The organism is Parabacteroides sp. 20_3 (assembly GCF_964238835.1).
Taxonomy (GTDB): domain Bacteria; phylum Bacteroidota; class Bacteroidia; order Bacteroidales; family Tannerellaceae; genus Parabacteroides; species Parabacteroides distasonis.
Genome location: NZ_CAXSNO010000004.1, coordinates 230,686 through 461,371, shown reverse-complemented (window position 1 = coordinate 461,371; position 230,686 = coordinate 230,686). Strand labels below are relative to the sequence as shown.

Genomic DNA, 230,686 nt, shown 5'->3' with positions numbered 1-230,686 from the left:
AGTTCAATGTGTAAAACAAGGGAACTCTCGGTTTCTTAAATCCTTCCGGCAGACGTCCATACTCATCTTCCATCGATCCCATACGACTGTTCGTCACCTGTAAGCGGATCTCTTGTGACTCATTCGGCTGATACCCCAGCCCGATTCCCGTAAGGTAGCAAAGGGAGTATTCATTCATATCGCTATACTCATAAATAAGCAAAGGATTCTCGTCGTACTCAAAACCACCGTAGAACACATCTTGTTTTCCGGCGGTTAAGGTAAAACGCTCATTCAGTTTATAGCCAATATACGCATATTCGATCGACTCATTCAAATTCTCCAAGGCTTGTCCCTCATAACCGCCATTCAGCGTTTGGCGATACCAATAGAATAACCGATCGTTCACTTCTCCGGTAACATCAATTTTGACATCCCTGAAACGAAAGGCGGCTTCATCCAGCTTCCCCGAGAAAAAGTCCGCGTTGAATCCTGCGTGCATCTCCAAGTCCAGATTGAAAACCTTGTTGCGTTTCGGAATCTTAGTCGCGTATTCAAAAAGAGATACCGAAGAAGAATCCCGCTCTGGGATCGGAGAATTTGTCTGAGCGTAAGACGTTAACGCGGAACCGATAAATAAGAAGGCCGACAGCCAAGCCACTGTGAGTCGTTTCATTTACTGATGTTAATTATTAAAGTGGCCGCGAAGATACGAATTATTGCTCGGTTTTGCCCATATGCTTCATGACTTTAGCGTCCAGATAGAAAATGAGCTCTTCCGCTATATTCGTACAATGATCTCCGAAACGTTCCATTTTCCGGATAACACCGGCCATATATAACCCTGCCAACGCGCTACCTTTATGCTCCTCTATATATTTGGCGATAATAGCGGTAGAATTATGATTGATCTCATCGATCAAATTATCCTTCAAGAAGATACGGGAAGCGATCTCTGAGCTTTCTTTCTCAAAAGCCTCTTTGGTGAGTGAGATCATGCTTAATAACTCCGACAGCATTTCTTCTACCCGGGTTTCCTTGACCAGTTGCGGATCAATCGGTTCCCCCTCGGGAAGGTTTCCTGCGAAACGGGCGATGCTTTCTGCGAAATCTCCCAGACGCTCTAGGTTTGTATTAATCTTATACATCGCCAATACGAAACGTAGGTCGATCGCTACCGGTGCGTACAAGGCGATGATATCCTCGCAATCACTATCGATCTTTAGCTCGAAAGCGTTTACCCGGCGTTCCCGGCTGATTACCTTATAAGCGAGTTCCTTATCTCCGGTAAGCATAGCCTCCCCTGCGTTGTATAATTGCTGGTGAACCAATGCCCACATCTCGCTGATACTATTTTTTAAAGAATGAATCTCCTGCTCTATAACCTTCATACTCTTCTAATTTTCAATTTTTAATTTTCAATTACCCAAACCGTCCGGTAATGTAATTCTGTGTAGACTCTTTCTCCGGATTGGTGAAAATCTTCCGGGTATTATCATATTCAATCAATTCCCCTAAATAGAAATATCCGGTCTTGTCGCTAACACGAGCCGCTTGTTGCATATTATGGGTAACGATTACGATCGTATAATCATTTTTCAGCTCATGTATCAAATCCTCGATCTTACTGGTTGAAATCGGGTCCAACGCGGAAGTCGGCTCGTCCATCAACAAGATAGAAGGCGAGATCGCCAAGGCACGGGCGATACATAAACGTTGCTGTTGTCCGCCGGAAAGAGCGAATGCCGATTCTTTCAGTTTATCCTTTACCTCGTCCCAAAGGACGACCTGCTTTAAAGTCTTGACCACCGTCTCCTCAATATAATTCTCATCGTTGACACCGTTTACCCGCAGGCCATAAGCGACATTCTCATAAATCGTCTTAGGAAAAGGATTCGGTTTCTGGAAAACCATCCCCACGTTTTTACGTAAGCGATCCACTTTCTCACTTTTCGTATAGATATCTCTTCCATCAATTAGGATCTGACCTTCCATGCGAGTGCCCGGAATCAAATCATTCATGCGGTTGAACAGGCGGAGGAAAGTAGACTTTCCGCAACCGGACGGTCCGATGAAAGCGGTGGACGTATTCGGCTCTATCTCCATGGAAATGTTCTTCAACGCATGGAAATCCCCATAATAAAAGTCTACGTTTTTAGCATCAATCTTTATCATAATTGTCTTATTTTTTTAATTCATTTTTACCTTCTTGGCGAAATAACTACGCAAGGCATTTGCCAAAAGGTTTACTAATAATACGATGACAATCAGTACGAGTGCCGTGCCATAAGCCATTCCCCGGGAAGCCTCGATATCCGTACCGCTTGTAGATATAACATATAAGTGATAGGGTAATGCCATACATTGGTCGAAAATACTTTTCGGTAATTGCGGCAAGAAATAAGCGGCCACCGTAAAAAGGATAGGAGCGGTCTCTCCGGACACACGCCCGATCGAAAGAATCAATCCCGTAATAATATTGGGGAACGCCATCGGTAGCACGACCCTGCGAATGGTCTGCAATTTCGTAGCCCCTAACGCTAGGCTACCGTGGCGGAAAGAATCATCGATACTTTTCAAAGCCTCTTCCGTCGTACGGATGATAAGTGGCAAGGACATCAGCGCCAAGGTAAACGAACCCGCTATAATTGAGTCTCCCCATCCCAAGGTGCTTACGAATAGAGACATACCAAATAACCCGAAAACAACGGATGGGACACCACTTAGATTATTCGTCATGATACGGATGAAGCGGATGAGTTTCCCGTTCGTGGCGTACTCGTTCATATAAATACCACTCATGATGCCGATAGGAAAACTAATCAAGCTACTTCCGATCACTAAATAGAGTGTACCTACGATAGCCGGAAAAATCCCCCCGGAGGTCATGCCCTCTTGGGGTGCTTGTGTCAGGAAATCCCAACTGATCACGCTCGCTCCCTTTAAGATAATGAATCCCAGTATTACGAATAAGATCACTACGACCAAATAACTCAGGAAAGAAAAGAAACCGAAAGCAACCTGTTGAGAGGCCCGTTTCCTCTTGTCTATATTCCCTAAATGTTGAATAGGTGCCATATCTTTAATTAAATTTTACGTTTGGATGAAATATATTCTACGGCGATGCTCAACCCCAAGGTGATGAGGAACAACACGGCTCCCAGCATAAACAAGGCTTGGTAATGTGCTCCACCTGCGGGAGCCTCACCCAATTCCGCCGCTATCGTGGCAGGAATTGTCCGTACCGGTTCGAAGAACGAGGTAGGGATAACGGCGGCGTTTCCGGTTACCATCAATACGGCCATCGTCTCACCGATCGCACGTCCTATACCTAATACGACAGCGGACGTGATACCGGATATGGAGTAGGGGATTATTACTTTATAGATGGTTTGCCATTGCGTGGCTCCCAATGCCAAGCTGGCCTCTTTCATGGCTCGTGGTGTAGTTCGCATGGCATCTTCCGCTACCGTGATGATGGTCGGCAACGCCATGATCGCTAAAACCACGCTTCCGGCGAAAGCGGTCTCGCCTACCGGAAGGTCTAAAGTCTTTTGGATAAGGGGAACGATCACCACCAATCCGAAGAAACCATAAACGACTGAGGGAATACCTGCCAGCAACTCGATAAGCGGTTTTAATAAATTGCGTGTTTTTGTATTGGCGATCTCTGCCATATAGATCGCTACCGCTACTCCGAAGGGGAGGGATAAGGCGATCGCACCTATACTTACCAACAGCGTTCCTAGTAATAGAGGGATCAGCCCAAAGATCGGAGCGGGAGTTGAGGTCGGATACCATTTCGTCCCTCCAAAGAATTCCGAAGGCTTGATCGTGGCTCCCGATATGATTTTTCCCGTAAAGTTTTCCGACTTGTATTGTTCCGGAAAGAATGCGATAATCCCGGGCTCTTTATGGATAAGTTCATTGATTTTCTCGGGAACATATTGAAATTCTTCACCTAGCTCTTCTTCCGTATAATAGTTGGTTAGATCCGAGAACCGGAAGACTAGTATATCTTGATTTTCTCCGTTTAAATCTTCCCAATTGGTGATATTGGCATCGAAGACATCCATGATTTGCTCGGGCGACAAATGTTCGACCGGATTTTCTTGATTCACGGCCAATATATATCCTTCCTCTACTTCCGGGCTGTTAAAAAGACCTGCGGCCTCTTTAAATAAGAAGACAATGATCAACAAGATCGTAAAGCTACTGACGCTTCCACTGATCAAGAATCCTCCTTCCACTAATTTTTCTATAAACTTTCTCACAATCTTTGCCTATTTATTCTGCTGCAAAGAAAGAGCCTCTATATTAAGGAGAGATTAAACCCGCTTGAAAGAATTGTTTCAAAATTATTACAAATGTATTACGCATTGTCTGCTATGAGAATAGGGCATGAGTTCGGTTGAACCCATGCCCTATGAATTATGCCTGTAATATGTTTGTATTACTTATTATACTTGCTCCAATCCACATTGTGCATATCTCCGCTGGCCGCTAGTTCCTCATGGAAAGCGAAACAGCATTTCAGGTTTTGAGGCGTATGTCCCTTGATACCCATAGCGAGGTACTCTTCCAATAACGGTTTGTAATCCGGGTGAACACAATTGTCGATGATACAACGAGCGCGTTGGATCGGAGATTTACCGCGTAAGTCCGCTACACCATATTCCGTGATGATGATCTTCACGGAGTGCTCGCTATGATCCAAGTGAGATACCATCGGTACGAACGCACTGATCTTTCCATCCTTCGCCGTAGACGGAGTCGTGAAGATCGACAACATAGCCGAACGGGTAAAGTCGCCGGAACCACCGATACCATTCATCATACGAGTACCGGATACGTGTGTAGAGTTGATATTACCGAAGATATCAGCCTCCAAAGCCGTATTGATCGCAACCAAACCTAAACGGCGGGCAACCTCCGGATTGTTTGAGATCTCTTGCGGACGAAGCAAGATCTTATCCTTGAAGAAATCAAGATTAGCGTAGATCTCACGGATCACCTCGTTACTTACGGACAAAGAGCAACCGCTGGCGAATTTAACGCGACCTTGTTTCATCAATTCGATAACCGCATCTTGAATAACCTCAGTATATACATTGAATGCGGGGATAGACTCATTAGCTCCCATGCAGCCCAAGACTGCGTTAGCCACGTTACCTACACCACTCTGCAATGGAACGAATTCTTTCGGAAGACGGCCGGCCTTGATCTCGCTAACCAAGAAGTCCGCAACGTTTTTACCGATCGCCATCGTAACATCATCCAGCGGAGAGAATTTTCCACCTTCATTCGGCTCATCGGTCCTTACCACACCAACGATCTTAGCCGGGTCTACTTTTACACAATCATTACCGATCCTGTCAGAAGGAGTGTAGATAGGGATCTCACGGCGTAAAGGAGGATCAGCCGGCTCGTAAATATCATGCATACCGCGGATTTCTTTCGGGTGACGGCAGTTCAACTCAACGATGATACGGTCTGCCATACGACAGATAGTAGGTAAGATACCAACACCTGAAGTCGGAACGATCTCACCATCCTCAGTAACATCGGCAGCCTCTACGATCGCTACATCGATCTTACCCAAGAATCCGTAACGCAAGCTTTGTGCCAATTCAGACAGGTGCAAATCGAAATATTGTGCCTGATGAGCGTTTAATGCGGCACGTAAGTCTTTGTTAGATTGATACGGTGTACGGAATTTAATAGCGTTAGCGCGAGCCAACTCTCCGTCTAACTTATCACCGGTAGAAGCTCCGGTAAACATACCGATTTGGAAAGGGTTACCTTTAGCGTGTTCTTCCGCTGCCTTCCGGGCGATAGCTCCGGGAACAACTTTCGGGCATCCTGCGGGTGTAAAACCACTGAAACCGACATTGTCATTATGATGCACATAAGATGCGGCTTCTTCAGCTGTAATGAATTTTAATGCCATGATAATTAGTTTTTATGTTTTTAGGTAAATACTTACTGTTCAATATTTCGGGCGCAAACTTACATAAAATTACGCTGAATCGAATATAAGTGTGGCGTAAATTAATACTTCCGGTTTAGAATCTCCGCGCAAATGATCGCTTTCTTCAATTCCTCGATATTCCTGAATGTATCTTCCGGCATAAGTCCCGGTTCTTCCTCGATAGCGCTCATCCTTGCGGATGGTCGGGACGCAATATGATTTGGGATATTCTTCTCTGCGGAAAGGAATGGAGAAGGGGCAGACGATGAGGTTGCGACCTTAGGCTTCTCAACCTTTGGCTTTACCTGCTTTTGTCGGGGAGCGGGCTTAGGTTTTTGCGTTTCTTTTTGCATATCCTCCAGTATCTCCCAGAAGCCTTTTCCTTCCGTAGGCTGGTCGTTAGGCACAATTTCCCTGTCGGGTTGCCCCAATATATCGGGACGACTCTTCTTCTTTTTGTCTTTCGAACTGAATAAGCCACTGACGGCGGCGATAATCAGGAAAACAATATATAACCAATCTCCTACGTTATCCATAAACTTTGATTATTTTTGCACCTCCAAATGTAAGAAGAATAATTGAAAAGTGAAAAGATGGGAGTATATAAAACATCAGATAGGTATAAAAGTAAATAAGGGTAACTTCACAGCCACCCTTATTCGATTTAACCAAAACCTTAACTATGAAAAAATTTACGTTTTTCGAATGCAAATATAACGGTGGGATTCGAACTATGCAAGCGTTTGCGTAATTATTTTTAAGAATCTTGCTTATTTAAATTCTATTAACATATAGTATGGTAAATCAAGAAAACGGTGTGGACTTAAAATCCGCTACCCAAAGCGATGAACGAAAGTTGTTTATCGAGACCTACGGCTGTCAGATGAATGTGGCGGACAGCGAAGTTGTAGCTTCTATCATGAAGATGGATGGCTATAGTATGACGGAGAATATCGAGGAGGCGGATGCCATCTTCGTGAATACTTGCTCCGTACGCGACAACGCCGAACAGAAAATCTATGGGCGGCTACAGTATTTCCAGTCTTTAAAACGGAAAAAGAAGTCATTAATTGTCGGTGTATTGGGATGTATGGCCGAACGAGTGAAGGAAGACCTGATCCATGTGCATCATGCCGACTTGGTGGTAGGACCGGATTCTTATCTGGACTTGCCGAACTTGGTGGGAGCGGTAGAGCACGGAGAGAAAGCGATCAACGTGGAGCTTTCTACCCAAGAGACCTATAAGGATGTTATTCCTTTGAAGTTACCGGGTGTACATATCTCCGGTTTCGTGTCTATTATGCGCGGTTGTAATAATTTCTGTACGTATTGCATCGTACCTTATACAAGAGGACGCGAGCGTAGCCGGGATATCGAGAGTATCTTGAATGAGATACGGGATATGCACGAGAAAGGCTTTAAGGAAGTTACGTTGTTGGGACAAAATGTAAACTCCTATTCTTTCGAGAAAGAAGGTGAGACCATAACCTTCCCGATCTTGTTGGATCGTGTGGCGAAAGAGGTTCCCGATATGCGAATTCGTTTTACGACCTCCCATCCGAAGGACATGAGCGATGATACCTTACGTGTGATTGCCGCAAACGACAATATCTGTAAGTTTATCCATCTGCCTGCCCAATCCGGCAGCAGTCGCATCTTGAAGGTCATGAATCGTAAATATACTCGTGAATGGTATCTGGACCGTATAGCGGCGATCCGTCGTATCGTACCGGATTGCGCTATCTCGACTGATTTATTCTGCGGTTTCCATTCCGAGACCGAGGAGGATTATCAAGAGACTTTATCCTTGATGCGTGAAGTGGGATATGATAGTGCTTTCTTATTTAAATATTCCGAACGTCCGGGTACATATGCCGCTAGCCATTTGGAGGATAATGTGCCGGAAGAAGAGAAGGTACGTCGTTTGCAAGGTATGATCGATTTGCAAAATAAGTTGTCCGAGGAAAGTAACTTGCGGGATATAGGCAAGACTTTCGAGGTTCTGATAGAAGGATTCTCGAAACGTTCCCGTGAGCAGTTGTTCGGACGAACCAGCCAAAACAAGGTGGTCATCTTTGATAAGAAGAACTATCATGTAGGTCAATTCATAAAAGTCAAGATCCATAAGGCTTCCTCGGCTACCCTGTTCGGGGAACCTGTGGAGGAATAAGAAAAAGAAAACGCCAATACGTTCCATTTCGAGCGATATTGGCGTTTCTCTTATTTAAAAATCTTATTCACAATGTAACATTCTCTATTGTGATTTGCTTCTGACAAGAATAATCACTAAATTTGTGTTATTCTAAAACAGGAAGTTATGTCAAGAGATGTGGTAAAACAAGAACTATTGGCGAAACTGAAGCAAGAACACTGCTTCTGGTCGTACAACGAAAACTCTATCAAGGATATTCCAGATGATATGCTGATAGAGAAAACTTTGTTGCATCTTGACTTGGAAGAAATAAACCAACTGTTTCTAATTTATCCTTTCAAGAAAATCAAGCAGGTGTGGCTGGATTATCTTGTTCCCCAAGCGGAATATCTCTACACGTTGAATCGTTTCTTCGCATGGTATTATTTCAAGGCAAAGAAGCCAGATGCTTATATAAAGTCTATGGCTACTCGCCACCTTAATAAAATGTTTGCATGAAAGGTTTAGCTCCACACACGCTGCAAGTTTTTGAAGCTGTCTCTAAGCTGGACTGCATCAAACCCTATCTCTTGGTAGGTGGCACTGCTTTGTCATTGCAAATGGGAACTCGGCAAAGTGAGGACTTGGACTTTATGAAATGGCGTACTTCTAAAACAGAGAAAATGGAAGTGGCATGGTATCAGATAGAGAAAGAGCTCGCTGCAATAGGTGACACTCAGCATAAGAACATTTTAGATATAGACCATGTGGAATATTTAGTGTCTGGAGTAAAGTTCTCGTTTTATGCCTGCCCCAAATATTCTCCTGTCAGTATGCCTGTGGAATATCTGAATAATCTCAGATTGGCAGATGTAAAGTCTATTGGAGCTATGAAGATGGAGGTGCTGCTGCGCAGGAGTAATTTTCGCGATTATTATGATATTTATTCCATCTTAAAGTCTGGTGTACCTATCAATGATTTGGTATCTTTAGCCCTCACTTACTCTGGACATAAATTGAAATCCAAAAACCTGTTGGCTATGCTCACCAACGGCTCTCGTTTTACAAGAGACTCCCATTTTGAACAACTTGCACCGACTTATGCTGTAACTGCTCAAGAAATAGAAGATTATATAAAGTCTTGTTTATTATAAACTGCTGCAACATTCTTGCGAATGGGGTTATATATAGAAATGAAAAAAACTAAATCATCTACCATATCTGCCATTATCTATATAAGTATCTAATTATAAGAAATTTGTTGAATGGTGGTAGATAATAAACATCTACCACTATCAGCTTGTATCTACCACTATTTACTGCTTTTCAACCACTAAATGCAGCCGTTCACTATTCGCTAACCACATTACTCGTTCTGTGACGGTATGCCAACAGGCTGTCTGCTTGGTTATTTGTATACTTTGTGTATTGATTTAAAATATTGAATAATAGGTATTTATAGTTTTTTAGGCATAAAACAAAAGTTATCATAGCGGAAAACTTTTGTTTTGTGCTTACGAAACTTTTGTTTTCCCTAGAAGAAACTATTTGTTCCCCTAAGGGAAACTCTTATTAACCCTATCGCTTTGCTCATGTCTTTCAAAAATAACACGTATTCTCATCCAATGCAAAGAAAAAGTATCAATGTTAAGTATAAGTGGTAGATGTTGAATGATAATTGTAGATGTCAGGCTATCTACAACCTATAGGTAATGCTTTGATTTATAAAGCATACATGGCGTAGTGGTAGATATTGCAGATGTTTTCATAAAATCAATATTGTAGAATTCCTTTTATCTCCATTATGTATAGTTGCAGTCTGATATTTGGTTAGTCATGCTATTCCACATGCTTTAAGAAGAGAATCTTATGGCTTATGATGATATGAAGTTTTTAGAGTAGAAAAAATTTTTACGTAAAAATCTTTGATCTATAAGTATTCTGTAATAGATAAAAACGCCTAGTCTAAACGATCGTTTATTCTAGGCGTTAAAGATAGGCTATATTTTTGAATAAAACAAAATCCAGAGAAACTTTTAAAAATTGATTATCAACGCATAAATGTAAATATGGACGCTTATGCGTTGAATTCAATAAAACGCCAGAATAAAATGATCGTTTAGACTAGTCGTTTTATAACCGATGATTTTGCATAACTGCTTGTAAATGATGATTATGAGAAGACTGATATGCAGGAAACTACAGAGTTTATGAATATAGGGTAAATGTTTTAAATAATTGAATATTACTAACTTATAAAAATTAATCGTATGAAAAGAAGACTACTTTTCTTGTTCGCCGTGTTTATGGTGGCAACGAGTGTGGGGTGGGGACAGACGGATTTGTATGTCAGCACTTCGGGTTCTGATGGTAACGGAGGTGGTGTGGAAGCTCCTTTGGCTACAATTGCGAGAGCGATTGAAAAAGCCACGGATGGGGCTACCATTCATTTGGCAGAGGGAACTTTTCCTGTTTCATCAACAATCCCTAAAGCGTTAACTATTGTTGGAGAAGGAAAAGATAAATCAGTTCTCAAAGGGTATCTCGTTATTTCAGCGGGTACGCAAAAGAACGTTTCTTTCCAAGATGTTCAATTGACGAATGATGCAAAAGTTTATAGTAGCCCCACGAAACCTGTACCTCTGATTTTAATGAAGGATCAAAGTGCGGTTTTATCGTTAAGAGGATGTGCTTTGATTAATAACGCAAAAGGATGGGGCAATGGTTATGGTGAAGGTGTATATAAAAAGATGGGTATCTCTATCCAATCTGATTCCACGGCTCTGGGTGGAGAGATTCATTTGATTAATTCTTCGATTATGATGGCAGCGGATTATCAAAGTGGTATTTCCTGCAATGGTGCGGTAAGCCAATTGACGATTGATCATTCCTCGATTACAGTTAATGAATATCCACGATCAGGCATATTTGGTATTGATGTGCATTGTGACGGTATGAACGTAGATATAAGTAAATCGACGATAGAATTAGGTAAATTTTATTATCCAATATATATCTTAGGCCCGAATCAGACTATAAATATAAAAGATGAATCACTTATTAAAGGTTGGTGTGCTATTTATGCTAATGCGGTATGTGATAACTCTGTGGTTAATGTCTCTTCTTCGAAGTTAGTAGGTTATAGTGAGATGACAGGCGCTAGTAATGGTTTCTCTACATTGCCTATACAAGCGACGATGAATGTGCGATATGTGATTACGGATTCGGAAATACAGACTTCCGTTAAAGATCAAACTATATCTCCGATGACTCCCATAAGTTTTGCGGAGAATACATATATTGAAGATTCTCATGCAAATAATTGCTATGTAGAATTGAGAGGTAATACTATAGTTAGCTTGATGCGCCAAGATAATAATCCGGCTTTCATTTCTGATGATTCTAATTACTTAAATAGAGTATTGGCTGATCAATCAGTAAAGTTTAGGACGGTAGATGCATCGGGTAATGAAATCTGTGAAGCCATTGTAATTCGTTCGGCGCAAGGTGATACGGTTCGTATGGCATTGGATACGACGGCATTTAAGAGTTGCTTGACCTCGGCTTTTGAGAATGATAATATTATTCTACCGATAGGTACTTATACTTTACCTCAGACATTGACATTGGATAGATCTCAAGGACTTATAGGTGCGGGTAAAGATAAAACAATTGTAAATGGACATATTTTCGTTAATTCACTATCCGCCGGTTCAGTTACATTGACCGCAAGCGACATGACCTTAAAAGGAACAGATAATTCCTCTGCGCATGGGCTTATTGGTATGATTGGAACGGGCAAGGATATCGTAAAGTTAATCAATTGTAAGTTAGATGGTGGTGCGGTTACCGCTCAGACCGCTGCCGTAGGTGTCCGTATGGAATCAGTGGGAGCGGAGTTAAGCTTGACGAATACGGATATCGATGTCAATTATTATGGAATAGGCTTACGGAATAAAGAGCAAGTCTTAGATATTACGGGAGGAACCTTTACCGCATGGGGGGCGATCATGACATCAGCCGGAAGTATGAGTCCAAGTGATGGTACATTAGCTAATACGAATACCCGGATAACGGCGAAAGACGCGACATTCATCAGTAGGACTCTTCTGAATGGGAAAAGCAATAGTTATGGAGCTGTTATTCTTCAGGAAAAATACAACGGAGTTACAGCTGATTTCACGAATTGCGAGTTGCGAGCGGTAGATGGATTAGATCCTTTGATAAATGCTACCCAAGCTACGGCTACGGATATACGTTCGTATGGAAATACGATCACATTTACAGGTTGTACGTTGTCTTCTTTGGAAGGAACGAATAATCTCCCGGATGGAAGTAACGGATATTTACATGCCGGAGTTATTCGGCTAGGTTGGGGTGGAACGGATGATCAGTCGACACTTGCGGAAAATACGATCACGATCAATAGTTCTACCTTGAACGGCAAGAAGGGAGAGAGCTGGGTTTATTCTCATCGCAAAAAGGAGGCGAAAAAATACGACAAGCTGACGATCAATGGAACTGTTTATGATCCGGCCTCGGGTCTTATTTGTTATGGAGGACCGGATATTCAGAGTAAGATAGATAATGCGGTAGCTGGAGAGACGATATCTGTTCCGGAGGGAGAGCATGCGGGTTTCAATGTCACTACCGCTGATATCCGGATAAAGGGAGTTTATGGAAAAACGATTATTAAAGGGCCGGAGAAGTATACGGGTTCTTCCATCGCTTGTGTCTCTGCGGATAAGGTGACTTTGATGAATCTTTCTTTCAAGAGTTCAACGGATGGCTCGAATCGTCCAACAGCATTGTTTGTCGGTGGAGGTACGGTGGAGATTGATAGTTGTATTTTTGAGGATAAGCTACTCCAAACAGGTTTATATTCGGAACCGGGTAGTACTCTTAAAGATGCGACCTTGTTGGTTCATAACAGTATTTTTAATGTATATGATAAGAATTTGTTGATCTCAGCGGGACGACTTAACGCTACGATCAAAAATAATGTTTTTACGGATAGTGATATTTCGCTAGCGAAGAATGACGGATTGAATGTCGTTGAATCGAATGAGTTCCATAATTGTATCGTGAAAGCTGAGGATGGTGTAACCTTCCAATATAATAAGATGTACCCGGGCGACCAAACATATGTGTATTCCATTCGTCCAGATAATTTTGCGGGAACGGTTAATGCGTCGAATAATTATTGGGGAAGTGATAACCCGGATTTCTCGGTCTTGATTGATAAAAGCAGGGCACCGAATGGATCTGTAGATTATTTCCCCTATTATTCGGATGTCGCTTTGAGTACCTTAATCTATAAGATGGTAACGATTTCAGAAGATACGGTCTGGGCCACTCCGCATCCAAATCAAAAGGTCACCATTTTAGATGGAGCGACTTTGACGTTATCTGCTCCAATGTCTTTAGATACCGTTACCATGAGAGAAGGTGCGCAAGTAAAGTCAAATCTTGCGGATCAAACAGGAAGCGTGACTACTAAGTCTCTTCGTTTCTCTCCGAATCTCTCCGGCACTGGGTGGAAGGCGTTTGGAATGCCATTTACCTCTGCCGTGATCAAGAACTCTACGGAGGAGGAGATCTCGGCTCCAAGTACTCAAAATGTTGATAATGGTATCTGGTTCGCAAGGTTGAAGGATAATAAGACTCCGGAGTTCGTGGTGGATGAGAGTGCTTTTGGCATGGCTGGTCTTTGGGCGGCTAATGGCGATACCTATACGATCTCTTCCGAAGGAGCTTTCGAATTCAAGACCTTGGAAGAACCTGCCGCTCCAACTGAAACAGGTACTTTCTTGATGTGCTCGAATCCGAATACATTTACGATTACCTTGAAACAATCCGCTTATATATTGACAGCGGATGGAACCTCTTTCGAGCAAGAGGCAAACCCGGAGATCAAGCCTTTCCAAAGCTTTGTCTTGACAGACGCCAAGACATTGAGTACGCTTCGCTCTTTACGTATCGGCGATGGCGTGGTTACGGGTAACCAGACGATCGAGCCGGTAGATGGTTATTACGTGACTACCGATCGTGGCGCTATCGTGATCCACACGCCGGAGCCTATGGACGTGGTGATCATCGGAATGAATGGCAAGGTCGCTTATCGTGGCGAGGTTACGGACGGACAGCGGATCATGCTTTCTTCGGGCATCTATGCCGTGAACGGTCAATTAGTAAGGGTTAAATAACGATTAAAACAAAGATAAACATGAAAAAGAGTATATTAGCGATATTCCTTGCTGTCATCGCGATGGCACAGGTACATGCGCAAGATTCAGATTTACGTTCCGCCCCGGATCTTCCGACGTTCAAGGTGACATTGAATTATAGCTCGGCGAATACGGATCAAGGAACCATAACCAGTACGGTAGCCACAGGTTCCAAGGTGGCATATAATAGTAAACCCGTTTTCACGATCACGGCGAAGCCCGGATATGTCCTGTCGGATATAACGATGAATACGGCTACTATTGGCACGTTGCCGAGCGGTACTTTTCAAAATGATAATACGACCACTTATTCCTATACTTCCACCGCTTTAACCGGTAGTACGGAAATCAAGGCGGTGTTCAAGGCAAAAGAGCAGGTGACGGTCACGATCTCTCCTGAGTATGCCACCTTGGATGAGATAAGGGCGAAGGTGAATTTGCCCAAGGTTACTTTTGACCCGGTTATTACGGGGTATAAAGTACAATACAGGGAGGATGGCTCTGCTGCTTTGACGGATGAGCTACCCGAAAAGGCTGGACTTTATTATGTTGTCGTAACCAAGTCGGAGACTGATACGCAAGCCGCCATAAACAAGGCGATTCTATTCAAGGTACAACCGCCCCATACGCTTTCCTACTCGTTTGAGGAGGCGCAAGGATCTGTAACCGCTTCTATGGATGGCTCCACTATCGCTAGTGATGGTGAGATCGTTTATAATAAGCCAGCCGTATTGAATATTACCTCCAAGCCCGGTTATGTGTTGAGCAAACTTACCGTAGATAATAATGAGGTGACTTTGCCGAAAGGAACTTTTAATTCTTCTACGAATGAGACTTCCTATGCGGATTATACGACATCGGCATTGACCGCTTCTACGGTTATTGACGTGCGATTTGCCGCGAAGAAAACCGTATCTGTAACAGCCAATCCATTATCTGCCACGAAGGATGAGGTTTTGGCTGGTAAGAATCTTCCGGTTATCACATTTACCCCCAATACGATAGCGGGGCAGAAGGTTCAATATAAGAACGCTTCCGGAGCTTTATCCGATAAACTTCCTGCGGCGGATGGTGTTTACACGATCGTCGCGACCAGTCCCGAGACTGCGGAATATGCCGCCTTGAAGGATGAGAACATGAAGTTTACGGTATCTAAAGCGAATGTATTAAATTATAACGTGGAAACGGCCGGACAAGGTACGGTTACCGCCAAGATGGGCTCTACGGACATGGCAAGCGGTAGCGAGATCATTAACGGGCAACCTGCCGTATTTACAATTATCGCTAACCCCGGATTTCTATTGAATAAGATTGTTGTGAATGGAACCGCGGTATCAGCCTTGCCAAAAGGCGCGCTTAATAAGGATAACACGATCTCTTATACCTATACGACCGCCTCGTTAACCGCCTCTACGACCTTGTCGGTAGGTTTCGCCGCGAAGAAAACGATTTCCGTGAGTGTAACAGGTTCTTCGGCGACAAAAGACGAGATCGTGGCCGGGAAGAATTTGCCGGTTATTAAGTTTACGCCGGAAATAGCGGGACAAGTGGCTCGATATCGTGCGGCCGATGGTTCGGAGACTTCCACGTTACCGCAGGTAGTCGGAGCTTATAAGATCGTCTTATTTAGTCCGGAGACTATGGAGTATGCCGCGTTAGAAGATTCCTCTAAAACGTTTACGATCCGTAATGCCAATACCTTGGCTTACGCTGTCGATGGTGGACAGGGTACGGTTACCGCCAAGATGGACAACAAGGACATCATGAGCGGTGGTGAGATCGCTTACGGTAAGCCCGTCATTTTCTCGATCGTATCGAATGCTAACTATAGGTTAAGGGCTATTAAGCAAGGCTCTTCGGACGTGGATATCTCGAAGATCAAGGGAACGTATGCTAATGGAAATACCTCTTACACGTACACGACTCCTAATCTGATGAGTGGCGATAGCTATACTTTTGCGTTCGTCTCCAAGGATACGGTGAGGTTCGTGGCTAACAACCTTGTCCAGACGGTCGGCTCCATCAAGCCGGTCACGGTAACAAGTGCTGTCGGGGATATCAAGATCGAATATCAATTGAGCGGTACGGCTTGGGTTACGGCATTGCCTTCCACGCTGGCCGTGGGTTCTTATAAGGCCCGTTTGAGCCGTGCGGAGGACTTGACATACCGTAGCCTCTCGGATACGGTTACGTTAGTGGTGGAGAGTAAGAAAGAGGTGGAGAGTTTGGTGTTACCTACTCCGGGCCGTATTGAGGAAGGACAGGCTTTATCGGCGTGTACCTTGATCGATGGTACTTCTTCCGGATCATTTATCTGGAAAGCTCCGAACGAGATCGCTTCTCCGGATAAGAAAAAGTACGACTTGATATTCGAACCGAATGATCCTGTTCACTATGCGGCTAAAGATACGTTTATAACCTTGAACGTAATTCCTGTTTATTCTATGAATGTTACCGCCGGTAATTTCGGTACTGTCATCTTGGAGGGGCGTACCGCAAATGATAAATACGCGAGAGGCTCGGTTTTGAAAGCGACAGCCGTCGCAGATAAGAATTACCGGTTTGCCGGCTGGAGTGATGGGAATACATCGGCTACACGGGAGTTGCAAGCGAATGCGAACTTGGATATCGTAGCCCGTTTTGATCCAGTCCTTTATGGCGTGACGTTTACGAATCCGATGAATGGTTCCTTGAAGGTCTTCGCGAATGGCGTGGAGGTAAAGAATGGTGCTGAGTTTTTGCAGGGAACCTTATTGACTATCACGGCGACTCCGGATGCGGGCTATATGGTTCAGTCCGTGAAGGTGAATGGGGCTTTGGTGAATAACGGTTCTTATACTTTGACACAAGCCGCTGATATATCGGCCGATTTCCTGCAAAAAGAACCGGATAAACATTTGGTAAAGGTTGGGGAGTTGAAGAATGGTAGCGTGAATCTGATCGAGGTGGATACGAAGGCGCCTGTTACTCCCGGTGAGGCTATCTCTGAAGGTGTGAAAGTGAAGGTGATAGGAAATGCGGATTATGGCTATGAGCTGGCATCCGTGAAAGTGGAAGGTGCGAATTATAATGAGGCTGATGGCTCATTTATGGTTGGGACCGGAGATGTTACGGTGAGCGCAAGTTTCCAATTGGTGAAATATCAAATAACCTCGGCGTTGAATATCCCCAATGCGGGTAAAGTCGTATTGAAAGATAAGGCCGGTAAAGAGGTGGCTTCCGGTTCTAAGGTTCCTTATATGACTCAATTGACCGCTTCTGTTGAGACGGAAACGGGATATCGTTTTATGAATATGATGGTGAACTCTTCCGAGATCAAGGATGGAGACGTATTCACCGTTTCCGGCCCTATGGTTGTTACCGCTAATTATGTGGAGAAGAAAGACTTGGCCTCGCTGATTGATAAGACGACGCAAACGGTAGTCTATAATAAGCAATACCGGAATTTCGAGGTTAAGATTACGGGCTATTCCGGTTTGGACTTTAAGGTCGCATATTCCCGGAGTGGGGTAGAAATGACAGAGAATCCTAAATCGGCCGGAACTTATAAAGTTCGGATTACCCGTGGCGAGGATGATTTATTTAAAGCCGTGGATGTAACTGCCGAGCTGATTATCAAGAAGGCTGGTATGGCATTGCTGAAAGAACCGACTATAGAAGGGGAGGATTATTCAAAGATTGACGCTAAACTTACTCAAGACTTCGAGGATGTGGAATGGAATCCTTCTACACAAAAATCGGCGCTTCGTGCGAACGTGACCGGAATCCCGACAAAGGATCAGGTAAATATTCTGCGCTTTACCCCACTTGACAAGAGTAATTATGAATCGGTAGATTATTCAATGCCGGTTGGTGAAGTAAAAACGTTTTCTTTAAGTGCCTCAAATACGGAGGTTACGAATGGAGGCTTGGTTATTCGCGATTATTCTAAAATTCCGGAGAATACGGTTTTAAAGTTGCGGGCGGTGGCTCCTAGCGAGAATCAGCGTTTTGATTCTTGGAGTGATAATGTCTCAAGCGCCGATAGAAAGAACACAGAGATAACGGTTACTTTGGCGGCTGATGCGACATACACCCCGAATTTTGTGAATAAACCTAAAATAGCGACGAACCCTTCTGACTTGGAGTTTGTTTATGATGGTTCCGTAAGGCTTGTGGAATTGAAAGACATTTTGAGCGGTAGTTATCCGACAGATGTAAATATTAAATATTCAAATACGGATGGATCGGCCGCTACCCCATTGAACGCAGGTACTTATCTTGTGACTGTAACACGTACCGGGGATGAGAACTGGCGATCCTTCGAGGCAACCAAGAAATTAGTGATAAAGAAAGCGAAGGTCGTAACGGTAGTGGCTCCTACCGCATCTACGATCACGGAAGGTCAGTCCTTGTCGGAATCCCTATTATCCGGTGGTGTTGCGAAAGGTGCCGATGGGACTACCATATCCGGTAAATTTGAATGGGCTGACGCGTCAGTTATATTGAAACCCGGCAATAGCCAGAAAAAGGAAGTGATCTTCACGTCGTATGATCCGAATTATGAGGATGCGACTACGGAAGCGGAGGTTACGGTGAAAAGTTCGGATGCGTTAGTTGTCACGTTCGCTCAACCGGAAAATGGTTCTTTGAAAGTCTATATGTTGAAGGGTGAGGGCGAGAAGACCGAGATAACGAGTGGAACCGCTGTGGCGAAAGCGACTAAGCTAATCATTGAGGCGGAAGCCAATCCGGATTATGAATTGGCCGTTATTCAAATAGGCGAAAAGAAGTATATGACTTCGCCTGTAGAGATTGAAGTCGATAAGTCCTTGGCTATTATGGCAGAGTTCAAGCCGGTTTCTACACCTCCGGGAACAGATGTGGCTGTTACGGGAGTTTCTTTGAATATCACGTCCAAGGCATTGGCCGTAGGTGAATCTTTCGCCTTGCAAGCGAAAGTTACCCCTAATAACGCCACTATGAAAACCGTCTCTTGGAGCAGCAGCGACGAGACGGTGGCTACTGTTGACGCGGATGGTGTCGTTACCGCATTGAAGATCGGTACCTGCAAGATTACCGTGGCTACCGATGATGGAAACAAGACGGCGTCTTGTGTGGTAACTGTCTCCGGCACGGTAGGTATCGAGCAAATCATCAACGATCATCAAATCTATTGCGAGCGAGGTGCGATAACCGTTCATCCGGCCCGTCCAATCTCGATCCGTATCATAGCGGTGACTGGAGTTAGCCTGTATGGCGATTCAATTATCGGAACTACCCGTATCCCGGTATCTACCGGCATCTATCTGGTGGAGATTATCGAGAATGGAAAGCGCATGACTACGAAAGTAAACGTTCGCTAGCAATATCATTAAAAAATACTAACCCTTGAGTCTTTAATGTTGGGGAAGGCCGCTAGGAACATCTTGTTCCGGCGGCCTTCTTTTTTATCCTAGAAGCTTTACTTTATCTGTTTTTGTTCTGATATAATTAAATAAAACGTTATCTTTGTATCATAGAAAATTAAAACAGAAAGCCTTATGGAAAAAAATGAAGAAAAGAAAAAGGAAGAAAATGCCAAAACTAAAACAACTGTGGCGAAGACTGGAAAAAGAAAGGTAAGTAAGACATGGGAAGCTATGCAGCGGTTAAAGGGAAGTCTGATTGTAAATGACCCCAAATTTTTACTGTAAATGCGATATCTCATTGACACGAATATTTTTGTATATATGGCATCTGATCCCGAATATCTAAATAGGGATATAGATGCTATTATCCAAGATCCGGAAACCCTTCTTTATATAAGTGCCGAGTCCGTACGTGAGCTGATTGTCGCTTATCGAAATAAAGGACTGTGTTCTAAACGATGGAAGTCGGCAGAAGCGATGATCGTCGCCATAGAAAAGGAGTTTTATGTGAAAATATTGCCATTGAAAAAAGAACATATGCAAACGTATGCGCATATGGAGATCAATGAGGCACAGGGACACAAAGATCCCTCAGACCACGTAATTATTGCGCATGCCATAACGGAACATCTACCGCTTATTTCAAGTGATACCCGTTTCGGATTCTATAGAAGTCAAGGGTTGGACTTGGTATTCAATCAGAAATAATCTATATATTGTATATGTACGAATAGCCTTTGTTAGAGTTGTAGAGGTTAAATATTCTAAAACCCTTTCGGCTTACTTATTTTATTCGTTCTTTTGCAAGAAAATTGGGAGGTGTGTTCTCTGTACGCATCTCCTTAATTTATTTAACGTTAATAAGTGAGAGTCTGATGGCTGAAAATAAAAAAGTTAGTTCTGTTTCTTTCTTTAACTCCCGGCTTACGTCTGTTATTAGTATCTCCTTGGTACTATTCTTGCTAGGACTCATTCTATTGATAGGGATGTTGGGTAATAAACTCTCCGTTTATGTGAAAGAGAACTTATCTTTCTCCATCGTGCTGAAAGATAACCAAAAAGAAACTGAGATAAAGAAAATGCAGAAGAGCTTGGATGCTCTTCCTTTTATAAAATCAACCGAGTATATATCGAAAGAGCAAGCCGCGAAAGAGTTGGAAGAAGAACTGGGCGAGAATCCGGAAACCTTCTTAGGCTTTAACCCTTTACAGGCCTCGATTGAGGTGAAACTGCATTCGGAGTACGCCAACCCCGATAGCCTCCAAGTGATAGAGAAGAAGATTAGAAACTATACGTCGGTCTCGGAGCTGCTTTACCGAAAGGATATGATGGAGATGGTCCATAATAATATGAAGCGGTTGGGCTTGATCTTGCTAACCTTGGCTGCGGTACTGATGATTATCTCGTTCGTGTTGATCAGTAATACGATCCGCCTGTTGATTTATTCCAAACGATTCTTAATTCATACGATGAAGCTAGTGGGGGCTACTTCCGGCTTTATACGTAGGCCTTTTGTGAAATATAACATAGTAAGTGGCATTTTCGCCTCTATCTTGGCAATATTGATGCTAACCGGAGCGTTATATTATTTGCAAAATGAATTGAAAGGTTTTATCCAGATATTGGATATGCAAACATTATTATTGGTTTATGTGGCAGTGTTTGCTTTAGGTATTGTCTTGTCCGTGATCGCGACCATTTTTGCCGTGAATAAATATTTGCGGATGGGGGGCGATAAGTTGTATTATATTTAATGTACGAATAATAAAGAGTTGAGAAAGATGGCTAAAAGAGATTTTGCTTTCGGAAAAGAGAATTTTATACTGATTGCGGTAGCGGTTGCCTGCATCGTGCTTGGTTTCATATTGATGAGTGGTGGAGGTTCCGGGGATAATACGTTCAATCCCGATATATTCAGCGCCCGCCGTATCGTGGTAGCTCCGGTGGTTACGGTTATTGGTTTCGTGATGATGATTTTTGGAATCTTGAAGAATAGCAAAGATAAAGAAGTAACAGAATGAGTTGGTTTGAGGCCTTGATACTGGGTATCGTACAGGGATTGACCGAATATCTGCCGGTGAGCAGTAGCGGTCATTTAGCGATTGGTTCCGCTTTGTTTGGTATAGAGGGAGAGGAGAATCTCGCGTTTACTATCGTCGTGCATGTGGCGACCGTATTCAGTACGTTAGTGGTTTTATGGAAGGAAATCGATTGGATATTCCGTGGTTTGTTTAAATTTCAGATGAACGCGGAGACGAAGTATGTGATCAATATCTTGATTTCCATGATTCCGATCGGGATCGTTGGGGTATTCTTTAAAGATACGGTAGAACAAATCTTTGGATCGGGTTTATTGGTCGTTGGTTGTATGCTGCTATTGACGGCGGCTTTGCTGGCATTTTCGTATTATGCCAAACCACGCCAGAAAGAGTCGATCTCGATGAAAGACGCTTTTATTATCGGTCTGGCTCAGGCTTGCGCCGTGATGCCGGGTTTGTCACGTTCCGGATCAACGATCGCTACCGGTTTGTTATTGGGAAATAATAAGGCGAAACTAGCCCAGTTCTCTTTCTTGATGGTAATACCTCCGATCTTGGGAGAGGCTTTGTTGGATGTGATGAAGATGGTGAAAGGTGAAGATGTGGCCGGGAGCATTCCCGCGTTATCATTAGCGGTAGGTTTCGTGGCCGCTTTTGTTTCCGGTTGCGTGGCCTGTAAATGGATGATCAACATCGTGAAAAAGGGGAAACTGATTTATTTCGCTATCTATTGCGCGATCGCGGGATTGGTGACAATTGCTTGTACATTACTGAAATAAAGAATGGATTTTATAGCTGGAGAGATTTTATATTTTAATAAACCGCTAACGTGGACTTCTTTTGACCTAGTTAATAAATTTCGCTATAAGCTAAGTCGGAAACTGAAGGTAAAGAAGATTAAAGTTGGACATGCGGGGACACTGGATCCCTTGGCTACAGGTGTGATGATCGTTTGTACCGGAAGGGCTACGAAGCGGATCGATGAGTTTCAATATCAGACGAAGGAATATATCGCTACGTTGAAGTTGGGAGAGACTACCCCGTCTTTCGATTTGGAGAAAGAGATAGACGCCGTGTATCCCACGGAACATATAACCCGTGAGCTCGTGGAGGAGGTTTTAAAGACATTCGTGGGTACGATCCAACAGATTCCCCCGGTGTTCTCCGCTTGCAAAATCGAAGGTAAACGTGCTTATGAGCTAGCCCGGAAAGGAGAGGAGGTTGAACTAAAATCCAAGACATTGGTTATAGACGAACTGGAGTTGCTGGAGTGCGATTTGCCTGTTATAAAGATACGGGTGGTATGTAGCAAAGGTACCTATATTCGTGCGTTGGCTCGTGATATCGGGAAGGCCTTGGATTCCGGCGCTCATTTGATTGGCTTGGAACGGACTCGCATCGGAGAGGTAACCTTGGATATGTGTATGTCTCCGGAGGAGATCGATGATTTCTTAGAGAAGAATGTGGTAAAAATAGAAGAAGAAAAATAAATAGAGTGCATTATGAAGCTTTCGAAATTCAAATTTAACTTACCGTCGGAATTAATCGCTTTACATCCGGCGAAGAACAGAGATGAGTCGAGGTTGATGGTCGTTCATCGTGATACAGGTGAGATCGAGCATCGCGAATTCAAGGATATTCTAGACTATTATGGAAAAGGTGACGTGTTTATCTTTAATAACACGAAAGTGTTCCCCGCTCGCTTGTACGGTAACAAGGAGAAAACAGGGGCGCGTATCGAGGTGTTCTTGTTGCGCGAGCTGAACGAGGACTTACGTTTGTGGGACGTATTGGTGGATCCGGCTCGTAAGATCCGTATCGGTAATAAGTTATACTTTGGCGAGGATGATTCCATGGTCGCGGAGGTAATTGATAATACGACTTCGCGTGGTCGTACGCTCCGTTTCTTATATGACGGGAACCACGACGAGTTTAAGAAGGCTTTGTATGCCTTGGGCGAGACTCCGCTGCCTAAGTATATCGAACGTGAGGTGGAACCGGAAGACGAGGATCGTTATCAGAATATTTTTGCTGCGGAAGAAGGTGCGGTTGTGGCTCCTGCTGCGGGATTGCATTTTAGCCGTGAGTTGATGAAACGCTTGGAGATCAAGGATTGCCAGTTCGCTTTCTTGACATTGCATTCGGGCTTGGGTAATTTCCGTGAGATCGACGTGGAAGATTTGACAAAGCATAAGATGGATTCTGAGCAAATGGTCGTAAATGCCGATGTAGTGGATATCGTGAACAAGGGAAAGGATGAGGGGCACAAGGTTTGTGCGGTCGGAACTTCCGTGATGCGTGCGATCGAGACGGCCGTAAGTACGGATGGTCATCTGAAAGAGTTCGAGGGCTGGACGAATAAGTTTATCTTCCCTCCGTATGATTTCAGCGTGGCTACCAGCATGGTGACAAATTTCCACATGCCGTTGTCTACATTATTGATGATGACAGCTTCTTTCGGTGGTTATGAGTTGATCATGGACGCTTACGATATCGCTTTGAAAGAGAAATATCGTTTCGGTGCTTACGGCGACGCTATGCTAATCCTTTAATCCGGTTTCTATGGCGACAGCTTACCTTGGATTAGGTACGAACGTAGGTAATAAACGAGGAAATTTGGTGACAGCGGCGGCGCTGTTGGCTGAAAGGGTGGGAGATGTTCTTGCCCTTTCTGATATGTATGAGACGGAGCCTTGGGGATTTGAATCGGACAACACTTTCTTGAACGCCGTGATCGTTATGACGACGGAACTTTCCCCTATGGAATTATTAGACGCTACCCGTTTGATCGAGATCGAGATGGGACGTATCGAAAAAAGTGACGGTGCGTATCATGACCGTATCATCGATATCGATCTGTTAATGGTGGATGAGCAAATCCTGCATACGGAGCGGCTGACGCTACCGCACCCTCTGATGCACAAACGGTCGTTTGTAATGGAACCGTTGGCAGAAGTAGCTCCGTCGGTGAAACATCCTGTGTTTGGCAAGACGATGCGTGAACTTTTATCCGAATTATAAGTTTTAATTATGAACTACGAGATTTGAGTTATGAATAAAGAAATTAATAAAGCGATGACGCAAGGGATCGTCTTCAAGAAAGCGAAAGGCGAAGCGGAAGATTCGAATGGTAAGAAAATCAAGTTCTCTGATTTCTTGAAAGGGACACATGGCTCTGATTCAGCGAAATGGAAGGCCGGTTTTAAATATAAAAAAGCCTTACGTAATTCCAAAAAGAAGAAATAATTTTCAATTTTCAACTTTCAATTCTCAATTATTGCGTATCTTTGCGAATGAATTGACGTGGATAGATTTGTATTGCTTGCAACCACGGGAAAAAATGCTAAAAACATATCCTTTTCGTTGCCGTCCGGCAGAAAAATCCTTCCAAGTTCAATTCAGTTGTAGATTAGTAATCTTTTCAATTTAAAACGATGAGTTATTTATTCACCTCCGAATCGGTGTCTGAAGGGCACCCCGATAAAGTAGCCGATCAAATATCGGATGCTTTGCTGGATGAGTTCTTGGCGTATGACAAGAATTCGAAAGTTGCTTGCGAAACCCTTGTTACAACCGGACAGGTTGTCTTGGCTGGAGAAGTTAAATCAAGTGCGTATGTGGATGTGCAGGAAGTGGCACGTGGCGTGATCGAGAAGATTGGTTACACGAAAAGCGAGTACCAGTTTGAAGCGAAGTCATGTGGTGTGTTCTCTTCTATCCATGAGCAGAGTGGCGACATCAACCGTGGCGTAGAGCGTGCGGATCCCTATGAGCAGGGTGCCGGCGACCAAGGTATGATGTTCGGTTATGCTACTAATGAGACTGAGAATTACATGCCTTTGGCGTTGGACTTATCTCATAGTTTATTATGGGAATTGGCGAAGATCCGTAAGGAAGAACCGGATTTGATGCCTTATTTACGTCCGGACGCTAAGAGTCAGGTTACGATTGAATACGATGATAACGGTAAGCCATTGCGTATCGATACGATTGTGGTATCCACGCAGCATGATGAGTTTATCGGTCCGAAAGGTATTTCACAGAAGGAAGCGGATGAGGCTATGCAAAAGAGGATCGCCTTAGACGTGAAGAAGATATTGATACCTCGTGTGAAGGCTCAATATCCGGCTCATGTACAGGCTTTGTTTAATGATAATATCATTTATCATGTGAACCCGACCGGTAAGTTCGTGATCGGTGGTCCTCACGGTGATACCGGTTTGACCGGCCGTAAGATCATCGTGGATACATACGGTGGCAAAGGTGCTCATGGCGGTGGTGCTTTCTCTGGAAAGGACCCTTCTAAGGTAGACCGTTCGGCTGCTTATGCCGCTCGTCATATCGCTAAGAATATGGTTGCCGCCGGTGTGGCGGATGAGATGCTGGTACAGGTGTCTTATGCGATCGGTGTGGCTAAACCGATGAATATTTTCGTGAATACTTTTGGCCGTGCGAAGGTGAATATGACAGACGGAGAGATCGCCGCTAAGATCTGGGATATCTTCGATATGCGTCCGAAAGCGATCGAGGAGCGTTTGAAATTGCGTAACCCGATTTATTTCGAGACCGCTTCTTATGGTCATATGGGACGCAAACCCCAGACGGTGACGAAGACATTCTCTTCCCGTTATTTGCAGAAGCCGGTTACTTGTGATGTGGAGTTATTCACATGGGAGAAATTGGATTATGCAGATAAGATCAAGGACGTGTTTGGTCTATAAAAAATAAGTGGAAAAAGTAAGCTGGCTTAAATGGCGAAGTATGTTAAGATACTTTGCCATTTAAGTTAAGATACTTAGCCGATGAAGTTAAGATACTTTGCCAAGTATGTTAACTTACCCTTCCTCTTGGAGCATTTCTACTTCTTTTACTTTCCTGAACAGGTCGGACGCAAAGATGAAATCGTTCAACGCTTGGTTATTAGAGGTGATTACCTGCTCTTTTGTTCCTTGCCATTCCTTCACGCCTTCCTTAATAAAGACGATATTATCACCAATATTCATCACGGAGTTCATGTCGTGGGTATTGATAACGGTCGTCATATTGTACTCCACCGTAATGTCGTGAATCAAATCATCGATCAATAGAGAAGTCTTGGGGTCTAGTCCGGAGTTCGGCTCATCGCAGAACAGGTATTTAGGATTTAGGGAGATCGCTCTTGCGATGGCGGCACGTTTCATCATACCTCCACTGATCTCGGAAGGATATAGATGTCCGGCCTCGGACAGGTTTACACGTTCCAAACAGAATTCCGCACGTTTCCTGCGCTCTTTCGTTGAGTCTTTAGAGAACATATCTAAAGGAAACATTACGTTTTCCATTACCGTCATGCTGTCGAATAAAGCGGAACCTTGGAACAACATACCCATTTCCCGACGCAGCATATTTAACTCATGCTTGTTCATCGTGATCAAGTCTCTGCCGTCGTATAATATCTGTCCGGTATCAGGTTTCATTAACCCGATGATATTCTTGATCATTACCGTTTTACCCGAACCGCTTCGTCCGATGATCAGATTCGTCTTACCATCCTCGAACGTCGTACTTATATCTTTCAAGACGACACGTCCATCGAAAGACTTCGTTATATTCTTAACTTCGATCATTTTTAAGTAAGCATTAAATGGGTTAATATTACGTCGGCAAGTAAAATCATGATACTGCTCATGACCACGGCATTCGTACTTGCCTTACCTACCTCTAGGGCGCCTCCCTTTACGTTATAGCCAAAATAGGCGGCGATGGATGAGATGATGAACGCATATACTACGGATTTGATAATAGAATACCAAATGTAAAACTCGTTGAAGTAGAATTGCAAACCGTACTCGAACGAGGAAGGAGTCATTCCCGTACTCGTTGAGTAACTGGCGAATATGCCGCCCATGATACCGGTGAACATACTGAAGATAACCAATACCGGAATAAAGATCATCAAACCGAGCATTTTCGGAAGGATCAGGAAATTGGCGGAATTAACACCCATGATTTCCATGGCGTCTATCTGCTCGGTGACTCGCATGGTTCCGATCTCGGAGGCGATATTACTGCCTACTTTACCCGCTAGGATTAGTGCCATGATAGAGGAAGAGAATTCCAGCAAGATAATCTCACGGGTGGTATAGCCGATCGTAAACTTAGGAATCAAGGGGGAACTGATATTCAAGGAGATCTGGATGGCGATAACCGTACCGATAAAGACCGAGATGATTATGACAATCCAAAGAGAATCCACGCCTAGCTTGTATATCTCTTTGATCAATTGCTTAAAGAACATACTCCACCGGTCTGGAAGTGTTATACTCTTCATCATCAGTAGGGTATACTCACCCATTCTGTGTAATGCTTTATTCATTTTTATCTTGATAAATTTCTGATTTCAATTTGCAAAGATAGCGTAAAATCCACTAATAACCATATAACATCTTAGAAACAAGATTGGTTTTATTTGTAAATCCTATGATATTAAAGTTTGCCACATCCCTCTTTTTTAACTATATTTGCTTTCTTAAATACTAAAAAATACTTTTATGAAGCGAATTCTTTTAGGAGTGATCGGCTTGCTGTGTTTATGTGTGGCTTGCCAGCGGAAGGATCTTTCTTTTAAGCCGGGGGAAGTTTGGCCGGATGATAAAGGGGTACATATAAACGCTCATGGTGGCGGTATTCTACGGGTCGGGGATACTTATTATTGGTTTGGTGAGCATAAAACGGAGGGCTCGGCTGGAAATCTGGCTCAAGTAGGCGTTCATTGCTATTCGTCGAAAGATTTATATAATTGGAAAGACGAGGGAATCGCCTTATCGGTCGTGCCGGATGATACGACGAGCCATATTGCTAAGGGATGCGTGTTGGAGCGTCCGAAAGTGATTTATAATAAAAAGAATGATCAATATGTAATGTGGTTTCATTTAGAGCCGAGAGGTGCTGGCTATTCGGGAGCATTGAGTGGAGTGGCTGTCAGTAAAAACGTGGCGGGGCCTTACTCGTTCGTAAACGCTTTCCGTCCGAATGCCGGTTTTTGGCCGGTTAATGTACAGGAACTACATAAGCAACCTTGTACGCTTTCCGCAGATCTACGTTTTAGCGGTGGAGAGTTACCAGCCCATCCGGATAGCTTGAATTTATTGGGGCGTGACCAGATCTCCGGACAAATGGCTAGGGATATGAACCTTTTCGTGGATGACGATGGCATCGCTTATCATATTTATTCCTCGGAAGAGAATAGTACCTTGCATATATCGCAGCTGACCGATGATTATACGAGTTATTCCGGTAAGTACGCCCGTTTCTTCCCGGGGCGTTTCATGGAAGCTCCAGCCTTGTTCAAACAGAAGGGGAAATATTATTTGATTATGTCCGGCTGTACGGGCTGGGCTCCGAATGCGGGACGATCGGCGGTCGCTTCCTCGATTTGGGGACCTTGGAAGGAATTGGAAAATCCGTTTAGGGGAGAGAACTCGGAGGTGTCGTTTTATTCTCAGAGCACGTACGTATTGCCTGTACCCGGCCATGCGGATCGCTTTATTTATATGGGAGATCGTTGGACTCCGGAGAACGCTATAGACGGACGTTATATCTGGCTTCCTATCCGATTCGAGGGGGAGCAACCCGTGATCGAGTGGCAATCTGAGTGGAGTTATTAAATTCTCTTATCGCTTTTTTGCGAATGTATGTGATGTAGATCTGCGGATTATCACGTACATTCGCGTTAAATTTTTAAGTAGCTTATGTCAGACGAACAACGAATGGTGCTCCGTACGGAGGATTTGGTAAAGAAATATAGGACTCGTACGGTCGTGAATCATGTATCGATTAACGTGAAACAAGGGGAGATCGTTGGTTTGCTTGGTCCGAACGGAGCGGGAAAGACGACCACCTTTTATATGACAGTAGGTTTGGTCACTCCTAACGAGGGTAAGATCTTCTTGAATGACATGGAGATTACGAAATTCCCGGTCTATAAGCGGGCTCGCAACGGCATTGGCTATCTGGCGCAAGAGGCTTCGATTTTCCGGAAAATGACGGTGGAAGATAATATCCGCTCGGTCTTGGAGATGACGGGACGTAGCGTTGAGTACCAAAAAGAGAAACTGGAAAGCTTGATTTCAGAGTTCGGTTTGAATAAGGTTCGTAAAAACTTGGGAGACCAGCTTTCGGGTGGAGAGCGGCGTCGTGCGGAGATTGCCCGCTGTCTGGCGATCGATCCGAAGTTCATTATGTTGGATGAGCCTTTTGCCGGTGTAGACCCGATCGCCGTACAAGATATCCAGACAATCGTAGCTCGCTTGAAACATAAGAATATCGGAATCTTGATTACCGACCACAATGTGTACGAGACATTGAGTATTTGTGACCGGGCCTATCTTTTGTTCGAGGGAAAAGTCCTTTTCCAAGGAACCGCCGAACAACTAGCCGAGAACGAGATCGTGCGCGAGAAATATTTGGGAAAAGACTTCGTGCTGCGTAAGAAAGACTTATAGCAGCCGTTTCAATCGCCTGTTTACCAGTATGAACAGCAGGAAAGATAAGGCGGCGATAAGACAAAAGTCCAAAAGATGCTCGGCGGGAATATTGCCTGTGATAAACTCGTTATCCTTGAGACGACTGTCCGACATCCCTATTACGGCGAAAGCATTATTGACAAAGTGGGCGAACACCGGTATCCAGATGCTTTTGCTCCAATAGAGTAGATAGCCGAAATAGGCTCCGAGTATCATCCGGGGCAAGAATCCGTAAAATTGTAAATGGAAGGCGCTAAATAGTATGGCGGCGACCCATATGATCGTATGAGGGTTGGAGGTCCATTTCCCGATCACTCGTTGCAAGGCCCCTCTGAACAGGAACTCCTCGGTTATCCCGGCCGTAACGGCGATAACGATAAGGTTGGCTAGGATTACCCAAACGCTATCGCTGGATAACAGGATCGTCGTCAGTTGTTCGGCGAAGGTTTCTTGCGCCCGCATCCATTCCTCGATAGGAGCCATAAACGCGGGTAACTCCATCTGCTTGTTGAGCAATCCTAGCAAATTGATAACCGGAGAAAATAAGAACATGCAAACTAAGGTGAGAATCCAGATCCTGCCGTCTGTGATTTTCTTGACTGATAGATAATGGCGGGGATTGTCACTACATGTCCAAGCCATGGCGATAGATGGTAGCAAAAAGGTACAGATCGCCGAGATGAACTGAATGAGCCTCATTAAATTAGCGTCTTGGGTTATATCAGTCTGTAAACCGTGGGTCGCGAGTAATAAGCCCGTGGATATAATAGATGATAAAACGGCTCCAGCCAATAAGAATAGCAGGAGGATCAAAAGTTGGATTACCGCCGGACGGGTAGCATATATTCCTTTTATTCTCATAATGATTCATTCAAAGGGTAAATAATTGCCGCCAAATATAAACAAAAGAATAAAAACAGATCAAAATTTGCACGATTAAAAGAATAAGTCTAATTTTGCGACCTAAAATTCGATACGACTATTAATTAAATAAATCATTCAGAATGAACGTTTCGCTTAAAAACAATGATGCCGTAAGCGGTATCGTGAAATTAGAAATAGTGAAAGCTGACTATGCTGATCAGGTAGACAAGAGCCTGCGTAGCCTTCGTCAGAAAGCCAATGTACCGGGTTTCCGTAAGGGCATGGTTCCTATGGGCATGGTTAAAAAAATGTACGGAAAGCACGTGCTGGTAGAGGAGATAAACAAATTAGTTTCTGAGAATCTGTTCAAGTATATCCGTGAGAACGATTTGCATATCTTAGGCGAGCCGATGCCTAACGAGACAGAGCAAAAGCCGTTGGATTTCGATAAGGAAGAGGATTTCGAATTCTGTTTTGACGTGGCTTTGGCTCCGGAGATCAATATCGAGTTGAGCAAGAACGATAAACTTCCGTTCTATCAAGTCGCTATCGATGAAGAAATGCTAAATAACCAAGTAAACGCTTATCGCTCAAACTTCGGTTCTTACGACAAGGTAGACGAGGTTGAGGAAAAAGATATGGTAAAAGGTACGGTAGCCGAGCTTGAGAATGGTGCCCCGAAAGAAGGTGGTATCGTTGTGGAGGACGCTGTCTTGATGCCTATGTATATCAAGGATGAGGAAGAAAAAGCTAAGTTTATCGGTGCTAAAGTAAATGCCGTAGTGGTATTCAACCCGAATAAGGCTTACGAGGGTGCTGAGGCAGAGATCGCTTCTTTCTTGAAGATCGATAAGGAGAAAGTGGCTGAGACTACAGGCGACTTCAGCTTCGAGATCAAGGAGATCACCCGTCATAAAGACGCTGAGATGAACCAAGAGTTGTTCGACAAGGTATTTGGCGAGAACGTGGTTACTAGCGAGGAAGAGTTCAAGAACAAGATCAAGGAAGCTTTGGCTGAGCAATTCGCTCCTCAGAGTGACTTCAAGTTCTTGACAGACACTCGTGATATGTTGGTTGAGAGAGCTGGCGAGTTGAATTTCGCTGACGATTTATTGAAACGCTGGTTGCTTGCCGCTAACGAGAAGAATACGAAAGAGAAGATCGACGAGGACTTCCCTCAGATCCTTCAGGATTTGAAATATCAGTTGATCAAGGAGAACTTGGTTAAGAAGAACGGCTTGAAGGTTGAGGACGCTGACATCGAGAACTTCGCTAAACGTGTGGCTAAGGCTCAGTTCGCTCAATACGGCATGTTGTCTGTACCTGAGGATGTACTTGACAACTACGCTAAAGACATGTTGAAAAATAAGCAAACACTTCAGAACATCATCGACCGTGCGGTTGAGGAGAAATTGGCTGCTTGGTTGAAAGAGCAAGTGGAACTTGATGTTAAGGAGGTAACCGCTGACGAGTTCAACAAACTTTTTGAATAAAAAGATCTTTACTCGGCCTCTTAGGAGGTTGTTTTATATCAAAAAAGGGATTTCTCTCTAAAAATATCTTAGCGGATAGCAAAATAAATTGTTTCTTTCAGAAATTTATTTATAACTTTGTTTTTCCGTTAAGTCACAGAGGGAAATCCCTTTTTACGTCTTCTCGGTAAATAAAAGATAGGAGAAAATATGGAAGATTTTAGAAAGTATGCTACAAAGCATTTAGGTATGAGTGGTACGGCTCTGGATAGTTATATGAACATCTCCAGTAGCTATATCTCCCCGACAATTATAGAGGAACGACAGCTGAATGTCGCTCAAATGGATGTATTCTCTCGGTTGATGATGGACCGTATTATTTTCTTGGGCACGCAAGTGGATGATTATACCGCTAACGTGATTCAAGCGCAGTTGTTGTATCTGGATTCCAGTGATCCCGGAAAGGACATCTCTATTTATATCAATTCGCCGGGTGGCTCTGTATATGCGGGCTACGGCATTTACGACACGATGCAGTTTATCTCCAGCGACGTATCTACGATTTGTACGGGTATGGCCGCCTCTATGGCGTCTGTCTTATTGGTGGCGGGAACCAAGGGAAAACGTTTCGGCTTGAAGCACTCCCGTGTAATGATCCATCAACCGCTTGGCGGCGTACAAGGACAGGCTTCAGACATCGAGATTACCGCTCGCGAGATCTTGAAGGTTAAGAAAGAACTGTACACCATAATCTCGGATCATTCAGGTAGACCCTATGAGGAGATCGAGCGCGATGGCGACCGTGATTTCTGGATGACCGCGGAGGAAGCGAAAAAGTATGGCATGATCGACGATGTTTTAACACGTAAATAACAAAAACAACAATAAGAAACTATGGCCAAAACAACAGGCGATACATGTACGTTTTGCGGCAGGAGTAGCCGTGATGTTAATTTGCTTATCAATGGGATCTCTGGTTGTATTTGCGATGATTGTGCCCGGCAGGCGTATGAGATCGTAAAGGAGCAGACAGGAGGTAAGAAAACTTCTTTTGGTTTGAAGCAGAAAGATCTGCCTAAACCGGAAGATATCAAGACTTTCTTGGATCAGTACGTGATCGGGCAGGATGACGCGAAGCGTTATCTGTCGGTATCGGTATACAACCATTACAAGCGTTTACTTCAAAAGGTTACCGCCGACGATGTGGAGATAGAGAAATCTAATATTATCATGGTGGGCGCTACCGGTACGGGCAAGACTTTGTTAGCCCGTACGATCGCTAAGTTATTGCATGTCCCGTTCGCTATCGTGGACGCTACGGTACTTACCGAGGCAGGTTACGTGGGGGAGGATATCGAGAGTATCTTGACCCGGCTATTGCAAGCGGCGGATTATGATGTGGAGGCGGCCCAACGGGGTATCGTCTTCATCGATGAGATCGATAAGATCGCACGTAAGAGCGATAATCCGTCTATCACTCGGGATGTCAGCGGTGAGGGTGTACAGCAAGGTTTGCTGAAACTTCTAGAAGGATCGATCGTGAATGTGCCTCCTCAGGGGGGACGTAAGCATCCGGAGCAAAAGATGATCGCGGTGGATACGAAGAATATCCTGTTCGTTTGCGGTGGTGCTTTCGATGGAATCGAAAAGAAGATCGCTCAACGCTTAAATACCCGTGTGGTCGGTTATTCGGCTAGTTTGGGTACGGCTACCGTAGACCGGAATAATTTACTGAAATACATCACCCCGACTGATTTGAAGTCGTTTGGCTTGATCCCGGAGATTATCGGTCGTTTACCTATCCTCACGTATCTGAATCCGCTGGATCGTGATACGCTTCGTAACATCTTGACCGAGCCGAAGAACTCCATTATCAAGCAATATGTCAAATTGTTCGAGATGGATGGCATTAAGCTGACGTTCGATGAGAAAGTCTATGAGTTTATCGTGGATAAGGCGCTTGAGTTTAAGCTGGGTGCCCGTGGGTTACGTTCAATCGTAGAAGCCGTGATGATGGACGCTATGTACAGTATGCCATCTCAAAAAGTAAAGGAACTCCATGTAACGTTGGAGTATGCGAAAGAGAAATTTGAAAAATCGGACGTGAACCGTTTACAGGTCGCGTAAACGTAGGCGGTTTACTATAAATAATACGAAGTATGGCAAAGAAGGATCATTTAACAGAAGAGCTAAATCGGCACTTTGGCTTCGGTACCTTTAAGGGGAACCAGAAGGCTATTATTGAGAACGTGCTGGCCGGGAAGGATACTTTTGTATTAATGCCGACGGGGGGAGGTAAATCTCTTTGTTATCAATTACCATCCATACTAATGGAAGGAACTGCGATCGTGATATCTCCGTTGATCGCTTTGATGAAGAATCAGGTGGACGCGATGCGGAATTTCAGTGAGGAAGATGGGGTCGCCCATTTTATCAATTCCTCTTTGAATAAGTCGGCTATCGACCAGGTGAAATCGGATATATTATCAGGACGTACCAAGTTGCTGTATGTAGCACCGGAGTCCTTGACCAAGGAAGAGAACGTGGATTTTCTGCGTCAGGTAAAGATCTCTTTCTATGCGGTGGACGAGGCGCATTGTATCTCGGAATGGGGACATGATTTCCGTCCGGAATATCGAAGAATCCGTCCGATCATCAATGAGATCGGTAAACGTCCGTTAATCGCTCTGACCGCTACCGCCACACCTAAGGTGCAGCACGATATCCAGAAGAATCTGGGTATGATAGACGCTACAGTCTTTAAATCATCCTTCAACCGCTCTAATTTGTATTATGAGGTTCGTCCGAAAGGAACGAATATAGACCGCGAGATCATTAAGTATATTAAAGCCAACGAGGGTAAATCGGGTATCGTATATTGTTTGAGCCGTAAAAAGGTGGAGGAATTTGCCGACATCTTGAAAGCCAACGGGATAAAGGCGTTGCCTTACCATGCGGGAATGGATTCGCAAGTACGTTCCGCCAATCAGGATGCCTTCCTGATGGAACAGGCGGATGTGATCGTGGCTACGATCGCTTTCGGTATGGGTATCGACAAGCCGGATGTCCGTTATGTGATTCATTACGATATCCCGAAGAGCCTAGAAGGTTATTACCAGGAAACCGGTCGTGCCGGTAGGGATGGCGGAGAAGGCCAATGTATCGCTTTCTATGCTTATAAGGACTTGCAAAAATTGGAGAAATTCATGCAAGGAAAGCCCGTGGCCGAACAGGAAATCGGCAAACAGTTGCTTTTAGAGACTGCGGCCTATGCCGAGACTTCCGTCTGCCGGAGAAAAGTGCTATTGCATTATTTCGGTGAGGAATACCTGGAAGATAATTGTGGTAATTGTGATAATTGTTTGAACCCAAAGAAGCAGGTGGAAGCGAAGGAATTGTTAAGTGCGGTACTGGAGGTTATCAGTACGTTGAAAGAAAAGTTTAAGGCAGATTATATCGTAAATATTTTGGTAGGTAACGAAACCTCCGAAATCCAAAATTACAAGCACAATGAATTAGAGGTCTTCGGTTCCGGACAGGACGAGGATGATAAAACTTGGAACGCCGTTATTCGCCAGGCTTTAATCGCTGGCTATTTAGCGAAGGATATTGAGAATTATGGTTTGCTGAAAATCACGGAAAAAGGTAAGGAGTTCATGAAGAAGCCGGTATCGTTCAAGATTACCGAGGACAATGAATTCGAGGAAGAGGAAGAGGAAGTTCCGGTTCGTGGGGGAGCCTCTTGTGCGGTAGACCCGGTTCTTTATTCCATGATGAAGGATTTGCGTAAGAAATTATCCAAGCGGTTGGAAGTTCCGCCTTTCGTGATTTTCCAAGATCCCTCTTTGGAGGCTATGGCTACTACTTATCCGATCACGTTGGACGAGTTGCAGAATATCCCGGGAGTGGGCGCTGGTAAGGCGAAACGTTATGGCAAGGAGTTCATTGAGTTGATCAAGAAACATGTAGAGGAGAACGAGATTGAGCGTCCGGAGGATTTGCGCGTACGTACGGTCGCTAATAAGTCCAAGTTGAAGGTCTCAATCATTCAGCGGATCGACCGCAAGGTGGCGCTGGACGAGATCGCGTTGACTAACGGACTTGAGTTCACCGAGCTTTTGGATGAGATCGAGGCGATCGTATATTCCGGTACACGTATCAATATCGATTATTTCTTGAATGATGTGATGGATGAGGATCATATCGAGGATATTTACGAGTATTTCAAGGACTCGGAGACCGACGGTCTGGAAGACGCCATCGAGGAATTAGGCGGTGACTATACGGAAGAGGAGATTCGCTTGGTCCGTATCAAGTTCTTGTCTGAAATGGCAAACTAATGGAAGGGTGGCCCGGTTCCACTCTAAAGAAAAAACAAATAAAGAAGCTTATTGTTCCTTCCGAAAGAGATTTATTTTTCCTTCGGAAGGAATTTTGTTTTCGTTCGGATGAAAGTTTATTTTCTTCTGAATCGAATTTTTAATTTCTCCCGTATCGATTTATTGCGTGAAAAGTCGTATATTTGCACGCAATAATTTTTAAAGCATAAGTTCTATGTCATTTATTGCAGACAGGGTCGTTATGGATGGGTTAACGTTTGACGATGTATTGTTAATCCCAGCTTATTCGGAAGTTCTTCCTCGTAATGTCGATCTCACGACAAAGTTTTCACGTAATATCACATTGAATATACCGATGGTATCGGCCGCTATGGATACGGTTACCGAGGCCAAGTTGGCTATCGCTATCGCCCGTGAGGGAGGTATTGGTGTGATTCATAAAAACATGACGATCGCCGAGCAGGCAAAGCAGGTCCAGACCGTTAAACGTGCGGAGAATGGAATGATCTATGATCCGGAGACTATCACGAAGGGCAAACGTGTGGCGGATGCCTTGGCAATGATGGCTGAATATAAGATTGGCGGTATTCCCGTGGTGGATGAAGGCGGGTATTTGGTTGGTATCGTGACGAACCGTGACTTGCGTTTCGAAAAGGATATGAACCGCTCTATCGATGAGGTGATGACGAAAGAGAATTTGGTCGTAACCGGACAATCTACGGATATGGAGGCCGCCGCTCAGATCCTTCAGGAACATAAGATCGAGAAGTTACCGGTGGTTGATAGCCATAATAAGTTGATCGGCTTGATTACCTATAAAGATATAACGAAAGCGAAAGATAAACCGAAGGCTTGCAAGGATTCGAAAGGTCGTTTGCGTGTAGCTGCCGGTGTAGGCGTTACGTTCAATACCTTCGAGCGTGTAGCCGCTTTGGTGGATGCCGGGGTGGATGCTTTGGTGATCGACACGGCACATGGTCACTCAAAAGGTGTGGTGGATGTCTTGAAACAGATTAAGGCGCAATATCCGCATATTGATTGTGTGGTCGGTAATATCGCTACGGGCGAGGCTGCTAAATATTTAGTGGAAGCCGGGGCGGACGCCGTGAAGGTAGGTATCGGTCCGGGTTCGATTTGTACAACTCGTGTGATCGCTGGTGTGGGTGTTCCCCAGTTGTCGGCTATTTACGATGTGGCGAAGGCGTTGGAAGGAACTGGTGTGCCTTTGATCGCTGACGGTGGCTTGCGTTACTCCGGTGATATCGTGAAGGCGATCGCCGCTGGTGGATCTTCCGTGATGATGGGATCTCTGTTGGCGGGTGTAGAGGAGTCGCCGGGCGATACGATTATCTTCAATGGCCGAAAGTTTAAGTCTTACCGTGGAATGGGGTCGTTGGAAGCTATGCAAAAGGGGTCCAAGGATCGGTATTTCCAAGATGTGGAGGACGACGTGAAGAAGCTGGTTCCGGAGGGAATCGCTGCCCGTGTTCCGTTTAAGGGTTCTTTGTATGAGGTCATTTACCAAATGGTAGGTGGTTTACGTGCGGGAATGGGTTATTGCGGGGCTCATAATATCGAGGAGTTGCATAAAGCTCGTTTTACTCGAATCACCAATGCAGGTGTGCAAGAGAGCCATCCGCATGACGTAGCGATCACGCAAGAGGCTCCGAATTATAGCCGCGGTGAATAGTAATACAAGTTTTACGTTTTATAAAAAACACTAATTTAATGGGATAGCATACTTTTCTTGTCGGCTCTCCGTTAGATTAGTGTTATTTTTGTAATGTATATTCGTGCTATGGTAAAAGAATTTTTGATGAAAAAGTTACTTATTTCATTAGGGGTATTCGCTTGTGTGACAGTTAACGCTCAAACCGCATCCGATTCGGTCGTTATGATGGTCGCTGGAAAACAAGTGCCTTTATCTGAATTTATTTTTATCGCAGAGAAGAATGGAGAGGTGGATTTATCGAATACAAAGTCCGTCAAAAACTATGTCGAGCTATTTAAAAATTTTAAGCTAAAAGTAGCGGAGGCGGAATCTTTAGGGATCGACCAGACATCCTCATTCAAAAGTGAGCTGGATGGATACCGGGCTCAGTTGATCGATAGCTATATGTCGGATAAGGAGGGTGAGAAAGCGGCTGCCCGTGCGGTATATGACCGGGGGGATCACTCGGTAGAGTTGACCCACATCTTATTCCGTTTGCCGGAGAAGACGGTCTCCAAAGATACGGTAGCTGTATATCAAGAAGCCATGCGAGTATACGAACGTCTCCAGAAAGGAGAAGATATGGAAACAGTCGGAAAAGCTTTGGCCGAGAAGGACAAGGAGCATGTCGCTTGCGAATATGTACGTTGCTTGCTCCCGATGCAATCCCTGAAAGTGTTCGAGGATGCCGCCTATTCTTTGCCGATTGGCGTGGTGTCTGAACCTGTTCGCACGAAATTAGGATTTCATTTAATAAAAGTCCATAGCCGCAAACCTAATCCGGGACGGGTACGTGTCGCTCATATCTTGATCGCATTCCCGAAAGATTCCGCTATTCAGGACTCATCGGCTTTTCTGGCAAAAGCGCAAGCTGTCTATAAGCAAGTACAAGAGGGTGCGGATTTCGGTGAGTTGGCGAAAGAGTATTCGGGGGATGCGGCTTCCGCTAAAAAAGGGGGGGTATTACCTTGGTTCGGGATCGGCGAGATGGTCCAGCCTTTTGAGCAAGCCGCTTTTGCGTTGAGCAAGCCGGGTGATTTATCCGGGGTGGTGGAAACTCGTTTTGGTTACCATATCATTAAGTTGATCGATAAGAAGGGACGCCCTTCGTTTGAGGAAGAGGAAAAAGCCTTGTCGAGACGTATGGGGCAGGGTGAACGTAACTTCGAGTTATATAAAGCTTTCGACGATCGTATGAAAAAAGAATACGGATACGTTTTCTATCCGGAAGCCTATGCGGAGCTGCAAGCGTTATGTAATGATTGTTTCCCCACGGACGAGGCGTTTTATGAGAAAGCGAAGGATATGAACAAGACGCTTATGCAATTGGATGGAAAGGATTTCCCGCAAGCGGAGTTCGCTTATTATATCCAACGTTGCCCGTTCTCGACAAAAACGTATGCGGGTGATTTTATGCAAGAGGTCTATGATTTGTTTATCCGCGATATCGTAACGACCGCCGAGCGTAAGAATCTGGAGACAAAACATCCGGAGATCCCTCATTTGATGCAGGAGTACCGGGATGGGATTCTGTTGTTTGAGGTCAGCAACCGGGAGATCTGGAGCAAACCCTCCGCCCAGCAGAAGGTGTTGGAAGCGAAGTGGATTGCGGATTTGAATAAAAAATATCCGGTGACTGTCAACTGGAAATTATTGAAGAAACTAAAGAAATAAAATAAAGATAGATATGAGGATAGTCTTCATGTTCCTAGCGTTCGTTGTGTTGTTGGGTGCCTGTAAAGGTTCTCAGCCAGCTGATACTACGGATGTCTTGGTTAGCGTGAAAGGACGTACCCTAAATCGTTCGGAGGTGAATAAGCTAATACCCCGGGGGATTTCCTCCGCTGATAGTCTGTTGCTGGCCGAGAGCTTTACCAAGAAATGGGTAAAGGATGTATTGGTGTACGATGTGGCTTTGCGTAACTTGGGGGATGAGAAAGAGGAGGTCGATAAATTGGTAGAGGAGTACAGGCGTTCCTTGGTTCGTTACCGTTATCAGGAACGATTGGTGGAGGAGAAGCTGAAAACTGATATCCGGGAAAGTGATAAATTAAACTATTACGAGGAAAACCAGAAAAAGTTTATCTTGGATAAAGGCTTGATCAAGGGATTATTCTTGAAAATCCCGGTTGATGCCCCGGGACTTACCGACGTCAAAAAGTGGTACAAATCCACAGATGTGGCCTCTTTAGAAAAAATTGAGAAATATAGTGTGCAAAATGCCACGATTTATGAGTACTTTTACGACAAATGGGTTGATTTCGATGAGGTAATGGATAATATACCGATCCATGTGTCGAATCCGAATGCGTTTCTGAAGGCGAATAAGTATGTTGAGGTGGCGGATAGCAGTTATTGTTATCTGTTGAATATCAAGGAATATTTACCTTCCGGCAGTGTGGAGCCATATGATTATGCCAGTCCGCACGTCACGGAAATGCTGGTCAACCAACGAAAAGTTGAATTCTTGAAAAAATTTGAAGACGAGTTATATAACGATGCGATCCGGAGCGGTGACGTGGAATTCCATTCCGAGCCGTGATCTCTAATTTTATAAATGGGTAGACATGATGAAAAAGATTTTAAGTGTATTCTTTCTTGCCTGTTGTTCTTGCATTGTAATGGCGCAAGACAATGTGATCGATGAAATTGTGTGGGTGGTAGGAGATGACGCTATTTTACGTTCGGATATTGAGACGCAGCGTTTGTATAATCAAAACGAGGGGGTCCGTTTGGATGGCGACCCGTATTGCGTGATCCCGGAGCAGATGGCGATACAGAAACTATATCTGAATCAAGCAAGGATCGATAGTATCACCGTGAACGAGAACCAAGTGATCCAGAGCGTGGATCAATGGATGAACATGGCTGTGAACCAAATCGGGTCTCGCGAGAAATTGGAGGAATATTTCGGTAAGAAATTTTCCCAGATCAAGGATGAGCGTAAGGAGATGGTGCGGGAGCAGCAGGTAGTGCAACAGATGCAGCATCAATTGATCGGCGAGATCAAGCTGACACCTTCCGAGGTGCGTAAATATTTCAGCCAGTTGTCTCAGGATAGCCTGCCGAACATCCCTACGACAGTAGAGGTGCAAATCGTTACCTTGGAACCGAAGATTCCGTTTGAGGAAACAGACGCTATCAAGGCCCGCTTACGTGATTTCACGGAGCAGGTTAATTCCGGCAAGATGGAATTCTCCACGTTGGCCCGTTTGTACTCGGAAGATCCGGGTTCGGCGTCTCGAGGTGGTGAGCTGGGTTTCATGAGCAAGACACAGCTGTTGCCGGAGTTCGCGAACGTCGCGTTCAACTTGAAAGACCCGAAACGTGTCTCCCAGATCGTACAGACGGAGTATGGTTACCATATCATCCAATTGATCGAGAAGCGTGGAGACCGTATTAACTGCCGCCATATCTTATTGAAACCGAAGGTTTCCGATAAGGAGTTGGCGGATGCTACCACTCGTCTGGATTCATTGTACAATGATTTGCAGGCGAATAAGTTCACGTTTGAGGAAGCCGCTACATTCGTCTCTTACGACAAGGATACACGTAATAATAAGGGTTTGATGGTAAACCAAGATTACGAGAGCAGCAATATGGGAACCCCTAAGTTCGAGATGCAAGAACTTCCACAGGAAATCGGTAAGGTGGTATATGACATGAAAGTCGGAGAGATCTCCAAGCCTTTTACCATGTTGACGAACAAGCAGAAAGAGGTAGTAGCTATTGTTAAGCTGAAAGCTCGGACGGAAGGACATAAGGCGAATTTGGCCGATGACTTCCAAGCTTTGAAAGCGATCGTAGAGGCTAAGAAACGTGAGGAATTATTGAACGACTGGATCACGAAGAAACAAAAATCAACCTATGTGCGTATTAGTGACGGTTGGAGGAATTGTGATTTCAAATATCCGGGTTGGATTAAGGAATGAGACTAATTAACAGGTTATTTCTAGCGCTCTTATCGTGTGCTTTATCGGTTGGCGTATTTGCGCAAACGCAAGATAGCACGGTGGTAGCCGCCAAAGATAGTGTCGCTCCCAAGAAGACGAAGGTCTTTTTGGAGCATGCGAATACGCTTTCGTTCGATAAGGAGAGGAACGCCGAGGCTCAAGTACTGAATGGTGATGTTTGTTTTCGCCATGATAGTTCGTATATGTATTGCGATAGCGCATATTTCTTTGAGCAGACCAATTCCTTGGAAGCGTTTAGTAATGTTCGGATGGAACAAGGGGATACCTTGTTCGTGTATGGAAATTACCTGTTTTACGATGGAAATACCCAGATCGCTTATTTGCGGGAGAATGTCCGCATGGAGAATGGGCAGGTTACCTTGTTTACGGATAGCTTGAACTATGAGCGAATCCCGGATATCGGATATTATTTCGACGGAGGTCTGATTGTCGATTCCTTGAATCAGCTCTCTTCTTTTTACGGGCAATATTCGCCTAGTACGAAATTGGCTATCTTCAATGATAGCGTCCGTCTGGAGAATGAGCAATTCACGTTGTATTCCGATACCTTGCATTATAATACGGACTCGAAGATCGCCACGATACTCGGACCATCCATTATCGTGTCGGATAGCGGCACGATCTATTCTTCCAGGGGTTGGTACGATACCGTGAATAATACCTCTTTGCTATTGGATCGTTCTCAGGTGGTTTCCGGCGACCGTATCTTGACGGGCGACTCTATCGCCTACAACCGGGAACTGGGTTTTGGGGAAGCGTTCGGTAATATGAGTCTGCAAGACACGGCGCAGCATGTCATGCTGGAAGGCCAATATGGCTTTTACAATGAGAAGACCGAGTATGCTTTCGCTACGGATAGCGCCCGTTTCTTGGAATTCAGCCAAGGGGATACATTGTTTCTGCATGGTGATACCTTGAAGATGACTACGGTGGACTCCCTTTACCGGGAAGTAAAAGCTTATTACGGCGTCCGTTTCTATCGGACGGATATGCAAGGTGTTTGCGATTCGATGCAGTTTAATACAAGAGACTCTATATTATATATGTATACGGACCCTATCGTTTGGAATGAACAGTATCAGATCTATGGGGATACGATCTTGATATTTATGAATGATAGCTCGATCGATTTCGCTCACGTGAAGCAATTCGCTTTCGCGATACAGCAAATCGATTCTACTGCGTTCAATCAATTAAAGGGAAATGACTTGAAGGCTTATTTCGAGGGACAGGTCGTGAATCAGATCGATGTGTCGGGCAACGCCGAATCGATTTTCTTCCCATTGGAGAAGGACGGTTCGATGGTCGGCATGAACGAGACCAAGAGCGGTTTCCTTACGATCTGGCTAAAAGACAATAAGTTGGATAAACTGAAGATCTGGCCGACTCCAACAGGTACGATGACCCCTATTCCTGATTTGAAGCCCGACCAGAAATACTTGAAAGACTTTTATTGGTTTGATTATATCCGTCCGAAAGATAAGGATGATATTTATCAGGTCGTGAAAAGAAAAGCTCAAGATGCTCCGAAAAGAAGCAATAAATTCGTACATTAGCGTCGTATTCATAATTAATAGGTAAAGCTATGGCACTTTTCTCGTTTTATAACATGCGTAAACCGCGTCAATATGATCATAAGCCTATTTATTGGGACCCCCATAAGGAAGCCTTGGAGGAACGTATAAGTAAGGTCAAACGTGAAATGGGTGTAGAGGAATCGTTGGAGGAATATAAGCCGCATATCAAGGGAACTTTTATTGAAGGCACCTCACATTTGAAGAGAAGCGTGGGGCGGGGCGAGGATTCCCGGGCTCGTAAGTATAAGAATGTGAAACTGGCGGTAGCCTTGGCTGTCTTGGCTGCTTTCTTTTGGTATTTGTTCTGGTAATGAGCGATATCATTCATTTACTTCCGGATCATATCGCCAATCAAATCGCGGCGGGAGAGGTGATTCAACGTCCGGCCTCTGTCGTTAAAGAGTTGGTCGAGAATGCGGTGGACGCTGGCGCTTCCAATATCCAAGTGAACATTAAGGATGCGGGTAAGACATTGATACAGGTGATCGATGACGGGAAAGGTATGTCCGAGACGGATGCTCGCATGGCTTTTGAGCGGCACGCTACTTCTAAGATTTCTACGGCCGAGGATTTATTCTCTTTGCATACGATGGGTTTCCGGGGTGAGGCATTGGCCTCTATCGCCGCTGTCGCCCATATAGAGTTGCGTACCCGGGCTAGGGGGGCGGAGCTTGGTACCTGCCTGTCCATCGCGGGGTCTAACTTGGAGAGTATCGAGCCGGAGGCTTGTAACGAGGGAAGTATCTTCTCGGTAAAGAATCTTTTCTTTAATGTTCCCGCCCGCCGGAAATTCTTGAAGTCGAATGAGACGGAATTCCGGAATATCATCAATGAGTTCGAGCGAATCGCCTTGGTGAATCCGCAGGTGGGTATGTCTCTTTATCATAATGACGCGGAGATATTCAATCTGCCCGAGTCGGGGTTACGTCAGCGCATCATTAATATATATGGTAAGAGTTTAAACCAGAAGTTGCTCTCTCTGGATGCCCAAAGTTCCATGGTGACTATTTCCGGTTTCGTGGGGCGTCCGGACTCGGCGAAGAAGCGAGGGGCATTGCAGTTCTTTTTTGTGAATGGTCGTTATATGAAGCATCCTTATTTCCATAAGGCGATCATGCAGGCCTATGAGCAATTGATTCCTGCCGGGGATATGCCGAATTATTTTGTTTATTTCACGTTGGATCCCTCCTCGATCGATGTCAATATCCATCCGACAAAGACGGAGATTAAGTTTGAGAACGAGCAACCGATCTGGCAGATCTTGATGGCCGCTACCCGGGAGGCGTTGGCTAAATCGAGCGCTATCCCTACGATTGATTTCGACGTGGAGGATGCGATCGATATTCCTGTTTACAACCCGGTCAAGAAAAGTGAGCCTAGTACTTATAAGGCCCCGAAAGTGCAAGTGGATTCCAGTTATAATCCGTTTGACACTACTTCCTATAAAAAACCGGAATTCGATTGGTCTAAATTATATCAAGGGTTTGAGAACGATCGAGTGGCTGCCCAACTGGAGTCCGAGAGTTTCGAGGATGCCCCGATCGAGGAATTGCCGGCCGAGGCTTCGAACCCGGAAAACCTGTTTACGGAGGTAAGCAATCCTTGCTATCAATATAAAGGACGATATATCGTGACATCCTTGAAATCGGGTCTGGCGATTATTGACCAGCATCGTGCGCATGTGCGTATCTTGTTTGACCAATACCTGTCGAATATCCGTCAGCAGCAAGGTGTATCCCAACAAGTCTTATTCCCGGAGATCGTAGAGTTTACCGCTGCCGAGGCGGCTGTACTGCCTTCCTTATTGGAGGATTTGCGCTTCGTCGGCTTTGATCTGAGCAATCTGGGAAATGACAATTACGCGATCAATGGCCTGCCCGCTGGTATAGAGAACCTTGATCCGGTGAACTTGGTAAAGGATATCGTGGACCGGGCGATCGAGACCGGATGCGAGGTGCATGAGAAGATCTGCGAAGCCATCGCCTTGTCTTTAGCGAAAGCCGCCGCTATCCGTCCCGGCAAATCCTTATCCTCGGAAGAGATGGATCATCTGATCGCCTCCCTATTCTCTTGTCCGGACTCGAACCTGACCCCGGATGGAAAGACGATTATCTCCATGCTGACAGATGAGGAGCTGGAGAGAAGATTTAAGTGCTAGGGATGATTTCGATGACATAGGTTTCACTGGCCGCATTTGCTTGTGCTACAGCTAAATCCTGTGAAACGTGTGAAGGGTGAGCGGCACTACTTGATAAAGATTGCCGTAGCGGGTGTGTTTACGCTCTATATGGAGGGCGGTCAGTACCTTTCCGAAATTGCTTGCCGTGCTACCGCGCATGGCTGCTGGGTTCTTTTCCTTTAATATCTGGAAAATGGAGGCAGCTGATAGTGGATGTACATTTAGGTCTCCCGGACATGCGGCCCGGAAGCAGGCGTGGAACACATCTTCCTCGATCGGACGTTTATAGAAAGCCTCATTCGATCACATGATCGCCTCCTCCTCTCCGGAGGTGAACCAATGGCGCTCTCCTTTTTGTAACTCGTCTTTCAGCTGGGCGTAGATTTGATCATGCTCGATACCTTCGCAATTAATCTTGCTTTGCACCTCCACGCATAGGAAACGGCGGCTTCCCGTGGGGTCGCTTAATAGGTTCTTCTGGTTCGTAGTGCCAATAAATGAGGCTAGGCGGGGTAGGGGGTGGAAATGCTTGGCGTGTGCCTTGCGTACGTTCATCCCGGCCATCTGCATCCAATTTTTCAGCAAAACCATTTTACGGTCGGGCAACCGGTCGAACTCATCGAGGTTGATGAGCCCGAACCCATCCATTGCGAGGCCAAGGCGAGCATCCAGCGATGAAACCCCTCCACCCATAACGGTTCTGAGGAGACCCGTCGTGCCAGATCGCTTACCCGGTCTTTCCCGTCCCATTCGGGTAACCGCTCCATATATTGCCGGAAAGGATGATACTCTTTTACTTCTTTTGAATATACGAAACGATTCACATCCCGATCCCAGCAATCGATCCCCGTCCGTCTTGCCTCCATGCAAATGCTATTTAGGTCACGTTGCGTCACCGGATAGAAGCGATCCGCTTCTGATCGTTTGTATCGATATTCAGTCTCGTCGCTCAACAAGTTGAAACGGAACTCGATGATTTCTTGGAGGAAAGTCTCCAGACTCTTTTGAAGGAGTGAGTTATTGTCGCTAAATCGTTTGGCTTTACCTTCGGTTTGGTGTGGTATGGTGATTGGCCCGTTCGGTTTTAAGAAGCGAAGCCATAGCTGGCCTAAAAAATCCAATACAGTTTTCATGATACTATGTTTTAGAGGTTATTTTTACCGTTTTCTTCTGCGAATATAGGTTGTTAACTTGAAGTTTTCCAAATATTTATATTATCATTTGAAATAAAAGTAATTTGTCCAAAATACTAGGAAGAACTCTTGTTTAGGTGGTATGAATGTAATACCTTTGTTAAGTGCCTATAATCTTTTCACCTATGTGAAAAGAACGTATCACAATCATGAAACGATCGTTTCACATAGGTGAAAAGATCATATCACCCTTGTGAAATGACTAATAGCATACGATGTTCTTATGAATAACCTTTTAATCTCATACTAGATATATGGCAGCAAAATATGACTTTTACAAGACTCCGGTATCGAAGGATAGCATGAAGCGTCCTCGTTTTCACGCACGTATCGTATCATCTGGCACGATCGATACGGATGATCTGGCCAAACGTATCCATGGTCGATGTACCGTCACGCCGGCAGACGTAGCCGCCGTGCTTATCTCTTTAAGCGAGGTGACAGCGGAATATTTGCGTGAAGGAAAACGTGTACATATCGATGGGTTGGGGTATTTGCAAGTCACGTTGCAATGCCCGGCCGTACAATCCACGCACGAGATACGTGCGGAGTCCATCCGTTTCAAGTCCGTGGCTTTCCGTCCTGAGGTAGAGCTGAAAGATAGCTTGAAGACGATGACGCTGGAACGAGCCAAGTACAAATCCCATTCCCGCCAATTGGAGCCTGAGCGCATCGACCAATTTTGCCGAGCATGAATATATGACCCGTGTTGCTTTCCAGCGGCTTTGCGGACTGACGAGTAGTACGGCCAGCCGCCGTCTGCATCAATTCGTCGAGGCGGGTAAATTGCGTGATATCGGCACCCGCCACCAGTCGCTTTACGTGGCGGCTAGGTAAATCGTCGATCCGATCCCATTGCTTTCACAGGCTTCACAGGAACTCGTTTGATTTAAGGGGATTGAGTTTGTGTGAAGCCCGTGACGCATGAAACTTATCGGTAAATAGAGATAGTAAATGTTAAATATTAATAAATACAACAAGAGCCTACCTTGCCAAACGGGAACAAATATGTACCTTTGCACCGTTTTTAGTGCGGAGTATACGAAAAAAACAGGCACAACTTATTGATTGTCCGAAAATAATGCGTAACTTTGCGGCTCGAAATAGGAAAAGATTAGATAAATAATAATAACACATTCAAAGTTTAAAAAAAGAAAGAAATGCCTACAATTCAGCAATTAGTTAGAAAAGGAAGGGAAACTTTGGTGGAGAAGGGTAAATCACCCGCATTGGACGCTTGTCCTCAAAGACGTGGCGTTTGCGTACGTGTTTACACTACGACTCCGAAGAAACCTAACTCTGCAATGCGTAAAGTAGCGAGAGTACGTTTGACAAATGGTAAGGAAGTTAACTCCTATATTCCGGGAGAAGGACACAACTTGCAAGAGCACTCTATCGTATTGGTACGTGGTGGTCGTGTAAAGGACCTTCCGGGTGTGCGTTATCACATCGTACGTGGTACGTTGGATACAGCGGGTGTTAACGGCCGTACGCAAAGACGTTCCAAATATGGAGCTAAGCGTCCGAAACCGGGTCAAGCAGCAGCTGCCGCAAAAGGTAAGAAGAAGTAATTAATTACATGCCTTCAAACTGAGATTTAAATTTAAGTATTAAAACAGGTTTGAGTTATTTGGATAGGCTATAAGGTTGAGTAAATGGTTCAGCGGAACCGTTGAAGACAAATTAAAGGCAACCAACGACAAGAACAAATTTTTGAAAACAAAATGAGAAAAGCAAAACCAAAGAAAAGACAGATCCTTCCGGATCCTGTTTTCGGTGATGTAAAGGTTACGAGATTCGTTAACCATTTGATGTATGATGGCAAGAAAAATACTGCCTTCGAAATTTTCTATTCCGCTTTGGAAACCGTTAAGGGCAAATTGCCTAACGAGGAAAAGTCCGCTCTCGAAATTTGGAAAGCTGCGCTTGATAACATTACTCCTCAAGTCGAAGTTAAGTCACGCCGTGTAGGTGGTGCTACATTCCAAGTCCCTACTGAAATCCGCCCGGATCGTAAAGAGTCAATTTCTATGAAGAACCTTATTATCTTCGCACGTAAACGTGGAGGTAAGACTATGGCTGATAAGTTGTCTGCAGAGATTGTAGATGCTTTCAATAACCAAGGTGGCGCATTCAAAAGAAAAGAAGATATGCACCGTATGGCTGAGGCTAACCGTGCGTTCGCTCACTTCAGATTTTAATTTTTTAAGGCAATAAAAAGAATATGGCAAACAACGATAAGCAATTGATGTTCACTAGGAACATCGGTATCATGGCTCACATTGACGCTGGTAAGACAACGACTTCTGAACGTATCTTGTTTTACACAGGTTTGACACACAAGATCGGTGAGACTCATGATGGTACTGCTACAATGGACTGGATGGCGCAGGAGCAGGAGCGTGGTATCACGATTACTTCCGCTGCTACGACTACATTCTGGAACTATTTGGGCAACCGTTATAAAATCAACTTGATTGACACTCCGGGACACGTAGACTTCACGGTTGAGGTTGAACGTTCTCTTCGTGTATTGGATGGTGCTGTTGCTACATTCTGTGCCGTAGGTGGTGTTGAGCCCCAGTCTGAGACTGTATGGCGTCAGGCTGATAAATATAATGTACCTCGTATCGGTTACGTTAATAAGATGGACCGCTCGGGTGCTAACTACTATGAGGTAGTACGCCAATTGAAGGACGTATTAGGAGCTAATCCTTGTCCGATCCAGATCCCTATCGGAGCTGAGGAGACTTTCAAGGGTGTTGTCGACTTGATCAAGATGAAGGCTATCTTCTGGCACGACGAGACTATGGGTGCCGAGTATAGCGTTGAAGAGATCCCGGCAGACTTGCAAGCTGAGGCTGAGGAATGGCGCGATAAGATGCTTGAGGCTTTGGCTGAGTGCGACGACGCTATCATGGAGAAATACTTCGATGATCCTTCTACGATCACGGAAGAGGAGATCATGGTTGCTATCCGCAAGGGTACGTTGGCTATGCAGATCAACCCGATGACTTGTGGTTCTTCTTTCAAGAACAAAGGTGTACAGACTTTATTGGATGCAGTTTGCGCGTTTTTGCCTTCTCCTGAAGATACTCCGGCTATCGAGGGTACGGATCCTTCAGATCCTGATAAAATAATCACTCGTAAACCTTTGTTCGAGGAGCCGTTGACGGCGTTGGCATTTAAGATCGCTACCGACCCGTATGTAGGTCGTTTGTGCTTCTTCCGTGTATACGCAGGTTCTATCAACGCTGGTTCTTATGTGTTGAACACTCGTTCCGGAAAGAAAGAGCGTATCTCGCGTTTGTTCCAGATGCACTCTAACAAGCAGAACCCGATGGAGGTGATTGGTTGTGGTGATATCGGAGCAGGTGTTGGTTTCAAGGATATCCGTACAGGTGATACGCTTTGCGACGAAAACCATCCGATCACATTGGAGTCTATGGAATTCCCGGAACCGGTTATCGGTATCGCTGTAGAGCCTAAGACTCAGAAAGACATGGATAAGTTGGGTATGGGCTTGGCTAAGTTGGCCGAGGAGGATCCTACTTTCCGCGTACAGACAAACGAGGAGACAGGTCAGACCGTTATTAGCGGTATGGGTGAGCTTCACTTGGATATCATCATCGACCGTTTGCGTCGTGAGTTCAAGGTTGAATGTAACCAAGGCCGTCCGCAGGTTACTTATAAGGAGGCTATCACGCAGCCGGTTGAGCTTCGCGAGGTTTACAAAAAGCAATCTGGAGGTCGTGGTAAGTTCGCAGATATCATCGTTCGTATGGAGCCGGCAGACGAGAGCTTCGAGGGTACTTTGCAATTCATCGATGAGGTGAAGGGTGGTAACATTCCTAAGGAATTCATCCCGTCCGTACAGAAAGGTTTCGAGAAGGCTATGAAGAACGGTGTGTTGGCTGGTTATCCGCTTGACAAGTTGAAAGTGACTTTGATCGATGGTTCTTTCCACCCGGTAGACTCAGACCAGTTGTCTTTCGAGATCGCTGCTATCCAAGCGTTCAAGAACGCTTCCGCTAAGGCAGGTCCTGTATTGATGGAGCCGATCATGCAGATGGAGGTTGTTACTCCAGAAGAGAGCATGGGTGACGTTATCGGTGACTTGAACAAGCGTCGTGGACAAGTTGAGGGTATGGAGACTAGCCGTACGGGAGCTCGTATCGTGAAGGCTAAGGTTCCATTGGCTGAGACATTCGGTTATGTGACAGCTTTGCGTACGATTACTTCAGGTCGTGCTACATCTTCAATGCAGTTCTCACACTACGCTCAAGTATCCTCTTCTATCGCTAAGCAAGTATTGACAGAGGTGCAAGGTCGCGTTGATTTGATCAAATAATATTTAGAAACATATAATAAATATGAGCCAAAAGATCAGAATTAAATTGAAGTCTTACGATTATTCTCTGGTAGACAAGTCTGCCGAGAAGATCGTAAAGACGGTAAAGGCTACAGGTGCTATCGTTAGCGGTCCTATACCTCTTCCTACGCACAAACGTATCTTTACAGTGAACCGCTCTACTTTCGTTAACAAGAAATCTCGTGAGCAGTTCGAACTCTCTTCTTATAAGAGATTAATCGATATCTATAGCTCAACTGCGAAGACAGTTGACGCTTTGATGAAGCTAGAATTACCTAGCGGTGTAGAAGTAGAAATTAAAGTGTAAGTTTTTAACAATTAGTGAAATGCCAGGATTATTAGGAAAAAAAATCGGAATGACATCCGTTTTCAGTGCCGAGGGAAAAAATCTTCCATGCACTGTTATCGAAGTGGGTCCTTGTGTGGTTACACAGATCAAGACTTTGGAGAAAGATGGCTATGAAGCTGTACAGTTGGGTTTCCAAGAGAAGAAAGAGAAGCACACGACACAGCCTGAGATGGGTCACTTCAAGAAAGCCGGTGTAGCACCTCAAAGACACTTGGCCGAGTTCAAGAATTTCGAAACTGAGTACAAGTTGGGTGACGTGATCACTGTAGACTTCTTGGAAGACGCAGGTTTCGTGGATGTAGTGGGTACATCAAAGGGTAAAGGTTTCCAAGGTGTAGTAAAACGTCATGGTTTTGGTGGTGTAGGTCAGACTACTCACGGTCAGCATAACCGTGCTCGTAAGCCGGGTTCTATCGGTGCTTGTTCTTACCCCGCAAAGGTATTTAAGGGCATGCGAATGGGCGGCCAGATGGGTAACGAACGTGTAACCGTTCAGAATCTTCAAGTGATCAAGGTAATGCCGGAACACAACCTTTTATTGGTAAAGGGATCTGTTCCAGGAGCAAAAGGTTCAATCTTATTAATTGAAAAGTAATGGAACTGAGCGTATTTAATATTAAAGGTGAAGATACCGGAAGAAAGGTAACTTTGAACGATGCGATCTTCGGCATTGAACCCAACGATCATGCTATTTACTTGGACGTAAAGCAGTATTTGGCAAATCAACGTCAGGGAACGCATAAGTCTAAAGAGAGAAGCGAAGTATCTGGTAGTACACGTAAGCTGATCCGTCAGAAAGGTGGTGGTGGCGCACGTCGTGGTGATATCAACTCTCCGGTGTTGGTTGGTGGTGGCCGTGTATTCGGTCCGAAGCCTCGTGATTATGAGTTCAAGCTGAACAAGAAAGTAAAATCTTTGGCTCGTAAGTCAGCATTGAGCTACAAGGCAAAGAACAATGCGATTGTTGTCGTAGAGGATTTCACAATGGAAGCTCCTAAGACTAAAGAATTTATAACAATTGCTAAAAACTTGAAAGTGGCTGATAAAAAGTTACTTATGGTTTTACCGGAGAAGAATAATTTAGTATATTTGTCCGCTCGAAATTTAGAGAAGGCAAGTGTAATAACTGCTTCTGAACTAAATACATACGCTGTGTTAAACGCTGTTAATTTGGTTTTAACGGAAAGTTCAGTCGCTGTTGTTGAACAAAATTTTAAAGCATAAGGAGTAGAATAATGGGAATTATTATTAAGCCTATAGTAACTGAGAAACAAACAGCGATCACAGAGAAATTTCCGAATCGCTATGGTTTTCGTGTTTCTCCTGATGCCAACAAATTGGAGATAAAGAAAGCTGTAGAGGACATGTACAGTGTTACAGTAGTTGATGTTAACACCATCAACTACTCTGGAAAGCGTAAAAGCCGTTATACAAAATCAGGTATCATCAACGGCAAGCAAGCTGCTTTCAAGAAAGCGATCGTAACGTTGAAAGAAGGAGAAACAATTGATTTCTTTAGTAATATCTAAAAAGAGAAATGGGAATACGTAAATTAAAGCCCACGACACCGGGGCAGAGACACAAAGTTATTGGTGCATTTGATAAAATCACTGCAAGTACACCAGAGAAGTCTCTTGTAGTAGGTAAGAAGAGTACAGGTGGACGTAACAACACTGGTAAGATGACAATGCGTTATATCGGTGGCGGTCACAAACAAAAGTACAGAATTATCGATTTCAAGAGAAACAAAGATGGCATTCCTGCGACAGTAAAGTCTATCGAGTATGATCCTAACCGTTCATCTCGTATCGCTTTGTTGTATTACGCTGACGGAGCAAAGAGCTATATCATCGCTCCGAACGGATTGGAAGTTGGCCAAACAGTGGTTTCAGGTAGCGACGCCGCTCCTGAGGTAGGTAATACTTTGCCTATGGCAAATATTCCCGTTGGTACTATTATTCACAATATTGAGCTTCGTCCTGGACAGGGTGCCAAAATGGTACGTTCCGCAGGTGCATTCGCTCAGCTGACTTCAAAGGAAGGCGCTTATGCGATTATTAAGATGCCTTCTGGTGAAACTAGAAAGATTCTTGCGGCTTGTAAGGCTACAATTGGCGCAGTTGGCAACTCAGACCATGCTCTTGAAAAATCAGGTAAGGCCGGTCGCTCTAGGTGGTTAGGTCGTCGTCCTCGTAACCGTGGTGTTGTTATGAACCCGGTTGATCACCCAATGGGTGGTGGTGAAGGTCGTTCTTCCGGAGGTCATCCTAGATCCCGTAATGGCTTATATGCTAAGGGCTTGAAGACTAGAGCTCCTAAGAAGCATTCTTCAAAGTATATTATTGAAAGAAGAAAGAAATAATCTGATTAATTAAGTAAACTATGAGTCGTTCGCTAAAAAAAGGCCCGTATATTAATGTAAAGCTTGAGAAGAAAGTTCTGGCAATGAATGAGTCAGGAAAGAAAGCCGTAGTTAAGACATGGGCAAGAGCTTCAATGATTTCGCCTGATTTCGTAGGCCATACTATTGCAGTTCATAATGGAAATAAATTTATTCCTGTTTTCGTAACCGAGAATATGGTAGGTCACAAGTTGGGAGAGTTCTCACCGACACGTACTTTCCGCGGTCACGCCGGTAACAAGAAGAAATAATATCGGTAGTAACAGGAATTCAGGAATCTGAAAATAAAAAGAATCGAATAAAATGGGTGCTAGAAAAAGAATATCAGCTGAAGCAAGAAAAGAAGCCCAAAAGACCATGTATTTCGCGAAGTTGAACAATGTTCCTACCTCTCCTCGTAAGATGCGTTTGGTAGCAGACATGATTCGCGGTATGGAAGTATTCCGTGCGCTTGGTGTTTTGAAGTTTTCTAACAAGGAAGCTGCAGCAAGAGTAGAAAAATTGCTTCGTTCAGCAATCGCAAACTGGGAACAGAAAAATGAACGTAAAGCAGAAGCTGGAGAGTTATGCGTATCTTCAATCAGCGTTGATTGCGCTACTACGTTGAAGAGAATGCGTCCGGCTCCTCAAGGAAGAGGTTACAGAATTCGTAAACGCTCGAACCACGTAACTCTGTTTGTTGATACACTTAGTAAAAACGATAGTCAAAATTAATTTGTAGATGGGACAAAAGGTTAATCCGATTAGTAATCGTTTAGGAATTATCCGTGGTTGGGATTCCAATTGGTATGGCGGTAAGAATTACGGGGATACTTTGCTGGAAGATAGCAAAATCCGTAAATATTTGAATGCCCGTCTTGCAAAAGCTAGTGTATCTCGTATCGTTATTGAACGTACGCTTAAGTTGATCACGATCACTGTTTGTACGTCACGTCCGGGTATCATCATCGGTAAAGGTGGTCAGGAAGTTGATAAGTTGAAGGAAGAGTTGAAGAAGATCACTGATAAAGAAGTGCAGATCAACATCTTCGAGGTGAAGAGACCTGAATTGGACGCTGTTATCGTAGCAAACAACATCGCACGTCAGCTTGAAGGTAAAATCGCATATCGTCGCGCGGTAAAGATGGCTATCGCCTCTACCATGAGAATGGGCGCCGAGGGTATAAAGATTCAAATCTCTGGTCGTTTGAATGGCGCTGAAATGGCTCGTTCGGAAATGTATAAGGAAGGAAGAACTCCGTTGCACACTCTTAGAGCAGATATCGACTATGCTTTGGCTGAGGCCTTGACAAAAGTTGGTTTGCTGGGTGTTAAGGTTTGGATCTGTCGTGGTGAGGTTTATGGCAAGCGCGATCTTGCTCCTTCTTTCACTGCTGCCAAGGAGACAGGCCGTAGAAACGACAATGCCGGTGGCAACAGAGACAAGAACTTCAAGAGAAAAAGAGCTAATCGTTAAACGTTAGAATTTAAGTAGAGATGTTACAACCAAAGAAAACCAAGTTCAGAAGACAGCAGAAAGGTCGCATGAAGGGCGAAGCTCAACGTGGCAACCAGCTGGCCTTCGGTTCTTTTGGAATAAAGTCATTAGAGAATAAATGGATTACCGGTCGTCAGATCGAGGCTGCCCGTATCGCCGTTACACGTTATATGCAACGTCAGGGTCAGGTTTGGGTTCGTATCTTCCCGGATAAGCCAATCACGAAGAAGCCTGCAGAGGTTCGTATGGGTAAAGGTAAAGGTAATCCTGAGGGATTTGTTGCGCCTGTTACTCCGGGTCGTCTGATTTTCGAGATCGAAGGTGTTCCCTTTGATATCGCTAAGGAAGCGTTGCGCCTTGCCGCACAAAAACTTCCGGTTACAACCAAGTTTGTTGTGAGACGTGATTATGACATGCAAAATCAAAATGCGTAATTGTTATGAAGATTGCAGAAATTAGAGAACTAAGCACGAAAGAGTTGCTAGAGAGAGTAGATGCAGAGGTTGCGGCCTATGATCAGAAGAAGATTAACCATAGCATCTCGCCTATGGATAATCCTTCTCAGATTAAACAGCAACGCAGATTGATTGCGCGCATGAAAACAGAATTGCGCCAGAGAGAACTTAACAACAAATAATTGAGCCTGATGGAAACTAGAAATTTAAGAAAAGAAAGAACGGGCGTGGTAACGAGCAACAAGATGGATAAAAGCATCACGGTTGCCATTAAATGGAAGGAAAAACACCCCATTTATGGAAAGTTCGTTAATAAGACGAAGAAATATCATGCTCACGACGAAAATAACGAATGCAACATTGGCGATACCGTAAAGATTATGGAGACTCGTCCTTTGAGCAAGACTAAAAGATGGAGATTAGTTCAAATAATCGAAAGGGCTAAGTAAGATGATACAACAAGAATCAAGACTAGTAGTAGCAGATAACAGTGGAGCTAAGGAAGCTTTGTGTATCCGTGTTTTGGGCGGAACGAGAAAGCGTTATGCCACTGTAGGTGATGTGATCGTAGTAGCAATCAAAAGCGTAATCCCAGCTAGCGACGTTAAGAAGGGTGCTGTTTCTAAGGCTATCATCGTTCGTACTAAGAAAGAGATCCGCCGTCCGGATGGTTCTTATATCCGTTTCGATGATAACGCTTGCGTATTATTGAATGCCGGTGGCGATATCCGTGGTAGCCGTATCTTCGGTCCGGTTGCCAGAGAGCTTCGTGCAACAAACATGAAAATTGTATCACTTGCACCTGAAGTGCTTTAATCTCGTAAAATTTAAAGTAATGAGTAAATTACATATCAAAAAAGGCGATATAGTATTTGTTAATGCCGGCGAGGACAAAGGTAAGACAGGTCGTGTTTTACAGGTACTTGTAAAAGATAATCGTGCGATTGTCGAAGGTATTAATGTGGTATCAAAGCATACCAAGCCTAATGCGAAGAATCCTCAAGGAGGAATCGAAAAGAAGGAAGCTCCTATTCATCTTTCTAACCTTAACGTGGTTGACCCGAAATCTGGTAAAGCTACACGTATCGGCCGTAAGTTGAATGAGAAGGGTGCTTTAGTGCGTTATTCTAAAAAATCAGGGGAGGAAATTAAGTAATGAGCAATACTGCCAGTCTTAAGAAAGAATACCAAGACAGAATTGTTCCTGCCTTAACGAAGGAGTTCGGTTACAAATCCGTGATGCAGGTACCTGTTTTGAAGAAAATCGTGATTAATCAGGGATTAGGTATGGCTACGGCTGACAAGAAGATCATCGATATCGCTATCAGCGAGTTGTCTACGATCACCGGTCAAAAAGCTGTCGCTACCGTATCTAAAAAGGATATCTCTAACTTTAAGTTGCGTAAGAAGATGCCGATCGGTGTGATGGTGACATTACGTCGTGAGCAGATGTACGAGTTCTTGGAGAGACTTGTTCGTGTCGCTCTTCCTCGTATCCGCGACTTCAAGGGAATTGAGAGTAAGTTAGACGGAAGAGGCAATTATACACTCGGTATTCAGGAACAAATCATTTTTCCTGAAATAAATATCGATAATATTACCAAAATATTGGGAATGAATATTACCTTTGTGACCTCTGCGAAAACAGACGAAGAAGGTTATGCTCTTTTGAGAGAATTTGGATTGCCTTTTAAAAACGGAAAAAAAGACTAAGTAGTTATGGCTAAGGAATCAATGAAGGCCCGTGAGGTTAAAAGAGCAAAGCTTGTTGCTAAGTATGCCGCTAAAAGAGCTCAGCTTAAGGCAGAAGGTAACTATGAGGCTTTGCAGGCTTTACCTAAAAATGCTTCTCCTGTACGTTTGCACAACCGTTGCAAGATTACAGGACGTCCGAAAGGGTATGTACGCCAGTTCGGTATTTCTCGTATCCAATTGCGTGAAATGGCATCTAATGGTTTAATCCCGGGTGTAAAGAAAGCAAGTTGGTAAGAGTTTTTTTAGTTTAAATATTGTCCGGGTGGCCGGATCAATTTAATTAATTATTTATATGACAGATCCTATTGCAGATTATTTGACAAGATTGCGTAACGCAATCAAAGCGAAGCACAGAGTTGTTGAGGTGCCGGCGTCAAATTTAAAGAAAGAGATCACTAAGATCCTTTTCGACAAGGGCTACATTCTTAATTTTAAGTTTGTAGAGGATGGTCCTCAAGGTACGATCAAGATCGCCTTGAAGTATGACCTAGTAAACAAAGTTAATGCGATTAAGAAACTTGAGAGAGTTTCTACGCCCGGTTTGCGTAAGTACACTGGTTACAAAGAAATGCCGAGAGTATTGAATGGTTTAGGTATTGCTGTTCTTTCTACTTCTAAAGGTGTGATGACTGACAAAGAGGCCCGCGATCTGAAGATCGGTGGCGAGGTATTATGTTACGTTTATTAATTAGGAGGGAAGAAGAATGTCAAGAATAGGAAAATTACCAATTCATGTACCGGCTGGTGTTACAGTTACAATTAAGGATAATGTAGTAACAGTTAAAGGCCCTAAAGGTGAACTTGTACAGGAAGTGAATCCTGATATTAACGTTACTTTGGAAGACGGAGTTATCCATTTAACAAGACCTACTGATGATAAGAATCATCGTGCGTTACACGGTTTGTATCGCTCTTTGATCAACAACATGGTTGTTGGCTGCTCAGAGGGATATAAGAAGGAGCTTGAGTTAGTAGGTGTTGGTTACCGTGTTTCAAATACAGGTCAGTTATTGGATCTTTCTTTAGGTTATACTCACAATATCTATTTGCAGTTGCCGAAGGAAGTGAAAGTTGAGACGAAGTCTGAGAGAAATAAGAACCCTCTTATTATCCTTGAATCGGCTGACAAACAATTATTAGGTCAGATTTGCGCGAAGATCCGTTCATTCAGAATGCCTGAACCGTATAAAGGTAAGGGTATTAAGTTCGTGGGTGAAGAGATTCGTAGAAAGTCTGGTAAGTCAGCAGGTAAGTAATCTACGTAAACTGAAATTATCATGACAACGAAGCTAGAAAGAAGATTAAAAATAAAAGCAGGCGTACGCGGCAAAATCTCAGGAACTACTGAGCGTCCGCGCCTGACTGTGTTTAGAAGCAACAAGCAAATCTACGCACAGGTGATAGATGATACTACAGGCAAGACTTTAGCCGCTGCTTCATCTTTGAAATTAGATGTTAAGGCTCCGAAAAAGGAGATCGCTGCTAAGGTTGGTGAATTAATCGCTAAAGGCGCTCAGGAAGCTGGCGTTCAGACAGTGGTTTTCGACCGTAATGGTTACCTGTATCACGGGAGAATTAAAGAATTAGCAGATGCTGCACGTAACGGCGGCCTTAAATTTTAATGAAGATGGCAAATAATAGAGTTAAATCGACCAACGACTTAGAGTTGAAGGACAGACTGGTTGCAATCAACCGTGTAACTAAGGTTACAAAAGGTGGACGTACATTCAGTTTTGCTGCTATCGTTGTAGTAGGAAACGAGGATGGTATCGTTGGCTGGGGATTAGGTAAAGCCGGTGAGGTAACGACAGCTATCGCTAAAGGTGTAGAAGCAGCTAAGAAGAACTTGATCAAGGTTCCGGTACACAAAGGTACGATCCCTCACGAACAATTAGCTAAATTCGGTGGTGCTCAAGTGCTGATTAGACCGGCATCTCACGGTACCGGTGTTAAGGCTGGTGGTGCTATGCGTGCCGTATTGGAGAGCGTAGGTATTACAGACGTTTTGGCAAAATCTAAAGGTTCTTCCAACCCTCATAACTTGGTGAAAGCTACTATCGCTGCGCTAGGTGAGTTGAGAAGCCCGTTCGATGTTGCTCAGAACAGAGGTGTTGCTGTTGAAAAAGTATTTAGAGGTTAATTAGGGAGGATAAGTTTATGGCGACTATTAAAGTAAAGCAAGTTAAAAGTAGAATTAAATGCCCGAAAGACCAAAAGAGAACGCTTGACGCACTAGGGCTGAGAAAGATGAACCAGATTGTAGAGCATGAAGCTAATCCGGCGATCTTAGGTATGGTTGAGAAAGTGAAACATTTGGTTTCTGTAGAAAAGTAATAATTGGTTGAAAAAATAAATTATACGATATGAATTTATCAAATTTAAAACCGGCTGAAGGATCTACCAAGACCAGAAAAAGAATCGGACGTGGTCCGGGTTCAGGATTAGGCGGAACTTCAACAAGAGGTCATAAAGGTGCCAAGTCTAGATCTGGCTACAAGAACAAGATTGGTTTCGAAGGTGGTCAGATGCCTATTCAAAGACGTTTGCCTAAATTCGGTTTCAAGAATATTAACCGTGTAGAATATAAAGCTATTAATATCGATACTTTGCAACAAATGGCAGAGGCTAAGCAATTGACTAAGATTGGTATTAATGAATTGATGGAGGCTGGTTTCATCTCTTCTTCTCAAGTGGTTAAAATTCTTGGTAACGGTAGCTTGACCGCTAAGTTAGAGGTTGAGGCTCACGCTTTCTCTAAGAGCGCAGAGGCAGCTATCCAAGCCGCAGGTGGAACAGTCGTTAAACTCTAAGTCATGAGAGCTGTTGAAACAATCAAGAATATCTGGAAGATTGAGGATCTGAGAAATCGGATCCTCACCACTCTTTTATTGGTGGCTATATACCGTTTTGGTACGTATGTAGTGCTTCCGGGTATCGATCCCAAAGCGTTGACCGCTTTACAGGAGCAGACAAGAGGCGGATTGCTTGCACTGTTGGATATGTTCTCAGGTGGAGCCTTTTCTAACGCATCTATTTTTGCGTTGGGAATCATGCCATATATCTCCGCTTCAATTGTTATGCAGTTGTTAGCCATCGCAGTTCCTTCTTTCCAAAAATTGCAGAGAGAGGGTGAGAGTGGCCGTAGAAAAATCAATCAGTGGACTCGTTACTTGACGATAGCGATCTTGTTATTCCAAGGTCCTACTTACTTGGTGAATTTAAGCGTTCAGCTTAAGGCTGCCGGCGCTGCTTTACCGGGTGGTATTTGGTTCACGATCTCATCTACGATCATCTTGGCTGCGGGAAGTATGTTTATCTTATGGCTAGGTGAAAGAATTACAGATAAAGGTGTTGGAAATGGTATTTCATTTATCATTTTAGTTGGTATTATAGCCCGTCTGCCGCACTCTTTGTTCCAAGAATTCGTTTCTAGAACAAGTGAGAAAACCGGTGGTCTGGTTATGTTCTTATTTGAGATGCTGTTCCTTTTGCTTGTTATCGCTGGTGCGATTTTATTGGTACAAGGTACTCGTAAGGTCCCCGTGCAATACGCAAAAAGGATTATCGGTAATAAACAATATGGTGGCGCACGTCAGTATATCCCTTTGAAGGTGAATGCCGCTAACGTAATGCCTATCATCTTCGCTCAGGCGATCATGTTTATTCCTATCTCAATTGTAGGTTTCTCTAGTACGGGAGAGCAGAGCGGTTTTTGGGCTGCTTTCATGGATAATACGGGATTTTGGTACAACTTCGTGTTTGCGGTGTTGATTATCCTGTTTACGTATTTCTATACGGCTATCACGATCAATCCGACCCAGATGTCAGATGATTTGAAGAGAAACAATGGTTTTATTCCGGGTGTGAAACCGGGTAAGAATACCAAAGACTATCTGGATACCATTATGGACCGTATTACTTTGCCGGGTGCTTTTTTCCTTGCGTTGGTTGCTATCATGCCCGCTTTCGCTAGAATTGCCGGTGTAAGTATGGAGTTCTCCCAATTCTTTGGTGGTACATCTTTGTTGATTTTGGTTGGTGTGGTGTTGGATACATTGCAGCAAGTTGAAAGTCATTTGCTAATGCGTCATTATGACGGTTTGTTGAAGTCAGGAAGAATTAAAGGCCGTACAGGCTCTGTTGCCGCTTATTAATAGAATGATCTATTTAAAGACAGATGAAGAGATTGAGTTGATGCGTGAGGCTAATCAACTGGTGGGTAAGACACTTGGCGAGGTAGCTAAGCATATTGTCCCCGGAGTCTCCACACTTCAACTTGATAAGATTGCGGAAGAGTTCATTAGAGATAATGGTGCTGTTCCGGCTTTTTTGGGATATGGTGGTTTCCCTAATTCAATATGTGCCTCAGTGAATGATCAGGTGGTGCATGGTATTCCTTCTTCTAAGATGATCTTGAAAGAGGGTGACGTGATCTCTGTGGATTGTGGGACGATATTGAATGGTTTTGTCGGTGACTCCGCTTACACTTTCTGTGTAGGTGAGGTTGCGCCGGAAGTGAAGAAATTGTTGAAAGCGACGAAGGATTCACTTTATTTAGGTATCCAATGTGCTGTTGAAGGTCACCGTTTGGGTGATATCAGTAATGCGATTCAGACTTATTGCGAGTCTCAAGGTTACTCTGTCGTAAGAGAGCTGGTGGGACATGGTATAGGTCGGAAAATGCATGAGGAACCGGAAGTGCCTAATTATGGCAGACGTGGATGCGGACCGTTATTGCGTAACGGAATGTGTATCTGCATCGAGCCGATGATCAACATGGGAAGCAAGAACGTTGCATTTGAGAAAGACGGATGGACGGTTCGCACAAAGGACAGAAAGCCTTCTGCTCATTTCGAGCATTGTATCGCTATACGTCCGGATGGTCCCCAGATCTTATCTTCATTTAAGTTTTTAGAGGAAGTTCTAGGAGAAAACGCAATTTAATTGGATTTATATGGCTAAACAATCAGCAATAGAGAAAGATGGAGTAATTGTAGAAGCATTGTCAAACGCGATGTTTCGTGTAGAATTGGAGAACGGACATGAAATTACCGCTCATATCTCAGGAAAGATGCGTATGCATTACATTAAGATCCTTCCGGGGGATAAGGTAAGAGTAGAAATGTCTCCGTATGATCTATCGAAAGGTAGAATTGCTTTTAGATACAAATAAAATTAAACACGATATGAAAGTAAGAGCATCTTTAAAGAAGCGTACACCTGAGTGCAAGATAGTAAGAAGAAAGGGTCGCTTATACGTAATTAACAAGAAAAATCCTAAGTATAAACAACGTCAAGGATAATTTATTATTTTTGCAAAATAATCTAAGTAAGTAATATGGCTATAAGAATAGTTGGTGTAGACTTGCCACAAAATAAAAGAGGAGAAATCGCTTTGACTTATATCTATGGTATTGGTCGTAGCGCTGCAAAATCCGTATTAGATAAGGCTGGGGTTGATCGTGATATCAAAGTTAAGGATTGGACAGACGATCAAGCCGCAAAGGTTCGTGAAGTCATTGGCGCTGAGTACAAGGTTGAAGGTGACCTTCGTTCAGAAGTTCAGTTGAACATCAAGCGTCTGATGGATATTGGTTGCTACAGAGGAGTTCGTCATCGCCTTGGTTTGCCTTTGAGAGGCCAAAGCACGAAGAACAACGCTCGTACTCGTAAGGGTAAGAAGAAAACTGTTGCAAATAAGAAAAAAGCTACTAAATAATAAGAGTTAATATGGCAAAGAAAACAGTCGCAGCAAAGAAGAGAAACGTAAAAGTTGACGCTTACGGTCAAGCTCATATTCATTCTTCTTTTAACAACATTATTGTGTCTTTAGCGAATAGCGAAGGACAAGTAATCAGCTGGTCTTCCGCTGGTAAGATGGGATTCAGAAGCTCTAAGAAGAATACTCCTTATGCAGCTCAGATGGCAGCACAGGATTGCGCTAAAGTAGCTTATGATCTTGGTTTAAGAAAGGTGAAAGTATTCGTTAAGGGTCCGGGTAACGGTCGTGAGTCCGCTATCAGAACGATCCATGGCGCAGGTATCGAGGTAACAGAAATCGTTGATGTTACACCGCTTCCTCATAACGGATGTCGTCCTCCGAAAAAGAGAAGAGTATAATTAATTATAGTTTCTTAAACATTGAATCCGGAATTGTGAATAGATTGCATATTGACCTTATCCTCTCTGTAATCGCGGCTGCACGGTTCCAGATTCAAACAGAACATTTAAAAAAATAAAAAAATGGCAAGATATACTGGACCAAGAACAAGAATTGCCCGTAAGTTTGGTGAGGCAATATTCGGTGCGGATAAAGTTCTTTCTAAGAAGAACTATCCTCCTGGACAACATGGTAACTCCAGAAAAAGAAAGACTTCTGAATACGGTATCCAGCTTCGTGAGAAGCAAAAAGCAAAATACACTTATGGCGTATTGGAGAAGCAATTTAGAAACTTATTCGAAAAAGCTTCACGCTCTAAAGGTATTACCGGTGAGGTGCTTCTTCAATTGTTAGAAGGCCGTCTTGACAATATGGTTTATCGTTTGGGTATGGCCCCGACAAGAGCCGCAGCTCGTCAGTTGGTTTCTCATCGTCACATTACAGTAGACGGAAGTGTTGTAAACATTCCTTCTTACTCTGTAAAACCCGGTCAGGTTATTGGTGTTAGAGAAAAATCTAAATCCATGGAGGTTATTGCCGACGCATTGTCAGGCTTCAACCACAGCAAGTATCCTTGGATTGAGTGGGATCAGTCTTCAATGAGCGGAAAATTACTGCATCTGCCGGAAAGAACTGACATTCCTGAAAACATTAAAGAGCAGTTGATCGTAGAATTGTATTCTAAATAATAATTGATTTCCATGGCGATATTAGCATTTCAAAAACCCGATAAAGTATTAATGTTGGAAGCGGACAATTTCTTCGGAAAGTTTGAATTTCGTCCGTTGGAACCCGGCTATGGTATTACAATAGGTAATGCTTTACGTCGTATTCTCCTGTCGTCACTTGAAGGTTTTGCTATTACATCCATTAAGATCGACGGGGTTGACCATGAATTTGGTACAATCCCGGGTGTTATCGAGGATGTAACAAACATTATCTTGAATCTGAAGCAAGTTCGTTTCAAGCATATCGTAGACGACATCGAGAATGAAAAAGTGAGTATTACTGTTTCGGGTTCGGAAGTGTTCAAAGCCGGTGATATTGGTAAGCAACTGACTGGATTCGAGATATTGAATCCAGATTTGGTTATTTGCCGCTTGGATCCGACCGCAAGTTTCCAGATTGAATTGACTATTAATAAAGGTCGCGGTTATGTACCCGCAGATGAGAACAGAGACCCGAACGCAGATATGCATGTGATCGCTATCGACTCTATCTTCACTCCGATACGTAACGTAAAATATTCAATCGAGAACTTCCGTGTTGAACAGAAGACGGACTACGAGAAGTTGGTTCTTGAAATAGCCACAGATGGTTCTATTCATCCGAAGGAAGCGTTGAAGGAAGCAGCGAAGATTCTGATTCATCATTTCATGTTGTTCTCAGATGAAAAGATTGCGATCGAGACAGCGGATACTGAAGGCAATGAAGAGTTCGATGAAGAAGTACTTCATATGCGTCAGTTGCTTAAGAGCAAGCTGGCTGATATGGACCTTTCCGTTCGTGCATTGAATTGCTTAAAGGCCGCAGATGTTGAAACATTAGGTGAGTTGGTTAAGTTCAATAAGAATGATTTGTTGAAATTCCGTAACTTCGGTAAGAAGTCGCTCACTGAACTTGATGAACTGCTTGAGAGCTTGAACCTTTCATTCGGTATGGATATCACAAAATATAAATTAGATAAAGAGTAAGTAAACGATGAGACATAATAAGAAATTCAATCATTTAGGTCGTACAAATACTCACCGTGACGCAATGCTTTCGAATATGGCTTGTTCTTTGATCAAGCATAAGAGAATCTTTACTACGACAGCAAAGGCAAAAGCGCTACGTAAGTATGTAGAACCACTTATCACGAAGTCTAAGGAGGATACAACTCACTCTAGACGTGTGGTATTTAGCAATTTGCAAGACAAATTTGCTGTAACAGAGTTGTTCAAGGAAATTGCTCAGAAGATCGGTGATCGTCCGGGTGGTTATACCAGAATCATCAAGACTGGTAACCGTTTAGGTGACAACGCAGCTATGTGCTTTATTGAGTTAGTAGACTATAACGAAAATATGTTGAAGGATACAGCCGCTAAGAAAGCTCCTAAAACAAGACGTTCTCGTAAAAAAGCAACAGCAGCGGTTACTGAGGCTCCTGCAGCTGAAGCAGCTAGCGAGGAAAAAGCAGCTGAATAAGCAAGTTTTTTACAATCATATAAGAAAAGCGATTCGTATCACACGGATCGCTTTTTTTGTTTATTAGCGAATTGATAAATTTGATGAGTTATAAGGAACATTCCTTGCTTGGCTATTGTTATATTTGTGAAAAAGAAAAGTAAGACATCATTGAACAACTAATAAAACAAATATAGTAATATGGAAATTGTAAAAGTAGTAGGTAGAGAGATCCTTGATTCACGTGGCAACCCGACAGTAGAAGTAGATGTACATTTGGCTTCCGGCGCATTTGGTCGTGCGGCTGTACCCTCTGGCGCCTCTACCGGCGAGAACGAGGCTATCGAGTTACGTGATGGCGATAAAAATCGTTACGGTGGTAAAGGTGTTCTTCGTGCCGTGGATAATGTAAATAAGGTAATCGCTCCCGCCATTTTAGGTATGAGCGCCTTGAATCAAAGAGAGATAGACCATAAGTTGCTGGATTTGGATGGTACAAAGACAAAATCAAATCTAGGAGCTAACGCTATGTTAGGTGTATCGCTTGCCGTAGCGAAGGCAGCGGCTAATTATCTGGATCTGCCTTTATATCGTTATATCGGAGGAACAAATACTTATGTGTTGCCGGTTCCTATGATGAACATTATCAATGGAGGTTCTCACTCCGACGCTCCGATCGCCTTTCAAGAATTCATGATCCGTCCGGTAGGTGCGAAGAGTTTCCGTGAGGGGCTTCGTATGGGCGCAGAGGTTTTCCATGCGTTGAAGAAAGTATTGCACGATCGTGGCTTGAGCACGGCTGTAGGTGATGAGGGCGGTTTCGCTCCGGCATTGAATGGTACGGAAGATGCCTTGAATTCTATTATGGCCGCTATCAAAGCCGCTGGATATGAGCCGGGCAAGGATGTGACGATAGCCATGGATTGCGCTGCTTCCGAGTTTTATCACGATGGTGTGTATGATTATACGAAATTCGAGGGTGAGAAAGGCGCTAAGCGTAACGCCCAGCAACAAGTCGCTTATCTGAGTGAGTTGGTGAATAAATACCCGATTGATTCTATCGAGGATGGTATGGACGAGAATGACTGGGCCGGTTGGCAAATGCTAACCTCCACGCTAGGCGGAAAATGCCAGTTGGTAGGTGATGACCTGTTCGTTACAAACGTAGAGTTCTTGAAGAAAGGTATCGAGAAGGGTTGCGCGAACTCCATCTTGATCAAGGTAAATCAGATCGGTACATTGAGCGAGACATTAGACGCTATCGAGATGGCCCACCGTAATGGCTACACATCCGTGACTTCCCACCGTTCCGGTGAGACAGAGGACGCTACGATCGCAGATATCGCCGTAGCTACCAACAGCGGACAGATCAAGACCGGCTCATTGAGCCGCTCCGATCGTATGGCGAAATACAACCAGTTGCTTCGTATCGAGGAGGAATTGGGTTCCTTAGCTGTTTATGGTTATAAGACTTATAAGAAGTGAAAAAACGGGGCAAGCCTACTAATCGATAGCCGGCCTGCCCCTAACATTTAATGATTATAAATCTATTGCCCTAAATAAGAGAGTGAATGTTGTATCTCTTCTCTAGAGACCGAGAAGTTCCTGTTCCCGGCCAATTTATTTAATACGAGTGTGCCTATGTTTTCTGCGCTTTCCTTATCAGGGAACGCAATTACCGTATCAATAGAGGGAATGGTGGGTTGGTAAATCAACACCTTTCCGTTCATCCTAATCTGGTACCCCCAGCCATCCCCCGATTGAAACGTTTGCAACTCCAGTTGCCGCCCGGGAGAAGACCCCATTTCTTCACCCCGGAAAAAAGATAAATAAAACAGTAATACCGGCAGTACCACTAGGCCCGGTACGAACCAAGCCCGTCCTTTCTTAGTACTCATCATCGTCATATTCATTCGGGTGAAGTTCCCAAATATCATCAAATTGAGTGGTACCACTTTTGCCGGATACTACGAATCCTTTCTCGCCAGAGGAGAAAGATGCTGTCGCCGTACGGGCAGTTCCCTTGAATTTAGCCACGTTTTCCCATAGATCGGTGGCCGGATAATATTTCCAAGTGTCGCTACGTAGGCTTCCGCTCTCACCGCAAGTCAGATAAGCGGCTCCATCAATCACGAAAGCAACCCCGTTCGTACGTGTGATCGTATAATCATCGTCATAATCCTCGTCCGAGGAATCCGATATATCCCTAAGTTGGGTCCATGATTCCGTGCTGGGATCGAATTTCCAGAAATCGTCTACATATTCGCCGTTATTTTGTCCGCAACATACATAAGCGATTCCATTTATCACGAAGCTGGTAGCGCCCTGACGCTTTGTCCCGCCGATACTGATCGTTTGCGTCCAGCTATTTGCCGCCGGATTAAAGGCATAAAAGTCTTTTAGGTAATTCCCGTCGTATCCGCATCCGATATACGCTTTACCGTTTACCCCGAAGGCCACGGCTCCATATCGGCCCGAGCCGGGGAAATCCGCTTTCTGTGCCCACGTATTGGTGGTCGGGTTAAATTCCCAGAAGTCATTCAAGTAATTGGTACCGTCGTATCCGGTTCCCAGATATCCCTTTTCATCTACCGCCATAGCTACGGCCGAATTGCGGGCGGTTCCGGGAAAGTCCGCCTTTTGCGTCCAAGTATCTCGTTCCATATCATATTCCCAACAATCCGATAAACGATTTTTTCCGTCGTTTCCGCAAATCAGATATCCTTTGTTACCGATCGTGAAAGAGGAGGCGTAATTTCGCGCCAATCCGTCCATGTCAGAGACACGGTACCACTTACCGATCAAATCATCGTCATCATCATCACTGCAAGCGCTGATGATGACAGGAAGAAAAGCGATCAAGAATACAAGAATCCTTTTGTGTATCATTCTAACTACGTGTTTTGTTTTTACGGAAGCAAAAGAACGAGGGTTTTACGAGACCCACAAATTAAATCGGTAAACATACGGTTTTTATCGGTGAATAAGCCGGATTTATAGGTTAGGGCCTCGAATGGTTTTGAAATCGGTTTCATCTTCAGTATCGGGCCGTTTACAGAGGAAACCGGTGGGTTCATGGGTTTATCTTGCCGGGTTTTGCGCTAAATACGTTCTTTGCCATCGGATTGATAAAAGATTATTCGCTTATTAAATAAGAAGTATGGTTAGAACATTCTTTGCTTTGGGGTGCTTGATGCTCTGTCTGGGACTGTTTTCCTGTTATGACGAGAACGGTACGTATGGCAGCGATCTGGTGGACTCCGCTTTCCGTAACGTTCGTATAGATACCAGCACGGTCGTAGTGACCTCGGTATTGATCGACTCGTTGGAGACATCCGGTAAGAACGTCGCTTTGGTAGGCCGGTACAAACATTCATTATGGGGAGTCGTCTCGTCACATAGCTTTATCGCTTATGAGAGACCGAGCTATGGGACTGATCCGGACGAGACGGTCGTACTGGACTCGCTAGTCCTGTCTCTCGCTTTCGATGGTCGCTTTGTAGGAGACACGACCCTCCAACAAACCCTCTCGATTTATCAGCTAACGGAGAAGATTGTCTTAAACGATAACGGGTACTTATATAATAATAGCAGTGTCTCTTACGCTCCCGAGGCTTTGGCGGTCTGCTCATTTAAACCGAAGCCGAAGGGCGGGGAGAAACTGGAAGTCCGTCTTCCCGATGCGCTAGGGCAAGACCTCTTGTCCCGTTTTCATGCGCAGGATCAAGCGGTGTCCGAGGATCGCTTTGAGGACTATTTCAAGGGGGTGGCGATCGTGCCGGACTTGGCGGGAAGCGAGTCTCTGCTGACTTTCACGGTAGCCGATTCCTCCGCCGCTTTAGTCCTGCATTATCATTTATCCGATGAGCTTTCCACGGAGAAGGAATTATGGTTCTTCCCAAATACGGATACCCAGTTCAATCATATCGACCATGACCGTAGTGGAACGGATATGGCAGGATATCCGATGAAAGGAGTGGAGATACCTTCGGCTGAGCTTAGTAACCGGGGCGTATTATTCGGAGGCTTGGGTTGGTATACCCGTCTGGAATTCCCGTATTTGAATAATCTGATGCAACAAGGCACGCAAGTGGAGATCGAGAGCGCTTTACTTAAGATTTATCCCGAGCAAGGCACTTATTCGGATTACAATACCTTGCCGGACAGCCTCTACCTATATATCGCCGATGAGAATAATGTAGTGACGGATGCCGTGACCGATTATCTCGGTTCCGAGGTTCAACGAGGTACGCTATCGGAAGACAATACGTTTAACGAGAACACCTATTATTATTTCGACGTGACTCAATTCATGCAAGAGGAGCTAGGTGCCTTTGGCATGTATAAGCATAATCTTCAGTTGGTTTTTAATAGTGATGATTACACCGGTACGTTCAAGAACTTGACGTTTAACGATCAGGGAGGACGTAACCCGGTCACTCTACAACTCATTTATAAGGTCTATGAAAGTTACTAGATACCTTCTTTACCCTTGCCTCTTGATGGCGGCAAGCGCATCCGCGCAGAATACGATGACTTCCTCGCCTTACTCGATGTTTGGACTGGGTGAGATGGCTTCCGGTTTATATGGTCAAAATACCTCGATGGCGGGTGTCACTGTCGGCATGCGGGAAGGGATGCTGATGAATATAGAGAATCCAGCCGGATTGACGGCGTTGGATAGTTGTAAGTTGTTCGCTGAGGCATCTGCCTTCGTGAAGAATGAACGATACCGCTCAGACGGGAGCTCTAGCAGCGCATTCACCGGGAATTTCTCCGCTTTCTCATTGGGAGGGCGTATCATGCGACGGTGGTATATGTCCGTCGGGGTAACTCCTTATAGTTTCGTTGGGTATTATTTTAAGTCCTCGCAAGAGTTGGAAGGATCTCCCGGAACCTTTGTAACCAGTACGTTTTCGGGGACAGGCGGGCTTTCCAAGGCTTTCCTTTCTCAGGGATTTTTATTGACCAAGCATCTATCGGTCGGTATGAATCTTAATTTTATCTTTGGAAATATGACGCAGAATGAGATACAAAGTGCGATGACAGTGTCAAGGGAGATGTCCGGCCGCTCTTTTTACGCCGATTTCGGTTTACAATATCATCGTCCGATCGCCCGGGAAACCTTTCTAACGGTCGGCGCCATTTACGGCTATAAGCAACGGATCTCATTGAAAAACACGGTGACGGTGACGGGAAGCAGCACGGAAACCCCCTATAACCAGAAAAGGGTGACACAATATCTACCTCAATATATAGGTATCGGTAGCTCATTGGCGCATAAGAAATGGACGTATGCGTTGGACTATCTGTTCCGGCAATACGGGGTATTGAACTCGGGCGATAGCCGGGTAAAGTTCCGGGATTCGCATGAGCTACGCTTGGGCGTATGCTATTTCCCGAATGGATTTAGCTCCAGCAGTTATTGGAAACGGATGTCTTATAAAGCGGGTGTTTCCGTTTCCACGCCTTACCTGCGGTTGAAAGGGCAATCCGGCGGGGCGTATCGGGTAAGCGTCGGCTTGGGGTTACCCGTCTTGAATGGCCGTATCAATACGGCGTTTTATTACGATCGTCTCCAATTGCAAGGGAATGCGTTGCGAAGGGATATCATGGGCTTTACGGTGACCTATACATTAAGCGAGAAGTTTTATCAAGTGAAACTCTAACATTATACCCTTGTGCATGGACAAGACATTGGATGGCGGTATCATTGTTGCGAATTGTGTGGCTTTAATGGTATTATCAAATAAATAACCATTCCTTGTCCGCTTCTGGAAACCAGTTCCAAATCTCCACCCATACGTTTCACTAGCGTCTTCGTGGCGGCTAACTCGAGGTTGACACCCATTCCTACCCCCTTTGTCCACCTTTGCAATAAGAGCCGGTAATCAAGGAGGAGGGATATTTCTTCCTGAGATATTTCTAGGTCTGTATTTTGTATAAAAAATGAGACGGTATCATCCTTAATCTTATAGCCGAATCGGATGTTTCCTTTTGGAGCCCGGCTAGCCGAAAATAACAAAAGATTAATTAGCGCCTGTCCTAGGTAGGATCTGTCTGCTTTTATCTTTTTATCGGGGCCTTGTGAATATTCAATGTTGGTGGTACCGGGAATTTTTGTCGGTGCTATATGCCGGATTTCCTTCATCAGTTCAGATAAGGAGAAATTCGTGAATTTAAAGGAGATCGTTCCGGATTCAATATTGGAAATGCTTAATATACCGTCTATTAATTGTTGGAGCATCCCGTTGTTTTCTCTTATGATATTGACATATTGCCTGCGTTGCTCCTCATCTTCCTCATCGATCAATATTTCGGAGAAGCCGATGATAGCATTCAAGGGAGTTCGTATCTCATGATTGATGTTGGAGAGAAATGCTGATTTCATGCGGTCGGACTCTTCCGCACGTTCTTTGGCCTTGCGCAAGAACCTATTGCGTTTTTTACGGGAATAGATTATATATCCGAAAAAGGTGCAAGTCAAAAGCGATATAATAAGTAAAGTCCCTAATTTCCAAAGGTTATTATGAGATACCTTCAGTTGAAGCTCTTTGATCTTTAAGGCTTTTTTGTCTTCTTGATGTTGTATTTGCATTTTAGCCAGCTCATCTAGGTATTCAGATCTGCGGAGACTGTCGTTGAGGGATATGCATTTTTTGTATTGGCTTATGGCAAGATCGTCTTTTCCTATTTTATGGTACATATCAGCCTGCTCATATAATAGGTCTATTAAATATTGGCGGTTGAGTTTTGGTCGGATATTCTTAATCATCTCATTATATAAATCGATAGCCTTTGTATACTGTTTGGATAATATATAATAATGAGCTTTTAATCTCATTAGTACAGCGGTTTGATTTTTAATTGGATATTCTTGTGTCATATATTCAGCTTCTTGTAAATGAGAACGCATGAGAGCTGTATCTCCTAAGTCGTAAGCCACAAATAAGTATGAACGGTGATATAGGTATTTTATATAATATAATGGATTTTCTTTATCTAATTGGGTAATGTTGTTTTCCTGGCATTCATCTATATAAGTTTTTAGTTTTTGCAGATAATAGATGCGTTTGTTTACATCGATCTCATCTCCTCTATGGTTTAATATCTGTCGTATGATGTTAATCCTTTTTATTGGTGAAGAGTTACGTGCTTCCATTCTTTTGTAAACATCCTCATATAGATTAAAAGCTTCTTTGAAAAGTTTTTTCGAGGAATAATAGTGTGCTATTGCTTGATCAACCATTTCTTTACCTTCCGGGTAATTAAGTTGTTCTGATAATTTATTAATCAGCTTAGCTTCACTGAATACCCTTTCATCATTTTCTTGTTGTTCATACGTATAGATATTCCATGTCTTGGTCCGGAAAAAGTATTCTAGGTTATTTCCATTAAGGAAGACAGGTTCCGCTTCTTTTAATAGTAATCTCATGCTGTCGATATCATGTGAATAATGATATTTAATCAGAAGAAAGTATGCGTTTCCTAGATATTTGTTGTTTTTTTGTTGTTTTGCCTCTTTCAATAGTTTTTCCGCATAGATCTTATAGGAATAGTCATCGGGGTTTTGGTAAGCTAGATCATTTAGCTTGATTAATCTTGCGCTATCGGGTAGTCTCGCTAATACTTGCTCCAAGCTATCTGGCGTGGAGGCTGCCCGTACATTATCGAAGATAAAGGTGGCGGATAAGGCGATCAGCATAAGAACGATCTGTTTTTTATACATTAATTTGAGCTTTATAAAGTGGCTTTTGACCCATTGGCAAATCTACGTAAAAAACTTTAAACATTATACAAACGATCACCATAAATATCATGTCTTGATCATAGAAACATGCGATTTGACAAAATGACAAAATGATAACTGAAGTCCCCGAGAATCGATTTTTCCGGGCAAAGGTACGACTCGTTCCCAAATACGAGAAGAAAGAACGACAATCGTCTCGTTGATAGGTAAATACCGAAAAATGGCCTTTCGTTCTAGCGAAACTGATTCATCGTAATTCACGTTTTAAGGCAAGAAAAGGATAAAAACGGTGCTACGATAGGGTCTTGACAGGGTACGAATGCCCATTCACGAGTACTTACGACCCAATGCGCGGCCGCTCATGATGCCTAACGCTGGTATATGCGTTGGGCTATGCGGCCTATTGCGACGTGTCTCGCCACCTATCATGTCTGAAATTGGCCTCTTTTTGGCGAAAAAGCACACGTACCACTACCTCTTTCTTGCTATTTCGTCCCTTTAGAGAGACGGATGTGTCAGCGTATTTGCCTAATAAGAAGTAAATTGTCATTCTTGAAGGGCCAGATTGTTCATCAAGACAGGCAGGTACGAGTCGCTGATAGGGATCAGTTCCTCGCCGATACGTATCCGCTTGCGCTCGATATAATTAATGTGGGAGAGGGATACGATGTAAGAGCGATGTACCCGGCAAAAACGATTCCTGTCCAGAAACTCCTCGAACCGCTTCAAGCTGACTTGCGTGAGCAGGGGCTTGCCATTGATACGGTGTACCTTTACATAATCGCCGTACCCCTCGAGGAAAAGGATCTCTTCCCGGCGGAGGCGGATGATCTTGCTGCCCTCCCGGACGAAGATGGGGCGTTCTGTTTGCTCCTTGCTCAGCGCTTGGTGAACATCGGCCAAAGCCTTGTCCAGTTTCTCGAAATATCCCATGAGCGTGTTCAGGGTCGAGGTGTCTCCGTCGAAAGTGATACATTTCAGCATAGTGTTTTTACCTTTATTTGTTGTACCGCAAAATAACAGGAAAGTTCGGTAAAGAAAGGTTAAGCGCCGATTAGTGGTATAATCGGGTCGGTGAATCGCCTTACGGGAGGGGGTGAAAAGACATTATTCCTCCTCCCTCAGAATCCATTTCTTGAAGATCGGGGTCTTGGTTTTGCTAATGATAATACGTTCAGGGACAGCTAAGGTGAGGTTGACGGACAGGCGGCTCCCGAACCAAAGATCTATATCCTTGATGGCATTGCGTGAAATGATGAATTGACGGTTGGCCCGGAAGAAAAGCCTCTCGTCCAGTTGCTCTCCCAACGCGTCGAGGGTACGGTCTACGGGATGTTGTTTTCCGTCGAAGGTATAGGCGGTAACTTTCTCGTTGGCCGTATAGAAATAAAGGATCTCCTCAACTGGTAACGGATAGAATTTATCGGCCAGCATGATCAATAAGCTCTTGATCGTGTGGCGACTCTGGATTGTACGGTTCGTTTGCCGGATATGCGCCAGCCTTTCCTCGGTATCGAACAGCCGTAATTTATTCAAGGCCCTTTCCAGCGAGGCCAGCGTGACAGGTTTCAGTAAATAATCGATACTGCTTACTTGAAAAGCCTGTAACGCATACTCATCGTAAGCGGTCGTGAAGACTACCGGGGCATCTATCTCCACCTGCTCGAATATCTTGAACGCCGATCCATCCGCTAAATGGATATCCATGAAGATGATATCCGGATGAGGCGATGTCCGGAAAAACTCCACGCTCTCTTCGATACTCTCCAGCTCGGCGATCACCTCGATCGGGGTAACCGTATTTTGCGCTAGGATCGCCTTTAAGCTATTAACGGCGGTAGTCTCATCTTCTATAATAACTGCTTTCATGAGTGAATGGGTTTATTAAGTAAAGGAAGCGTGACCTTGAAATATTCCTTGCGGTTGGAGATCTGGATGTCCTTTCCGGTAAGCATCCGGTAGCGCCCCCATAGGTTCTTCAATCCGATACCGCTACCTTTGCTATCTTCCGACTTAGGATGTATTTTATTGGATATGATTAGTTTGTCCTCATGGGTGGTATAGATATCGATCTGTAGCGGGTATTGCTTGCAGATAACGTTGTGCTTTACGGCGTTCTCGATCAAGGGGAGTACGCTCAATATCGGCAGATACCAAAGTAAGTAAGGGGTATCCGCTTGGATGGAGAAGAATAGTTTTCCCTCGTAGCGCACGCTCAGCAGATAGGTATACGCCTTTACGAATTGAAGTTCTTCCGCTAGCGTAACCAGCTCTTTCTTGTTGCTTTGCAAGATATACCGGAAGACGTTGGATAGCTCATCCAGATAAGCCAACGTCTGTTGTTTTTCTCCGCTCTGTATCAAGGCGTTCAATCCATTTAAGGAGTTGAAGAAGAAATGTGGGTTGATTTGTCCCATCAAGGCGTTATAGGAATTCTGTAACTTCTCGGTCTTCAATTGTTCATATTCCAGTTTCATTTGTTGCTTGCTGCTTAACAGGCGGATTAGTACGGAACTTAGCATAACCGTAAGGAAGACGAAAAGATGCTCCGTCATGAAAGAGTTAGGGACCGTGAAAGGCTTGGGAGGTACCGGTATGCCCCGGCGCTCGGCAGACCTGATGGTTTGTGTAGCCATCCTGCTCCGGTCGATGCGGATCATGATATCCTGGGTAGCTGGCTGGGGCCCATCTTCCCCAAGCCATTCTACGAAAATGGCCGTGTACAAAACCGGCGATAGATGAAACATGCCGTAGGCGATGCTGATACAAGTTACGCAAACCAGCAATACCCTTTTATACTCTTTCCTGCGGAAAAGCTTGTCCCCGAGCTTATACATCAAGCTGTTGACAATAAATAAGATGAAGGAGAACACGAAGAACCAGATTAGCAAATAATACATGGTGCGATCCGGAGGCTGGATACCCATGCTCGGGTTTCCGGTCTCGAACTCATATTTACGCATCAGAAGGGCGAAGTTCACGAAAATACTAAGCAAGACGGATATCGTGAAGCCGATCAATAAGTCGTTTCTTTTTAATTGTAACATAGATAAACCCTTTGTCTGCTTACAAAGATAGGGCTTCCTTATCCGAGCGGGAAAAGGAATCGACGAAACGGATAAAAATATCGGTGAATCGCCCGGGCTTCCGAAAATAATGTACCTTTGCCGGAAATTAGGATCTCTGTCGCTATGACGAAATGGTTTGTCTACATATTTCTGGCCAGTGTCTGCCTGTTGCTTTCCTGTGGCGGTAAATCCGTCCGGGAGAAATTCGCGGAAGCGGACCGGTTGGTAAACGAGAATAACTTAGATAGCGCTGCCTGGCTGCTGGAGGAACAAATAACGCTTTCCGCTCTTTCGGATAGCGATAAGGCAGAGTATGGACGGAGGCTCGCTTGGCTTCATCTCTTGCAGGGGCGCAGCTTAGTGAACGACTCGCTCATCGACTACTCCGTGGATTATTATAAGGAGCATGCCTCGGAGCCTTTACTTTCCGCTTATTTCGTAAAGGCTATTTATATGGGTGATTCCCGGAAGGGGTTGGAACAAAGACGTGCTTTGTACCGAGAGGCGATAGATTCCGCTTATTCCCGTTCGGATTCGACCTACCTTGTACGTTTTTATGACCGATTGACTTCCTTGAGCTTTGGTGAGGGGTTGTATCGGGAAACGATCGCAGACTCGAAGGAATGGGAAGCCTCGCCAAAAGCTGGATTTAAGGAGATGGCCTATTATATGGCCGGGTTGAGTTATAGCCGCTTGCGAATGAGGGACTCGGCGGATTATTATCTTCGTTTGGCCGCGGACTCGGCCTTGGCTAAGAATATCGAATGGTATGCCCATCATTTTGCCCGTAATTATGCGGATTTCTTGTATGATTTTAATCCCAAGGCTTCTATCAGCTATTTACGTTTGTTGGAAGAACGATATCCGGAGCGAGAGACCCCGGGATCCTATGTTATGCCTTGGATCAATCTAGGGGAATTGGATTCTGCCCGGAAGTATATCGAGAAGAATACGTTAGGCTTGGAACTTAGTCACAGTGATGATATAGCCTCGCATGCGCTGAATTATGCCTATCAATTTATATTGGGCGTAAAGGAAAATAAACCGGTGGATATTTCCCGATTAGGGCAATATTGCGATTCTTTGTATACCGTGAAATCCCAAACGGAGAAGGCTGAGCGGGAACGATTGGTCGATCAAAATCGTTTACGCCGAGAAAATCTTCGCTTGGAGATGAGCCGGCAGCGTACGTTCTCTATCTTGGTGATCGTTTCTTTGCTTTCCATATTGGTAGCTGGTGGAGTTTTCTTATATATCCGTAACCGAAGGAACCGTTTGATTGATATGGAGGAGCGTTTGGAAGCCTTGCGTCAGCTCTTGAATGAGTCCAAGCAATCCGTAGCGGAGGAGGAGAAACCCGATAGTGCCTTTTTCCGTAAGGTCTTGTTGCAGCAATTGGGTGTTATCCGCTTGATGGCGACTACTCCCACGCAACAAAATAAGGAATTGCTCCAGCAAATGACTCGTATCACGAACGAGGATGTCCCGGTAGATACGCTTTTGGTATGGGATGACCTGTATCCGATTATCGACGCAGTCTATGATAATTTCCATACGCATCTGGTCCGATTGTCTGATGGGCGTTTGCTGGAAAAAGAGATCCAGCTTTGTTGCTTGCTATGCGCCGGCTTCTCTACCAAGGAAATCAGTGTAGTTACCCAGCAAAGCGTCCGTACGATCTATCAGCGCAAGACGGACATCCGCCATAAGCTGGGTATGGACGAGAAAGAGGATATCATCAGCAATATAAGTGCTCGAACGGCAAATATAAACTTTTCTCTCTAAGTCGTTCGCTAATGCTTTGTAAATCAGTGTATGTGTATAATGCCTTGCACTTTAGTTTCTTGCCTGTATAAATCGATTTTAGCTGTTTCCCTCCTTACATTTGTCTCGAATCAAATTTGAATTTTATGAGAAGACAAGTATTATTTGTGGGATTGATTTGCGTTGCCTTTTTGGTAAACGCGCAAGAGGAGAAAACGATCGATTTGGATGAGGTTACCATTCAAGCCTCTTCGATTATAAGGAAGAAAGACCGTCAACTTATATTCCCCTCTAAAGACCAAGTGCGGCGCTCGATGGATGGCTTGGATTTGACAAGGCGGATGTCCTTACCTCGTCTATGGGTAGATCCGAATACGAAAAGTATCTCTATGGCGAATGGAAACGTTCAGTTGCGTATAAATGGCGTGTTGGCTTCTTCCTTAGAAGTCGCAGCCCTCTCGCCGGAGGATATCAAACGGGTGGAATATCACGATAACCCCGGCTTGCGATATGGGGAAGGAATCGATATCGTCTTGGATTATATAACGATCAAGCGGACTTCCGGAGGAAATCTCGGCGTGGATTTAAGCCATCAATTAAACACGTTTTGGATGGCAGATTATATATATGGTAAGTATAACCGAGGACGTTCGGAGTTCTCTTTATCCAGCTTTGCGAACGGACACCGGTATAAAGAGGCATGGCAAGACCGGAAGGAAATCTTTCATACCCCAGATGGTACCTTCCAGCGAACACAGGAAGGAATCCCCGGGAGGGATTATGAGATGTATTGGACTACGACGGCGAATTATAACTACACGAAGGATGATGATTATTTCTTGAACGCTAAGCTGAATTTTTATTATTATGACTATCCGCATAACTATAGCAGTGCCCTTTTAAGGAATAGCGAGAGCAAGATGACGACCGATCTTATCGATAATAATAAATCCTTGAATACCCGTCCCTCGCTCGACTTGTATTATTTCCGGAAATTACCACGTAAACAATCATTGGCTGTCAATGTCGTGGGAACTTATTCGAATACCGATAGCCGTCATACCTACCGGGAAGAACTGGAAAGTATTCCTTTGACAGATATTTATACGAAAGTAGATGGAAAGCGCTATTCGGTAATCGGAGAGGGTATCTACGAGAAAGAGCTAGAGACCGGTCGCATTTCCGCCGGTTTGAAACATACGCAGGCTTATACGGACAACGTATATTCCGGTTCCGGTGATTATACGACCCATATGACGGAATCTGAATCGTATATGTATGCGCAATACGTAGGAACTTGGAAGAAGTTGGTTTATAACGTAGGTTTGGGCGCCTCCCGTAATTATCTATCGCAAGAAAACTCGGGCTCTTATAATCGGTGGTATTTCCGCCCGCAGGTAACACTTACTTATACTATCAATGAGGTATTATCCGCTCGTTATCGGTATACCCTGCGCAATGTAAACCCATCCTTGTCTGAGTTGAGTAACGTGGAGCAATGGATTGATTCCTTACAGGTTCGTAGAGGTAATCCGGGTCTATCCCCTTTCTTATATCATAACAACGCCGTGGAATTTCATGTGAATACGGCAAAGGTCAAGGCCGGCTTTACTTTCTCTTACCAATACCAGCCCCGCATGGTCATGGAAGAGACCCTGTATGACGTTAGCCGGGGACTTTTTATCCGTACCTACGATAACCAACGGAGTTTCCATCGTTTTACGCCGGAACTGTATTTGAATTATTCACCCTTCGGCGATTATCTGCGCATGAATATCTCCGGAGGCTTGAACCATTTCCAATCGAATGGAAATAGCTATTCGCATACATACACGGATCCCTTCTATGTGATCTCTTTGAATAGCGATGTGAAGAACTTTAATTTTAACCTGTTGATTTATAAGAGAAGCTATAGTTTTTCGGGTGAGACCAGTCGTGAGGCCGATCGTTTTAATAGGTTGGGTATCGGTTATAGAATCGGGAAGGTTCAGTTAAGCGCTTCTTTCTCTACCCAATTTACATCATCCGCCTGTTACCGGAGTAAGAACCTTTCAGCGATCGCTCCCTATGTGACCGATCAGCGTTTTGGTGATATTTATCCGGGCTTCGAGATCGGATTCTCTTACCACTTAGATTTCGGTCGCAAATACAAATCCGTGGATCGTAAGTTATATAATTCAGATAATGAATCGGGTATATTGAATAGTCGGAAGTAAGTTACATCTATATTGTCGATTACGTGTTCGCGGCTTTCAGTATGCAATATATCATAATTGGGTAGGATATAGTTCTCTATCATTCCTACCCGTTTCATGCGTGCGAACACCTCTTGATAAGGCTGCCCCAATTTGCGTGCGGTTCCTTCTATACAAAAGGAAGCGAACGCTAGCTCTATTTCTGTTTGCGATAGTTCGATTTGTTTATCCATTTTTCCATGTCGCTTAGATGAATTTGCTTTAAATGTACGTAAAAAGCGGCTCATGCGATAAAATCCGTGGATGAAATTATCTATAATAGAGGATTCCGTAGTGGTAGTACTAAAATGATATTTGTCTTTGTATAACTGAGAAGTATTTGCTAACTTTGTTATCTATAACCAGAAAAAGGATAGGGTTATGACTATAGAGGAGAAGCAACTGGAATTTATGATTTATTGCATAGAGAGTACCGCGGAACGATTAGGGCGTTATGGTTCGGATGTATATAATAAACTGAAGGAACTAGGAGCGATCAATGGCTATATCCGCTCTTATTACGATACCTTGCATACGCAAGGGAAATCATATATCGTAGACTCCATCTTAGAATATATTTACTATCGTGATCCTCAATGGCTCCCGGACGGATATAAACCCTTCCGTAGTATTGAAGAGAAAGGGAAAACACTATGTTGACGGTTTATCATGGTTCCACTTGCCGTATAGAGGAGCCTTTGGCTGGGGTTTGCCGGCCTAATCTGGATTTTGGAATCGGGTTCTATGTTACGGACTTGAAAGAACAGGCAGTTCGTTGGGCACTTCGTACAGCAGAGGTACGTCATAAGGATGAGGCTTGGCTGAATGTTTATTCTTTGGATATGGATGTCTGTCGTGTCTTGCCATATCGCTATTTATGTTTCGAAACTTATGATGCTGATTGGTTAGACTTTGTAGTGGCCTGTCGTCAAGGTCGAAATTTGTGGTCAGCTTATGACATGATAGAAGGAGGTATAGCGGATGACCGTGTGATTCGTACGATTGACCTTTATATGCGTGGGGATTATACACGCGAGGAGGCCTTGGCTCGTCTTATCCATCAAGAGCCTAATAACCAGATTTGCATAATTAACCAAGAGATCATAGATCGTTGCCTCTGCTTTACGGAAGCGTTTCTTTTACCTAAAACATCTGCTCCACTTGTTGTCCCTGGTGCGGCTGATACGGTTATGCAGGGTAAATATAGGGGAGTTATCGAACTGCTTGCGTCTCGTTTGCGTATTTCTACCGATAAAGCATTAGACCTTTTTTATAATAGTGATACTTATAAATGCCTAACATTACGGAATGGAGATTTGCTTTTAAAAAGCGATCTCTACATTCTTGACGAAATCATACGAGAGCTGCAAGATAAACAGGGCTAGTGTCTTAACTTGCGTGCGGTTCCTTCTATACAAAAGGACACTTGTTCGTATTCTTCCTTTATAACCTTCTTATTCTCTAAAAGATAAGCTTGTATTCTTCGTTTGGCGGCGGCGAACGATCATTCGCTGCCGCCGAATATATATTCACTGCCGCCGAACGAACGTTCGCTGTCGCTGAATAAAGTATATATTAGGTAGTGCGGAAATTTACATAGGGTTCAAGAAACATTTGTTTTGGTTTGTTTCGGCTTTTGTCCTTATGGATTGGATGAGGAATTCTAAATATTCGCATGGATGTTTGCGGGATTCATGGGAAATTCCGTACTTTGTACCGAGCCGTTAGAGTGGAAGCTCGGCGGGTTCGTTTTCGTGGAAAAGGCGTTAAAAGATATTATTCCCACTTCTGAAATCCCCAATTTCGTGCCCGGGAATAATAACAACAGACGCCCATGCTTGTTATAGTTACTTCGAGAGGAGCATCTTATAATGAAGCGTGGGGCTGCTGTTTGTTATCCGGGCAGGGTATGGGGATACCTAGAGGTGGGTGACAATGGCTAAGCCTCGCGCTTTTTCTTTGTGTGGATGATAAGGAGCGGTTGATGATTGTAGGGTAAATCAATTATTAATTCAAATAGAATGAGTATGAAAAAACTTTTCTTTCTTTTTGCTTTTCTCGTAGGACTTGGGATAAGTAGTAGTGTATATGCGCAATTGGTGAAGGAGGTAACACTGACCTCTGCCAATACGCTGGCATCCGAGCTAGGAGCGGATGTGGGCAAGGTAACGAGCTTGAAAGTAAATGGGCTACTGAGAGCGGAGGACTTTAAGACGATGAAGGAGCAGATGGGTATGCTTCAAGTGCTGGATATGAGTGGGGTGACGGAGTTGCCTAAAATGGGTGGCGCTTGGGCAGATTTACGCTATATCCCAGCTAATTCTTTCCAAAACAAGTTGACGCTCCGAAAAGTGGTATTTCCGGGAGTACTTCAAATTATAGAGCGGGAGGCCTTCTCTGACTGTAGTACCTTGACAGACTTGGATTTCTCGAAAGCTACGCAATTGCAGAGGATAGAATATAATGCCTTTTATAAATGTAGTGGTTTGCTGAGCTTGGATTTATCGACGTGTGTGAATTTAGTGGAAATAGGGTCTTCTGCTTTTAGGTTTTGTAGCAATTTAGTGACGGTAAATTTGACGGGATGCGTTAAGCTGACGAGTTTGGGGAGTTGGGTATTTGGCGAGTGTTCCTCTTTGCAAACGGTGGAGTTATCTGGTTGCTCGGCATTGAAGACGATAGAATCTTATGCATTTAATGGGTGTTATCAATTATCTGGTTTCGATTTCTCTCAATTGACAGCCTTAAAAGATATAGGCGAAAGAGCTTTTGAAGGTTGTGCCTTGGCTGGTGATATCGCTTTTGCTTCTGGAATCACCCAATTGGGTAGATCTGCCTTTTCTAATTGTCGTAATATCACTAGCGTTGATTTCAGTAAAAGCACACAGCTCGCAGTTATTTCTTCTGGAACGTTTAGTTCTTGTCAAAGCTTGAAAAAAGTAGATCTGAGTAATTGTGTATCCTTGAATACGTTGAATCTAGCTGCTTTTGAAGGGTGTTCTTCTTTGGAGGAAGTCGTAATCAATAACGGTTTCTATACCTCTATCGATGGAGTCCTTTTTGTGGTGGACAAGGCTACTTTATTACTCTATCCGGCGGGAAAGAAGAATGAGGCTTATACGATTCCTTCTACGGTGAAGACGCTTGGTGAGCGTTCGTTCCCTTATAACGAATCATTGATGGAACTGACGATCCCTGAATCTGTATTGACTATAAAAAGAGAGGCTTTTTATAACGGATCTTTCTCGGGAAGAGGAGCGAAAGTAATCATGAAGGCTGAGAAGCCGATAGGTTTGTCGCAATCGATCGGTTTGGAGAATACGTTGGTATATGTACCGAAAGGCTTTGCTAATGCCTATCGTGAGGCTGCTTTTTGGAAAGAAAGTAAGATTGTAGAGATCGATGCGGATCCTGTAGTAGTGACCTTGGAGGCGGCTGGTTCGCTGGGTGCGAAATTGACGGAACTGAATATTCCATTGGCTACTATCTTAGAATTGCGTATCACCGGTCCGATGAACGCTAGTGACTTCGAGGTCATTAAGCAAATAGAGCTGTTGCAAAAGGCTGATTTGAGCAAGGCTACGATGGAAGAGGATCGATTACCGAATTATGCGTTTGGAGGGTTGCGTTATTTGGAAGATGTTATTCTTCCGAATACGATAAAGGAGATAGGTAATTCTGCGTTCTCTGGTTTATCCGCATTGCGGAAAGTGAATATGCCCGAGTTTGTAGAAAGGATCGGGGAGTCTGCGTTCTCGGACTGTTCCAGCTTACAAAAGATTGATTTATCGTTATTGTCTCACTTGAAGGCGGTCGGTTACTCTACTTTCTCTTCCAGCTCATGCGTGCCCGTTTCATTGAAACTTCCGGATGGATTGGAGCGGATTGACGGTTACGCTTTTAATAATACTGGTGTTACTTCCGTGGACTTCTTGAATACGTCCTTGTCTTATATAGGCAACAATGCATTCTATGCATGTCCGATCACCGGCACATTATCTTTCCCCGGTACCTTACGATCCATAGGCAATTCTGCTTTCGCTTCCGCAAAGGTCTCATCTATCAAGTTGAAGTCTACAGAGATGGTACGTTTGGATGGAGCTGATGTTTTTAAATCCGTAGATAAGACCACCTGTAAAGTTTACGTCCCGAAAGGCATGAAGGATACTTATAAAGCAAACACCTATTGGTCTCCATTCGGAAATAACATTGTGGAGTTTGGGCAGTTGATTACGGCAACTTCTAATAATGAAAATTATGGATGGGTAGAAGGTAGCGGTGCCTATGAAGAGGGGGAAATAGTGACTTTGAAGGCGGTTTGTCAGGATGGAAATTGGGAAGATTATTATTGGGCTAAATATGTTAATTTGTTCTTTGGCTGGTATGATGGTGAGACAAAAGTCTCCGATGATACTATATATACTTATAAGGCAGGTAAGGAGGACAAAGCATTTGTCGGTAAATTCGTGCGTATAAGTTTCCCTAATACATCAGACCTTCTTCAAATGGTAAGAAATGATAGTAAATCCATTACGGTGAGGGTGGAGATGCCTGCCGATGATCCTCGATTGTTTGCTGGTTGGTATGAGAATGATCAATGTGTTTCCAAGGAAGAAGAGTTGACGGTGCAAGTTGGTATGGTAGACCGATCCTTGGAGGCTCGTTTCTTCGACGATGGACTTATGGTTGTTAACGGTGGTAATGTCATCGTAAATGATCAGAATAAGGTGGATGGACCTGCTGTAATTTTGCATCACGGTAGCCTCACCGTTGAGGGTAATGAGATTTGGAAACCGAAGAGCTTTGCTTACTATCGGGATGCCTCCTTGCTGGTGGATGCTGAGATACAGACCGAGGCGATCTCCTTCAATTGGAACGCTAGGAGTAACTATTGGCATTTCGTATCCTTTCCCTACGACTTGAAGATGTCCGAGATCAAGCTGACAAGCAGCGACGCTCGCTTTGTCGTACGGGAATACGATGGCAAGTCTCGTGCCGATAAGGGAGTGGGTGAGTCTTGGCGACAGCTTTGCGACTCGGAGACCTTGAAGGCAAATAAGGGATATATTATCCAATTCAATAGCGACGATACGATGGCCGATGGATTTACTACCCAGACCGGTGATATGAAAGCCCTCCTTAATCGGGCGAGCGTGGCGATTCCGTTGAATACCTACGCCTCGGATAATGCCATGAATGCCAATTGGAACTTCGTGGGGAATCCGTATCCCGCCTATTATAGCGTGGAGCGATTGTTCGCTGATGGATTGGACGCTACGGTGACGGTTTGGTCTCCCGATTTGAATAACTACGAGTATTATACGCAGGATGATAAGGATGTCTATCTGGCACCGCTTACGGCCTTCTTCGTACAAAAGAAGACTTCCAACTTAGTATTCAATCCGGAGGGCCGTGTGGCTGCCCTGCCGAGGGAAACGCAAGCAGCTTCAGCGTTACGTAGTGTGGATAACCGTCAAGTTGTCAACCTGCTGTTGGCAGGCGAGAAGGCAAGCGACCGTACCCGTGTGGTATTCAACGAGGCTGCCTCGCTGGAGTATGAGATCGGTCTTGATGCTGCCAAGTTCGGCAGTCCGAATGCGGAGGCCGCCTCTTTCTATAGCTTGGATACGCAAGGGAATCGATTGGCTATCAACGAGCGTCCGGTAGCGGATGGCGTGGTACGCCTTGGATGTGTCCTGCCTGCTAAGGGAAGCTATACGATCTCATTGAAAGAGAAGATTGGCAAAGGTATTCAGTTGGTGGATAAGCAGACGGGTGCCGTATGCGACCTGAACCAAGAGGCTTATACCTTCGAGGCCGAGGCTGGAACCCTCTCTGACCGCTTTGAGCTGAGAAGCGATGTGGTGACTTCTGTTGAGGCAATCGATGCGTCGATTCGCTGGAACGTGCGAGAAGGCTTGTTGATCGTGTCCGGCTTGCGTGATGTGGAAACTTTGAGTGTATGCGATGCGGCGGGTCGTATTCATTTCGCTGGTAAAGTGACGGATGGTGAGGTACATATGGCCCTACCTCAGTCTGGTATTTATTACATGACATGGACGACAAAAGCGGGCGAGCGTCAGACTTGTTCCATTAAATGGTAATCGCTATGAGAAAACGATTGTTTCGATATATTACGATGGCTTTGTCTCTTTGGATCTTCCTCGGAGGATCCATCGGGCAAGTCTATGCGCAGGATGAGTTCAATCCGACTCCTCCACCGGAGCCGGGGAAACTAACGCTCTTACTCTCCACGGATCCCCACGGATCCGCTTATTTGGAGCAAACGAATCCCTCCGGCATTTATGATACGGGTACGGAAGTAACGGTACGGGCCTATCCGCATACGAATTATGAGTTTGTGGCTTGGCAGTCCGCCGATGGCGAGGAGTTATCCGGCCTCTCGGAATATACCTTCACCCTTACGGAGAAAAACGCTCGCTTGATAGCCAAGCTATGTTTTAACCCGAAGGAGAATCCATCGGAGCCGGGAAATGGTTATTATAATCTGATTACGACCGTCAGCCCCTCCATGGCTGGATGGGTAGAACAGAATGGCCAAGGTATTTATGAGAATGGCAAAGAGGTGACACTTATCGCCCATGCTTATCCCGATTATGTGTTCAACCATTGGGAGAGCGATGGGAAGAAAGTGTCGGAAGAGGCAACCTATCGCTTCACCATGCCGGGCAAGCATGTTTACCTGCGGGCCGTGTACGACTGGAAGCCGAAAGATCCTTCCGAACCGGAGATCGGGTATTGCCTTTACGTGAACACTTCCGATCCGGAGGCCGGCTATGTATCGCAAAGCGGAAACGGTATCTATGAGTTAGGGGATAAGGTGACCGTGATCGCCTCGCCTACGAAAGACTATGACTTTATCGGCTGGTATGATGAGGCGGGTATGTGCCTGTCTACCGACATCTCTTATACGTTGACTATTAGTAAGCGAACCACTACGATCGAGGCTCGTTTCAAGAAGAGAGAGGCACCGGTGGATGAGGTGGAGATCGTACCCGGGCCGAATCCGGATGATCCTTCATCTACGGAGAAAGGCGGCGAGGTGGAAGTGATAGGCGAAGCCATTCCCGGCCAAACGGTCGAGATCATCGCGATGCCGAAACCGGGTTATGCTTTTGAAGGTTGGTATTTGGATGGCGTGTTTATCCCGGAGGCGGAGATGAGCCATGAGATCTTGATCGGTAAAGATATGGGTAAGCTAGAGGCTAAATTTCGGGAATTACCCGTTGACTTGGAAGTAGAGGGTGGAGAGAACGGTTGGGCGGAAGTGACTCGCTATAGAGGTGATGTCATTAACTTGAAGGCTGAACCGATCGTAGACCATACCTTTATGGGATGGTACTTGCTAGATCAGTTATTGTCGAAAGCGTTGAATTATGATTTTGATGTCAATATTCTACGTGCGGCCTTGCCCGCTATTCGTGCGGTGTATACCAAAGGTACGGTAGCCAATGAGACGATCGTTAGGGAGGAACTAGTCACGATCGCTTTCTCTGGGAACCAACTCTGCGTGACTGCTCGCCAAGCGATCCGTAGATTGATGGTTTATTCGTTCGAGGGGGACTTATTAGGTACTAACGGCCAAATGGAACAAGGTGATATCTATCGCTTATCCATACGTAGCCCCTTACTTCTCGTTATCGAGGCAACGGATGGTACTCGTATCGTCTGTAAATTGTCCTCCGGACGGTAGTCCGTGGCGTGATTTGGATATATGATTCTTTCAATGCCCATTCTAAGGTTCTTATAATGCCCATCGTAAGCTCCTTTGAATGGGCATTGTTAGATGCTTACGATAGGCATTGTAAGAAACGATAAACAAAAAGCCATCCAACATTCCGCTGGATGGCTTTTCGTATGGCAATAGAATCGGAGAGATTAGACTCTCTTTTCTTTGATTCTTGCTTTCTTACCGGTAAGGGCACGCAAGTAGTACAATTTAGCACGACGTACTTTACCAACTTTGTTAACCGTGATGCTTTCGATAAACGGAGATTCGATCGGGAAAATTCTCTCTACACCTACGTTCTCAGACATCTTACGAACTGTGAAACGTTTTTTGTCGCCGTGACCGGAGATACGGATAACAACACCGCGATACTGCTGGATACGCTCTTTGTTACCCTCTTTGATACGGTAAGCTACCGTGATCGTGTCACCACTCTTGAATGAAGGAAGTTCCTTCTTCGTAGCGAACGCTTCTTCTGCAATCTTAATTAAATCCATTGTTTATAGCTTTTTAATTGTAATTTATAATGAAACGCAATTTAACGGGCTACATTTCCCGACAGAGATTACGTAAAGCGGGTGCAAAGTAACGAAATAAATATTTGATTCGCAATAGATAGATGCTTTTTTGCTCGCTATTTGATCAAATCTTTTATGTCTACCAAGGATTCAAACCATTGACATCCACCAGCGATTCCCGTTCCTCCTTCCACATTGCTGTAGATCCGGACAGGCTCGGCCAGACCTACATTCGTAAGTCCGCCCATGATACCTTCATTCTCGATGTTTTGTAAAGATAGCAGATATTGGTAATAGGGTTCGGACAGGGAATATAAACGAATATGGCGTTTGGTATAATATTTAGTATCGGACCTAAGTTGTTCTTTTACTTGCAACGTGTATTCCTTCCCGTCGAACAGCTCGTCGGAAAATACCCGTCCCCGCCAATTTACCATCGAAGAGCCGAAAACCTCATCCAAGATACCTTGTTGTTGCGTGAATACGGGATCTACGGAGAAGTCCAACAGGACACCAAGATGGTCGTCATCTCCCCATATCTGTAGAGAATAGTAATTTGATTTACCCGGGGTATCTTGGAAAGTGATTTGATAGATAAGTACATCGTTTTCTTCTATGTAGGAGATATTCCCATCTCCATCGACAAGGGTACCGCCGTTGCCGGTAGCTTCTTTACGGGGAATTATGCGCAGACCTTTGATTTCTGTCTTGGAAGGAATCTTATCTTCCGCCGAGGCTGTTCCATATTCCGGGGTGGAAGCTACAATCTTTACGGTTTGTCCGGGCTGTGGAACCGTATTCGATATATAAAGCGTATCTGTTACCCATCCACCTCGATCCTCTCCGAGCCAACGAGAAGATTTCCAATAGGAATATTCTTTCCAAGGCATCTCCTCCTTGAAGATCCCGTCTATGTATAATTCCACCTTGGCGTTTCGAATCGTTACGTCCGGCTTGCTCTCTGAATGAAACCATGTGCGGGATATGCTGGCCATTACGACTGTATCCGGCGAGAAGGCCGAGTTGATCACCATTTTTGGTGTAGTACGATATTCCTCTAGGTCAAACTTCCTGTAACAGGAGGTTAGGAGCAGGCTGGATAATAAGATTGATAAATAGAATATAGGTTTCATGTTCTTTAGAATTTATAAGTATATGATATAGACGGAATGATCGGTAAGAGCGATAACGTCTCGAAATAATGGCTATAGTTTATCCAAGACCGCTTATGGATAGTTATCGGGTTCATCTGGCAATAAGCGTTATATACGCTGATATTCCAGATACCGAGATGGCCGTTCTTTTTAGGTCGATAAATATTAATCCCCAGATCTAAGCGGTGGTAAGCGGGGAGACGTACGTTATTACGCTCCGTGAAATAGTCCAAGCCTCCTTCCGGTAAGAGCGGAGGGACAGGAGTGAGGCCCAAATCCTCGTAATTCTCGAATGCCACCGTAACCCGGTTTCCGGTCATGAAAGTCCAGCTTCCGGTCAGTTCCAATTTCTCGTTGATCTTCCAGTTTGCGACGATATTCAGCTTATGGCGGTTATCGTATTTCGCGGGGAAACGTTTGCCATTATTAATCTCGTCGAACTGCCGGTCGCTCCACATTAGTCCGTATCCGATCCATCCTGTTATACGCCCCGTCTCTTTCCGGGCGATAAACTCCGCTCCGTAGGCCCACCCCTTACCGGCGGCCAGTTTCTCCTCCCAACCGACGAACGAGGGTAAGAAGTTGTAACCATCTTTATAATCCAGTAGGTGATTCATCCATTTATGATAACCTTCCACCGAGAAGGAATAGTCTTTGTGTAAATTGTAATAAGCGCCGACGGATACTTGATCACTCTCCAATGGCTTCAGCTTCTTGCTGACCGGCATCCACATATCGGTAGGGAGACTCATATAACTTTCGCTGATCTGATGTACGTATTGATTCATCCGGGCGTATGAGGCCTTAAGGCTTAGATCCCTCGTGAGCAGGAAGCGTACGGATAAACGAGGGTCTAAGGAGACATATGTCTTCTTTTGTATATTATACATGTTCAGGCGTAATCCGGCGTTAACCCGGACAATGGAAGATATCGCCCAGTCATCTTCGGCGAAAACAGCCAACTCATTCGCTGAAAGGCGTTCGTCTCCGGTAGTTCGTTTGGTCGGAGACAAATTCTCGGAGGTCTTTTCCTCGATATATTCCGGGCTGAAACGATGGTAAAGATAGTCGGTGCCATAACGGATATGATGTGCCGGGGTAGGAATATAGTCGAAGTTCGCATGGACTCCGAAATCATTGATACCGTTTCGGGTTGAGGTCTCGATAAAACGTGAAGAATAATCTTTGTCACCCTCGGTTCCGTAGTATTGTGAAGTCTCTTGTTTTAGTTTGGATTGATAATGGGAATAAGCCAAGGTGACGGTACCGAACATCTTGTTGTTAAACACATACGACCAGCCGGAAGATAATGCGATGTTACCCCAGCGCATCTTTCCAAAGTCCTTGTTCTCGAAAGGGGTTATATCATCACCTACGGAGAACTCGGAACTTCCTCCTTTTAGGAAATCCTGTCCGAAATAGAAATTAACGTAAGCTTGGCTCCGGTCATTGATATGGTGGTTTACTTTTAGGTTCAGATCGGTAAAAGCATAGCGTGCGCTGAATTTCTCCCCATTCTTTTTCTGAATTTTATTGTAGATCGCCAAACCCGGTGCGGACAAGCCATCCAGCCAAGAGCGACGGAAGGAGGCGTTGAACGAAGTCCGGTCTTTAATGATCGGCCCTTCGAAATTTAAGTTACCGGAGGTCAATCCCAGCATGGCGCTACCATGGTACTCTTTCATATTGCCATCTTTAGTATGCACATCCACTACGCTGGAAAGCCTTCCCCCATAGCGGGCGGGGAAAGCGGATTTCCGGCTGATACGCCGGGTTGGGTTTGCAGGGCTTTGATCACATCGGCCTCACCGAATAAGGTCGGGATGGTCTTGATCATCTTCCGGGTTATTTTAATCGTTCCCATCTGAGGGGCTTGTATCGGGTTTTGTGTGTCATTACTACCGGTAACGACAACTTCGGCCAATGCTTCACCGCTTTCCAGCAGAATTTCCATCACGGTATCCCGTTCGAGCGGTTGGAATGTATGTGAGAAACGTCCGTATCCGATGTAGGAAGTCTCCAAACGGACTGCCCCGACCGGTAAGGTTAGACTGAAGAAACCGTGGTTATTGGTAGCCGTGCCCCTTTGTGTGCGAGAGTCATAAACGGAAGCCCCGATTAGATACTCCGTAGTCGCTTTATCCCGTACGAATCCGCTGATGGTTACTGAGCGGGGGCGTTTCTTCAAGATGATGTGGGTACCGTTTATCTGATAAGACAGAGGGAGCTTTTGGAATAGCCGGGTAAGGCATTCCGATATGGATTGGTTATCAGATTTGAATGTAATCCGGGAAATGCCTTTGAGAATAGAAGGATCGTAGGAGAATGTCATGCCTGTTTGATGCTCTATTTTTTTCATGATTTCTTGGATCGGCTCTTGTTTAGCCTCGATACTGAGAGTCGGCGCTTGTCCCCAAGCGCTTGATTGAAAGCCGAAGATAATCAAGATTATGAGTAGTATTAGCTTCATGAAGTACTTCATTTTTTATTACGAGACAGGAAAGATAGTAAAAACCCCTATCACAATTCACGTTACTATTGCGATATTTTCTTATTTTTGGAGAGTAATAATGATAATGTTGTGATGAGACAGATTGGTATCTTGCTTTTGTGTTGTATTTCCCTTTTATCGGGTGGAGCTCAAACCGTTCCGAACCTTTATCGTTCGGTGGATCAGGAAAAGATGAATCATTGGGTTGATTCCGTGTTTGACGCTATGAGTTATGATGAACGGATCGGGCAGTTATTTATGGTTATAGCGAATCCTAAATCCGATAACCGGAATATGCAACGGCTCATGCGTTACGTGAACGAGATCAAGATCGGGGGTATCTTGTTCCATAAAGGGGATCCGGTGACGCAGGCGGAGGTGACCAATCGTTTGCAAAAGGCTTCCCGGATTCCGATGTTGGTCTCTTTGGATGGGGAGTGGGGACTTTCCATGCGATTAAGCGGAACCACCCGTTTCCCGAAAAATATGATGCTAGGCGCTATCGAGGACAATGCCTTGATCGAGGAATATGGAAAAGAGGTGGGACGGCAGTGCCGGGAAATGGGAATTCATATAAATTTCGCTCCGGATATGGACGTGAATAGCAATGTGGATAATCCCGTGATCGGCCTGCGTTCGTTTGGTGAGAATCCGGAGGCTGTGGCGGAGAAAGGTATTGCTTACGCAAGAGGATTGGAAAGTACGGGCATCTTGTCTGTCTCCAAACATTTCCCTGGACATGGAGATACTTCTGAGGACTCGCACGAGACATTACCCGTCGTGCGCCATAACCGAGCCCGCTTGGATAGCGTGGAACTTCTTCCTTTTAAACGTTATATATATGATGGGTTCGCCGGGATAATGACGGGACATCTTTATGTTCCGGCATTGGACAAAAGTCATAAGCCGGCTTCTTTCTCTAAGGCGGTAGTGACGGATCTATTACAGAAAGAACTCGGTTTTCAAGGTCTGTGCTTTACGGATGCTTTAGCGATGAAAGGGGCTTCCACAAAGAAAACGGATAATCCTTCGGTGAAGGCTTTGCTTGCGGGGAATGATATCTTGCTCGCTCCGGCCGCTCCAATCAATGATTTTACGGCCGTGAAAGAGGCTATCGAGGAAGGGGTATTGGATCTGGAAGCGATCGAGGCCAAGTGCTTGAAAATATTAAGGTACAAATATATCGCTGGATTGAATGCCTATAAGCCGGTCGAAACAAAAGGCTTATCGAAACGTTTGAACTCTCCGCATGCGGCATGGATGGCGGCGAAATTGAATTCGGAGGCTATTACCGTTTTGAAGAATGAGGATACAATCTTACCTCTTAAACAGTTGAATAAGAAAAAGATCGCGGCACTCTCGATTGGAGACGGGGTTGGTAATGAATTCCAGAAAATGCTGGGCGAATATGATTCGATCGCTTGCTTTAGCATCGGACGGCGTTCTACGGCTGCCCAAGTCCAGCAGGTTTATAATAAATTGCAAAAATACGACGTGATCATTTGTGGCGTACATACGATTCGCATTCCCGAGAGTTTAGCGTTGAGGCAGTTGGCCGCGAAGAAAGAGTTGGTCTATGCTTTCTTTACCTTACCATATGCTTGTAAGGAATATAAGAAGTCGATCGAGAAGGCGAAGGCGGTCGTGTTGGCTTACGAGGGCACTCCCTTAGCGCAGGAATATGCGGCCCAAGTGATATTCGGTGGTATTGCGGCGAAAGGGAAACTTCCGGTTTCGATTCCGGGATTGTATTATGCGGGTACCGGTATTTTTACGGAAAAGACTCGTTTGGGGTATCACCAGCCGGAAGAGGTGGGAGCGAATCCGGACCGTCTGGATGTAATTGAGTCGATCGTTAAAGAGGGATTGGATGAGAAGGCTTATCCTGGATGCCAAGTGTTGGTGGCGAAGGACGGCGTGATTATCTATAATAAATCGTTCGGTTATTTTGATTACGAAAGTAGGCAGCCGGTCACGGAGTCATCGGTCTATGACTTGGCCTCGGCGTCGAAGGCGGCGGGAACTTTATTGGCGGTCATGAAAGCGTATGATGAGAAGAAATTCACCTTGAACAATAAGATCTCCGATTTTATACCGGAGTTGAAGGAGTCTAATAAAAAGGATTTATCGATAAAAGAGTTACTATACCATCAATCGGGAGTGACTCCAACTATTAATTTCTATCTGGATGCCATTGATAAGGATAGTTATAAAGGCAGTTTATATAGTTCGGCGAAGAACGCTACGCATCCGGTTCGTTTTGACGCTAAAACGTATGTCCGGAATGATTTTAAATATCTTCCGGATATAGTATCAGATACACGGAAACCCGGATTTACGACTGAGGTAGCCCTTAATTTCTATGTGAGTGATTCCTTTAAAGATACGATCCTTCAAGATATCAAGAAATCCCGTTTGGGTACGAGAGGTAGGTACGTATATAGTTGCGTGAATTTCATTATGCTGAAAATGATGGTGGAAAATCTGATGAAATCTCCGATGGACCAGTTTCTTCGGGATGATTTCTACAGCGGGTTAGGGGCTTGGCATACCACTTATAATCCGTTGAAGCGAATGGATACCTTGCAAATTGTACCTACGGAGCAAGATGGATTTGTCCGCCGTCAATTGCTTCGCGGATATGTGCATGATGAGGCGGCCGCTTTTCAAGGGGGTGTTTCTGGAAACGCCGGATTATTTTCGAACGCGAATGATTTGGCGAAGGTGCTCCAATTGATGCTAAACCAAGGGACTTATGGCGGCGAGCGCTATCTTTCTCTGGAAACCAGCCGTTTGTTTACACAAAGCAAGAGCCCGACTTGCCGTAGAGGGCTAGGATTTGATAAGCCGGTGATTGGTAATCCGAAAGCCTCGCCTTGTGGGGCTTTGGCTCCCGCCTCGGTCTATGGACATACAGGATTTACGGGTACTTGTTTTTGGATAGATCCGGATAACCAGCTTATTTATATATTTTTGAGTAACCGGGTGAATCCTAGCCGGGCAAATAATAAACTGGGATCGCTTGATATACGTACTCGCATACAGGATGCGATCTATAAGGCGATTGATAGGAAAAGCCAAAAAGATTCGTAATTTTGTGACAGTTTTAACAGATAAGGTATTAATTAAAAAGCAGGTATATGTTATACGGACACGGTGATGATTTTTATAACGCAAAGAACGAGGTAAAGATAAACTTTAGCTCGAATGTGTGGCACGGAGCTAATTTAGATAAACTGAAGGAACATTTGATCGAGCATTTTGATAAGCTGACTCGTTATCCGGAGCCGGATGCCGCTACCTTGAAAAGATTGTTGGCCCGCCGGTATGAGATCAAGGAGGAGAATATCGTAGTGACGAATGGTTCGATCACCGCTTTTTATTTGTTAGCGCAAGCTTGGCGAGGCGCGAAATCCATGATCGCTATTCCTTCTTTCTCTGAATATGAGGACGCTTGCCGTTTGCATGAGCATGAGATCTCTTTCTTCCCGACATCGGACGATTTATCAGAGTTATCCTTGGAGGGACAGGATTTCTGTTGGATTTGTAATCCGAATAATCCGGATGGAAAGCTGATCCACCGTACGGAGCTTCTCCGTTTGATCTCAGCGAATCCGCAGACTACCTTCATTATTGATCAGGCATACGTGGCTTTTACGACGGAAGACATGCTAAAGCCGAGTGACGTGAAAACGCATAAGAACTTAATCCTTGTCCAGTCTATCTCGAAGGCTTATAATATCCCCGGCTTGCGTATCGGTTATCTGGTCGCTTCTCCGGAGATCGCGGAGAAAGTGAACAAGTATATCATACCTTGGTCGGTAAATGCTATCGCTATCGAGGCAAGTAAATATATCTTGATCCATCCGGCGCAATTTACGTTGCCGATCCGTAAATGGCAGCGTGAGACCGCGGATTTTATTTACCAATTAAGTAAATTGGATGGCTTGGAGGTAATCCCGACCTCTACGACTTTCTTCCTTGTCCGTTTGAAGAAGGGTACAGCCGCTGATTTAAAGCAATTCCTTTTAGATAATTACGGAATCTTGATCCGTGACGCTTCGAATTTCCGGGGCTTGGATGAGACTTATCTACGGCTCTCTACCCAGAAAGCTGATGAGAACCAGCTTTTACTTGAGGGGGTAAAGATTTGGTTGGACCAACGATAAACGACTATGAAGGGGAGGGGGGAACCCCTTCCTGTTAAAAAAGCCAGCCGATAAATAGAGGTAGGTAATCTTTTAGCTCTGTCTTTAGAAGTTCTGTTGCCTTGTTCTTGTATCTTTCCACGGTTCGTATGGATATTTGCATTTCCTCTGCGATTTCTCCATAGCTCTTATTCTCGAAACGATTCTTCTCGAATGCGAGCCGATAGTTCTCCGGTAGCTTGTCAAGGGCTTGTCTTAATAACGTTTGCAGTTCTTCCCATGTGTAGAGTTCCTCACTACTTTCCGCATAGATCGGGATTTGTTCTTGGATGAGCGATTCGTAATATCTTTCATGGTTGCGTTGCAGATAATTTAAGCAGTGATTTCTGGCGCAAGTGACGAGATAGCTACGTGCGGAGGTCTTTACTGAGATACGGCTGCGATTTTCCCAAATAGCGAAAAACACGTCCTGCACGATATCTTCTCTTGTTTCCTTATCTGTGATAAAGCGTTTGGCGTACATACAAAGTGCCGGATAATATAACTCGAATAAGCGGTGGAAGGCGAGCCTATTATCTTCAGTCGTAATTTGTTCTAAAAGTAAATCGACATTAATAGCCTTGGTATGATTTCTTTCCATGATGGGGCAAAGGTATATATTTTTGAAGAGAACAAAATTAAAAAAACTCATTTTCGCTGTCGTGTTTTTCTTTAGAGTGTGTCTCTATAAGTAAAGGAAGAAAATATATGGAAAGAAAGGTAGAACATAAAAGTGTGTCACGTCAGGTAGAGGAAATTAAAGCCTTGTCTGAGGACATATTAGAGTATCGGTCGATTGACGTGCAAAAGGCATGGCTACGAATGGAACGTCGGGTAGGGCGGCAAGCTGTCAGACGAACTTTGTCGCTGCTTTTTACTCGTGCGGCAGTTATATTGGTGCTTCCGTTGTTATTTTCTTCGTTACTTTTCTCCTATTTGTATTATGCCACAAGATATGACGAGAAGTCCCAGCCTGTCGTTTATGCTGAGGTTAACTCCCTGCCCGGAACGATTACTCGGTTTGTGTTGCCAGACCAGTCTGTCGTATGGTTGAACTCGGGTAGTAAATTGACCTATCCGTCGGTGTTCGAGGAGAAAGAGCGCAAGGTGTTACTTTCCGGCGAAGGATATTTCGAGGTGGAGGCCGATCCGGAACATCCCTTTTGTGTATCAACTTCCGAAGGTTTACGGGTGGTGGCCTATGGAACAAAATTTAATGTCAATGCCTATGCTGACGAACCTTTTATAGAGGCCGTGTTGGAAAAAGGAAAGATTGACGTGATCCGGAATGATGAACGTATCCGATTGGAGCCGAACAAACAGGCGGTATTGGATAAGGAGAGCGGTACTTTCAGTGTTTCTGCGGCCAACCTGGAGGAGAAAATGGATTGGAAAGGAGGACGGATAGTTTTCCGGAATACTTCTTTGGATAAGGTGTTGAAACGATTGGAGAAACGATATAACGTGGAGATCGTATTGCATAAGAGCGGGAATGCGGAGTATAAATATCGGGCGACCTTTACTACGGAGACTTTGGAACAGATCTTGGATTATTTGAAACAGACTGCTCCTATCGAATGGACATCACGAGAGCCTTCGCAACGTCTGGATTCCTCGTTTGTTCGCCGGAGGATCGATGTTTATCAAAGATAATTGGAAATCTATACTAATATATTGTGTAATCATTAAATCTGTATGCTCATGAGCACATTTCATTTACGTAAGAGAAATCTTGCGCGGTGTTTACCTAATTCGGGCCGTATACTGAAACTTAGTACGGCATTTACATTTTTGACAGCTTTCCAGCTATATGCGGGAACATCTTCTTCGCAAGGAATGACACTTTCCTTGTCGTTGAAGAACGCAACGGTAGAACAAGCGATTGATCGGATCGAACAGGAGACTGGTTATTCTTTCTTGTATTCCAATCATGTCCTAGACACGAACCGTCTTATCAGTTTGAATGCTAGCAATAAGGATATAAGTGTGGTCTTGTCACAGGTTTTCGACAATATGGGGGTCGAATACAAGATTGTGGATAGGCAAATCATTTTGTCGCGTAAGGTGGAGTCCGCTCCTGTCGTACAGCAACAAGGCCGTAAGGTACAGGGTGTCGTATTGGATCCGAGTCAAGAACCGATCATTGGTGCGAATGTCTTGGTGAAAGGAACCTCTATTGGTACAATCACGGATATTGATGGTCGTTTCACGTTGGAAGTACCTGATAATGCGGTACTGGTAGTTTCTTATATCGGTTATTTGTCTATGGAGCTGACTCCGGGCTCGAAGACGGATCTGACGATATCTTTGAAAGAGGATTCGCAAAACTTGGACGAGGTTGTAGTGGTAGGTTATGGCGTTTCTCGTAAAAAGGACTTGACGGGTGCGGTTTCGGTCTTGAAGATCGATGACTTGAAAGATACACCGGTATCCAGCGTAGACCAAATGATGCAAGGTAAATTATCTGGCGTGAACGTGATGCCGGATAATATGCCGGGTGGTGGTGTCGCTGTCCGTATCCGTGGTTATAGTACGATTCGTAACAATGACCCTCTTTATATCATTGACGGTATTCCCGTGGATGGGGGAATCAATTTCTTGAATCCGAATGATATAGAGTCCATGCAAGTATTGAAAGATGCTTCCTCTGCTTCTATTTATGGAGCGCGTGCCGCCAATGGTGTTGTTATCATTAATACGAAAAAGGGAAAAGAAGGACAATTCAATGTGAATTTAGATGCGTACTTCGGTGTACAAAAAGCGGCTAAACAATTGAAGATGTTGAATGCGCAGCAATTTGGCGATATGTTGTGGCAAGCGATGAAAAACGACGGAAAGACACCTTCACACGATGTTTATGGAAACGGTGATCAAGCGGTTGTGCCCGAATATCTGGATAAAGATCATAAGATTCCTTCTGATGACGTGGATTGGGTAGATGAGATTTTGCGTGCCGCTATCGTTCAATCCTATAACCTTTCCTTCACGAAAGCCGATAAGAAATCCAATCAATTGTTTTCTTTGGGGTATTATGATCAGCAGGGATTGGTGAAGTTAAGCGATTTCAAGCGTGTGAGCGGTCGCTTTAATTCCGAGTATAAATTGTTCGATGACCATCTTCGTATCGGGGAGAATATTTCTCTTTCTCATTCTTGGGGTACTAGTGTCTCCAATAATGCGGCGTTGGGAGGAACTTTGTATGAGGCCTATAAGTTCCAGTCGATCACACCGGTGAAGAACTTGGAGGATGAATATGCGGGAAATGTCTTTTCGGATATTCCTAACCCGATGGGAAAGTTGCATAGAAATAAGGATAACAAGGATAAGAAGAGCCGCTTGGTGGGTAATTTGTACGCAGAGCTGCACTTGTTTGACGGATTTATGTTCAAGACTTCTTTTGGTGCAGACTATAATAATCTATACAGACGTTCTTTTAGCCCTAAATATGATGAGATCAACGCTTCTGAGAAATTAAGTGGTTTGTCTAACCGGAATGCATGGAACTTCAACTGGGTGTTCACGAATACCTTGAACTATACCAAGACATTTGGCGATCATACGATCAATGCATTGTTGGGTCTGGAGTCGTTGAGAAACCGGTATGAGTATTTTACGGCTTCGAGAGATGGTTTCCCTTCGGATGATCCTAACTTCCATTTCTTGGATGCGGGCGATGTAGGAACCCAAAAGAACTCAGGGTCTGCCACGGAGTATAGCATGGTCTCTTATTTCGGCAAGATCGATTACAATTATCACGATCGTTATTTGGTCGCTTTCACTTTGCGTCGGGATGGATCTTCCCGTTTGGGGAATAATAAGTGGGGTAACTTCCCGGCCGCTTCGGTGGGATGGCGTATCAGTAATGAGCCATTCTTTGATGTGGAGGCTATCAATAACTTGAAGCTTCGTGTCGGTTGGGGACAAAATGGTAACTCAGATGTTCCTTCTTACGCAACGATCGATTCCTATAAGAGTAGTTCATCTACCTCGAATTATCCGATTGATGGAAGTCAAAGCTCTGTGGATTTAGGATTTGTGCAGACTCGTAATGGTAACGCTAATTTGAAGTGGGAGACGACCACTCAAACCAATGTTGGCTTGGACTTAGGTTTTTTAAGCGGTGACTTGAATTTGACATTGGACTTCTTTAATAAGGACACCAAGGATTTGTTGTGGCGTAGAGCCTTACCAGCTTCGATCGGAGGAACGAACATGACGGTTTGGGATAACGTCGGAAAGATGAATAACAAGGGTTTTGAGATGGAGGTGAATTATCAGAAACAGATCAATCAAGATTTTGGCTTCTCTGTAGCATATAATTTCTCTATCATCAAGAATAAGATGACAGAGCTGAATGGCGTGGATTATATTGGTCTTTCCAGCAGCGAACTTCATGGACGAAACTTTGACCAAGAGACCTCTCGTTCGGCGGTAGGACAACCGATCGGCTCTTTCTTCGTGTATGAGGCAGATGGCTTGTTTCAAAACGACGCAGAGATCCAAAACTATAAGAATGATAAGGGCGAGCTGTTGCAACCGAACGCTAAACCTGGCGATATCCGCTTTAAGGACTTGAACGGTGATGGAGTAATCAATAGCGAGGATCGTGATTTTGTAGGTAGCCCGCTGCCTGATTGCAGTATGGGTCTAACGCTTGGGTTCAATTATAAGAACTTTGATATAAGTGCGTTCTTCCAAGGGGTATTTGGTAACGAGGTTTATAATTTGACAAATTATTTGGGTGAGTTCTATAATCAAGCTCAGTATAATAAAAACTCTACGATTCTGGATGCTTGGAGACCGGATCATACGAATACGGATATACCACGTGTAACATTGGATGACCCGAATAATAATATCCGGCCTTCTACTTATTATATTCATAACGCTTCCTTCGTTCGTTTGAAGAATTTGAAGATTGGTTATACCTTGCCGGATCGGATCGCATCTAAATTGAAATTGAAACGTACCTATATTTATTTACAAGGACAGAACCTGTTTACGATAACGGGCTATAATGGTATTGATCCGGAGGTGGGTTTACAGAGCTATTCTTCCGAGAACCGAAATTTGGATATGGGTGTTGATCGTGGCGTATACCCGTTGCCAAGGACATTCACCTTAGGAGTTAATGTTAATTTTTAATTGAAAATCTGATGTACGATGAAAAAGATAGTTAGTTTAGTTGTTGCGGCTTTAGTGATGTGCTCTTGTGCCGATTCTTTTCTTTCTGAGGAGCCTGTAGGGGAATTTATGCCCGAGCAGGTAGAAAGTGAGGAAAACATAGAGGGAATCGTGATAGGTGCTTATGCGGTATTGGATGGATATTATGCTTCGGATGCGATCAACTCCGGTTGTTCGAATTGGCAGTTTGGGGATGTCGTATCTGACGATGCCTATAAAGGGGGTGGAGGTACCGGTGACCAAAACCAGATTCACTTGATGGAAATCTTTAATGCCAATCCGACGGGTATCGATTTTGAGGCTCGTTGGGCTGCTCTTTATGAGGGTGTAAAGCGTTGTAATCAAGCGATTCGTTTGTTGAGCAATAGTACGGTAAAGAACAAAGAGCAACGTTTGGCGGAAATGCGTTTCTTGAGAGGACACTATTATTTCAACTTGAAAGTCATCTATAATTTGATCCCTTGGATTGATGAGACGGTGGTTGATCCGAATGAGTATCATACGAAATCGAATATGGAGTTTACGTCCGACCAGCTATGGGAAAAGATTTTGGGGGAATTCTCTGCCGCTTATCAAGTCTTGCCAGAAAGCCAATCAGATTATGGACGTCCTACCAAAATGGCGGCAAAAGCTTATATGGCTAAGGTGTATTTATATCAGTCGAAATGGAAAGAGTGCCTAAGTGCTTGTGATGAGGTGATCCAGTCCGGGAAATATACGCTGTATCCTGATTTCAGGGAAGTGTTCTTGCCGGAGAATGATAACAACTCAGAAATTATTTTTGCGGTTCAGTTATCTATTAACGATGGAGCGTCCAGTAATCAAAACGGAAGTTATGGCGATCGTTTGTTACCGCCGGGAGGTCCTTATCCAACTTATGGATTCTTGCGGCCGACTCAGAATTTGGTAAATGCTTATAAGACGAATGAAAACGGCTTGCCTTATAATGATGGTAAGGATGTAGCGGAAAGCGACTATGTGGATGTTCGTTTGGATCATACCTTGGCTCGGCCAAATATTCCGTTTATGGATGTACAGGTGTATGATTGGACTCCAAGAGAGGCTAGCGTATATGGCCCGTATAGTCCGAAGAAACGTTTGGTATCGTTGAACTCTACCCATTACTCTCCGATATGGCCATATGTGAATGCGTTGAATTTTTACGTGATTCGTTATGCGGATTTGCTGTTGTGGAGAGCTGAGGCCGCTATCGAGACCGGTGATTTGGAGACTGGACGTAAGTATATTAATAAAATTAGGGAGCGTGCAAAGAATACACAGCATGTCAAGCTGTGGGATGATCAGTCGCAAGATGCCGCTAATTATAAGGTGGAGATTTATACCGAGCCATTTAAGTCGAAAAATGAGGCTGTGCAAGCATTGCGTATGGAAAGACGTTTAGAGATGGCTCATGAGGGTATCCGCTTCTTTGATTTAGTGCGTTGGGGTATTGCGGATGAGGTTCTCAATGTGTATTTTGAGAAAGAAAAAACATTCCGTTCCCACTTGCAGAATGCTCGCTTTGTAAAAGGGAAGCATGAGTATTTTCCTATACCTCAATCTGTTATAGATATTTGTGGTGCTGAGGTAATGAAACAGAATCCGGGTTATTAAAGTTTTATGAATGGTTGAAAGAAAAGGCAGTGCCCGTTTGGGGCTGCCTTTTTTATTATTTTTGTATAGAGATGAAACAATTGAGATTTCTTTTATATCTGTTGAGTTGGGTTGTTTGCTGTGAGCTATCTGCGACTCCCCATAATATCGCTTCTTTGGCGAAAGTCTCTTGCTCTTCTGCGTTAACGCAGGAACAAGGTTGTGAGAATGTAGTGGATCAGGTGATTCGTATTGCAGGAAAAGGAGAGTGGGTCGCTAAAACAAAGTTGGACTTCCGGGGGCGGGTGTATCCCTATCCTTGGATTCAATTGGATTGGGAAGAGCCCATTTATACGAATCAAGTCATATTATATGATCGGGTAGATAAGGACAGCCATACGGCGGCCGGTACGTTGTTCTTTAGCGATGGAAGCTCAATCACGGTCAACCAGATTCCTAATGATGGAGCACCGAAAGTGGTGACGTTTGAGACTAAAAAAATAGAATGGCTTCGTTTTCAGGCGACAGATGGGGAAGGACGAGATTTAGGTTTGTCTGAGATAGAGGTTTATCCCGCACCGGAATCTTATACAGATTATGTCTCATGGGTTAATCCGTATATCGAGACGGCTAAGGGGCGGTATTTTTTCTTTGTTACAGGAAGCTTGCCTTTTGGAATGATCAGTTCCGCTCCGTTAACCCGTAATATCAATCAGGGAGGAGGAGGTTATAATTATAACTCTACAACGGTATTAGGTTTTCCGCAAATTCATAATTGGATGATTTCTGGCTTGTCTCTGATGCCAGTAAAAGACGAGGTAGATGTCTGTGGGGGGGATAAGGCTTGGCGTTCTTCTTTCTCCCATGAGGGTGAGATCGTTCAACCCGGCTATCATCGTTTATTTTTGGATTCCTACAAGATATGGGTGGAACAGACCGTTACGGATCGAGTGGGGCTTTATCGTCTTACGTATGCGGAAGATGGTTTGGCGAAGGTCTTGGTGAACTTGGGAGGTCATATCGCTACTTCTACTTTGTTGAATGCTCATGTGACTAAAGTGAGTGATACGGAGATCTCCGGATATTTTGATACAGCCGGTCGTGTATGGGGCGGTGTGGATGTTGCGAAAGTGTATTTTGTCGTTCAATTCAATAAGCCAATCGAGGCATTGAATGGTTGGGTGGGCGATAAGAAGGAAATGGGAGTTGGACATTTTACGGGTTCTTCCGAATTAATTACCGTGCCTAAGTCCTCTTTTAAACAATCTCCTTCTTCTGGCGTAGAAGCTTGTTTTGGATCTTTTAAGGCTGGTGATGAGCTGTTGTTGAAGACCGCTATCTCTTATGTGAGTGAGGAAAACGCCCGTGAGAATATAGAGCGGGAATGTAAACATTGGGATTTTGATCAAGTTAAGAGTGCGTCCGAGCGTATTTGGAATGAGTGGTTGGGAAAAATTGATGTGCAAGGTGGTTCTTTTCAGCAAAAGACCAAGTTTTATACCGATTTGTGGCACATATTGTTGGGGCGCCATAAGATAGATGATAGCAATGGCGAGTATCCGGATTATTTGTCCGGAGGAGAACGTATTGGAAAACAAACAAGGATACATACGATTGCTCCTAAATTCCAAGTACGGACTTTGCCTAAAGATAAAACAGGAAAATCAAGGTTTCATATGTATAATTCAGATGCTCTATGGTTGACACAGTGGAATTTAAACACGTTGTGGGGACTGGCGTATCCTTCTGTTCTAGACGAGTTTTCCGCTTCTTTTATCGAATATGACAAGAATGGAGGTCTATTACCTCGTGGGCCGTCCATAGGGTCTTATACTTATATTATGACGGGCTGTCCGGCTACCTCCTTGATTACTTCCGCTTATCAGCGGGGGATATTTCATAAATGGTCGCCCAAGGAGGGATATGCGGCTATGAAAAGGAATCATGAGAAAGGTGGTATGCTTGCCTTTGATATGGATAAAGAGTTGGAGTTCTATATTAAACATGGATATTGCCCAGAAGAGGCTGGCTTGACTATTCAATGGGCCTTTGAGGATTGGGCTTTGGGAGAAATGGCGAAAGCTATGGGAAAACTCAAGGATTATAATTATTATAGAAATCGTTCCTTGGGCTGGCCTGCGTCTTGGCATCCGGATTTGAGGTTGATGATGCCTAGAAAAGAAACAGGAGAGTGGGTCCATTTGGATCCTTTGTCCGAGCGTGGGTTTGTACAAGCCAATGCTTGGCAGGCTACTTTTGGATTATCTCATGACATTGAAAGATTGGCTCGTTTGATGGGAGGTAATGACAGCTTAGCTACTCAATTGAATTATGTGTTTGAGATGTCGAAAAATGCAAGATTCCTGTCTAGTTATGTTAGTTATGCCAATCAACCCGGTTGCTCGAATGCGCACGTTTTCTCACATGTAGGAAAGCCTTGGCTGACTCAATATTGGGTGCGTCAGGTCGCTAAACAGACCTATGGTGATATTACGCCAGAGCGAGGCTACGGCGAAAATGATGAAGATCAAGGACAGATGGCTGGAATAAGTGCACTGATGGCTATGGGATTATTCAGTTTGGATGGAGGCTCTGCCTATAATCCGATGTATGATATTACAAGCCCTGTTTTCAATGAGATTACGATTCGATTGGATTCTCGGTATTATAAAGGGAACGAGTTTAAGATTAAAGTACATGATAACTCCCCTAAGAATTGTTATATCCAGAAAGCTTCTTTGAACGGAGAGATGTATCATAAATATCAATTGCCGCATACCGTATTTGAGCAAGGTGGCCTTTTGGAATTATGGCTTAGCGATAAACCAAACAAGGAATGGGGAACTCAATAACGATTTGGGCATATCTCTCAATTTGCATGATGATTCAAAAAAGGATGTGCGAAACAATGAGGCACATCCTTTTTCATTTCCTTTTAAATCTAAGTAGCGTGTATTATTCTACTCGTTTGTTGATTACGATATGACCAAAATAGCCAAGGAGAACCAATCCCAGACCTGTAAGTAGAATACTATTTGTCATACCACCGGTAAAAAACGGTACAGCCAAAACTGCCGCACCAATAATGAGTACGATCACTCCTAGATTTTTAATTAACTCATTCATGGTTATAGATATTTTATAATTATTTTCTTTTCTACCGCAAATAAAGCAATAATAACCCGATCGTGAAAATATTTTCGGAGAAAAATAATGAAACGATTGAAATTAGCTTCTATATTTGTGTTATAATATAGTTACGTATGGGAAGAATACTTTACATAGTTTATTTGTGGCTGTTTTTTGTACCTGTATTTCTGGTACTGACTATACTTACGGCTGTGACGGTTATCATCGGTTGTCTATTGGGGGGAGAGAAAATCTTCGCTTATTATCCGGGTATGATCTGGTCTCGATTGACTTGCTATCTGGCGCTTTGTCCGGTGACGGTAAAAGGGCGTGAGCATATAGACCGGAAACAATCGTATGTTTTCGTAGCTAATCATCAAGGTGCGTTTGATATTTTCTTGATATATGGTTTCTTAGGCGTTCCCATTAAGTGGGTGATGAAGGCGGGTATCGCTAAAATTCCATTTGTCGGGACCGCCTGCCGTGCGGCCGGTTTTATCTTTGTCGATAATTCTACGCCGAAGGCTGCCGCTCGTAGTGTTTTGGAGGCGGAGCGTTGTCTTCGGAACGGGGCTTCCGTGGTTGTTTTCCCGGAAGGTTCGCGTACGTATACCGGAAAAATGATTCGTTTCAAGAAAGGGGCTTACCAAATGGCTCTGGATCAGCATTTGCCTATTATTCCGATCACCTTAAACGGGCCGTTTGATGTTTTGCCGATCGGGTCGTTGAATGTCCATCGTCATCGGATGGAGATGGTGATCCATCCGGCGGTTTCTACCGAGAATATAGACACTTCCCACAAAGGAATGCAAGCGTTCGCTGATCAGACTCAAGAAATCATAGCATCTGCCTTGTGGGAAGAATATAAATAATTTAGGTTATTATTTCCAGCTTTTCAAGATGCCACGTTTCGCTACTTTCAGGCTGAATCCGAAGTTATCGCCGAACATGGAACCGGCATCAGCTGCCAAAGACCCTGTAAATTCCCATCCCGATAAACGGGGATGTTGATAAGAGATATCTAAAAGTCCGGAAGCTCCTCTTTTCTTGCTAAGGAAAGGGGTGACATGTCTACCCCAACTATTCATCACGGTGACTAATACCCGATAAGATACTTGTGAGGAGATAGCGCCTTCAGCACCGAAATGCCAGTCACGAACACGGTTGTTCTTGAATCCTAATGAACCGGCCTCGTTATACTCTGGGCTTGTGATCAGAGGAGAACCTATCGCCCGGTTAAAATAAGAGGCTCCGGTAGTGTATTCTCCGTTGTTATAATAATCATCACCACCGCCACCTACGCCGGGATGTAGGTCGTGATCAAAATCGATGAAGTGGAACTGTCCGCTTTGGTCTCTTGTAACCAGATACTCCACGACCACCTTACGCAACCACGGAAATTTTGGTAAATCCAATTGTCCTCCCCATAATCCGTCGGTATTGTTTACGAATATCATACCGGATTTATCCTCGAAGAAATGTTGGTAATAGGCGGATACTTGCCAGTTAGGTTGTGTAAAAGCCAATTTGAAATCGTAAGAGCCATAATGATTACCCAGTACGTTGATTTGATCGGAGACTGTTGCGTCGCCACCACCTTCGCTGCCGCAAATAACCCGGATAAGGTCCTTGATGGATTGAGGCTGCTTTCCGATCTTAGGATTGGTTGAGGTTCCTCCCCATTGTGCCCAATGCTGTACTCCGATTACACCGGATAACGGGAAGTCATTGCGTGTATCCTTAATCTGTACAAATAATGATTTATGATGCCATAAAACGTTATCTACATAAGTCTGCTTATTGTTTGTGAAGTTAGCCAGATAATCCTTATCGAAAGAACGACCGACGGCAAAGTCTCCTTTGACTTGCATCCAGCCTTTCGTTAAAGGAACGACGGTAAATTCCGGAATACTGATGTTCACTTCCGGAATCGGGCGGGCATTGGCGGATTGTACGATATCGCCCGAGCTAAGCCAACGATCCCAAAGTGAATTATAGCGTTCCTTGCTTCCTACACTCAATAGCAAGCATTTGTAACCTAACTCGGCATATATTTGTTGGATAAAGAAATTGCGATGACGAGGAACTGCGGCCACTACGTCTAATCCGGCTCCCCAGCGAAAACCTTTGCCAAAAGTTTGATTATGGAATACTCCCGCATTCAAATATCCGTTATTCGCTTCCAAAGGAACAATTCCGTATCGATTGCTAACCATCCAGAAAGGGGTATTGTCGCCACTAGCTACCGATCCGAATATTTCGGCCTTGTAGGTAGTCGCTTCCGGAGTTGTCTCTTCTTCTTGAGCGAAACTAGCCGTTGCCATCCCCAGACAAGTCAGACCTATAAAAATTGATCGCACTGATTTCATGTATATATAAATGTTTTGTCTGGGCGCAAAGGTAAGGATTTATATGTTTGGTGCAACCATTATTGTTTCTTTAACCACTCGAATATAGTTTGATAGGCATCGTTCCGATAGGGCTTTTGAGATAGGATCAGATCGTGGATGCCGTTTGGAATGGTATCTCTCGTGACTTTGTCTCCTAGTTTCTCCCCGTATTTTTGAATGTCTTGAACATCCAAGACGATGTCGGAGGTCATGTATTCCTCATGCCATGTCTCTGTTTCCGGAAAAGATTTGTTGGAAGACATCACTAGTATCGGACAATCCAGTTTTAACCCTTTTTGTACCGTCTGTTGCGCTTCTTGTATGGCTTTGATCCATCCGGCTTTTTTCGGATGCCCGAATATCATTTTCCAGTTCGTGTCAAACTCCCATTCTCCTTTATATTGCTTAAGCAAGCTATAAGCGTAATTCGGGTCACCCAGTCCTTGTACGGTAAGATTCGGGAATAGCCTCCCGACAAACGCAACGGTTGGCAGTACGACTTTCTCCATAAACCATCCGAAATTCCAATCCAGAAAAGGGCTGTTCAAGATAAGTCCGTCTATCGGTAACTCCCCTTTCTTGCTATTCAAATAATAAGGTGTGATCAATCCGCCTGTAGAATGCGCCATTAATAATATCCGTTCATTACCTTCAGACCGGATGGTGGCTAAAGCGGTATCGATATCAGCGAAATACTCTTTTAGGCTCTTGCAAAAGAACGGGTTTTGATTGGGTAATATCGAACGTCCGTATTTCCGCAAGTCCATCGCATAGAAATTATATCCGTGAGCGTTTACGCTATCCCCTAATTGTTTCTGGAAAAAATAGTCATTATAGCCATGGATATACAGCACGGCCTGTTTTACGCTATCCAGTTGAGGTTTCTTGACCAGTGTGCAAACCACCTTCCCCTCATAGTCATCCGGCATCTGGAAGGTACGGCGTAAATAACCATTCCCCAATATATCGGGTACGTATTGAGCGTATACCGCAAATACGAAGAGGCAGAGGAATATGATGATACTTGTTTTTCGTTGTGACATAATATATAATGTAACGGTGTTGTTCCCTATATAACTAAGGAGGCAAAGATAAGGTTTACGAATTGAAATTTCTCGTAATTCAATAAAATAACCGGGTAACTGTGTCAAATATCACTTCACCCAATATGGATCGGGGCTAAGTAGTAATACACTGTATTCCAAGATGAATTCCAGACAATAAGCCTGCGATTGTATGGATTTGTAAGTCGCTGAACATTAGTGTCCTAAAAGTATGATTATGTTTTGGGTAAAACACGTACGTGTTTTTGCGAAAAGTCGTACATGTTTTTAGGGAAACACGTACGTGTTTTCTATAAGTCATCCAACAAAGAACAAGGGGGGATGTAGAAATATACAATAAGTCTCCCCTTGTTGGTGGAGATTTGATACTGATAGGTATGAAAGGCAAGATTATTGCAATTTAATAAGAATGTTTCTTTGCAAAAAGTAAACGGATGAACACGAAAAATAATACTTTATCCGTGGAAATCGGACGCTTATCTGTTAGATGGACTTGGAGGGTTGTGCTGAAAGATAAAAATGTTTTTCTTTATAAAATTTAATAAAGCTAGAGAGAAATTTAGAGAGAAGTGATAGCTTAGAATACAATTAACAAATATAAATGCTTATGAAATTACTATTTACGCTTTTGCGACAATTCGGAAGGAGGATGTGTGAACTTTTGTTTTGTATCTTCTGTATGGGTTTATTTTCTTCTCAAAGTGATGCTCAAACAGTGCCTAAAAAGAAAGGAGTGTTACGCTCTCTCTCCAATTCGCTTCCTTATGGATATACTCAATTGGGTAACTCTACTCTATATTATAAGCAAAATTCAGAGTCGATAGATCTTATCGGGCAGTTCTCGGAATTATACTATTCTTCTACGTATGGAGACTATGGATACAGTAGTGCTATGAAAGTGGATGATAATAGGGCCATTAATATTAATAGCCTTGACGGAACGATCAGTGATGGAGTGACTGTGAAAATTACATTAGAAGAATACAATGGGCTTGCGCAATTTAATTATGTTGTAACGAATGCAAATGATACAGAGAAAAAGTTTTCTTTAGGCAGTCGGGCTGATGTAATGATTGGTAATAACGATCGTGCCCCAATTACCCGTAAGAATTATCTGGATGGTACCACCTACGGATTACAAATGGCTTACGATCATTCAGAATTTACATCTTCTTTAGTATTGTTATTAGGATCGGGAATGGATGGTGTTGTTCCGGTGGATAATTATTGGTTTGGCTATTATTATCTGAACTCCGATTTAGAACAGGTTGTTGGAAACTATGTAGAGACAGGCGATAATCTTTACGAAGAAAATGGGTCATACGATAGTGGTTTGGGCTGGTGTTGGAAAAATAAAGTCTTGCCTCCCAATAGTACGACTGTCTATTCTGTATTGATCGGAGTTGGTGACGTGACGCTTTTGCCAATGGTTCAAAATTTGGATATATCAGCAAAGGATACTATTCAATGGAATGAGGTGTCTCGTTCTCGTCAGTATACATTGTCTGGTACCTATTTCAGTCCGGCAGCTCATAAAGGGGTAATCTATTATTCGATAGATAATGGTACTTGGATACAATTGACGGACTCTTTAGCCTCCGAAACAGAGATCAATAAGACCTTCACTGTATCATTTGCCTCCGGTTTGCCTGTTCATACGATCCGGGTTTGCGCCAAGGATCAAGCGGGAGCTTATTCTCCTTTTTATACAACAAGTTATAAAGAAGTTTCTTCTTTGTTGGTTAATGGTCTTGAAGAGGTAGAATATACGGGTAAACCCATTACGCTGCCATCCCTTGTATTCAGGGATCCTCAAAGCTCGGTTACACTTGAGCCGGATAAGCAATACACTTATTATTATTCTGACAACGTGAATGCGGGACAAGCTTCTATTCATGTACAAGGAGTTTATCCTTATTCGATTGGTGAGAACATCGTTTCATTCAATATATTACCGACCACACTTAGCGGTAATCTTACATTACCTGTAACCAACTTTGTTTATACCGGAGCAGAGATTACGCCGACAGTCCAATATGTAGACGATAAGTATGCTGATTTGAAAGAAAATATTGATTACATATTTGTTTACACCAACAATAAATATCCAGGAACGGCAACGGTTACCCTGAAAGGCTGTGGAAACTATAAAGGTGAAGTGTCCGCTTCGTTCGAGATCGTAAAAAAAGAGGTGGAAAAAGCTGATTTGACTATCAAAGATTTTTCAGGTGTATTTTATTATGACGGTAATCCGCATCCGATCGTGTTTGACGCTTTAGAAGGATTGGGTGCCTATACCGTTTACTATGTGGATAAACAAGGCAATCGATCTACGGAGGCTCCGACGGCGGCGGGGGATTATAATGTATCTGTCGTCTTTGAGGAAGGTGATTGCTTTAAGGCTGCATCCATTGAGAATGTATTGAGCTTCTCTATCCGGATGATGTCAACGATCAAGAATACCATTCCGGAAAATAACGCGTTGTTATCTTCTTCAACAGTTGTTTTCTCTTGGCAAGGAGATGAACTTACAAAAAGTTATGACATATATCTATGGAAAGAGGGTGATCCGGAACCTTCGAAACCTGTCGTATCCAATTTTCAAGCGATTCGTTATCAGAATTCTTCTTTTTGCGATTATGATAATCGATATTGCTGGAAAGTGGAAGGGTATGACGGGAACCGGAAACTTAATAGCCAGAGTGAAATATCAACTTTCACGATCAGACCTACGGCGAATTTACACGTGACGGGCATTGAATGTGGAGAGGCTTGGGCCGGACAAACCTTAAACGTTTCTTGGACAGTGAAGAATGATGGAAAGGAAAGTACAGGGGAGGCTACTTGGAAAGATTGTATTTGGCTGGTTTCTGATTTATCAGGAGGTATATCTGATAGTCCCCTAAAAAATGTATCGAATATAAAGGCTCTCTCTTCCGGGGAGTTTTATTCAAATACAACTGAACTCCAAATTGATGAGCGTATCGCCGGAGATTACTATGTGGTGGTGGCTGCGGATATAGATTGGATGAATACGATTGATTGGTCTCCGGCCGGAAACGTAATCCCGGATCCTTATACTCCTTCTTTAACAGGAACGCCTTATCCCTATTTAACTGCATCTTTCTGGGGTGGTAATGTGGTAGAGGCCGGAGAAGAAAAAGGATGGAGTGATAACTTCTTTTATAAGAAGATCTCTATTCAAGTCCCGAATTTGCCGGATTTGCAGGTGTTGTCTGTTATCCCTCCGGATAACTCTTTGTCCGGTCAATCAGTGATGGTTGCGGCTACGATCGTAAATAAGGGAGGAGCCGCGACAAAAGCAGATGCCTCTTGGTATGATGAGATTTTCATTAGTCCAACTAATGTTTTTGATGAGACAACGGCAAAATCGTTGGATAAGATCTACCATCAAGGCGGTTTGGGCAAAAATGAGCAATATACAGTGCCTTTTGAGGTTACGGTTCCTGCGGGTTTTAGTGGAGATTATTACTTTTTTGTAAAGACAAATACGTATAATGAGGTCTATGAGCATGCGTTGAGTGAGAATAATATGACAGTAAGTGAGAAGACTCTTCATGTGATAGCTTCACCGACTTCCGACATACAAGCGATTTCGGTGACTTTACCTTCCGGAGGGGGAAGTGCTGCTCCATTGGCGATACAGGGTAAAGGAAAAAATGTTGGGCTCATGGATACGGATGTTTCCTATTGGACGGATTATGTATTTGCTTCCCGGAATGGCGAAGCATTAGATGCTTCCGCAAAGAAAATAGGGGAGATCCAACATTATGGGTTTGTTAAACGTGGAGAGGAATATGATATAAGCGGGTCTGTTTCTTGCTTGGATTTGACGGATGGTGATTATTATATTTATATAAAGGTAAATGGTGACGGTCGGGTTGCAGACAGCGATCTTGGGAATAACGTAATTCGTTCCGCTTCGACACTGAAAGTGGAACATGCGGATTTAACGGTTACGAATGTAACTATTCCTGAGGTATTGAATGCGGGATGCCGTTATCCAATTTCTTGGACAATCCAAAATAATGGGGCTGATGTGGAACATTTCACGGTTTCCGATCTCATCCAATTCTCTGATCTAAATGGGATGGAAATAAGTAATGTGACGGCTAGTCATACGCTTTCCTTGAAGAAAGGAGCCTCTACTACGTATGAGACCCAATTGTATGTCCCCGTTTTGCCGGATAATACAAAATATCAACTTTCCGTGAAAGTAAATAATGATGGATTGTTGCCGGAAAAATCAATAATAAATAATACGTCTACGGCAATGACTATTCAGTATACCCGTTATAAAACGGATGAAAATGGTAATCCGATAATGGATGAACAGGGAAATCCAATCGTGACACCGATACAGGATTTATCGCTTCTCTCTGTTTTCGCTCCGACTTCTTTGCTGACAACATCAACTGATTTCAAGGTTTCTTGGGGAGTGGAAAACTTAGGAGAAGAGGCTTGTTCCTCTTGGACTACCTCCATCTATTTAGAGGATAATGGGCGTGTATTATTGGAAACCATACAAGGAACTTCCTTGGAGATTGGCGGTTTGTATAAAGGGGAGACTACGCTTTCTATACCAGATAAGTATGCTGCGGCTACCCATTTGATATTTGAGACAAAAATAGGAGAGTATGTATCGGATGCTAATTCTGCGGATAATATGCTTCGGGTTCCTATCCTCGTGAAATCGGCACCATTACCGGATTTGCGGATAAAGAATATGCAGATTACCGCACTTGTAGCAGGACAGAATGCTACGTTAACGTATGAAGTGGAAAATAAGGGTGCCGGTGATACCCGGATCGAAGAGTGGACTGACCAAGTTTATTTAACGGGAGCAAACTCATTGACGGATGCGATCAGTGGAAAACAGGTTCGTGAAAAATTGGCTTCCGGTGATTCTTACAAGGGATCGATCACGTTTAAGGTCCCTTCAGAATATGTGGGGAATTATAACTTGTTCTTGAAAGTGGATCAAAATGATCTTCTATATGAGGGGGAAGAGAAGGGAAATAACGTGATGCAGGCATTTGTCTCGGTACTATCTCCGGGCTCTATTTCTACGGATTTGACGGTGAAAGAGGTTACGGCTCCTTCTTCATATACGGTAGGCGATGAGGTTTCACTTAGCTGGACGATACAAAATGGAGATCTATATGCTGCGGTAGGAGATTTGAAAGACGCTGTTTATCTGTCGAAGGATGAGGAATGGGATGTGTCGGATATGTTAGTTGGTACGGTGTCCGGTTCTGTTTCTATCCAACCGGGAGAAAGCGTGAAGCGGACTGCTACCGGAATTATCAATTCCGTAACACCGGGAAGTTATTATGTGATCATCCGTACGAACCAGCTCAATGCGATTAAAGAGACGGATTATACTAATAATGCTGCTACGGCTGCCGTTGTTTGTAAGGTAGGTTTCCATGATTTAGCGGTAGGTAGTAGCGTGACGGTGGACGGACAAGGCTTTTTCAAGTTGACTGCCGAGCCAGGAGAATCTTTGTTGCTTCATCTGGAGGCGGATGGTACGGAAAAAGGCTTTAGTTTGTTTACGGCTCATGACAAGGTGGCGACCGTTACCGAATATGATTATTCTTCTGCCCAACCGAACAATCCGTATCAAGAAATCTTGATTGCGGAGATGAAACAAGGTTCGTATTATATACTGGCCCAACAGCAAGAGTTTGTTTCTGGTGTCGAGAGTAATTTCACTTTGGGAGGGGATCGTCCGGAAGTGGAACGAAAGCGAATGACGTTGTCTTCCCAATTGCTTCAGTTTGGTATTTCCCGTATGGATAAACCGGAAGGAGGAAATGGCGGTTCGGTTACTTCTGCGGTAATGGGTGCCAAGTTTGATAGTATTATGGATTATCGCTTGAAGCGGGATGGAAAGCTCTTGCCGGCAGAGGCGGTTTATTTCCAAAACACATCGGAGGCCTTGGTTACTTTTAATTTGAATGAGCTAGCGACTGGTACGTATGATGTGGTGATCGAGAAAAATGGAGGCGTAAAGAAAGAAATGAAATCGGGTTATACGGTGGTACAGGATAGTCCGAATAAACTGTTGACAAAGATTGTCGCTTCTTCCAGTGTCCGTTTTAGTACAACGAATCCTATTACGGTTGAGTATGCGAATGATGGACTTTCGGATGTGGTGGTGTCTGAACTCTTATTGGTGAGCGAGAATGGTCATCCGATAGGTTTGACAGCGAAAGAAGCGGAAAAAGGCGAGACAGAGCTTCATCTTCCGATCGTTGAGCCAGGGACGAATAAACCGGCTTCGATCGCTCCGGGAGGAAAAGGCTCGTTTACGATTTTTACGCATGCCAATTCTATGGAATCCATTTCTTTACAACTTTATATTATTAAATAATAAACACTACTATATGGTAACGATCAGAAGAATCATGAAATGGGCTATTGCCGCACTGGTTTGTGCGGTAAGCGTTTTCCCGTTGGAAGCCCAGAATATCACCAAGCCTAAGATCGCTTGTCCGAATGGGCTTTGGGTGAATAGTTATAACGGGGTTTTGTTTTTCACCCGGGTAGATGCGGAGATGAAGAATACGGTGTTACCGATCTCACTTCAGTTCTATTATAATAGTTCGTATAAGGATCGGAATTACGGATATGGATTAGGCTTCTCGATGGGAGAGGAGATGCGCTATACCCTGTCGGGTGATAGTGTATCGATAGAGCGGGGTGATGGTCGAAGCGATGTGTATATAAAGAAAAACCAGACGTATGAGGCTCCGACAGGGGTGTTCGATCAACTGAGCCAATCGGGTGATGGGCAATTTGTCTTGACAATGAAGGACGGAACAATCTATCGGTTTGAGGATGCGACCCATAAGCGGGTTACAAAAATAGAAAACCGGAATGGCTTCGTTACGACTTTGCGTTATGAATCGAATGGACTGTTGTCGGGCATATCCGATGAGGCCGGACGCTCTGTCTCTTTATCGTATACGGACGGGTTATTGACGAAAGCGATCGCTTCTTTTGTAAAAGGGGAGATTTCTTATCTGTATGATAGTCGTAGACGATTGACCAAGGTGACGGATCCGATGGGTTATACGCTTTCTTATGGATATGATAAACAAGATCAATTAACCTCGGTAACAGATCCGATGGGTAATATAACAGAGGTTGGTTATACCAATCAAGGAGCTGTTTATCGGGTGAAGACGGCGGTGAGTGATAAAGTCATTCGGTATGAGGTGGCTAATAAACGGACTGTAATTATTGATTATACGGAACCTGCTGCTCAATTCTCTTATTATATCTGGGATGAGCAAGGACGTGTGATCGAGAAGAGTGGTCTTTGCTGCGGTATCCAAGAAAAACTGGTATATGATACGGATGATAATGTAATCAAGCGTACGGACGCTAACGGGAATATCCGGACTTATACGTATGATTCTAATGGAAATATGCTGACAGCCACAGATCCGGAAGGTCATACGGAAACTTATACATATGAGTCGAAGTTTAATCAAGTCGCTTCTTATCGGGATAAGAACGGAAATGGTTATTCTTTTACATACGATAATGTAGGGAATTTGACTATTATTTCCGGCCCGGAGGGCTTTTCCAACCGATATACTTACAATGCGATGGGTGCTCCGTTGACTATTACGGACGCGAATGGGAATGTTACGCAAAATGAGTATGATAATCAAGGATTGCAAATATCTCAAACGGATGCGGCAGGGAATACTCGTCGGTTTACGTATGACGGATCGGGTAATATGGTATCTTCAACCGATGCCCGTCAGTTTGTAGTGCAGTATACTTATAATGCCCGAAATGAATTAATACGGCTGACGGATGCCTTGAAGGGTACGATTGAGTTTAGTTATGACCGGAATGGAAACGTGGTTCGTATAAAGGATGCGAAAGGTCGGATTACGGCGAATACGTATGATGCGTTGGGAAATCCGTTGAGCATGATCAACCCGGCAGGAAGATCGATCACTTATACGTATAACGGGAAGAGTAAACCTATCCAAATAAAAGATGAGGCCGGAAATGTAACTCAGTATGACTATGATGAGCATGATAGGGTCATCCGGATGGTGAACGCCGCAAACGAGGTGACTTCATTTGCTTATGATACGAAGGGTAATTTACTGTCCATGATTTTGCCGAATGGGAATAGTATAACCTATAGTTATACAGCCAATGATCTGATGAATGAAACAACAGATGCCTTAGGCGTGATAAGCACCCAAGCGTATGATGCCAATGGGAATGTATTGACGCAGACAGATGGAGAGGGACGAACGGTTACTTATCAATATGACGGATTAAACAGGAGGGTATCTTCAACGGATCCGAGTGGGAATATAGAGTATTATACATACGATCGCAATTCAAACCAGCTTTCTTTTACGAATCGGAACGGGGATAAAGAAGCGTATGGATACGATGCCTTGAATCGACTGATCGAGGTGACGGATGCTTTGTCTAATAAAACACGTTATCAATATGATGGAGAGGGTAATTTAATCGCCGCTACGGATGCGAAGGGAAATAAGACGACTTATACGTATGATGCCTTGGGGCAGAATACGCATATAACGTTTGCCAATGGTACGACTTTGGAATATGCGTATGACCAAATGGGTAATGTAATCCAACAAAAAAAGCGGGATGGGGCGAAAATCAAATTTGCGTATGACGCATTGGATCAGTTGGTCGAAAAGTTATATCCGGATGGCACAACTGATAAATATGGATATAATGAGATTGGCCAATTAATCTCTGCCGTGAACAAGAATGCGACCGTAACGCTTGCTTATGATAAAGCAGGTCGGCTAACCGCCGAGACTTTGAATAGCCAAGTAACAGCTTATTCGTATGATGTACCGAATCGTAAACGCATATTGACTTATCCGAGTGGCAAGAAAGTCATGCAAACGATGAATGTTCGTGATCAGATTGTGGAGATACAGGAAGATGGGACTGTTGTTGTGAACCAAACCTATAATAAAGCAGGGCAATTAGCAACACGTGCTTATAATAATGGCATTACGACAAAGTATGAGTATAACAAAAATGGGTGGCTCTCGAAAATAGCGGATGGCAAAATATTGGATTTCTTGATGACGTATGATAAGACCGGGAATATGTTAGCTCGTTTGGATCAATTACATCCGGATCGAAGTGAGATGTATGGATATGATAAGATCCAGCAATTGACATCTTTTCAACGAGGTGAAGTAAAGAATGGAATTATTACTACTCCTGCCCGTACCCAAACTTTTCGTTATGATGCTTTAGGAAATCGCTTATCAGTCCAAGAGGATGGAGTAACAACGACGTATACCGCTAATGCTCAGAATGAGTACACTTCCATTCAAGGAGATTTGAACTTCACTCCTCAATATGATCAGAATGGTAATATGCTGAATGACGATTCGCATACGTATCAATATGATTATAACAACAAATTAGTGCTAGTCGATGCAGAAACTGCCTCTTATGCCTATGATGCTTTAGGGCGTAGGATTCGTAAAACGACTGCGGATGGAACCGTGTTGTTCTATTATGCTGGAGATGACGTGATAGAGGAACAAGATCGGTCGAAGGCGTTGTTGGCGACCTATCTATTAGGAAATGGCATTGATGATATGATTAAAATGAATCGGAAGGGGAATGAGTATTTTTATCATACGAATCATTTAGGGTCTGTTATGGGTGTTACGGATCGTTCTAGTGAAGTTCAAGAAAGATATGAGTATGATCCATTTGGTAAGGTTTCTTTCTATAATGGAGAAAACGTGTTGTTGGCTAAATCGGGCATAGGAAATGAGGTGTTGTTTACGGGACGAAGTTATAATGCAGAAACTAAAAATTATGATTATCGGGCTAGAACAATGAATCTAAGTATTGGGCGGTTTATGCAACCTGATCCAATGTTATATGTAGATGGAATGAATTGTTTGAGCTATGTAGGGAATAACGTTGTTTCATTGGTTGATCCTATGGGGGAAGATTTTCAGGAAACGCTAAAAAATGCAAATAGAATATTAAATCAAGAGGCTGCAAGAAAAGCGTATTCGAAGACTAATGAATCTTCTTCTAAGAGACTATCAAAAGGTTCTTCTTCTTCAGTTTATTCCTTATTTAAAAAGCCGTTTGGACAAAATGTGAAATCAAATAATCCATTTAATCCGAATGCTATTTCTGAAATAGGACAAAATGTGAAACCAAACAGTTCAAATAATCCATTTAATCCGAATGCTATTTCTGAAATTGGAGAAAAAATTTCAAAGCAAGGGACAAAGCAGGTAGAGAAAAAAGTAACAAAGCAAGTTGCAAAACAAGTTGCAAAGAAAAATCCAGCAGCGGCATTAACAGAAGTTGTTCTTGTGTTAGGTATAGGAGGAATTAGTGCTGCTTTGATAGCAAATCAGTATGATGCAGATTTTAGTGATATTTATAAAGATATAGTTGAAGGATATGTGGATGATGAATATGGTTTTTTGAAAGACTTATTTCCTCAAAAAGATTGTGATAAATAATATTAATATGAAAAAAAGTCTATTATTGATAATCTTGTCTTTGGTATGTGTGTTAATCTTTGCTGATAATAGGATCAAATGCAACCAAGGCGACAAATCCGGCCCTCAAGGTTCCGGTGGTATCGAACAAACCGATCCTAATGATCGAACAAAAGGCGATGGATTAGATATCCCAGTCTATCAACCCAAAGACCCCAATGAAATCATCGGCCCCCAAGGCTACGACGATTCCTTGCATTGGGTAAGCACATCTGCGCCGTTAGGCTATACGATCTATTTCGAGAATGATCCGGAGTTCGCTACAGCGAATGCACAAAAGGTAGAGGTGCGGTATACTTTAGATGAGAATGCGGATATCTACTCCTTTGGTTTGGGAACTTTCGGTTTTGGTAGTTTTGTTTTCTCTGTGGAGGATGCTCCGGCGATTTATCAAAAACGCTTGGATGTACGGGATTCGTTGGGTATTTATGTAGATGTGGTGGCCGGTATCGATGTGACGAAGCGGGAAGTCTTCTGGCTATTCAGTAGTATTGATCCGGCAACAAATTTACCTCCGCTGGAAGTGGATAAAGGATTCTTACCGGTTAATGATAAAGAAAAGCATAATGGCGAGGGTTTCGTAAGCTTTGTAATGAAAGCGAAATCTAGCGTAACTTCTGGTGATTCTATCAAGGCGCAAGCTTCTATTGTGTTCGATACCAATGAAGCGATCCCGACGAATGTTTGGCAAAATCGATTGGATGCGGTCGCTCCTACCAGTACCTTCAAGGCGGAGACTCTGAAAGATCATTCCGGTACGTATCGATTCCAGTTTGAAGCCAAGGATGATGTGAAAGGTTCCGGTGTCCGGAATGTAATCGTATATCTTTCAAAGAACAAAGAAGCCTATACTGAATTTGCTATTTGTACTCCGGATAGCCTTTGGGATTTCGAGACAGAAAAGGGGGCTGAGTATGCGTTTTATACACAAGCGGAAGATTATACCGGTAATAGGGAGGCTTTAAAGGAAAAGGCGGAGTTTACGATTCAATCCAATCTGGCTCCTACCGGATTATTCCTGTCGGATACAACTTTTCAGGATGATATCGAAGCCGGAGGATTTATTGGAGAGCTGACCTCGAAAGATACGGAGGATAACCAATCTTTCACCTATACTTTGACGGAAGGAGATGGTGCTATTCATAATGATCTTTTTTTGGTAGAAGGATCTCATCTATTGGCCGGAGCTACTTTCCGATGCGCAAAAGACACCTTGTATCAGATCAGGATTCAGACAACGGATGTCGGTGGATTGTCTTACTCTAGGTCATTTACGTTGAAGATGACGAATGTACTGACACATCCGGAACCGGATACGTTGAATATTGATATTTGTGAGGGCGAGCGGTATGATTTCTTTGGTACACCTTATAACCAAACGGGTATCTATTATCATAGAAAGGAGAATACCTATATGTGCGATAGTGTATATGTATTGAACCTGCGAGTAAATCCTTATCCGGCAAAACCGATCGTGACGGTTGCCGGGGCTATACTCACTTCCTCTGCGTTGACTGGAAACCAATGGTTTAATGAAGATGGAGCGATTGATGGGGCGGTGGATCAAAGTTTTACTCCGACTGTCTCCGGTAATTATTATGTCGTGGTCTCCAATGGCGGATGCGAGTCTGAGCCTTCGGATACCTATTATGTAGATCTTTCCGGTGAACAAAGCATTTCTTGGAATCTTCGAGAGGGCTGGAACTGGATTTCCGTCAATTTAAAAGAAATGACTGATCCGAAAGCGTTCTTACGCCCGGTACAAGGTTCAACCGAACGCTTGCTGAGTCAGACACAAGAGTTGACACAAGATCCGACTTATGGTTTGGTCGGAGAATTGAAGGCACTTCTTCCGGAGTCTTCTTATAAATTGAAGATGTCCGGTAACGAATCTCTCCAATGGGGAGGAGAAGTGTTAGCTGCGGATGCGGTTGGGATTACCTTGAGACGAGGTTGGAACTGGCTGGGGTATGTGCCGATCGTAGAGTTAAGCCCGGATGTGGCGTTCATGGATGCTCAACCGATGAGAGGAGATGAGATCAAGAGCCAAGTAGGTTTTGCCAGCTATGATGGTTCCCGCTGGGTCGGTACGTTACAAATGCTCCAACCGGGTGAAGGATATATGTATTATTCCGTACAAGAGAAGACTTTCCATTATTCAACAGCAAAGGCTACTTCTTTACGAAACGCTAAGATGAGTGGAAATGTTGAAAGCAACCCATGGGGATATGATCCATATAAATATCCGGATAACATGAGTATGATCGCTAAGGTTTATGATGACCAAATGGAAGCTGAGCCGGGCGTATACGCTATTGGCGCTTTTGCGGGAAATGAATGCAGAGGAGTAGGGACTTATGTAGAAGGATATCTGTTTATCACGATACATGGAGGTTCGAAAGGCGAGACTATTACGTTTAAGGCTTTGGAGAATGTTACCGGAAAAGAACTATCTGTAAAAGAGACCGTTCGTTTTGGTGAAGCTACGCTGGGAAGCCTAACTCAGCCTTATACGTTACATGTGACGAGTTCTTCTACGGTAGGGATTGAGACCTTGGATGGCATGTCATTGACCGTTTATCCAAATCCGGTACGTTCTTTATTGAATATCGGGGGTGACTATCATTTGGTGAAAGAGGCGATCATCTTGGATTTGAATGGACGTCCATTGCTCCGGCGAATGATGGACGGGGCGAATACCTTGGATGTCTCTTCTTTGTCGGACGGTGTATATGTATTGGTTCTGGAAACGGAAAAAGGTATGGTTTATCACAAAATTATAAAATCAATTACTGCGAATCGATAAATAATCTAATAAATGTAAGCATATGAAATATTCTCATTTTATAATATGTTTGATAATTAGCCTACTCTTCCCATTTGCGGGAAGAGCGGCAAACAACCCGGATTGGAATTGTGATATCCATGCTTTTCAATATGATATGAGTGTTTATCTTGTTTTGCGACAGGAAAATAAACCTATGACGGGGAATCTTATGGTTGCCGCATTCGTCGGGGATGAGTGCAGGGGAATCGCGGAAGTTCAATCGGCAAAGGGGACTTCATATTATTATCTAAGGGTACGGAGTAATGAATTAAGTGGAGATTCTGTTTATTTCAAGGTCTATGATCAAATGGCTAATAAAGAATTGGTTACTTCCGGAAGTCTATCGTTTGAAAACTTACGGCAAGTGGGTTATCCCAGTCAACCGTGGGTGTTGATATTACCTATTGTAATTGATTCTAGCGATGATAGCGCATTAGAAGGGGTGGATGAGACAACTGAAAATTTGCAGTTGACTGGTATATGGACAGAAGATAAGATGGTTAGACTGGCGGAGAAGCTTCATCCGGTAGGGGGAAAAGATAATGAAAACTTGTCTTCGATTGATATGAGCGGAGTCGTCTTCGAAGAAAATGTTTCTTTGGAAAGTGTATTTGCGAATAATGTGGTACTGACCTCTGTGATATTGCCGGACTTATCAAAGGTAAATACTTTATCGGAGAATGCGTTTTGCGGGACGAATCCGAATTGTATTATTTTTGTAGGGGAAGGGACTGTTGTGCCGGAACAATGGAGCAAAGATGTGAATGTTGTAATCGGCAAAAAGGCGAGCCAGTTGGTCTTGAGGGAGCATAACCCATTCCATACTCCAGCTACCTTAACGGTGGAACGGGCCTCATATGAGCGGACTTTCCGTGAAAACCGAGCTTTAAGATCCGTTACCCTAGACAAATGGGAAACTATTTGTTTACCTTTTGACGTGGCATTTGTCAGAATGGGAGAAAAGGAGTTAAAGCCTGTTTCTCTATCTGGGGATACGAAGTCGGGAGATTTTTATGTGGCGACCTTAACAGATAGAGGTTTTGAATGTGTTATGAATAGAGGAGCGGAGGAACCTTATCTGAAAGCTAATACTCCTTATCTGATTAATATGGTTTCTGCCACCGGTAGTCGGATAGAAGGTACGGTAACTTTTATTGCAGGAATGGATATAACAGGTGAAAAGGTCTTAATCGCACCTACTGAGCCTTCCTATAGATTAGGGCAATCACAATATAATTTGATTGGTATTTTTGGAAAGGTCTCTAGATCAAACGGTGTATATGCGATCAATGAGGCTGGAAATGCTTTTGAGAATAATAGTCGGGATATATTGCCTTTTGAGGCTTATCTATATACAGCTACCGCATCTTCTCCTTCTATATCCATCACAATGTATACTGCCGTAACCGGTGTCCAGCTATCCTCTACAGCCCTTTCTGTCGAGGAGGGAAAGACTGTTACATTATCCGCTACCATATTACCTGCTGATGCGACAAATAAAAAAGTGCAATGGAGTAGTGTTGATGAAAGCGTGGCTACTGTATCCTCCTCAGGAATAATTACAGGCGTAAAAGAAGGAACTACGACTATCAAGGTGGAAACAGAGGATGGTGGCTTTACCGCAAATTGCTCAGTTACGGTTACGAAAGGCAATACCCCTCCTACACCTCCTGCGACGACGGTAAAAGTTACAGGTGTGACAGTAACCCCAGATCGCTATAATTTAAACGTTGGTGAGACTATCCAATTATCAGCCATGGTGAAGCCATCGGATGCGACAAATAAAAAAGTATCATGGAGCAGTAGTGATGTTTCTGTGGCTTCAGTGAATGAAGTAGGCTTGGTCTCTGGTTATAAAGTGGGTAATGCTGTCATTTCAGTAAAAACGGAAGAAGGGAATTTTAAAGCGGATAGTTATATCACGGTCAATTTAGTAACAAGCGTGGAAGAGATTGGTCCGGAATCTGTATATATTTATCCAACAGTCGTATCTTCTTCCTTTATTATTTCAGGCTTACGGGTAGATGGACAAGTTGAATTGATTTCTTCTTTAGGGCAAGTCGTTAAAATGATAAAAGGAATTCCATCTTCTGTAAATGTTTCGGATTTACGAGCCGGACATTACATCGTGAAAATAATTCAAGAAGATAAAATCTATATTTTTAAAATGATTAAAAGATAGAAATGGCATCTACATTTATTGGATAAATGCGAAAGGCTCCCTTTTCTCATCATAAGAATAGGGGGCCTTATCTTTTTGTTGTTAAAATAAAAAATGACAGATAAGCATGAAAAACGATAGGATAAACGTGAATATTGCAACTTATACGTAAAAAGCCCTATTTGTGGGTACTCTATGATTTTTTATCTTAACAATAAATATTTTACTTTGTTGGAAAATGGAAGCGTGTATGGAACCGGAAATAACAGTAATAATCATAGATGATGACCTTGGATCGATCCAGAAATTGCAAAACGATCTATTGGCCTTCTCGGAGGTAAGGATATTGGATACAGCGACAACGGCGGAATTGGGCAAGAGGCATATCCTTAAGTATCAACCGGATTTGGTGTTTTTGGATGTGGAACTTCCGGACATGTCTGGCTTTGATTTGCTGGATGATATACGAGATGATATTCTTCCGAACTTGAGAGTCGTTTTCTATACGGTATACGATAAATATATATTGGATGCCTTACGTGCCTCTGCGTTTGATTATTTGTTAAAACCTTATTTAATTGATGAGTTAGCGGCACTCATCGAACGTTTTCATACGACAGAACCTGCGGATGTTGCCTGCATGGAGAGATCTTTGCGGAAAATATTGAATCGGGATAGTCGATTTGCGATCCAAACCGTTTCGGGTCTTTTGCTAGTCCGTTGTGAGGAGATATTCCTGTTTCAGTTCTTGGGAGACCAGCGTTGTTGGCAGATTGTCTTGACTTCCCGTACAACTCATAAACTAAAAATGAGCACGACAGCGAAAGATTTGTTGTCTATCAATAATACGTTTGTTCAAATAAGCCAAGATTGCATTGTGAACTTGACTTATTTGATGTTCATCGAGAATAAGACCTTACGATGCGAGTTCTATCCCCCCTTCCAAGAGGAGGAGAGGATCGCCTCGCATCGCTATTTTAAACAACTGAGAGAACGGTTGGATATTATTTGATGATTACTTAACCTTATAAGAAAGTATGATATAATATCTTTTCTCGTTTGCGTCAAATGCTCCTATACTCAATTTACCTTCAGTCTTAGGAGTATAATTTATGCTCCGTAATTTACCTCTCGTTTCCCAATCGGTGATAGTCGCTGTCCCATGGAATAAAGCGATCTTTATATTGGGAGGGAGAGTGACCATGAACCGGTAGTTCTTTCCTTTTTGCAGATCACGATTAATGGGTACGTCAATTACTTTGAGTGGAAATTTATCATAAGAGAATGTTTGAGGCAGCGCCTCTATTTGGTTCGATTGGATAGCCTTGATTAATTCTCGTCCATCAAACCCAAGTAAAGGAATATTGGATGAATAGCCATCTATATCTTGTATAAGCGGACTATAGTAAGGATTTTTTTTGATCAGTTGTTCATACTCTTCTTTTGACGGTTCGGGTACCGAATATGAAAGTACGGTGGAATACGTTTTCCGGTTAGGTGGAGCGATACTGATCGATACTTCTCCGGGTAGGAATGGCGTAAATACGAGTTTCTGAGTTCCTTGGACTACTTTATTAAAGGGAAATTCGTTGTTTTGTGTCAACGCCAGTTTCGTAGGCTCGGGCAACTGTATCGTAAATTCATACGTTTCTCCTAATTTCAACGTACGTGTCATCGGTATTTGTACCACCCGGAAAGGAAGTTTTTGCCGGGGATATATTTTAGGGAGGGAAAGGATGGTACCGTTACGTAATCCTTCTAACAATTTTTCTCCATCAAAGCCCATATACTCCATGTCGGGTACGAGACCGGGAAGTTTTTGGAATTCTTCGAAAGATAGTGGTTTTTTTAGCATTTGATATTTTTCTTCATAGGGAAAATGTGAGAATGCCATCCATACGGGTGAGGTATGGAACCATGACATATCATCATCGCTACAGGCGAATGTTCCATTGTTGACAGTACCGGAACCCCATGTGGCATCCACAAAAAAGTAACGATTGGGTTTGTCTCCTTCAACTAGTACATAGGCATGGCGTTCAAAAGGCGTACCTGGTATATGATCATATGTTTTGGCGAATCCGGTTACCAAGATGCATTTGATATTTAGAGGCTCGCATAACTTGATAAATAGATCGGCGAACGCTTGGCATACCCCTTTTTTCTGTTTCCAACATTCATCAGCGTCACGGATTTTATAATCTGTGTCATAAGCTATATTTTGTATCAGATAACGATAGATAGCCCTCGCTTGATCATTTTTTTTAGAACATCCTTTTGTGATTTCTGCCGCGATACTTTTATAGTCTACTGTCGGAAGTTTCTCAGCTGATAGCAAAGTGAAATCGCAGAATAATAAAAAGATGATAAGTTTTATCGTATTTTTCATATGCATTTATGTTGGTTGATGTGTTAAAGTTATTGATAATCATTAATACTTTTCATTGTTCGTTTCTTTATATAAACATGATTTTTGGCCGCTTAAACGTGGAAACGCTATGAATATCCGTTTATAGGGGAACCCCATCTTTGATATCCGAAGATTTACTTCTAGTTTTGAATTTGTGAATATCTGTTTTAGAGGTTTTCTTATAATAAAAATATGATGCTGATGAAGAGAGGAAAGAGGAAATATGTTTCTCTCGGGATCATTCTGATATGTATGTTTACCTGTCTGCCAGATATATGGGGCGACAATGGAAAATGTGAGAATAGAAAGATCGAAGAGATAATAGAACTAATGGGAAAGAACCATTTAGATGTCGAGGCTGCGGGTGAATATTCGTTAGGCTCGGTATGTCCGGGAAAGAATTTGATTTTGGCCGCAGATGCTAAGGGTACTATAAATCATGTGGGAATTAAATTGTTCGATCGCCGGATCATCGCCGATTATCCTTCTCCTGTTTATTTGTTTGTGGAGAGATACTTGCTATGGGTCTTATTAATGAAAGATGAACCTGCGATCAAGGAACGTTTGAAAGAAGACCGAGTACTATTTCGATTTGGAATGAAACTGAATGATAAGATATATTTGAATTTAAAACAAAGCCTTCGGGAAATCAAACAAGATCAATCCTTTATTATAACGACGGATAATAGTAAATACGCTGTGACTTGGTTGGAAGATCAGCGGCCTATCTTATCGATAAGTTTTCCTATACAGTATGAACTGATTTGGGGTATGAATAAGAAGGAGGCGGAGGGCCAGTTTCAAGATGGCTTAAAGGCGTTTTTGTCAAAAGAAAGGAATTTGCCTGTAGAGGCACTTCCTACTGAAATGAGTTTGATTCGTGATAATTGTTATCGTTCAGAAGGTGATTTTTATGGTTTGGAAGATATTACGTCCTATCGATATTATACAAAAAGAGCGGATCATACCTATTCATTAATATATGATCGTGTTAATCCTGTAGAATCGGTGGCAAACTTATTTACGGCTTATCCCGACTCAATGATCAAAATTGAAATCACTCAACGAATGTATGGAGGTAAACGGGAGCTTTTCACGGTCCCTCTTACTGATTTCATATCTTTTTGTAGGGAAAATGGTTGTGAGATATTCGTTGGCATTGAGAGACAGGACGAAAATTCTATGGCAGGAACGGCCATAATGGTGAACCGGTCATTGGGGTATAATCATATTTTGTATTTCAATGTAGATATGCGTATTTGGGATAATCCGGGATCTTATCCTGTGACGGCTCAATTGTATGCCTTTGTTCCTATGCATAATGTGAGTAGTTTATATGGTGATTCTAAATAAGAAATAGGGTAAAATAACAAATAAAATGATAAGCGTATGAAAAAACTGAGTTACTTATTCATCTTACTCCTTTTCCCGATCGTCGCTTTCGCTCAGGAAGCAACGGAACAAGATAAGGAAAATAAGGAGAAAATCAAGGAGATCAAGCTGAGCGAGGATTATGTGTATGCGGATGCCGTGACGGAAGATAATCTATCGGAAGCGCAACAAAACTCAATGGATCTGCTTCGTGCGAACGTGAACGCTATTTTTGCTGAACGTTTCCACATGCCCAAGGAGGATGTGGAAGAGATTTGGGATGTTATCGAGGATAAATGCCAGAATGTGACTATCAAGAAAGGAGATCTGTTCCGGGTATTTACCTACATCATGAAGGATTATCTATTCCCCGGAAAGAAGAAAAAGAAGGTGAAAAACGAGGAGTTGGTAAAAGTGAAACCCTCAAAAGATGAGATCTTACCAGATGAGATAGAAGAGGTATCGGAGGCTTTGGTAAATGATTCATTGCCGACGGCCTCACAAAATGAGATATTGGCTTTCGTTCCGGATGCGAAGCCGGATGTTACTTCACAACCGGAGCCACAGCAAACACAAGAAGCTGGGGAATCTGAGGCTACATTACAAGATAAGGCTCAAGAGGTAGTTTCAGAAGTAACGGGTGATCCAACAGAGGTTGTTACAGAGGTTCCCGTTGCTGTTGCAACTTCAGTTGCGACAGAGGAACCGGTGACTACTACGGTGATTGCCACTCCTGTTACTCAAGTTGAAGAGCCGGTCGCTGCCGAGCCGGAAGATATTACGGTTTCTAGTCCATCGGCTCCGGCTTTAGACCCTATTGTCAAAGAATTATTAGAAATCCAAACCTATAAAGAACTGATCTCCTTATTAGACCAGAAAAAAGAGGAAGGCACCCTTATCTATGGACGTATCAAGACTATGCGCTCTCCGGATAGATGTTATCTGGCGATTTTTAAGAAAAGCGAGGTTATCACGATTCTAGGGAAAGGAGATAAGGAACGTTTGAACCTTAAAACAAATACGGAAGATTCTTTGAATAATTATAAGGGACATGGTGTGATCTGGTTCCAGATTTTTTAATGAACAATAAAGAACAATCTATATGAAAAAGTTAATAGCTAAAGCGATTCTATTTATCGTATGTTTTCAATTTGCGTGGGTAGCCCGTGCGCAGTACGCTACGGAATTTTATTTGACAGATCTGGATAATGCTCCGCTAAAAGAAAAAGTGCAGCAGTCTATCGGTAAGTTACTGACGGAGATAAATACGGCACAGGCGAATGATTCACAGCCTTATTTCTCGGGTTTAAACATATCCAAGGACGCTCAAAATACGATTATGATGTTGTGGGACAATACCCCGTTTCGATGTGGCGAGACGGAAGTCATAGAGCGTTGCCTAAAGAATGGCAAGGAATTTCAGGTTCGTAATATCCCGTTGTTCTTGACGATCAAGGATGACAACTCTACTCAAGATAAATATCAAGAGGCCGTAATCGGTTTTGACCGCAACGGTATGATTACTGATTTCCATTTAGCGTTAGCGACAAACTTGTACACGAAAATCTTGAAAAGTAATCAGGCGGTATCAGATTTCCGTTATCGTCAAATGATCTTGGATTATGTAGAACAATTCCGTACGGCTTATAATACGAAAGATATCAATTTCTTGAACCAGATTTTTAGTGATGACGCATTGATCATAACGGGAAAAGTGGTTAAGGCAGTTCCCACGGATATGAATAAATTTATGCCTGATCCTAAGGTTATTTATACGAAACAGACAAAGAAAGAATACTTGACTAACCTTACAAATATATTTAAGACAAACAAACGAATCAATGTCATCTTTGATGATATCAATGTGATCCGCCATCCGGCTAAACCCAACTTCTATGGAGTGACCTTGAAGCAAGGCTATACATCGGATCGCTACAGCGACGTGGGTTACTTATTCTTATTATGGGATTTCACGAACGAGGATGCCCCAAAGATTCATGTTCGTACTTGGCAGCCGGAGATGCTGGATCAGTATACGAAGTTGCCGGAGGAGGAGATATTCCAAGTGGAGGATTTTGATATTTAAAAGTGCGTTGATTAATTTAAGATGATTAGTTATGAGAAAGATAAATCAAATATTTTTTCTTTTTGTGTCATTGTCTTGTCTGTGTTTAGTTTCATGTAAAGATGAGGAAAGTCCGCAATGGACGTCAATAGAAGGGACTTTTAGTGATCCTATACCTTCTAGAAAAGGGGCTGTGGTAGAAGGTATGATTAATGGTAGTATTGGTGGTAATGTTAGTGTTTTTGGTTTTTTATGTTCACTTTCTAAAGAGTTAATTCCCGATGATCCTGCGACTATGCCTTTTCCTATAAAAGATGAAAGTTTTTCTGTGGGAAAATCTTTTAAAAAGACATTAACGGATTTAGAGCCGGGCAAACAATACTATTATTGCATGTATGTCAGTAATGGAACAAATATGATGAAAACCCAAACTTCTTCTTTCACCACATTGACCACATCTAAGCCATTATTGGGTGAGATGAAAATACTTTCGGTAGGAGAATATAGTTTATCGGCTTCTTGCGGTATATTGGATAATGGAGGGTCTAATATTACTCAGTGTGGTTTCTTTTATAAAAAGCAAGAGGATGAGAAGTTTGAACCTAAATTAGTCTCTGTTGAATCTTTTCAAGTTACAATCGATAAATTATCTCCAGGTACTATGTATTATATTTATCCATTTGCGACAAATAAAGATGGAACTATAAATGGAGATACTCTTGAGTTTACAACTGAAGGATTTGAGGCTCCGGTGGTGCTCACGAATAAAGTAGGGACTGAGGCTTTAGGTTCTGATTGGGCTATATTGAGTGGCTCGTTGGAGAATAGTGGTTCTTCTGAAATTAAAGAGATGGGATTCTGTTATACGACTGTGGATAAGGATCCTGTAAAAGATGTGGATAAATTTGTACCTGTAAAAGATAAAAAAGATTTTACGTATAAATTGACAGGCTTAGTTGATAAAACTAAATATTATGTACGAGCTTATGCGAAAAATGGTTCAAAAGCAGCTTATGGTGAGAGAATTGAGTTTGTGACTAAAGAGTATATTAAGCCAATATGTGAAACTGTAGAGATTAGTAATGTGACAGACATTTCAGCGGATGTTCAATCAAAGGTTAAACAAGGAAGTGACAATATATTGAGAAAAGGTTTTTGTTATAGTAACTCAGGAGCTCCGGAACTTAAAAACGCAACAATCTTAGAAGTTACGGATATAGAGGGAGACTATTTGAAAGCAACAATAACAGGTCTATCTCCAAATAAGAAATATTTTGTACGGGCTTTTGTTGAGACAGGAAAGGAGGTGTCTTATGGTCCAATAGAAACATTAGAGACAAGTGCGGATCCTACTCCTGTTATAGGTGCGATAACATTTACGAACGTAGAGAAAACAAGTTTTGCCGCTCATGTTACGATTTCTAGTAGTGGATCTATCAAGAAACGTATGTTCTTATATAGTTCGACAAACCAATCTCCGAAATTAGATGGAGAGAATGTTAGTGTGCTTGAATTTAGTTCTGAAAGTGCAACAATCTCAGGTTTGAAGCCAAATACACAATATTATGTTTGTGTTTATGTCCTCGGAGAAAAGGATAAAGAGGTGTATAGCGCCATAGCAACAGTAAAGACAGTAACGATGGGATTGCCAGTTGTATCAGATGTGAATATAACGAGAGAAGGAAATGTCGCTACGGTGAGGGCTACTGTAACAAGTGAATCAGAAATAACGGAATGTGGGGTTTGTTATAGTACGGTTAATACTATTCCTAGCGTTATTGATTCGAAAATAAATACGGGTTTATCTGGTAATAGGTTAAATGGGCAGATCACAAATTTGAAGCAATCTACGATTTATTATATACGTGTTTATGCGACAAGTGTAGCTGGTACGGTATATAGTGATGTTGTAAAAATGGATGTTGGTGATGGTTCTCCTAATATAAATGATAATGATAATCCTGATAAAAATTAAATTATATAAAGATGAAAGCAAATTATAAATGTAGTAATTGGCTGCTATTAAGTAGTTTGGTTCTAATGTTAATACAGTATTCTTGTCAACAAGAGGATCTATTGATATATGAGGCTAAAAAGTCGGATGTTGTAATGTCTTTAAAGGAAGGGGGTGCTAGTATTCAAAACGTAACATTGGAGAATGCTGGAACTTTATCGGAAAGAGTAACCGATGTCACCTCTATAAAGGAACTGACTATTGTTGGACCAATAAATGGAACAGATATAAATTGTATTCGATCGATGAACAATTTGAAAGTGCTAAATTTAGAAAATGCGGATATTGTTGCGGGAGGAGAAAAATATGGTATTTACTCTTGGTCTTCAAGTGATCCTCAAAGTACTGAGAATAATAAAATTACAAGAAATCTGTTTGAATCTTCCCCTTGTGAGAAAATAGTTATACCTAAGAGCGTAACATCAATTGATCAAGGAGGATTTATAGCTAGCAAGATTACTTCTATGGAAATACCAGAGAATGTCACGAGTATGGGAGGGCATGTATTTACATATTGTCCAAATCTGAGGTCTATAACTTTTTTAGCTGATCTTAAGTCCATTCCTTCTGATACATTTCAAGGATGTGAAAGCTTGATATCTGTGACGTTGCCTAAGTCTTTAGTTGAAATAGAGAGTAGCGCTTTCCGGGGATGTTCTAAATTAGAATCAATCTCACTACCCGAAGGTTTGGAAAGCATAGGCTCTGATGCTTTTTTTGCCTGTCCAATCTCATCAGTCATAATTCCAAGTACGGTTAAAAATATTGGTGGAGGTGCCTTCAATGATACAAAGCTAGAATATATCAAAGTTCCTGCTTCTGTAGTAAGCGTAGGTACATATGCCTTTGAATCGACTACTATGCGATATGTATTTTGGGATAGTTCAATGGATATTATATCAGATATGTTTGATGATAGAATGTCGCCAAATTGTATTGTTTATTTAAGTAAAGATGTTAAGGTGCCTGCTAAATGGAATAATATAGTTTACAATGGTGTTGCGGAAAAAATAGTTCTTACGGCAGATGAGGCTAAGCCATTTTATTGCCCTAAAAAGTTTAAAGCTAAAAAGATAATGTATACACATGAATTTAAACAAATAACAGGACAAGGAGAGTCAGCCGGTTGGGAAACTATAGTATTACCGTTTAATGTACAAAAAGTAATACATGAAGATGGTAGGATTTTAGCTCCATTCAATAGTGAAATAAAGAACGCCAAACCTTTTTGGTTACGTGCTTTGACTAAAAAAGGATTTGAAAATGTGACTTCTTTAAATGCGAATACTCCATATATTATTGCTATGCCAAATAATGGTGCCTATGAAGAGCAATATTGTGTAAATGGTAAGGTTGTTTTTGAAGCGGAAGATAATATTAATGGAGTTGATATTTTAGAGACTCCTAATGAAATAAAAAGTGAAGGACCTTCTTTTTTGCTAACAGGTACTTATAATGCTATTTTATCAAATAGTACGATTTATCTAATCAATAAAAATGATAACTCCAATGGATTTAAAGCAGGAAGTGTTTTTATTAGAGGGCTTCGAGATGTCGATCCTTTCGAGTGTTTTGTTAGTCCAAATGGACTATCTACAAAAAGTATTATATCAATAAATGAGGTTGTAAGAACTAAAACGTTTAATAGTTTGCTAAGAAATGGAAAAAAGCTTAAACCTTCTATTTTAGATCTATAAAAAAGCTGTTATATGAGAAGCATTGTAATATACATATTTTTTCTTGTAGGAATACACGTTAGCGTTTTAGCCCAAGAGATCCAAGTTAAATCTTTCCAGAAACTGGGGCGTGATTTAGAGGCACGTACGCAACCTCGTTTGGATTTGAACGATAATCCTTGTTCGATCATAAAGGTGGTCACTACTGGCGAGGATTTCCAGTTTGAGGGAAACACCATTGGAGATCCGGTTTATAGGAAAGGAGAAGTGGTTGTATATATGACCGAAAAAAGCCGTCGTCTTACCATCAAACATGAGAAATATGGGGTCATACGTTATGAGTTTCCACAATCAATCGGGAAGCAAGAAGTATATGAGCTTGTGGTGAAGCTTGTGGAAGATAAAAATAATAAACTGAGAACCTTGGTCATGCCAAATCTAAGTTATGGCTCTTCTCGTTTGTCTTACGGGATAATGATTGGTATTGTTAAAAAGACAGGAGGTTACATTAAGGTGAAATCGGATTTCGGTTCTATCTCGTCTGAAAAAGAGGTCGATAAAAATACTGTGGATACTTATTGGTATAATGGCAATAAACAATATAGTCGTTTGGCGATAACAGGAGGTCTGCTGCAGCGTGTATTGACCCCTCTTTATTTGTATGTAGGTGCGGGGTATGGGTATAAGAATGTGGCTTGGCAAACAGTCGAAGATATTTGGGTGAAGAACAAGAAAATCTCGTATTCCGGACTAGAGGCCGAGGTAGGAGGAATTTATCGGATTAATAACTTAGCTATATCTTTAGGTATGCAAACAAACAGTTTTAAGATGTTTGAAGGGTGCTTGGGTATCGGTATCATGTTTTGAGCTTTTTGTTTAACAATCTAATTATCTAATAACACTTATCATTGGAATGTTGTCATAAGTGTTGTCAATAAAAGGGGAGGATGTTTGTGATAGATATCCTCCCTAATTTTATCTGTTTTGCAGGGTGTAATAGGCTTCTGAAGTGAATAACTAACGGCTTGTCGAGTGAATAACTAGCGGCTATACCTAGCCGCTAGCTTACGGCTTGGGAAGTGAATAACTAACCACTTGAGAAGCCTTTTGCGAGCGATTAAGTATGTTGTCTAAATAATTCATTTTCAGTCATAAGGTAAGTTTACTTACTTTTTCTGTCCGATTTTTCACCGCATAAGGAATTTACATTTCAAGTCGTAAATTATTTACTTCAGTAACGGATAGTGCCTACTAAGATTTGCTTATTTTCTGACATTTACATACAAGAGAGTCAATATATTTTAGCCATCCAATCCGCAAAAAAGTAGTCATATACCCTATAAAAGCCATCTTCCTGTGTTATCAAATCATTTTTCAACAGAGGTTTGACCGCAGATTGTACAGAACTGGCTGAGGGTAGCTTGTATTTTTTGATAAATGCTGATGACGTGAGACCTTCTGCTCTGCCCTCTTTGGCGATAGCTTGTAAAACAAGTTTTTGTTTGGGAGCAAGATTGGCAAGTAGATCCTTGTAACTACTTTCTTGTGTTAGAATCACATTCTTGCGGGCTATTTCTATCTTATCCATACTACAACGCTCACCCTCTTCGGTCAATGCGAAAAGTTCGTTCATTATCATTTGCACAAACCAAGTATAGCCATCGAACATCCGATAAACTTCTTCTATTACGGATTTGTCAATAAGCTTTCCCCTTTGCTCAAAAAGCCGGTTGGCGAACTCCACATAGATATGAATGGGTATTGGCTCAAGTCCTATACTAATAGCGCTTTGATAAAAAGGCTTGGAAGAGGAATTAAACATATTACTCATCAAATGGCGTTTACTGCCGGAGAAGATAAACATAGTCTGCTTGCTTTGTTGAATCTTAGTTCGCAACAACGCTTCTACATTTTTCTCCTCATAGCCGCCAATTTGTTGGAACTCATCGATCGCCACGATACATGGTTTATCTGCGGTCTCTAGATAAGCGAAGATCTCATCAAGCGTTGTTTGTGGTGCTTGAATGTCTCCTAGCCCAATATCAAAACTAGGTTCTCCGGTTACCATATCCAGTTTAAAACCCGCACGCAATGAGGTTATGATTTGAAAGAACCGTTCCGTCCAAACCGTTTTCTTTGGCTTCAATTCGTCATAGATGGCTTTTCCTAATAGATATACGAACTCTGTTAATGAAGTAGTGGCATAAATATCCACAAAGAACGCATGATAATTTTTTTCTATCGATTCTTGATGAAAAAGATGCTGGATCAATCCGGTCTTACCCAAACGGCGTGGAGAAATCAACGCGACATTACGTCCGTTCTTAATTTGTTTACTCAAGAGCTTTGTCTCTTCTTTGCGGTCACAAAAATATTTGTCTGATACATATCTACCCACGACAAAAGGGTTCATCATTGCGATTGTCTCCATACTATAAATACATTTTATTGCAAATATAATAATTGTATCCATAATAAAGAAAGGAAGTCGTATGTTTCACTCGATTTAACCCTGTCTAAATGAGTTAACTTCATTGCTTTGGGTGTGGTTGCCTTTGTTATGAAGGTGGTTTCTTTGAATATTTGAATAAATAACTACTTTTGTGGTGAGCCTTATTTAATTAATTGTTAATATTGCCGTGCGCAAAGATTAATCTTAAGTACCGAAAAGAATGGAAAAACAGTTATTTATCTCTATTGTAGAACGTTATTATCCTTGGATCAGCTGTTTGGAGAAAGCTGCGTTCCAGATACACGATGACGTAAACCAGAAATACGACCACGTATTACCCTATGGTTTCCATTTGAAAATGGTGGCCTCGTTCGTATCACGGTATGGATATTTGGTCGCGGAAAGTGAGGCGGACATCTTGGTATTGTATGGGAGTGCCTATCTGCATGACACGATAGAAGACGCACGGATGACTTACAATGATATCGTGAAATTTATCGATGATTTTCGAGTAGGGAGTTTGGTACTGCCGGAAGAGATCAAACGGAAGCTGGAAGAGCAAGTTCCGGAAATCGTATATGCCTTGACTAATGAGAAAGGGCGCAACAGGAAAGAACGTGCCAATGAGACCTATTATAAGGGGATACGGGATACGAGATTTGCGTCGTTCATAAAGATGTGCGACCGGTTGGCGAATATACAATATACGATGATGTTCGTCTTCGCGAACCGTATGCTTGAGGTCTATCGCAGAGAGTATCCGGAATTTATACGGTCGATCAGCGAAGGTTCTGTCACGCCAATACCGGATGTCATGAAAAAAGAGGCAGAATGGTTATTGAATAGCGAGTCGTATGTAATATAGGGTGATGTCTTTTTTCCAGAAATCCATACGAAGTGATGAAGATCTGCTTTCCGCATTGAGAGAGGGAAGTGAGGATGCGTTCACGGTTATTTATGAGCGGTATCATAAATTACTGTACGTATTAGCGTATAAATACCTGAAAAATTCATTCGCCGCGGAAGATGCCGTGCAGCAAGTATTCTTGAGGCTGTGGGAGTCGCATTCCTTATTGATGATAAACGTAAACTTGCGGAACTATCTCTATACGATGCTGAAAAACCATGTGTTGAATGAGATCCGGAATAATAATAGCGCGTTAGAGAAAAACTATGAGATCGTGCAATCTTCGCCGGAATATGAGGATGAGTTGTTGGCCAAGATTGAAGAGAAGGATATGATGGAACATTTCTACCAAGCGATCGAACACTTACCCGAGCAAAAACGGCAAGTCTGCTTATATAAGTTGAAAGGAAATCTATCGAATCAGGAAATCGCCGATAAGATGAGTATCTCGGTGCCAACCGTTAAAACTCATTATGCCCAAGCGATAAAAATACTTCGGACACATTTTGAACGGTTATTTTTATTTCTTTTATATTTGTGGAACTCATCCTATTGATCGTTTGGCGTGTCAATTAAAAAAGGAAGATATATATGAGAATACCGGATCAGTCAATTATAGAAAAAACGCTGGATAATGAGGCGACTCCCGAGGAAGCCCGTGAGGTGGTTCGCTGGTTCAAGACACCAGAGGGGCAAGCTTGGCTTGCTAAGCGTATGGATATGGATGAGAAAGCCATTCACATGGGGCAGGAGGAGGAGTGGATCGACCATCCGGTGCCATCGGCCGTGATGTATCAGCGGATCGTGCGCCAGCTTCATCGCCAGCGTATACGCCGTCTTATTGCGTATGCGGCAGCCATTTTGATACCGGTGGCCTTGTTTATCGGTCTTTTCATGCGTATTAACTCACAAGTGGATTTATTGGCGGATGATGGATACGATGAGGTTTATGTCCCTAATGGTGAGCGCATGCAAGTGCTTTTTCAAGATGGGAGCAAGGTGCATCTAAATTCAGGGAGCCGGATACGGTATCCGAAAAAGTTTGGTCTTTACGAACGGAAGGTCTATCTGGAAGGGGAAGCTTGGTTTGAGGTCGCGAAAAATAAGAACAGGCCGTTTGTCGTAGATCTTTCCTATATGGATATTAAGGTTTTGGGTACCACTTTTGACGTAAAGGCCTATCCGGAGGAAGACGCTATATTTATTGCCTTAGAGACCGGATCGATCGAGCTAAAATCTAAATCATTCAAGTCGTATCAATTGCGTCCCGGTGAGAAAGCGGTTTACGATAAGCTATCGGACCGTTGCGAGGTTGTCCGTTCACATGATGTCAAGTTATATTCCGCATGGAGGCGGAATGTATTGGTATTTAAAAGTGCGCCTTTGCCTGAAGTGATGAAAACAATAGCTAGGACTTATGGTGTGTCTTTTGAGATAAAAGACTCCATAGCGTTGAAATATACATATACGATTACGACGGATAGTACGAATTTAACCACGGTACTAAAAGAGTTAGAGAAAATCACGCCTGTACTATTCGAGGAAAAAGGGGGCAAGATAGAAGTCCGGATGAAAAAATAAAAAAATTAGCTATAACGACTCATCCTTTTAGATTTGTCGTGTGTCTATTTGATAGGAGAGCAGGAAACAGAGTGTTAACCTTAAAATAGATATGCGTATGGATTCCTCATAAATAGATAACATAAGAACAGCCGAAAAGCTCCTACCCTTTTCGGCTGCCGGTCGTATTAAAAATAAATTTCTAATACCAACTATTAAAATCAATACAAATATATGAAAGAAAAGCAAGAAAGCCCTCGGCGTAGGTGCCTTTTAATATTAATTGAGAAAATACCGAATGCCATGAAGTTAACCTTTCTATTTTTAGTCATATCCTTGCTGAGTTTCACGGCTACCGCCTCGGCTCAGCGGGTTTCTATTGTGCTGGACAATGCGAAAGTGGAGAAAGTTTTAGCTACCATCACCCACCAAACCGGGTTGAGTGTTGCGTATAGCAAACAAATCGTAGATTTGAATCGGAGAGTGAGCGTTAATTTTACGAATGCAGAATTGACAAATGTATTGGATAAAATAACGGAGGGCACGTCATTAAGTTATGAAGTTAAAAATGGAAAGATCTACTTATTTGAAAAAACTATAGCGAATGCGGTCACCCAGCAAGCCAAAAAAATAACGGGTGTTGTTGTCGATTCAAAAGGGGAACCTATCATTGGAGCGAATGTTGTGGAGAAAGGTACTACAAATGGTACGATAACAGACTTTGATGGTAAATTTATTTTGGAGGTATCGGATAATGCGACACTTCAATTTTCTTATATCGGCTTTATGCCAACAACTGTCGCTATTGCGGGACAGACTTCATTGAATGTACGTTTAAGGGAGGATACACAGGCTTTGGAAGAGGTTGTGGTTGTTGGTTATGGAACCCAGAAGAAGGTGAATTTGACGGGTTCTGTTTCTTCAGTCAAATTTGATGAGGAATTGGCGAACCGTCCGATCACAGATGCTTCTCAAGCACTTTCCGGAAAGGTTTCCGGCGTGTGGATCAGCCAGAATTCGGGTAAGCCGGGAGATGATGGAGCGCAATTGAGAATTCGTGGCTGGGGTACATTGAATAATTCGGACCCGTTGGTGATTATTGACGGAGTAGAAGGGGTATTCAGCCAAGTAAACCCAAGTGATATCGAAAGTATCACAGTCTTGAAGGATGCGGCTAGTGCGGCTATTTACGGATCAAAGGCCGCTAACGGTGTCGTTTTGGTTACGACGAAGATGGGAAAGAATAATGAGAAAACCCAAGTAGAGTTGAACTCTTACGTCGGAATGCAGCAGATCGGACGTCATTTTGATTTAGTGACGAATAGCGCCGAGCATATGACTATGGCGAATCAAGCTTTGGTGAATGGGGGAGAGAACCCTCTTTTCTCGGAAACATTGATCTCTAATTTCGCAAACGGAACAGATCCTTATAAATATCCGAATACGGATTGGTATGATTCTCTTTATCGGAATGCTTTAATAACAGGGCATAATTTGTCGATTCGCGGTGGATCGGAGAAACTATCTTCCTTCTTGTCTTTGAACTATTTGAGTCAGGAAGGTATTTTGATGAACTCTAAGGCGGAGCGGTTCGGTATCCGGGCAAATGTGGAGTATAAAGTGAATTCATGGTTGAGAGTTGGCGCTCGTTTGAATTATACTCGTAGGAATTCCCAAGAGCCTTTTGATTTGTTCCGTGTATTCGAACAGCAACAAGGCGCGGCTCCTTTCATCGCTCCATATACCCGGGATGGCCGTTTCGGTTCGGTAGAGGCGATTAAGGATGATGGTACTTTATTGTATACGACTTATCAGCCGGTTATAGACGCTTCGAACGGGGCGACTAAAACATCCAAGGATTATATGGCTGTAAATGCTTTCGCTACCGTGGATTTTACGAAAGACTTGAACTTACAAGTAACATGGGCCTCTAATGGCAATTGGAAAATGGTTGATAAATATAATGAGACCCTTTATGGATATACGGATTCTGGCATAGAGACGATACCGAAAAATTACAATCGTGATGGTATTGTGTTGAGTAGAGAGCAAGTATCGACCATGCGTAATAATTTCCAAGCGACATTAAACTATAGCAAGCGATTTGCGGATAAGCATTATGTTGCCGCTATCCTTGGTACCCAATTGGAGAATTACAGTATAAAGAACGTATTTGCCCGAAGAACCAACCCTCCCAAAGAAGGATTAACCCAAGTGGATGCGGGAACGGAAGGTATCAAGGGAGAGGGAAATTTTGAAGGTCTACGCATGGCATCTTATTTTGGTCGATTGAATTATGCCTTTGCGGATAAATATTTATTTGAGATGAATCTCCGTGCCGATGCCTCCTCTCGTTTTAAACGGGGAAACCGCTGGGGTGTTTTTCCGGGCTTCTCTGCAGGATGGCGTTTGAGTGAAGAGGCGTTTATTAAGAACCTGAATCTGTTTTCTAATTTGAAACTACGTGCGTCGTGGGGACAATTAGGTAATCAAACCATTGAAGGATATTGGCCTTATTTAACAGTGATCTCCCAAAATTATGACTTGAGTTATAATTATGGAGGTTCGTTGGCACCGGGTGCTGCGGTAACCGCTTTGGTGGATGAGGATATTACTTGGGAAACTACCTCTTCCTTGGATATTGGCGTGGATTTGGGCTTCTTAGGTAATAAGTTGAATATTGAAGCTGATTACTTCAATAAAAAGACAACCGATATTATCGTTCAATTGCCAATACCAAACGTATTAGGGGATAAGACCGCACCGTTTGAGAATGTGGGCGAAATGAAAAATAATGGTTTTGAGTTAGTCGTGAATTATGATAATCTTGAGACGAGCAGAGATCGCCTTGGATTTAACGTAGGACTAAACTTTACGTATATCGATAATAAAGTAACGAAATTTCAAGGAGGAAACTCTCCGGACCAGCTTTATTTGATTCGTGAGGGATATCCGTATAAGGCTTTGTATGGCTATAAAGCGGTTGGCATCTATCAATCGGACGAAGAAGCCGCTCAACATATGCATAGCAATGGGCTTAAGCCGGAAATGGGAAATCTGAAATACGAGGATGTTAATAACGATGGAAAATTAGACTATCAAGATAAACAAGTACTTGGTAATACGATTCCTAAAATTACGTATGGACTTACTGCCGGCTTACGCTATAAAGGGTTTGACTTAAATATCTTATTCCAAGGTTTGGGACAGGCGAATGCGTTTACGAAGAGCGGCATGACCCGTATGCAATACGAATGGCTGACTATTTCTGATAAATGGCGGGATGCGTGGAGCCCAGAGAATCCGGACTCAAATATACCGATGCTTCGGTTTGACTCTTCATGGGACACGTATGACTCCTCATTTTGGGTGCATCGTATCGATTTCTTGAAATTGAAGAACTTACAATTAGGTTATGCGTTCCCTGAATGGATTACCTCAAAGCTAAAAATGCAACGGTTGTATGTATATGCGAATGCCCAGAACCTGTTTACGATTATGTGGAAAAAAGGGTATGAAGGATATGATCCGGAAAGAAATACGTTTGATTCGGGTACCAATTATTACCCGACTCCGAGAATATTTACATTTGGTATAAATCTTAATTTCTAAAAGTATGAAACAGTTATTAGCATATTGCTTATCAATTATACTATGTGTCTCTTTCACGGGATGTATGGAGAATTATTTGGATTTGTATCCTGAGGATAAGATTACTTCGGCGAGTTTCCCGGAAAATGAATCGGATATCAAACTCCTTTTAAATGGTGTCTATGCTCAATTGAGGGAAAAAGAGGTTTATAATCAAGGCTTGTTTGGCTTTGGCATAACGGATGGAGCTACCCCTAACGCATTTAACTGGGGAACGGATGAGGTTTTTAATAAGTTGGGTGCCGGGCGGTTGAGCTCTAGTGACGGAGGAGTCGTAACGTATCGTTGGAAAAGATGTTACGAGATAATCTCCCGGGCAAACTATTTGTTGGCCTGTATGGATTTAGTGGATTTATCGGAAGAAGCGAAAGCCAAATATTCAGGTGAGACTCATTTTCTACGGGGACTGGCTTATTCCGTGCTAGCGGAAACCTATGGTGGGGTACCTATTATATTGACGGACATTTCCACGGAAGAAGCTCGTAGCTTGAAGCGGGCGAGTTTGGAGGAGACTTGGCAACAGGCGTTGGATGATTATGAGGTTGCGATCACCAATTTGGGAGTGGATGCTCCCGAGCCGGGGCGTGCTACCAAGGGGGCGGCTTTAGGTATGAAAATGCGAGCCTACTTATACCAAGGTAAATACAAGGAGGTTCTGTCTTGTGTCGAGCAAATTGATGCGTTGAAGAAATATGGTCTATTCCATAGTTATGAGGGCTTGTTTGATCCGGCTAATGAGAACAATAAGGAAGTCTTGTTTGATATCCAATATATTGAAGGCGAGAATTCGCAAGGTTCCTATATTGACCAGTATTGCGGAACGGGTACCGGAAGTTGGACCCGTGGAAGCCGTTATGTCCCTACGGATGATTTGGTAGCGGCTTATGAGACGATCGACGGCTCTCCTGTAGATCCCGAGAATCCTTATGAGAACCGGGATCCTCGTTTAGGTTTCACGGCTGTACTTCCGGGTTCTTATTTCTTGGGCTATCGTTTCCCTAATTACCTGTATCCGGGAGGTGCGTTTAATCATGCAGGTAATCGGTTGAAACATTTAAGTACCCGTAAATATCGGATTCAGGATGAGTCAAAGCTTCCTCCTTCCGGGCAGTCTTATATCAATGATATCATACTGAGATATGCGGATGTCTTATTGTCAAAAGCGGAGGCGATTATAGAGACGAATGGAAGTGTAGCGGATGCGATCGCTATCCTCAACCGGATCCGTACGGAAAGGGATGACGTTAAGATCTCTTTGCTGCCGACATCTATGAGCCGTGAGGAGGCTCGTGAGAAAGTAAGGCATGAGAGACGGATTGAGTTGGCGTTGGAAGGTCGTTATTGGTCAGACGTGAAACGTTGGAAAATCGGGAAGACGCTTTATCCTATGATTATAAAAGATCATGAAGGAAGCGTGATCGAGACGAAGTTCCCGAATGGATATCTGGAATATTACGATTTACTGCCTATTCCTGATAGCGAGCGCTCTTTGAATCCGAATTTGGATCAGAACCCAGGTTGGTAATGTTCAACTAAAAGAAGGATGAAATGAAATTTATATCTAAATTGATACCGGTATTAGCCCTTTCCGGAGCGGCCGTGGCTACTCAAGCGGCGGAAAGGCCAAATGTGATCATCGTATTTATCGATGATTTCGGATATGGGGATTTAGGTTGTTACGGGAGTACGAAGCATCGTACTCCCCATATCGACCAGATGGCTAAAGAGGGAATACGACTGACCGATTTTTATGTGGGTTCGAGCGTGAGTACACCTTCCAGATCGGCTTTATTGACAGGGTGTTATCCAAGGCGAGTCTCCATGCATGTAAATGCGGACCCTACACCTTTGATGTCCAAAGGGAGGCAAGTGCTATTTCCAGCTTCGCATAAAGGCTTGAATCCCGGTGAGATAACGATCGCCGAGTTGATGAAGGAGCAGGGGTATGCGACGGCTTGTATCGGGAAATGGCATCTAGGGGATCAATTGCCATTTCTTCCTACCCGGCAGGGTTTCGACTACTATTATGGTATTCCTTATAGTAACGATATGGATCGTCCGTATTGTCCGTTACCCTTGATGGAACAGGAGGAGGTAATAGTGGCTCCTGTCGGTCATGATTCCTTGACGATTCGTTATACCAATAAGACTGTGGAGTTTATAAAGTCTCATAAGGAATCACCGTTCTTTATTTATTTGTGCCATAATATGACTCATAATCCGTTAGCGGCTTCTCCCGCTTTCAAGGGAAAGTCTCAGAACGGACTCTATGGAGATGCGACCGAGGAATTGGATTGGTCGATGGGAGTCTTGCTTGAGACTTTAAAGGAGGAAGGATTGGATCAAAATACCTTGATTATCTTTACTTCCGATAATGGTGCGGATGAACACTTCGGTGGTACGAACCGTCCGTTGAGAGGCCAAAAGGGTACGACGTATGAAGGTGGATTCAGGGTGCCTTGTATAATGAGATGGCCCGCTAAAATACCGGCGGGACAGGAGACTGATAATCTGGTGACTTCGATGGATTTCTTACCGACATTGGCGCATTATTGCGGTTATGCGGTTCCTTCCGACCGGGTGATAGATGGGCATAATGTGTCTGGAATCTTGGAGGGAGAATCGATGGCATCGCCCACGGAGACTTTCTATTATTACCAGAAACAACAATTACAGGCGGTACGTTGGGGAAACTGGAAGTATCATTTACCTTTGAAGGAACGTATCAAAGGCCCTCACTTCCCGGATACGGAAGTCGGTGAGGCTCGTTTATATAATTTGGCGAATGATTTGTCGGAAACAACCAATGTCATCGATAAACATCCCGAAGTAGTAACGAAGATGAATCAATGGATCAAACAGGTTCGTAGTGATATGGGAGATTGGGGATATGAAGGCCGGAACCAGCGTCCTGCCGGTATCATAGATGAACCTTTTCCCCGTTTACTTAAATAAAAAGATACGTATATGAAAACACTGAAATCATTGTCTGTTTTAACAGCGGCGGTATTATCGAACAGCTTGAGCTTGAACGCTGCCTCGGATGCGGCCAATAAGCCTAATTTTGTAATCATATTCTGTGACGATATGGGATATGGGGATTTGAGTTGCTATGGGAATCCCACGATCCGCACACCGAATATAGACCGTATGGCTTGTGAAGGAATGAAGCTGACCCAGTTTTATGTGGGGGCCGGAGTTTCTACGCCAAGTCGGGCTGCGTTAATGACCGGACGTTTGCCGGTTCGAAATGGATTATATGGAGATCGGGTAGCCGTACTTTTCCCTAACTCAAAGGCTGGGTTAGGACAAGATGAGGTCACGATCGCCAAGGTTTTACAACAAAGCGGGTATGCGACCGGCTGTGTAGGCAAATGGCATTTAGGAGCGTTCTCTCCCTATTTACCGACGGATCATGGCTTTGATACCTATTTCGGCATACCTTATTCCAATGATATGAGCCCTGTTCAGAATAAAGGCGCGCATGCCCGGAATTTTCCTCCGACTCCATTGATATTGGATGGTAAGCAAATCGAATCGGAACCGGATCAGGGAGAATTAACCCGTCGCTATACGGAGAAAGCGGTATCGTTCATCAAGGATCATTCAAAGGAGCCTTTCTTCCTTTATTTCGCTCATACCTTCCCGCATATCCCATTGTACACGAATGCCCGTTTCGAGGGAACGAGCAAACGAGGCCTGTACGGAGATGTGGTTGAGGAAATAGACTGGAGCGTTGGTGAAGTGTTGAAGGCTCTGCGTGAGAATGGCTTGGACGAGAATACGTTTGTTATTTTTACCAGCGATAACGGCCCTTGGCTGACGGAGCATGAGAATGGTGGTTCCGCAGGTCCGTTGAAGGATGGCAAGGGTACTTGGTGGGAAGGTGGCTTCCGGGTTCCGGCCATTTGTTGGATGCCGGGAAAAATCAATCCGGCGATCAACGATGAGATTATGACCTCGATGGATTTATATCCGACTTTCCTCTCGATGGCGGGTATCGAGCAACCGAAAGATCTTGTATTGGATGGCGTGAATCAAACCGGATTATTGTTTGAGGAAAAGCATTCCGCCCGTGATGAAGTTTATTATTGGTGGGGAAGCGAGTTGATGGCGATCCGTAAAGGGGAGTGGAAGTATTATTTTAAGACGATCAAGGACCAATATCTGCGTACCTGTAAGATCGAGACTCCGGCAGAACCCTTGTTGTATAACGTGGAGACAGATATCTCAGAGCGATTCAATCAGGCGGATAAGCATCCGGAGATCGTGAAATTACTGATCGAGGCCGGTGAGAAACATAAGAAAGGAATGAAGATCAAGCCTTCCGTATGTGATATGATGTAATGGGACATTTAAAAACACTAGATTAGATGAATAAATATATACTAACAGCGGCTTGCGGATTGGCTTTTTCCGCAGCTTCCGCACAAACAAAGGCTTTGCCGGATAGCCCGAATATCCTGCTGATTTTGGTGGATGATTTGGGATATGGCGATTTGTCCTGTCAAGGAGCCGCCAAGGACATTCAAACTCCACATATCGATAAATTATTAAATGAAGGAGTTCGTTTCACGAATTTCCATGCGAACTGTCCGGTCTCCTCTCCTAGTAGAGCCTCGTTATTAACCGGGCGTTATCCGGATATGGTAGGCGTGCCGGGAGTCATTCGTACGCATAAAGAGGATAGTTGGGGGTATCTGTCGGAGGATGCCGTATTATTACCCCAGATGTTGAAGAAAAGAGGCTATCATAATGCGATGGTTGGAAAATGGAATCTAGGATTGGAGTCTCCGAATACCCCTACGGAAAGGGGTTTCGATTTCTACCGGGGATTTTTAGGGGATATGATGGATGATTATTATACCCATCGTCGTTTCGGAAATAATTATATGCGTGAGAACTTGAAAGAGATCGATCCACAAGGACATGCTACAGAGATTTTCTCTGATTGGGCGATCCGTTACCTGTCGGATATGAAGCAAAAGCAAGAGCCTTTCTTCTTGTATCTAGCTTATAATGCCCCACATACCCCGATACAACCTCCTCAGGAATGGCTGGAAAAGGTGAAAAAGCGTGAACCGTCACTTCCTGAGAAGCGTGCTAAGATTGTCGCCTTGATTGAGCATTTGGATTATAACGTCGGACGTGTGTATGAGGCCTTGGAACAGAATGGTCAGTTGGAGAATACGATCATTATATTTACCTCTGATAATGGAGGGCAGGACGATGCGGGTGCGAATAACGGCCCGTTCAGAGGCGCGAAGCAGGATATGTATGAGGGAGGGATCCGGGTAGCCGGAGGTATTTATTGGAAGAACCAGATCCGTCCGGCGGTACGTGATAATTTCGTCATGCTTTCGGATATGTTCCCGACCTTATGCGATCTGACAGCCGTGCCTGTATCGCATGAGATCGACGGTATCAGTATCTTGCCTCTTTTACGGGGTGAGGAACAAGATACCGGAGATCGAATGGTGCATTGGGTACGAAGGGAAGGTAATTCCCGATATGGAGGTCAGGCATATTACGCATCTCAATACCGGGATTTCAAGATTTTACAAAATACTCCTTGGGAGCCTATCCAATTCTTTAATATAAAGGAAGATCCGAAGGAACAAAGTCCGATAGGGGAACGATCTTCGGATACGTATAAAAACTTGTTCAATGGCTTGATGGAGCATATCCGTCAGACGGGTATGGTACCGTGGCAAGGCAAACGGTATAGGTGATTTTCCCATGTGATTTTTTAGAAGCACGTACATCGTTATTCATGGTGGTGTACGTGCTTTTTTGTAATTTTTTATTGCTCTTAACTGAATTTGAACGTTTTTTTGTATGTTTGCGCCAAATCTGTGGGAGTTATTGTCTACATGATCTATATGGAAATATCCGATGAGAAGCTATGGGAATCGTGTCTGAAGGGAGATAAGGAAGCCTTCCGTGAGCTTTATTGCCGATTTTACGCATTGCTGCGCAATTATGGAATCAAGTTACTTCCCGACAAGAACTTGGTGGAAGATTGCGTACAGGATATTTTTATCAATTTGATTCAAAACCATATCTCCCTCTCTCCGACGGCGAATGTCAGAGGATATCTGCTTAAGGCTTTAAGACATAAGCTGTATGATACGATCGAGAAAAACAGGAAAATGGAGGATGTCTCCTTATATGAGGACGTGTTTCAAGTGGATGAGTTATTCTCCCGTATCGCATTGGATACGACAGATACGGACGACCGGGTTAAACTTTTGATGAAAGCCTTGACAAAACTTTCTCCCCATCAGCGAGAGATCATTTATCTTTATTATGTAAATGAATTGGGGCATAATGAGATAGCTGGTATTTTAGGCATAAATTACCAATCCAGTAAAAATTTATTGTCTAGAACACTCCGTAAGTTAAGGCGGTGGTTCTCGTTGGAGCTTTAATGTATTCTTGGACTCTCTTTATGTCGCAGTATATCAAAGATATATTGTGCCAAGAATTTTCACCTTGATGGCACAGTCGTGCCATCCAAGTGGCACAGCTGTGCCATCGGTGTGGCATAGTTTTGCCATCCCTAGGGCACAGCCGTGCCCTAGGGATGGCAAAAGAGGTTGTAAGAATGAAAAAAATGGCGGATTCGCTATTTTTCCCGGTAAAAAGTGAGTACCAAAACGAATTCCATCCGTAATAAGAGTAAACAGGTATCTCGTGAATAAGAAACAGGACATGGTTGAGAAGGATTCATTTCGGCAAGCCGGAGAAGATTTGTTGCGTAAAGTTCGTGAAGAGGAGCGAGTGGATTCGCGACTGGCACTTTCTTCTTGGCAGAAGCTGGAGGAACGTTTGAATGCTCCCCGTAAGACCTCTGTTTTACGTATACGCTATCTTGTTTCTTCCGTAGCGGCCGCCGTCATGTTGCTTCTTGCCGTGGGATGTTATTTTTGGATGATGGGACATGATAAATCTTCATTGCCTTTGGCCTTGTTGGAGGAAAAGAATGTTGGCGCCTTGCCGGGGGATGAGATTGTCTTGGTGAAGGATCAAGGTTGGGTTCAACTGAAAGATGAAGCTACGGTAATTTATGATACGGTAGGCAAATCAAATGTAGAGGAACACCAAATAGAAAAGAATGAGCAAGAAACTAAAATTGATGAGCCGGATCAAATAATAGTACCGAAAGGACGGCGTGCGAATATCGTATTTTCAGATGGAACTAAAATGTATATTAATGCAGAGACCCGGGTGATTTTTCCTACGGTTTTTGCTAAAGATAAGCGGGAGATATTAGTGGATGGAGAGGTCTATTTGGAAGTTGCTGCGGACCCTTCTCGCCCTTTTATTGTTAAAACGAGTACGATCGAGGTAAAAGTGCTTGGCACTCGATTCAATGTGTGTGCTTATCGGGATGAACCTGCGGCTTCCGTTGTATTAGTGGAAGGACAGGTCGAGGTGAAAAATGGCGATAATGGTAAGAATGTGCTGAGCCCTGATGATATGCTTGAGTTAAAGGGTAAAGAAATATCGATCAAAAAGGTAGATGTCTTTGAACATATTTGTTGGAAAGATAACTTGATGCTGTTAAATGATCGTAAGGTTGGAGAGGTCTTAAATCGGTTGTCTCGTTATTATGGCCGGACTATTTTATTTGGCAAAGAGATAGGTGAAATACCTATTTCAGGAAAATTGGACCTGAGAGAGAACTTGGAGGAAGTTGTTGAGATTATTTGTCAATCTCTTTTTCTACGCCAAGAGAGAGATGGGGAGAATAATATAATTTTATTAAAATAATTTGCCTATGGGAAAGGAATGATCTGTAAGCGTGTTTGCATTTACAAGAGAGCCAGAAGATACTGCCATATCTTCCGGCTCAAGAGCTTTGTTTAATCAATAATTACGTACTAAAGAAAAAACATTACAAAGGTATGAAGAAAAAAGAAGATTTCTGCCGAGAATCAAATCATTTTCTCAAAAGTCTTGGTTTAGCCTTATGTCTGGTAAGTTTTGGAGGATCTGCGATATATGCGTCTTCCCTATATGCGCAGCGGACTATGCTAAGCATTCAAATGAATGATCGTACGGTAGAAGATGTATTTGAATACATTGAGAAAAACAGTGAGTTTATTTTTGTGTATCATGGTTCTAACATTGATTTGCATAGGAAAGTTAATCTGGATGTTCGGGATCAGTCTGTAGAGATAATATTAGATAAATTATTCAGCGGAACGGATATTGAGTATATTATTAATAATCGTCAAATAATCGTACGCCGAGACACGAAAAAAAAGGATTTACCGATTGCTAGTCAACAGACGAAAAAGGTAAAAATAACAGGTGTCGTGAAAGATGCTCACGGGGATCCCGTGATTGGTGCGAATGTAGTAGAAAAAGGAACGACTAACGGCACTATTAGTGATCTGGACGGAAACTTTTCCTTGGATGTTTCCGCTGGGAATGTGCTAATGGTATCTTATGTCGGTTTTCAAGAAAAAGAGGTTCCTGTTGGGGATAAAAAAGTTCTCCAAATAGTGCTTGATGAAGATTCAAAAGCCTTGGAGGAAGTTGTCGTTACCGCTTTGGGTATTACTCGTTCAGAGAAAGCGTTAGGTTATGCTACACAAAAGTTCAAGGGGGATGAATTGGAGAAAGTTAAGGGCGTGAATATCGCGACGAGTTTAAGTGGTAGGATCTCGGGCATGCGAGTGTATAATTCTACGGAATTTGGGGTCGCTCCTAAGATAAAATTACGTGGAGAGGAGCCTTTGGTCGTCGTGGATGGCGTTCCTACAAATCAAGCGTTTAGTGATTTCAACCAGGATGTGATTGAGAATATTACTGTGTTGAAAGGGGCTACGGCCTCTGCGTTGTATGGTTCCCGAGGTGGTAATGGAGCGATCATGATTACCACCAAGAAAGGGGGTGATAAGGGCTTTTCTATAGAGGTAAATACCAGTAATATGTTTAATGCCGGACAGTTAAAAATACCGGAGGTGCAGACGGCTTATAGCGCCGGGTCTGGAGGTAAATTTGATAATATAGATTATGTCTGGGGCGATAAGTTGGATATTGGTCGTGTTTATACGCAATGGGATCCTATTAAGAAAGAGTATCGGGAAATGGAGTTGACTTCGAGGGGTAAGAATAATTTTAAGAATTTCTTGGAGTTTAGTATGATCAGTAATACTACGGTCAGTGTATCATCTTCTGGTAAGAATGGAAGCATCCGCACTTCTTTGTCTTATTTGTATGATAAGAATCAGTATCCGAATTCACGTAAGAATAAATTCTGGTATAATATTGGTGGAGAGCTGAAACTAGGCAATAAGGCGAGCGTGGAAGGTAGTATGAACTTTACGCAGGAATCTGCGCCGAATACGGCTGGGTATGGATATGGTACCGGATATATGTACAATATTTTATTATGGACTGGTCCGGAGTATGATCTGCGGGATTACAAGGATTATTGGCTTGTCCCAAATGAAAAGCAAAATTGGCATTATACGGATTGGTATGATAATCCTTATTTTGAGGCTTATGAGAAGATTAAGTCGATAAATAATTTTACGACGAATGGTTCATTGTCTTTTAAGTACGAGATACTCCCTTGGATGAAATTGCAATTGCGTGCGGGAGGAGTCGCTTATGCGAATAATAATGTGACTCGTTCTTCGGTGGGAACGATCTCTAAAGGCCGTGGTGGCTGGGAAGACGGAGCGCTGGGTTATTATAAAGAGGGCAAGAAGACTGGTTTTACCATGAATTATGATTTCTTCTTGCTGTTTAATAAGAAGCTGAGTGATTTTAGTGTTGACGGTTTATTGGGAGGTTCTCTTTATTATACGAAAACAAAGAATCTGGAAGCTTCCACGAAGAATGGCTTGTCTGTTCCCGGTTTTTATTCGATAAAAGCTTCCGTAGAAAGTCCGATCGTGGATGCGGAGACTAAGACGAAAAAAGTGAATAGTCTGTTCGGCACGTTGACATTGGGGTATAAGGATACTTATTATCTGGAGGCTACTGGGCGTAATGACTGGTCTTCTACTTTGCCTTCAAATGATAAATCATATTTTTATCCTTCCGTGGGAGTGAGTATTATTCCTTCTAATATAATAAGCTTGCCGGATTGGATACCCTTCTGGAAATTGAGAGGATCGTGGACTGTCTCTAAAACCGATTTAGCTATTTATGATTTAGATCGGGCCTATACGATTAAACAGAATGTTTGGGATGGCTTGAATACGGCTAGTTATCCGGATTATTTGCGTGGCGACGTGAAGCCTATCACGAATCGTACATGGGAAATAGGTACGGGTATTCACTTCTTGCAAGGACATCGCTTGAAATTAGATGTGAGTTATTTCAATAAGTTGACTTATAATAATACGATCAGCCAAAGGATATCTTCCGCTACGGGATATAAATCGAGATTGATGAATATTGACGAAGAATATGTTCGTCGTGGAGTGGAGATTTCTATTGACGCTACTCCGGTGCAAGTCCGTGATTTCTCATGGGATGTGTCGTTGAATCTTTCGACGAGCAAGAGGTATTATGCTAAATTGGATGAGAGCTTCAGCCCGGATAACTTGTGGACATACGTGGGCGCTCGTACGGATTCTTATTCATATAAAGGCTATGACAAAGATCCGGATGGTAATTATATTATTAATACGAATGGCTTGATGTCTAGGAGCCAATATAGCTCTTTGATTGGTTATACGGATCCGGATTTAGAGTATGGTCTAGCGAATGTATTCAAGTATAAGAACTTTACGCTGACACTCAATTTTGATGGCCGTATTGGTGGAAAATCATGGTCGAATACGGAATTCCACATGTTGGAAACCGGCGCTCATCCGGATACGGACAATCAATGGAGATATGATGAGGTGGTGAATGGCAAGAAAAACTATGTGGGTGAAGGTGTCAAGATTGTATCAGGCGAGGTCAAATATGATCAATATGGCAGGATTACATCAGATACGCGGGTATTCGCTCCGAATGATATCGAGACTTCTTATGAGGATTTTGTAAGAAGCAGCCATAATAATCCAGATAAATTAGTTCAGAAAAAGACGTTCTTGAAATTGAGGGAAATGTCAATCGGATATAATTTGCCGAAGAAGTTTATTAGTAAGTTAAGTATGAATAGCTGTTATGTAGGCTTTATCGGACAGAACTTATTTGTGTTGACCAAAGATTTTAGATTCTCGGATCCGGATGGCTTTGAGGATATTGAGGGCGAGGATATATCTTCTCCATCTATAAGGTATGTAGGTGTAAACTTGAAAGTTGAATTTTAAAAGCTAAACGTATGAAAATTAAAAATATATTGATATGCGGACTGGTTTTGTTGGGTATGATTGGATGTGATGATTTCGAAAGCGTAAATACAAATCCCGACTCAACTAACAAAGTAACATCTGCGATGTTGGCAACAGAACTGTTACGTGATATTACCACTTATAAAAATGGGAATGGAAAGGATTTTATCCGGGATGAATTGTTAGCTAAGTATTTGTCGTGGACAGAGGCTAATGATATAGATCTGGCATTCAATTTGTTGGGTGGAGCGAATTATGATGCTTTGAGAGATTTGCGGAATGCCTCGAAGATGATTGATTTTGCGACGAATGATGAGTTGAAAAACTCCTATACGGCATTGTCTCATTTCGTACGGGTTTTCTTTTTCTTCAATTTGACAATGCAAGTGGGGGACATACCTTATTCTGAAGCTTTAAGAGCTGAGGATGAAGAGGTGTATTTCCCGAAATATGACTCTCAAAAAGATGTTTTTCTCGGGTTATTGAATGAATTGGATGAGGCGGACCGTCTCTTTAGTGCTGGCACTAATTTTGAGGGTGATTATATTTATGGAGGGGATGTGACGAAATGGCGTAAGGCTGTGAATGTTATGCAATTGAAGTTGCTTCTTAATTTGTATAAAAAGGTCGATGATCCGGATTTAAAGGTTCGGGAAAGAATCAATGAGATTATCAATAACAGACCTGTTTTTGAGTCGAGTGCGGATAATTTCCAAGTTGTGTACTCTAATAAGGCTGGACAGAAATATCCTTATTTTAAGGAAATTAATAGTTTTGTGAATAATGACAGGATGACTAATCTTTTTGTTGATAAATTGAAAGCCTTGAAAGATTATCGTTTATTTTATTATGCGAAACCGACACCGAGCTCAGAAGAGGCCAAGTTGGATCCCTCGGAATGGGATGCTTATGGTGGAGTTGACCCGACCTTACCGGAGTCTGAGATCTTGACTTTTGTGAGTGGGGGAACTGTTTCTCAAATAAATGATCGCTACGAGGAACTGCCGGAGGGCGAGCCTGTATTTTTCTTGAGTTATCAAGAACAAAATTTTATACTGGCTGAGATGGCTCTGAGAGGTTTTATCTCAAAAAGTCCCAAAGAGTATTATGAGGAAGGCGTTCGTTCTTCAATGCGGTTTGTGGCGGATAATACACCCGATGATGTTATGTTCCATCATAATCGAAAAATAACAGATGCCTATATTCAAGAATATCTCGGAAACCAAGGCGTTAAATTCGCTAGTGATTTTCAAGAACAGTTGAGTCAGATTATTTGGCAAAAGTACATATTGACGTTTCTTCAAACACCTTACAATGCTTTCTTTGAATATCGTAGGACAGGTGTACCGAATATTCCGATAAATCCGAAATCGAATAGGAATATACCTTCTGATAAAATGCCGTTAAGATGGATGTATCCATCGGAAGAGTTGGATTACAATATGGATAATGTCTCAAAATCAATTAGCGACCAGTATGGAGGGTCGGATGACTATATGGGTGTCATGTGGATTTTGAAATGAGAATGTCATGCATATAATTTTCCGGGTCATTTCAAAGGAAAAAAGTGCTCTTTTTTTGTTATTTCTATAAAGATATTTACCTTTGTCTCTATGTTAAGGATAATAACACATATTGAACGCTTGTTGCTGACGCACGATTGTGTGATCTTGCCGAAGTTTGGTGGTTTCGTGCTGCAAACTTTGCCGGCGACGTATCAGGAAGAGGAACATTTGTTCCGGCCGATGCGTAAAGAGGTTATGTTTAATGTCACGCTACAGCATACAGACGGCTTGCTCTCCGAGTCATATATGCAGACGTATGGCGTTGATTACCGGAAAGCTCAGTTGATGCTGGAAGAGGATATCGAGGCTTTGAATGTTTCTTTGGAACAAGACAAGCGGATAACATTGGGGCGAATCGGGACTTTCTCTATAGGAGAGGAAGGGCAGACCATTTTTACGCCGGGCGATTCTGGGGTATTCAATGCGGATTCGTATGGTTTACCATCGTTTCATTTTCCGGTTTTGCGATCATTGGAGGAGGAGCGGGAAGAGGTTGCTTTACTTGCGGGTAAGAAAAAGAAAGATGTGTTCTATATCCCGGTTAGTCGTAAGTTGATCCGGGTTGTCGCGGCATCAGCTGCTGCTGTCGCATTATTCTTTGTGGTTTCAACTCCGGTGAAAGAAGTAAACCTGTCCGCTTATACAGCTAGTTTTGTTCCTACGGAGATGATAAATTATAGGTTCGAGGAACCTATTTCTCAGCCGGAGGAAATTCAAATATCTCAAGTGGACGAGATGGTAGCGGAGGTAACTCCCAAAATAGAAGCGACTAAGGAGACTGAGATTGCCAAAGCGCCTTCTGCCCCTGAGGTAAGGAAAGAAGTCGCTGTCCCCGCTCCGAAAGCGGAACTCGTGGCGACGAAAAAGATGTATCATATCGTAATAGCGAGTTTCCCGACAGAGGAGCAGGCGAATGAGTATATATCCGGTGTAGACCGCACGCAATGTAAGAATGTAAGCAAGGTGGTTCGTGATGGTAAATATCGTATTTATGCGGATAAGTTTAATAACCGGGCGGATGCCGAGAGCTACATGGCGACACTTCGAAAAATAGAAAAGTATAAAGATGCTTGGCTGTTCATTAGCCGTTAATAAAAAAGCCTGATCGAAAGATCAGGCTTTTTTTTATGACTTGTCGTCGTTTTGTGGCCGGGGCAGTCTTTTCTTCTTCAACCGTCCTGCCTTTCGTAAGGCTTGGTCCAGAATGTACTGGATTTGGCCATTGGTGCTGCGAAATTCGTCCGCAGCCCAAGCTTCGATAGCTTCCATCATATCAGCGTCCACCCGAAGGATGAAGCTTTTGACAGTATTATCTTTTTTGGCCATATACTAGTATTAATATTAAATTCTTACATTAATGATGTAGGGTCCCGGTATTTACGACAGGTTGCGCTGCCTCGTCAGCGCAAAGGACCACCAACAGGTTGCTAACCATCGCAGCCTTCCGTTCCTCATCCAATTCCACAACATTGTCTTGATCCAGTTTGTTCAAGGCGAGTCGAACCATGCTGACCGCTCCCTCCACGATCCGTTCTCTTGCGGCGATAATGGCTTCCGCTTGCTGGCGGCGTAACATGACTCCGGCGATCTCGGAAGCATACGCTAAGTAATTGATACGAGCTTCCAATACCTCAATGCCTGCTATCGCCAAACGACTGTTTAATTCCTCTTCCAGTTTTTGAGCGACCTCCCCGTCATCGGATCGTAAGGTGACGGGATCTTTGCTCTCGTTATAATCATAGGCATACATGCCAGCTATCTTACGGATGGCGGCGTCACTTTGTATCTGCACGAAATTCTCATAATTCTGCATTCGTTGGGATAATTCAGAGGATTCTCCCAGTGATATGAATGATTTATTCGAGGAGATACTAATGGACGAAGAATCGATGTCGAACATCGCTTTATAAGTATCCTTGACTTTCCATACCATCACGGCCCCGATCATAACCGGATTACCGACCTTATCGTTAACCTTGATAGGAGGGACATCTAAGTTACGGGCACGTAACGTGATTTTCTTTTTGCTGTAAAGTGGATTGACCCAGAAAAATCCGTTATCAGTAATTGTCCCTTTATATTTTCCGAAAAAGAGCATTACTCGGGCATTGTTGGGCTCGATTTCCATGAATCCCAATAAACAAACCACTAACAGGCAGAGTCCGACGATGCCGGTGATTACGCTCCAAGTCTCGTTGGTGCCTGCGATTAAATAGCAGCAGAGACCCGATAGAGCTAATAGGAGAAAAAGGGCAATAAACCCCGAGATTCTCAGTCCGTTGAATGTCTTTTCGGTTGCTTTCATGATGATTTGTTTTTGATATTAATTTGATATCACAAAATAAGTGATTTTTATGGAGACTGCCAAATATTTTGAGGGATATTATTAGAGTGATCTGTAAATATTTTCATAGCTTTGTCTCATCTAAAAATTATATACTTGGACTTTCAGTTAGACACGAACAATAAGGAGTTTCAGGATGCCTTGCAACTGATCACCCACACTCGCCAGTCTGTTTTCCTGACAGGGAAAGCAGGGACCGGCAAGTCTACTTTTTTGAAGTATATTTGCAATCATACGAAGAAAAAGTATGTGGTGCTGGCTCCTACCGGAATAGCGGCCATAAATGCGGGCGGCGTTACCTTGCATTCCTTTTTCAAGCTCCCTTTTCGGCCGATGTTGCCGGATGATCCGGATTTAAGTTTGTCTCATGGTCGTATCTTTGAGTTTTTTAAGTATCCGAAGGAGAAACGGAAAATTATCGCGGAGGTCGATTTGATCATCATTGACGAGATATCGATGGTGAGGGCGGATATTATTGATTGTGTAGATCGTATCTTGAGGGTCTATTCCGGTAATATGCGATTGCCTTTTGGCGGAAAGCAGCTATTGTTCGTGGGAGATGTCTTCCAGTTGGAACCGGTTGTTCCGTCGGATCAAAAAGAGATATTGAGTTTGTTCTATGCGAGCCCTTTCTTTTTCTCGGCTCGTGTGTTCAAGGACATTAATTTAGTGCCGATCGAGTTGCAAAAAGTGTATCGCCAGACCGATTCTGTTTTTATCAATATATTGGATCGGATTCGTAATAATGCCGCTAGAAAACAGGAGTTGGATACGTTGAACGGTCGTTATTTTCCGTCTTTCGAGCCTCAGAATGAGGATATGTATATCACGTTGGCCACTCGCCGGGATCAGGTTGATTTTATCAATGAGAAGAAGTTGGCCGAGCTTCCCGGAGAAGAGTACGTCTCCGTGGGAAAGATCGAGGGGGATTTTCCGGAATCCTCACTACCTACCCAGCTGAATTTATCCATCAAGGAACAGGCGCAGGTTATTTTTATCGATAATGATTATGAGCGTCGTTGGGTGAACGGGACGATCGGTATGGTATCGGGTATCGATGAGAATGGAAATGTTTATGTCTTGCTGGAGAGCGGTGTAGAACATTTGGTCGAACCTACCTCATGGCGAAATTATAAATACAAATATAACGAGAAAGAGAAACGGATCGAGGAAGAGATTGTCGGTACGTTCGAACAATTGCCGATTCGTTTGGCTTGGGCGATCACGGTGCATAAGAGTCAAGGCTTGACTTTTAGCCGGGTGGTAGTTGATTTGACCGGAGGGGTATTTGCCGGGGGACAAACCTATGTGGCGTTGAGTCGTTGTACTTCATTGGAAGGATTGGTGCTAAAAAGCAAGATCTCTTCCCGGGATATCTTTATCCGGAAAGAGATCGTAGAATTCAGCCAAATATTCAATAACCAAGCATTAATAGAGAAAAGTATCAAAGAGAGCGAGGCGGAATTGCAATATGGTCGGGCGGCTCAGGGTTTTCGGCAGGGTAATATGAAAGAGGCGGTCGAGGCTTTTGCCGCCGCCGTATCTAAACGGAATGAATTGGATAATCCGATGGTACAACGGCTGCTTCGTTTGAAATTGCAAGCCTTGAATAGTCAAAAGGCACAGATTAAGGCTCTGAGGGAAGAATTGCATTCGCTTCGTGAGACCCAGAAAGAGTATGCACATGAATATTACTTGATGGGTAACGAGTGCATAACGAAGGCCCATGACGCGAATGCCGCTATTCGTTGTTTTGATAAAGCCTTGAATTTGAATCCGAATTATGTGGAAGCTTGGGTACGCAAAGGGGTTACTTTATTGGATATAGGTGAGGACTACGACGCTCAGGTTTGTTTAAACAAAGCGGTAAAATTAAGTCCGAAATCTTTTAAGGCCCGCTATAACCGTGGAAAATGCCTATTGAAGCTCAAATATTACGATGAAGCTATTCTGGATTTCCAGCAGGCGGTAAGTATCAAACCTAAACATGCGGCTTCCCACGAATATCTGGCGGAGGGTTTCCGGGCGATCGGAGAGGACGAATTAGCCCAGCGGCATCAAGATATAGCGGATGCCTTGCGAGGAGGAGAGGATATATGATGAAATAGAAAAGGCGGGAAAATTTGTTCCCCGCCTTTTTTATGGAGTTATATCTCTTGATTAATTAAAGATGTAACGGATACCAACCTGCATTTTCCAGCATTCAGTATAGATACGGTTATAAGAATAAGTCTCGGTCGGATATTCACCATTGATCTTATACATGGAGAAAATTGGAGTCTTATTATCATCCATACCTTCATATTTCAAGATACGGCAACCGTTGGAAGAAGATGCGTTCTTCATTACACCCCATTTCGAGTTGATCATATTACCGATATTCATGAAATCAAGGCTCAATTGGAAATGATGTTCGGTTTTACCTGCCTTGAATGAGAAATCTTCCGTTATACGAAGGTCGAAACGATGTACCCAAGGTGCACGTGCGGCATAAGCCTCAGCGTATTCTCCCTTGTGATTCTTTAAATAAGAATCTTGGTCTACGAAGTTCCAGAAAGCGGTTCTATCTGCTTCATTCTTGAATTTGATTTCACTATCATCTTTCGGGATATACATCATATCATTATTGATACCGTCACCATTCATATCATTTGTATAAGCGAAGCTATATCCGGAAGCGGAATAACCGGAATAGAACAGATTTAAGCTTGTTTTTCTGAGCAGACCTTTATGGCGGAAGGGCAGATTATAATTGACCGCTGCGATTACCTTGTCGGGCACTACATACCGTGAACGTTGTACGGTCGCGAAATTCGGTCCGTCTATCGTTAACATTCCCTGCCATGTAGATACAGGGTCGCTACCCGGAAGACCGGAAATTTCTTTGGATTCCGTGTGCGTATAAGCCAACATCATGTTCAAATCCTCTACGGGTTGAGCGTTAATCGTAACATTGGCGGTATAACCATGTCCTTTGGATGTGTTAGTTAATACAACCGCATTCTTACCGGATACATACGTATAATCAGATGGATAAATCAAACGGTTATCCGCTCCGTTAAAATGTTCCCAATTAGACGGGTCCTTGATGTTGATATTCTCAAGGGTTACGGCATTGATGTTCTTGTTATAGATGAACTCGCCGGTTACGGATAATGGGAAGGAAGTTGGGAGCTGATAATCTACAGCCAAGGAGGTTTTCCATATTTGTGGCATCTTGAAGTTGTCCTTTACGCCAGATATCTTAGAACCGGCAACCGGATTCTCTATCGTGGTAGGAAGGCCGAATTTCTTGATCGCATCGTCTACATTCGTAATCATGCCGCCAGCCAGTTGATCCAGACGGGAATCATGACTTACCGCAATTCCATTCTCATATTTTGTGCCGAATACTACGGCATTTTGTACCATATTCGAGTTTGTCGGCATATTCGTAAAGAATACCAAGGGTAAACGTCCGGTAAATATACCTGTACCACCACGTACTTTTAAGGAATTATCCTTGAACACATCCCAAACGAAACCTACACGAGGGGATATTTGCATTCTAGACTTAGGCCATTTGCCGGTGTCGATATGTTTGCCTCCGAAATCAAGATCGTAGATTGCGTCGTTTCTTTGAAGATCGCTATTGTCGAAAATTAAATCATCGAAACGTATACCATAAGTTAACTTCACGTTCGGGCGAATGTTCCACTCATCCTGTGCGTAGAATCCGATCTGGTTAAAAGTAACCTGAGCTTTCGGGTCGGAAACACCGTTGTAACCGTATGTCCATGCGAACGTTTCAGGAGCGGCACCGTTCAAGAAATCATCTAAGCTGCTGTAACGATAATATCCCGTGCCGTTGCGCATATAAGCATTGCTAGCAAGTTGGTGCTCGAAACTGATACCAGCTGTGATCTTATGGTCGCCGGCAAAGTAAGTGAAGTTATCGATAACACTTGTGATCTTGTTCTTCACGCCGTTGTTGTAAGTAAATAATTCATATCCGGCACTCATATAAGGCTCCATGATTTGGTTACCTTCCGCATCTTTACCTGCCAAGATATCAATGAAGGGGAAAGGGGAAGAGTTGGTTCCGCGCATATCCTCGATATCCGTATAAGTGAAAAGTAACTGATTGGAAATCTTATCAGAGAAGCGACTGTTCAAATCAGCGGATACGGAAGACACTTTATTGTCTTGGGAATACATGCTGTTGGCAAAAGACATGGATTGGTAACCTACACGGCTTGTATTATACAGACGAGAGCCGGAACCACCATCCATAGAGTTAGCGTTGGGAGCGTTCCATGCGGTATTCTTTGTATAGTTGTACCGTACGCTCAATTTATGGCCATTCGTGATATTCCAGTCGATACGACCTAGCAATTTCAAATTCTTTTCGTCTGCGGGGAAGTTCGTGGCTGATCCTGTATCATAACCATATTTATCTCTTAAGAAATCGGATACCTTTTGCATGTCGGAGAGTGTAGTGCGAGATATGTAGTTATTCTCGTCCGGTTGCTCTCCTTCAGTACGAGCTCTCCATTTGATCACTTGTTGCGGTTGTTTTTCCACTTCTACATTGGCGAAGAAGAATAATTTATTCTTGATGATTGGACCGCCGAACGTAGCTCCGTAAATCGTTTTGGATTCCTTAGCACGTGCGCCCAAGTCTTCTCCATCGATTGAGTTTCCTCGCATATTCTGGTTCTGGAAGTAAGTGTAAGCGGAACCTTTGAATGTGTTTGTTCCGGATTTGGTGATAGCGTTGATACCGCCACCAATGAAGTTTGTCTGGCGGACATCGAACGGGGCGATTACCACTTGTACTTCCTCGATAGCGTCCATAGAGATCGGGTTACCGCCTCCGGGAAGATTATCCGAAAGGCCGAAGTTGTTATTAAAGTTCGCTCCATCTACCGTAAAGTTCGTGGAACGGCCATCGCCACCGGCAAAACTCATGTCGGAGGCATAAGGAGAAAGGCGTGCGATATCGGAGATACTACGGTTAATGGTGGGTAAAGAGGTGATCTGTGACGAGGAGATATTGGTTGTCGCACCCGTCTTTTCCGTATTGAACTTCGTTTTCGCCGCTGTGATTACGATCTCGTCCAAGGTCTCGGAAGATTCTTTCAACTTAACATTCAAGTTGTAGTTCTCTCCCAATTGCAGGGTAATGCCGGAATAAACGGCAGATTGATAACCAACGTAAGAGATCGTAACTTTGTATGGACCTCCTGTACGCATACCTTGTAAGGAAAAGCGTCCGTCAACGTTCGTGATCGTACCATAATTTGTCCCAGAAGGTTCGTGAACCGCCAAAACGGTCGCACCAATAACGGGTTCATCTTGAAACATAACTGTTCCACTCATACTGGCTGTTGTTACCTGCGCTTGTGTCGGGATGACAAACAAGAAACTCAGTACAGCTAAAAGGAATAGCGTCTGTAAATGTCTGCTCATAATTTAAAATAGTTAATGTAATAAAAACTTTCGCAAAGTTATGGGTTATTTTTTAATATCATTGTATGTTTCTTATTTAATACTTGTTTCATATTCATGAAGTTGCTGTGACGGGGCGGAATTGAGTAATGTCCTTATTCGGAGATGGATGGCTTGTATTGGCAAAACAAGAAGGTTCTTTATGAAATTTTTAATTTGATGATTCTTAACTAACATTCCCTGTTGGGCGGTGATTTAAAAGAATTATAGACGCTTTTCCTGCATATTGTTGGATTATGGATGTGATTGGTTGAAAATAATAATCTGGAGATCTGTGTGAGGAATGTTAATGCTATGAATATTATATATAGTTTGTGACAAAAAGAGATATCTAATCCCTATCTTTGCGGCGATATACAAAAATGTTATAATTATTTTAAATATAAATACTTCTTGTATGAGGAAAACTTATCTACTTTTAACGTTACTTTTGTTGTGCGTGGGAATATCCATACATGCTCAGGTGACGACGGCGAGTATGAGTGGTAAAGTCACGGATACATCATCGGAAGCGATGATCGGAGTGAATATCAAGGCTACGCATACGCCAACGGGTACCGAATACTACACGATTACCCAGCCGAATGGTTCTTATTCTTTTAACAACCTTCGTATCGGAGGCCCTTATGTGGTAGAGTTCTCTTATATTGGATACAATACGGAGAGCCGGACAGGAATAAACTTGGTTTTGGGTGAGGATCTGAAACTGAATGTAGTAATGCGGGAAGATACCCAAGCTCTCGACGAGGTAGTCGTGGTTGCGGATAAGAACCCCATTATTTCAGGAAGCCGTACAGGTGCGCAGGAAATCATCACTCGTGAGAAGATGGATAAGCTGCCTACGATTAACCGTTCTTTGGACGATTTCGTGAAATTAACTCCGATGAGTAGCGGTAAGAATTTTGGCGGTGTCTCTTACCGTTTTAATAATGTAACGGTGGACGGTGCCTCCTTTAATAACTCGTTTGGTCTGGCTTCTGCTCTTGGAGCTTCCGGTACGGAACCGATTTCTTTGGAGGCGCTCGAGCAGGTACAGGTGATGATCGCTCCTTTTGATGTTCGAAATGGAGGATTCACGGGTGCGGGTATTAACTCCGTAACGAAATCCGGTTCGAATGAGTTTCATGCTTCTGTATATATGTACACGAAGAGTCCGTCTATGATGGGATATCGTGTGAAGGATGAGACGATTGGTGTTTCAGAGTTCTCTAATCACCAATACGGTATCAGTTTATCCGGTCCGATCATTAAGAATAAGTTATTCTTCTTCATCAATGGTGAGATGGATCGCCAGGAGGAACCGATTTCTTATACGACCGCTAATTCTGCGGCGGATGCGACAGTCTTGCAGGGTTTATCTGATTTCTTAGGTGATGAGCTTGGGTATAATCCGGGTAAATTCGACGTGAATAAGACAAATACTCAAGCGGATCGAATCACGGCTCGTTTAGACTGGAATATCAACTCAAATAATGTGTTGAGCTTAAAATATTATTATTTGAAATCGTTTAATACGAATAACCCTTCTACTTCCGGTGCGCCGAATAACGGACGTGGACCGAATGCGTTCGCTATTCCGTTCTCTTCTTCTTTCTACCGGACGAATAATAACTTCAATATTTGGATGGCCGACTTGAATACGACCATTAATGACCGTATGTCTAACTATTTGAAGATCGGTTATTCCCGTTTGCGTGATTATCGCGATATGGATGGCGGTTACTTCCCGCAAGTGGATATCTTGGATGGTGGTAACAATGCTTATACAACTTTCGGAACCGAGGCAAACTCCTATAATAACCAGTTGAACACTGATATCTGGCAGATACAGGATAACTTCTTGATGAATTTTGGCAAACATCAGATTACGGTTGGAACGCAAAGTGACTATCGTGCCTTTAAGAATGGTTTCGCTCAAAACTATCCGGGTTCTTGGGTGTTTAATTCTGTCGATGATTTCAAGTTCAACGTATTGGCTACAAAACAATACATGGCCGCTCATAACGGAAGTGTACAAGGATTTGATATCCGTGAGTTTAATCCGAAAGATTTTGGATTTGGTTCCAATGTGACGGGTATAACGAACTCTTCTTCTACGGGGTATCAATACTATGCGCAAAGATATTCGATGACGGATGATTTTCCATTCGCTGAGATAAATGTATTCCAGTTAGGTTTGTATGCCCAAGATAAGTGGACGGTAAGTGATAAATTGAACTTGACGTTAGGTTTACGTATCGATGTTCCGTTCTTTATGACTGATTTGCAGTCGAATGATAAAGTCGCCGCCGAGACCTATCGGGATGGCATCAAGATCGATGTTTCTAAATATCCGAACGCCAAACCTCAGTTTTCTCCTCGATTCGGTTTTAACTACAAACCGTTTGACGATGAGAATGGAAGCTTACAGATACGTGGTGGTACGGGACTCTTCACGGGTACTCCTCCTTATGTATGGATCAGTAATCAAGCCGGCAATAATGGTGTTCTGTTTGGTGACCTAAATGTTCGGGCGGTAAAGGATAAAAATGACAATATCATTAGCGACGGCAGACCTTCACTAGGTTTCACCGGAAATATGGATACTTATAAACCGGCTGAAGGTAGCGCTACACGTTCGGATATAGCGATTACGGATCCGGACTTTAAATATCCGAGCTTATGGAAAAGTAATATCGCTGCTGATTATAAGTTTGGTGATGGTTGGGTCGCTACCGTAGAGTTGCTGTATTCAAAAGACATTAACGCTATTTATCATGACAATATCGGATTGTATCGGACCGAGCAATTTGTAAATGACGGTGGAGCGGGTAATGCACGTCCATATTATAATGGCTATTATAGCGATAGAGAAGGAAATCAAAAGGCTGCGAATCATGTCGTGATGCTGCGTAATACCAGCAAAGGACATTCGCTTTATACGACCTTCCAGTTGCAGAAAAACTTTGTTGATGGAATCCTGAAGGGATTGTATTTGAATGGATCTTACTCTTTCGGGCAGTCTAGAGGTGTAACAGACGGAACATCGTCTGTGGCGACTTCCGCTTGGAAGTACCGTGCGGCCTTGGACGGAAATGCGGAAGAAGTAGGTTATACGGCAGGTTCTTTTGATGGTCGTTTGTTATTGTCCGCTTCTTATACGGCTAACTGGAGTAAATATGCGGCAACAAGTTTTGGTTTGATTTATCAGCGTTATCGTCCGTTCCGTTATTCTTATTGTTATAATGGTGATGCGAATGGCGATTCTCAGTTCTCCAATGACTTGATGTATATCCCTGCGAATTTTGACGAGGTAAAAGATCATTTGTTACCGGGCGATTTCGATAGCCAAGAAGATGCATGGAAAGCGATGAATGCCTTTATCGAGCAAGATCCTTATTTGAGCAAACATAGAGGTGAGTATGCCGAACGTAACGGTGCTGTCGCTCCATTTGCGAATCAATTGGATTTGAGCGTTTCTCATGATATAAAGATTTACCAGAAGAATGGTCGCTCACATACTTTGCGCTTTAGTTTCAATATCGCTAACTTCTTGAATTTGTTGAATCGTAATTGGGGTGTGGTACAAACAACCGTTTTGGGTAATCAGCAATATCAGTTCTTGACGATCCCGAAAGGACAAGGCCCGAGTGCGGCGAACAACTATACGTTGAAGTATACGATGGCGAAAGATTTGGACGAAACCTTCAAGGATAATTTGAACGATGTGTCTCGTTGGCAGATGCAATTCGGTATCAAGTATATCTTCTAAAAGAAAAATCTTTCATTAGATAAAATTTAATAATTAGAAGAGGTTCACTATCTTTGTGGACCTCTTTTTTAATTTAATGATATGTGGAATAATCGTATTGAGTTCTTACTCGTTAGTTTCTTTTGTATTTGTTCATTGGCTTTTACCGGTTGCCAAACGAAAAAACAATCGGATCGTTATGTCGTAGTTTTATCAATGGACGGTTTCCGCTCTGATTATCCGTCACGTGCTCATACTCCGACGTTGGATTCTTTGGCGAATGTGGGGGTTCGCTCCACGTTTCGCCCGTGTTATCCCAGCGTGACTTTCCCGAATCATTATAGCATGGCTACCGGATTGCATCCGGATCACCATGGTTTGGTAAATAATTTCTTTTATGACGCGGAGCTTGATAGCTCATACCGGATGGGAAATCTTGATCCGCAATTTTATGGTGGAGAACCTATTTGGAATACGGCGGAACGCCAAGGGGTTCGTACCGCCTCGTTCTATTGGGTAGGTAGTGAGGTGCCTTTAGAGAGTGGTCAGCCTTCAATATGGAAGCCGTTTGATAAATCGGTTCCTTTTTCAGATCGTGCTGATTCCGTGATATCTTGGCTGAAGTTGCCGGAAGATGTGCGTCCTCATTTGATTATGTGGTATATGGAAGAACCGGATGCGATAGGTCATTCCGCTACCCCGGATTCGTCGGCGACCTTGGATGTGGTGGAGAACTTGGATAAAGTCTTGAATCATTTCTTCACGGAAGCCCGTCAGTTGGATATTTTCGATAAGATCGATTTTATCGTTCTTTCGGATCATGGAATGGCCACCTATTATCCCGAGAAATATGTGAACTTGAATGATTATCTACCCCGGGATAGTTTCGATTGTGTTTTTGATGGCGTTCCTACATTATTGTATCCCAAGAAAACCTATGTGGATACTGCCTATGCGATTTTACAGAAAGTGCCGAATATAACCGTATGGAAGAAAAACGAGATTCCTGAGAAATTTGTTTACGGAAAGAATCCTCGAGTTAGTGACTTAGTTGTTTCTCCACATATTGGAACGTATGTAGAATTCCGAGAGAAATCATCTCCCCGTTATGCGGCGACACATGGTTACGATAATTTTACGCCGGAGATGGAGGCCATATTCTATGCGGCAGGTCCCTCGTTCAAGAGACATGCGGAGGTCCCGCAAATGGCGAACGTGAACCTTTACTTGATGATTGCCCGTTTATTGAATATACAACCTGCTCCGAATGACGGGGATAGCGCTGTCGTTCAGCAGCTATTTAAATGATAAGATTAATGCTACCATCTCATTTGACATGACATTACTGCAACCGCCGTGCGGTAATACTGCGGCGGTCTTGCGGTAATTGATGCTTTATTGATATTCGCGTGCCATCTTACGCATGAAGGCGAGACTGCCTTTGGCTAAGGCATCGGCATTGTATTTAGACGGACGCCACAAAGATACGGCTTCCGCCATACCGGGAACAGAATTGGAGAAATTCTCCAAAACTAAATTACCATTGAAATCGATTTCCTGTAGTCCCCGGAACAAATCATCCCAGCGTACGTTTCCCTCACCCAGCATTCCCCGGTCACTTTCGGTCATGTGAATATGGCGAAGCCGGTTGCCAGCCGCAATAACCGGTTCATAAAAACTCGTCTCTTCTATATTCATATGGAAAGTATCCAGATGCAAAGACAAATTCGGTGCGTTTACGCGTTTGATAAAGCGCAGGACTTCCTCCGCAGAGGTACACATATAACTTTCATAGCGATTGATCGGCTCGATACCGATCGTGATTCCAGATCGGGCGGCGTATTCGGCAACCTCTGCCCATACCTCACAAAGTGTATTTTCTTCTTCTTGTGTTCGCTGTTTGCCGGAAAAGACCCCGATGCCGGAATGTAAGACACCTCCCAAGTAATCAACCTCCAGTTCGCTCGCTTTATCCAGTGCCTCCTTGATCAGACAAGTCGCTTTCTTGGGATAAAAAGGAATATGCGCTTCTTTGGGAAGATTGAGAGAACAAGTCGCCTTCAATCCGTGTTGTTTCAATTGTCGCTTTACGGTTGGAGCATCGAACTCCATGGAAGGAGGCAATAAAATTTCCAGTAAATCAAAACCGGCGGCAGATGCTTGCTGGATAGCGAAAAGACCGGCTTCTGGTGTCCACATAGGTGGTATCCAAGAAAGAATGGAAGCTCCGAAAGTAGGATTCATAATCGTATTGTTTTTATTTCGTTAGGGTTACAAAGTAAGTGTTTTTTTGAAGATTTCATTGCGAAGAAAGTGAAATCCTTCGCAATGAAATATCATAAATGTCATTTAAAAATAAAAGTTGGTACCCGGACAGAAGATAGGGTGGCTGCTGGTATTATCAATTTCAATCTTATTTTCTCTAGCGAGCCAACCGATAGCGGACCATAGATCCGCATCTGTTAGAGCGGATTTTGCTCTCAACGCCTCAAAACTCCAATGTTGGCCATCTGAAAGCAAATTCCAGATAGCTCCTGCATTTAATCCGATCGATCCTTTTGTCATGATAAAATCTGTTTTTATGTTTATGGTATATAGTGCTTATATTGTTATAACAGATAATATCCGGTAAAAGTATGTTGCGTTGAGATAAATAATCTAAAAAACAAAAATCTCTTGATGCGTTGAATTTTATTCCTTGAAGTCAGTGAATATGGATTCATCATATACATTGTGTTCCTTTTTATCGTGGAATGGATACCATACTTGGGCAAAGAATGGATTTCCTTTAGCGATCTCGTCGTAATTCCAAGGGAGAGGTAAACATTCCGGGCACCAATGGCCTCCTAATAATACTAATGTGGGAGAGGCCTTAAAACGGTGACCGAATTGGCATTCCCAATCGAGTGGAGTCGATAAATCTCCTTTTGTCATGGCCGGTGACAAGCATTTTCCTCCCCTGAATTCCGCGGCTTTACGCATATCCTCGATATCCCATTCCGATTTAGGCTTACTTTCATCATAACCATGATCCAGAAAGACGGGTGTTTCGGAGGGGCGTTCTGTCCGGATCTTATCCCAACCCGGGATTGCTAGCCAATCCTCATACGAGCCAAAATATGCGGATATACGATCTTGGTGTCTGTTCTTGATCCAGTTACGAGTTCCCAGTCCCGGCTTTTTAGCGATGGCTCCCATACCCAGTTTTATGAAGATAGGAGGGACGATCTTTGCTAGGTGGAAATACCAAGGGACTTGGCTGGCCATCCATTTAAAATAATCGTCGCAAGTTTGGTTACTGCGGAAATGCAGATATCCTTCCAATAGATCTGAATCGGTATACCATTGTCCGTGGAAATTACGGATAGCGAACCAGTTCGGTTCGAATATTTTCTCTGGGGCGGGACAGCCAATCGCTTTTAACAATTTACTCTCAAACTCATAATTCGTCAGGCGGAAAGACGGGCCGCTACTAATATTATAGAAACGGTTCCAAAACTCATCCGGCACCTCCTCCTCGCATACATTCGCTAGTAAGCGACCGGAATCCTCGGCGGTAGCCCATTCCAGCACGCCGTCTAGCGGTACGTGGAATGTGATTGGGTCCGAACCTTTGAATAATAATTCGGGGCATAAGATACCGGTTTGGCGAAGGCACGCCCAATGTTTAATACCCGACTCCACGAAAATACGTTCGGCTATTGTCTTTGAGATGGCATAATGATCATAGACACTTATATTGATCGGATCTCCCGTACGTCCCCAATGAACAGGTGCGTTACGGTGGCCGGTTTGCGCCACGGAGCCGATATAGACTACCTTGATCCGGTCAGAGTTCGGTTGTGCTTTTACGGCATCCACGATATATTGGGCGGCGGTCGTGTTTACTTTCAAGGTTTTTTTAGGGAAATAATCCGCTGCCGGGGAAACCATTCCACCTACATGCAATACGTAGTCCGCCCCCATTACTCCATTTAAGACATCTTGATAATTTGTCAAGTCTCCCCAAACGATACGGATCCCTGCCATGGCCTCATATGCGGCTAATTTCTCTTTATTGATTTTGCTTGGACGAGCCAAAAGTGTTATATTAAAACGATCTAGCCGCTTGGACAACTCGACCAATCCGGCATGTCCCATCGTCCCGGTGGCTCCGGTCAGAAAGACGGTCTTTTTACTTTTCATGATATAATTTAGTGTATAATAAAAGACTTAGGATACTATCGGGTAGCGAAGGTATATAAAAAAAAACTCCCAACCAATAGATTGAGAGCTTTTGTAGTGGATACGAGAATCGAACTCGTATTACATGCGTGAGAGGCATGTGTCCTAACCGTTAGACGAATCCACCATTTAGGTGTCATTGTTTTTGTTTGACGATGCAAAGGTAGATATATTTTTTAATTCTGCAATAGTTGAACCGAGTTTTTTTGAAGAAAAAGTGTGTTTTTTATCAAAATGCCAAGAAAACGGGGAGAATACCACTAAAAGGCGTTAAAAGTAGTTGCGATTTCATTGTTTTTTCATTGTCGGTACTGTTTATTTATTCTACCTTTGCCATCTGTAATTGAACAAAATAGTATTGAACATTACTAATACCAGTTTAATAAACAACTAATATTATGGCAGAACTTAAAGAAAAACTTTTCTCAGAATTCGCTCCTGTGTCTACTGAAGAGTGGATGGCGAAGATAACGGCTGACCTGAAAGGGGTACCGTTTGAGAAAAAGCTTGTTTGGAAGACAGGCGAAGGATTTAATGTAAATCCTTTCTATCGTGCAGAAGACATCGAGGGTTTAAAGACTACAGAGTCTCTTCCCGGTGAATTCCCTTATGTTCGTGGAACGAAGAAAGACAACGATTGGAAGGTACGCCAGAACATTGAAGTTTGCTGCTTCAAGGGTGCTAACGAGAAAGCACTTGACCTTTTGACGAAAGGTGTTACTTCTCTTGGGTTCATCATCAAAGGTGATGAGGTGAACGAGGAGAATATAGCTACTTTATTAGAAGGTATTTGTCCGGCTTCCGTAGAATTGAACTTCAACACTTGCAACTGCAAAGCGGAGAAGTTGATCGGTATCTTGGCTGACTACTTCAAAGGCAAGGGTGTCGACGCAGAGAAGTGCTACGGTTCTGTAAACTATGACGCTTTCAAGAAACCTTTAGTAAAAGGTAAAGAAAACAGTGAGTGGGTAGAAGGTGCCGCAGCTGTGCTCAAAGCTGGACAGGCTTTGCCTAACTACCGTGTATTGGCTGTAAATGCGTTCCTTTTCAACAATGCTGGCGCTTACATTTCTCAGGAATTAGGTTACGCCTTGGCTTGGGGTAACGAATTGATGGCAAAACTTACCGAGGCTGGTTTCACCGCTGACGAGGTTGCCAAGAAAATCAAATTCAATTTAGGTATCAGCTCTAACTACTTCATGGAAATCGCTAAGTTCCGTGCGGCTCGTTGGTTGTGGGCCGAGATCGTAGCCGCTTATAAGCCGGCCTGCGAATGCGCTTGCAAGATGGTTGCTCACGCACAGACTTCAGAGTGGAACATGACGGTTTACGATGCTCACGTAAACTTGCTTCGTTCTCAAACTGAGGCTATGTCTGCCGCTCTTGCCGGCGTAGACTCTATCACGGTTCGCCCGTTTGATAAGATTTACCAGACTCCAGACGATTTCTCCGAGCGTATCGCACGTAACCAACAATTATTATTGAAGGAAGAGTGCCACTTGGATAAGGTCGTTGACCCGTCTGCCGGTTCTTATTATGTAGAGGTATTGACGAATTCCTTGGCTGATGTCGCTTGGAAGTTGTTCTTGGAGGTTGAGGAAAAAGGAGGATTCTCCGTTGCCGTGAACGCAGGTGAGATCCAGAATGCCGTTAACGCTTCGAATGTAGCTCGTAAGAAAGCGGTTGCTACCCGTCGTGAGATATTGTTGGGTTCTAACCAGTATCCTAACTTCACGGAAGTAGCTGCCGATAAGATTCAAGAAAAAGGTTCTTGCTGTTGTGGCGGTGGTCATTGCGGTGAGGCAACGATCCCGGCTCTTGATTTCTCTCGCGGCGCTTCTGAATTCGAGGCTTTGCGTATGACGACAGAGAAGAGTGGCAAGACTCCGAAGGTATTTATGTTGACGATAGGTAACTTGGCGATGCGTTTGGCTCGTTCACAGTTCTCCGCTAACTTCTTCGGTTGTGCCGGATATAAGATAATTGATAACTTAGGCTTCGATACGGTTGAGGCTGGTGTTGAGGCTGCTGTCAAGGCTGGTGCCGAGATCGTGGTTCTTTGCTCTAGTGATGACGAGTATGCTGAATTCGCTCCTGCCGCTTACAAGGCTTTGGCCGGACGTGCCGAATTCGTTGTAGCCGGAGCTCCTGCTTGCGCGGACGACTTGAAGGCTCAAGGTATCGACCAGTTCGTAAATGTAAAGAGCAATGTGCTTGAGACATTGAAAGCATTCAACGCTAAATTAGGAATCGCTTAAGTATAAACAATTATGAGACCAAATTTTAAAAACATAGATATAAAGAATGCCGGATTCGCAGCTACAAACGCTGCCGAATGGGCAAAAGCCAATGGTATCGAGCCCAATTGGAAAACACCCGAGCATATCGAGGTGAAACCTGTATATACAAAAGAAGACTTGGAGGGTATGGAGCACTTGAACTATGCTTCTGGTTTGCCTCCTTATCTACGTGGCCCGTACAGCGGTATGTACGCTATGCGTCCTTGGACAATCCGTCAGTACGCAGGTTTCTCTACCGCTGAGGAGTCTAACGCTTTCTATCGCCGTAACTTGGCTTCCGGTCAGAAAGGTTTGTCCGTTGCGTTCGACCTTCCGACTCACCGTGGTTACGATGCCGACAACGAACGTGTGGTTGGTGATGTAGGTAAAGCGGGTGTATCTATCTGTTCCTTGGAGAACATGAAAGTGTTGTTCGATGGTATTCCTTTGAACAAGATGTCTGTTTCCATGACCATGAATGGTGGTGTGCTTCCGGTATTGGCATTCTATATCAACGCAGGTTTGGAGCAAGGTGCTAAGTTGGAGGAAATGGCCGGTACGATCCAGAACGATATATTGAAAGAGTTCATGGTACGTAATACCTATATCTATCCGCCTGAGTTCTCCATGAAGATTATCGCTGATATCTTCGAGTACACCTCTCAGAAGATGCCGAAGTTCAACTCTATCTCTATCTCCGGTTATCATATGCAGGAGGCTGGTGCTACGGCTGATATCGAGATGGCTTATACGTTGTGCGACGGTATGGAATATCTTCGTGCCGGTATCAACGCCGGTATCGATGTGGATGCGTTCGCTCCCCGTTTGTCATTCTTCTGGGCTATCGGTGTAAATCACTTCATGGAGATCGCCAAGATGCGTGCGGCTCGTATGTTGTGGGCGAAGATCGTGAAGAGCTTCGGCGCTAAGAACCCGAAATCATTGGCATTGCGTACACATAGCCAGACTTCCGGTTGGTCATTGACCGAGCAAGATCCGTTCAATAACGTAGGACGTACTTGTATCGAGGCTATGGCCGCTACATTAGGACATACACAATCTTTGCATACGAACGCATTGGATGAGGCGATCGCTTTGCCGACCGACTTCTCTGCTCGTATCGCTCGTAATACACAGATTTACATTCAGGAAGAGACTAAGATCTGTAAGGAGATCGACCCGTGGGCTGGTTCTTACTATGTAGAGTCTTTGACGAATGAGTTGGTACATAAAGGTTGGGCATTGATCCAAGAGATCGAGAGCATGGGTGGTATGGCGAAAGCCATCGAGACAGGTCTTCCTAAGATGCGTATCGAGGAAGCTGCCGCTCGTACACAGGCTCGTATCGACTCTGGTGTTCAGACCATCGTTGGTGTTAACAAATATCGTTTGCCGAAGGAAGATCCGATCGATATCCTTGAGATCGATAATACTGCCGTACGTAACGAGCAGATCGCCGCTTTGAAGGAGTTGCGTGCTAACCGTGACGAAGCAGCTGTTCAAAAAGCTTTGGCTGATATCACGGAGTGCGTGAAGACGAAGAAGGGCAACTTATTAGAGTTGGCTGTTAAGGCTGCCGGCTTGCGTGCGTCATTGGGAGAGATCTCCGATGCTTGCGAGGTGGTTGTAGGTCGTTATAAAGCAATCATTAGAACTATTTCAGGCGTGTATTCATCAGAAACTAAGAAAGACGCAGACTTCCAGAAAGCTTGCGAGCTTTGCGAGCAATTCGCTAAGAAAGAAGGCCGTCAGCCTCGTATCATGATCGCTAAGATGGGTCAGGACGGACACGACCGTGGCGCTAAAGTGGTCGCTACCGGTTACGCGGACTGTGGTTTCGACGTAGATATGGGACCGTTGTTCCAGACTCCGGCCGAGGCTGCCCGTCAAGCTGTGGAGAACGACGTTCACGTAATGGGCGTTTCTTCTTTGGCCGCTGGTCATAAGACGTTGGTTCCGCAGGTTATCGAGGAGTTGAAGAAACTAGGTCGTGAGGACATCATCGTTATTGCTGGAGGTGTAATCCCGGCTCAAGACTATGATTTCTTGTATAAGGCTGGCGTTGCCGCTATCTTTGGCCCGGGTACTTCCGTATCGAAGGCAGCTTGCCAGATCCTTGAGATCTTGTTAGGCGAATAAATGGAGTTTAGACCTTACGGTTTTTAAATAAAGAGAGGCTGGACAATTGATTTTGTCCGGCCTTTTTTAGTATTGTATGCGGGTTTATGTACTTTTGTAGCGATTATTCAATTAAAAAGGGAAAGAATCATGGGAATCGTTATAGGTATAGATGTGGGAGGTAGCACGACCAAGATCGTCGGCGTGGAGGATAAGAAGATCAAGAACCCGATGTTCGTGAAAGCTACCGATCCGGTAACCTCTTTATTCGGGGCCTTCGGTAAATATATTTATGATAATAACATCTCGCTCTCGAATATAGAGAAAGTGATCTTGACAGGTGTAGGTAGTGCTTATATCGATCAACCTTTATATGGCTTACCAACTGCGAAGACGGATGAGTTCCTTGCGAATGGGCTAGGGGCGCAATATAATACGGGACTGGACAGTCTATTGGTGGTCAGCATGGGAACGGGTACCTCCTTTGTCAAGGTACAAGGCTCCACGATCGAGCATATCGGGGGATTGGGTATCGGTGGCGGAACAATCCTCGGCTTGTCTAAGCTATTATTGAAAACGCATGACTTTCACCAAATAGCGTCTTTGGCCGAGCACGGTTCCTTGAATGATATCGACTTGCATATCCGGGATATTACGCCGCATCCGCTACCCGGCCTGCCGCTGGACGTGACAGCCTCTATTTTCGGAAAAGCGGACGCGAACGCTAAGGTTGAGGATATCGCTCTCGGTATCGTTCATATGGTCTTGCAGACCATCGGACAAGGAGCTGTTTTCGCCTCGTTAAATGGCGATATCAAGAATATCGTATTGATCGGTAACCTGACTCGCTTGCCACAATGCCCGGATATTTTCCCCCGTCTGGAGGAGATGTGCGATGTCCATTTCAAGATACCGGAGTATGCCGAGTATCGCACGGCTATCGGGGCGGCTTTATGCTATATCAGGAACCGGGAATATAAGGATATTTTTTGTGGAAAGTGTTAGGCTACATCAAAACTTTATGTATCTTTGCTACATGCTTTGTTCCCTTTCGGCAATCGCCGGATAGGGATTAAAAGGGAATCGGGTGAGAATCCCGGACAGTCCCGCTGCTGTAAGCTTCATAAACGGGTTGAGCAATACTGTTGCCACTGTTCATTCAAGTGAATGGGAAGGCGCTTAAGACCGGAAGTAAGTCAGAAGACCTGCAAGGCGTGTATATTTTCGACGGCTTCGAGGAAAGGCCGGAAGAGAACGCAAGAACCGTATCCGGTTTTTACTATTCTTTATCCAAGGTTTTCTTATCAAGTCGTCTCATGGTTTCGGATAATTATTTTGCCATAATAATTAGGGAAAGAAGCATGAATCTGACCGACGGGATGAGCTCCGTGTGTAAGATGCATGCTTTCTTTGCGTTTAAAGGACTGGGGTATTCCGTGAACACTCTATAGAGAATATTTGTTTATTATTAGAAAAGTGCGTTTATTTGCAACGAGTAATTAACAAAAGAAGTATGAATATGAAGAAAATTGTGGGACTTGTTATGGTTGCCTTGCTAGCGTTGATGGCGCTTCCGGCGAACGCTCAGCTTAAATTCGGTATCAAGGGAGGTGTGAATATATCGTCTGTTCATTTCAACTCGGACGTGTTGAAAGCGGATAATGTAACCGGCTTTCAAGTGGGTCCGATGATCGAGACGACCTTACCGTTGGTCGGTGTCGGGATCGATGCGGCGGTGTTGTATTCGCAAAAAGGTTTGGAGACGACCTCGGCTGGCGGGGTTAAGACTTCGATGAAGACGGATTATATCGATGTTCCGGTCAACTTGAAATGGAAATTCGGTTTACCGATCGTCAAGGCGTATTTGGCAGCCGGTCCGTATATCGGTTTCCGTGTAGGCGGTGATAAATTTTGGGATATCCCGGGTTCCGTAGCGGATCAGGTGAAGGCGAAGAATTTCAGCGCAGGTTTTAACTTCGGTGCCGGCGTGGAACTGATCAGTCACTTGCAGGTGGGTTTCAATTATGGTCTGGGACTGACTGATAACTATAGCATTGAGAAGGTGAACCTCTCCGACGGTGCCGGAAAGAACCGTGGATGGTCTATCACGGCAGCGATCTTGTTCTAAATAGGTGAAAATAAAATGAGAGAGGCTGGGCTTTAGAAGTCCGGCCTTTTTTGTTATTTTTGGGCTCGTAATGAAACACCTGTTTGAATGAAATACGCGGACGTCATACTTCCCCTTCCTTTGGAGAATAGCTATACCTATCGGATACCCGAAGATCTGGAGAGAGCCGTGATTCCCGGTTGCCGGGTGATCGTGCATTTCGGGAAGAAACGATATTATACGGCTATCGTCATGGAGGTACACGACCGGGAACCGGTATCCGATTTTGAGACGAAGGAGATCTACGCTTTGCTGGATGCCACGCCGGTGCTCCGCCGTCCGCAACTCCGTTTCTGGAAATGGATATCTTCTTATTATATATGTAAGCTGGGCGACGTGTATAAGGCGGCCTTGCCTTCCGGCTTAAAGTTGGAAAGCGAGACGGCGGTTACTTATAATGAGGATTTCGAGGCCACCGCCCCCTTGCGCCCGAACGAGCAAGCGGTACTGGATGCCTTTAGCGGGGTTTTGAAATTGACGATCTCGGAGTTGGAGAAGAAGACCGGTCTCCGAAATGTTGTCCCGATCGTCTCTTCCTTGATGGTGAAAGGGGCGGTCGAGGTGAGCGAGGAGCTAAAGCGAGGATTCGTTCCAAAGACACAGGCGTTTATCCGTTTGGCCGAGGCTTACCGGGATGAGACGAAATTACAGGCGGTGTTCGAGGATTTGAAACGAGCGAAGAAGCAAGAGCTTCTGTTGGTCAGCTTCTTGGATTTAAGCCATACGTTAAATCCTGCTTTATCGAAGGAGCTTTCCAAGAAAGAGCTATTGGAACGCAGTGGTTATACCTCTGCGGTATTGGAGGGTCTGCTGAAACGGGGTATCTTGGAGAGTTACGAGAAAGAGGTGGGGCGTTTGCAAGTATCCGTCTGCCGCTTGCAAGAGCCGAATCCGCTCAGTCCGGCGCAAGAGAAAGCCTATGGAGAGATCCATGAGGCTTTCAAGACGAAGGAGGTCTGCTTGCTTCATGGCGTGACTTCCAGTGGTAAGACCGAGATATACGTCCGTTTGATCCATGAGGTCTTGCGGCTGGGGCGGCAGGTTTTATATATGTTGCCGGAGATCGCTATCACGACCCAGATCACGGAACGGCTGGCGAAATTATTCGGGGATAAGCTATTGGTCTACCACTCTAAGTTCTCGGATAACGAGCGGGTGGAAGTTTGGAATAAGCTATTGCATAACGACGAGCCTATGCTGGTATTGGGGGTCCGTTCTTCCCTCTTCCTTCCATTTAAGGACTTGGGCTTGATTATCGTGGACGAGGAGCATGAGAATACGTATAAACAGCAAGACCCGGCACCCCGTTACCATGCCCGTAACGCTGCCATCGTCTTGGCGGGTATGCACGGCGGTAAGACCTTATTGGGTTCCGCCACCCCCTCCATCGATTCTTATTTCAACGCTACGGCGGGGAAATACGGTCTGGTCGAGCTATCCACCCGCTACGGTGATTGCTTGATGCCGGAGATTATTACGGTGGACGTGAAGGAGCTAAAGCGCAAGAAGATCATGAAAGATACCCTTTTCTCCCCTCAGTTGGTGGAGAAGGTGCGGGAGGCCCTATCTCGGGGCGAGCAGGCGATCCTATTCCAAAACCGCCGGGGATTCGCCCCAATGATTGAGTGCCGGGGGTGCGGATGGGTGCCTCGTTGCGTGAATTGCGACGTGAGCCTTACCTATCACAAGGCGCATAATCAGCTGGTTTGCCATTATTGCGGTTATACCTACCGCTTGCCGCAGGTATGTCCTGAGTGTAAGGGGACGGAGTTCAAGATGCAAGGCTTCGGTACGGAAAAGGTGGAGGAGGAGATCGCCGGGTTATTCCCAGCGGCGAAGGTGGAGCGGCTGGATTTCGATACGGCCCGTACCCGCACGGCTTACGAGCGGATCATCTCGGATTTCGAGAAGGGGAAGACACAAATCTTGATTGGTACCCAGATGTTGTCGAAGGGATTGGATTTCGGGAATGTCAGCGTGGTTGGAATCCTAAGCGCCGATAGCCTGATGAACTTCCCGGACTTCCGGGCGCACGAGCGGGCTTATCAATTGATGGTACAGGTTAGCGGACGTGCCGGACGACGGGATAAGCGGGGTACGGTGATCTTGCAGACTACCCAGCCGGAGCATCCTTTGATCCGTATGGTGCAGCATTTTGCTTATAAGGAAATGGTGAGCTTGCAATTGAGCGAGCGTAGTATGTTCCGTTACCCGCCTTACTACCGTTTGATCGTCTTGATCCTTCGGAGTCGGAATGAGGAGGCTTTGCAGGAAATGTCTGCTTTATACGCCGAGAAACTTCGTGCTCGTTTGGGTGAGCGGGTGTTGGGGCCGGTTACGCCGCCTATCACCCGGGTACAGACGCTTCATATCAAGAAGATCGTCTTGAAGATCGAGATATCCGCCGGGATCGCTCCGCTTCGTGAGATATTGGAGGGTATTCATACTGAGATGCAAGGATATGTACCGTTTAAGCAGTTGCTGGTTCATTATGATGTGGACCCGGCTTGAGAATTGAAAATGGAGAATTGAAAATTGAAAATTAAAAATTAATGGAAAGGAGCTTAGTGATGAAGGAGGAGAAGGTACGATTGTTGTTTGTGTGCTTGGGGAATATATGTCGCTCTCCGTCGGCGGAGGCAGTAATGAAGAGGTTGGTGAAGGATGCGGGATTGGGAGATCGGATTGAGATCGATTCCGCCGGGATCACCGGGTATCATGAAGGAGACCGGGCGGATTCACGGATGCGGGCGCATGCGGCCCGTAGGGGATATGTGTTGGATTCGATCTCCCGTCCGGTACGTCAGTGGGACTTCCATGACTTCGATTTGATTATCGGCATGGACGACCAAAATATAACGGACTTGAAACGGATGGCTCCCGATCTGGAATCCGTCGCTAAGATACATCGGATGACTGAGTTCTCCCGGAATAAGTTGTACGATCACGTCCCGGATCCTTATTATAGCGGTGCCGAAGGTTTCGAGTTGGTCTTGGATCTATTGGAAGACGCTTGCGCCGGGTTGTTGGAATACTTGGGGGAAGAAATGGAAATACGAAAATAAAAAAGGTTGTACGCTTATATCGTAATTCGTTTAATGTTTGTATATTGCGATGTTAATAACGAGGATGGTTAACTTTAAATTAATAGGACGATGAAGAATGAATTTCAAACATGGACAATTGCGGTTGCGCTTGCGGCTCTGACAGCTTGCGGTGATAGGACTGAGCAGGTAAACTACTTGAAGGATGCTCCGGTAGTAGCGACACGTGTGATGATCGATGGAGAAGAAATGATAGAGTTAGATCCGTCCCTGTTGAAAGATACGGTGATTTTCCCTCTTAGCTATTTTACCGAGGAACTTGAGATCATTAAATTGGATGACCGGGATGAGGCGTTGACCGGAGCACCTTATGCCTATGTCTCGGATCATCATATCATGACGGGGATGGTGAATAATATACCTTTTAAGTTATTCGACCGGAAAGGTAAGTATATTGCGGATGTGGGAAATATCGGGCAAGGTCCCGGAGAATATAGATTTATATATGCCGCTAAAATAGATGAATCTACCCAACGGATTTATATGTTGCCTTTCTTCGGAAAGGAGTTGCTGGTGTATGACTTTAGGGGGAATATCTGTCCACCCGTACCTCTGGTGCATGAGGGGATTGTCGCTCAATTCGCTTTGCGGGGGGATACGGTGGTTATATTGGGTTCCCCTCAACCTAATAAGTTTGCTTCCTGTGTATGGATGCAGGATTTGAAAGGAAACTTGATCCATGAGTTTCCGACCGATCGGCTGGACTTTGATTTCCGTGGGGTGACGGTCAACTCCCAGCAGAACACGGAACGTATCGATTTTAGCTTCTGGATTCCGAAGGCTCAATTGGATTCCCTTTATGAAGTGAACTTGGAGAAGGGAGAGTTGATCCCTCGCTTTACCGCCCATTTCAAGGGAGAGGCTTTGAAGCCACATATGTATGGTGAGTTTCCGGATCATTATGTGGGTGAGGCTACCGGACAATGGATTCAGTCCAAGACTGATGATGACGGGAATATCCAGCGGCGTATAGCCGGCGATTTACCGACCTATTATATCGTAGATAAACAGACCCTGCGTGGTGCTTACTTCGGTATAGAGAATGATTTTCTGGATGGAGAGCGATTAGAGATGCCGTTGGGACTGAACTATGGTTATTATATGACTTGTCTGGAGCCAAGTGTCTTGTCGGAGAGGATAGAGAAAGCACTCCATTCTAACCATCTCACGGAACAAATGCGTAAACGTCTTACTGAGGTACAGGCCGGTCTCACAGAGAATGATAATAATTATCTCCTTTATGCGAAGCTGAAAAGGCGCTAAAAACGACCTCTTTTATCCTATCTGATTACGATGCCCATCGTAAGGTTGCTAGAATGCCCATCGTAAGATGCTTATAACTGCGATTATAAGAACCTTACAATAGGCATTATGGTTCTGTGCCGATGGCTGTATGCCTATCTGCTTGATAATTATTGTTTTTTCAAGTCCGGATAGCTGATTCGGGTATGGAACATCGTTTTCAGCTTGTCTACGAATACGCTCTTCACGGTCTCCACGTCCTTGAAGGTTAACGGAGCGCTCTTTAGCAAGCCGTCGGCGATCTGCCCGTCGATGATCTTGTTCACCAAGGCGCTGATACTTTCCTCGGTATGTTCCTTCAGGCTGCGGGAGGCAGCTTCCACGGAATCGGCCATCATTAGTACGGCGGTCTCCTTCGAGAAAGGGTCCGGACCGGGGTAGGTGAATAGCTCGTCGTTAATCGGCTTGTCCGGGTATTGATTCTTGAAAGAGTTGTAGAAATACTTCGCTTTGCCACGTCCGTGGTGGGTACGGATGAAACTGATAACCGCCTTGGGTAGCATGGCCTTCTCGGCAATCTTCACGCCCTCGGTGACGTGGCTGATGATGATCTGCGCGCTCTGGTCGAATGCCAGCTGGTTATGCGGGTTCACGCTTGTCTGGTTCTCGGTGAAGAAGACTGGGTTGCTCATCTTTCCGATGTCATGGTAAAGGGCGCCGGTACGTACCAGTTGGGCGTTGGCGCCGATCTTGGCGGCCGCCTCGGAAGCGAGGATGGATACCTGCAAGGAGTGCTGGAACGTGCCCGGGCAAGTCTCGCTAAGCTTTTTCAAGATCGGGTTGTTGATGTTGGACAGTTCCACCAAGGTGATGTCCGATACGTAGCCGAACGTCTTCTCCAGCATATATACCAATACGTAGGTGAACATGACGAGGATGAAGTTGATGCCGAAATAGAGCATCATCATCCAGTTGATCTTATTCAGGTTCGCCTCTTGGAACAACGTGAGGCTCATGTAGCAGATGGCGTACGAGAGGAAGATGAAGAATGCGCACCGGATCAGTTGCGAACGTTCGCTCAGGTTTCTCAGGCTGAACGTCACGACCATGCCCGCTATGGTTTGTAGCAACAGGAACTCATGCGGGAAAGGTACCATCAACGAGCAGATCAGCACGATGATAAGGTGCGTGAAAAGCGCCGTCCGGGAATCGAAGAAGGTACGTACTACGATCGGTACGATGGCGAACGGCAATATATATACGTTGAATAATGCGTAGGTAACACATAGTTCCGTAAGGATGCAACTCACGAATATGCAGAGGATCAAGAATAGTACGTTCTTCCGGTTGTGGAATATCTTCAAGCGGAAAGACCATAGGTAGAGCCAGAAACAGAACATTAGCCCGAAGACGAGCACGAATTGTCCGGCCAATATGATGCCTTGCGTCTGCGTGCCCCCGGTCTTGGCCTCGTGTATGGCCTTTAGGGAACGGAGCACATTGTAGGTATGGTTGTCGATGATCTCGCCCCGGTCTACGATACGTTCTCCGGCTTGTACCATGCCGTTGGCGATCGATACGCCCTGTAGCATATCCTCCTTGATCTTGTCGGACATGTCAGCGGCATAGGATATGTTCTCGGTGAGGTAGTTATTGATGTCACACGATTGCAGGATGGATTTGTCCAGCCGTGACGGGCAGTTGTTGATAATGAACTCGTAGGCGGTGCGCACGGTGAAGAAGTCGCTCACGTAGCGGGGCTGTGCGACGGCGTTCTCCAAGAGGTTGACACGGGAATATTCCTCTTTCCGTAGCTCGTCCAGATCCTGCGACGAGATGATACCGTTCTTGTATAAGTTAATTAGACTGCTCTCGATGTACTGCATGTAAGCGGGGGATACTTTGCTTCGCAGGCTATTGTCGTTATTGTAGTTGGTGCGCAGTTTCTCGACTTCTTCCTTCTGGATGCCGGGGTTCATGCGGTAATAAGGCTCGAACTTACGGAGTACGCTGTCTTTCTCCGCTTTTACCTCGTCGTCGGTCTTGTAGATCGGGAAATCGCTCGGGGCGGTGAGCAATCCGTACCTCCAAGGCTTGCCTTCATAGAACTGATAACGGAATTTACCCTCCCGGGGGAAGAAGTAGGCGATAAGTAATGCGGTCACCACGAAGTAGACCACGGTCGGTATATTGTAATTCTTTTGTTTCATATAGATTCCTTTTAGCGTCCGAAATATACGTAAAAAACTTCACTAAGCGGAAAAAAAGGCGTACTTTTGCCGCATTATTATAGAATGTAAGTATTATGACTCAAAGAAAAGTAAGAGTACGCTTTGCGCCTAGTCCTACGGGGGCGCTGCATATCGGAGGTGTCCGCACGGCTTTATACAACTATTTATTCGCTAAACAGAATGGCGGTGATATGATTCTCCGTATCGAGGATACGGATTCCCAACGCTTCGTTCCCGGGGCGGAAGACTATATCATCGAGGCCTTGACTTGGCTAGGTATCAAGTTCGACGAGGGCGTGAGCTTCGGCGGCAACTACGGCCCGTATCGCCAGAGCGAGCGTCGTGAGATCTACAAGAAGTATGTCGATCAATTGCTGAACGATGGCCATGCTTATATAGCGTTCGATACGCCTGCCGAGTTGGAGGAGAAACGGAAGGAGATCGCCAATTTCCAATACGATGCCTCTACCCGTTCGCTAATGCGCAACTCGTTGACACTTTCCCCTGAAGAGGTTCAGAACCTAATCGAGTCCGGTCATCAGTATGTGGTTCGTGCTAAGATCGAGCCGAATGAGGATATCCATGTGAATGACTTGATCCGTGGCGAGGTCGTTATCAACTCCTCTATCTTGGATGATAAAGTATTATATAAATCGGCTGACCAATTGCCTACTTACCACTTGGCGAATATCGTTGACGACCATTTAATGGAGGTTACCCATGTGATCCGTGGTGAGGAGTGGTTGCCGAGCGCGCCGCTTCACGTATTATTATATCGTTTCTTCGGTTGGGAAGATACGATGCCTAGTTTCGCCCACCTGTCATTGCTGTTGAAACCGGAAGGTAATGGTAAGTTGAGCAAGCGTGACGGCGATCGTCTGGGCTTCCCTGTATTCCCCTTGGAATGGCACGATCCGAAGACGGGTGATGTCTCATCGGGCTATCGTGAGAGTGGCTACTTCCCCGAGGCTGTCGTAAACTTCCTCGCTTTGCTGGGCTGGAATCCGGGTAATGATCAAGAGGTGATGAGCATGGATGATTTGATCCGTTTGTTCGACCTGTCTCGTTGCAGCAAGAGCGGTGCTAAGTTCGATTATGAGAAAGGCAGATGGTTTAACCACCACTATTTGCTGGAGAAGAGTAATACGGAGATCGCTGACCTATTCTTGCCGATCGTGGAAAGCCACGGTATCCAGACTACCCATGCTTATGTAGAGAAAGTAGTCGGCATGATGAAAGGCCGTGTCAATTTCGTGAGTGAGTTATGGGATCTTTGCTCTTTCTTCTTTATCGCCCCGACGGAGTACGATGAGAAGACTCGCAAGAAACGCTGGAAGGAAGATTCGGCTGTTCAATTGGGTGAGTTTATCGAGCAATTGCGTGCCCGTGAGCCGTTCGACGTAGAAGGTACCGAGAACGAGTGCAAGGCTTGGATCGAGAGCAAGGGATATCATTTGGGGAATATCATGAACGCCGCCCGTCTGGCCTTGGTTGGCGAGGGCAAGGGCCCCGGCATCTTTGATATCACCGAGGCTTTAGGTAAAGAGGAGTCTATCCGCCGTATCCAACGGGCTATCGAGATATTAAAATAATCATGTACAGTTTAGCAATACATCTCTACGCTTTTGTAGTCGCTTTGATCTCGCCTTTCCATAAAAAGGCGAGACTGATGCGATTCGGGCAATGGAAAACAAATTCCATACTTCGTGAGAAGATCGACCGGAACGCTAAATACATCTGGTTCCATGCCTCCTCGCTGGGCGAGTTCGAGCAAGGGCGTCCTATGATCGAGAAGATCAAGGCGGAACATCCGGAGTATAAGGTGTTGCTGACTTTCTTTTCTCCCTCTGGCTATGAGGTACGGAAGAATTACAAGGGAGCGGACGTGATCTGCTACCTTCCTTTCGATACGCCTTTCCGGGTGAAGAAGTTCCTGAATTTGGCGAACCCGGCGATCGCCATATTTATCAAGTACGAGTTTTGGGGGAACTATTTGCGTGAGTTGCGGAAGCGGGGAATACCGGTTTATATCATTTCCGCTATATTCCGCCCCGACCAGCTATTTTTCCAATGGTTCGGAAAGCCGTACCGGAAGATGCTATCTTATTTTAATCATCTTTTTGTTCAGGACGAGCGTTCGATGAAACTCTTGAACGAGTTCGGTATCACGAATGTGACGGTGACCGGCGATACCCGTTTTGATCGGGTGTTGGATGTCCGTAAGCAAGCTCGTGAGCTTCCGTTTATCGAACGTTTCTTGGAAAGCAAGGAAGGTAAGAGGCCGATCGTGATGGTGGCCGGCAGTTCATGGCCGCAAGACGAGGCGATCTTTATCCCTTATTTCCATGAGCATCCGGAGATGAAGTTGATTATCGCCCCGCATGAGATTCACCGGGAACATCTCCTTTCTATCGAGGCGATGCTAAAACGTCCGTCCGTCCGTCTATCGGAGGCGCATGAGGATGATCTGGCCGATAAGGATTGCTTGATCATCGACAGTTTCGGACTCTTATCTTCCATTTATCGCTATGGACAGATCGCTTATATCGGTGGTGGTTTCGGAGCGGGTATCCACAACACGTTGGAAGCCGCCGTTTATGGGATGCCGGTCTTATTCGGCCCGAGATACCATAAGTTTAAGGAGGCGAAGGATCTGATCGCCGTAGGTGGTGGTTTCTCCATCACAGACGATTCCTCTTTCCGAACGAAGATGGACGAGTTATTGACCGACCCGACAGCCTTGGAAACCTCCGGGCAAGCTGCCGGTGATTTTGTGAAAAACAGTGTAGGAGCGACGGATCAGATCTTGCGGCAAATCCATATCCGTTAATAGATAAAGCCGGGTTTGCTATTCGAGTGATTGTATGCCCAGACTCTTTTGATATAGCAATGGAATACGGATGAGATAGATGTACGGATTGGTAATTGAACGATTCGCGTTGTCTATCTCATCCGTGTTTTATTTTAATCCTCTTCAGCGAACATCGGGTCCCAAGCGGGAAGGCGAGTCGGTGTTTGTTTCAAGATCTCTTTTACTTGATCCGTGATGTACTTCTTGTTGACTACCAGACGGAACATATACTCATTAAACCATTGGTCTGTCATGATGAGGTGGCCGGCGTTCGCTCCGGGGCCCCAACTATTCTCAACCATCCATTTCTTCGGCTTTCCATTCGCGTCGAGGTCAACTGCCATCAAGGTCATGGCGTGTGAGGAACCGCTGGCGAATGTTTGGATACGTTGTTTCTTATCCATGCCGAAAGTCGTACCCATCAGTGAACCGTAATCGTAGAAGTTTACATCCAGAATACCTCTGTCACGATCGAAGAACTTGCCTACGTCGCAAGAGAAATACATCATGGTGCTGTCCTTGATGGAAGCGATAGCCATTTGTTTGATATCCTCGATCGGCAGGTTTACGTAAGTCCAGTTCTTGCCATCGTAAGCGTGGCGGTCGTAATCGATCTCATACAGCTTATAATAATCGCGGCTCGGATCGTTCATCAACATGACATAGTTGTTTTTCAAATCGTCCCCGATATATTCTTGGAAGAAGGACTGAGGCGTATATTCCTTCGTCTCTACCGGATTCCCTTTAGCGTCTTTGCGAGTCCACGTGAATTTCGTAGGCGGCTCTCCCAAGTTCAATACGAGCATACGGTAAATCGTACCTAGCATCTCTGTTTTCTTTTTCTCCAGATCCGCTACGGTCGTGCCTTTGGTCGTAGACAGGTCGCGAAGTTGCAAGCCGTATTCTTTCAGCTTTAATCCGATCAGGTTGCTCATGCGTCCGGTACTGTTGCTACTGTTGGTCTCTACCATGACCTCGGCGGGAACCACGCCATACTTGGTCAAGATATCGGAGACACCCGTGAACTGCCCTCCGTCTCCGATCGGGTTCTTGAACAGCCATTCCACCATCTTGTCGTCCATCGGTTTCAGACGAGTATCGATGATGCCCTGTAAGAAAAGGTTCGCTTTCTCCAATTGATCCCAGAAGAAAGAATAATTCTGGGAGAATTGGAATTCACCCATGTCGTATTTATGGATCGCCTGCGCACGGAATACGTTCAATCCCGTGAAAAGCCAGCAACGGCCCGAGGAACGTTGGTTGGAGATCCCTTTGCTCTCTACCTTATTGGAGAAGTAAGTATCCAAATTGTTCTTGCTCTCCCCATTAACGGCAAGCTTGTTGATGTCGTTATTGGTGATCGCGTTACGGATCGCCTTATCGGCCGGCGTTCCTTGATAAGACTGTTTGATTTGCTGCAACATCGTGGGTGAGATGCCTCCACCGCTTTGTTGTCCGTGAGCCGATAGCGTGATGCCTAAAGCCAAGGCCGCTATCCATAAATTGTTTTGTTTCATGATATGTAAGTTGATTAATAAATTATGTTATTTCTTTTTAGGCCATACCAGACCGTCTTGCCGGATATTCCATACCGTACCGTCCGATGTGGGTAGCGATATCTCGTACATAGAAGGTGTCGTATGTATTTCCAGTTGATTGGCGATCTCTTGCGGGCATAGCTCGTTTGCCTTCAAGTCGTTGATGTTATCGGCATAATGCCCGAAGGTCGCGGCGAACTCATTCTGACGGTAATATAAATTACGCAAGATCCATTTCGTCTCCTCCGAAGGATGTTTTACGAAAGGAGTCTCACCTTCTCCCGCAATCTTATCCGATATTTGAACATAACCCCAGTATTCGGGCATATGGATATTGATTACCCCGGTAGGAGCCCATACCCAGTTGTACTCGCGAATCTTATCCTCTCCTTGGATAGGGACTTTCACGTATTTACCGTCTTTCACGTCCGTTGTCCATTCCACACGGGAGAAGTTCACACGGATCTGCTCGCCGATTTCCGGCTTTTCTTTTCCTCTGTCCATTTGGAATACGGAAGTCCAAGGAATGAACACCTCTACGCTCCATGATTTATCCGTGTCTTTCGGGTTATTCAGCGTACCGTCCACATAAACAGCGGATTTCATTCCGGCGAACTCCCAGTTATTCAATACTTGCGGATTATCCCGGTAGGGGCGGGTTAAGAACAAGTCCCATTCCGTACCCAAGGCGTTCACCTCGTACTCTAGATAATTATGGGTGTCGTTCGTAGGATTCAGGAAGATCTCGAAGTCGTTGTCATGGAAGATCACGGCGTCGTGTTCCGTGATGGTCGCCCATACGTGCGGCTCCTCCATAAGGACGGCGAAGTACATTCCGTTATCATCGTAAGTCATCTTGGCCCGGGTCTGGAAGTGAGGGGCCGGGCGTTTGTCGCCTTCGATATCCACGAAGTCGCTGGTCCAAGGTATTGCGTCCCATTCCCCGGGAGAAAGCTTTCCGTCGATCTTGATAGGAGCGGGGGCCTTGTAGCAAACATACGTCGGCGGATTGAACGGTGGTTGCGGCATATACGTGATGTCCGGTTTTTGCGTACTGGGTTTCTGTGCGCAAGAAAGCAATAAGAGTGCCGCCAATGGCGCTGTCGTTAAAATCGTTTTTCTCATGTGCGTTTATTTTTAGATCGTTTGATAAATAGATTCTTATTGAAGTAAGTCCATCGCCGCGTCCAACCATGTATTTATATCGTCCGGATAATGTTGGTCGGCGGTATAAGTATCGCTGCGTTTGTGCCCGAGTCTTACGATCACGGCGTTCTTTTCCGGGAGCGTGAAGACGTATTGCCCCAAGATTCCTCTCATATAAGGGATCTTCATCCCTTTGTAATCGAGAATCCAGTATTGGAATCCGTAACAATGGTTGGGTTTGCCGAGATCCTTATAGACAAGACGGGTATCGGGGCTTGTCGCTTCCGCCAGATAAGCGGGAGAGATCAATTGCTGGCCATCCCATTGACCGTTGTTGAGTAATAATTGTCCGAAGCGGGCGAAATCACGGGCGTTACTGTTGAAACAGCAATAGGCTTTTTCCATGCCGTCCTTCCGGTCGAGGCTCCAAAGGGCGCTTTCCTCGGCGTGCATCGGAGTCCATAGTTTGCGGGATACATAATCGCTGAGTTTCTCCCCGGTAGCCTTCTCCACGATAAAGCCCAGCAGTTGTGTCACGCCGCTTTGGTAGATAAAGTTTACGCCGGGCTCGTCGATCTCTTTCATCCCGAAGGCGATTTCCTGTAGGTCATCGCCATAATACAACTGGGTGGTAGGAGAGAAAGGAGAGCTGTAAGCCTCGTCGAAATCCACGCCGGCGCTCATGGTCAGCAAATGGCGAAGCGTTAGGGCTTTTCCGTCGTATCCCTTGAATTCCGGGAAAAAGTCGCTTACCGGTTGATCGACATTGCGGATAAATCCATCGTCGATAGCACAGCCGATCGCTAACGAGACGATGCTTTTCGCCATCGAGAAGGAATTGCTATGCGATTCCGGGGAATAATCTTCCCAATATTGCTCGAATAGCAGTCGATTGTCTTGGATGATTACATAGGCAACCGTACCCAGTTCCTCAAACCGGGGAAGATAACGCTCTGGAATACTTTTCGTATTGTAAGCTTCCGATAGTTCCCAAGGGCGGGGCGAACCTGCCTGTACGACCCGGTTCTCGAAAATCGGATATTGATCGATCTTGGGTAATAAATGAGTAAGCGCTCTGCGCAAATAATAATTGGAGGGTAACGCTAGATACCCTCCGATTCCTACTATAAAAATAAACACTATCCATCTCACGCTTCGAGACAAATAGTGTTTATTGTTTTGAATTCCTTTATTTGAATTATTTTTCATGTAACCACTTTTTGCCTGAAGGGGTATACGTGTAAATTAAGCCTATTAGGCAAATAATCCCGACAACTCCAAGAAAGATTACTAACTCCATATTATTGTCCCTTTTTTCATAGATACAAATATATGGTTTATAATTCAAATAATCAAATACATGCTATTATTCTTTATACCAAGAAGAATACATATGATAGTTCTTGGCTATCTTTTGGTTGATCTCCTTCGCTTGCTCGGGATCAACCTTCTTGACGAACTTAGCGGGAACTCCGGCGTAGATACTGCCCGGCTCGACGATCGTCTTGCTTAATACTACGGAACCTGCGGCGATGATCGCTCCCTCGCCTACTACGGCGTGATCCAATACCACGGAGCCCATTCCGATCAAGGCGCCATTGCAAATCTTCGCCCCGTGGATCGTTACGTTATGGCCGATGGATACATCATCGCCGATCTCGATCGTCGATTTCTCATATAAGGTGTGAAGGACGGAACCATCCTGTACGTTTACGCCGTTGCCGATGCGAATCGAGTTCACGTCGCCGCGAAGCACGGTGCCAAACCAGATACTGCAACCTTCACCGATCTCTACGTCACCTATAATCGTGGCGTTGTCTGCTAAAAAAGTGTCTTTACCGATCTTCGGGGTAAAGCCACGAACGGATTTAATTAATGCCATTTTTAGTTGTTTAAATTTCTGTTGTTTTCTCTTTCAGCCAAGCTTTCTCCTCCTCGTTCAAGAACGGGCTGATCTTGTCGTAGACCATTTGGTGGTACTTGTTCAGCCAAGCGTGCTCGCGGACAGAGAGCATGGGGATGATAATCAAGCTCGTGTCGATGAAACAAAGCGTCAGCGTATCGAATCCTAGGAATTTCCCGAATTCCGTCTCGCTGTCCTCACGTACCAAGATCATGTTCTCCGTACGGATACCGTATTCGCCGGTACGATACATGGCCGGCTCGTCGCTGATCACCATTCCGGGCTTCAAGGTCACCGGGTTCTCCTCCATGCGGATGCTTTGGGGGCCTTCGTGTACGTTTAGGCAATGGCCGATACCGTGACCGGTTCCGTGCAAGTAATTGATTCCGGAATCCCATAGCGCTTTACGGGCAAGGATATCGATCTGGGAACCTCGTGTTCCGGCGGGAAACTTGCTTTTCGCCAAGCTGATCGTACCTTTCAACACACGGGTGAAATCCTTTTTCATCTGCTCCGTCGGCTCTCCAAGGGCGATCGTGCGGGTGATATCCGTCGTACCGTCCAGATATTGTGCGCCGGAATCGATCAAAAGCAATCCTTCCGGTTTCAAGGTCGCGTCCGTCTCCGGCGTAGCGGAGTAATGAACGATCGCTCCATGCTCGGCGTAGCCGCAGATCGTGCCGAAGCTATCCATGATGTATTGCGGTTGTTCCGCACGTAAGGCGGTCAGCTTCTCGGCGGCGCTGATCTCTGTAACTTGGGCTCCTTCCGCCATTTGTTTCTCCAGCCAGATATAGAATTTTGTCAAGGCGACACCATCTTTTACCACGGCGTTTTGGAAGCCCTTGATCTCGGTCTCGTTCTTGATGCTCTTCAAGTGGTTGGCGGGGGAGATCCCTTCCACGATCGTACAGCTTCCCGGGATCGCGTCGTATAAGGAGACGTTCGTCTTGTTCATATCCACGAATACCCGGCTGTTTTCCGGTAGGCGGGATAGATACCTCTGGATCATGGAGTATTCGGCCAGCGTAACCCCTTCTTTCTTCAAATGCTCGGTGATCTCGGCGGTCAGCTTCTCCGGCTTGATGAATAGCACGCTCTCATCCTCCGATACGAAGGCGTAGCTGACTACGACCGGGTTATAGGTCACGTCCGTACCCCGGATATTGAATGTCCATGCGATCTCGTCCAAGGCGGCGAGGATCAAGCAGTCGGCGCCCTCGCTCCGCAACTGGTTATTGATTAGGTCTAGTTTCTCGTGCACGGAGGCTCCGCTTAATGCTTCCGGCATCTCGAATATCGGGTTTCCGGGAACGGCGGGACGGTCCTTCCAGATACCCTCGATCAGGTCGGCCGAGGTATCCAGCTTGATTTCTTTACGGTTTAGTTTATTTGCCAAGGCACTCGCTTCGGCGGCGCTATAGGTTTGCCCGTCCAGCCCTACGGCCTGTCCGGCGTGTAACTCATGCAAGAGGAATTCCGTGATAGACGGTGTCTCCGGAAGCGCCAACTTATAGAGTTCGATACCAGAACCTTCCAGTTGGCTGGCCGCTTGCAGGAAATACCGGGAATCGGTCCATAAGCCCGCCTTGTCCGCGGTGACCACGATCGTTCCCGCCGAGCCGGTGAAGCCGGATATCCATTCTCTCGATTTCCAGCGATCGGCCGGATACTCGCTTAGGTGCGGGTCGGAACTGGGTATGATATAAGCGTCAACCTTCTGTTGTCTCATAGCCTCCCGTAGGGCGGCGATACGTTCAGGAATGTTTGTTTTCATCGCATTTTATTTTAGTCAACATTAATACTCGCAAAGTTAATGAATTATTTTGGATTTGTCTCGCCGGAAACCGGCTCTTCTACCTTATAATATAGATGGGAAGTGCCTAGCTTTTCCCACCGCAGTTTCCCTTCCTCTACCAGCCGCCGCAAGTCGAGGGAAGCCTTACTTCTGGAGCATCCGCAGAGCGACATATACTTCTTCTGGTGGATAAAAGGGTTCGTCTCCAGATAACGGAATACCTCTTGCTCGCATTCCTTGGCGGAGGGATACGCGGGATCGCTAACCGTGTACTCGTCACGAAACACCGGCATGGTCTTCAGTCGGTCTCTTAGTTCCTTGGACGATCTGAACTTCACGTCCTTGAAATGGATGGATTCCGCCCGGATCTCATTCTTTTCCATGACGGGCCGGCTTTTCAGTGAGACGCTGAAAGTACCGATCCCCTCTAGCTCCACGTTATAACCGTACATGAGGAAGTCCACCATCATGTCTTGGAAAAGCTGCAAGATCCCTTTCATATCCGCGGGAGAGAAAGAAGACCGGGACTTCGCTCTATTGATGAACTCACCCGTATGTATCGTCCCGCAAGAGACCAAACGAGGATGTAGGGGTAATGACTTCCCGGATTCCTCTGGATTCGGGTTGGGATTTCTGACTAACTTGTAATTTGCTGACATCTGTGCTGTGTTTAAATGGTTATAGATCTTTTGTCCGATTCTTCTAGATCGCTTACTCGTTTCTATAGGCGAGCTTAGCGGTTTCTTCAAGAAGAATTCATCTTTCAACAGCTGTTGCATGATCATGCACCAACTGTTGGACGATCATCTACCATCTGTTGGATGATTGTCCAACGGATGGTAGATGATGAATACTTCAGCTTCAAAGGTACAATATATAAAAGAGAAAAGGGTAAGGATTCCGGATAAAAGAGCTAAAGGTTATGATAAACGTGTATGGGCTCACAGCCTTGTGGTCCACAACCTTGTGAACCGATCCCTTTAAATCAAGTTAAAGATAAGGCACCCAATAGATATCAAGGAATAATTTGCTAACTTTGTAGAAACAAATAAGAAGTGCCATGAGGAATCTGCTTTATCTTTTTGTCTTTGCGGCTCTGCTTCTCGGTTTGAGCGCATGTTCTTCTTATTATTATTCGATGTTGAACTCGAATGACCCCGTCGGGGAGAAGAATGAGAGAGGTGATTTTGTGCAGGAAAACGATACGGTACGTATCTCTTATCGTTTCTGGGGAGAGAACGCCCCGGTTACTATTACCATTTATAATAAATTGGATGAACCCTTGTATGTGGATTGGGGGCGGTCGGCGCTGATTATCGATGACGTGGCTACCACCTACGATCCGAAAGTGGCCTCGGTGAGAGGCGAGAGCTCTAGCGTGGCATCCGGTAGCTCCTTTCATTGGAGCGATAGGAGCAGCAGCGGGTGGAGCTACTCGGAAGGTTCCTTCTCCGGTGATGTGAGTTTGCCGAAGGGCGTTGAGTTTATCCCGCCGCATTCCAAATTAGTCAATACGCCTTTGCAATTAGCCAACTTCCCGTTTAACGAGATCCCGAAGGAAGAGTATGTAAAGGAGCAAATGACAACGAAAGCAAACACCACCGTAAATATCCGAGTGAAGGATTTTACGGAGGAAGATTCTCCGCTGAGATTCCGTAGCTACCTGACGTTGTTCGCCGGAGGGACCAATGGGAAGCCCTTGAAGCATTCCTCTTTTGAGCGGAACTTCTATCTGGCGAAATTGATCAAGGTCGGCGACGTGGCTCCCCAGTATTTCGATGAGGGACAGCAGCAATCCGGCGATTTCTTTTACGTGAAAGAGACTCATGGAGCTACGGCAGGCCTTGTCGTAGGAGCGATAGCGGTTACCGCCGCAGGGGTGGCGATAGAAGCTACGCTGGGTCCCGTGAACTATTAATATATTCATATCGAATGATACAAACTCTATCTGATTTAAAGACCGTGCGTTTCAACGAGCAAGCGGACGGTGTGATCATTTTGGACCAAACTCTGCTGCCGGGTAAGGAAGCGTATCTGACCCTTACCACTGCCGAGGAGATATGGGACGCTATCTATAAATTAAAGGTACGTGGAGCACCTGCTATCGGGGTAGCGGCCGCTTATGGTATCTATGTCTGCGCCCGTCGGATCGATACGGCGGAGAAATCCGTTTTCGTGAATGAGTTTCGGAAGATCAAGGAGTATCTGGCCGGTTCCCGTCCGACAGCGGTGAATCTGGTGGCGGCGCTGAACCGGATGGAGCGGGTATTGGTCGCTCATCCAACCTTGTCTGTCCCGGAATGGAAAGAGCTATTATATAAGGAAGCGATCGCGATCCGGGAGGAAGACGCCGCCGCTTGCCGGCAGATCGGCGAGAACTGTCTGGAGCTACTCCGTCCCGGGATGGGAATCCTTACGCATTGCAACGCCGGACATCTGGCGGTCTCGGAGTATGGCACCGCCTTGGCGCCGATTTATCTGGGGCAGGAGAGAGGCTATGGTTTCAAGGTCTTCGCTGACGAGACCCGTCCTTTGTTGCAAGGCGCCCGGCTCACGGCCTATGAGCTAAGCAGGGCCGGCGTGGACGTGACGCTGATTTGCGATAATATGGCCTCTATCGTCATGCGGAAAGGCTGGGTGCAAGCCGTGATCGTAGGTTGCGACCGTGTAGCCGCCAATGGCGACGTGGCGAATAAGATCGGCACGTCCGGAGTGGCTATCTTGGCCCGGCATTACAAGATCCCCTTCTATGTATTAGGCCCGACATCCACCATCGATAGCTCGTGCCCGGACGGCGATTCCATTGTAATAGAGGAACGTAACCCCGATGAGGTCACCGAGATGTGGTATTCAAGGCGTATGGCCCCGAAAGACGTAAAAGTCTACAACCCCGCCTTCGACATTACTCCCCACGAGCTAATCACGGCTATAATTACGGAGAAAGGCATCTTTTATAAAAATAATCGCTGAAAGTTTTGCTAATCCCGAAACAATCAGTAATTTTGCCGCTCAATTTGAGGATATAAATAATTAAACAATATAACAATTTAAATTATGATCGTAGTTCCATTAAAAGAAGGCGAAAACATCGAGAAGGCGCTTAAGAAATTCAAGAGAAAGTTCGAGAAAACAGGTGTAGTCAAGGAATTGAGAGGCCGTCAGGCTTTCGAGAAACCGTCTGTTACGAAGAGAAAGCAGACTATGCGTGCTATCTACGTACAGCATTTGCAACAAGTAGAAGAATAATTATAGCTTCCGGGCTTGTTTTATTGAATTCTTATTCCTATTTTCGTTGCATGAATGTTGATGCAACGAGAATATGCTGATCGATGACTTTCTAAACTATCTCCGGTATGAGCGGAACTATTCCAATTATACGATTGGTGCCTATTCGAAAGATTTGGACCAATTCCAGAGGTATGTAAGAGAGCATCGAGAAGGTGTATTCGACCCCGGGGAAATCGACTCGGATTTCGTGAGAAGCTGGATCGTCAGTTTGATGGACGAGAAGCTTTCTCCCGTATCGGTAAACCGGAAATTAAGTTCTTTGAAATCTTTTTTTAAGTTTCTCATGAAACGGGGCATTGTCTCCGCGAATCCGTTGAGATTGGTGAACGGTCCGAAAACGAAGAAACCCTTACCTTATTTTATTAAGGATAGCGAGTTGGAGGCGTTGTTGGACGGGGACGGATTTGATGAGGATTTTGAAGGTGTGAGGAATCGGTTGGTCATTGAGATGCTATACGATACCGGGATGCGCCGCTCAGAGTTAATCGGCATACGAAACGTGGATGTGGATTATGAGGCGATGCAGGTCAAGGTAACCGGAAAGCGGAACAAGCAGCGGTTGATTCCTTTTGCGGAGGGTTTAAAAAACTTAATGCTTGCATACACGGAAGTTCGTGATCGTGAGGTTGAGGCAGCCGGTGAATGGTTTTTCGTTCGAAAGAACGGGAACCAGTTGTCGACGGGGATTGTTTATAATATAGTAAAAAAGCAATTGTCGGAGATACCCATGCTGGCGAAACGAAGTCCACACGTGTTACGACATTCATTTGCAACGAGTATGTTAAACAACGGAGCCGAGCTGAACGCTGTGAAAGATTTATTAGGTCATAGCAGTTTAGCGTCTACCAGTGTTTACACGCATACAACCTTTGAGGAATTAAAAAAAGTGTATCATGCTCATCCAAGAGCAAAAAAAGAAGGAGGTTATTATGGACGTTAGAATTCAAGCAATTCATTTCGACGCAACTGCACAGTTGGAGGCGTTTATTCAGAAGAAAGTTTCTAAATTGGAGCAATACTTCGATGGTATTATATTGGCAGAGGTTACATTGAAGGTGGTTAAGCCTGAGACGGTGAAGAACAAGCAGGCCAGTATAATGTTGTCCGTGAAGAACGGGGAATGTTTCGCTGATAAAATAAACGATACTTTCGAAGGGGCGATAGACGATTGTGTTGAGGCTTTGGAGAAGCAACTGGTTAAATTCAAAGAAAAAATCAGAGCCAAATAAAAAAAACGGTAGATAAATTTGGTATGTAAGAAATAATATCTAAATTTGCAGCCGTTTCGCCGTGGTGACGAAACGGCTGCTTTTAGAAGTATCGCCTCTTTAGCTCAGTTGGCCAGAGCACGTGATTTGTAATCTCGGGGTCGTTGGTTCGAATCCGACAAGAGGCTCAAAAGAATGTATTGGAATGGGCAGTTACCAGAGTGGCCAAATGGGGCTGACTGTAACTCAGCTGGCTTTCGCCTTCGGTGGTTCGAATCCATCACTGCCCACACGAATGAAACAAAGGAGAGAATTGGTTGGTTCATTCGGTCTTGCGGAAGTAGCTCAGTTGATAGAGCATTAGCCTTCCAAGCTGAGGGTCGCGGGTTTGAGCCCCGTCTTCCGCTCTTATAAGTTGCCTGTGTAGCTCAGCGGTAGAGCACTTCCTTGGTAAGGAAGAGGTCCCGAGTTCAAGTCTCGGCACCGGCTCAATTGAAAATTGAACATGATCATTAATCAAATAAAGAACAATTAAGTTATGGCAAAAGAGAAATTTGACAGATCGAAACCACATGTGAACATTGGTACGATTGGTCACGTTGACCACGGTAAAACAACTTTGACAGCTGCTATCACAACAGTATTGGCAAAGAAAGGTCTTTCAGAGTTGCGTTCATTCGATTCTATCGACAACGCTCCTGAAGAAAAAGAGAGAGGTATCACAATCAACACTTCTCACGTAGAGTATCAGACTGCAAACCGTCACTATGCTCACGTAGACTGTCCGGGTCACGCCGACTACGTAAAGAACATGGTAACTGGTGCTGCTCAGATGGACGGTGCTATCATCGTAGTTGCTGCTACTGATGGTCCTATGCCTCAAACTCGCGAGCACATCCTTTTGGCTCGTCAGGTAAACGTTCCGAGATTGGTTGTATTCATGAACAAGTGTGACATGGTTGACGACGAGGAAATGTTGGAATTGGTTGAGATGGAGATGAGAGAGTTGCTTTCATTCTATCAATTCGACGGTGACAACACTCCGATCATCCGTGGTTCTGCTCTTGGTGCATTGAACGGTGATCCTCAATGGGAAGATAAAGTAATGGAGTTGATGGAAGCTTGTGATACTTGGATTCCTCTGCCTCCGCGTGAAATCGACAAGCCGTTCTTGATGCCGGTTGAGGACGTATTCTCAATCACGGGTCGTGGTACTGTTGCTACAGGTCGTATCGAGACAGGTATTGTTAAGGTTGGTGAGGAAGTTCAGATCATCGGTCTTGGCGCTGCTGGTAAGAAATCTGTTGTTACAGGTGTTGAGATGTTCCGTAAGTTATTGGATCAAGGTGAGGCTGGTGACAACGTTGGTTTGTTGCTTCGCGGTATCGATAAGAATGAGATCAAGCGTGGTATGGTAATCTGCCACCCGGGTCAGGTTAAAGAGCATTCTAAGTTCAAGGCTGAGGTTTATATCTTGAAGAAAGAGGAAGGTGGTCGTCACACTCCGTTCCACAACAAATATCGTCCTCAGTTCTACATCCGTACATTGGATGTAACTGGTGAGATCACTTTGCCGGAAGGAACAGAAATGGTAATGCCGGGTGATAACGTAACGATCGAGGTTGAGTTGATCTATCCGGTAGCATGTAGCGTAGGTCTTCGTTTCGCTATCCGCGAGGGTGGACGTACAGTAGGTGCAGGCCAGATCACAGAATTAGAGAACTAATTCAAGCATTAGATAATGTTATAGCCAGTCTTTTTAAGGGCTGGCTATTTCTACGGAAGTAGCTCAGTTGGTAGAGCACTGGTCTCCAAAACCAGGTGTCGGGAGTTCGAGCCTCTCCTTCCGTGCTAAAATCTATAGATTCGATGAAAAAGATAATTACTTATATTAAGGAATCTTATAACGAACTTGTTTATAAAGTTTCTTGGCCTACGAGAGCAGAGCTTTCCAATAGTGCGGTTGTTGTTATGTTTGCTTCCCTTATCATCGCCGCATTGATCTTTGTTGTTGACGGGGCCTTCGAGGCTGTTATGCGTTTCTTCTACAACCAAATTTTCTAATCAGTTAAGGTATGTCTGATATCCAAAAGAAATTTTATGTTCTGCGTGCCATCAGTGGCAAGGAGAACAAGGTACGGGAATATCTAGAGGCTGAGCTGAAGAATACGGATCTGGGAGAATATGTATCTCAAGTCTTGATTCCGACTGAGAAAACCTTTACGGTACGAAACGGTAAGAAGGTCATGAAAGAAAGGGCTTACTTGCCGGGTTATGTGCTGGTCGAGGCTGCTTTGGTCGGTGAGGTTGCTCATCGATTGCGGAACATTCCGAATGTGATTGGTTTCTTGGGTGGTTCTGATACCCCCGTGCCATTACGTCCTGCGGAAGTGAATCGTATCTTAGGTACGGTTGACGAGTTGCAGGAACAACAAGAGGATCTGGATATCCAGTTCTATGTTGGCGAGAGTGTGAAGATTACTTTTGGACCGTTCAGCGGTTTCACGGGTATAATCGAAGAGGTCAACGCCGAGAAAAAGAAACTAAAGGTGATGGTTAAGGTCTTCGGACGCAAGACTCCCCTTGAGTTGGGTTATATGCAAGTTGAGAAAGAATAGTACTCTGGTTACGAAAAGTGCTACCTTTCTGTTATTGATGTTATATATCTAAAAAATTTTAGAAACAATGGCTAAAGAAGTTGCTGGACAAATCAAATTGCAGATTAAAGGAGGAGCAGCAAACCCTTCTCCCCCAGTAGGACCTGCTTTGGGTTCTAAGGGTATTAACATTATGGAGTTTTGCAAGCAATTTAATGCCAAGACCCAAGACAAGGCTGGTAAGATATTACCTGTTGTAATTACTTACTATGCCGATAAGTCTTTCGACTTTGTCGTTAAAACTCCTCCTGTGGCAATCCAGTTGTTGGAAGCTACTAAGAAGAAGAGCGGTTCCGCTCAACCTAACCGTGCTAAGATCGCTGAGATCACATGGGAGCAGGTGAAAGCTATCGCTGAAGACAAATTAGTCGATCTAAACTGCTTTACTGTCGAGTCAGCCATGAGAATGGTTGCGGGAACAGCCAGAAGTATGGGTATCACTGTTAAAGGGACATTCCCGGGTAATAATTAATAAACTTCAATTGAGATGAGTAAACTTACAAAGAATCAAAAGTTGGCTTTGGGCAAGATTGAAGCTGGGAAAGCATATACATTGAAAGAAGCTTCAGCTTTAGTGAAGGAAATTACTACAACTAAGTTTGACGCATCCGTAGATGTTGATGTCCGTTTAGGTGTTGACCCCCGTAAGGCCAATCAAATGGTGAGAGGCGTGGTTTCATTGCCTCACGGAACTGGTAAGCAGGTTAGGGTTCTCGCATTATGTACTCCGGACAAGGAAGCTGAAGCTACTGCCGCTGGAGCTGACTATGTTGGATTGGATGAGTATATTAATAAGATTAAAGGCGGTTGGACTGACATTGATGTTATCATCACTATGCCTTCTATCATGGGTAAGATCGGAGCTCTTGGTCGCGTATTAGGCCCTCGTGGTTTGATGCCTAACCCAAAGAGTGGTACGGTTACCAATGAGATCGGAAATGCGGTGAAGGAGGTTAAGCAAGGTAAGATCGACTTTAAGGTAGATAAGAGCGGTATCGTTCACACATCTGTTGGTAAGGTGTCTTTCACTCCGGAACAGATTCGTGACAATGCTAAGGAGTTTATTTCAACTTTGATCAAGTTGAAACCTACTGCGGCTAAAGGTGCGTATATAAAGAGTATTTATCTTTCTAGTACTATGAGTGCGGGTATTAAAATTGACCCCAAATCAGTTGAAGAAAACTAAAAAACAATTGAACAATGAGAAAGGAAGATAAAGGAACTGTTATAGGTCAATTAACTGAAACATTAAAGGAATATCCTAATTTCTATTTGACGGATATCGAGGCGTTGGACGCTGAGAAAACCAGCAAATTGAGAAGAGAGTGTTTCAAGCGTGAGGTTAAGTTAGTCGTTGTAAAGAATAACTTGCTTAAGAAAGCGTTGGAGAACATTGAGGGTGACTTCTCTGATCTTAACGTAGCTTTGAAAGGCAATACGGCTGTGATGTTCTCACAAGTCGCTAATGCTCCCGCTCGCCTGATTAAGGATTTTACTAAGGACGCTAAAAAAGGTGCAGTCGTTAAACCGGCTTTGAAGGCTGCTTACGTACAAGAAAGCTTCTATGTAGGTGCTGAGAATCTTGAGGCATTAGTAAATATCAAGAGCAAAAACGAACTTATTGCCGATGTTATCGCATTGTTGGAATCTCCGGCGAAGAACGTTATCTCTGCTCTTCAGTCATCAGGACAAACTATCCATGGTCTGTTGAAGACTTTGGAAGAAAGATAATTTTTCATTAAAACATTACACAGATAAATAATCATTTAAATCATACAAAAATGGCAGATTTGAAAGCTTTTGCAGAACAATTAGTAAACTTGACCGTTAAAGAAGTTAGCGAATTAGCTACTATCCTTAAAGAAGAGTACGGTATCGAACCTGCTGCTGCAGCTGTTGCTGTTGCTGGTCCTGCTGCTGGTGGTGCTGCTGCCGCTGCAGAAGAGAAGACTTCTTTCGATGTTGTATTGAAAGCAGCAGGTGCTAATAAATTAGCTATCGTTAAGTTAGTTAAAGAATTAACAGGTCTTGGCTTGAAAGAGGCTAAGGATATGGTAGATAGCGCTCCTAGTGCAATCAAGGAAGGTATCGCTAAAGCTGATGCTGAGGCATTGAAGAAACAGTTGGAAGAGGCTGGAGCTGAAGTTGAGCTTAAATAGTATTTATAACCTGGTTTCCAGGTGATTTGGTTAAGAGTCTCCGACTACGAAGACTCTTAACCTTTTTGTGTCTATAATTTCAATAAGTTCAATAAATTCCTTACTAGATGTCTTCAACAGCTGAAAACCAAAGAGTTAATTTTGCTTCGATAAAGAATCAGTTCCCGTATCCGGACTTTCTCGAAGTTCAATTGAAGTCGTTCCAAGACTTTCTTCAACTTGACACTCCTCCTGAAAAGAGAAAGAAGGAGGGATTGTATAAGGTATTTGCCGAGAATTTCCCGATTGCGGATACCCGTAACAATTTTGTGTTGGAGTTCTTAGATTACTATATAGATCCGCCTCGTTACTGTATCGATGAGTGTATCGCTCGCGGGTTAACCTATAGCGTGCCTTTAAAAGCGAAGTTAAAACTGTACTGTACGGACCCGGATCATGAGGACTTCGATACGGTGATCCAAGATGTATACTTGGGTCCGATCCCGTATATGACGGACAGAGGTACTTTCGTGATCAACGGCGCCGAGCGTGTTGTCGTGTCTCAGCTGCACCGTTCTCCGGGCGTATTCTTCGGACAAAGCACGCACGCAAACGGAACGAAGTTGTACTCCGCACGTATTATCCCGTTCAAGGGGTCATGGATCGAGTTCGCTACGGACATCAACAATGTGATGTACGCTTACATCGACCGTAAAAAGAAATTGCCTGTAACTACTCTTTTGAGAGCTATTGGTTTTGAAAGCGATAGAGATATTCTTGAAATCTTCAACCTTGCGGAAGAGGTGAAGGTAACGAAAGCAAACCTGAAGAAGTTTATCGGACGTAAGCTGGCCGCTCGTGTTTTGAAGACTTGGGTGGAGGATTTCGTAGATGAGGATACCGGTGAGGTGGTTTCTATTGAACGTAACGATGTTATCATCGACCGTGAGTCTGTACTGGATAGCGACAATATCGAGGCTATCTTGGATTCAGGCACGCAAAATATCTTGTTGCATCGTGAGGACCAGAATCTGTCTGACTATGCTATCATATATAATACGCTCCAGAAAGACCCGAGTAACTCCGAGAAGGAAGCTGTGTTGTATATCTACAGACAGTTGAGAAATGCGGAACCGGCTGATGAGGCTAGCGCACGCGAGGTTATCACGAACCTGTTCTTCTCAGAGAAACGTTATGATCTGGGTGAGGTGGGACGTTACAGGATCAACAAGAAGTTAGGCCTTACTACAAGCGCTGATGTTAAGGTTTTGACTAAAGAAGATATTATCGAGATCATCAAGTACCTGATCGAGTTGATCAACTCGAAGGCTATCGTGGATGATATCGACCACTTAAGCAACCGTCGTGTACGTACGGTTGGCGAGCAATTGTATAACCAGTTCGGTATTGGTTTGGCTCGTATGTCACGTACAGTTCGTGAACGTATGAACGTTCGCGATAATGAGGTGTTTACTCCGATTGATTTGATCAACGCGAAGACGATTTCTTCCGTGGTTAACTCTTTCTTCGGAACGAATGCCTTGTCTCAGTTCATGGACCAGACGAACCCGTTGGCGGAGATCACGCACAAGCGTCGTTTATCAGCCCTAGGTCCGGGAGGTTTGTCTAGAGAGCGTGCCGGATTCGAGGTTCGTGACGTTCACTATACGCACTATGGTCGTCTTTGTCCGATTGAGACCCCGGAAGGTCCGAACATTGGTTTGATCTCTTCTTTATGTGTATACGCTAAGATCAACGATCTAGGTTTCATCTCGACTCCGTACCGTAAGGTGGCAGATGGAAAGGTCGACTTCTCTGAGGAAGGCTTGCAATACTACACGGCGGAGGAAGAGGAAGAGTTGACAATCGCTCAAGGTAACGCTCCATTGGATGATAACGGTAAGTTTATCCGCGATAAGGTGAAGGCTCGTTTCGAGGCTGACTTCCCTGTTGTCCCTCCTTCTGAGATTGACTTGATGGACGTGGCTCCGCAGCAGATCGCTTCTATCGCAGCTTCATTGATCCCGTTCTTGGAACATGATGACGCTAACCGTGCGTTGATGGGATCTAACATGATGCGTCAGGCGGTTCCTTTGTTGCGTACGGACGCTCCGATCGTTGGTACCGGTATCGAGGCGCAGGTTGCTCGTGACTCTCGTACTCAGATTATGGCTGAGCGTGAGGGCGAGGTTGTGTTCGTTGATGCTACTTGTATCAAGATTAAATATGACCGCACGGAGGACGAGGAATTCGTTAGCTTCGAGGATGCGGTTAAGACATATAATATCCCGAAATGGCGTAAGACCAACCAAAGTACGACAGTCGATTTGAAACCGACCTGTCATCGCGGACAACGTGTGAAAGCCGGCGATATCCTTACCGAGGGTTACTCAACCCAGAAAGGCGAGCTTGCTTTGGGACGTAACGTGAAGGTGGCTTACATGCCTTGGAAGGGTTATAACTATGAGGATGCTATCGTGTTGAACGAGCGTATGGTTCGCGAGGACTTCTTTACGTCTGTTCACGTTGACGAGTATATCCTTGAGGTACGTGAGACAAAGCGTGGTATGGAGGAATTGACTTCCGATATCCCTAACGTCAGCGAAGAGGCTACCAAGGATTTGGATGAGAGAGGTATTGTTCGTGTTGGTGCTCGTATCGAGCCGGGTGATATCTTGATCGGTAAGATCACTCCGAAAGGTGAGTCTGATCCATCTCCGGAGGAAAAATTGCTGCGTGCTATCTTTGGTGATAAGGCGGGTGATGTGAAGGATGCTTCCTTGAAGGCTACTCCGTCTTTGCGCGGTGTGGTTATCGAGACCGCTTTGTTCTCGAAGGCTGTCAAGAAACGTAAATCCAGATTGACTGATAAGGCGATCTTGCCGAAGTTGGACGAGGAATACGAAGAAAAGATGGCTAGCTTGAAGACTTTGTTAGTTGATAAGTTGTTAGTGCTTACAAACGGCAAGGTTTCTCAAGGTGTTAAAGACTATATGAATACGGAGATTATCGCTAAGGGTGCTAAGTTTACCCGCAAATCTCTGGAAGAATTGGATTATAACTCCATCCAAGTAAGCAAGTGGACGGCAGACGCTCAGAAAAATGAGTTGATCAAGCAGGTTATCTTGAATTATTTGAAGAAGTACAAGGAGCTTGACGCTGAGTTGAGACGTAAGAAGTTCGACTTGACGATCGGTGATGAGCTGCCGACAGGTATCGTACAGATGGCTAAGGTTTATATCGCCAAGAAACGTAAGATTCAGGTAGGTGATAAGATGGCCGGTCGCCACGGTAACAAGGGTATCGTATCAAAGATCGTTCGTCAGGAGGATATGCCGTTCTTGGAAGACGGTACTCCGGTGGATATCTGCTTGAACCCGCTGGGTGTGCCTTCTCGTATGAACTTGGGACAGATTTTTGAGGCCGTGTTGGGTTGGGCCGGACGTGAGCTGGACGTTAAGTTCGCTACTCCGATCTTCGATGGCGCGACTTTGGATGATTTGAACGAATGGACAGACAAAGCTGGTATTCCTCGCTACGGTAAGTCTTACTTGTATGATGGTGGTACTGGTGAGCGTTTCGACCAACCTGCTACGGTGGGTGTGACTTACTTCTTGAAGTTGGGCCACATGGTTGACGATAAGATGCATGCCCGTTCAATCGGTCCGTACTCTTTGATTACGCAACAGCCGTTAGGTGGTAAGGCACAGTTCGGTGGTCAGCGTTTCGGAGAGATGGAGGTTTGGGCACTGGAAGCCTTCGGTGCCGCTCATGTTCTTCAGGAAATTCTTACGATTAAGTCTGATGACGTTGTAGGACGTTCGAAGGCTTATGAGGCGATCGTGAAGGGTGATCCGATGCCACAGCCGGGTATTCCTGAATCTCTGAATGTATTATTGCACGAGTTGAGAGGACTTGGTTTGAGTTTCACTCTGGATTAATTCAATAACAATAAAGAAGTAGGTGGGCTACGGCCCGTCTACTTTATCTATTGATAACTCTTTATAAATAAATAATATGGCCTTTAGAAAAGAAAACAAGATAAAGAGTAACTTTTCAAAAATAACCATCGGTCTGGCATCCCCTGAGGAGATCCTAGAGAACTCCAGCGGTGAGGTTTTGAAACCGGAAACAATTAACTATCGTACGTATAAGCCTGAGCGTGACGGTTTGTTCTGTGAGCGTATCTTTGGTCCGATCAAGGACTATGAGTGCCATTGCGGTAAGTACAAGCGTATCCGTTACAAAGGTATTGTCTGCGATCGTTGTGGAGTGGAAGTTACGGAAAAGAAAGTTCGTCGTGAACGTATGGGACACATCCATTTGGTGGTTCCTGTTGCCCATATTTGGTATTTCCGTTCTTTGCCTAATAAAATCGGTTACTTGCTAGGTCTTCCTACCAAGAAACTGGATTCCATCATCTATTACGAACGCTACGTCGTGATCCAGCCGGGTTGCGTAGACACGGTCGGTGAGTTAGACCTATTATCTGAGGAGGAATATCTGGATATTTTGGATAGCCTTCCAAGAGAAAATCAATTGCTAGAGGATACGGATCCGAATAAGTTCATCGCTAAGATCGGCGCTGAGGCTGTTTATGAGCTGTTGGCTCGCTTGGACTTGGATTCTCTTTCTTATGAGTTGCGTCACCGTGCGAACACGGACACATCTCAACAGAGAAAGAACGAGGCCTTGAAACGCCTTCAGGTGGTTGAGTCTTTTCGTGCGTCCAGAGGTCGTAACAAACCGGAATGGATGATCATGAAGGTGATCCCGGTGATCCCTCCCGAACTGCGTCCGTTGGTTCCGTTGGACGGTGGCCGTTTCGCTACTTCTGACTTGAATGATTTATATCGTCGTGTTATTATCCGTAATAACCGTTTGAAACGATTGATCGATATTAAGGCTCCGGAAGTGATCTTACGTAATGAGAAACGTATGCTTCAGGAGGCCGTGGACTCTTTGTTTGACAACTCTCGTAAATCGAGCGCTGTTAAGACAGACGCCAATCGTCCGTTGAAGTCCTTGTCCGACAGTTTGAAAGGTAAACAAGGTCGTTTCCGTCAGAACTTGTTGGGTAAGCGTGTTGACTACTCCGCTCGTTCGGTTATTGTCGTAGGTCCGGAATTAAAGATGCACGAGTGCGGTTTGCCGAAGAATATGGCTGCCGAGCTTTATAAGCCTTTCGTTATCCGTAAATTGATCGAACGCGGTATCGTGAAGACGGTGAAATCCGCCAAGAAGATCGTTGACCGTAAGGAACCGGTTGTTTGGGATATTTTGGAGTACGTAATGAAGGGCCACCCGGTATTGTTGAACCGTGCCCCGACATTGCACCGTTTGGGTATCCAAGCGTTCCAGCCGAAATTGATCGAGGGTAAGGCTATCCAGTTGCACCCGTTGGCATGTACAGCATTCAACGCCGACTTCGACGGTGACCAGATGGCTGTTCACTTGCCGTTAGGTAATGAGGCTGTTTTGGAAGCTCAAATGTTGATGTTGGCTTCACACAATATCTTGAACCCTGCGAATGGTGCTCCTATTACCGTACCTTCTCAGGATATGGTGCTTGGTTTGTATTATATTACCAAGTTGCGCAAGGGTACACAAGGCGAAGGTTTGACTTTCTATGGTCCGGAAGAGGCTACGATCGCTTACAATGAGAAGAAGTTGGATATCCATGCTCCGATCCATGTTTACGTGGAGGATTTGGATGCGAACGGTAACTTGGTGAAGACGATGGTTGAGACTTCTGTTGGACGTTTGATGGTCAACGAGTTCGTGCCGAAAGAGATTGGTTATGTAAACGAGGTGTTGGGTAAGAAGTCTCTTCGCGACATCATCGGTCGGGTAATCAAGGCTTGTGGCGTAGCTCGTACCGCTCAGTTCTTGGATGATATCAAGAACTTGGGTTACTATATGGCATTTAAGGGTGGTCTGTCTTTCAACTTGGCCGATGTGCTTATTCCTGCTGAAAAAGACGCGTTGGTTCAGAAGGGATATGAGGAGGTTGAGCAGATCATGGCTAACTATAATATGGGTTTCATTACCAACAACGAGCGTTATAACCAGATTATCGATACTTGGACACACGTTAATAGTAACTTGTCTAATATCTTGATTAAGCAATTGACGGCGGATAACGATGGATTCAACTCAATCTACATGATGATGGATTCCGGTGCCCGTGGTTCTAAGGAGCAGATTCGTCAGTTGTCCGGTATGCGTGGTTTGATGGCGAAACCGCAGAAGAGTGGTGCAGAAGGTGGTCAGATTATCGAGAACCCGATCCTTTCTAACTTTAAGGAAGGTTTGTCCGTGTTGGAGTACTTTATCTCTACTCACGGTGCTCGTAAAGGTTTGGCTGATACCGCTTTGAAGACTGCCGACGCCGGTTACTTGACTCGTCGTTTGGTTGACGTCTCTCACGACGTGATCGTAAACGAGGAAGACTGTGGTACATTGCGTGGCTTGGTTTGTACGGAATTGAAGAATAACGAAGAGGTGATCGCTTCCTTGTATGAGAGAATCTTAGGTCGTGTATCTGTTCACGATGTGATCCATCCGATTACGGGCGAGGTTATCGTTCGTTCCGGTGAGGAAATCCGTGAGGATGCCGCTAAGGCAATCCAAGACTCTCCGATCGAGAGCGTCGAGATTCGTTCCGTATTGACTTGTGAGTCTAAGAAGGGTGTCTGCGCTAAGTGCTATGGACGTAACTTGGCTACGAACCGCATGGTTCAGAAGGGTGAGGTTGTCGGTGTAATCGCCGCGCAGTCTATCGGTGAGCCGGGTACACAGTTGACGTTGCGTACATTCCACGTCGGTGGTATCGCATCCAACATCGCAACAGAGAATAGTATTACATCTAAATATGATGGTATTTTAGAGATCGATGAGCTTCGTGCTGTTGAGGCGGTAGACGAGGTGAGCGGAAAGAAACATTTGGTAGTAGTAAGCCGTTTGGCTGAAATGCGCATTGTTGATCCGAACACGAAGATCGTGTTGTTGACTCATAATATACCTTATGGTTCTAAGTTGTTCTTCAACAACGGTGACTCAATTAAGAAGGGTGACGTGATCATCGAGTGGGACCCGTTCAATGCCGTAATCGTATCAGAGGTTTCCGGTAAGATCGAGTTCGAGAGTTTGGTAGAGAACGTAACTTACAAGGTTGAGAGTGATGAGACTACCGGTTTGAAGGAGAAGATCATCATCGAGTCTAAGGATAAGACGAAGGCTCCGGCCGCTCATATCGTGGATGAGAATGGTAATTACTTGAAGAACTACTCTTTGCCGTTGGGCGCTCACGTCGTGAAAGACAATGGTGATGTAGTGAAAGCTGGTGAGGTTTTGGTTAAGATCCCTCGTGCCGTAGGTAAGGCCGGTGATATCACCGGTGGTCTTCCTCGTGTAACCGAGTTGTTCGAGGCTCGTAACCCGTCTAACCCTGCTGTCGTATCTGAGATCGACGGAGAGGTAGGATTCGGTAAGATCAAACGTGGTAACCGTGAGATCACTGTAACGTCTAAGTTGGGTGAGGTTAAGAAATATATGGTTCCTCTGTCTAAACAATTATTGGTTCAGGAAAACGACTATATCCGTGCGGGTATGCCGCTATCAGACGGTGCTACCACTCCTTCGGATATCTTGGCGATCAAAGGTCCGACGGCTGTGCAGGAATATATCGTGAATGAGGTTCAGGATGTATACCGTCTACAGGGTGTGAAGATCAACGATAAGCACTTCGAGGTTATCGTTCGTCAGATGATGCGTAAGGTAGAGGTGGTTGATCCGGGAGATACTCGCTTCTTGGAGCAGCAGATTGTTGATAAGTTGGAGGTAATGGACGAGAACGATCGTATCTGGGGCAAGAAAGTTGTTACCGATCCGGGAGATTCTCAGACATTGCAGGCCGGACAGATCGTGACTGCGCGTAAGTTGAGAGATGAGAATAGTATGTTGAAACGCCGTGACCTTAAGTTGGTCGAGGTACGTGACGCTATTCCGGCTACAGCCAACCAGATCCTTCAAGGTATCACACGTGCCGCTTTGCAGACGAACAGCTTTATGTCCGCCGCATCTTTCCAAGAGACGACGAAAGTATTGAACGAGGCTGCTATCAACGGAAAGGTAGACCGTTTGGAAGGTTTGAAAGAGAACGTTATCTGTGGTCACTTGATTCCTGCCGGTACCGGTCAGCGTGAGTTTGATAAGCTGATCGTAGGTGCAAAGGATGAGTTCGATCGTATCTTCGCTAATCGCAAGAACGTGGTTGATTTCAATGCCATGGACAAAGATGATGAAGAATAGGAACGTTTAATAAACTATAAAGAAAGGCCGGCAGAGCAATCTGTCGGCCTTTTTTGTTCTTCCTTATTTGCTTAATAAATGGATAAACTTTATTTTTGCGAGGTAACAAAGACCATAGATAAATACTGAGACATATAAGAAACATATAATAATCAATATCATGAAGAGAATTTTACTTTGTTTAATGGTGGTTTTATTTGCCACTGGCTGCTTATTCGCTAAAAACAACGATGAGAAAATGAATGTAATGTCTTATAACATCCGTTACGATAATTCGGGTGATAAGGATAATCAATGGAAATTCAGAAGAGATTTCGCTGCTGATTTAGTGAAATTCCATGAGGCGGATGTGTTCGGTGCGCAAGAGGTCTTGAATAATCAGCTGAATGATTTGCTTGATCGTTTACCGGAATACGCTTATGTGGGTGTTGGTCGTGAGGATGGCAAGACGAAAGGGGAGTACGCTCCGATTTTCTATCGTAAGGATCGTTTCTCCGTTGAGAAAAACGGTAATTTCTGGTTAGCCGAAGATATAAATGCCGTTGGTAAGAAAGGTTGGGACGCCGCATGCGAGCGTGTAGCTACTTGGGCGATCTTGAAAGATAAGAATACAGGAAAGAAATTCTTCTTCTTGAATACGCACTTGGATCATATGGGGAAAGTGGCTCGTCATGAAGGAGCTTCTTTGGTGCTGGAGCAAGCGAAGAAATTATCCGAGAATTTGCCTATAATCGTGACTGGCGATTTCAATGCCGTGCCTTCTGATGAGCCGATACAAGTATTGACTAATCCGAGTGATCCTCGTCATTTGACTCATTCCCGCACGATCGCAGGGTTTACTTACGGCCCGGAATGGACATTCCATGATTTTGGAAAGATCCCTTACGACAAGCGTGAATGGATCGATTATATCTTCGTGAAAGGGAATATCAAGGTATTGCGTCATGGTGTATTGACTGAAACGTTGAATAATCTGTTCCCATCCGACCATTGCCCGGTAATCAGTACGTTGATACTCGAATAAAAAAGCTTTGTGTGTATGGGGAAAGTAGACGTATTGAAGGAAACTACCCCGCTTTCATCAGAAGATTGCTTCTTGGTCATGCAACGCCCGAAATCGGGGTTTAATTTTCCGTTACATGTACACATGGAGTTTGAGTTGAACTATCTGGAGAATGCCGCTGGTGCTATCCGGATAGTTGGCGATTCGGTCGAGGAAATCGATGATCTGGATTTGGTGTTGATCGCGGGAGGAACGAAGCATGCTTACTCGAACCATAAGTGTCCGTGTAATGGGATCTTTGAGATAACGATACAATTTCATAAATCGTTATTTGATAGCTTGATCAATAGACGGCATTTCAAGACCATGAAGGATATGTTTGATAACGCTTCCAGTGGTCTTGTTTTCAGCCGGGAAATGATACTTGGCATTCAAGATAAATTAAGAATGTTGTCGAACGATAACAAGCCGGATTCTTTCAAGAACCTGTTGCGTTTGGTCGAGATTCTTAAGATTCTATCTTTGGATAAAGCAGCCCGTCGGTTGAATGCTGTGAACACGGTAAAGAACTATAATAATAACGATACCGATCGTTTAGATAGTATCATGTTATATTTACACGAAAATTATCAAAAACGTATCACCTTGTCGGAAGTGGCTAAGTTAACAAATATGAGCGATGCCTCATTGATGCGTTTCTTGAAGAAGTGGACGGGAAAGACATTTATCGATAACTTGAACGAGATCCGGGTAGCTGAGGCGGTATGCCGTTTGACCGATACAAGTGACAGTATTTCTGAAATATGTTACAGGTGCGGTTTTAATAATCTATCGAATTTCAACCGGGTATTCAAACGGCGTAGGGGGAGTACCCCTACAGAGTACAGGGAGAAATATTCCCGTTCGAGGTTTATAATTTAAAACATGATTTAAAGCATGTTTACATTGATTTGTGTCAAGCGTTGATGATATAGTATTATTTATTGCACATATAGTATTTGGTGGTCTTTGCTAAAGCCCTTACTTTTGTAAAGTTCAAGTGAAAGAGATTAGCACTTAGACAAAACAAACCTTAACTAAAACGCCAAAACCAATTATATCAAACACAAAAGGTATTTTTACATTGGTCTAAAGAATTGAGAATTAAAAACACAACTAGAAAACGACTGCCTGAGAAGGTAGTCGTTTTTGCATTTATAGTCTTCAACCCCTTTGTAACCCGGAATAAATATGTATATTTGTCTTCGCAATTTTTAATCACCATAAATTTAAAAGAAGAAAGTATGGAAAACAACAAACCTGTCAATAACGAGATTCAGATCGAGTTATCAGAAGAGATGGCACAAGGAACTTACGCCAATTTGGCTATTATATCTCATTCAAGCTCTGAATTTATCCTAGATTTCATCAGGGTGGTTCCGGGAGCTCCTAAGGCACAAGTAAAAAGCCGCGTAATCTTAACTCCGGATAACGCTCAACGTTTGTTATTCGCTTTGCAAGACAATATCAAGAAATTTGGGGAGCAACTTCAAGCAGGAAATAATAATAACAAAACAGCTAATTTTGAGGACTTCGCAGGTCCGACAGGAGAGGCTTAATAGATTTGTTTTCAGCCATAGAAAGAGTACTTTTCTACAAGAGTAGGGGAGTACTCTTTTATTGTTGGGATGGCTCGTTTACATTGAAAAACCTTGATGCCTATTCTTAGATGCTTACAATGGGCATTCTAAGGTGTTAAGAATGCCTGTTATAAACACCTAAGAATGCCCATCGTAAAGAATACCCTATCTCTCTATCCTAAAGATTAGATAATCCCATCAATATTTTTTTCAATACGGTTTGTGCGGAGATCTCACGGTTTGCCGCCTCGGGGATTACGATACTTTGCGGGCTCTCTATCACATCATCGGAAACGATCATATTGCGGCGAACCGGCAAGCAATGCATGAAATAAGCGTTATTCGTAAGCGCCATTTTCTCTGCGTCTACGGTCCAGCTACGATCAGTGCTGATTACTTGTCCGTAATTCGGATCTTTATAAGCGGACCAGTTCTTTGCGTAAATGAAATCCGCTCCTTCAAAAGCCTTCTTCTGATCGTATTCCACTTTAGCGTTGCCTACGAATCTAGGATCAAGCTCATAACCTTCCGGATGAGTGATAACAAACTCATAATCTGTAGCGTTCATCCATTCGGCAAAGCTGTTTGGAACGGCTTGCGGCAATGATTTCGGATGAGGAGCCCAAGTCATGACTACCTTCGGACGAGCTGTTTTCTTATATTCCTCTATCGTGATCAAGTCGGCGAAACTTTGCAACGGATGGCGTGTCGCCGCTTCCATGCTAAATACCGGCCGGCCGGAATGCTCGATGAACTGACTCAATATCTTTTCGTTATAATCATCTTCTTTATTCTCAAAGCGTGCGAAAGAACGGACCCCGATCACATCGCAGTAACAGCCCATCACAGGAACAGCTTCCAGCAAATGCTCCGGTTTATCACCATCCATGATAACACCTCGCTCTGTTTCCAGCTTCCATGCACCTTGGTTAACGTCCAAAACGATCGTGTTCATACCCAAGTTCATGGCGGCCTTTTGGGTGCTTAAGCGGGTACGTAGGCTTGAGTTGAAAAATATCATCAACAACGTCTTGTTTTTTCCCAGTTCACTAAACTGGAAACGATCTTTCTTGATCTCGAAAGCTTCATTAAGCGCTTGTTTCAAGTCACCTAAATCCTGTACGCAAGTGAAATGTCTCATATCTGTTACAATAATATTTTGTTAAAGGCAAAGATAATGACTACTTGTCAATTATCCTTTAGAAAGACCAAGGAATTGTTTAAGAGATCGTATCCGGAGGTGTTATGGGTAGTTTGAAACTGAAGGTAGAACCTTTCCCTTCCTCCGAGTTCACCCAAATGGTACCTCCCATGGCGGTGACCAGACCTTTACAGATTGAAAGTCCCAATCCGGTACCCGGTTCAAATTCGTTCAATTGTAAGAATCGCTCGAAGATGTGCCCTAGTTTGTCCTTCGGGATGCCGTTGCCTGTATCGGACACGTAAAATTGCACGCTGACCGGATACAACGATTGGTATCCGAAATGAATTTCTCCTTTCTCCGTATATCGGAGGGCGTTAGAAAGTAGTTTTTTCAAGATAAGCATAAGCTTATGTTTATCCGTGTGAAGAGATACGTTTGGAGAATCATCCAAGATTAACCGTACGTTTTCGGATATGCGGGGAGAGGCGTATTCGTATACATCGTGCATGATAGCGAGCGGATTTACATCCTCATATGACCAATTGATCGTATTGGACTCGATTCTGGACATCTCGAGTGTGTCATTGATTAATTCGAGCAAAGCCGTGTTATTTTCTTTAATCATGGAAATATACTGTTCACGCATTTCCGGATCATCTTCCAGTCCTAGCATATCGGAGAAGCCGACGATGGCATTTAGCGGAGTCCGGATCTCGTGCGTCATATTTGCCAGAAACGTAGATTTCAATAGGGAAAGATCCTTGGATTTCTGATGATCCGCGATAGCTAGCTCGTCGTTTTCCTTTTCGATAATGCTACCTATAATGACATGTGGGGTGCCGCTTTCATCAATATCCATGCTTTTACCCGATATTTCATACATCTTATAAGTCCCGTCTTGATTCCTCAGGTGGAAGGTGACGTTGTGAGACGATAATTTCTCGTCCCGGATTTTATTGAACAGATAGAAGAAATCTAAACTATCCTCGGGCTTACGTACGGATGATAAAGCCCTGCATATAAACCTGTTTTTATCTAATAGAGTATTGGTCGTGCCGTAGAATTGAAAACAGCGGTTACAATGCTTTTTGTCGCAAGTGGAGAAACGGTCGAAACTGAATGAGTAAGCGGCTAATTTACCGTCTTCCAACGCTTGCCGCATCAATATCCGGCTCTCGTTCAATTGTCCCATTAATAGTTTATTTTCCCTGTCAGTTTCTTTTTCTCCCTGCTGCGTAAGCCAAAGCGTATACCCGCTAAGCCCCTGTTCATCGGTATAGATGGGTTCTACTTTAAACGTGACGGGCTCTTCGCATATAATTGCGTCACCTTTTCTTAAAGATGACTTCAAGGAATCGGTTAGTACGATGTTATTAAATAGATGTTCTATAATAAAGTCATGCTTATCCGCCAAGGAAAAATGAGCGAACATCGCCTTATTCAAGTCTATCAGATTTCCTTCCGTATCATAGATAGCCCCTCCTAAAGGACAGGAATAGAATGTATTTGAAACTAAAGTATTGAAAATATTTGAATCTATTACTGTTGACATTATTCGTTTAGATTTAAGTGTTGTTCTAGAAGAAAGAGACAGGCGAGTTCCTATATTCTCGTCTGCCCGTCTCCTTCTATGATGTATTTATAAGTCGTTAATTCAGGAAGCGCCATCGGTCCCCGGGCATGTAGCTTTTGGGTACTGATTCCGATCTCCGCCCCGAATCCGAATTGGGCCCCATCAGTAAAGGCGGTAGATACATTTGCGTATACGCAAGCGGCATCTACCAATTGCTGGAAGCGCCGGATAGTTTCCGGATCTTCGCTGATTATGCTTTCGCTATGTTTTGAACTGTACCGGGCGATATGTGATAGAGCCTCGTCTAAAGAGGATACGGTACGGATACTCATTTTGTAATCGAGGAACTCGGTACCGAAACTGTTTTCGTTAGCCTGTTGTAAAAGCGTCTCCGGATAATGTTCGGATAGAGCGGCATAAGCCGGTTCGTCCGCATAAATGATTACGTTGCTGTCCGGAAGCTTTCCACAGATATACGGAAGATCAGATAGACGTTCTCGGTGGATGATTAAGCAATCCAAGGCATTACATACGCTGACCCTCCGTGTCTTTGCGTTATTTACGATCTCACGTCCCTTGCCTTTATCTCCGGAGCGATCAAAATAGGTATGACAGATACCAGCGCCAGTCTCGATCACCGGAACTTTCGCGTGTTCCCGGACGAAGTGAATCAAGGAACTGCTTCCACGAGGAATGATTAAGTCAACCAAGCCGACCGCTCCCAGTAATTCCGCCGTAGCCTCTCGATCCGGAGGTAGTAAAGTGCATACCGCCGGATTTATACCCTGACGCTCTAATACAGAATGGATGATGCGTACCAAGGCTCGGTTAGAGAAGTCCGCATCCGATCCACCCTTTAGCACGCAAACATTACCGCTTCGGAAACATAAGGAAAAAACATCGAAGGTAACATTCGGACGAGCCTCATAGATCACACCGATCACCCCGAAAGGCACGGTTACTTTTCGGATAACCATTCCGTTCGGGCGGGTAGTCTCGCTCAAGACCTTATTTAATGGAGAAGGTAATGTCGATACATTCTCCATATCGGCGGCGATACCTTGTAGCCTTTCCTCTGTCAATTTCAGCCGGTCGTATTTCGGGTTCGCTGGGTCCATACGTTCCAGATCTTGGCGATTCGCGGCGAGTACCTCCTCCGTATGAGTCCGTAGAACCTGCGCTGTCTCCTTTAAGATCCCGATAATCGTTTGATCCGATAGCGTTATCAATTGTTTAGCCGCATCCGATGCCTGTCGCAGCATATCTTTTACATTCATACTTTTTAATCCAAATATAGATAATCATAATGTATAAGCGGTTTTAAATCCCGTTGTCCTATTTGCTTACGTGCTTCCTCGCTGTCATAGGCGGTACAGCCTACGCCGATTTGCACGCCTTCCTCATTCATTATCTTTACGATATCATCTTTTTCGAAATCACCCTCGATGCGGGTTACTCCAACCAATAATACGCTAGTCGCTTTCGGGGCGGTCAATGCCTCCTCGGCTCCTTTATTGATATGTATTTCCCCTTTGGCGAAACCCTCGGAGTGGGCGATCCATTTCTTTACGCTGCTGACGGGTTTCGAGGCCGGAATGAAACGGGTGCAGACCGTGTCGCTATCCACCGCCAATAACATCGGAAGGATATTATCCTTTTTGCCGTTGGCGATGATAACCGCAATACCTTCGTCTGCCACTTTTTGGGCGATATGACATTTCGTCAACATACCTCCCCGTCCAAAGGATGATTTGCTAGTCTGTACATATTCCGACAAATCTGTTTTCCCACATTCGATTTCCCGGATCACGGAACTATCCGGGTCCGACGGATTTCCATTGTAAATCCCGTCTATATTACTGAGAATCACCAAGGCATCCATTCCCATCATCGTAGCGATCAAGCCGGATAACTCATCATTATCCGTGAACATCAGCTCGGTTACGGATATCGTATCATTCTCATTCACGATGGGGATCACCTTGTTTTCAAGCATTACCTCCATGCAATGCTTCTGGTTCAGGTAATGCGTACGACTCCCGAAATTCTCTTTTGTAGTAAGCACTTGCCCGCAAGTCATGCCATGCTCCCGGAATAACTCGTAATACCGGTTGATCAACTTGGCCTGCCCTACCGCCGAATACAGTTGCCGGGCTGATACGGGATCCAGCTTTTTGCCGGCCTTTATCTCGCTTCGTCCGGAAGCCACGGCACCGGAGGAGATCAAGACGATCTCCATACCTTGCCGATGCAAGTCCGCTACTTGGTCAACCAACGCGGACATGCGGGTGATATCTAGCGTCCCATCCTTGCGGGTCAGGACATTACTTCCTATTTTTACAGCGATCCTTTTCAAGAAAGTTATGATTTATTATTTATTATCTTTATCCCGGATCTCTACCCGTCGGATCTTTCCGCTGATTGTTTTCGGCAGTTCGTCCACGAATTCGACAACACGGGGATATTTGTAAGGAGCGGTGACACGTTTCACGTGATTTTGCAATTCTTTGATCAAGGCATCACCCGCTTTATCCTTATAATCCTTCGCCAATACGATCGTGGCCTTTACTACCTGTCCGCGGATCTCGTCGGGGACACCGGTGATAGCACATTCCACTACCGCCGGGTGAGTCATCAAGGCACTTTCCACCTCGAACGGCCCGATACGATAGCCGGAACTCTTGATCACGTCATCCGCACGGCCAACGAACCATAAGTAACCATCCTCGTCACGCCAAGCCACGTCTCCCGTGTAATACAGGCCATCGTGCCAAGCTTCCCGGGTACGTTCCGCGTCCCGGTAGTATTCCTTGAATAACCCGATAGGCTTACCATTTGTTGTGTGGATCACGATCTGTCCTTGCTCGCCATCCTCCGCACGGCTTCCGTCCGGACGCAATAAATCGACCTTATACTGTGGGTTGGGAACACCCATAGAGCCTGGTTTCGGCTCCATCCACGGGAAAGTGGCGACAGTCAGCGTAGTCTCTGTCTGTCCGAAACCTTCCATCAATTTAATGCCGGTCAACTTATAGAACGTGTCGAACACGGCGGGGTTCAAGGCCTCGCCGGCGATCGTGCAATATTGAAGGGATGATAAATCGTATTTAGTCATATCCTCCCGGATCAAGAAACGGAAGATCGTAGGAGGAGCGCAAAGCGAGGTGATCCGGTAATCTTGTATCATCTGCAACATATCCGCAGGCGTGAATTTCTCGTGGTCGTAAACAAATACGGTCGCTCCGGCGATCCATTGCCCATATAGCTTACCCCAAACCGCCTTGCCCCAGCCCGTATCTGCGATCGTCAGGTGAAGGCTGTCCTTATGCAAGTTGTGCCAGAAACTGCCAGTCACGATATGCCCCAGCGGATACGTAAAGTCGTGGGCCACCATCTTGGGGTTTCCGGTCGTACCGGAGGTGAAATACATCAAAGAGATATCGTCATTGCTATTCGGGTGAGACGGGCGGACGAAAGGAGCGGCGTTTTGGATACCCTGTTGGAAATCCTCGAAACCTTCCGGTATTTCCGGCCCTACGGATACGACTCTTTTTACGGTCGGTGAGTCCGGCAAAGCCTCTATGATATGTTTCGTTATCACTTCCTCTCCGGCGCAAACGATCATCTTGATATCGGCGGCATTTGCACGATAAACGATATCTTTCTTGGTCAGTAAGTGTGTAGCCGGTATCACGACAGCCCCTAATTTATGCAATGCGATGATAGAGAACCAGAACTCATAACGGCGTTTGAGTATCAGCATCACCATATCGCCATGTCCGATCCCCAAGGATTGGAAATAAGAAGCCGTCTGGTCCGTATACCGTTTCAAGTCGGCAAACGTAAAATCAATATGCTCTCCATGATCGTTTGTCCAACATAACGCTTTCTTATCCGGTTCTTCCTCAGCCCAAGCGTCTACCACATCATATCCGAAGTTGAAGTTCTCCGGAACCTTGATCTTGAAGTTTTTAATAAAATCCTCTTGCGACTCAAACGTCGTTTTATCTATAAATCTTTCTAACATGCTGTTGATCGTTTATAAAATGACGGCCAAGAAACTGACCTTTTCCCCATCCAGCGCTTTCATACCGTGAGGAAGCTCTGAGTTAAAATAAATACTATCACCTTCTTCTAAGATAAGATCTTTATTGTTGATCTGCAGTAACAGACGTCCTTTTAATACCATATTGTATTCTTGCCCCGGATGGGAATTGAGATACATCGGCTCATCCTCTGGTTTGGGATGTACGGTTACCAAGAAGGGGTCCGCTTTACGTCCGACGAAACCGGCGGCCAATGATTGGTACTTATAGGCTTTCGTACGCTCTACGGCAACACCTTTTCCGTTACGAGTAATAAAGTACGTACTCATTTTAGGCTCGTCGCCAAACATCAACGTGGTTAATTCTACGCCATAAGCCTGTGAGATCTGGTGCAATACGCTAACGGAAATATCAACCGTGCCGCTTTCCAGCAGCAAATATTGCTCAGTCGTGAGGTTGCAGACCTTTGCCATTTCTTCCGGCGTAATCTCCAGTGCATCCCGTAATCCGGCCAGACGCTCCGCGATTTGTTGTATCTGTTCGTTCATTTTGCTGAAGTTATTGTATTATGTCGCTCCAAAGATAGGAATAAAAAGCAAAAAGAAGGTGAAAGCCCTTGTTTTCTTTTCTAATTAACAGGTATGGCTTGTTTTTAATACAAATGACGCAGATAATACGGATAAGAATAGCAAATCCGTGTCATCTGCGTCTGAAAGATAAGCATCTAATACTTATTCAGCATTTTTCTTTAGCCATTCTAACCGGCGCTGATCCGGGAGGTGTTTTACCTTGAAATACTCGAATGTCACATTAAATCCTTTCCCGTCGGGACAAGCGGCCATAACCCCGACTTGTACGGGGATATTGTCTTGTAGCCAAGCGTTACGCATAAGGGTGTATTCCTTATCATCGAATGAGTAGAAGATCTCCACGGCGTCCAATCTCCGGACGGCTTTTATCCATACATAGGGGATCGCTTTGTCTAAGGTGATAACGCTCCAATCGGAGGTCTTATGCGTAACGACCGCACTTAGGTTATATTTACCATCCACGAATTCTATGCCAGCTTTTATATAATTTTCATGATTGATACGAAGCATTAGGCCGGCTTGATCGAAACGTTGCTTGTAATCACCGGTTATCTTGACTTTCACTTCGAATTCACCCCCATAAGTAGCATAATAAAAAGGAGCGTCATCTACCGTAAACCCGTAATGGGAAATCCTCCAATAGTCGCTTTGGGGAGTGACCTGCATGGAAAGCGACTTATCTTTAATCTCCCATTGCTCCGGCTCGTTGAACCATTGCATCTTATCTAATGATTGCGCCCCGCAAAATAGCAAAGAGGCGACAATAACAAAACTCAGTAATACTAATTTTCTCATTTTACTTCTTATTTCTTATTTTGATTCTTTCTATTCCCGTAAGAGGTTAATGTTATTAACCTTACCTCCGCAAAGGTAACGTGTTATTATAGATCGCGCAATGATTCTGAGATTTTATCTAGGAAGGAAAAGTAAGGGTTAATGTGTTTTTGTCTATTCGTATTTGATGACCTCGACCGGACAGCTTTCGGCAGCCTCTTTAATACCCGCCTCGAAATCATCGAAATTAACTCCTTCGTTTACACGTGAACGATCTGTAACAGTGAATACTTCCGGGCAAATGCCCTCGCATGTACCGCAAGCGATGCAATCCTCCTCAATCCAAACTCTTTTAATTGCCATAATTTTATTCCTTTAAGATGATTAATATGTTAATGTAACAAACAACTTTCGCGGATTGTTTTCGGGAGAGGTCTTTTAGATCATTGTATAGACCGTGAAATGAGCTTATCTTTGGTTGATATATATTAACGTTTATACGCCACTGTTTTAAAATAAATTTGCTACGTTTACAGCAGAAAGTTTCATTGAATAACCATTTAAAAAATCTGAAGTATTATGGATAATGCTATTTTTAGATTTCCTAAACCCATTAATGAGCCGGTAAAAGCGTATGCTCCCGGATCAAGTGAAAAAGCATCCTTAAAGAAAGCGTTAGCGCAGATAAGTTCCGAGGAATGGGATATTCCTCTGGTAATTGGCGGAAAAGAGATCCGTACGGGTAATACCGGTAAGGTCGTTATGCCTCATGATCATCATCATGTATTGGCTACTTATCATAAGGCGGGCGAGAAAGAAGTACAAATGGCTATCGACGCCGCCATGAAAGCGCATAAGGAATGGTCAGAACTTCCATGGGTGGAACGTGCGTCTATTATGCTTCGTGTAGCTGAGTTGTTGGCTACGAAATATCGTTATATCCTGAACGCTTCGGTTATGTTGGGACAGAGCAAGAATCCGTTCCAAGCGGAGATCGACGCTCCCTGCGAATTGATCGATTTCTTGCGTTTCAGTACCTTCTACGCTAGTCAAGTATATGCCGATCAACCCTATTCCGAGACGGGTATATTGAATCGTATGGAATACCGAGCCTTGGAAGGTTTCGTGTTCTCGCTCACGCCGTTTAACTTTACGTCGATCGCTTCCAACTTGAATATGGCTCCGGCTATGATGGGTAACGTGGCGGTATGGAAACCGTCTACTACGGCGATCCATTCGAACTATTTCTTGATGAAGGTTTTCCAAGAGGCCGGCTTGCCCGATGGCGTAGTGAATTTCATCCCGGGACAGGGTAGCGTGATCGGTAAGGTGATTACGGGCAGCCGTGATTTGGCGGGGTTCCATTTTACGGGCTCTACCTCTACGTTCAATACTTTGTGGCGTCAGATCGGAGAGAACTTGGGGCATTATAAATCTTATCCAAAAATCGTAGGCGAGACAGGTGGCAAGAACTTTATCTTCGCTCATCCTTCCGCTCCGGCGTTGGATGTGGCTACCGCTATCGTACGCGGTGCGTTCGAGTATCAAGGGCAGAAGTGCTCAGCGGGTTCTCGGGCCTATATCCCGGCTTCTCTCTGGAAAGAGGTGAAAGATTATGTGGGCGATATGCTGAAAGAGATCAAGATGGGTGACGTGCAGGATTTCACGAACTTTGTCAATGCCGTGATCGATGAGGCTTCGTTCGATAACATCATGAGTTATATCGATTACGCAAAACAGTCTCCGGACGCAGAGGTTCTTTTTGGTGGTAACGGGGACAAATCTGTTGGTTATTTCGTGGAGCCAACGGTTATCCAGACCACGGACCCGATGTTCAAGAGCATGGTAGAGGAAATCTTCGGGCCGGTGATTACGATCTACGTATATGACGACGCTAAATATGAGGAGACTTTGGAACTTTGTGATCGTACTTCTCCGTACGGATTGACGGGTTCTATTTTCGCCCGTGATCGCTATGCGATTGATAAGGCATTCAATACCTTGCGCTATTCGGCCGGTAATTTCTATATCAATGATAAACCGACCGGCGCCGTGATCGCCCAGCAACCGTTCGGCGGTTCCCGTGCGTCCGGAACGAATGACAAGGCCGGTGGCTCGTTGAACTTGATTCGCTGGACGAATCCTCGTTGTATCAAGGAATGCTTGGTTCCTCCGACGAGCTACGGGTATCCGTTCTTAGGTGAGAAATAATTGTCATAATTAAGAAAACCAACTGATTATGGGGGGAGACGGGGCACGCCCCGTCTCTACGCCATGACGTTACCTTTATCTATATACGATATGTTAGACTTTAATAATACCGAGATCGCTTTCTCGTCGAAGTCGCGGGGAGAACTACAAAATGCTTATTGGCTTTTTAATACGATAAAATATCCTTGGTTGGTAAAATGCGCTAAAGTAGCCACGAGTATAGCCTTGAAAATACATTTCCCGCTGGCTTGGGCGGTGAAGCCTACCTTATATAAACAGTTCGTAGGGGGGGAGACCTTGCAGGACTGCTCCGCTGCCATCAACCACTTGATGAAATACAACGTGAAATCGACGCTCGATTATTCGGCGGAGAGCGAGCAGACCCCGGAGGGCATACAAGCGACTTTCGAGGAAACCTTGCGCTCGATAGATTTTGCGAAAGGAAATACGAATCTGGCCTATGCCGTATTCAAACCATCCACGATCACGACCGATGAGTTACTGGCCAAAGCTTCCGAGAAACGGGAAGAGCTTACGATAGACGATGTCCGGCATTTCCGCGAGTTCCGCGAGCGTTTTATGGCGCTTTGCCAACGGGCTTACGATAACGACGTACGTATTTTAGTGGATGCGGAGGATTATTGTTTCCAAGATGCCATTGATGCGTTGACCGATGAGGCGATGCGTAAGTTCAACAAGAAACGTGCGATCGTATTCGCCACCTTGCAAATGTATCGTCATGACCGGATGCCTTATCTGCGTCGTATCTACGATGACGCCGTGGCGAAAGGTTATATTGCGGGCGTGAAATTCGTGCGCGGGGCTTATATGGAAGCGGAGCGTGCCCGTGCGGCGGCGTTGGATTATCCCGATCCGATTTGTAAGGATAAGCAGGCCACGGACGAGAATTATGATGCGGCGGTTCGTTTCACCATGGATCATTTAGATCGTTTTGAGATGTTTATGGGAACGCATAATGAGGAGAGTAATTATAAGTTGGCGAAATTGATGGACGAGAAGGGGATCGCCCGCGATGACTCCCGTGTTTTCTTTGCGCAGCTATTGGGAATGAGCGATAATATTTCCTTCAATTTAGCCCATGCGGGATATAACGTAACCAAATACGTACCGTACGCCTCGGTAAGGGATGTACTGCCGTATTTGATCCGGCGTGCGGAAGAGAATACTTCTGTCGCGGGGCAGACCAGCCGGGAACTCCGGATGTTGGAGATGGAAATGGCTAGGCGGAAAGAACATAAACCCGCCGAGGGCAGGTAAAGTAGTTTGTCAGCATATTTCGGGGCGTATTGGTGCTGGCAAACTACTTTGTCTGCCTATTTTTATTTACTGGCCTTCAGTCCCCGGATCACGGAAGAGGTAAAACCGGAAAGTTCCATCTCATTTAGACCCTTGATCGTGATTCCGCCCGGAGTCGTTACCTTATCGATTTCCATCTCCGGGTTACTTTTGTTCTCGAGCAATAAATCAACGGCGCCTTTCACGGTATGCACCACGATCTCTTGCGCTTGTTTCGGATAGAAACCCAATTCCACGCCGCCTTCTATCGCCGCACGGATATAACGCAAGGCGAAAGCGATGCCGCTGGAAGCCAATGCTGTTCCTGCGCCCATCAACCGTTCTTCTACCAACATGGCGTTGCCAAGCTCGTTGAAGATATGGATGATTAGATCCGTTTGCTCCTTGGAGGCGTTGCGGGCGGAAACGAAAGTCATGCTGCTCATCACCTCGATAGCCGTGTTGGGCATGATCCGGAAGATCGTGGGAGTAGCCAGACAATCGAAGTCCGTGTTCTTGGTCAAATAAGTATTTAACAGGTCGAAAGTCACGCCAGCCGCTACGGATACGATGATTTGTTTCTCGAAGTCGAGCACCGACTTAATCTCATCTATAATCATTTCTACACGCCAAGGTTTAACGGCGATTATAATGATATCAGCGTTTCGTGCCGCTTCCACGTTATCATGGGTCAAGATAAAGTCCGGATCGATCTTTCTCATCTTCTCCAAGGTCTCATCCGATTGGGCGGTACAAGTGATATCAGAGGCTTTGAACATGGTTCCTTTCGCTAAACCTCGGGCGATCGCTCCACCGATATTACCCGAACCGATAATAGATATTCTCATTTTGCAGATAATTAGTTATATATTATGTTTCCTGAGGAGGCAAACTTAGATAAAATATCTCAAATACGTACGACTTTGTAGAGTTAGCTACGGATAAAAAACTTACATTTGCGGTCGATACGGACTTAATACTAATATAAATATATAAAATTACATGAAAAAGACAATTCTAGTTTCAAGCATGCTATTCGCTCTGACTATGTCCGCTACGATCCAAGCGCAAGACACGGAGAAGAAGGAGAGTGAGGAGGGATTCGTGTTCACGACCGTGAAAGAGAACCCCATTACATCTGTTAAGAACCAAAATCGTGCGGGTACGTGCTGGTGCTACTCCTCGTACTCTTTCTTGGAGTCGGAGTTGCTTCGTATGGGAAAGGGCGAGTATGACTTATCCGAGATGTTTACGGTATATAACACCTATCTGGATCGTGCCGACGCTGCTGTGCGTACGCATGGGGATGTTTCGTTCTCGCAAGGTGGATCTTTCTATGATGCGCTTTATGGAATGGAAACATTCGGCTTGGTTCCGGAAGAGGAGATGCGCCCGGGCGTGATGTATGCCGATACGTTGAGTAACCATACCGAGCTTTCCGCCTTGACCGACGCTATGGTGGCCGCTATCGCCAAGGGAAAGTTACGCAAATTGCAGTCTGATGAGAATAACGCCATGTTATGGAAGAAGGCGGTCGCTGCGGTACATCAGATCTACTTGGGGGTTCCTCCTGAGAAATTCACGTATAAAGGGAAGGAATATACACCGAAATCTTTCTTCGAGTCTACAGGTTTGAAGGCTTCGGATTATGTCTCATTGACTTCTTATACGCATCATCCGTTCTATACCCAGTTCCCGCTAGAGATTCAGGATAACTGGCGTCACGGTATGTCGTATAACTTGCCGCTGGATGAGTTTATGGAGGTCTTTGATAATGCGATTAATACGGGTTATACGATCGCTTGGGGTTCCGATGTGAGCGAATCTGGTTTTACTCGTGACGGAGTGGCCGTTATGCCTGATGATGAGAAGGTACAGGAGTTGAGCGGTTCCGATATGGCTCATTGGTTGAAATTGAAACCGGAGGAAAAGAAGCTGAACACAAAACCGCAACCTCAGAAATGGTGTACCCAAGCAGAGCGTCAGTTGGCTTACGATAATTACGAGACGACAGACGACCATGGTATGCAGATCTACGGTATTGCCAAGGATCAAGAGGGGAACGAGTATTATATGGTAAAGAACTCTTGGGGAACCAACAGCAAGTATAACGGTATTTGGTATGCTTCCAAGGCGTTTGTCCGTTATAAGACCATGAATATCGTGGTTCATAAAGATGCCCTGCCTAAAGCGATCAAAGCCAAGTTAGGTATCAGATAATCGATCTGTTAAGGATGGTTTAAATAGAAACTAAACCCCGATAGCTTCCGGCGATCCGGTAAGACTATCGGGGTGATCTATATATACAAAGATGTGCTGCCTATATTACTGAACAAGTTTTAGTGTGTAGTTAAGATCTGCCGCCGCTTTTTGCAACGCGTCGTTCATCAAGGTCAAGTTATCCCCTTCTACTAGGAAATAGATGACGGGTTCGCCATCATTGGGAATCAACTCGTAGATTACCGCGCTAGCGTCATCGGGAGTTCCGTGCTTTACTTTTTGTTTACCGGTTGTAATGGCTTTCTGAGGAGCTTTCTTCGCCGCTCCGGTACTTGAGGCTACTGCTTCCGGTACGGTATAAAGAGCATCCAACTCGAATACGCCTTCCTCGTCTGCGTTATCTTGTTGATAATACAAGGTTAAGTCATAATCTACATTCACGCTATCCGGAGAAGTCAGGGTTCCCTTATACTTTTTTTGGATAACCGGTCCCTTTTTAGGATCAGCCTTCAAGGAATCTCTCATATTTACGGGTTTTGCCGGTTGAGTCGCCTTAACAGAATGGATCAGTGGCAGAGACGGAGCGTCCGGAGCCGCCGACATTATGGCGAATTCTTCTTCCTCTACTTCTACGGGTACATCCTTTTGGGCTTGTTTCCCGCTACATGCGGCCAAAAATGCCATAGCCGCTACTGCGATAAAATACTTTTTCATTACCATTATTTATTTTATTAGTGACGTTTGGACATATAACATAAAATCCCCCACGATTTGTTTCGTGAGGGATCATTTTTAACTATTTACCGTGAAATATTTATTTCTTTGAAGGCTCTACCCTGTCATCCAGATAGGGAGAGGCCGGGATCGTGGAAGCGCTTCCGTCTCGTCCGGCGAAATAGTGCGGTGACATGATCTC

The 230,686-nt window shown here is 44.1% G+C and carries 185 protein-coding genes, 6 tRNA genes, 2 pseudogenes and 1 riboswitch (2 of these 194 running past the window's edge); of the genes and pseudogenes, 139 read left to right on the top strand and 54 right to left on the bottom strand.

The features are described from left to right. From ACESPU_RS11085 to ACESPU_RS11055, 7 genes are all read right to left on the bottom strand, one after another. Positions 1–655, bottom strand: partial view of an OprO/OprP family phosphate-selective porin gene (locus ACESPU_RS11085; protein ID WP_057326849.1) — the 5' portion only. 560 nt of this gene lie to the left of the window's left edge; the window shows 655 of its 1,215 coding nt (coding positions 1–655); the start codon lies at positions 653–655; its stop codon lies beyond the left edge, outside the window. A 40-nt stretch (positions 656–695) separates the two neighbouring features. Further along, complete coding sequence (gene phoU / locus ACESPU_RS11080; protein WP_005853873.1) at positions 696–1,370, bottom strand: phosphate signaling complex protein PhoU; 675 nt, start codon at positions 1,368–1,370, stop codon at positions 696–698. Positions 1,371–1,401: 31 nt separating this feature from the next. Continuing rightward, a complete protein-coding gene (pstB, locus tag ACESPU_RS11075; protein WP_005867076.1) occupies positions 1,402–2,154 on the bottom strand; it encodes a phosphate ABC transporter ATP-binding protein PstB in 753 nt (250 codons plus the stop codon). A 15-nt stretch (positions 2,155–2,169) separates the two neighbouring features. Continuing rightward, positions 2,170–3,057 carry a phosphate ABC transporter permease PstA gene (pstA, locus tag ACESPU_RS11070; RefSeq protein WP_005867077.1) on the bottom strand — a complete coding sequence of 296 codons (888 nt, stop codon included), beginning with the start codon at positions 3,055–3,057 and terminating at the stop codon, positions 2,170–2,172. 8 nt (positions 3,058–3,065) lie between these two features. After that, positions 3,066–4,253 (bottom strand): phosphate ABC transporter permease subunit PstC, encoded by a 1,188-nt coding sequence (pstC, locus tag ACESPU_RS11065; RefSeq protein WP_005867078.1) that lies wholly within the window; start codon positions 4,251–4,253, stop codon positions 3,066–3,068. A 179-nt stretch (positions 4,254–4,432) separates the two neighbouring features. Then, on the bottom strand, positions 4,433–5,929 hold the full coding sequence (locus tag ACESPU_RS11060) for an acetyl-CoA hydrolase/transferase family protein (RefSeq protein WP_005867081.1): 1,497 nt from the start codon (positions 5,927–5,929) through the stop codon (positions 4,433–4,435). 101 nt (positions 5,930–6,030) lie between these two features. Further along, positions 6,031–6,486: a hypothetical protein gene (locus ACESPU_RS11055; RefSeq protein ID WP_057326847.1), complete on the bottom strand. Its 456-nt coding sequence runs from the start codon at positions 6,484–6,486 to the stop codon at positions 6,031–6,033. 260 nt (positions 6,487–6,746) lie between these two features. Between ACESPU_RS11055 and miaB the strand changes: the two genes are divergently transcribed. The 15 genes from miaB (at position 6,747) to metK (ending at position 26,458) form a co-directional block, all read left to right on the top strand. Then, positions 6,747–8,120, top strand: coding sequence for a tRNA (N6-isopentenyl adenosine(37)-C2)-methylthiotransferase MiaB (miaB, locus tag ACESPU_RS11050; protein ID WP_005853885.1), 1,374 nt, complete (start codon positions 6,747–6,749; stop codon positions 8,118–8,120). Positions 8,121–8,267: 147 nt separating this feature from the next. Next, positions 8,268–8,600, top strand: coding sequence for a hypothetical protein (locus ACESPU_RS11045; protein WP_009017956.1), 333 nt, complete (start codon positions 8,268–8,270; stop codon positions 8,598–8,600). Further along, entirely contained in the window at positions 8,597–9,235 is a 639-nt protein-coding gene (locus ACESPU_RS11040) for a nucleotidyl transferase AbiEii/AbiGii toxin family protein (protein ID WP_009017957.1), read from the top strand. The genes ACESPU_RS11045 and ACESPU_RS11040 overlap by 4 nt, the downstream gene beginning before the upstream one ends. Positions 9,236–10,351: 1,116 nt before the next feature. Next, positions 10,352–14,287 (top strand): DUF1565 domain-containing protein, encoded by a 3,936-nt coding sequence (locus tag ACESPU_RS11035; RefSeq protein WP_373133363.1) that lies wholly within the window; start codon positions 10,352–10,354, stop codon positions 14,285–14,287. 20 nt (positions 14,288–14,307) lie between these two features. After that, entirely contained in the window at positions 14,308–19,653 is a 5,346-nt protein-coding gene (locus ACESPU_RS11030; protein WP_373133362.1) for an Ig domain-containing protein, read from the top strand. A gap of 177 nt (positions 19,654–19,830) precedes the next feature. Continuing rightward, positions 19,831–19,983, top strand: a complete 153-nt coding sequence (locus tag ACESPU_RS11025) for a hypothetical protein (RefSeq protein ID WP_005853901.1) — start codon at positions 19,831–19,833, stop codon at positions 19,981–19,983. Further along, on the top strand, positions 19,984–20,406 hold the full coding sequence (locus tag ACESPU_RS11020) for a type II toxin-antitoxin system VapC family toxin (protein ID WP_122378537.1): 423 nt from the start codon (positions 19,984–19,986) through the stop codon (positions 20,404–20,406). A gap of 167 nt (positions 20,407–20,573) precedes the next feature. Then, a complete protein-coding gene (locus ACESPU_RS11015) occupies positions 20,574–21,452 on the top strand; it encodes an ABC transporter permease (protein WP_036618454.1) in 879 nt (292 codons plus the stop codon). A 27-nt stretch (positions 21,453–21,479) separates the two neighbouring features. Then, entirely contained in the window at positions 21,480–21,719 is a 240-nt protein-coding gene (locus ACESPU_RS11010; protein ID WP_005853907.1) for a DUF3098 domain-containing protein, read from the top strand. Beyond that, positions 21,716–22,516 (top strand): undecaprenyl-diphosphate phosphatase, encoded by an 801-nt coding sequence (locus tag ACESPU_RS11005; protein ID WP_005867094.1) that lies wholly within the window; start codon positions 21,716–21,718, stop codon positions 22,514–22,516. Before ACESPU_RS11010 ends, ACESPU_RS11005 begins: the two co-directional genes overlap by 4 nt. A gap of 3 nt (positions 22,517–22,519) precedes the next feature. Beyond that, positions 22,520–23,227 carry a tRNA pseudouridine(55) synthase TruB gene (gene truB / locus ACESPU_RS11000; protein WP_005867095.1) on the top strand — a complete coding sequence of 236 codons (708 nt, stop codon included), beginning with the start codon at positions 22,520–22,522 and terminating at the stop codon, positions 23,225–23,227. A gap of 12 nt (positions 23,228–23,239) precedes the next feature. Then, positions 23,240–24,289 carry a tRNA preQ1(34) S-adenosylmethionine ribosyltransferase-isomerase QueA gene (gene queA, locus ACESPU_RS10995; RefSeq protein WP_005853911.1) on the top strand — a complete coding sequence of 350 codons (1,050 nt, stop codon included), beginning with the start codon at positions 23,240–23,242 and terminating at the stop codon, positions 24,287–24,289. A 10-nt stretch (positions 24,290–24,299) separates the two neighbouring features. Beyond that, positions 24,300–24,758: a 2-amino-4-hydroxy-6-hydroxymethyldihydropteridine diphosphokinase gene (folK, locus tag ACESPU_RS10990; RefSeq protein WP_005867096.1), complete on the top strand. Its 459-nt coding sequence runs from the start codon at positions 24,300–24,302 to the stop codon at positions 24,756–24,758. A 30-nt stretch (positions 24,759–24,788) separates the two neighbouring features. Further along, a complete protein-coding gene (locus ACESPU_RS10985; protein WP_008778718.1) occupies positions 24,789–24,983 on the top strand; it encodes a hypothetical protein in 195 nt (64 codons plus the stop codon). Between the two features lie 188 nt (positions 24,984–25,171). Further along, positions 25,172–26,458 carry a methionine adenosyltransferase gene (gene metK / locus ACESPU_RS10980; RefSeq protein ID WP_005867099.1) on the top strand — a complete coding sequence of 429 codons (1,287 nt, stop codon included), beginning with the start codon at positions 25,172–25,174 and terminating at the stop codon, positions 26,456–26,458. 114 nt (positions 26,459–26,572) lie between these two features. Here the strand turns inward: metK and ACESPU_RS10975 are convergent, their stop codons facing one another. Together ACESPU_RS10975 and ACESPU_RS10970 are read right to left on the bottom strand one after the other, a co-directional pair. Continuing rightward, positions 26,573–27,343: an ABC transporter ATP-binding protein gene (locus ACESPU_RS10975; protein ID WP_048928523.1), complete on the bottom strand. Its 771-nt coding sequence runs from the start codon at positions 27,341–27,343 to the stop codon at positions 26,573–26,575. A 2-nt stretch (positions 27,344–27,345) separates the two neighbouring features. After that, positions 27,346–28,092 carry an ABC transporter permease gene (locus ACESPU_RS10970; protein ID WP_008773770.1) on the bottom strand — a complete coding sequence of 249 codons (747 nt, stop codon included), beginning with the start codon at positions 28,090–28,092 and terminating at the stop codon, positions 27,346–27,348. Between the two features lie 175 nt (positions 28,093–28,267). Here ACESPU_RS10970 and ACESPU_RS10965 point away from each other — a divergent pair, with 175 nt between their 5' ends. Together ACESPU_RS10965 and lptB are read left to right on the top strand one after the other, a co-directional pair. After that, complete coding sequence (locus ACESPU_RS10965; RefSeq protein WP_036618449.1) at positions 28,268–29,383, top strand: glycoside hydrolase family 43 protein; 1,116 nt, start codon at positions 28,268–28,270, stop codon at positions 29,381–29,383. Positions 29,384–29,467: 84 nt separating this feature from the next. After that, on the top strand, positions 29,468–30,220 hold the full coding sequence (gene lptB / locus ACESPU_RS10960; protein ID WP_005853924.1) for an LPS export ABC transporter ATP-binding protein: 753 nt from the start codon (positions 29,468–29,470) through the stop codon (positions 30,218–30,220). Here the strand turns inward: lptB and ACESPU_RS10955 are convergent. Beyond that, on the bottom strand, positions 30,215–31,102 hold the full coding sequence (locus ACESPU_RS10955; protein WP_373133361.1) for a lysostaphin resistance A-like protein: 888 nt from the start codon (positions 31,100–31,102) through the stop codon (positions 30,215–30,217). The genes lptB and ACESPU_RS10955 overlap by 6 nt on opposite strands. 143 nt (positions 31,103–31,245) lie before the next feature. Here ACESPU_RS10955 and tig point away from each other — a divergent pair, with 143 nt between their 5' ends. From tig to mutL, 11 genes are all read left to right on the top strand, one after another. Continuing rightward, the gene (tig, locus tag ACESPU_RS10950) at positions 31,246–32,598 is read left to right on the top strand and encodes a trigger factor (protein ID WP_005853929.1); all 1,353 of its coding nucleotides are present in this window, start codon (positions 31,246–31,248) and stop codon (positions 32,596–32,598) included. 189 nt (positions 32,599–32,787) lie between these two features. Continuing rightward, positions 32,788–33,450, top strand: coding sequence for an ATP-dependent Clp endopeptidase proteolytic subunit ClpP (gene clpP, locus ACESPU_RS10945; protein ID WP_005853931.1), 663 nt, complete (start codon positions 32,788–32,790; stop codon positions 33,448–33,450). Positions 33,451–33,471: 21 nt separating this feature from the next. Beyond that, on the top strand, positions 33,472–34,704 hold the full coding sequence (gene clpX / locus ACESPU_RS10940; protein WP_005867105.1) for an ATP-dependent Clp protease ATP-binding subunit ClpX: 1,233 nt from the start codon (positions 33,472–33,474) through the stop codon (positions 34,702–34,704). A gap of 32 nt (positions 34,705–34,736) precedes the next feature. Beyond that, positions 34,737–36,917, top strand: a complete 2,181-nt coding sequence (gene recQ / locus ACESPU_RS10935) for a DNA helicase RecQ (RefSeq protein WP_005853936.1) — start codon at positions 34,737–34,739, stop codon at positions 36,915–36,917. Between the two features lie 214 nt (positions 36,918–37,131). Beyond that, positions 37,132–38,607 carry an IMP dehydrogenase gene (guaB, locus tag ACESPU_RS10930; protein WP_373133360.1) on the top strand — a complete coding sequence of 492 codons (1,476 nt, stop codon included), beginning with the start codon at positions 37,132–37,134 and terminating at the stop codon, positions 38,605–38,607. A 108-nt stretch (positions 38,608–38,715) separates the two neighbouring features. Beyond that, a complete protein-coding gene (locus ACESPU_RS10925) occupies positions 38,716–40,302 on the top strand; it encodes a peptidylprolyl isomerase (RefSeq protein ID WP_057326857.1) in 1,587 nt (528 codons plus the stop codon). 13 nt (positions 40,303–40,315) lie between these two features. Further along, a complete protein-coding gene (locus ACESPU_RS10920) occupies positions 40,316–41,170 on the top strand; it encodes a hypothetical protein (RefSeq protein ID WP_005867108.1) in 855 nt (284 codons plus the stop codon). Between the two features lie 25 nt (positions 41,171–41,195). Then, on the top strand, positions 41,196–42,560 hold the full coding sequence (locus tag ACESPU_RS10915) for a peptidylprolyl isomerase (protein WP_373133359.1): 1,365 nt from the start codon (positions 41,196–41,198) through the stop codon (positions 42,558–42,560). Beyond that, positions 42,557–44,158 (top strand): OstA-like protein, encoded by a 1,602-nt coding sequence (locus ACESPU_RS10910; protein WP_005867109.1) that lies wholly within the window; start codon positions 42,557–42,559, stop codon positions 44,156–44,158. The genes ACESPU_RS10915 and ACESPU_RS10910 overlap by 4 nt, the downstream gene beginning before the upstream one ends. Positions 44,159–44,187: 29 nt before the next feature. Continuing rightward, on the top strand, positions 44,188–44,490 hold the full coding sequence (locus ACESPU_RS10905) for a hypothetical protein (RefSeq protein ID WP_005867110.1): 303 nt from the start codon (positions 44,188–44,190) through the stop codon (positions 44,488–44,490). Next, positions 44,490–46,337, top strand: coding sequence for a DNA mismatch repair endonuclease MutL (gene mutL / locus ACESPU_RS10900; RefSeq protein ID WP_005867111.1), 1,848 nt, complete (start codon positions 44,490–44,492; stop codon positions 46,335–46,337). The genes ACESPU_RS10905 and mutL overlap by 1 nt, the downstream gene beginning before the upstream one ends. A gap of 51 nt (positions 46,338–46,388) precedes the next feature. On the opposite strand, the gene ACESPU_RS10895 is transcribed toward mutL, so the two are convergent. From ACESPU_RS10895 to ACESPU_RS10885, 3 genes are read right to left on the bottom strand one after another with little or no spacing between them, the layout of a single operon-like run. After that, positions 46,389–46,622 (bottom strand): DUF3874 domain-containing protein, encoded by a 234-nt coding sequence (locus ACESPU_RS10895; protein ID WP_227154224.1) that lies wholly within the window; start codon positions 46,620–46,622, stop codon positions 46,389–46,391. 39 nt (positions 46,623–46,661) lie between these two features. Continuing rightward, complete coding sequence (locus tag ACESPU_RS10890) at positions 46,662–46,949, bottom strand: virulence-associated E family protein (RefSeq protein WP_229033106.1); 288 nt, start codon at positions 46,947–46,949, stop codon at positions 46,662–46,664. Then, the gene (locus ACESPU_RS10885) at positions 46,937–47,491 is read right to left on the bottom strand and encodes a hypothetical protein (RefSeq protein WP_227154222.1); all 555 of its coding nucleotides are present in this window, start codon (positions 47,489–47,491) and stop codon (positions 46,937–46,939) included. Before ACESPU_RS10885 ends, ACESPU_RS10890 begins: the two co-directional genes overlap by 13 nt. Positions 47,492–47,805: 314 nt before the next feature. Here ACESPU_RS10885 and ACESPU_RS10880 point away from each other — a divergent pair. From ACESPU_RS10880 to eno, 35 genes and pseudogenes are all read left to right on the top strand, one after another. Further along, positions 47,806–48,388: pseudogene (locus ACESPU_RS10880) on the top strand (HU family DNA-binding protein). 323 nt (positions 48,389–48,711) lie between these two features. Then, on the top strand, positions 48,712–49,122 hold the full coding sequence (gene rpsL / locus ACESPU_RS10875) for a 30S ribosomal protein S12 (protein ID WP_005853956.1): 411 nt from the start codon (positions 48,712–48,714) through the stop codon (positions 49,120–49,122). A gap of 153 nt (positions 49,123–49,275) precedes the next feature. Next, positions 49,276–49,752, top strand: coding sequence for a 30S ribosomal protein S7 (gene rpsG, locus ACESPU_RS10870; RefSeq protein ID WP_005853957.1), 477 nt, complete (start codon positions 49,276–49,278; stop codon positions 49,750–49,752). 23 nt (positions 49,753–49,775) lie between these two features. Further along, the gene (gene fusA / locus ACESPU_RS10865) at positions 49,776–51,902 is read left to right on the top strand and encodes an elongation factor G (RefSeq protein WP_005853959.1); all 2,127 of its coding nucleotides are present in this window, start codon (positions 49,776–49,778) and stop codon (positions 51,900–51,902) included. Positions 51,903–51,924: 22 nt separating this feature from the next. After that, a complete protein-coding gene (gene rpsJ, locus ACESPU_RS10860; protein ID WP_005853961.1) occupies positions 51,925–52,230 on the top strand; it encodes a 30S ribosomal protein S10 in 306 nt (101 codons plus the stop codon). A gap of 19 nt (positions 52,231–52,249) precedes the next feature. After that, the gene (gene rplC, locus ACESPU_RS10855; RefSeq protein WP_005853963.1) at positions 52,250–52,867 is read left to right on the top strand and encodes a 50S ribosomal protein L3; all 618 of its coding nucleotides are present in this window, start codon (positions 52,250–52,252) and stop codon (positions 52,865–52,867) included. After that, positions 52,867–53,496 (top strand): 50S ribosomal protein L4, encoded by a 630-nt coding sequence (gene rplD / locus ACESPU_RS10850; protein WP_005853966.1) that lies wholly within the window; start codon positions 52,867–52,869, stop codon positions 53,494–53,496. The genes rplC and rplD overlap by 1 nt, the downstream gene beginning before the upstream one ends. A gap of 11 nt (positions 53,497–53,507) precedes the next feature. Continuing rightward, entirely contained in the window at positions 53,508–53,801 is a 294-nt protein-coding gene (rplW, locus tag ACESPU_RS10845) for a 50S ribosomal protein L23 (RefSeq protein ID WP_005853968.1), read from the top strand. Between the two features lie 8 nt (positions 53,802–53,809). Further along, entirely contained in the window at positions 53,810–54,634 is an 825-nt protein-coding gene (gene rplB, locus ACESPU_RS10840) for a 50S ribosomal protein L2 (protein WP_005853970.1), read from the top strand. A 20-nt stretch (positions 54,635–54,654) separates the two neighbouring features. Next, on the top strand, positions 54,655–54,924 hold the full coding sequence (gene rpsS / locus ACESPU_RS10835; protein WP_005634738.1) for a 30S ribosomal protein S19: 270 nt from the start codon (positions 54,655–54,657) through the stop codon (positions 54,922–54,924). Positions 54,925–54,976: 52 nt separating this feature from the next. Further along, positions 54,977–55,387 (top strand): 50S ribosomal protein L22, encoded by a 411-nt coding sequence (rplV, locus tag ACESPU_RS10830; RefSeq protein WP_005853972.1) that lies wholly within the window; start codon positions 54,977–54,979, stop codon positions 55,385–55,387. A gap of 7 nt (positions 55,388–55,394) precedes the next feature. Next, positions 55,395–56,129 carry a 30S ribosomal protein S3 gene (rpsC, locus tag ACESPU_RS10825; RefSeq protein ID WP_005853974.1) on the top strand — a complete coding sequence of 245 codons (735 nt, stop codon included), beginning with the start codon at positions 55,395–55,397 and terminating at the stop codon, positions 56,127–56,129. A 20-nt stretch (positions 56,130–56,149) separates the two neighbouring features. Further along, on the top strand, positions 56,150–56,584 hold the full coding sequence (gene rplP, locus ACESPU_RS10820) for a 50S ribosomal protein L16 (RefSeq protein ID WP_005853976.1): 435 nt from the start codon (positions 56,150–56,152) through the stop codon (positions 56,582–56,584). Between the two features lie 5 nt (positions 56,585–56,589). After that, the gene (gene rpmC / locus ACESPU_RS10815; RefSeq protein WP_005853979.1) at positions 56,590–56,787 is read left to right on the top strand and encodes a 50S ribosomal protein L29; all 198 of its coding nucleotides are present in this window, start codon (positions 56,590–56,592) and stop codon (positions 56,785–56,787) included. A 9-nt stretch (positions 56,788–56,796) separates the two neighbouring features. After that, entirely contained in the window at positions 56,797–57,054 is a 258-nt protein-coding gene (gene rpsQ, locus ACESPU_RS10810; RefSeq protein WP_005853980.1) for a 30S ribosomal protein S17, read from the top strand. A 1-nt stretch (position 57,055) separates the two neighbouring features. Beyond that, on the top strand, positions 57,056–57,421 hold the full coding sequence (rplN, locus tag ACESPU_RS10805; protein WP_005853982.1) for a 50S ribosomal protein L14: 366 nt from the start codon (positions 57,056–57,058) through the stop codon (positions 57,419–57,421). Between the two features lie 19 nt (positions 57,422–57,440). Further along, positions 57,441–57,761, top strand: coding sequence for a 50S ribosomal protein L24 (gene rplX / locus ACESPU_RS10800; protein ID WP_005853984.1), 321 nt, complete (start codon positions 57,441–57,443; stop codon positions 57,759–57,761). After that, positions 57,761–58,318: a 50S ribosomal protein L5 gene (gene rplE, locus ACESPU_RS10795; RefSeq protein ID WP_005853986.1), complete on the top strand. Its 558-nt coding sequence runs from the start codon at positions 57,761–57,763 to the stop codon at positions 58,316–58,318. The genes rplX and rplE overlap by 1 nt, the downstream gene beginning before the upstream one ends. 6 nt (positions 58,319–58,324) lie before the next feature. Continuing rightward, complete coding sequence (gene rpsN / locus ACESPU_RS10790) at positions 58,325–58,594, top strand: 30S ribosomal protein S14 (protein ID WP_005853988.1); 270 nt, start codon at positions 58,325–58,327, stop codon at positions 58,592–58,594. Between the two features lie 58 nt (positions 58,595–58,652). Further along, positions 58,653–59,048 (top strand): 30S ribosomal protein S8, encoded by a 396-nt coding sequence (rpsH, locus tag ACESPU_RS10785; protein WP_005634758.1) that lies wholly within the window; start codon positions 58,653–58,655, stop codon positions 59,046–59,048. Positions 59,049–59,064: 16 nt separating this feature from the next. Continuing rightward, positions 59,065–59,616 (top strand): 50S ribosomal protein L6, encoded by a 552-nt coding sequence (rplF, locus tag ACESPU_RS10780; RefSeq protein ID WP_005853990.1) that lies wholly within the window; start codon positions 59,065–59,067, stop codon positions 59,614–59,616. Between the two features lie 21 nt (positions 59,617–59,637). Next, positions 59,638–59,982 carry a 50S ribosomal protein L18 gene (rplR, locus tag ACESPU_RS10775; protein WP_005853992.1) on the top strand — a complete coding sequence of 115 codons (345 nt, stop codon included), beginning with the start codon at positions 59,638–59,640 and terminating at the stop codon, positions 59,980–59,982. Then, on the top strand, positions 59,982–60,500 hold the full coding sequence (gene rpsE, locus ACESPU_RS10770) for a 30S ribosomal protein S5 (protein WP_008773758.1): 519 nt from the start codon (positions 59,982–59,984) through the stop codon (positions 60,498–60,500). The genes rplR and rpsE overlap by 1 nt, the downstream gene beginning before the upstream one ends. Positions 60,501–60,517: 17 nt before the next feature. After that, complete coding sequence (rpmD, locus tag ACESPU_RS10765; protein ID WP_005853996.1) at positions 60,518–60,694, top strand: 50S ribosomal protein L30; 177 nt, start codon at positions 60,518–60,520, stop codon at positions 60,692–60,694. A 29-nt stretch (positions 60,695–60,723) separates the two neighbouring features. After that, the gene (gene rplO / locus ACESPU_RS10760) at positions 60,724–61,170 is read left to right on the top strand and encodes a 50S ribosomal protein L15 (RefSeq protein WP_005853999.1); all 447 of its coding nucleotides are present in this window, start codon (positions 60,724–60,726) and stop codon (positions 61,168–61,170) included. 3 nt (positions 61,171–61,173) lie between these two features. After that, entirely contained in the window at positions 61,174–62,514 is a 1,341-nt protein-coding gene (gene secY / locus ACESPU_RS10755) for a preprotein translocase subunit SecY (RefSeq protein ID WP_005854004.1), read from the top strand. Between the two features lie 4 nt (positions 62,515–62,518). Continuing rightward, on the top strand, positions 62,519–63,304 hold the full coding sequence (gene map / locus ACESPU_RS10750; RefSeq protein WP_005867121.1) for a type I methionyl aminopeptidase: 786 nt from the start codon (positions 62,519–62,521) through the stop codon (positions 63,302–63,304). Positions 63,305–63,314: 10 nt separating this feature from the next. Then, entirely contained in the window at positions 63,315–63,533 is a 219-nt protein-coding gene (gene infA / locus ACESPU_RS10745; RefSeq protein ID WP_005854007.1) for a translation initiation factor IF-1, read from the top strand. A 13-nt stretch (positions 63,534–63,546) separates the two neighbouring features. After that, complete coding sequence (ykgO, locus tag ACESPU_RS10740) at positions 63,547–63,663, top strand: type B 50S ribosomal protein L36 (RefSeq protein ID WP_005645768.1); 117 nt, start codon at positions 63,547–63,549, stop codon at positions 63,661–63,663. Positions 63,664–63,698: 35 nt separating this feature from the next. Further along, positions 63,699–64,079 (top strand): 30S ribosomal protein S13, encoded by a 381-nt coding sequence (gene rpsM, locus ACESPU_RS10735; protein ID WP_005854010.1) that lies wholly within the window; start codon positions 63,699–63,701, stop codon positions 64,077–64,079. An 11-nt stretch (positions 64,080–64,090) separates the two neighbouring features. Further along, positions 64,091–64,480: a 30S ribosomal protein S11 gene (gene rpsK / locus ACESPU_RS10730; protein ID WP_005634781.1), complete on the top strand. Its 390-nt coding sequence runs from the start codon at positions 64,091–64,093 to the stop codon at positions 64,478–64,480. Between the two features lie 123 nt (positions 64,481–64,603). Continuing rightward, a complete protein-coding gene (rpsD, locus tag ACESPU_RS10725; RefSeq protein ID WP_005867123.1) occupies positions 64,604–65,209 on the top strand; it encodes a 30S ribosomal protein S4 in 606 nt (201 codons plus the stop codon). Positions 65,210–65,221: 12 nt separating this feature from the next. Next, the gene (locus tag ACESPU_RS10720) at positions 65,222–66,214 is read left to right on the top strand and encodes a DNA-directed RNA polymerase subunit alpha (RefSeq protein WP_005867125.1); all 993 of its coding nucleotides are present in this window, start codon (positions 65,222–65,224) and stop codon (positions 66,212–66,214) included. 7 nt (positions 66,215–66,221) lie between these two features. Then, entirely contained in the window at positions 66,222–66,707 is a 486-nt protein-coding gene (gene rplQ, locus ACESPU_RS10715) for a 50S ribosomal protein L17 (protein WP_005867127.1), read from the top strand. Positions 66,708–66,887: 180 nt separating this feature from the next. Next, entirely contained in the window at positions 66,888–68,171 is a 1,284-nt protein-coding gene (gene eno, locus ACESPU_RS10710) for a phosphopyruvate hydratase (RefSeq protein ID WP_005867129.1), read from the top strand. A gap of 62 nt (positions 68,172–68,233) precedes the next feature. Here the strand turns inward: eno and ACESPU_RS10705 are convergent, their stop codons facing one another. Next, positions 68,234–68,587 (bottom strand): DUF4907 domain-containing protein, encoded by a 354-nt coding sequence (locus ACESPU_RS10705; protein ID WP_008778715.1) that lies wholly within the window; start codon positions 68,585–68,587, stop codon positions 68,234–68,236. After that, positions 68,574–69,575 (bottom strand): kelch repeat-containing protein, encoded by a 1,002-nt coding sequence (locus ACESPU_RS10700; protein ID WP_008773751.1) that lies wholly within the window; start codon positions 69,573–69,575, stop codon positions 68,574–68,576. Before ACESPU_RS10700 ends, ACESPU_RS10705 begins: the two co-directional genes overlap by 14 nt. A 271-nt stretch (positions 69,576–69,846) precedes the next feature. Between ACESPU_RS10700 and ACESPU_RS10695 the strand changes: the two genes are divergently transcribed. Further along, positions 69,847–71,163 carry a DUF4270 family protein gene (locus tag ACESPU_RS10695; RefSeq protein WP_005867135.1) on the top strand — a complete coding sequence of 439 codons (1,317 nt, stop codon included), beginning with the start codon at positions 69,847–69,849 and terminating at the stop codon, positions 71,161–71,163. After that, positions 71,150–72,355, top strand: coding sequence for a hypothetical protein (locus tag ACESPU_RS10690; protein WP_057317376.1), 1,206 nt, complete (start codon positions 71,150–71,152; stop codon positions 72,353–72,355). The genes ACESPU_RS10695 and ACESPU_RS10690 overlap by 14 nt, the downstream gene beginning before the upstream one ends. A gap of 41 nt (positions 72,356–72,396) precedes the next feature. On the opposite strand, the gene ACESPU_RS10685 is transcribed toward ACESPU_RS10690, so the two are convergent. The 4 genes from ACESPU_RS10685 to ACESPU_RS10670 form a co-directional block, all read right to left on the bottom strand. Next, positions 72,397–74,415: a histidine kinase dimerization/phospho-acceptor domain-containing protein gene (locus ACESPU_RS10685; RefSeq protein WP_373133358.1), complete on the bottom strand. Its 2,019-nt coding sequence runs from the start codon at positions 74,413–74,415 to the stop codon at positions 72,397–72,399. A gap of 567 nt (positions 74,416–74,982) precedes the next feature. Continuing rightward, positions 74,983–75,420: a LytTR family DNA-binding domain-containing protein gene (locus tag ACESPU_RS10680; RefSeq protein WP_005867142.1), complete on the bottom strand. Its 438-nt coding sequence runs from the start codon at positions 75,418–75,420 to the stop codon at positions 74,983–74,985. A gap of 123 nt (positions 75,421–75,543) precedes the next feature. Then, positions 75,544–76,305, bottom strand: a complete 762-nt coding sequence (locus tag ACESPU_RS10675) for a LytTR family DNA-binding domain-containing protein (protein ID WP_008773746.1) — start codon at positions 76,303–76,305, stop codon at positions 75,544–75,546. Then, positions 76,302–77,483 (bottom strand): sensor histidine kinase, encoded by a 1,182-nt coding sequence (locus ACESPU_RS10670; protein ID WP_158532219.1) that lies wholly within the window; start codon positions 77,481–77,483, stop codon positions 76,302–76,304. The genes ACESPU_RS10675 and ACESPU_RS10670 overlap by 4 nt, the downstream gene beginning before the upstream one ends. A 117-nt stretch (positions 77,484–77,600) precedes the next feature. Between ACESPU_RS10670 and ACESPU_RS10665 the strand changes: the two genes are divergently transcribed. Both ACESPU_RS10665 and ACESPU_RS10660 read left to right on the top strand, forming a co-directional pair. After that, a complete protein-coding gene (locus ACESPU_RS10665; RefSeq protein WP_373133357.1) occupies positions 77,601–79,289 on the top strand; it encodes a LuxR family transcriptional regulator in 1,689 nt (562 codons plus the stop codon). A 125-nt stretch (positions 79,290–79,414) separates the two neighbouring features. After that, a complete protein-coding gene (locus ACESPU_RS10660) occupies positions 79,415–81,484 on the top strand; it encodes an outer membrane beta-barrel protein (protein ID WP_005867146.1) in 2,070 nt (689 codons plus the stop codon). On the opposite strand, the gene ACESPU_RS10655 is transcribed toward ACESPU_RS10660, so the two are convergent. Then, the gene (locus ACESPU_RS10655; RefSeq protein WP_005867147.1) at positions 81,391–81,696 is read right to left on the bottom strand and encodes a DUF3791 domain-containing protein; all 306 of its coding nucleotides are present in this window, start codon (positions 81,694–81,696) and stop codon (positions 81,391–81,393) included. The genes ACESPU_RS10660 and ACESPU_RS10655 overlap by 94 nt on opposite strands. Before the next feature lie 187 nt (positions 81,697–81,883). On the opposite strand from ACESPU_RS10655, the gene ACESPU_RS10650 reads away from it, so the two are divergent. The 4 genes from ACESPU_RS10650 to ACESPU_RS10635 all read left to right on the top strand — a co-directional run bounded on the left by ACESPU_RS10650 (position 81,884) and on the right by ACESPU_RS10635 (position 89,216). After that, entirely contained in the window at positions 81,884–82,162 is a 279-nt protein-coding gene (locus tag ACESPU_RS10650) for a DUF3791 domain-containing protein (protein ID WP_005867148.1), read from the top strand. Continuing rightward, positions 82,156–82,887, top strand: coding sequence for a DUF3990 domain-containing protein (locus ACESPU_RS10645; RefSeq protein ID WP_005867149.1), 732 nt, complete (start codon positions 82,156–82,158; stop codon positions 82,885–82,887). Before ACESPU_RS10650 ends, ACESPU_RS10645 begins: the two co-directional genes overlap by 7 nt. Positions 82,888–83,529: 642 nt before the next feature. Further along, complete coding sequence (locus ACESPU_RS10640) at positions 83,530–87,606, top strand: leucine-rich repeat protein (protein ID WP_373133356.1); 4,077 nt, start codon at positions 83,530–83,532, stop codon at positions 87,604–87,606. 5 nt (positions 87,607–87,611) lie between these two features. Beyond that, a complete protein-coding gene (locus ACESPU_RS10635; RefSeq protein WP_250885425.1) occupies positions 87,612–89,216 on the top strand; it encodes an InlB B-repeat-containing protein in 1,605 nt (534 codons plus the stop codon). A gap of 185 nt (positions 89,217–89,401) precedes the next feature. On the opposite strand, the gene rplS is transcribed toward ACESPU_RS10635, so the two are convergent. The 3 genes and pseudogenes from rplS to ACESPU_RS10620 all read right to left on the bottom strand — a co-directional run bounded on the left by rplS (position 89,402) and on the right by ACESPU_RS10620 (position 93,394). Then, positions 89,402–89,749, bottom strand: a complete 348-nt coding sequence (rplS, locus tag ACESPU_RS10630) for a 50S ribosomal protein L19 (protein ID WP_005854040.1) — start codon at positions 89,747–89,749, stop codon at positions 89,402–89,404. Positions 89,750–89,886: 137 nt separating this feature from the next. Further along, positions 89,887–90,903: a DUF4249 domain-containing protein gene (locus ACESPU_RS10625; RefSeq protein WP_034532066.1), complete on the bottom strand. Its 1,017-nt coding sequence runs from the start codon at positions 90,901–90,903 to the stop codon at positions 89,887–89,889. Positions 90,904–90,908: 5 nt separating this feature from the next. Then, positions 90,909–93,394 (bottom strand): annotated as a pseudogene (locus ACESPU_RS10620) (TonB-dependent receptor domain-containing protein). Positions 93,395–93,508: 114 nt separating this feature from the next. On the opposite strand from ACESPU_RS10620, the gene ACESPU_RS10615 reads away from it, so the two are divergent. Beyond that, positions 93,509–96,508, top strand: a complete 3,000-nt coding sequence (locus tag ACESPU_RS10615; RefSeq protein ID WP_373133367.1) for a glycoside hydrolase family 3 N-terminal domain-containing protein — start codon at positions 93,509–93,511, stop codon at positions 96,506–96,508. A gap of 47 nt (positions 96,509–96,555) precedes the next feature. Beyond that, positions 96,556–97,584 (top strand): histidinol-phosphate transaminase, encoded by a 1,029-nt coding sequence (locus tag ACESPU_RS10610; protein ID WP_121772212.1) that lies wholly within the window; start codon positions 96,556–96,558, stop codon positions 97,582–97,584. A gap of 34 nt (positions 97,585–97,618) precedes the next feature. Here the strand turns inward: ACESPU_RS10610 and ACESPU_RS10605 are convergent, their stop codons facing one another. After that, positions 97,619–98,203, bottom strand: coding sequence for an RNA polymerase sigma-70 factor (locus tag ACESPU_RS10605; RefSeq protein ID WP_008773734.1), 585 nt, complete (start codon positions 98,201–98,203; stop codon positions 97,619–97,621). A gap of 107 nt (positions 98,204–98,310) precedes the next feature. Here ACESPU_RS10605 and ACESPU_RS10600 point away from each other — a divergent pair, with 107 nt between their 5' ends. From ACESPU_RS10600 to ACESPU_RS10585, 4 genes are all read left to right on the top strand, one after another. Further along, entirely contained in the window at positions 98,311–99,255 is a 945-nt protein-coding gene (locus tag ACESPU_RS10600) for a FecR family protein (protein ID WP_022191762.1), read from the top strand. 42 nt (positions 99,256–99,297) lie between these two features. After that, positions 99,298–102,747, top strand: coding sequence for a TonB-dependent receptor (locus ACESPU_RS10595; protein ID WP_034532058.1), 3,450 nt, complete (start codon positions 99,298–99,300; stop codon positions 102,745–102,747). 18 nt (positions 102,748–102,765) lie between these two features. After that, positions 102,766–104,400, top strand: coding sequence for a RagB/SusD family nutrient uptake outer membrane protein (locus tag ACESPU_RS10590; protein ID WP_087342423.1), 1,635 nt, complete (start codon positions 102,766–102,768; stop codon positions 104,398–104,400). A gap of 71 nt (positions 104,401–104,471) precedes the next feature. Then, the gene (locus tag ACESPU_RS10585) at positions 104,472–107,231 is read left to right on the top strand and encodes a GH92 family glycosyl hydrolase (RefSeq protein WP_036618462.1); all 2,760 of its coding nucleotides are present in this window, start codon (positions 104,472–104,474) and stop codon (positions 107,229–107,231) included. A 103-nt stretch (positions 107,232–107,334) separates the two neighbouring features. Here the strand turns inward: ACESPU_RS10585 and ACESPU_RS10580 are convergent, their stop codons facing one another. After that, the gene (locus tag ACESPU_RS10580; protein ID WP_005854067.1) at positions 107,335–107,505 is read right to left on the bottom strand and encodes a hypothetical protein; all 171 of its coding nucleotides are present in this window, start codon (positions 107,503–107,505) and stop codon (positions 107,335–107,337) included. A 137-nt stretch (positions 107,506–107,642) separates the two neighbouring features. On the opposite strand from ACESPU_RS10580, the gene ACESPU_RS10575 reads away from it, so the two are divergent. Beyond that, complete coding sequence (locus ACESPU_RS10575; RefSeq protein WP_005867165.1) at positions 107,643–108,380, top strand: 1-acyl-sn-glycerol-3-phosphate acyltransferase; 738 nt, start codon at positions 107,643–107,645, stop codon at positions 108,378–108,380. A gap of 9 nt (positions 108,381–108,389) precedes the next feature. Here ACESPU_RS10575 and ACESPU_RS10570 read toward each other — a convergent pair whose 3' ends face one another. Both ACESPU_RS10570 and ACESPU_RS10565 read right to left on the bottom strand, forming a co-directional pair. Then, on the bottom strand, positions 108,390–109,877 hold the full coding sequence (locus ACESPU_RS10570; protein WP_057326829.1) for a capsule assembly Wzi family protein: 1,488 nt from the start codon (positions 109,875–109,877) through the stop codon (positions 108,390–108,392). A gap of 59 nt (positions 109,878–109,936) precedes the next feature. Next, a complete protein-coding gene (locus tag ACESPU_RS10565) occupies positions 109,937–110,941 on the bottom strand; it encodes an alpha/beta hydrolase (RefSeq protein ID WP_195603242.1) in 1,005 nt (334 codons plus the stop codon). Positions 110,942–111,569: 628 nt separating this feature from the next. Here ACESPU_RS10565 and ACESPU_RS10560 point away from each other — a divergent pair. The 5 genes from ACESPU_RS10560 (at position 111,570) to ACESPU_RS10540 (ending at position 127,557) form a co-directional block, all read left to right on the top strand. After that, the gene (locus ACESPU_RS10560) at positions 111,570–117,362 is read left to right on the top strand and encodes a CARDB domain-containing protein (protein WP_158595471.1); all 5,793 of its coding nucleotides are present in this window, start codon (positions 111,570–111,572) and stop codon (positions 117,360–117,362) included. 13 nt (positions 117,363–117,375) lie between these two features. Then, a complete protein-coding gene (locus ACESPU_RS10555; protein WP_373133354.1) occupies positions 117,376–121,518 on the top strand; it encodes an RHS repeat-associated core domain-containing protein in 4,143 nt (1,380 codons plus the stop codon). Between the two features lie 7 nt (positions 121,519–121,525). After that, positions 121,526–124,363 carry a T9SS type A sorting domain-containing protein gene (locus ACESPU_RS10550; protein ID WP_373133353.1) on the top strand — a complete coding sequence of 946 codons (2,838 nt, stop codon included), beginning with the start codon at positions 121,526–121,528 and terminating at the stop codon, positions 124,361–124,363. A 22-nt stretch (positions 124,364–124,385) separates the two neighbouring features. Beyond that, on the top strand, positions 124,386–126,566 hold the full coding sequence (locus ACESPU_RS10545; RefSeq protein WP_122378524.1) for an Ig-like domain-containing protein: 2,181 nt from the start codon (positions 124,386–124,388) through the stop codon (positions 126,564–126,566). 229 nt (positions 126,567–126,795) lie between these two features. Then, complete coding sequence (locus ACESPU_RS10540) at positions 126,796–127,557, top strand: LytTR family DNA-binding domain-containing protein (RefSeq protein WP_008773721.1); 762 nt, start codon at positions 126,796–126,798, stop codon at positions 127,555–127,557. A gap of 3 nt (positions 127,558–127,560) precedes the next feature. Here ACESPU_RS10540 and ACESPU_RS10535 read toward each other — a convergent pair whose 3' ends face one another. Next, complete coding sequence (locus ACESPU_RS10535; protein ID WP_373133352.1) at positions 127,561–128,934, bottom strand: transglutaminase domain-containing protein; 1,374 nt, start codon at positions 128,932–128,934, stop codon at positions 127,561–127,563. A gap of 222 nt (positions 128,935–129,156) precedes the next feature. Here ACESPU_RS10535 and ACESPU_RS10530 point away from each other — a divergent pair, with 222 nt between their 5' ends. The 6 genes from ACESPU_RS10530 to ACESPU_RS10505 are packed head-to-tail and all read left to right on the top strand — an operon-like array spanning position 129,157 to position 136,948. Then, on the top strand, positions 129,157–130,308 hold the full coding sequence (locus ACESPU_RS10530) for a hypothetical protein (RefSeq protein ID WP_034532185.1): 1,152 nt from the start codon (positions 129,157–129,159) through the stop codon (positions 130,306–130,308). Between the two features lie 36 nt (positions 130,309–130,344). Continuing rightward, positions 130,345–131,406: a hypothetical protein gene (locus tag ACESPU_RS10525; RefSeq protein WP_122378520.1), complete on the top strand. Its 1,062-nt coding sequence runs from the start codon at positions 130,345–130,347 to the stop codon at positions 131,404–131,406. Positions 131,407–131,428: 22 nt separating this feature from the next. After that, a complete protein-coding gene (locus tag ACESPU_RS10520) occupies positions 131,429–132,412 on the top strand; it encodes a hypothetical protein (protein WP_008773717.1) in 984 nt (327 codons plus the stop codon). Between the two features lie 31 nt (positions 132,413–132,443). Continuing rightward, positions 132,444–134,366, top strand: a complete 1,923-nt coding sequence (locus ACESPU_RS10515; RefSeq protein ID WP_034532050.1) for a hypothetical protein — start codon at positions 132,444–132,446, stop codon at positions 134,364–134,366. Between the two features lie 11 nt (positions 134,367–134,377). Further along, positions 134,378–136,102: a leucine-rich repeat domain-containing protein gene (locus ACESPU_RS10510; protein WP_122378519.1), complete on the top strand. Its 1,725-nt coding sequence runs from the start codon at positions 134,378–134,380 to the stop codon at positions 136,100–136,102. A 12-nt stretch (positions 136,103–136,114) separates the two neighbouring features. Next, entirely contained in the window at positions 136,115–136,948 is an 834-nt protein-coding gene (locus tag ACESPU_RS10505; RefSeq protein WP_008773714.1) for a hypothetical protein, read from the top strand. 424 nt (positions 136,949–137,372) lie between these two features. Here the strand turns inward: ACESPU_RS10505 and ACESPU_RS10500 are convergent, their stop codons facing one another. Continuing rightward, complete coding sequence (locus tag ACESPU_RS10500; protein ID WP_122378550.1) at positions 137,373–138,512, bottom strand: ATP-binding protein; 1,140 nt, start codon at positions 138,510–138,512, stop codon at positions 137,373–137,375. Positions 138,513–138,753: 241 nt separating this feature from the next. Between ACESPU_RS10500 and ACESPU_RS10495 the strand changes: the two genes are divergently transcribed. From ACESPU_RS10495 to ACESPU_RS10435, 13 genes are all read left to right on the top strand, one after another. Continuing rightward, complete coding sequence (locus ACESPU_RS10495; protein ID WP_122378518.1) at positions 138,754–139,398, top strand: HD domain-containing protein; 645 nt, start codon at positions 138,754–138,756, stop codon at positions 139,396–139,398. 4 nt (positions 139,399–139,402) lie between these two features. After that, the gene (locus tag ACESPU_RS10490; protein WP_034532049.1) at positions 139,403–139,996 is read left to right on the top strand and encodes an RNA polymerase sigma factor; all 594 of its coding nucleotides are present in this window, start codon (positions 139,403–139,405) and stop codon (positions 139,994–139,996) included. A gap of 35 nt (positions 139,997–140,031) precedes the next feature. Continuing rightward, a complete protein-coding gene (locus ACESPU_RS10485) occupies positions 140,032–141,021 on the top strand; it encodes a FecR family protein (RefSeq protein ID WP_373133351.1) in 990 nt (329 codons plus the stop codon). A gap of 213 nt (positions 141,022–141,234) precedes the next feature. Then, positions 141,235–144,612 (top strand): TonB-dependent receptor, encoded by a 3,378-nt coding sequence (locus ACESPU_RS10480; protein WP_057328166.1) that lies wholly within the window; start codon positions 141,235–141,237, stop codon positions 144,610–144,612. A gap of 4 nt (positions 144,613–144,616) precedes the next feature. Continuing rightward, entirely contained in the window at positions 144,617–146,176 is a 1,560-nt protein-coding gene (locus ACESPU_RS10475) for a RagB/SusD family nutrient uptake outer membrane protein (protein WP_008773708.1), read from the top strand. A 23-nt stretch (positions 146,177–146,199) separates the two neighbouring features. Continuing rightward, positions 146,200–147,606 carry a sulfatase gene (locus ACESPU_RS10470; protein ID WP_196008693.1) on the top strand — a complete coding sequence of 469 codons (1,407 nt, stop codon included), beginning with the start codon at positions 146,200–146,202 and terminating at the stop codon, positions 147,604–147,606. Positions 147,607–147,618: 12 nt separating this feature from the next. Further along, on the top strand, positions 147,619–148,998 hold the full coding sequence (locus tag ACESPU_RS10465; RefSeq protein ID WP_217772307.1) for a sulfatase: 1,380 nt from the start codon (positions 147,619–147,621) through the stop codon (positions 148,996–148,998). 26 nt (positions 148,999–149,024) lie between these two features. Next, the gene (locus ACESPU_RS10460; protein WP_122380122.1) at positions 149,025–150,383 is read left to right on the top strand and encodes a sulfatase; all 1,359 of its coding nucleotides are present in this window, start codon (positions 149,025–149,027) and stop codon (positions 150,381–150,383) included. 150 nt (positions 150,384–150,533) lie between these two features. Further along, the gene (locus ACESPU_RS10455) at positions 150,534–151,082 is read left to right on the top strand and encodes an RNA polymerase sigma factor (RefSeq protein ID WP_121961781.1); all 549 of its coding nucleotides are present in this window, start codon (positions 150,534–150,536) and stop codon (positions 151,080–151,082) included. 265 nt (positions 151,083–151,347) lie between these two features. After that, complete coding sequence (locus ACESPU_RS10450; RefSeq protein ID WP_199705239.1) at positions 151,348–152,427, top strand: FecR family protein; 1,080 nt, start codon at positions 151,348–151,350, stop codon at positions 152,425–152,427. A gap of 134 nt (positions 152,428–152,561) precedes the next feature. Further along, on the top strand, positions 152,562–155,939 hold the full coding sequence (locus ACESPU_RS10445; protein WP_373133350.1) for a SusC/RagA family TonB-linked outer membrane protein: 3,378 nt from the start codon (positions 152,562–152,564) through the stop codon (positions 155,937–155,939). An 11-nt stretch (positions 155,940–155,950) separates the two neighbouring features. Further along, a complete protein-coding gene (locus ACESPU_RS10440) occupies positions 155,951–157,483 on the top strand; it encodes a SusD/RagB family nutrient-binding outer membrane lipoprotein (RefSeq protein ID WP_057326317.1) in 1,533 nt (510 codons plus the stop codon). 90 nt (positions 157,484–157,573) lie between these two features. Continuing rightward, the gene (locus ACESPU_RS10435) at positions 157,574–158,617 is read left to right on the top strand and encodes an SPOR domain-containing protein (protein ID WP_005867201.1); all 1,044 of its coding nucleotides are present in this window, start codon (positions 157,574–157,576) and stop codon (positions 158,615–158,617) included. Between the two features lie 33 nt (positions 158,618–158,650). Here ACESPU_RS10435 and ACESPU_RS10430 read toward each other — a convergent pair whose 3' ends face one another. After that, positions 158,651–158,851, bottom strand: coding sequence for an Arc family DNA-binding protein (locus ACESPU_RS10430; RefSeq protein ID WP_005854106.1), 201 nt, complete (start codon positions 158,849–158,851; stop codon positions 158,651–158,653). 28 nt (positions 158,852–158,879) lie between these two features. Continuing rightward, positions 158,880–159,830 (bottom strand): SPFH domain-containing protein, encoded by a 951-nt coding sequence (locus ACESPU_RS10425; RefSeq protein WP_057326318.1) that lies wholly within the window; start codon positions 159,828–159,830, stop codon positions 158,880–158,882. Between the two features lie 135 nt (positions 159,831–159,965). On the opposite strand from ACESPU_RS10425, the gene ACESPU_RS10420 reads away from it, so the two are divergent. Next, positions 159,966–161,969, top strand: coding sequence for a tetratricopeptide repeat protein (locus ACESPU_RS10420; RefSeq protein WP_005867205.1), 2,004 nt, complete (start codon positions 159,966–159,968; stop codon positions 161,967–161,969). Between the two features lie 60 nt (positions 161,970–162,029). On the opposite strand, the gene ACESPU_RS10415 is transcribed toward ACESPU_RS10420, so the two are convergent. Then, positions 162,030–165,320, bottom strand: a complete 3,291-nt coding sequence (locus ACESPU_RS10415; RefSeq protein ID WP_008779970.1) for a carboxypeptidase regulatory-like domain-containing protein — start codon at positions 165,318–165,320, stop codon at positions 162,030–162,032. A gap of 436 nt (positions 165,321–165,756) precedes the next feature. On the opposite strand from ACESPU_RS10415, the gene ACESPU_RS10410 reads away from it, so the two are divergent. Both ACESPU_RS10410 and ACESPU_RS10405 read left to right on the top strand, forming a co-directional pair. Further along, positions 165,757–169,110, top strand: a complete 3,354-nt coding sequence (locus ACESPU_RS10410) for a TonB-dependent receptor domain-containing protein (protein WP_005867209.1) — start codon at positions 165,757–165,759, stop codon at positions 169,108–169,110. A gap of 81 nt (positions 169,111–169,191) precedes the next feature. Then, on the top strand, positions 169,192–170,397 hold the full coding sequence (locus ACESPU_RS10405; protein WP_005867211.1) for an ectonucleotide pyrophosphatase/phosphodiesterase: 1,206 nt from the start codon (positions 169,192–169,194) through the stop codon (positions 170,395–170,397). A gap of 87 nt (positions 170,398–170,484) precedes the next feature. Here the strand turns inward: ACESPU_RS10405 and ACESPU_RS10400 are convergent, their stop codons facing one another. From ACESPU_RS10400 to ACESPU_RS10385, 4 genes are all read right to left on the bottom strand, one after another. Beyond that, the gene (locus ACESPU_RS10400; RefSeq protein ID WP_158532222.1) at positions 170,485–171,333 is read right to left on the bottom strand and encodes a sugar phosphate isomerase/epimerase; all 849 of its coding nucleotides are present in this window, start codon (positions 171,331–171,333) and stop codon (positions 170,485–170,487) included. Positions 171,334–171,438: 105 nt separating this feature from the next. Continuing rightward, the gene (locus ACESPU_RS10395) at positions 171,439–171,654 is read right to left on the bottom strand and encodes a winged helix-turn-helix domain-containing protein (RefSeq protein WP_005854120.1); all 216 of its coding nucleotides are present in this window, start codon (positions 171,652–171,654) and stop codon (positions 171,439–171,441) included. A 126-nt stretch (positions 171,655–171,780) separates the two neighbouring features. Next, positions 171,781–173,274 (bottom strand): NAD-dependent epimerase/dehydratase family protein, encoded by a 1,494-nt coding sequence (locus ACESPU_RS10390; RefSeq protein ID WP_373133348.1) that lies wholly within the window; start codon positions 173,272–173,274, stop codon positions 171,781–171,783. 94 nt (positions 173,275–173,368) lie between these two features. Then, positions 173,369–173,440, bottom strand: a tRNA-Glu gene (locus ACESPU_RS10385). Positions 173,441–173,711: 271 nt separating this feature from the next. Here ACESPU_RS10385 and mutA point away from each other — a divergent pair. From mutA to ACESPU_RS10350, 7 genes are all read left to right on the top strand, one after another. Continuing rightward, the gene (gene mutA, locus ACESPU_RS10380; RefSeq protein ID WP_005867218.1) at positions 173,712–175,571 is read left to right on the top strand and encodes a methylmalonyl-CoA mutase small subunit; all 1,860 of its coding nucleotides are present in this window, start codon (positions 173,712–173,714) and stop codon (positions 175,569–175,571) included. Between the two features lie 12 nt (positions 175,572–175,583). Continuing rightward, positions 175,584–177,731 carry a methylmalonyl-CoA mutase gene (gene scpA / locus ACESPU_RS10375; RefSeq protein WP_005854126.1) on the top strand — a complete coding sequence of 716 codons (2,148 nt, stop codon included), beginning with the start codon at positions 175,584–175,586 and terminating at the stop codon, positions 177,729–177,731. Positions 177,732–177,860: 129 nt separating this feature from the next. Further along, complete coding sequence (gene coaW, locus ACESPU_RS10370) at positions 177,861–178,715, top strand: type II pantothenate kinase (protein WP_008773692.1); 855 nt, start codon at positions 177,861–177,863, stop codon at positions 178,713–178,715. A gap of 19 nt (positions 178,716–178,734) precedes the next feature. Continuing rightward, positions 178,735–178,938, top strand: a riboswitch (cobalamin riboswitch). A 291-nt stretch (positions 178,939–179,229) separates the two neighbouring features. After that, positions 179,230–179,838: a porin family protein gene (locus ACESPU_RS10365; protein WP_122378549.1), complete on the top strand. Its 609-nt coding sequence runs from the start codon at positions 179,230–179,232 to the stop codon at positions 179,836–179,838. 87 nt (positions 179,839–179,925) lie between these two features. Beyond that, on the top strand, positions 179,926–182,388 hold the full coding sequence (gene priA / locus ACESPU_RS10360) for a primosomal protein N' (RefSeq protein ID WP_373133347.1): 2,463 nt from the start codon (positions 179,926–179,928) through the stop codon (positions 182,386–182,388). Positions 182,389–182,429: 41 nt separating this feature from the next. Next, complete coding sequence (locus ACESPU_RS10355; RefSeq protein WP_217772300.1) at positions 182,430–182,942, top strand: low molecular weight protein-tyrosine-phosphatase; 513 nt, start codon at positions 182,430–182,432, stop codon at positions 182,940–182,942. 90 nt (positions 182,943–183,032) lie between these two features. Further along, positions 183,033–184,244, top strand: coding sequence for a 6-bladed beta-propeller (locus tag ACESPU_RS10350; protein WP_373133346.1), 1,212 nt, complete (start codon positions 183,033–183,035; stop codon positions 184,242–184,244). Between the two features lie 149 nt (positions 184,245–184,393). On the opposite strand, the gene ACESPU_RS10345 is transcribed toward ACESPU_RS10350, so the two are convergent. Continuing rightward, complete coding sequence (locus ACESPU_RS10345) at positions 184,394–186,433, bottom strand: HD family phosphohydrolase (RefSeq protein ID WP_373133345.1); 2,040 nt, start codon at positions 186,431–186,433, stop codon at positions 184,394–184,396. 95 nt (positions 186,434–186,528) lie between these two features. On the opposite strand from ACESPU_RS10345, the gene gltX reads away from it, so the two are divergent. Further along, positions 186,529–188,046, top strand: coding sequence for a glutamate--tRNA ligase (gltX, locus tag ACESPU_RS10340; protein ID WP_005867230.1), 1,518 nt, complete (start codon positions 186,529–186,531; stop codon positions 188,044–188,046). A gap of 2 nt (positions 188,047–188,048) precedes the next feature. Then, positions 188,049–189,284 carry a 3-deoxy-D-manno-octulosonic acid transferase gene (locus tag ACESPU_RS10335; protein ID WP_008773682.1) on the top strand — a complete coding sequence of 412 codons (1,236 nt, stop codon included), beginning with the start codon at positions 188,049–188,051 and terminating at the stop codon, positions 189,282–189,284. A gap of 134 nt (positions 189,285–189,418) precedes the next feature. Here the strand turns inward: ACESPU_RS10335 and ACESPU_RS10330 are convergent, their stop codons facing one another. The 6 genes from ACESPU_RS10330 to ACESPU_RS10305 form a co-directional block, all read right to left on the bottom strand. Next, positions 189,419–190,822, bottom strand: coding sequence for a C1 family peptidase (locus ACESPU_RS10330; RefSeq protein ID WP_048927520.1), 1,404 nt, complete (start codon positions 190,820–190,822; stop codon positions 189,419–189,421). A 27-nt stretch (positions 190,823–190,849) separates the two neighbouring features. Next, a complete protein-coding gene (locus tag ACESPU_RS10325; protein ID WP_008773681.1) occupies positions 190,850–191,968 on the bottom strand; it encodes a carbohydrate-binding family 9-like protein in 1,119 nt (372 codons plus the stop codon). 36 nt (positions 191,969–192,004) lie between these two features. Continuing rightward, complete coding sequence (locus ACESPU_RS10320) at positions 192,005–193,198, bottom strand: serine hydrolase (RefSeq protein ID WP_087342498.1); 1,194 nt, start codon at positions 193,196–193,198, stop codon at positions 192,005–192,007. A 157-nt stretch (positions 193,199–193,355) separates the two neighbouring features. Next, a complete protein-coding gene (locus tag ACESPU_RS10315) occupies positions 193,356–193,871 on the bottom strand; it encodes a gamma carbonic anhydrase family protein (protein WP_005854163.1) in 516 nt (171 codons plus the stop codon). Between the two features lie 10 nt (positions 193,872–193,881). Continuing rightward, the gene (locus ACESPU_RS10310; RefSeq protein ID WP_122144593.1) at positions 193,882–195,669 is read right to left on the bottom strand and encodes an aminopeptidase P family protein; all 1,788 of its coding nucleotides are present in this window, start codon (positions 195,667–195,669) and stop codon (positions 193,882–193,884) included. A 44-nt stretch (positions 195,670–195,713) separates the two neighbouring features. After that, complete coding sequence (locus ACESPU_RS10305) at positions 195,714–196,349, bottom strand: HU family DNA-binding protein (RefSeq protein ID WP_048927694.1); 636 nt, start codon at positions 196,347–196,349, stop codon at positions 195,714–195,716. A 401-nt stretch (positions 196,350–196,750) separates the two neighbouring features. Between ACESPU_RS10305 and ACESPU_RS10300 the strand changes: the two genes are divergently transcribed. The 22 genes from ACESPU_RS10300 (at position 196,751) to ACESPU_RS10195 (ending at position 215,895) form a co-directional block, all read left to right on the top strand. Then, on the top strand, positions 196,751–197,608 hold the full coding sequence (locus ACESPU_RS10300) for a hypothetical protein (RefSeq protein WP_008773678.1): 858 nt from the start codon (positions 196,751–196,753) through the stop codon (positions 197,606–197,608). Positions 197,609–197,622: 14 nt separating this feature from the next. Further along, positions 197,623–198,660, top strand: a complete 1,038-nt coding sequence (gene mtnA, locus ACESPU_RS10295) for an S-methyl-5-thioribose-1-phosphate isomerase (protein ID WP_122114761.1) — start codon at positions 197,623–197,625, stop codon at positions 198,658–198,660. Between the two features lie 84 nt (positions 198,661–198,744). Next, positions 198,745–198,936: a 30S ribosomal protein S21 gene (rpsU, locus tag ACESPU_RS10290; protein ID WP_005854174.1), complete on the top strand. Its 192-nt coding sequence runs from the start codon at positions 198,745–198,747 to the stop codon at positions 198,934–198,936. 73 nt (positions 198,937–199,009) lie between these two features. Next, positions 199,010–199,918 (top strand): tyrosine-type recombinase/integrase, encoded by a 909-nt coding sequence (locus ACESPU_RS10285; RefSeq protein ID WP_121961750.1) that lies wholly within the window; start codon positions 199,010–199,012, stop codon positions 199,916–199,918. Beyond that, positions 199,908–200,207, top strand: a complete 300-nt coding sequence (gene hpf / locus ACESPU_RS10280) for a ribosome hibernation-promoting factor, HPF/YfiA family (protein WP_008778704.1) — start codon at positions 199,908–199,910, stop codon at positions 200,205–200,207. The genes ACESPU_RS10285 and hpf overlap by 11 nt, the downstream gene beginning before the upstream one ends. Before the next feature lie 93 nt (positions 200,208–200,300). Then, positions 200,301–200,374: transfer RNA gene (locus ACESPU_RS10275), tRNA-Thr, on the top strand. 19 nt (positions 200,375–200,393) lie between these two features. Beyond that, positions 200,394–200,476: transfer RNA gene (locus ACESPU_RS10270), tRNA-Tyr, on the top strand. A 44-nt stretch (positions 200,477–200,520) separates the two neighbouring features. Then, positions 200,521–200,593, top strand: a tRNA-Gly gene (locus tag ACESPU_RS10265). 10 nt (positions 200,594–200,603) lie between these two features. Next, a tRNA-Thr gene (locus ACESPU_RS10260) sits at positions 200,604–200,675 on the top strand. Between the two features lie 49 nt (positions 200,676–200,724). Beyond that, complete coding sequence (gene tuf, locus ACESPU_RS10255) at positions 200,725–201,912, top strand: elongation factor Tu (protein WP_048927526.1); 1,188 nt, start codon at positions 200,725–200,727, stop codon at positions 201,910–201,912. Positions 201,913–201,964: 52 nt separating this feature from the next. Further along, a tRNA-Trp gene (locus ACESPU_RS10250) sits at positions 201,965–202,037 on the top strand. An 18-nt stretch (positions 202,038–202,055) separates the two neighbouring features. Next, entirely contained in the window at positions 202,056–202,250 is a 195-nt protein-coding gene (secE, locus tag ACESPU_RS10245; RefSeq protein ID WP_005854211.1) for a preprotein translocase subunit SecE, read from the top strand. Positions 202,251–202,261: 11 nt separating this feature from the next. Further along, positions 202,262–202,804, top strand: coding sequence for a transcription termination/antitermination protein NusG (gene nusG, locus ACESPU_RS10240; RefSeq protein ID WP_005854213.1), 543 nt, complete (start codon positions 202,262–202,264; stop codon positions 202,802–202,804). A gap of 67 nt (positions 202,805–202,871) precedes the next feature. Next, complete coding sequence (rplK, locus tag ACESPU_RS10235; protein WP_005867244.1) at positions 202,872–203,315, top strand: 50S ribosomal protein L11; 444 nt, start codon at positions 202,872–202,874, stop codon at positions 203,313–203,315. 15 nt (positions 203,316–203,330) lie between these two features. Further along, on the top strand, positions 203,331–204,029 hold the full coding sequence (gene rplA / locus ACESPU_RS10230; RefSeq protein ID WP_005854218.1) for a 50S ribosomal protein L1: 699 nt from the start codon (positions 203,331–203,333) through the stop codon (positions 204,027–204,029). Between the two features lie 14 nt (positions 204,030–204,043). After that, on the top strand, positions 204,044–204,574 hold the full coding sequence (gene rplJ, locus ACESPU_RS10225) for a 50S ribosomal protein L10 (protein ID WP_057328200.1): 531 nt from the start codon (positions 204,044–204,046) through the stop codon (positions 204,572–204,574). A gap of 50 nt (positions 204,575–204,624) precedes the next feature. Next, positions 204,625–205,002, top strand: a complete 378-nt coding sequence (gene rplL / locus ACESPU_RS10220) for a 50S ribosomal protein L7/L12 (protein ID WP_005854220.1) — start codon at positions 204,625–204,627, stop codon at positions 205,000–205,002. A 107-nt stretch (positions 205,003–205,109) separates the two neighbouring features. Then, complete coding sequence (gene rpoB / locus ACESPU_RS10215) at positions 205,110–208,922, top strand: DNA-directed RNA polymerase subunit beta (RefSeq protein WP_005854221.1); 3,813 nt, start codon at positions 205,110–205,112, stop codon at positions 208,920–208,922. A gap of 76 nt (positions 208,923–208,998) precedes the next feature. Continuing rightward, positions 208,999–213,294: a DNA-directed RNA polymerase subunit beta' gene (rpoC, locus tag ACESPU_RS10210; protein WP_158532231.1), complete on the top strand. Its 4,296-nt coding sequence runs from the start codon at positions 208,999–209,001 to the stop codon at positions 213,292–213,294. 160 nt (positions 213,295–213,454) lie between these two features. Next, complete coding sequence (locus tag ACESPU_RS10205) at positions 213,455–214,318, top strand: endonuclease/exonuclease/phosphatase family protein (RefSeq protein WP_122369581.1); 864 nt, start codon at positions 213,455–213,457, stop codon at positions 214,316–214,318. Between the two features lie 15 nt (positions 214,319–214,333). Then, on the top strand, positions 214,334–215,218 hold the full coding sequence (locus ACESPU_RS10200) for an AraC family transcriptional regulator (protein WP_005854224.1): 885 nt from the start codon (positions 214,334–214,336) through the stop codon (positions 215,216–215,218). A 362-nt stretch (positions 215,219–215,580) separates the two neighbouring features. Then, positions 215,581–215,895, top strand: coding sequence for a DUF3467 domain-containing protein (locus tag ACESPU_RS10195; protein WP_158532232.1), 315 nt, complete (start codon positions 215,581–215,583; stop codon positions 215,893–215,895). Between the two features lie 199 nt (positions 215,896–216,094). Here ACESPU_RS10195 and ACESPU_RS10190 read toward each other — a convergent pair whose 3' ends face one another. The 8 genes from ACESPU_RS10190 to ACESPU_RS10155 form a co-directional block, all read right to left on the bottom strand. Further along, entirely contained in the window at positions 216,095–217,057 is a 963-nt protein-coding gene (locus ACESPU_RS10190; protein ID WP_005854226.1) for an N-acetylornithine carbamoyltransferase, read from the bottom strand. A 79-nt stretch (positions 217,058–217,136) separates the two neighbouring features. Next, positions 217,137–218,612: a HAMP domain-containing sensor histidine kinase gene (locus ACESPU_RS10185; protein WP_005854227.1), complete on the bottom strand. Its 1,476-nt coding sequence runs from the start codon at positions 218,610–218,612 to the stop codon at positions 217,137–217,139. Between the two features lie 50 nt (positions 218,613–218,662). Continuing rightward, positions 218,663–219,910 (bottom strand): glutamate-5-semialdehyde dehydrogenase, encoded by a 1,248-nt coding sequence (locus ACESPU_RS10180; protein WP_005867252.1) that lies wholly within the window; start codon positions 219,908–219,910, stop codon positions 218,663–218,665. Positions 219,911–219,915: 5 nt separating this feature from the next. Then, positions 219,916–220,989, bottom strand: coding sequence for a glutamate 5-kinase (proB, locus tag ACESPU_RS10175; RefSeq protein WP_005854230.1), 1,074 nt, complete (start codon positions 220,987–220,989; stop codon positions 219,916–219,918). A 15-nt stretch (positions 220,990–221,004) separates the two neighbouring features. Next, a complete protein-coding gene (locus ACESPU_RS10170) occupies positions 221,005–222,660 on the bottom strand; it encodes an AMP-binding protein (RefSeq protein WP_057328203.1) in 1,656 nt (551 codons plus the stop codon). A gap of 12 nt (positions 222,661–222,672) precedes the next feature. After that, positions 222,673–223,227 carry a helix-turn-helix domain-containing protein gene (locus ACESPU_RS10165; RefSeq protein ID WP_005854235.1) on the bottom strand — a complete coding sequence of 185 codons (555 nt, stop codon included), beginning with the start codon at positions 223,225–223,227 and terminating at the stop codon, positions 222,673–222,675. A 183-nt stretch (positions 223,228–223,410) separates the two neighbouring features. Beyond that, positions 223,411–224,064, bottom strand: a complete 654-nt coding sequence (locus ACESPU_RS10160) for a DUF1349 domain-containing protein (protein ID WP_158532234.1) — start codon at positions 224,062–224,064, stop codon at positions 223,411–223,413. Between the two features lie 153 nt (positions 224,065–224,217). Next, positions 224,218–224,406 carry a ferredoxin gene (locus tag ACESPU_RS10155; RefSeq protein ID WP_005854237.1) on the bottom strand — a complete coding sequence of 63 codons (189 nt, stop codon included), beginning with the start codon at positions 224,404–224,406 and terminating at the stop codon, positions 224,218–224,220. A 216-nt stretch (positions 224,407–224,622) separates the two neighbouring features. Between ACESPU_RS10155 and pruA the strand changes: the two genes are divergently transcribed. Further along, on the top strand, positions 224,623–226,254 hold the full coding sequence (pruA, locus tag ACESPU_RS10150; RefSeq protein WP_122380131.1) for an L-glutamate gamma-semialdehyde dehydrogenase: 1,632 nt from the start codon (positions 224,623–224,625) through the stop codon (positions 226,252–226,254). A 90-nt stretch (positions 226,255–226,344) separates the two neighbouring features. Next, on the top strand, positions 226,345–227,532 hold the full coding sequence (locus ACESPU_RS10145; RefSeq protein WP_048927531.1) for a proline dehydrogenase family protein: 1,188 nt from the start codon (positions 226,345–226,347) through the stop codon (positions 227,530–227,532). A 62-nt stretch (positions 227,533–227,594) separates the two neighbouring features. On the opposite strand, the gene proC is transcribed toward ACESPU_RS10145, so the two are convergent. Further along, positions 227,595–228,398, bottom strand: a complete 804-nt coding sequence (gene proC / locus ACESPU_RS10140; RefSeq protein ID WP_005854240.1) for a pyrroline-5-carboxylate reductase — start codon at positions 228,396–228,398, stop codon at positions 227,595–227,597. Positions 228,399–228,552: 154 nt separating this feature from the next. Here proC and ACESPU_RS10135 point away from each other — a divergent pair, with 154 nt between their 5' ends. After that, a complete protein-coding gene (locus tag ACESPU_RS10135; RefSeq protein ID WP_122370126.1) occupies positions 228,553–229,770 on the top strand; it encodes an aminopeptidase C in 1,218 nt (405 codons plus the stop codon). A 105-nt stretch (positions 229,771–229,875) separates the two neighbouring features. Here the strand turns inward: ACESPU_RS10135 and ACESPU_RS10130 are convergent, their stop codons facing one another. Beyond that, positions 229,876–230,484, bottom strand: a complete 609-nt coding sequence (locus ACESPU_RS10130) for a copper resistance protein NlpE (protein ID WP_122370128.1) — start codon at positions 230,482–230,484, stop codon at positions 229,876–229,878. 100 nt (positions 230,485–230,584) lie between these two features. Further along, positions 230,585–230,686, bottom strand: the final stretch of a protein-coding gene (locus tag ACESPU_RS10125; protein WP_158532235.1) for a mechanosensitive ion channel family protein. 1,758 nt of this gene lie beyond the right edge of the window; 102 of the gene's 1,860 nt are visible here — the last part of the coding sequence; the start codon falls outside the window, past its right edge; its stop codon occupies positions 230,585–230,587.

Coding starts and splice junctions, on each gene's coding strand:
- phoU (WP_005853873.1), bottom strand. CDS start 1,370: ATGAAGGTTATAGAGCAGGAGATTCATTCTTTAAAAAATAGTATCAGC.
- pstB (WP_005867076.1), bottom strand. CDS start 2,154: ATGATAAAGATTGATGCTAAAAACGTAGACTTTTATTATGGGGATTTC.
- pstA (WP_005867077.1), bottom strand. CDS start 3,057: ATGGCACCTATTCAACATTTAGGGAATATAGACAAGAGGAAACGGGCC.
- ACESPU_RS11060 (WP_005867081.1), bottom strand. CDS start 5,929: ATGGCATTAAAATTCATTACAGCTGAAGAAGCCGCATCTTATGTGCAT.
- ACESPU_RS11055 (WP_057326847.1), bottom strand. CDS start 6,486: ATGGATAACGTAGGAGATTGGTTATATATTGTTTTCCTGATTATCGCC.
- miaB (WP_005853885.1), top strand. CDS start 6,747: ATGGTAAATCAAGAAAACGGTGTGGACTTAAAATCCGCTACCCAAAGC.
- ACESPU_RS11045 (WP_009017956.1), top strand. CDS start 8,268: ATGTCAAGAGATGTGGTAAAACAAGAACTATTGGCGAAACTGAAGCAA.
- ACESPU_RS11040 (WP_009017957.1), top strand. CDS start 8,597: ATGAAAGGTTTAGCTCCACACACGCTGCAAGTTTTTGAAGCTGTCTCT.
- ACESPU_RS11035 (WP_373133363.1), top strand. CDS start 10,352: ATGAAAAGAAGACTACTTTTCTTGTTCGCCGTGTTTATGGTGGCAACG.
- ACESPU_RS11030 (WP_373133362.1), top strand. CDS start 14,308: ATGAAAAAGAGTATATTAGCGATATTCCTTGCTGTCATCGCGATGGCA.
- ACESPU_RS11025 (WP_005853901.1), top strand. CDS start 19,831: ATGGAAAAAAATGAAGAAAAGAAAAAGGAAGAAAATGCCAAAACTAAA.
- ACESPU_RS11020 (WP_122378537.1), top strand. CDS start 19,984: ATGCGATATCTCATTGACACGAATATTTTTGTATATATGGCATCTGAT.
- ACESPU_RS11015 (WP_036618454.1), top strand. CDS start 20,574: ATGGCTGAAAATAAAAAAGTTAGTTCTGTTTCTTTCTTTAACTCCCGG.
- ACESPU_RS11010 (WP_005853907.1), top strand. CDS start 21,480: ATGGCTAAAAGAGATTTTGCTTTCGGAAAAGAGAATTTTATACTGATT.
- ACESPU_RS11005 (WP_005867094.1), top strand. CDS start 21,716: ATGAGTTGGTTTGAGGCCTTGATACTGGGTATCGTACAGGGATTGACC.
- truB (WP_005867095.1), top strand. CDS start 22,520: ATGGATTTTATAGCTGGAGAGATTTTATATTTTAATAAACCGCTAACG.
- queA (WP_005853911.1), top strand. CDS start 23,240: ATGAAGCTTTCGAAATTCAAATTTAACTTACCGTCGGAATTAATCGCT.
- folK (WP_005867096.1), top strand. CDS start 24,300: ATGGCGACAGCTTACCTTGGATTAGGTACGAACGTAGGTAATAAACGA.
- ACESPU_RS10985 (WP_008778718.1), top strand. CDS start 24,789: ATGAATAAAGAAATTAATAAAGCGATGACGCAAGGGATCGTCTTCAAG.
- metK (WP_005867099.1), top strand. CDS start 25,172: ATGAGTTATTTATTCACCTCCGAATCGGTGTCTGAAGGGCACCCCGAT.
- ACESPU_RS10975 (WP_048928523.1), bottom strand. CDS start 27,343: ATGATCGAAGTTAAGAATATAACGAAGTCTTTCGATGGACGTGTCGTC.
- ACESPU_RS10970 (WP_008773770.1), bottom strand. CDS start 28,092: ATGAATAAAGCATTACACAGAATGGGTGAGTATACCCTACTGATGATG.
- ACESPU_RS10965 (WP_036618449.1), top strand. CDS start 28,268: ATGAAGCGAATTCTTTTAGGAGTGATCGGCTTGCTGTGTTTATGTGTG.
- lptB (WP_005853924.1), top strand. CDS start 29,468: ATGTCAGACGAACAACGAATGGTGCTCCGTACGGAGGATTTGGTAAAG.
- ACESPU_RS10955 (WP_373133361.1), bottom strand. CDS start 31,102: ATGAGAATAAAAGGAATATATGCTACCCGTCCGGCGGTAATCCAACTT.
- tig (WP_005853929.1), top strand. CDS start 31,246: ATGAACGTTTCGCTTAAAAACAATGATGCCGTAAGCGGTATCGTGAAA.
- clpP (WP_005853931.1), top strand. CDS start 32,788: ATGGAAGATTTTAGAAAGTATGCTACAAAGCATTTAGGTATGAGTGGT.
- clpX (WP_005867105.1), top strand. CDS start 33,472: ATGGCCAAAACAACAGGCGATACATGTACGTTTTGCGGCAGGAGTAGC.
- recQ (WP_005853936.1), top strand. CDS start 34,737: ATGGCAAAGAAGGATCATTTAACAGAAGAGCTAAATCGGCACTTTGGC.
- guaB (WP_373133360.1), top strand. CDS start 37,132: ATGTCATTTATTGCAGACAGGGTCGTTATGGATGGGTTAACGTTTGAC.
- ACESPU_RS10925 (WP_057326857.1), top strand. CDS start 38,716: ATGGTAAAAGAATTTTTGATGAAAAAGTTACTTATTTCATTAGGGGTA.
- ACESPU_RS10920 (WP_005867108.1), top strand. CDS start 40,316: ATGAGGATAGTCTTCATGTTCCTAGCGTTCGTTGTGTTGTTGGGTGCC.
- ACESPU_RS10915 (WP_373133359.1), top strand. CDS start 41,196: ATGATGAAAAAGATTTTAAGTGTATTCTTTCTTGCCTGTTGTTCTTGC.
- ACESPU_RS10910 (WP_005867109.1), top strand. CDS start 42,557: ATGAGACTAATTAACAGGTTATTTCTAGCGCTCTTATCGTGTGCTTTA.
- ACESPU_RS10905 (WP_005867110.1), top strand. CDS start 44,188: ATGGCACTTTTCTCGTTTTATAACATGCGTAAACCGCGTCAATATGAT.
- mutL (WP_005867111.1), top strand. CDS start 44,490: ATGAGCGATATCATTCATTTACTTCCGGATCATATCGCCAATCAAATC.
- ACESPU_RS10890 (WP_229033106.1), bottom strand. CDS start 46,949: ATGGTTTTGCTGAAAAATTGGATGCAGATGGCCGGGATGAACGTACGC.
- ACESPU_RS10885 (WP_227154222.1), bottom strand. CDS start 47,491: ATGAAAACTGTATTGGATTTTTTAGGCCAGCTATGGCTTCGCTTCTTA.
- rpsL (WP_005853956.1), top strand. CDS start 48,712: ATGCCTACAATTCAGCAATTAGTTAGAAAAGGAAGGGAAACTTTGGTG.
- rpsG (WP_005853957.1), top strand. CDS start 49,276: ATGAGAAAAGCAAAACCAAAGAAAAGACAGATCCTTCCGGATCCTGTT.
- fusA (WP_005853959.1), top strand. CDS start 49,776: ATGGCAAACAACGATAAGCAATTGATGTTCACTAGGAACATCGGTATC.
- rpsJ (WP_005853961.1), top strand. CDS start 51,925: ATGAGCCAAAAGATCAGAATTAAATTGAAGTCTTACGATTATTCTCTG.
- rplC (WP_005853963.1), top strand. CDS start 52,250: ATGCCAGGATTATTAGGAAAAAAAATCGGAATGACATCCGTTTTCAGT.
- rplD (WP_005853966.1), top strand. CDS start 52,867: ATGGAACTGAGCGTATTTAATATTAAAGGTGAAGATACCGGAAGAAAG.
- rplW (WP_005853968.1), top strand. CDS start 53,508: ATGGGAATTATTATTAAGCCTATAGTAACTGAGAAACAAACAGCGATC.
- rplB (WP_005853970.1), top strand. CDS start 53,810: ATGGGAATACGTAAATTAAAGCCCACGACACCGGGGCAGAGACACAAA.
- rpsS (WP_005634738.1), top strand. CDS start 54,655: ATGAGTCGTTCGCTAAAAAAAGGCCCGTATATTAATGTAAAGCTTGAG.
- rplV (WP_005853972.1), top strand. CDS start 54,977: ATGGGTGCTAGAAAAAGAATATCAGCTGAAGCAAGAAAAGAAGCCCAA.
- rpsC (WP_005853974.1), top strand. CDS start 55,395: ATGGGACAAAAGGTTAATCCGATTAGTAATCGTTTAGGAATTATCCGT.
- rplP (WP_005853976.1), top strand. CDS start 56,150: ATGTTACAACCAAAGAAAACCAAGTTCAGAAGACAGCAGAAAGGTCGC.
- rpmC (WP_005853979.1), top strand. CDS start 56,590: ATGAAGATTGCAGAAATTAGAGAACTAAGCACGAAAGAGTTGCTAGAG.
- rpsQ (WP_005853980.1), top strand. CDS start 56,797: ATGGAAACTAGAAATTTAAGAAAAGAAAGAACGGGCGTGGTAACGAGC.
- rplN (WP_005853982.1), top strand. CDS start 57,056: ATGATACAACAAGAATCAAGACTAGTAGTAGCAGATAACAGTGGAGCT.
- rplX (WP_005853984.1), top strand. CDS start 57,441: ATGAGTAAATTACATATCAAAAAAGGCGATATAGTATTTGTTAATGCC.
- rplE (WP_005853986.1), top strand. CDS start 57,761: ATGAGCAATACTGCCAGTCTTAAGAAAGAATACCAAGACAGAATTGTT.
- rpsN (WP_005853988.1), top strand. CDS start 58,325: ATGGCTAAGGAATCAATGAAGGCCCGTGAGGTTAAAAGAGCAAAGCTT.
- rpsH (WP_005634758.1), top strand. CDS start 58,653: ATGACAGATCCTATTGCAGATTATTTGACAAGATTGCGTAACGCAATC.
- rplF (WP_005853990.1), top strand. CDS start 59,065: ATGTCAAGAATAGGAAAATTACCAATTCATGTACCGGCTGGTGTTACA.
- rplR (WP_005853992.1), top strand. CDS start 59,638: ATGACAACGAAGCTAGAAAGAAGATTAAAAATAAAAGCAGGCGTACGC.
- rpsE (WP_008773758.1), top strand. CDS start 59,982: ATGAAGATGGCAAATAATAGAGTTAAATCGACCAACGACTTAGAGTTG.
- rpmD (WP_005853996.1), top strand. CDS start 60,518: ATGGCGACTATTAAAGTAAAGCAAGTTAAAAGTAGAATTAAATGCCCG.
- rplO (WP_005853999.1), top strand. CDS start 60,724: ATGAATTTATCAAATTTAAAACCGGCTGAAGGATCTACCAAGACCAGA.
- secY (WP_005854004.1), top strand. CDS start 61,174: ATGAGAGCTGTTGAAACAATCAAGAATATCTGGAAGATTGAGGATCTG.
- map (WP_005867121.1), top strand. CDS start 62,519: ATGATCTATTTAAAGACAGATGAAGAGATTGAGTTGATGCGTGAGGCT.
- infA (WP_005854007.1), top strand. CDS start 63,315: ATGGCTAAACAATCAGCAATAGAGAAAGATGGAGTAATTGTAGAAGCA.
- ykgO (WP_005645768.1), top strand. CDS start 63,547: ATGAAAGTAAGAGCATCTTTAAAGAAGCGTACACCTGAGTGCAAGATA.
- rpsM (WP_005854010.1), top strand. CDS start 63,699: ATGGCTATAAGAATAGTTGGTGTAGACTTGCCACAAAATAAAAGAGGA.
- rpsK (WP_005634781.1), top strand. CDS start 64,091: ATGGCAAAGAAAACAGTCGCAGCAAAGAAGAGAAACGTAAAAGTTGAC.
- rpsD (WP_005867123.1), top strand. CDS start 64,604: ATGGCAAGATATACTGGACCAAGAACAAGAATTGCCCGTAAGTTTGGT.
- ACESPU_RS10720 (WP_005867125.1), top strand. CDS start 65,222: ATGGCGATATTAGCATTTCAAAAACCCGATAAAGTATTAATGTTGGAA.
- rplQ (WP_005867127.1), top strand. CDS start 66,222: ATGAGACATAATAAGAAATTCAATCATTTAGGTCGTACAAATACTCAC.
- eno (WP_005867129.1), top strand. CDS start 66,888: ATGGAAATTGTAAAAGTAGTAGGTAGAGAGATCCTTGATTCACGTGGC.
- ACESPU_RS10705 (WP_008778715.1), bottom strand. CDS start 68,587: ATGATGAGTACTAAGAAAGGACGGGCTTGGTTCGTACCGGGCCTAGTG.
- ACESPU_RS10700 (WP_008773751.1), bottom strand. CDS start 69,575: ATGATACACAAAAGGATTCTTGTATTCTTGATCGCTTTTCTTCCTGTC.
- ACESPU_RS10695 (WP_005867135.1), top strand. CDS start 69,847: ATGGTTAGAACATTCTTTGCTTTGGGGTGCTTGATGCTCTGTCTGGGA.
- ACESPU_RS10690 (WP_057317376.1), top strand. CDS start 71,150: ATGAAAGTTACTAGATACCTTCTTTACCCTTGCCTCTTGATGGCGGCA.
- ACESPU_RS10685 (WP_373133358.1), bottom strand. CDS start 74,415: ATGTATAAAAAACAGATCGTTCTTATGCTGATCGCCTTATCCGCCACC.
- ACESPU_RS10680 (WP_005867142.1), bottom strand. CDS start 75,420: ATGCTGAAATGTATCACTTTCGACGGAGACACCTCGACCCTGAACACG.
- ACESPU_RS10675 (WP_008773746.1), bottom strand. CDS start 76,305: ATGAAAGCAGTTATTATAGAAGATGAGACTACCGCCGTTAATAGCTTA.
- ACESPU_RS10670 (WP_158532219.1), bottom strand. CDS start 77,483: ATGTTACAATTAAAAAGAAACGACTTATTGATCGGCTTCACGATATCC.
- ACESPU_RS10660 (WP_005867146.1), top strand. CDS start 79,415: ATGAGAAGACAAGTATTATTTGTGGGATTGATTTGCGTTGCCTTTTTG.
- ACESPU_RS10655 (WP_005867147.1), bottom strand. CDS start 81,696: ATGGATAAACAAATCGAACTATCGCAAACAGAAATAGAGCTAGCGTTC.
- ACESPU_RS10650 (WP_005867148.1), top strand. CDS start 81,884: ATGACTATAGAGGAGAAGCAACTGGAATTTATGATTTATTGCATAGAG.
- ACESPU_RS10645 (WP_005867149.1), top strand. CDS start 82,156: ATGTTGACGGTTTATCATGGTTCCACTTGCCGTATAGAGGAGCCTTTG.
- ACESPU_RS10640 (WP_373133356.1), top strand. CDS start 83,530: ATGAAAAAACTTTTCTTTCTTTTTGCTTTTCTCGTAGGACTTGGGATA.
- ACESPU_RS10635 (WP_250885425.1), top strand. CDS start 87,612: ATGAGAAAACGATTGTTTCGATATATTACGATGGCTTTGTCTCTTTGG.
- rplS (WP_005854040.1), bottom strand. CDS start 89,749: ATGGATTTAATTAAGATTGCAGAAGAAGCGTTCGCTACGAAGAAGGAA.
- ACESPU_RS10625 (WP_034532066.1), bottom strand. CDS start 90,903: ATGAAACCTATATTCTATTTATCAATCTTATTATCCAGCCTGCTCCTA.
- ACESPU_RS10615 (WP_373133367.1), top strand. CDS start 93,509: ATGAGACAGATTGGTATCTTGCTTTTGTGTTGTATTTCCCTTTTATCG.
- ACESPU_RS10610 (WP_121772212.1), top strand. CDS start 96,556: ATGTTATACGGACACGGTGATGATTTTTATAACGCAAAGAACGAGGTA.
- ACESPU_RS10605 (WP_008773734.1), bottom strand. CDS start 98,203: ATGGAAAGAAATCATACCAAGGCTATTAATGTCGATTTACTTTTAGAA.
- ACESPU_RS10600 (WP_022191762.1), top strand. CDS start 98,311: ATGGAAAGAAAGGTAGAACATAAAAGTGTGTCACGTCAGGTAGAGGAA.
- ACESPU_RS10595 (WP_034532058.1), top strand. CDS start 99,298: ATGCTCATGAGCACATTTCATTTACGTAAGAGAAATCTTGCGCGGTGT.
- ACESPU_RS10590 (WP_087342423.1), top strand. CDS start 102,766: ATGAAAAAGATAGTTAGTTTAGTTGTTGCGGCTTTAGTGATGTGCTCT.
- ACESPU_RS10585 (WP_036618462.1), top strand. CDS start 104,472: ATGAAACAATTGAGATTTCTTTTATATCTGTTGAGTTGGGTTGTTTGC.
- ACESPU_RS10580 (WP_005854067.1), bottom strand. CDS start 107,505: ATGAATGAGTTAATTAAAAATCTAGGAGTGATCGTACTCATTATTGGT.
- ACESPU_RS10575 (WP_005867165.1), top strand. CDS start 107,643: ATGGGAAGAATACTTTACATAGTTTATTTGTGGCTGTTTTTTGTACCT.
- ACESPU_RS10570 (WP_057326829.1), bottom strand. CDS start 109,877: ATGAAATCAGTGCGATCAATTTTTATAGGTCTGACTTGTCTGGGGATG.
- ACESPU_RS10565 (WP_195603242.1), bottom strand. CDS start 110,941: ATGTCACAACGAAAAACAAGTATCATCATATTCCTCTGCCTCTTCGTA.
- ACESPU_RS10560 (WP_158595471.1), top strand. CDS start 111,570: ATGAAATTACTATTTACGCTTTTGCGACAATTCGGAAGGAGGATGTGT.
- ACESPU_RS10555 (WP_373133354.1), top strand. CDS start 117,376: ATGGTAACGATCAGAAGAATCATGAAATGGGCTATTGCCGCACTGGTT.
- ACESPU_RS10550 (WP_373133353.1), top strand. CDS start 121,526: ATGAAAAAAAGTCTATTATTGATAATCTTGTCTTTGGTATGTGTGTTA.
- ACESPU_RS10545 (WP_122378524.1), top strand. CDS start 124,386: ATGAAATATTCTCATTTTATAATATGTTTGATAATTAGCCTACTCTTC.
- ACESPU_RS10540 (WP_008773721.1), top strand. CDS start 126,796: ATGGAACCGGAAATAACAGTAATAATCATAGATGATGACCTTGGATCG.
- ACESPU_RS10535 (WP_373133352.1), bottom strand. CDS start 128,934: ATGAAAAATACGATAAAACTTATCATCTTTTTATTATTCTGCGATTTC.
- ACESPU_RS10530 (WP_034532185.1), top strand. CDS start 129,157: ATGAAGAGAGGAAAGAGGAAATATGTTTCTCTCGGGATCATTCTGATA.
- ACESPU_RS10525 (WP_122378520.1), top strand. CDS start 130,345: ATGAAAAAACTGAGTTACTTATTCATCTTACTCCTTTTCCCGATCGTC.
- ACESPU_RS10520 (WP_008773717.1), top strand. CDS start 131,429: ATGAAAAAGTTAATAGCTAAAGCGATTCTATTTATCGTATGTTTTCAA.
- ACESPU_RS10515 (WP_034532050.1), top strand. CDS start 132,444: ATGAGAAAGATAAATCAAATATTTTTTCTTTTTGTGTCATTGTCTTGT.
- ACESPU_RS10510 (WP_122378519.1), top strand. CDS start 134,378: ATGAAAGCAAATTATAAATGTAGTAATTGGCTGCTATTAAGTAGTTTG.
- ACESPU_RS10505 (WP_008773714.1), top strand. CDS start 136,115: ATGAGAAGCATTGTAATATACATATTTTTTCTTGTAGGAATACACGTT.
- ACESPU_RS10500 (WP_122378550.1), bottom strand. CDS start 138,512: ATGGAGACAATCGCAATGATGAACCCTTTTGTCGTGGGTAGATATGTA.
- ACESPU_RS10495 (WP_122378518.1), top strand. CDS start 138,754: ATGGAAAAACAGTTATTTATCTCTATTGTAGAACGTTATTATCCTTGG.
- ACESPU_RS10490 (WP_034532049.1), top strand. CDS start 139,403: ATGTCTTTTTTCCAGAAATCCATACGAAGTGATGAAGATCTGCTTTCC.
- ACESPU_RS10485 (WP_373133351.1), top strand. CDS start 140,032: ATGAGAATACCGGATCAGTCAATTATAGAAAAAACGCTGGATAATGAG.
- ACESPU_RS10480 (WP_057328166.1), top strand. CDS start 141,235: ATGAAAGAAAAGCAAGAAAGCCCTCGGCGTAGGTGCCTTTTAATATTA.
- ACESPU_RS10475 (WP_008773708.1), top strand. CDS start 144,617: ATGAAACAGTTATTAGCATATTGCTTATCAATTATACTATGTGTCTCT.
- ACESPU_RS10470 (WP_196008693.1), top strand. CDS start 146,200: ATGAAATTTATATCTAAATTGATACCGGTATTAGCCCTTTCCGGAGCG.
- ACESPU_RS10465 (WP_217772307.1), top strand. CDS start 147,619: ATGAAAACACTGAAATCATTGTCTGTTTTAACAGCGGCGGTATTATCG.
- ACESPU_RS10460 (WP_122380122.1), top strand. CDS start 149,025: ATGAATAAATATATACTAACAGCGGCTTGCGGATTGGCTTTTTCCGCA.
- ACESPU_RS10455 (WP_121961781.1), top strand. CDS start 150,534: ATGGAAATATCCGATGAGAAGCTATGGGAATCGTGTCTGAAGGGAGAT.
- ACESPU_RS10445 (WP_373133350.1), top strand. CDS start 152,562: ATGAAGAAAAAAGAAGATTTCTGCCGAGAATCAAATCATTTTCTCAAA.
- ACESPU_RS10440 (WP_057326317.1), top strand. CDS start 155,951: ATGAAAATTAAAAATATATTGATATGCGGACTGGTTTTGTTGGGTATG.
- ACESPU_RS10435 (WP_005867201.1), top strand. CDS start 157,574: ATGTTAAGGATAATAACACATATTGAACGCTTGTTGCTGACGCACGAT.
- ACESPU_RS10430 (WP_005854106.1), bottom strand. CDS start 158,851: ATGGCCAAAAAAGATAATACTGTCAAAAGCTTCATCCTTCGGGTGGAC.
- ACESPU_RS10425 (WP_057326318.1), bottom strand. CDS start 159,830: ATGAAAGCAACCGAAAAGACATTCAACGGACTGAGAATCTCGGGGTTT.
- ACESPU_RS10415 (WP_008779970.1), bottom strand. CDS start 165,320: ATGAGCAGACATTTACAGACGCTATTCCTTTTAGCTGTACTGAGTTTC.
- ACESPU_RS10410 (WP_005867209.1), top strand. CDS start 165,757: ATGAGGAAAACTTATCTACTTTTAACGTTACTTTTGTTGTGCGTGGGA.
- ACESPU_RS10405 (WP_005867211.1), top strand. CDS start 169,192: ATGTGGAATAATCGTATTGAGTTCTTACTCGTTAGTTTCTTTTGTATT.
- ACESPU_RS10400 (WP_158532222.1), bottom strand. CDS start 171,333: ATGAATCCTACTTTCGGAGCTTCCATTCTTTCTTGGATACCACCTATG.
- ACESPU_RS10395 (WP_005854120.1), bottom strand. CDS start 171,654: ATGACAAAAGGATCGATCGGATTAAATGCAGGAGCTATCTGGAATTTG.
- ACESPU_RS10390 (WP_373133348.1), bottom strand. CDS start 173,274: ATGAAAAGTAAAAAGACCGTCTTTCTGACCGGAGCCACCGGGACGATG.
- mutA (WP_005867218.1), top strand. CDS start 173,712: ATGGCAGAACTTAAAGAAAAACTTTTCTCAGAATTCGCTCCTGTGTCT.
- scpA (WP_005854126.1), top strand. CDS start 175,584: ATGAGACCAAATTTTAAAAACATAGATATAAAGAATGCCGGATTCGCA.
- coaW (WP_008773692.1), top strand. CDS start 177,861: ATGGGAATCGTTATAGGTATAGATGTGGGAGGTAGCACGACCAAGATC.
- ACESPU_RS10365 (WP_122378549.1), top strand. CDS start 179,230: ATGAAGAAAATTGTGGGACTTGTTATGGTTGCCTTGCTAGCGTTGATG.
- priA (WP_373133347.1), top strand. CDS start 179,926: ATGAAATACGCGGACGTCATACTTCCCCTTCCTTTGGAGAATAGCTAT.
- ACESPU_RS10355 (WP_217772300.1), top strand. CDS start 182,430: ATGGAAAGGAGCTTAGTGATGAAGGAGGAGAAGGTACGATTGTTGTTT.
- ACESPU_RS10350 (WP_373133346.1), top strand. CDS start 183,033: ATGAAGAATGAATTTCAAACATGGACAATTGCGGTTGCGCTTGCGGCT.
- ACESPU_RS10345 (WP_373133345.1), bottom strand. CDS start 186,433: ATGAAACAAAAGAATTACAATATACCGACCGTGGTCTACTTCGTGGTG.
- gltX (WP_005867230.1), top strand. CDS start 186,529: ATGACTCAAAGAAAAGTAAGAGTACGCTTTGCGCCTAGTCCTACGGGG.
- ACESPU_RS10335 (WP_008773682.1), top strand. CDS start 188,049: ATGTACAGTTTAGCAATACATCTCTACGCTTTTGTAGTCGCTTTGATC.
- ACESPU_RS10330 (WP_048927520.1), bottom strand. CDS start 190,822: ATGAAACAAAACAATTTATGGATAGCGGCCTTGGCTTTAGGCATCACG.
- ACESPU_RS10325 (WP_008773681.1), bottom strand. CDS start 191,968: ATGAGAAAAACGATTTTAACGACAGCGCCATTGGCGGCACTCTTATTG.
- ACESPU_RS10320 (WP_087342498.1), bottom strand. CDS start 193,198: ATGAAAAATAATTCAAATAAAGGAATTCAAAACAATAAACACTATTTG.
- ACESPU_RS10315 (WP_005854163.1), bottom strand. CDS start 193,871: ATGGCATTAATTAAATCCGTTCGTGGCTTTACCCCGAAGATCGGTAAA.
- ACESPU_RS10310 (WP_122144593.1), bottom strand. CDS start 195,669: ATGAAAACAAACATTCCTGAACGTATCGCCGCCCTACGGGAGGCTATG.
- ACESPU_RS10305 (WP_048927694.1), bottom strand. CDS start 196,349: ATGTCAGCAAATTACAAGTTAGTCAGAAATCCCAACCCGAATCCAGAG.
- ACESPU_RS10300 (WP_008773678.1), top strand. CDS start 196,751: ATGAGGAATCTGCTTTATCTTTTTGTCTTTGCGGCTCTGCTTCTCGGT.
- mtnA (WP_122114761.1), top strand. CDS start 197,623: ATGATACAAACTCTATCTGATTTAAAGACCGTGCGTTTCAACGAGCAA.
- rpsU (WP_005854174.1), top strand. CDS start 198,745: ATGATCGTAGTTCCATTAAAAGAAGGCGAAAACATCGAGAAGGCGCTT.
- ACESPU_RS10285 (WP_121961750.1), top strand. CDS start 199,010: ATGCTGATCGATGACTTTCTAAACTATCTCCGGTATGAGCGGAACTAT.
- hpf (WP_008778704.1), top strand. CDS start 199,908: ATGGACGTTAGAATTCAAGCAATTCATTTCGACGCAACTGCACAGTTG.
- tuf (WP_048927526.1), top strand. CDS start 200,725: ATGGCAAAAGAGAAATTTGACAGATCGAAACCACATGTGAACATTGGT.
- secE (WP_005854211.1), top strand. CDS start 202,056: ATGAAAAAGATAATTACTTATATTAAGGAATCTTATAACGAACTTGTT.
- nusG (WP_005854213.1), top strand. CDS start 202,262: ATGTCTGATATCCAAAAGAAATTTTATGTTCTGCGTGCCATCAGTGGC.
- rplK (WP_005867244.1), top strand. CDS start 202,872: ATGGCTAAAGAAGTTGCTGGACAAATCAAATTGCAGATTAAAGGAGGA.
- rplA (WP_005854218.1), top strand. CDS start 203,331: ATGAGTAAACTTACAAAGAATCAAAAGTTGGCTTTGGGCAAGATTGAA.
- rplJ (WP_057328200.1), top strand. CDS start 204,044: ATGAGAAAGGAAGATAAAGGAACTGTTATAGGTCAATTAACTGAAACA.
- rplL (WP_005854220.1), top strand. CDS start 204,625: ATGGCAGATTTGAAAGCTTTTGCAGAACAATTAGTAAACTTGACCGTT.
- rpoB (WP_005854221.1), top strand. CDS start 205,110: ATGTCTTCAACAGCTGAAAACCAAAGAGTTAATTTTGCTTCGATAAAG.
- rpoC (WP_158532231.1), top strand. CDS start 208,999: ATGGCCTTTAGAAAAGAAAACAAGATAAAGAGTAACTTTTCAAAAATA.
- ACESPU_RS10205 (WP_122369581.1), top strand. CDS start 213,455: ATGAAGAGAATTTTACTTTGTTTAATGGTGGTTTTATTTGCCACTGGC.
- ACESPU_RS10200 (WP_005854224.1), top strand. CDS start 214,334: ATGGGGAAAGTAGACGTATTGAAGGAAACTACCCCGCTTTCATCAGAA.
- ACESPU_RS10195 (WP_158532232.1), top strand. CDS start 215,581: ATGGAAAACAACAAACCTGTCAATAACGAGATTCAGATCGAGTTATCA.
- ACESPU_RS10190 (WP_005854226.1), bottom strand. CDS start 217,057: ATGAGACATTTCACTTGCGTACAGGATTTAGGTGACTTGAAACAAGCG.
- ACESPU_RS10185 (WP_005854227.1), bottom strand. CDS start 218,612: ATGTCAACAGTAATAGATTCAAATATTTTCAATACTTTAGTTTCAAAT.
- ACESPU_RS10180 (WP_005867252.1), bottom strand. CDS start 219,910: ATGAATGTAAAAGATATGCTGCGACAGGCATCGGATGCGGCTAAACAA.
- ACESPU_RS10170 (WP_057328203.1), bottom strand. CDS start 222,660: ATGTTAGAAAGATTTATAGATAAAACGACGTTTGAGTCGCAAGAGGAT.
- ACESPU_RS10165 (WP_005854235.1), bottom strand. CDS start 223,227: ATGAACGAACAGATACAACAAATCGCGGAGCGTCTGGCCGGATTACGG.
- ACESPU_RS10160 (WP_158532234.1), bottom strand. CDS start 224,064: ATGAGAAAATTAGTATTACTGAGTTTTGTTATTGTCGCCTCTTTGCTA.
- ACESPU_RS10155 (WP_005854237.1), bottom strand. CDS start 224,406: ATGGCAATTAAAAGAGTTTGGATTGAGGAGGATTGCATCGCTTGCGGT.
- pruA (WP_122380131.1), top strand. CDS start 224,623: ATGGATAATGCTATTTTTAGATTTCCTAAACCCATTAATGAGCCGGTA.
- ACESPU_RS10145 (WP_048927531.1), top strand. CDS start 226,345: ATGTTAGACTTTAATAATACCGAGATCGCTTTCTCGTCGAAGTCGCGG.
- proC (WP_005854240.1), bottom strand. CDS start 228,398: ATGAGAATATCTATTATCGGTTCGGGTAATATCGGTGGAGCGATCGCC.
- ACESPU_RS10135 (WP_122370126.1), top strand. CDS start 228,553: ATGAAAAAGACAATTCTAGTTTCAAGCATGCTATTCGCTCTGACTATG.
- ACESPU_RS10130 (WP_122370128.1), bottom strand. CDS start 230,484: ATGAAAAAGTATTTTATCGCAGTAGCGGCTATGGCATTTTTGGCCGCA.